Source organism: Brevundimonas pondensis (assembly GCF_017487345.1).
Classification (GTDB): Bacteria; Pseudomonadota; Alphaproteobacteria; order Caulobacterales; family Caulobacteraceae; genus Brevundimonas; species Brevundimonas pondensis.
In genome coordinates this window covers 375,760-597,224 of sequence record NZ_CP062006.1, presented here as the reverse complement: position 1 = coordinate 597,224, position 221,465 = coordinate 375,760, and the positions used below count along the sequence as shown (strand labels likewise).

The following is a 221,465-nucleotide window of genomic DNA, read 5'->3' as shown; positions in this document are numbered from 1 at the left end:
TCCAGGTCATCTCCTATCGCGCCGATCCGGAGGTCATCCGATGAAAGCCCTCGCCCTCTCCATCAGCCTCGGCGTCCTGGCCCTCGCCGGCCCGACGCTTGGCCAGGAAACGCCCGACGCCCGGATGCGCGAGATCGTCTATGCGCCCGGCGAGGTCTATCGCGTGGCCGGGGCCTTCCGCACCGCGACCCAGATCGTCTTTTCACCCGAGGAGACGATCCGGCACGCCGCCATCGGCGACAGCGTCGCCTGGGAGGTCGCCGCCGAGGGCTCGGTCCTCTTCCTCAAGCCGCGCGAGCGCCACCAGGGCACCAATCTCCTCGTGGTCACGGATCGGGCGGGCCAGGCCCGTCACTACGCCTTCGAACTGATCGCACGGGATCCGGGAGCCCGCACATCAATCGCCTATCAGATCCGCTTCCTCTATCCCGACGACGATCAGGCCCGCGCCGCAGCCGGCCTCGCCCGGGCCGCCGACCTGGCGGAGGAACGCCTCGTCAGCCTGGAGCTGCAGCAGGGCGCGCTCCAGGGGCCGCGCAATCTCGCCTATTCAGTCCAGGGCGACAGCCGGCTTCAGCCCAGCGAGGTAAGCGACAACGGTCGCTTCACCGTCCTGCGCTTCCCCGGCGCCCAGTCCATCCCGGCCATTTTCGAGGTCGGCGAGGACGGCGGCGAGCGGCTCATACCCTATGACGTCCGCGGCCAGTTCGTGGTCATTCATGGGACGGCCCGCGGCCTGCGCCTGCGTCGCGGCGACTCGGTGCTCTGCATTTTCAACGACGCCTGGAACCTCCGCGGCGTGGCCACGCCCGGCGGCACGGCCTCCCCGACCGTCGAGCGCGAACTGACGGGAGACCGGCCATGAAGGCCGAGCCGCCGCCCCCGCACGCGACGCCGGACCATTCCGAGGGGCCGACAACCGGCCAGGACCGGGGCGTGTCCCCTATCGCCGGACGTCTGGGCGGACGCCAGGGCCGGATGATCACCCTGGCCGCACTGGCCGCTGGCTGCGGCGTCTTCCTCTTCGCGACCTGGGACCGGGGCGACGCCCGGGATCGGAAATCCACGACCGCCGACGAACCGGCACGCCAGGGCGCGCCCTTCGAGCCGGCCCGCCGTCCCGAGCCGGCCCTTCTTGCCCACGCAGCGGATGATCCGAACGCGCCGCTCCTGAGCGAAGATGGACCTCCGGCGCCGGCGATCGAACGGTCCCGGGAGACGAGCCCCGCCGCACCCTCGGGCGTCTCGTCGGCTGATCAGAGACGCGCCCTGGCCGAGAGCGCGCAGCGTGCGCCCTTGCTAGCCTATAGCCGCTCCGGCCGAGCCTCGCCCGGCGCCGGCGTCGATCACGCGACGCCGCGGCCCGTCGACGTCGCTCAAAGTCCGACCTCCCTGGAGGCGCTCCGCCGCCTCAGCCCCATTGGCCAGACCCAGGCCGGCCATCTCCCGGATCGCAACCTCCTGATCGTCGCCGGGACCAGCCTGCCCTGCGTCCTGCAGACCGCCATAGACAGTTCCACGCCGGGCTATGTCAGCTGCCTGGTGTCCCGCGACGTCTATTCCGACAATGGCGCCGTGGTGCTGATGGAGCGCGGGACGCGGGTCCTGGGCGAATATCGCGGCGGGCTCGAAGCCGGACGTCGGCGGCTTTTCGTTCTCTGGACGCGGGCCGTCACCCCGACGGGCGTGGCGGTGGCCCTCGCCTCGCCCGCGACCGACGCCCTGGGCCGCTCGGGCTTCGACGGCGAGATCGACACCCGTTTCTGGGACCGTTTCGGCGGCGCGCTCCTGCTGTCGATCGTCGACGACGGGGTCTATGCGGCGGCAGGCGGCGGGCGAGACTTCCAGGCCTCGGCGCGCGTCCCGTCGGACGCCGCCGCCGTCGCCCTGCAGAACTCGGTCGGCATTCCGCCGACCCTGCGCAAGGCGCAGGGCGCTGACGTCTCCATCTTCGTCGCCCAGGACCTGAACTTCGCGGGCGTCTATCGCCTTCGGCCACGCTGATGGAGGACACCGCCGTCCTCGACCACTATCTCGCGCCGCTCCGACCCTTCCTGGAGCCGGACACGGTCACAGAGGTAGTGGTCAACCGCCCGGGAGAGGTCGGGGTCGAACAGGCTGGTCAATGGCGCTGGCGCGAAGTCCCCGAGCTGACCGAGGCCTGGCTGCACACCCTGGCCGTGGCGGCGGCGGCCTTCACCCGGCAGGACGTCGATGCCGAACACCCGATCTGTTCCACCGTCCTGCCGGGAAACGAGCGATGCCAGATCGTTCTTCCACCCGCCGTGCCCAGCGGCATGATCTCCCTGACCATCCGCAAGCCCTCAACCCGTCGCATGGGCCTTGAGGACTTCGAAGCCGCAGGCCTCTTCTCTGCGGCGGCCTTCATGACGGGCGACGAAGTCGACCCCACGGACGCCGCCCTGACTGTCCTGCGGCAAGCCCGGGACTGGCCAGGTTTCTTCCGGCTGGCGGTGGAAAGCCGGCGCAACATCCTCATCTCCGGCGCCACCGGCTCGGGAAAGACCACCTTCGCCAAGGGCCTGGTGGAGCTTATCCCTGCCCATGAGCGGTTGCTGACCATCGAGGACACGCGCGAACTGGTCGTCCCCCACCGTAACGCGGTCCACCTGCTCTACGCCAAGGATGGTCAGGGTCTGGCCAGGATCGGCCCCAAGGCCCTGCTGGAAAGCGCCCTGCGCATGCGGCCGGACCGGATCCTGTTGCAGGAGCTCCGCGACGGCACGGCCTTCTTCTTCCTGCGCACCGTCAACTCGGGTCACCCCGGATCGATCACCACCGTGCATGCGGACTCGGCCGCCCTGGCCTTCGAACAGCTCACCCTGCTGGTGCGCGAATCCGAAGGGGGCCGGGACCTGCCCCGCGAGGACATCCGCAGCCTACTGCACCTGATGGTCGATGTCGTGGTCCAGATGAAGAAGGTCGACGGCCGCTACATGATGACGGAGGTCTGGCATGACCCGCTTCGAAAGCGCGCCTCCGGCGGCTAGGGCGGCGGCGCTGGTCCTGGGCGCGCTCGCGACGGCCGGCCTGCTCCTCGTTCTCGCCGCCGTCATCGCCCTGGCCGGCCTCGGCCAGCTTTCCGCCTCGGTCGAGCCAGCCCGCATCCCTGCCTGGTTCTGGTACTATCGCGACGATCCGCGGGTCGGTCGCTGGATCCTGGCCGGCCTCTCCATCGCCAGCCTGGGCGGCCTGATCCTGATCGTGGCCATCCTCCTGTCCCGCCGACGCCCGCTGCACGGGGATGCGCGCTGGGCCTCCGTCTCCGAACAACAACGCGCCGGCCTCCGCGGCAGGACCGGCGTCCTGCTGGGTCGCAACGGCGGCGACTTCCTGATCGCTGATGGGCCGGAGCATGTCATGCTCTACGCCCCCACGCGCACCGGCAAGGGCGTGGGGGTGGTGATCCCCAACCTCCTGAGCTGGCCGAATTCAGTGGTGGTCCTCGACATCAAGCGTGAGAACTACGCCGCCACCGCCGGCTTCCGGGTCGAGGCCGGACAAAGGGTTCTGTTGTTCGATCCGCTCGCCCGCGACGGCCGCACCACGCGCTTCAACCCTCTGGCCCACATCGACCGCACCGACGCCCTGGCCGTCCTGGATGAGCTGCAGCGCATGGCCTTGATGTTGTTCCCGACGCCGCCGCAATCCGATCCCTTCTGGTCTGAAGCGGCCCGAACCGGATTCATCGGGGTCGGCGCCTGGGTCGCGGCGACCGCCGAACGGCCTTTCACCCTGGGCGAGATCTTCCGCCAGCTCACCCAGGGCGACCCGCGCGTCCGCTTCCCGAAGTTGATCAAGGCGCGTCGCCAGGAGGGTCGCCCTCTGCCCGCCGGTTGCGTCTCGGCCCTGTCCGACTTCTGCGCCTCCAGCGACAACACCTTCGCCTCGATCCGTCAGTCGATCACCAGCCGCATGGGTCTTTGGCTCAACCCGCTGGCCGACGCCGCCACCGCCGCCTCCGACTTCGATCTGCGCGATCTTCAGCGCGGCGACCTGTCGCTCTACCTCGGGGCCAGCCCCGCCGACATGGTCCGCGTCGCCCCTCTCTACAGCCTGCTGTTCCAACAGCTCGTGGATCTGAGCAGCCGATCCCTGCCCGGCCCCGAGGGCAGGCCGGTGCTGGTGTTGCTCGACGAGTTCGCCCGGCTGGGGCCGGCTCCAGTGCTAGCCCACGCCTTCTCCTGGGTCGCCGGATACGGTCTGCGTCTGTTGCCGGTGATCCAGAGCCCGTCGCAGTTGCGCGCCCTCTACGGGCCGGACGTCACCGAGGAGATCCTGACCAACTGCGGGCTGGAGGTGGTGTTCGCCCCCAAGGAGCTGCGGGTGGCCCAGGAACTGAGCGACCGGCTCGGCTTCTACACCTACGCCGGGCGCAGCCTGAGCCGACCACGAGGCCTGGCCGCCGGTCGCCGGACCTTGACCGTCTCCGATCAACGCCGCGCTCTAATGCTGCCCCAGGAGCTGATGCAGCTTTCGGACCGTGACTTGATCGTGCTCAAGGCGGGCCTGCCGCCAGTCCGGGGCCGCAAGATCCGCTACTACCGGGAGCGGGTCTTCCTGCGCCGTCTCAGGCCGCCGCCGGCCCTCCCGGTTGGGCACCCGATCGCCGCCCCGGCGTCCGATCCCCCCTCGACCGCCCCGTCTTCCATCCAAACCCAGCCGGAGACCGATATGGAGCTCGACGCCGTCATTCGCGCCTTCGCCGACGAAGGCTGTCCGCCCCCCGCCGCCGGGGCCTCGGAAGCGGAAATGGAGGCCTGGCTCGATCGGGCCCTGACCGAGCCCCCTATCCTGGAGCGTGAGCCATGAGCCCGACCTCTCTCGCCGCCGGCGGCCCCGCGCCGGACAATCGCCTTGGTCCCGACCGGACGCGTCGCGGCGAGAAGACCGAACGATCCACCCTCAAAGGCGACATGCCGCCCGCCCTGCTCGACCGCTATCTGATCGAACGCGACCGCCAGGGTCGGCCGGAAGCCTTTTTCCGCGACCCTCGCGCGGCCGAACCCGCCTTCCGGGATCATGGACGACGCCTCAGCACGCCCCACGCCTACCCGGACACCATCGCCGACATGCTCAAGGTGGCCCGTCATCGCGGCTGGACCCGGCTTAGGGTCGAGGGCGAGGAGACCTTTCGGCGAGATGTCTGGATCCAGGCCAGGGCTCAGGGGCTGGAGGTCTCCGGATATCGACCTCGCGAGCGCGACCGTCAGGCGGCCGGCGAGACGCCCCCCGCGCTGAACAGGGCGCCGACCACCGCCATGGATCTGGATCGACGCCTGAAGATGGCCGCCGTTGTCGTGCGCAATCTGGTGTCGGATCCGGAAGCGCAGCGTCGTCTGCTGAACCGCGCCGCGGAACTTGTATCGCTCAGACGCGGCCAGGAACGCAGCGAACGCCCACGCCCGCGCAATACCGATCGAAGCCGCTAGGACGCGCACTGAGCAGCTTTAAAGCGCAACACCCCATATAAGGGTGATTGACGCCATATACCCTCATAAACACCCACATACGGGTTTTAACTGGATTTTCGCAACAAAGTACGTAAACACCCATTTACGGGGTACTGGTACTTATAACGCCCATAGTCACCCATATAAGGGTTCTAACATGGCCGAAGCGGAAACGAACCTCATACGGCGCGCCCGGGTGCTGGGCGAACGTCTCGCGGCGCAGAGATTGAGCCGCAACCTGACCCAGCGCCAGTTGTCCGAGGACGCCGGCGTCGGGATCAACACCCTGCGACGCCTCGAAGCCGGAGAGAACGCCTCCCTCGACACCCTGCTGCGGGTGATGGACGCCCTGGGTCTTGGCGACCGCATCGAGACCCTGGCGCCGCCGGTCGATGTCCGGCCGGTGGACCGGGTCCGGCTGGCCGCCGCGACCGAACGGCGACGCGCGACCGGCGCCGGAGCCAAGCCGGCCGAGCCCTGGACCTGGGGAGATGACGAATGACGGACGCCACCATCCGCCTCTGGGGCCGCGACATCGGCGCCGTCACCTGGCTCGAAGACGAGGGCTATGGCGTCTTCCAATACACCCCCGAGTTCGCGGTCAGCGCCCGCGAGGTCGCGCCCCTGGTCATGCCCTTGACCGAAGCGCCCTACGCCTTCCCGGAACTGCCCCGGCCCGCCTTCAAGGGCCTGCCCGGCCTCCTGGCCGACTCCCTGCCCGACAAGTACGGCAACGCCCTGATCAATGAATGGCTGGCGCGCCAGAATCGGACCGCCGCCTCTTTCAACCCCGTCGAGCGCCTCTGCTATATCGGCGAGCGCGGCATGGGCGCCCTGGAGTTCCATCCGACCCAGGGCCAGACAACCCGCCGCTCGCGTCGTCTCGACATCGCCAAACTGGTCGATCTCGCCAGCCAGGTCCTGTCGATGCGAAAGGACATGCACGGCGCCCTGGGCGGCGAGGACGATCAGGCTACCCTGGAAGAAATCCTGCGCGTCGGCACCTCCGCCGGCGGAGCTCGCGCCAAGGCCGTTCTGGCCTGGAATCCCGATACCGGCGAGTTCCGGTCCGGACAGGTCTCGGCGGACGACGGCTTCGGCTACTGGCTGATGAAGTTCGACGGGGTCAGCAACAATCGCGACAAGGAACTGGCCGACCCGCAAGGGTTCGGCATGATCGAATACGCCTTCTCGCTCATGGCGCGTGACGCCGGCATCGACATGTCCGAGTGCCGCCTGCACCGAGAAGGCGGCCGCAGCCATTTCATGACCCGCCGCTTCGACCGAACCTCAACCGGCAGGAAGGTTCACATGCAGTCCCTGGCCGCCCTGCGCCACTACGACTTCAACGCCGCCGGCGCCTACAGCTACGAACAGGCGATCGAGACCATCCGCCTGCTCGATCTGGACGCCGTCGACCTCGAACAGCAGTTCCGCCGCGCCGTCTTCAACATCTTCATCCGCAACCAGGACGACCATGTGAAGAACATCGCCTTCCTGATGGATCGTTCCGGCGCCTGGCGGCTGTCTCCAGCCTTCGACGTCGCCTACGCCTGGAACCCTTCCGGCGACTGGACGAACGCCCACCAGATGAGCCTGAACGGCAAGCGCGACGACTTCGCTCTCGAGGACCTCGTCGACTTCGGCGCCCATTGCGGTTTCAAGCGCCGCAAGGCGATACGCCTCATCTCCGAGATCGCCGCTCAGGTCCGCGACTGGCCGATCTATGCGGAGAAGGCCGGCGTGTTCGAGACGGCCGCTAATCGCATCGGCAAGGCTCTGCGGCTCGAGCTCACGCCGCCGTCCGCCTGATCACCGCGACCGCCCGCCGTCCGGCGGCGGTCGCTCGCGCTCCGACGGATCGAGCCGGCGCCGAATGACGTCACGCCGGGTCTCCACCGGCGGCAAGGCCTTGACGAAGTCGACGACCGTATCGGCCTTGCGGCGCCCGTCCCTGTCTCCCGACAGCCCATGCCGAACCGCCTCCGCCGACAGGGCTCGAACGATCCTGTCGCGCCGCGCCCGCAGCGCCGCCTTCCACGGCTCCGTCCCACCCTCGTCTTTCGCCGCTTCCTGAACGGCCTCGCGCAGCACCCGCGGCGCCGGACCGCCGCCCGCCTCGAACCGCTCCCGCAGCTTGCGCACCGGTGCCCGCTCGGGCTTGCGCGTCACGCCCCGCGCCCGACGCGGCGTCGCCTCCGCCTCCACTGATCGCTCTCGCAGCGCATGGGCGAAACGCTCCCGCCACAGCTGCAGGTCCGCCTTGCGGGGGTTCAGCCGCTCGCCGTCCCGCCCCAGCATGCGCACGGTGAGGTGGACATGAGGATGACGTCCTTCGTCATGCAGGGCGAAGACATAGGGAAAGCGATCGCCGAACACCTCGCCGGCGAAGGCCCGGGCAGCGTCATGCAGCCGACCTGCGTCCGTCCCCATAGGCATGCTCAACACTACCGACAGCGAGACCGGCGCATCCCGCCGCCCGCGCGGCTCCATCGCCAGCTCGGCGGCCCAGTCGTCCGCCAGATCACGAACGCCGGCCCGGTCCAGGCGCTCGCCGTCCGGTCCCTCAAGCACCAGGGCGCCGTTGCGGCTGATGTAGGCCAGGTGGGCGCCGAGGTGGGCGCCGTCCCGGGTCCGCCCGGTGATCTTGACCATCACCTCGGGGACCCGACGCGCGACGCGCTCGAACCGGGCGGCCGCGTCACCCTGACCAGCCCCACGCATCCGACCCAGGACCGTCGGCGTCAGCCGCGCCCGTCGCACATCGACCGGCGGACGCAGCGCCTCCTCGAACCCCGACAACGACCGGAAGTCGCTCATCGGACCGGCTCCGACCAGTAGGCCAGATTGCCTTTGAAGGCCTCGCCGAGCGCCTCGACCCAGCCGCGCAACTCGGCCCGATAGGCGTCCAGCTGCGCCACCTCCAGGTCCAGAACCGCCCCCTCCATCACGGCCGTGTTCAGGGCGCGGGCGATCTGGTTCACATTGACGCCGATGCGCCGCAGCTCGCGCCGACACTCGATCAGCGCCATGGCCTCGGGCGGGGTGAACTGGGCCCGCCCCTCCAGCCGACGCCGGATCAGGGACACGGACCACTGCGTCCGCGACAGCCCGACCGACGCCGCCTCGGCCTGCAGCAGCGCCATCTCCACCTCGGTCAGTCGTACAGTCAGCTTGCCCGACCTGGGCTCCGGCACGACCGCCGGAGCCTCGGGAAAGGGCGCCCGCGCCGCGCCCTCCATCAGCCGTCGCAGCAATCGCGACCGTCCGCCCTGACCCACCGCCGCTGCGTCGAACCGGCGGATCAAATCAGGAGAAACGCGAAGGGTGAGGCGGTCCATGGGAGAGGGTGTCCGTCAGACATTGCCAGCGCAAAGCCTATCCTGCCCTAGACAGCCACCCCCTTCGCCCCGCAGGCCTACGGGTCTGCCCGCCCTCCCCTCGGCGGCCGGTCCCGGCCGCTCGCCCGCCGCCCTGAAGGGCGCCCCAGCCTGGACGGTGCGGCGTTCGCCGCCACCTCGCATCGCATCGTTCTTCCGGCTAGCTTGCCCGATCGGGCAGCCTCCAATCTTCGCGCCCTCGCGGCGCTCCTGGATCGCTCCACGGACAACTGCCCCGCCTTCGCGCACTATGTCCTAAGTGTACGAGAACAGGAGAAGGCAGCGGCCTTCCTTGCTCCCTGAATCCACTGGGCGCACCGCCCGTCGGGCGGTGCGCCCAGCCCTCAATCGACCGGTTGCCGCGCTTTCAGATGGTCAACGGCCTTCTGGGCGTGCGAGGCGGCAGAGACGATGAACCGCTTGTCGTCCTTCAGGACCTGCAGCCATCTCGCGATGTAGGCGGCGTGATCCTCGCGCGGTTCAAGAGCCAGACCGAGGTCCGCGCAGAGGAAGGCGGCGCCCAGTTCGGCGACGAGTTCTTCCCGGGCATAGCCGGGATCGCCGAAGCGCTGACGCCCCAAGTCCCGATCCAGGCGTGTGGGATGCCTTGTCCAGTGCGTCATCTCGTGGCCGAGCGTGCTGTAATAGGCATCGGCGTTCTCGAAGCATTCGAACGGCGGCATCTGCACATGGTCCGGGCCGGGTGCGTAGTAGGCGCGACCGCCGCCATGGCGGACCTCGGCTCCGCAGTTGTGGAAGAAGGCGTCGATACGGGCGACACGCTCGTCCGGATTGATGACCAGGGTTTCCGGGTCCCCGTACAGGCGCGACGCCGGACACCCAGATCGTGTTCGCCGGATCAAACGCCACCGGACTGCGAGCGGGTCTGTTCTAGGACGCGCGACTTCCGATGAGAGTGTTGCCCCGCGCCTCCGGGCGAATGACGGCCGACCCGACCCTAGAGGCCCGTCACGAGCTTGATTGTGTCCGGACTTGCGCCTGGGCGAGTGCTCAGACCGAGATAGGTCACTTCGACGTAACCCTCTCCGACCTCTACCGGCTTCGGGGTCAGGCCCATCTCACTGCAGAAGTCGCCCCACAACTCGAAGCCCGCGGTCACAGCTTGCAGGTCATCTCCAAGATACGCCTGCACCGCGCGGTCGACTTCAACTGTGATGCTCACCAGCTTCGCCATTCTAGCTGAAATTCGTCACTGATTGCACGTTGCCTGCCAGAAAGGGCTCGCCCCTGACCACGCCGCGGTTGGGGCTGCAGATCATGTAGAGCGGCCCCGGGTTGAAAGTTTCGAGTATCGCTATGACAGGCTCGTTCTCCGGTCCCTCTTCTCCGACCGTGGCGACATAGTCTTTGCCGTTGTGACGATAGGCGATCTGGTAGATTCGTCGATCATTCGGGCGAAAGGCGACTTTCGCCATGAAGGCTCGGATGGACGCGTAGACAGTCTCGGCCTGCTCCGCCGTGTCAGCGAAGGGTATGAAGAAGGCGGGTGTCTCAGACATCATCTTCAGCCTCAACCCGCAGTTGTGCCAGTCGTTCCTGGCAGACGGTCGCCGTCAGGCCTCGCAACACCTCGACCCGCTCCGTCAGCCAGGCGAGTTCTTCGCTGCTGATCTTGTAGTGCTCCGAATAGCGAGCCTTCACGTAGGCCTCGCGCAGAAGCTCGAAGCAGCGGCGCTCGAACTTGGTCTCGCGCGGCCAGGCGTCCGACAACCGGACGTCGATGGACTCGGCCTTCTTGCGGAGGAAGGCGAGGTTGTGAGCCTTTGCGCTGTAGAGTGTCACTACCAACAGAATGCAGTGGTAAAGGTGTTCCGCGCTCTGATGGAGCATAAAGGCGGCCCAGTTTGGCTGGTGGGTCTCGGTGGAATGCTTGGCAATTCCTTGTGCACCAGCAGCGCTGGTCATCCATTTCTCGAAATAGCCCTCAGCCTCGGCGAGTGCGGCCTTGGCCTTCAGATCCGCCGGCTTGTGCAGCTTGGCACCAGGCGTGTCGTAGAGAATGACGCCGTCGCGCAGGATGTCGGCGAAGAAGTAGCGACCCCGGTCCAGCTGATCGTTCACGTCGTCCAGACTGTGAACGATGATGCTGACGGGCGTGCGAATCTCGCCCTCCCCCGGCATGGTCCGGTTGTTAGCTTCGAACCAGAACTCGCCGTCGGTCAGGTCCTCATGATCGACAATGACCAGCAAGTCGAAATCCGAGAAGTATCGGCCGACCGGGTCGTGGACCCAGTCGCCCCGGGCATATGACCCGTACAGGATGACCTTGAGGATCTTGCCGTGCTTCAGTCGCTCGGCACGACGCGTCGAGATCGCTTCCTCGAAAGAGGCGCGGATCACATCGAGGACGTGACGCAGTTCGGACTGCTTTGGCAGCGGTAAATGATCGAGGGTCTTCTTCACAGACGGAGTCTCCCCGTTCAAGACGGCTGCGGCAAGTCGAAACTCGCCAAATGGGCGTAGCTAGCAAGCGCTGGACATAGAGACCTTCAGGTGTAGGCGTCGGTTCATGAACACGCCTGACCCGCTCGACAACTTCCTGGCCACCCTCGACGTCGGTGCCCTGCTCCAGAGCAAGGCCTTGCCGCCCCTGTCGCCGGCCGACAACGACCGTCTCGACGAAATCGAGAAGCTGACCACGGCGGGATGGACCGAGGCGGAGGTCCGCGCCGATGTGATCGATCCCATCGTCCGCATCCTCGGCTATCGGAAGGGCGAGCTGTTCTCGGTGGATAGGGAGAAAGCCATCGAGTTCCGGGATGCGAAACGATTCATCGACTATGCGGCGACGATCTGGAGCCAGAACTTCTGGCTGATTGAAGCGAAGCGCCCCGCCGCCCGCCTCGACGGATTCAGCCAGCGCGATCTGGATCAGGCGCTGGGCTACGCGACCCATCCGGAGATCAATGCGGCGATTGTCATCGTGACCGACGGGGACCTGTGGGAGGTATTCGACCGGGAAACCGACGTCGCGAAGCCGCTCCTAAGATTCCGTCGTCCGACGCTGAGAGACAACTTCGACAACCTCAGACGCGTGGTCGGGCCCTGGCAGGCCTGGTTCCTCGAAAAGCGCCGCATCCTCCGTCTGGTCGACCGGGTCTTCGATCACGAAGTCAATCTGGGTCGGGTGGACGAGTTTCGAGGCCTCCTCGACAACCGGCTGCAAGCCAAGCGCGGGACAATTCTCGACAACTTCCGCGCCCACATTTCGTCCGATGCCAGCCTTGCGGCCCGAAAGGCCCACCTTCAGCAGTGCGATGCGGCGACCTTGATCGACGTCCACCTCTTCCAACCGATGTCACTTGGCGACTTGCGGACGATCTCCGATCGGCTCGTTTCGCTGTCCGAAAAAGGCGGCTTCAGGGTCCTTCACCGGCTCCTCAAGGACCTGCCGCGCGACGCCAACGACCATTACTGGGCCCACGCCCTGTGGATGTTGATTGCGCTCGAGGAGGCCGATGTGCAGCCGAAATGGCTTCCCTCATGGCTTGGTGTTGGACAGTCAGGCGTCCCGCTCTCGAGCGCGATCGAGAAGCTGATTTCGCTATGCCTCACCTATTTCGCTGCGTCCCCCGGGCACCGAGCTGTCCTGCTCTGGGCCGCATCCGCCAAACGCCAGTTCAAGATACTCGCCCATACGACGCCCCAACCGGAGGACCAGGCCCGATCTCTCCACGCCCTAAATCGTCACATGCGCGACGAGCTCTCCTTCGAGCAGATCGTGACATCGACCGAGGGTCAGTTGCTGAATGAAGTTTCCCGACGCGCCCACGTGGCGACCGCGAACTTCGTGGCCGGCTGCCGGGACGATCGGGATCGCTTCCGGCCGCTTTACGCCGAGGAGCAGGTTCGAGCGATGTGGGACCAGGAGCTCGGTCTTCTCTCGTCGCGGCCAAACTACATGGCGATCGTCCGTGACCGTGATCTGGGCGATCTGTCGACTGTAGAGGCCGCGGCTATCGTTTGGGATGAGCTGGCTCACGCCACGCTGTGCGTCATCGCCGAGTCACCGCGATGGAGCGCTCACCTTCTTGTTCGACACCAAGCGATCGTGGCCGATCTGGCGGCCCAGGGTTACTGGTCCGCCCGCAAATTGTCGGGCATGACTGACGAAGCAACCCGTGTCGCCCCTGCCCCGGAATGGATCGCAGAGCGCTTCTTCTTCGGTGATGAAGCCACCGCGGGGCGGCTCGCCAAGGCTTACGACGGGTCCGGAGCGGTCTGACCTACCGGAGGAGGTCCGGGACGGAACTTCCAGACGCCCAAAGCCTGTTCCAGTGCCTCACCGAAATCACCCAACCGCGCCCGCACGACGTGGTCGAGGTCGCCGAAGGCCTCAAGCAAGCGTGGCAAGTGATCCTTTTTTCGGAGCGGGCCGCCAGCGATCAGGCTGGCGATCATGCTGCGTCGGAATCCCGCGAGATCTCCGTCCCTCGGCAACTTGTCGAGGCACCGGAAACAGATATCGGCCAAGTAGTTCTTGAACCGGTCGGATACAGCCTCGGCAATCAGCACCTGCCTCAAGCAGTCGCCTAGAGCGATTATCGCCGATTTCGGGATATTTCCGTTCTCAGTACTGGCCGCTGTCGACTCCAGCACGAGATGCGGAGAGTCTGCAGGCAGATGCGCGATTGCCTCGACCCAGTCTGTCAACGCTCCGAAGATCGCATAGAGGAGATAGGCGTTCCGGGTCGGCCATTCGTCGAAGACCTCTTCATCCTTCCGGGGATCGACATAGAGTCCGAGCAGGCTCTTGGTCAGATGAGGCGTGTAGTACAGCCACATGTGCCACTCAATGCCCTGCCGCATTGCGGCGTCGACCATCAAATCTAAGAAGCGAATGGCGACGAAGGTGCGATCGCGCCAACGCTCCTCCTCTTGGAAACGATCGGCAGCCCCGTTCAGATAGGCTTGGTAGGCACCACCCTTCGCCTCGGCGAGGTGCGCGAGCGCGGCCTCCATCACAGGTTCCCATGCTCCCAGTCGCTCGGCCTGCCGTGCGTCCGCAAACAGGAAGCTCAGATAAGTGTTATGTTCTGGGAAGACGTATCCCGTAATAAAGACGTTCTGGTTATCGTAGACCTCGGTGAACAGCGGGCTGTCGCTGTGTTCGGCCAGACTTCGCAGGATCTGGTCTGCGAACTCAAAGACAATGTGACTCTCCACGGCCATCATCTCCACCGCGGTCTTCGGTCGTTCCATCGCGATGAACTGGATGAAATCCCGTCGGCGGTAGAGAAGGCGCTGTAGGCCCGTCGCGGCCTGCTTTTGGGCCTTCGAAGCGGTCAACGCGCCCGATCCAACATGAGCGATCAGGCCCAGATGCGGTTGGGTCACACGGTTGAGCTCCGAGAACCGCTTCTCCTCCACAAGCGCGGTCGCCAAGGCAAGAAGACGCGGCAGATGCCGTGCGCCGAGCGCTTTCCTCTGCAAGTTGAGCAGCACGAGTGCCAACCAGGCTAGCACGAGGACGAAGGCGGCCTGTTGCGGGGTGATCCAGGGCTTGTCGCCGTCGAGAACCAGAACGCGGCAGACCTCCGCTCTCCACCCGCATTCCGGAGCCCACACGCTAAAGAGTTCCAGATAGAGAACGGCCGCGCCAAAGAGGATCGTCAGCGTCACCGTCACACCGCGTCGCAGCAGCAGCGCCTTTCGGCGGGCGTCCGTGGCCAGGGCGAACAGCGCAACGACCAGACCAACAAAGGTCACCAGACCATCAATGCTCATTGTGTCTCTCCTGTCCCGCCCGCCCGTTGGGCCGACCGCAACGCCTCGCCCTCGGCCGAAAACCGCGCGCCCTCTGCCAGCATGAAATCCAGCATCCCGGGAAGTTCCTCGCCTTCGAGATCGTAGCGTCCGACCTTTTCCAGGACGATCCACATCGCTGTTTCGCGATCGGCCCCCCGCCACTTCGTCAGGTGGTCGTACTGGCCAAGCACAGCCACCGCAGTGCACCGGTGATGCCAGTAGATCCGGGCGGCCTCGGCGTGTTCGAAATTTTCTTCCGCGAGCGTCAACGCGGCCTCAAGGTCGACCTCGGGCCGCGTGTGCGGAGCCGCCCCTCCGACCAACGCCCGAAGATCGTCGATCTTCAAGCAGTCCTCCGAGGGACTCTTCAGCCCCTTGTTGGTGTCGGTGATGACCAGACGACAATCCTGACAGAGATAGACGTCGGCGTGCGTTCGGTACGTCAGGCCACCCTCGTCCCAGCCGTTTCGCCACCGCAGGGCGTCGTCATCGTCTTCGTCCTGATAGACGTGCAGCCGGTGAAGGCGGCCGGTCCACTTGCCTTTGCCGGACGCGCGAAGGCACTCGAAGCGAGACCGATCGCAGCTCGGGCACGCCCAGTCTGCATCGTGCCGCACCCAGGGTGACCGCGGGTCTTGGGCTGCAGTGAAAGCGTCGAACTCGGCTCTCGATGGAACGCGGACGGGTTGAACCTTGGATTTGAGCGATGATCGGAAGCCGTCCTTCTGGAGCGAGCGCGCGGAAAGGTCCGCCGGCAGTTGCAACAGCATCCGCGCGGGATAGATCGGATTACGTGACATGTCCCTGAGCAACGGGCCCAGCGGCGGCTCAGACCAGTGCTTTCGACCCTGTCGCTGATGCCGACCTTTGGCCACTCTCTCGGCAAGCAGGTCGGTAAACGAAATCCGGTCGAGAACATCGTCCTCGACCAATTTCCATATCGCCTCGGCCTTCTCGACATCGACCTTGTGGGAGCGGCCCGGCTGGACGGTGATGAAGGCGGCGATCTCGGCAGGAGAGAAGCTGAACTCGGGATGGACGATCCCTTTGAGCCTGCGTTTGGCGTCTCCGTCCGCCGCGTTGCAGTCTACGCAGACAAACGACGGATGAAAGCGCTCGATGAGGTCCTTGCATGCCTCGACGGCGCCGAACCAGCGGCGAAAGGCCTCGGGTTCAGACGGACGACTTCCGTCGCGCTTCAAGACCCGCTTCCCGTGATCGCGAAGATGATCGTGATGCCAGTCCAGCCGGCAGATCAGAACCCCGGCTTCCGATAGGCGGGCGAGCTCGGCCTTGTAGCGGCCGCATGGGCCGCAACGCCACGTCGGCGGCACGCTGGCCCAGTTGTCGTCCAGATCCAACCGCTCGGCGCCGTGCTGCGCCAACAGCGCCTTCGTCTGGGCGCTCCACCGGCCGTCGAAGGAGGGAAAGAGGCTTTCGATCTCTTGATCGCTGGCGGTCGCGAGATTGGGAATCGGGAGCGTCGCGGAAACCTTCATCGGCTCCACACGTCAGCGGCCGAAATCGAGATCGCCCCGCGCTCGGCGAGATCTCCGACAAACCAGTCCCACTCCTCGCGACCCACCCTCGCCGCGCAATAGGCCGCGGCCATGCCGCTGAAGGCGGCGAGCACCACACGCAGATCCGCGATGAACCCGTCCAGCGTCCTGGGCACGGACTTCCCGTAGGCCAGGTAGATGGCGTCGCGATAGTTGGCCTTCCCCCGGTAACGGAACGCCTCGTGAAGAAAGCAAAGGCCCCGGCGATTGAAGGCCTCGTCGCGCAGGGCCCTTGCAGCTTTCGTCTTGAAATCGCTTACCCCGAGGGCGCGGAAGGCGGGAGCGTCCTTGACGGACTGCTGAAGGTTCCACTGCTCCCAGCTCGCGCTTCCGGACAGATACTCCGCCATACAGCCCCAAGCGTCGTTCACCGTCTCGGGACGGGTGGTCAGCGAATGCTTGCCGCGGGCGCGAGGCCCCCGCAGCGCCTCTTCCACATCGGCCTTGCCCAGACGATCGATGCGGTCAGCGAACGGCGGCATAACGAGACCCGGAACCACAAACTGACGGTCCCATTGCCGCGCGGTCGCGGCGTGGGTCTCAGGGAACGATCCGTCTGCCGCTGCAATCATCGCCGAGGCCGCGCCATAGACGCCGTAGTACCAGGCCACGATGCCGTTTCGCGCGACATCGGCCTTGTTGGCGGCTGTCGCCAGCACGTCGAGCGTCGCCAGCTGATTCAAGGCGAAGAGCAGCTGTTCGTAGATCGAGTTCAGTTGCGGCTCTGGAAGAGTCTTGCGCTGCACGCGTTGATAGAAGCCACGCCCCGTTCCGAAACCGACATCCAGCGACGTCACGAGGATCGCCATGGCCCTCATCCAGTGCACGGTCGACGGCAGCGCGAACACGGCGTCCGGGATGTCCTCCTTCGGTTCCGAGAGGGTCCCGTGGGTCCGCATGCGCGCATAGAGCGAACCGGTCGTCATTCCCGCTGTCCTCACAATGGCAAAGGTGGCAATCCTAGCCTCATTCGCCGCAAGAACAATACACGAACAGATCGGTCAGGCCTGATAGCGTAAGGACAGCCCTGACTTATCCCCTGCCGGAGACCCGCATGTCCCACTCGGTCCGCATCACGCACGCCAACCCTGAACTCGCGAATCTCAAGCTGTCGTGGGCGACACCAGTCTTCACGGACGAGGACGGCATCGGTTCGCTTGAGTCGTTGCACCAGGCGGGGGACGCCTTCGTCGCCGTCGGCATGACGGGATCGGAAGGGATGACCATCGTGGGAAGCGGAGTGATGGTCGCTCCCGGAATGGTGCTGACCGCCACGCATGTGATCGATGAGATCGAGGCGGCCGGGGAGACGCCCGTGCTTCTCAGCTTCCTGCCAGACGCCGCGCGGGCATGGCTTCCCATCGGGTTTTCGACGCTGTCGAGCCCCAGCGCCTTCTACCACGACGTAACGGTATCCTCGGACATCACATTGATCAGCTGCAGCCTGAACTCCGATGCGCTCGAGGCGGCGCCCCTGTCTCTCGCCCCGATGCGCGTCACCCTGCCATTGCTCGGCGACCGCCTATGGGCGATCGGATTTCGGCATCAGGATCTCCAAGGCGGCTCGGCCCACATCAGCCCCATGATCTCATCCGGAATCGTCACCCAGGCGTTCCCAATGGGTAGAGGCGAGCGCATGCCGTCACCTTGCTTCGAGGTGGGCATGGAAACGATCGGCGGCATGAGCGGCGGCGCCGTCGTGAACGCCGACGGCGAAGTCGTCGGCGTGGTGTCGTCGTCTCCAGACGGCGGGCCGTCCTACATGACCCTGATCTGGGACGCGCTCCGCCTTCGCGTTAAAGGCCCGATCCCTAGGCTCTCGCGAAACGAGACCGTAAGTCTGTTGGGCGCGAAAGCCGCCAGTCTGGCCAAACTGTCTGGCGACGTCGATCGAAATCCTTGGGGCGAGGTCACGTTCAACCTGTCGACCGAGGAAGCGGCGTTGTTCGCGACATCAGCGCCTATCGAAACCTCAGACGGCGAGGGCCGACGGGCTCTTACACGCGACGAGCGCAGTGAGTTCGTCGAGCAATGGGGCGCCGAACTGGAGGAAGAAGGCGCCCTCGCCGTCGTGATGGCGCTCACGCGCTTCTCGACAGCAAAAATGGCCGACTTCCTCGTCGCTGCGGGGGTCCCGTCGGAACTTCTGACCGAGGTTTCCGGATTTTCAGTGGAGGACTTCGAGGGGGTCGAGGATCTCGAGTTGATGCGGGCCGAGGATCGCCCGAACGGCACGATGCAGGTCGAGTTCTTCATTCGAATGCTGACGCTGGTCTGGACGCTCGAAATGCCAGCGGCGTTCCACTTGGCGCACGTAGACGCCATGGCCGCCGAGTTCTTGAACATCGAGGTCGAGGATGATGTGGCGCGAATGGAGTTTATCCATCGCGCCTACTTCCGCATCGAGGCGGTTCTTGTACCGGACTCCGGGGGCTTCGCCGACATGGTCGTGACGTCCAGCGCGCTCATTCCGTCAAGGCGAAAGCGATAGAGGGCGTCCCGACCGCAAGGAGGGACTTAGTCGATCGGGGAGGAAAACAAAAAAGCCGCGCGCCCCCCAAGGGCGCGCGGCGAGTTTTCAGGGCTGACGTCGCCTATTCGGCGGCGAACCGGTAGGCGTCGTCACCGCCCGGCGCAGCAGACGTCTCCTCCCCTTCCGGCTCCCGGGCGTCGGGATCGACCGCCGGGACGGTGCGCAGCACGAACGGCAGCCATCCCTTCCCCTCGACCAGCCGTTCGGCAGCGTCCGCCATATCGCCCTTCTTGAAGCCGGCGATCCGCCCGGTTTCCTCAGCGCTCGTCGCCTCGGTCACGGCTTCCAGCACCCGCGCTTTCGACACCCGCGAGAAATAGCTCGCTGCGGTCGCAGACCACGTGGCGGTCATGTCCAGACCGGTGACGGTCGCCAGCGTCTCGGCATGGGCCAAGGCGTCCGGCTTGCGGTCATGCGGATCGCGCACGGCGTAGAGGCCGACGCCGGTGCAACAGGCCATCAGGTCCAGCAGGTCCGACGGCGCCATGAGCGTCAGAACAGCCCAGAGGTCTCGAGCCTCCTCAGGAAGCCGCGCGCCCCAAGCTTCCATCCGGTCGGCTACACGCCTTCCGGCGGGGCCGTCGCTGACCCCCGGCGCCAACCGTTCCAGACCGGTCACGCTCATGCGCAGTTGCAGGGGCGTCCAGACGCCCCACGCCGGGTAGAAGACCTGCAAGGCGAGGGCGTGGATCACGACCGTCAGGGCGATGTTCGCGTCGGCCTGAACCGCGTCGCGCAGCCCCATGGTGCGGTGGGCGGTCAGATCGATCACCAGCCGTTCCGACAGGGGTGCCAAGCCTTCGTCGGCGTCCGCTGGAGTGGACGCCGCCTCGCCCTCCCCGCTTTCCGCTTCCGTCCAGCTCTTAGGCGGCTCCGGATCGGCGGCACGGTCACTGACCACATCCTCGGCCCGCACCAGACCCCGCTCGAACCGGGCCAGCCCATCATGGCCAAGCAGGACCATGACCCCAGCCCGCGCCTTGGCTTCGGGCGAGTAGTCGAAATCGGGCCCACAGGCTTGAAGGGTCTTGTCGATCTCCTCGAGCCGCGCGTCCGCCTCGGGCGACAGGGCGTCCCCAGCATCGGTCCCAGACACAAGGGCGTCGTATTCCTCCGACAGGGCCGCGATCTGCGCCGCCTCGGCATCAGACCGAACGACCTCGACCGGATAGACCCGGCCCAGGGCGCTGACCTCCGCATAGTCGGACGCCGCCTCGGCCCACTTCCAGCCCTCGCGCTGGCGCAGGTCATCGGCCAGACCGACCAGCTTTTCATCAACCAGCCGGTCCAGAAGCGAGGGGTCTTCCAGCCAGCCGCCGCCGTCCTCGGTGAAGAGGTCGCGTAACACCGACCCGCCCTCGGCCTCATAGGTCTCGACGCCGACGAAGAGCGCGCGGCGGTCGTCAGCCCGCACCTTGGCCTCGGTCATCGCCCGTCGGATAGCGTGGACGGGCCTATAGTCGCCCATCTGTTCGAACACCTGCCGCTGGCGGTCCTGATCGGCGCTGACGCAGAAGGCCATCAATTGGTCCAGCGCCAGCGCCCCGTCCCGATAGGCCGTCATCAGTTCCGCCGCCGCCGCCCCGAGGCGCAGACGCTGACGCACCACATTCGCCGTCACCCCGAACCGGGCGCCGATCTCCTCAGGGCCGTAACCGCATTCGTCCGCGAGGCGCTTGAAAGCCTCGAACTGGTCGGCCGGGTGCATGGCCTCGCGGGTGATGTTCTCATCCAGACTGATTTCATGGGCGTCGTTCTCGGCATCGACCGTCACCCTGACCGGATGGGTGTGCTTAATCGCTTTGCGCTTGGCCAGCAGCCGCAGCGCCGTGCGCCGCCCTTCCCCGATGGTGACGAGGTAGTTCCCCGTAGCCACGCCTTCGGCGTCCCTCTCGATTTCCACCACGGGCGGCTGCAACACCCCCTTGGCCTTGATCGACGCGGCCAGCGCCTCGATCCCCGCCTCGGTGTGCTTGAACTTCCGGGCGTTCCTCGGGGACGCCTTCAACCGGTTCAGGGGAACCACAATCTGCGCGCCGTGGACCGGCTCGGGCGTCACCTCGCAAGCGGCGGCGTCAGCCGCCGCAGGGATACGGGCTTGGGTGGATTGAGCAGTCATGTCTGCCTCCTTGGGCAAGGGTTGCAGGCACGCGAAAGGCGCGCCTGAAACCCTGCCCGTCGGCGAGACCGGGGTAGCAAGGGCCAGGGCGGATCGGCCGGAGGGGGATCGCCCGGCCTGCACAAGCCTCCGATCATGCCCAGCGTCGCCCTTGTCGCCGGCGCGGAAGGCCGGGGAGACCGGCCGATCCGGCGGCGAAGCCGCGCACCCTGGCCCACGCGAGGGCGGAGCCCTTAGCGCTGGATCGGACGGCTCGCGACTCGGTCTAGACATGGAGGATGCCTAGCGCGCCTCAAGTTCATGCCTGTCTCTGGTGCGGAGCGACACGGTACGCGCCGTCGCTTGAACACATCATTCCCGAGGCCTTGGGCTGCCCTGAAGGCTTCGTCCTGCATGAAGGCGTCTGCGAGCGTTGCAACAACGGACTGGGCCACGTCGATCAGGCGCTTGTGCGTCAGTTCGAGGTGCAGACGGTGATGGCAGGAATCCCACGTAAGAAGGGCCGGCGCCCCACCATCGAAGGATGGGCGCCATTGCGCGGCGCGCAGGGCCCGAACGGACCGATCCTTCATCTGAACGCAGGCCCCGACGACGTGATTATCGACGGTCGCCCCCTTAAACCCGCGGGACGCGCGACCGGAATCCATTCGGTCGAGATGAGCCGGGACGGCCGCGTCGGCACACTGCGGTTCAGCATGGATATTGGTCGGGATCCCAAGCTTCGGCGGGCCCTCTACAAGATCGGTCTGGAAACCGTCGCCCTCTACTTCGGCCTGCCGCGGGCTCTCGACCCCGCGTTCGATCCGGTCCGCGCCTATGTCCGACACAGCGCCGGGGACTTTGCCGTGATCGTGATGGATGCCGGAGCCGGAGACGGCCATGAGGTTTCGGCGCCCTGGAAGGGACCTGAAGGCCTGATCGTTCCCGTGACGATCTTCGGCGTCAGCTTCTTGCTCGACCTTCTGCAGGATCAAAAAGGCCTTGATCGGATCGAAGGCGAGTTGCGGAAGACGCGGGGGGGCGAGGGCTGGAGCCGGCTCGGCGGTCGACGCCCGTAGGCTTCTGCGTCCCGCCGGCGGACTGCGCACTGGGTCGGGCTACCGAGGCGCGTTCAACTCGCGACCGGGTCGAACAGAAGGTCTTCAGCGTTTTCGGGGAGTGGCGCTTCCTCCCGAATGCGGTCGGTGGGACTGATGCGGTGCCATGTCAACGGCGGCAAGTCCTGAAAGGGCGCAGGCGGCGTGAACGGGTCTCCGATCCAGCCGACGATCCTATAGTTCTGGTTCCACTCCAACGCCCAGAACCACGGGTCTCCCTCCGGGCCGGGTCGCAGGGCGGCACGAAAGAAACCATCAGCTGTCGTGAACTCGGCGAGACGGACATAGCCGTGAGCTCGGCGTGCGATCTCCAGGAGCTTGGGGTTACCCCAGTCGCGGTAGGAATAGGCGCTGAAAAAACCAAACCGATCGCCAGACAGCAGACGCGTAGTCTCGCTGCGGCGAGGATCCAGACTGGTGCAAAGGCTGAAAATGCCCTGGACGTGCCGAAAGGCCAGCAGCCGGATAGCGTCTGGTTCCACCTGGGCGCCAGCGATCATCCCGAAGGTGAATGGCCCCATGGCCACCTTGAACTCATGCCGAACCTGGCCAACCGGTTGTCCACGTCGCCGGTCGAAAGACGCCGCCGCCTTGGCGCACGCAACCGCGTCAATCAGGGGGTCCTCGCGGCCAGGGCTGGTCAGGAGCGTCACCGCCGAAATGTGATCCTCGATCTCAGCCTTCTCGCGGTTGCACCGCTTGCAGGCCCGAAAGATGAAGTTGAAGGCCTTGGGATCAGCCATCAGACCCGGCGCAGCGATACGCCGGTTGATCAGATGCTCCTTGTCGCTTTCGACAACCGATCCAACCCCGACGAACTCGCCGCAATACAGGCAGTGCTGGTTGGAATGCTCAGGCTTGCGGTGGAACCAGGTCACCGTGGCGAGGCCCGGCCTCGTGCCAAATGGCACGCGCTGGCCGGATTGCGGAGTAGCGTTCATGTCCATTGATTGCCAAACATCGCAGAAGTCGCGTCGGTCAGGATAGTGTGATCGCCAGATCGTCTCTTCAACAACCTTCGAGCCCGAATGCCCTATTCCGACGAAGAGGTCGCCGAGATGCAAGACCAGCGAGACGAGTGGCTGGAGCGCGAGTCCGCCCTGACGACCGCTCTCTTTCGGCTGGAGCTTCAGAACGCTCCAGCCAGGGAAATGATGACCCATGGCGTATGTCGCCGCCTGTCCGATCTGAAGCATGGATTGAAACGGGTTTTCGAGATCCTGCCGCCCCAGGAGGCCGAACCGACACGCGAGGCGGTCCTGGACGCCACGGCTTTCCTTCAGGCCTTCGTCATCAACATCTTTGGGGCCATGGACAATTTGGCTTGGCTCTGGCGACTCGAGGCGGACGTACGCGGGCGTAATGGACAGCCGCTGCATCGCAACCGGATCGGTCTTACGCCGGACAATGCGGACCTGCGCGGAAGCCTCTCGGCCAGGACCCGGGAGTATCTGGCCGGCACGGATGCATGGTTCGAATATCTGGAAGAGTATCGTCACGCGCTCGCGCACCGCATTCCGCTCTACATTCCGCCGAAGCAGCTCGACGATGAGGCTGCAACCGAGTTTGCGCGCCTTGAGGCGCTGGTCGGCGCGCCGGGCTGGGATTGGTCTGAATGGCCTGCTGTGCTCGCCGCTCAACGTCGGCTAGGTATCTTCGAACCCGTGATGATGCATTCATTCGGCGAGGGCGCGCGTCCCATGCGTCTCCACGGGCAGATGGTGTGCGATTTCGCCACCGTGATCGAAGTCGCCGAGCACATCGTGGCCGATCTAAAGGCGCGGCGAGCGCCCGCCGCTCCGGTCGTCTAAACACTGCTCCCAATCGAAGGCTTGTCCAGTGCCACAGATCAAGCGCGAACGCCCGACGTTCGCTACGGCTCACAACTTCCACAAGACGGGGACTCATGTTCGGTTTTCGCCCGAACATGCAGTTTCCGATGAAGAGCGAAAGGCGATAGCGGAGGAGGCTTTCGTCGAACTGACGCGCCTTCTGAAGGAGCAGTTTCCTCGTTCTGCGAACCTCGAGTACGCGATCCTGAAATCGCACTTGATCGTCGAGTTCGCGATTACGGACTACATCCGCTGCGTCTCCAGCGTGCTCGTGGACCTCGCCGACCTGCGCCGGTTCTCCTTCGCCCACAAGCTGGAGATCGCTTACCTCATGGGCTTGGGGGTAACGGACCCGCTACTCCTTCCGAGCATTGAACGCCTCAACAAAATCCGGAACCAGGTGGCGCACACCTTCGTCCTGGATCGTTCGCTGGTCGACGAAATGTTGCGCGTAAACTCGGAGGATTACGTCGACTTCGCCGTAAAGGACGACCGCGAACGCGTCCGCCGCCTTCGATGGCTTTGCAACCTAGTCGCTGGAAAGATCGCAGCGCAGGTTCAAGTCCATATCTTCCACTCGAGCGAGGAATGGCGCAGCCAAATCTCTGATCGGCTGAAGCCGGACTAGCGTCCTACTGGCGGACGAGTTTCGGTGGTGCGGGCGGCCGGGGTCGAACCGGCATGGGCAAAGCCCGACGGATTTTCATACCACTTCGACTTTCGCCGCCGCCCAGAGGCGTTCGTGGTCTGGACTATCCCTTCGTCATAGCCGCAAGGCCTTAGACGCCGCCCGTCTAGTCTCTACACCTTCCCATCACGGATGACGGGCTTGGCTCGGGATCGCCATTTCACAGGGTTCCCCGACTTTGAGCGGTTCTACGTCCGGGATTTCCCCCGGCGCACTCAATCCTCAGCTTAAGTCCGTTGCGTCTACCAGTTTCGCCACGCCCGCGGGCCGAGTTGAATCTATAGCCACGTATGGAGCGTGAGCCAAGGCGAGCCTTGACGACCTACGTCGTCTCGTCGCTCGCCGCCCGCCGTTTGGCGGGCTTCTGTTTGCGGACATTGATGGCCGACGCGTCCAACGTGTTCGCGATATGGGACGCGTAGTATTTCTCGATCATCTCGACGCTGGTCCGGCAGTTTTTGGCGACCTGGTAGATATCGGCCCCCTCCATCAAACGCAGGCAGATGTAGGTGTGGCGCAGGCTGTAGGCCGTGCGGGGATTACCCTCCCGATCCTTCTTCAGATCGAGCTCGTCGAGGACCGCGTTCAGCAGTTCACGCTGCACAAGCCCGAAGACGAGATCGGACGGCTCACCGCCCTTCCTCTTTTTTACCCGCTGGAACGGCAGGACGGCGCCCGGCATGCTCTTGCAATAGCCGACGCCCCGTTTGCCGCGAACCTCGATCTCCAGAATACGCTCGCCGGTCGCGTCATCGACCACGACCGAGACATCGCGAAACTGCAGGCGCTGCGCCTCGTCGGGACGAAGGCCGGTGTTGACCATGAACAGCACATAGTCGTGGAACTGCTCGCATTCCTCGCGCCATCGCTCCTTCTTTGGATTGCGGGCGCGTTCGCGGGTCGCCTCGTAGAGCCGCTTGTATTCCTGAGGCGAGAACCACGCCCGATGGCTGATCTTGCCTGAGGCGCGATAGGGGCTGGACATGTCCGGCAGCGCTGCGATCCAACCCTTCCTGTTGGCGGTCTTCAACACCTGACGAAGGCAGACGATCTCGTTGTGCAAGGTCTGCCGGCTTGGTCTCTTCCAAGCCCGAACCTTGCCGACCCTCTCGCGCCCATCCTTCACATACCGCACGCGAGCGGGCTCTGAAGGAGGCGTGACCCGGTGCAGCCGATATTCCTGGATACGCCCGGCGGTGACCTGGGACAGCGGCAGGTCGCCGAAGAAGGGGTTGAGGTAGAGGCGCAGCACCCTGCCTTTACCCGCCACGTAGGACGGATTGCGCTCACCGAGCGTCATGGCCTCGTACTCGCGCTCGAAGACCGCTGCCGCTTCGCGGAACGTCTTCTCGCCTGGCTGGGCCTTCGGAACAGGCTCCGAACGGGCAGGTTGGCCCGCCTGAACAACCAGCCCCCCGCGCCGCCGAAGACGGTCCTCCGCTACGCGGTCCAGATACCAGTCGCGCGCAAACTCGCGCGCGTATGCAATGTTCGTCTCCTTGGTCGACTGCCGGTGATTGCGACCATTCAGATAGGTGGCGCACTGCCAGAACCGGCTGTTCTCGCGGCGGTACACATGGAGCTTTCCTTCCATGAGCGCATGGGTCTCAGACACAACGCCTCCTCGCCGTGACCGGCAGGTGTGTAAGGCATGTGTAAGAGCTTAAACGCTACAACCGTTTGATTTTATTACGTAAATATACGGTGTTGGGTTTTAAGTCTGCTGCGTCTACCAGTTTCGCCACGCTCGCCTTGTGAGGCCCCTAGGGCTTGGCCGGTGTAGCCGCCGAACGCAGGGCGCGGAAGTCCACATCGGAATCGGCGATCAGACGCACCAGAGCAGCCCAGGCGGCGACGTTCTGGGTCATCTGCGCCGGATCGATCTTGTCCAGGGTGTCGTCGGCCGTGTGGTGCAGGTCGAAGTAGCGCGTGCCGTCCTGCGCCAGACCGAATACGGGCACGCCCGCCCCGGCCAGCGGGCCGATGTCCACGCCGCCGTGCAGTTCGGGCTCGTTCGAAGGCAGGACGCCGATCGGGCGCAGCACCCGCGCGGCGATCTTGGCGAAGTCGCTGCCTTGCGCGCCGGGCGGCAGACCCAGGGCGTAGATGCGGTCGGCGCCGAAGTCGCTCTCGCCCGCGATGACGTGTTTCTCGACGCCCGCCGCGCCGATGTTGCGCAGGTAGGCGCCGCCGCCGTTGCCGGTGTCGGTCGGCTGGGCCACTTCTTCCGATCCATAGAGGACCACGCGCACGGTGCGGCCCGGACGGCCCTGCTCGGCGATCAGCTTGGCCGCGGCCAGGGTGATGGCGCCGCCCGCCGCGTCGTCGATCGCGCCGGTGCCCAGGTCCCAGCTGTCCATGTGCGAGCCCAGAACGATGATCTCGTCTGGCTTGGTCGCGCCGACGATGTCGCCGATCACGTTCTGGCTGTGGGTCTGATAGGTGTGGGCGGTGGACTTCAGGCGCAGCCGCACCGGCTCGCCCATCTTCACCAGCCGCGCCACCTGGTCGGCGTCAGGAGCACTCAGGGCGAAGGCCGGAAGCGGCACCTTGCCCTCGACATAGCGTGTGGTGCCGGTGTGCGGCATGCGGTGCTCGTCCGAACCGGCAGAGCGCATGACGAAGGCGACCGCACCGCGCTTGGCCGCCTCGGTCGGACCGACCCCGCGAATGCGCGACAGCGAGCCGTAGCCCGAGCCATCCTGCATCCGCACCATCTGGCCGCCGTCAACGACCGCGATCTTGCCGTTCAGCGAGCCGACCGGCGCCGCCAGCAGGGCGTCCAGACCATCGAAGAAGACCACGTCGGCCTCGATGCCGTTCGCGGGCGTGGCGATGGAGTGGCCGAGGGCGGCCGCGACCAGCTTCTGCGGGCGGGCGCCCAGCAGTTCGGCGCTCTCCTCGCCCCGCTCCCAGCCCACCAGCGGGAACTGTTCGATGCGAACGTTCTGGAAGCCGTGAGCGCGCATGTAATCAGCGGCCCAGTCGGCGGCCGCCTGTTCCGAGCGCGAACCCGCTGGGCGGGCGCCGAAGCGGGTGGTGACCTGGGTGACGTAGTCGAGGGCGATGTTGGACTGCAAGGCCATGTCGCGCACCTGCTCGGCGGCGCGAATGACGGCGGCGTCCTGGGCCAGAACCGGCGTGGCGATCAGGCCGAGCGCCAATGCGCTGGCGGCCATCAGACGGGCATTGAACGACATGGAGCGCCTCCCAGACTCACAAAGAAGGCGCGGACCCTAGCGGTTGGGACCTGCGACCGAAAGCCTCAGGTCCCCGCCAATATCACTCGCCCTTGAGGAAGGGCTCGACCGGGCCTTGCAGCTTGACGGTCAGGGCCTTGCCGCGACGGTCGACGCGGTTGCCGACGGCCAGGCGGACCCAGCCTTCCGAGACGCAGTATTCCTCGACATTGGTCTTTTCCTCGCCCTTGAAGCGGATGCCCACGCCGCGCATCAGCAGGTCGGCGTCGTGGAAGGGGCTGTCGGGATCGACCGAAAGGCGGTCAGGCAGGACGTCGGACATGGAGGGCTCTCGCGAAAATCGAAGCGCGCTGAATAGCGGCGCGCGATCGGGATGCCAACCGCGCCTTTGTGCTGAACGCGCCGGCTACTGAACCGACTGACGCGCTGCAGCCGGAGACGCGGCGTCAGCGGCGGGCGGCGCATAGGGACGCGGTCCGGCCTCGGCGGGAGCGGCGGTCAGGGTCGCGGGACGGGCGGCTGGACGCGGCGCCGGGCGCTGGGCGGCGGGACGCGGGGCCGGACGGCGCGCAGGCTGAGCCGCCGGTTGCGCGGCGGCGGGTGTGGCGGCGGACGTGGCCGTTGCAGGCGCCGCCGTGCGGGCCGGGGTCGGGGCCGCAGCCGGAGCCGCCGTGGGAACCGCCGCCGGGGCCGCAGGCGTCGCACCCGCCGTCGCGGCGGCGGCGCGGGCGGCGAACTGCTGGGCCTGGAAACGTCTGGCCAGCTTCTCGGTCAGTTCGCGAGCGCCGGCGGGCGGCATCTGGGCCATAATGGCGGCCAGGGTCCGAGGCCGCATGGCGGCGGCGACAGGCAGACGCACGCTGTCGTCCAGGGTGTTGAACACGGCCGCCGCCTCCTTGGGCCGCATGGCGGAATAGACGGCGACCAGGCGATCCGTCTCGGCCTTTTCCTTCTCGTCCACCTGACCGACCAGGGCGGAGATCTCGCCCTTCAGGGCCTCCAGCGCCTGCAGCTTGGCGTCCAGCTTCTGCTCGGCGGCCACCATCAGCGGCAGGGTGGTGGCGAAGTCGGCGTCGCGCGCGTCCAGGGCGTCGCGGCGCTTGGACAGGGACTGGATGATCCGCAGTTCAGCCGGCGAGATCCCCGCCTGTTGGGCCAGTTGCTCCGGCGTCAGGGCGCAGACGGCGGGCGCCGGCTTGGCGGCGGCGGCTCCCCCGCCCTCGCCCGGCGTCTCGGCGGTCACGGCTTCCTGGGCCCAGGCCGTCGCGCCCTGGAACAGCTCCGGCGCCACGCCCGCCGCGCGCACGGCCACGACCCCGCCAATGGCGATGGCGATCAGGGGCAGAAGACGGGGCAGCTTGCTCATCGGTCAACTCAGGTCGTCGGCGCCCTCAAGTCGTCCGACGCCGCGCGTCGGACATAGGGCCAGAAAGATGTTTCCCCTCAAGTCGTCCGAGGCCGCGCCTCGGACATAGGGGCTCTTAGAATCAAGCAGCGAAAAGATCTTCGTCCAGGCTACGACGGGCGCGGTTTAGGCTCTGTTGCGCAGCATGGTTAGCGGCCAGGGCCTGACGCACGGGCGTGGAGGCTTCGACCGGCGCCGTCGGACGAGCGGCGGGCGCCTTCATCACGGCGCGCGCGCCCTCGATCCGCTCCATCAGCGAGGCCATGCGACGCGCGCGGGCTTCGTCGTCCAGCAGAGGCGCGACGGCCGAGGCCGGAACCTGCAGTTCCAGCGGCTCCTCAGCCGGCGCGGCGACCTGGGGGGCGGCCGAGCGGGACGGCAGGCCGGCCGGGGCGCGGGCGATCAGCACCTCCAGTTCCTGCTTCACAGCGCGGGCCTTGATGATCCGGTCGTGCAGCAGGTCGGTTTCCTGCCCCGATGCGCGCAGGGTCGCCAGGGCCTTCTCGGCGCGACCGGCAGCGTTGTTCAGCTCGGTCACAGCGCCGGCGAAGGCCAGTTGGCCCTCGCGCAGGGCCTTGAGCTTCTTCTCCAGCTTGATGCCGTAGCCGATCGCCGCGACGAGCAGCAGCATGAGGATGGAGTCGAGGATGATGCCGGTCATGTCAGCTGTTCTCCCTGGAGATGCGAGCGGCGGCGTCGGTGCTGATGGGCGCCTCGACGCGAACGGCGATGTGCTGTCCCTTGCGGCCCATGCGGCCGGTGGTCAGCGGGATGGAGCCCGCGCGCACCGAGACCTCGGAATCCGGCGTGGCGTTCAGCATCAGGGTGTCGCCAACCTTCAGGTCCAGCACCTTGGACAGGGGCATCTGCTGCTCGTCCAGCACGCAGCGAACCTCGGTTTCGGTGGTCCAGAGTTCGGTGGCCAGGTGGCCTTCCCAGATATTGTCGCGGCCGAACTTCTCGCCCATGAACTGCTGCAGCAGCATCTTGCGGATCGGCTCCAGCGTCGAATAGGGCAGCAACAGCTCGACCCGGCCGCCGCGATCTTCCATGTCGATACGCAGCTTGACCAGGATGGCGGCGTTAGCCGGACGCGCGATGGCGGCGAAACGCGGATTGGTCTCCAGCCGGTCCAGGTTGAAATGCACCGGCGTCAGCGGCTCGAACGCCTGACGGGCGTCGTTCAGGATGACCTCGACCATCCGCTGCACCAGCACCCGCTCGATGGTGGTGTAGGGCCGCCCCTCGATCCGCAGCGCCGCCGTGCCGCGACGCCCGCCCAACAGGACGTCGACGATCGAATAGATCAGGTTGGAATCGACCGTCAGCAGGCCGTAGTTGTCCAGCTCCTCGGCCCGGAACACCGCCAGGATGGCCGGCAGCGGGATCGAGTTCAGATAGTCGCCGAAACGGATGGAGCTGATGGTGTCGAGGCTGACCTCGACGTTGTCGGAGGTGAAGTTGCGCAGGCTGGTCGTCATCAGCCGCACCAGGCGGTCGAAGACGATCTCGAGCATCGGCAGGCGCTCGTAGGAGACCAGGGCCGAGTTGATGATGGCGCGAATGCCGCTCCGTTCGGAGTCGTCGCCGTCGCCCATGTCGAAGCCCAGCAGGCTGTCGATCTCGTCCTGGTTCAACACGCGCTCGGACAGGGCCGCGCCCATGTCCGCCCCAAGGTCGGCGGCGCCGCCGAAGGGGTCCAGCTCGTTCTCTGTCGCCAGGGTGTCGGTCATGCCTACTGCACCAGCATTTCTTCGATCAGGACGGCATCGACCTTGCCCGGGGCGGCGATCAAATTGACCCGGCGCAGGATCTCGACCTTCAACTGATAGACGCCGGCCGATCCGGCCATGTCTTCCGGCCGCAGTTCGCGCAGGAAGCCCTGGAACATATCCTGCATCCGCGGCGTCTCCTCCTGCAGATGCGCAGCCAGGGCGGCGTCCTTCATTTCAAGCGTCAGCTTCAGCTTCAGATAGGTCGGGCGACCGTCCGGCGTCTGAATGTTCACGATCATGTCGGGCAGGGTGTAGAAGGTCACGCCGTCGGGACCGGCCGAGATCTTGCCCAGAGCGGGATCGGCTTCGCCGCCTTCGCCGCCGCCGTGATCACCGCCCTTCTTGGCCTTCTCGTCCTTCTTTTCCGCCTTGCCGTGATCAGCGCCCGCTTCGGCTTCAGCCGGCTTGGGTTTCATCAGGAAGAAGGCCGCCGCCCCGCCGCCGCCCAGCACCACCAGGGCCGCCGGGATGATGATGAACAACAGGGGCAGCTTCTTCTTGGCGGGCGCGCCTTCGCCCTCGCCGCCCTCGCCTTCGGTTGCGGCGGGCAGGTTGGCGTCGTCGCCTTCCGGCGCCGCATCCTTCTTCTTGCCCAGCTTCAGCTTCAGCATCCGCACGTCGCCCCGATCATCACAGACTTCTTGATGAGGCGTTTTTGGTTAACGAGGCGTTTACGATCGGCAAATCCTGCCGGGCGCCCACAAGGCCAAACCGGCTCAAACCCCCGCCACGACTGGATTAACCCTGTTGGCACGGACGTTGCGACGAGATCGGCGAAGGAGCCGCACTCGTGGAAAACGCCGCCTACATCGGATTGTCCCGTCAGATGACGCTTCGCCGCGAGCTCGACATCGTGGCGAACAACGTCGCCAACGCCGACACCACCGGGTTCAAGGTCGAACAGCTGATGGTCGGCGCCGAGATCGGTCAACGCGCCCGCAACGACAACATCCGTCCCTCGGCCAGTTTCGTGCTGGACAAGGGCGTGGGCCGCGACTTCGGCCAGGGCACGATGAAGCAGACGGGGCGCGGCCTGGACTTCGCCATCGAAGGCGAAGGCGCCTTCTTCCGCGTCCAGAGCGGCGCTGGCGAGGCCTACACCCGTGACGGCGGCTTCACCACCAATGCCGAGGGCGTCCTCACCACCAAGCAGGGCCTGCCGGTCCTGGGCGACGGCGGCCCGATCACCCTGGACCCCGAGCGCGGCCCCGCCAGCGTGGCCCCTGACGGGACCATCAGTCAGCAAGGCCTGCCGGTAGGGCGCCTGACCGCCGTCCGCTTCGACGCCCTGTCCGTCCTGCAAAAAAGCGGCGACGGCCTGTATCGCAACAGCTCCAACACCCAGCCGACCGACGCGACCGACGCCCAGATCCGCCAGGGGATGCTGGAAGGTTCGAACGTCAACACCCTGCTGGAAATCACCAACCTCATCGAGATCAGCCGCGCCTACGAGCGCGTCACCAAGATGATCGAAAACGCCAACGATCTGTCCCGTCGCTCGGTCGAGCGGCTGGGCCGGGTCAGCTAGAAGGACCGCTGAACGATGCGCGCTCTCAGAACCGCCGCCTCGGGCATGGCCGCCCAGCAGCTGAACGTGGAGGTCATCTCCAACAACATCGCCAACATGAATACGGTCGGCTTCAAGCGCCAGCGGGCCGAGTTCCAGGACCTGCTGTATCAGAACGTCGAGCGCATGGGGGCCCAGTCCTCGACACAGGGCACCGTGGTTCCGACGGGCATCCAGATCGGCGCCGGCGTCAAGGCCGGCAGCGTCTATCGCATCACCGAACAGGGCAGTCCCAGCCGCACCGGCAACCTCTATGACGTGGCCATCGACGGCAAGGGCTACTTCCAGATCACCCTGCCCTCGGGCGAACTGGCCTACACCCGCGCCGGCAACTTCACGGTCAACGGCGAGGGTCAGCTGGTCACGGACGACGGCTACCAGGTCGAACCGGCCATCGCCATTCCCCAGGACATGGTCGATGTCTCGATCTCGAAGTCCGGTCAGGTCCAGGTCAAGACCCAGGGTCAGACCGAGCCGCAGGTCGTGGGTCAGCTGGAACTGGCGACCTTCTTCAACGAGGCGGGGCTGGAAGCCATCGGCGACAACCTGCTGCTGGAAACCGCCGCATCGGGCCCGGCCACCGTCGCCGCCCCCGGCGAGCCTGGCTACGGCACCCTGATGCAGGGCTACACCGAAGCCTCGAACGTCGACGCCGTCAGCGAAATCACCGCCCTGATCGTGGCCCAGCGCGCCTATGAGATGAACTCCAAGGTCATCACCACCGCCGACGAGATGCTGTCCGTCTCGGCCCAGGTGAAGAGCTAGGTCACGGCCATGATCCGCAGCTTCACACTGGCTCTGGCCGTCGTCGCCCTCGCCGCCCCAGCCCTGGCCGGTCCAGTCAGCCTGCTGCCCGATCCGACCGACGACGACGGCCGCGTCACCCTGGGCGAGTTGTTCGACGACGCAGGCGCCGCCGCTCATGTCGTGGTCGGCCAACGCGCCGGCGCCACCGTGGTCTTCGAAGCCGCACAGGTGCAAGCCGTCGCGCGTCGCGCCGGTCTGGACTGGGCCAATCCCCAGGGCCTGCGCCGCATCGTTGTGCGTGAAGGCGGCGCCGCCCCGGCCGAAGCCGCCGCCCGCCCCGCGGCCGCCACCGTGGGGCGCCCCGGCGCCACGGTCGAGGTCCTGACCTACGCCCGCAGCCTGGCCGCCGGCGACATCGTCCAGCCGGAAGACGTGGTCTGGTCCGCGGTCCAGGCGCACCAGGCCCCGGCCGGCGGTCCCCAGGACGCCGATCAGGTCGTCGGCCTGTCGGCCAGGCGCGCCCTGCGCGCCGGCGCCGTCGTCACCAGCCGCGACCTGGCCTCGCCGCAGGTCATCGCCCGCAACGACATGGTCGAGGTCGCCTACATCGTCGGCGGCGTTGAACTGACCGTCACCGGCAAGGCTACGCGCAACGCCTCGGCGGGCGAGGCCGTACCGGTGCTCAATGTGCAGTCGGGCCGCACCATCGACGCCGTGGCTGTCGCGCCCGGCCGGGCCGTGGCGGGCCCCCCCGCCCAGGCCGCCCGCACCCACCCGCAACAGTTCGCCGCCCGCTGAGCGCGCAGAAAGATCCTGTCATGCGTAAGTTCCTGATCCTCGCCGCCGCTGTTTCCGCCCTGTCCCTGGGCGCCTGCTCCACCGCCATGGAGGCGGTGAAGGGCCCTGAGCTGGCCCCGATCGGCTATCCGGCCGCCCTGGTTCCGGTCGAGCAGGCCTACCTGCCTGCTCCCACGCCCAACGCCGCCAGCGCCAACAGCCTGTGGCGTACCGGCGCGCGCAGCTTCTTCGGCGACCAGCGCGCCCGCCGCGTCGGCGACATCCTGACCGTCAACATCGACATCAACGACCGCGCCCAGACCCAGAACTCAACCCAGCGCGCCCGCACCAACAGCGCCTCAGGCGGCGTGACCAACTTCTTCGGCCTGGAAAACAGCCTGGGTCGCGCCTTCCCCGGCGGCTTCGACCCCGCCAACATGATCGGCACCGAGGGCGAGGCCAACGCCTCGGGCTCGGGCAGCGTCAACCGCTCGGAACGGGTCAGCCTGACCGTCGCCGCCGTGGTCACCGCCGTCATGCCCAACGGCAACATGGTCATCCAGGGTCGGCAGGAAGTGCGCACCAACCGCGAAGTCCGCGAGCTGACCGTGGCCGGCATCGTGCGCCCCGAGGACATCTCCTCGGCCAACACCATCGCCCACACCCAGATCGCCGAGGCGCGCATCAGCTACGGCGGTCGCGGCGACATCAGCCGGATGCAGGCCACGCCCGCGGCGCAGTCGCTGGTGGAGCGCTTCAGCCCGTTCTGACCGACGTTCGATGGGCGTGTTGTCCCGGTGACTCACGGTCACGGAATCGCGCGTGCTCAAGCGGAGCGGTGAACCGTTAACAAGCGACCCGCGTTTGTTCTGTCGAACGCGAGTGATTTGTGATGCTGAAGTCCATTGTCCCCGTCGTCGCCGCCCTGGGTTTCGCCGCCCTGGCCGGACAGGCTCTGACCACCGCCCCCGCCGCACCGGGCCAGGGCGCCGCAGGTTGGCATCTGCTGCATGAAGGCGCGATGGCCAAACTGGCCTACGGCCTGCCGGATTCCGATCAGGTGGCCCTGATGCTGACCTGTTCGCCGGGCGACCGCGCCGCCGTGGTCTATGGCGATGTCCAGCCGCGCAGCCCCGCCCTGACGCCGATCGCCATGGGCCCGCAGCCGATCGATCCCCTGTCTGACGGCGAAGCCTTCGAGGCCCGCCTGCCCCTGACCGACGCGGCCCTGACAGGCCTGGCGCGCGGTGGCCGCATCGCCGTCCAGACCGAGGGCGGCGATCAGCAGATTCGGGCCAGTCGCGCCGAACGCCGCATGGTTCAGGGCTTCCTCAGCTATTGCGCTTCCAGCCACGCCTGATCAAAGTCCGCCTATCCTTTCAGCGGGGGCTGAACCATGACCGCCTTGATCGGGCTTGCCCAAGCGACGGCTTTGGCCCTGGCCCTCCAGAACGCGCCCCAGACGGCCGAAGCCTGGACCTGGACCCTCTATTCGGACAGTCGCCCCCTGGTCCTGGCCAACGAAATCCCTGACACGCCGCGTCTGCGCTCCACGCTGGAATGTGCGCCCGGCTCCAGCATCGTTCGGCTGATCCTGTATGGCGCGGCGCCCGCCGAAGGCATCGCCGTCGTCACGTCGGGCGCCGCCGCGGCCAATGTGGAAGTCCGTCCCAGACGCGGTCAGCTTCAGACCGTGCTTCGTACCGATCATCCTGTCTTCGCCGCCTTCCTCGCCAGCGGCAAGCTGCAGGTTTCGATTGGCGCGCAGACCTCTCCTGTAGAGATTGATCGGACGAATCTGTCCAAGCTGCGCCGGTTCGCTGAACTCTGCACTGGCTAGGAATTCTCATGCGCCCCGTCGTCTGGATCGCCCCCGCCCTCGTGGCGCTTGCGCTCACGGCCTGCGCGCCCACGATGAAATCCGAGCTTGTCGGCGCCGGCGGCGGCTCACCCGTCCCGACCGCCGGCTACGACTGGCACCTGAACGAGGATGCGGAGGAAGCCAGCCTGTCCTACGGCGTGGCCGAGACCGATGATGTGCCGCTGGACCTGTCATGTCGCCCCGGCTCGGGCGCCCTGCAGATTTTGCAGACCGTCAATAATGGTCACCCCCGCGTCATCGCCCTCGAATCCGGCGGCGACACGGAAACCTATCCCGCCAGGGCCGAGCCCTCGGCCCTGCACGACGGGGTAGACCTGACCGCGGATGCGCGCACCGCCGATCCGGTCTTCCTGCGCTTCCGCAAGCTGGGCTGGCTCGCGGCCTACGGTCCCGACTACCGCACCCCCTTCGTGGCCCAACCCGGCTCCGCTGGACAGATCGACCGCTTCTTCGCGCTCTGTGGCTAGGGCCTCCATCACAGCTTGACCGTCGGCTTCGCCGCCTGTCTGCTCTCCCCGCTTGAGGGAGAATGACATGGGCAAGCAATTTCTGACGGAACGACTTCTGCTCGGGGCGGCGCTGGCCGCCTTCATTGCGCACCCGGCCCTGGCTCATGCCGCGTCGAACGCCTCTGCGCCGGCCGAAACTCACGCCCCGGCCAATGCCGCCAGCGTGGCGCTCGCCAGCGTCCTGGCCGATTACGAGGCCTACCTCCGCCGCATCGACCCGATCAGCGCCGGCATGGAGGGCGACAGCGAAGCCTTGTCGCGCCTGCCCGATCCCACCCGCGCGGGCGAGTTGGCGCGCGTCGCCCCGCTGACCGCCCTGCTGAACCGTGTCGAGGCGATCAGCCCGTCAGCGCTCAACGAAGACGAGCAGCTGAACCGATCCTTCGTCGCCTATCTGATCCGCCGCAACCTGGACGCCATTCCGCTGGACGGCGGACGCCTGGCCTTCAGTTCCGAAGGCGGCCCCGGTCAGGGCGTGGCCTATCTGGCCAGCTCGACCCGCATCACCTCGACCGCTGACGCCGAGGCCTGGCTGTCGCGGATGAGCGCCATTCCCTCATACTATGACGCCGCCATCGCCGACGCCCGGCGCGGCCTCGACACCGGTCTGGTCCAGGCGCGTTCGGTCGTCGACAGCGCCCTGGCCCTGGCCGAAACCGATGTGAAGCCGCGCGAGGGCGGCGACATCCTGATGCAGCCGTTCAACACCCTGCCCGCGACCATCCCCGCGGCGGATCAGGCGGCCTTGCGCGCCCGCGCCCAGACCCTGATCGACGGCCCGATCAACCAGCGCCGCGTGGCCTGGCGCGACATGCTGAAGAACGACTACCTGCCCAAGGCCCCGACCGAGCCCGGCATGACCCACCGCCCCGGCGGCCGTGCGCTCTACGCCAACGCCGTGCGCAGCTACACCACCACCGACCTGACCCCAGACCAGGTGCATCAGATCGGCCTAGAGGAGGTCGCCCGCATCCGCGCCCGGATGCAGGATGAAATGCGCGCCGCCGGCTGGACCGGCGACTTCGCCGGCTTCCTCCACTTCCTGCGCACCGATCCGCAGTTCTATGCGACCAGCCGCGAACAGCTGCTGGAAAAGGCCTCCGAGATCGCCAAGCGCGCCGACGATCGCCTGCCCGCCCTGTTCGGCACCCTGCCCCGCCTGCCCTATGGCGTCCGCCCCGTCCCGCGCGAGATCGAGGACAGCTACACCACCGGCCGCTACAATTCCGGCTCGATGCAGAACGGCGTGGCCGGCGGATACATCGTCAACACGTCCAAGCTGGATCAGCGGCCGCTGTATGAGTTGCCGGCCCTGACGGTCCACGAGGCCGTCCCCGGCCACCATCTGCAGATCGCCCTGCAGCAAGAGGCGGCGGATCAGCCCTATTATCGTCGCGGCGCCGACGTGACCGCCTTCACCGAAGGCTGGGGCCTCTATTCCGAGTTCCTGGGCGAGGAAATGGGCATCTACCGCACGCCCTATGAACGCTTCGGCCGCCTCAGCTATGAGATGTGGCGCGCCTGCCGCCTGGTGGCCGACACCGGCCTGCACTGGCTGGGCTGGACCACGGAACAGGCCCGCGCCTGCTTCCGCGACAACTCCGCCCTGGCCCCGCACAACATCGAAACCGAACTGCAGCGCTACATCGGCTGGCCCGGTCAGGCCACGGCCTACAAGATCGGTGAGATCCGCCTGCGCCAGATCCGTCAGAAGGCCGAGCGGGAACTGGGCGACCGCTTCGACGTGCGCGCCTTCCACGACGCCCTGCTGGTCGATGGCCCCCTGCCGCTGGACCTGCTCGACGCCCGCATGGATCGCTGGATCGCCGAGCAGAAGGCCAGGCCCGCGACCTGATTAAAGCCCCAGCTCCGCCCGCGCCTTCTTCGTCAGCTTGCCGACGATGATCGCGTGGGCGGAGCGGATGTGGTCCGCCAGCTCCTCGTCCGCCCAGTCGTCGATGCGCGGCAGGTTCACCCACTTGGCGCGCGCCATATAGGGCGCCGGCCGCGCATGGCCGCTCTCGGTCAGCACCTCATAGGCGATGTCCGAGACCTTGAACGACACCCCGCCGGTCGCGCCCACCATGACGAACATCTTGCCCCCGACCTTGTAGGCGTCATGGTCGTCGCCGAACGGATGGTCCAGCCTTGCCCCCGGCAGCGCCAGACAAACCTTGCCTACCCCCTCCCGGTCCATCCTAGGCTTCCACGCCCACGCCGATCGGGCAGACCACGCCGGTTCCGCCGATGCCGCAGTACCCGGCCGGGTTCTTGGCCAGATAGCCCTGGTGATAGTCCTCGGCGAAGTAATAGGGCCCAGCCGGTTCGATCTCGGTGGTGATCGTTCCGCGCCCCGCCGCCGACAGCGCCGCCTGATAGGCGTCCCGCGACGCTTCCGCCTCCGCCTGCTGCGCGTCGTTCAGCGTATAGATGGCCGAGCGGTACTGCGTGCCCTGGTCATTGCCCTGGCGCATCCCCTGCGTCGGGTCGTGGTTCTCCCAGAAGGCCTTCAGCAAATCGCCATAGGAGATGACCTTCGGATCGAACACCACCTGGACCACCTCGGTGTGACCCGTCCGACCCGTGCAAACCTCCTCATAGGTCGCGTTGGGCGTAAACCCGCCCGCATAGCCCGCCGACGTCACCCAGACGCCCGGCAATTGCCAGAACACCCGCTCCACGCCCCAGAAACAGCCCATGGCGAAGATGGCCGTCTCGAACCCTTCCGGGTGCGGCCCCTTCAGCGCGTGGCCCAGAACGAAATGGGTCGCGTCGGTCGCCAGGGCGGTCTCCCGACCGGGCAGGGCGGTCTCGGCGGTGGGCAGTTCGGCGGTCTTCTGGAACAACATCTGAAAAATCTCGCAGAAATCAGCGGCAAAATCGACTTCCCCCCATATGGGGCCTCAGACAGCGCTTGCCGAGGGGGTCAGGCTGTTCTATCAGCCTCGCCTCCGCTGGAACGACCATCCGGCGGCTACACGGCGACGTCGTGGAAACGGACAGGTGGCGGAGTGGTCGATCGCGCACGCTTGGAAAGCGTGTGTACGTGAAAGCGTACCGAGGGTTCGAATCCCTCTCTGTCCGCCACCCGCTCATTTTTGAGCATATAGAACAATCACTTACTCCCGTTTTTGTCTAACTCATCGTCAGGGTTAGACATCGTTTGTTCTGGTTCTGGCCCGCCAATGCGCGCCATGGCGCTGGTGGCGAGGCCCTTCATGGCGGCCGTCCGCGTGTAGCGTTCGACCTCCTTGAGCGTCCTGTGGCCGGTCACGGCCATGATCTCGTGAGCGCTCGCCCCTGCCTCGGCCAATCGGCGCGCAGCGGCCTTGCGCAGGCCGTGCGCCGCCGCACCGGCAGGCAGACCCGCCTCTTTCGCCGCCGCCGAGATCCAGTTGCCGAATCCCTTGGCGGTGAAGGGCTCGCCCACCTGTGTGACAATGAAGGTCAGCTGAACTCACCTATCTGGTCGATCAAGCCTGCGACCCTCGCGCCACTGAATACCTCGAGCTGCCGAGCGGCGGTGCCTACGTCGGCGCTCCAACCGCCGCCCAATGGCCCCTCCGCATGGTCAGCGAGGACAGCGCCCACCCAGACGACGAAGACCCGCTGCGCGGGGCCTCCCTGGACGATGCATGGCTCGACGCTTCAATCAACGGCGAGTGGACAAGCTTGGCTGCAGGCCGCTAGTCCAACAACCTCAGCATGGTCGCCTTGAACAAGTCGCTCTCACGGTCCTTGAACACGTGAACAATCTGGCTTGTCGTGGTGATCCGGCCATCATCCTCAAGCCGCATGATGTGGCTGAGAACCTCACCGCCGATGTGACAGCGATCAGACATGTCGGGGTTCGCCCGGCTCGAGCCAGCTCCGAACCCCTTCTTCGCCGAGCCTGCTTGCCACGGCCCGTCGCACGCTCAGATCCTTGAACGCTGCTCGCACTGGCTGCTGTTCAAACCCGTAGTCGCGAACCCGGTTCGTCGCTCTGGGGGGTAAGGGGGGATTAAAGGGTTCTTCAAGGTATTGGGTATCGCGCCTGCAGAAACCCCAGTGTAGCGGCGCGATGCGCCACGAACACACCCTCGAAATCGATCAACCCGGCAAGTCGATCGCATTGGTCAACGATGATGTGCTCGGGTGATATGTCCCCCCAAATGAGTTGCGCTCTGGCCGCCGCGTTCGGGTGCGGCTTCCAGTTCAGCATCCTGCCTGCGACCTCTCTCAATGAGGAGGGCAGTTCCCCCCTCGCTTCGACCGCCCTTTTTGCTGTCGCTCTGACCAGATGGCGCAGAGTAGAATGCTCTGCCCGCACCGGCGAGATGAGGTCCCCGAAATTCTCGACGGTGAGTCCGCTCAGCAAGGCGAGTTGCTCCGATACATTTGACGCGAGCCGAGCGAGACTTGCGCCGTCGATTGTCGAGGCTGCGTCCTCGAGCGTGCGGCCCTCGATATAGCGATAAATGCTGTATCGCATCCGATCGGCCGTGGAGGCTGCAATCACCTCCGGGGTCATCAAACCGGCGGAACGAAACCGCTCGAGCAGCGCCGGTTCAACCGCACCTGCTTGCTCCCGGCCCAGAGGGTAGAACCGAACGACCAAACGACCGATCCTCGTGTGGACCAAGAACTTGTAGGTCATAACGCCCTTGGTGATCTGCTCGATCGCACTGGGAGGATGGCCGGTCAGTTCAGTAACCAGGCGTCGGGTTTCAGCCTCTAGAGCACTCATGCGCCCAACCGTTGGAACTGTGCCAACTTGGACATGTCCGGTTCGAATAGACGCTCACTGAACGCGTCAATCTGGATTGCATAACGGCAATTCTCGGTCATCCATGCCCAGGTATCAAGCTCGACTTCCCATCCCAGTTTAGCGGCGTAGTGCCAGAGCCTGATCCACAGCATACCGCTCCAGGTCAGTGGCGAAGCGGTATCAATTGGGGTGTCAGGATAGTCTGTGCGCACGACGCGAATTATCCTGGCTGCGGCGTCGGCAGCCCCGCCGATCGGATCAACGATCTGCCCTGACCGCAAGTCGATTGCGACAGCATTCGCCGTCAAATCAAACTGGCCCAGCATGTCGCAAATCGATCCCGCGTTCTGAAGCCCATTGCAAAACCGCTCGATGACCATGATGTCGGCAGTTTCGCAAGGGACTGCGGGAGCCCAACGTGGCGAACCGAGTGGTCCGGGGGTCAAGACCCCGCGATGCGCCAGGCGCTTCAGAAAAGACGGTGCCCCGTCCAAGCCGACGGCGAAGTCGAAATCCTTGGACCCTGACTGCCCGCTTAAAGCGTTCCGGACAACGCCCCCAACTAGATAGCAGGAGGGGAGCGCATCATAGGCCAACGCCTCCATAAATGCGGGACCACCCGCCCACCGGGCCACGCGGTCCATTACCATCTTTGCTGTTGAGCCCTGCATCACTCTATCTAACGGCGGGAAAGGCAAACAACCATCATCCAGGGAAAAGGAAGCGGCCATTCGAGACCAATAAGGCTGCAAGCGTGTGGATCGAACGATCGCAGCACCATATGCCTTTATAGCTCTGCCGCGCACGAGTAAGCTGTCGCAAATTAACTGCCGAAGCATTGCATTTGACGCTCTCAGACGCTCTCACGTTGATCGAAAATTCGGAGGACTTCCGGGTTCTACGCCGCCTGCCGTCGCCGCCCCGGAGTGACGATGTGTTGGACGAAGAGCGGTTCGTCGGGGTCATCGTGGACGTCGAGACCACCGGTCTAGACCATGACATCGACGAAGTGATCGAACTGGGGATGGTGAAGTTCGCCTTTGACCGTCACGGCCACGTTGGCGCCGAATTCGCTGTCTTCCAAGCGTTCAACGAGCCCAGCATCCCGATCCCGAGTGCGATAGTAGACCTCACCGGAATCTCCGATCTCGACGTCCGGGGGAAAAGGATCTCAGCGGAGGCCCTGCACGCCTATATGGACGGCGTGTCCCTATCTCTTGGCTACGCTCACAGTTCGGCCTCGATGGCTATTTCCTATCCGTCTCGGTGCCGCGAAGGGCGGGGACGCACGTGCGCCAAGCTGCTCCAGCATCAATACCGACCTGCAAGCCCAACAGCGAAATCTACGCTGCACTACTAGAACAGTGCCCGCTCAGCGAGGCAGCCGCGGCCTATCTGGCGAGTCGACGGTTTACACCGAAGACCATCAGGCACTTCAAGCTGGGTATGCGATCCTCGCCGCAATCACCCAAAGCGGGCTCGAGATGGAGATCAGCCTTGACCGAAAGCAGGGGCTGCTCCGCCAATGGTTGCAAGACGGTGAGGCTAGGCCCGGTCCAGAATGGCGGAAAATCTCTAGGCTGACGGCGGCGGCCGCCCTCGTCTTCGACCGTGCAGGCGCGCCCAACGCCAAGGTATCGCTACAGGACCTCTGGGCCGCCGGCGAAGAGTTGACGACCCTTGCCGCGATGATCCGCGACCCTGGCTCGGTCACTGGCGCGACCTTCACGACCCGGCCCGATATCGAAATTCCGCGGCCCGAGCCGATCCGAATGGTGCTCGGCCACTCCTTCAACGTCGGCGAATTCGTTATCGCCTACGGTGCCAGGGCCGAAGCTTCGGGACGCGAGAGCGAGAGCGAAGCCGACATCATCTGGTCTTCCGGGGCGCTCGTCTTCCTCGGCCTTAAGCGGGTCGCGTCAGCGCGGCAGTTCTTCGCCTTCCTCGACGGTCTGCCGCAGGAACCGTTTCGGGTTCTAACGGGTGTTTATCAGGCGAAGCGTTCCGACTGCCCCGCGAGCATTCAGGCAGCCGCGACGCCGGCACCGCGCCCAGTCAAAGGCACGGGCTCGGGAGGCGTCAGCGTAAGATCCGCCCCAGCCGATCGCGGCGCTCGACACCGATCATCGGTGGGCGCGTCGGTCAAGCCTTGAGGTCCGCATCGTCCACGACCGGACTGCCAAACTGGATTTAGCTTTTCCCGCTCATGGCGAAGCTAGCTTTTCCACGCTCCTGTGAGCGTTCTGGCTCCTAGTTTCCCCTCACCAGAGATCATGCCCGGCTGCGCTTCCGCAAAGCAGACAATCCGAGCAGCGGATAGAGTCAGCAGAAGACCACAGCCCGCCCCCTTGAGAAGCGAGCCGGTCCCGCTTCTCAAGATATGGTTCCACTCCGAACTCGTGCTCGTGCGCCATATTGACCAGCTTTGTGGAGGGGTAAAAACGCGGGGGCATCATGTCGTCGGCGGCGTCGATGTATTCGCCGGCAATGACGAGCCAAAATCGCCCGGCCTCGACGGCTGTGAGCAAGCCGTAGCGGGGATGCTCGATCTGTCGGAGGTTGATGCCTCGGGGGTGCATCCCCGAGCCCGAATCCATCCCGTCGAAGATTTCAATCCATTCGGCGTTCGAGATCAGGCAGGGCGTCGAGAAGTCGTGGGGGTACATGATGTCTATCCTCGTATTGATTGAGTTAGCGGCACTGATGCCGAACGCCTGACCCGATGTCGGGGGCGGATCCCATTCACCCATACTGATGTCATCCGCAAAGAGAGCGACCATCTCAGCGGGACAATTCGGATGGTGACGGGCAGCGTGTGCATCACCGCCTCGCGGTCGAACCGGCTTCGCCGTTTCCTATGCGCCATTCGTCCTCCGCACCCTTGGAGTAAACAATGGGAGCCTTGGTTCTGATACCTGAGGTAATTCACGCTCAAGCTTGCGATGCGGCTCATCCGTGATGGCAGCCGCCAGCCGGTCTAGAGCTGCGCTCAGGCGCGGCGCGACGACGGGAGGGGGCTTCGATTGCCCGCCGTTCAGCCGGTCTGCTGCCTCTATGGCTTTGACTGGAACGCGCAGCACATAGGCGTTCGAGGTCTGCTTGAGTTGCGGCCCCTTCTGACCTGGGGTTTCGACCCGATCATACCGACGGGTCCAACTCAGGAAGCCGTGAGCTTCCAGTTGAGCCTTCCACGCGTGGATGGATTTGCGCGCTACATTGAGCGCCTTGGCCAGCCAGAAAACCGAGGGTTCGAGCCGTCCGTTGCCCTTGACGCTTATCGACACTAGGACCTCGGCCAAACGGATCGCGCCAAAACTGATTGTGCCAAGGGCGCCGGTGCGCTGGCCTTTTTTCCTTAGCCGTTCCGAATAGACCTTGAGGACGAAGATCAGACGCTGACCTTCCTTACGGCTGAACCGCGTCCAGCGCGTGTTTGCGGATAATTGACTGCCACGACGCACGCGTGGAGGCGGCGCGCCCCAGCGGTGAGAATAGGCGCTCATGACAGCGCCCCATTCTTCCGATAGGATGCGACCTGTTCAGATTGCTTTCTTGAACCGTGATGTACCCCGGTGAGGCCCGCCAGCCCGCCGGGGTTTTTCGTACCTGAAGCCGCCCTTCGACGGGTAGCCATTCCGTTTAAATGTCGTTTGTTTTCATCAAGCGCCTCCAGGGCGGTTAGTCCACCTAAGTCATTGAACAGGAAGACTTGTCGGCCTTCCTCTCTGTCCGCCACGCGCCCGTCCCCGACCGGCGGCTATGGTCCGGCCAAGGCCTTGCCCGCAGATTTCCACCGTTCGGAATTTGTCAGACGAGACGCTTCGATCCTGATCGACTCGCAACCCGGAATACTCCGGATAAGGCTGCGCAGGTTGTCGGCCAGCGAGGGCGGCATCCACGGATTCAGCAATACGCGGTTGAGCGACGTCAGCTCGATCGCCACGGATTTGGCCATCACCGCGCTTTCGGCGCATGTCGATACAATGCGCCACTCGCGTTCATCGCTGAAGCCCTCGCGCTTTACATACGGCAGACGGTCGGCCTCGCGGGAATGCAGAGTCTCCAGGTCGCCTACCTTGAGGTAGTCCACCTTGCGCATTTCGATTCCGGGCAGAATGGACAGTTGGCGTTCAAGCGGCCGTCGCTCGAATTCCAGGCATATGCCTTCCATGCCCTGCGTGAAGACGCGCCAGTGATGGTATGTCTCGGTGGCCAACGTGCAGCACAAGGCCAGAACAGACCCGGCGTTCGACACCGAGCGATAGAGTTCCATGAAATAGACGTCGTTCAGATCGTCCCATTTTGACGGGCTGAGCAGAACGAGGCGCTTCTGGGCCAAGGTATCCAGCGCGCTGGAGAGCGTCGTGTAGCGTCGCACATATTTGTCGAGATCCCGCGCCATCGTCACCCCCAAGGACGACCGGAAGTTCGGGCGCCCACGCACGCTCGGTCAAGCCCATCCCTTGTGCGCCTCCGGACGACAACGAAGCGTCGCGATTATCGATAGTGGACGCCCTGTCCTGTCACGCGCCGCTTGACCGTCGGCGCGACACGCTTGAGGGTCCGCCCCCTGTTGCAGGGCGAGGTTTCACATGAGCCAGAGAGTCACCATGGTCACAGGCGCCTCCGGCGTGCTGGGACAAGCGATCGTCGAGGCGGCGCTGGCGCGCGGCGACAGTGTATTTGGCGTGGACTTCGGCGCTCCGGGTCAGGAAGGCAGTGATCACTGGCAGGGGCTGGGCGGCGTAGACCTGTCCGATCCGGCCGCAGCGCAGACGGCCGTCGATGCTGCGGTTCAACGCTTTGGACGTATCGACAGCCTGATCAACGCCGTCGGCGGTTTCGTCTGGCAGACGACCGAGGGGCCTCTGGACAGTTGGGACCGGATGCACCGCATGAACCTGACCACGGTGCTGAACACCTGCCGCGCCGCCCTGCCCGCCCTGATGCAGTCGGGCAAGGGACGCATCGTCAATGTCGGCGCTCTGGGCGCTGTCCAGGCCGGCGCCGGCATGGGCGCCTACGCCGCATCAAAAGCAGGCGTGCACAAGCTGACGGAATCCCTGGCGGAAGAGACCAGGTCGACGGCCCTGACCGTCAACGCCGTCATGCCGTCAATCATCGACACCCCGGCCAACCGCGCCGACATGGCCGAAGCGGACTTCGCCACATGGGTGAGTCCCGCCGAATTGGCGGCGGTCATCCTGTTCCTGGCCAGCGACGCCGCCTCGGCGGTGACCGGCGCCCTGGTGCCGGTCCGGGGGCGCGTCTAGATCCGCCCTCGGGCGAGCGTCAGTCCTCGCCCTCGTCGGCGTCCACAGCGCTGGCGACCAGATCGCGCCACGTCGGATCGGTATCGTCCACCAGATCGACGTCGTCCATCAGCGCCACGGCTCCACCGCCGTCAGGGAGGATCAGGCCCAGCACCTCCATGACCTCGCCGTCCGATCCGATGTGGGCCTCGGCCTGAACGATCACTGCCGCCTGTTCGCCGTCGTCTTCCCACCAGATGACCGGCTGCGGCAGCTCCATGTCGATGACCCGAGGGTCCTCGGTGTCGCCCAGGGCAAAGACGGCGCGCCGCGCCTGAACATCATCCAGAGTGGCGATCACGCCGGTAAAAGGTTTCAACCGCGCCCAGTCATCGACGTCGAAACCGCCGCCGTCCTCCTCGAACAGGTCGTCATCCTGGCCCATGCGCGCGCTCCTTGATCCGGGGGTTCTCTAGCAGGACGTAATGCCCGCGTCAGGTCCGGGACGCCGCCGCCGTTCGGCAATGCTCAGCGAAGCCGGTGATGAAGCGCGTCAGGCGACGGCGGGCTTCCTCGTCGACCAGCCGCCCTTCCGCGTCGAAGGCGGCGCCCGCGTGCGGGACCAGCATGCGCCCGCCGAACCAGGGCGCGGTCCCCAGGGTGCGCAAGACCGGCAGCCAGGCAGCCTGGCTCATCACCGTGCCGAACGGTCCGGGCGAAGCGCCCAGCACCGCCACCGGCCGTCCGCCGAACACCCGGTCGATGTCCGAGGCCGGGCGGCTGAGCCAGTCGATGGCGTTCTTGAACACGCCGGGCATGCCGTTGTTGTACTCGGGCGTGAACAGCAGCAGGCCGTCGCAGTCGGCGATCAGATCCTTCAGCGCGACCACTGCCTCGGGCAGCCCCTGATCCCGCTCGACGTCGCCGTCATAGAGGGGGACGCCCCGGATCGAGCCCTCGACCAGCTCCACGCCATCGGGCGTCGATTCCTGCGCCGCCCGCAGCAGGGCGCTGTTGTAGGAGGCCGCCCGCAGGCTGCCCGACACTCCGACCAGACGCATCAGTCGTTCGTCTCCGCAAAGGCATAGGGGGTCGCGCGGGGCGACGCAGGCGTTTCACCGTGAATCTGCTGTTCGGCGCAACCCTGAACCAGAAAGTCCAACAGCAAGCGAACTGAAGGCAGCAACCCCCGCCGCGAGGGGAAGACGGCATGGACGATCCACTTCCTGGGTCGCCAGTCGGGCAGCAGGTCGATCAACCGCCCCGCCTCCAGATCGCGCGCCACCGCCACGCTTGGCAGCAGGACCACACCCAACCCCTGCAACGCGCCCTCATGCAGCATGTGCAGGTCGTCGGTCACCAGACGCGGCGCATGGCGCACAGAGGCGGTCATGCCGTCCCGGTGGTGCAGGGCCCAGACGTGGTCGCGATGCGCCGGGCCGAAGTCCAGGCTGGGCCAGTCGCTCAGGTCCGCCGGACCAGCGGGCGTCGCGAACCGCGCGATCAGCGCGGGCGAGGCCACCAGACGGTGCACGCTCTCGTCCAGCTTGCGCATGACCAGGTCCGTGACTTCCAGCGGCGGCTCGCGCACGCGGATGGCCAGGTCGAAGCCCTCGCCGATGACGTCCACCCGGCGGCTGGTGCTGTGCAGATGCACCTCGACCTCCGGATAGACGGCCATGAACCGGGCGATCAGCCCGCCCATCTGATAGGTCAGCAGGCCCGGCACGCAGGCGACGCGGATGACGCCGCGCGGCTGGGCGGCGACATTGTCGATCACGGCTTGGGCCGCCTCGGCCTCGACCAGCATGGCCAGGCAGTGGCGATAGTATTCCTGACCCACCTCGGTGACCGAGAACTTGCGCGACGACCGCTGGATCAGGCGCGTGCCCAACTGGTCCTCCAGAAAGGCGATGCGTCGGCTCAGCTTGGACTTCTGCATCCCCAGCGCCCGCGCGGCCGGGGCGAAGCCGCCGTGGTCCACCACCTGGACGAAGTAATAGAGGTCGTTGAGGTCTCTCATCGTCCTATCAATAGAACGCAGCGAGGCGATTTCGCAATCTTCTGCGGTCGGCGTTCCACCGTCATAAAGCCTCCAACGCGGTCGGCGAGGTCCGGTCGCCCCCGAAGGAGAGACATCATGAAGAAGGTTCTGGGACGTTACGGCAATGATCGCGGCCACTGGGTCGGCGACGGCTTCCCGGTGCGCTCGCTGTTTTCCTATGACAGCGTCGGCAAGCACGTCAGCCCCTTCCTGCTGCTCGACTACGCTGGTCCGCACAATTTCGAGCCGACCGACAAGCGTCGCGGCGTCGGCCAGCATCCGCACCGCGGCTTCGAGACCGTGACCATCGTCTATGACGGCGAGGTCGAGCACCGCGACTCCACCGGCCAGGGCGGCATCATCGGCCCCGGCGACGTCCAGTGGATGACGGCGGGCGGCGGCATCTTGCACGAGGAGTTCCACTCGCCCGCCTTTGCGCGGACCGGCGGCCCCTTCCGCATGGTGCAACTGTGGGTCAACCTGCCGGCCAAGGACAAGATGACCCGTCCTGGCTATCAGTCGATCCTCAACGCCGACATTCCGACGGTGGCCTTGCCCGACAACGCGGGCACGGCCCGGATCATCGCCGGCGCCATGGACGGCTCGAAAGGCCCGGCCAGCACCTTCACCCCCATCAATGTGTGGGACGTGCGGTTGAACCGGGACGCCGAGACGACGCTGACCCTGCCGGAAGGCCACACCGCCATCGTGGTCGTCCTGTCGGGTCACGTCACGGTCAACGGCGACCAGGGCGCCGGGTCCGCCGAGGCCCTGCTGCTGGATCGTCAGGGCGACAGCGTCACCCTGCACGCCGACGCCGACGCCGTCCTGCTGGTCCTGACCGGCGAGCCGATCGACGAGCCCATCGTCGGCTACGGCCCCTTCGTGATGAACAGTGAGGACGAAATCCGCACCGCCATCGCCGACTTCAACAGCGGCCGCTTCGGCGACATCCCCGCCGCCTGATCCCCTCACGAAAACGTAGGCCCGGTCTTCGGACCGGGCCGCAACCCCCGCCTTGACCGGAGCATTGCTCCGAACGCGGCTCCCTGCCTGAAAGGAAAGCCCCTCATGTCCGCTTCCACCCTACCCGCCAACTTCAACGGCGCCCGCCCGGTCATCGACCCGAACGACGCCGTCATGCTGCTGATCGATCATCAGAGCGGGCTGTTCCAGACCGTGGCCGACATGCCGATGACCACCCTGCGCCGCCACGCCGCCGCCCTGGCCTCGATGGCCACCCTGGCCAAGCTGCCGGTCATCACCACCGCTTCGGTGCCGCAGGGTCCGAACGGCCCGCTGATCCCGGAAATCCACGCCAACGCCCCCCACGCCCAGTATGTGGCGCGCAAGGGCGAGATCAACGCCTAGGACAACCCCGACTTCGTTGCGGCGGTAAAGGCGACGGGCCGCAAGACCCTGATCATCGCCGGCACCATCACCAGCGTCTGCATGGCCTTCCCCGCCATCAGCGCCGCCTATGAGGGCTACAAGGTCTTCGCCGTGGTCGACGCCTCGGGCACCTATTCCAAGATGGCTCAGGAAGTGACCCTGGCCCGCGTGGTCCAGGCCGGCGTCATCCCCATGGACATGGCCGCCGTCGCCTCGGAACTGCAGAAGACCTGGCGCCGCGACGACGCCCAGCAGTGGGCCGAGGTCTACACCCAGATCTTCCCGCCCTATCAGCTGCTGATCGAAAGCTACGGCAAGGCCCAGCAGGTCGCGACTGACCACGAGATCCTGGACTCGCAGCGCAGCTGACCTCCTCCCGCCGGCCTCGCCGTCCTGGCGGGGTCGGTCCCTCCAGCGCGTGCTGCGCCCTCAGCACACCCCATCATGGAGCCCTCGACATGACCAGCGAACCGATCCGCGATCCCGTCGCCGACGACCTTCTGACGCCTCAAAATGCAGCCTTCATCATCATCGACTACCAGCCGGTTCAGGTGAACTCGATCGCCTCGATGGACCGCCAGCTTCTGGTCAACAACATCGTCGGCACGGCCAAGGCCGCCGTGGCCTATGGCCTGCCCATCGTCCATTCGACGGTCAATGTGAAGACCGGCCTGAACAAGCCGCCGATCGGCCAGCTGCGCAAGGTCCTGGCCGACTATCCGACCTATGACCGCACCACGATCAACTCCTGGGAAGACGTGGAATTCCGCAAGGCGGTCGAGGCGACCGGTCGCAAGAAGCTGATCATGACGGCCCTGTGGACCGAAGCCTGCCTGACCTTCCCGGCGCTGGACGCCTTGCGCGAAGGCTATGAGGTCTATGTCGTGGCCGACGCCGTCGGCGGCACCTCGACCACGGCCCACGAGATGGCCCTGCGCCGCATCGAACAGGCCGGCGGAAAAATGATCTCGGTGCCGCAACTGTTCTGTGAACTGCAGCGCGACTGGAAGCGGTCGGAAACCGTTCCCGCCTTCATGAACCTGTTCATCGAAACCGGCGGCACGGCCGGGATTCAGTTCTCCTACGACAAGGACTGATCCCTCACGGGCGGTCCGTTTCCCCGACTGGACCGCCCTCCTTTTTCTTCCGAGGAGGCCCGCCATGGCCGAACTGTTCGTCACCGTCGGCCTGCGCGCCAGGGCCGGAAAGGAAGAGGCCCTGAGGCAGGACCTCATTGCCGTCGCCCGCACCTCCCAGCACGAAGAGGGCGCCCTGCGCTACGAACTCTATGAGGACAGCAGCCAGCCCGGCCTCTTCATCTTCATCGAGCACTGGGCGTCCGAGGCGGCCCAGTCAAAACACCACAACGACGGCCCTCACATTCGACATTTCCATGAGCACGGCGCCGCCAACGTCGAGCGGACCGAGTTCTTCCATCGCCTGGACCGCCTCGCCTGAAACCCCTGCCGCCCTCTCCGATGAGCCACGCTGAAGCCTCATGCCCGACCATTACCTGCTGATCGGCCGCATCCTTCTGGTCCTGCTCTTTCTTCAGAGCGGGATCACAAAGGCCATCCGCTTTCAGGACGGTCTGGTCGAGGTCCGCAGCAAGAAGATCCCCTTCCCGCACCTGGCCCTGCTGGGAACCGTCGTGCTGCAGATCGTGGGAAGCGCCCTGCTGATCGCAGGCTGGCTCACCACCCCGACCGCCGCCCTGATGGCCCTGTTCACCCTGGCCACGGCGGTCGTATTCTATGATTTCTGGAACTTGAAAGCCGAGCAGCGCGCTGCATCCCTGAACGGGTTCTTCGAGCACATCAGCATCATCGGCGGATTCCTGATTCTGATGGCCGCCGGACCGGGGCGCCTTGTTCTCTGAACCCTTCACAGTGACGCCTATATTCAACCCCATCCCGGACTTGGAGAAAGCCCCATGATCGAACTCGTCATCGACCAGCGCCGCAAGGATCTCGGCGGCTTCGAGGTGGGTCGCGTCCTGCCCTACGCCAAGCGCCGCGCGGTCGGCCCCTTCGTCTTCTTCGACCACATGGGGCCGGTCGACATGCCGGCGGGCCTGCCCAGGACCGTCGACGTGCGTCCCCACCCCCATATCGGCATCTCGACCCTGACCTATCTGTTCGACGGCGAGATCACCCACCGCGACAGCCTGGGCGTGCAGCAGGACATCCGGCCGGCCGAGGTCAACTGGATGACCGCCGGCAGCGGCGTCACCCATTCCGAACGTTTCGAGCGCGCCCGCCGCGAGGGCGGCCGTCTGGAGGGCATCCAGGCCTGGGTCGCCCTGCCCGATGGTCAGGAAGAAATCGATCCCTCCTTCCAGCACGTCGGGACCACCGAGTTGCCGACCTGGAGCGAGGACGGGATCAAGGGTCGTCTGGCCGCCGGCGAAGCCTTCGGCATGAAGGCTGGCGTCAGCACCTTCTCGCCCCTGCACTATCTGCATCTTGAGCTGGAGCCCGGCGCCCGCTTCCAGACCCCGACCAATCATTCCGAAAGCGCCGTCTATGTCGTCTCGGGTCTGGTCGAGATCGACGACGGCCGCCCGCTCGGCCACGGCCAGATGGCGGTTCTGGAAAAGAAGATCGCCTCGGTCGTCTGCGCGCTTGAGCCTTCGACCATCATGGTGCTGGGCGGCGAGCCGGTGGGCGAACGCTTCATCGACTGGAACTTCGTCTCCTCGTCGAAAGACCGCATCGAGCAGGCCAAGGCCGACTGGCGCGCCGGGCGCATGAAGCTGCCCGACATGGACGATCAGGAGTTCATCCCCCTGCCCGCCGATCCGACCCCGCCCGCCAATCCCATGTCCTGACCCCAGCCTTCTGAACGGAGCCGTCCTCATGGCCGTCGCCCAAGCCCACATCGGAACCGCCCGCTACCGGACCTCGATTCGGACGGGCGGCGACCTGAAACATGAACTGACCGCCGACGAGCCCGAACGCCTGGGCGGCGCCGACAGCGGCCCGGCGCCCTTCGACCTGCTGATTTCGGCGCTCGGCGCCTGCACCGCCATCACCCTGACCATGTACGCCGAAAAGAAGGGCTGGCCGCTGGAGGGGCTGGATATTCGCCTGGAATATCTGGGCGGCGAGACCCCGCCGCGCATCGAACGGGTGCTGACCCCCGCCGGACCTCTGGACGAGGCCCAGCGTGCCCGCCTGGCCGATGTGGCCGAACGCACGCCCGTCACCCTGGCCATCAAGAACGGCGTGCCGGTGCATACGAGCTTGGGCTAAAAAGGACCGGCAGGAAGCCGTAAACAGAACTCGGCCCGGACCGGAACAGCCACGAAACGAATCATGACCGAATCAGCGACACCGCCCGATTCAGCCTTTGTTCTCTACCATATATTGTAGCTTAACGCAGATTAATCGCTAGGATTTTCTTGCCGGGCGCCTTTTCCACCGCCCCCGCCTTCCCCTTCCCGGTCCGACCCGCTAGGGACGAACCATGACGGCCCCGTAGCTCAGCCGCATAGAGCAAGGCTTTCCTAAAGCCGAGGTCGCAGGTTGGAGTCCTGCCGGGGTCGCCAGCAAATTGTTTCCGGATGTGAAACCGATAGCCGCTCGCGCCTGATGCAGTGGATTTCAGCGCGTCAGATGAAACTCGTGCCTCAGACAGATCCCGCCTTATCGTGACCCGACACGCGCCGCCTGGGGACAGGGCTGCAGACCTGAAGCTGCGCCATGAAAAAGGAGCCCCCCGCCCGGCGGGAGGCTCCGGGTATGATCAAGGAGGAGGGGCAGCGGCCCTAGAAGGCGACGCGGACGCCGATACGACCGGTGTAGTTACGATAGTCGTCGCCCGAATCGGCCCTGGCCTCGGCGAAACCGGTCAGGCCCGTCTTCGAAGTGAAGGTCACGCCCAGCTGGTATTGGCCGAAGGCGTCCACCACCTCATTCTCGAAGGCGCTGTCCGCCGCTCCCGAGGTGAAGCGCACCCCGCCTTCGCCAGCCAGTTCCTGCACGAAATGAGCGCCCAGATAATAGGCGACCTGCCCCTGCGCGACCGCGGTTGCGCCACCGAGGCGAGCCCCTGCCCGGGCGCGCAGACCGTCCAGCGCCTCAAAGTCGATCACAGCGCCCTGCGTCGCCAGGGCGTCGAGGTCGGTGCGGCTGTAGGCCAGACTGACCGCCGGCTCAAAGAAGAAGGTCCTGGCCTCGATTTCACCATTGAGACGGACGCCGGTTTCGAGTTGCAGACCATAGCCGCGGCCATCGAGCGTTTCTTCATAGCCGGCCGTGACACTGCGCGACTTGACGTCGAACCAGTCATGTTTGGCCAGGGCGTTGATGAAATATCGTCCGTGACGAAGCCCGGCATAGGCGCCCAGGTTGAAGCCTCGATAGTCAGCACGATCGGCCGTGTCGCGGAACCGCATCTCTGAGTCGACATAGCCGCCGGTGACGCCGTAGGTCACGCCCGTGTCGCCGATCCGACCGAGGTCGAGGCCCATCTGGCCCCCATGATGGTCCTGATCATAGGACAGGGACACCGCCTGATCAGGGCGAGCCAGGATTTCCTCGCGTTTGTCCGAAGCCCTGTGGATCTGCCCCCAGACCCGGCGAGCCGCGCCGTCCTCGGACGGATCACGCAGGGCGGCGATGTGGGAAGACCAGGCCTCGGCCGACTGACGCCACAGGGCCTGGGCGCCCTCGTTCAGCTTCATCGCGCGGAAGACCGCGTCGCCTTCTGTCACGGCGATGAAGAAGTCGTCGGCCGCCGCATCATGCCGCAAGCCGTAGCGGATGAAGCCGATGTTGTCGGTTTCCCCGGCCAGCGTGAAGGCGCCAGGCGCCGAGCCGCCGGCGGCGTCAACCAGCTTCAGCACGGCGCCGGGCTTGAGCGACGCGTTGTTGCTGTAGTTCAGGACAATGGTGGTCGTGCCCGAAGCGCTGCCGCCGACGACCAGTTGATCGTGGCGCGGACCGCCTGCCGCTCCCGCATCGACATCGAGAACAAGACGCCCAGCCTGGCCGACATAGTCGCCCGCAATCGACAGAACATCACCGGTGCGGCCATTGGCCATGGTGATCGTTCCGGCGTTGACGAAACGCTCGAGGTTCCGCAGCGAGACCAGACCCGCCACCGTCACCTCGCCGGTGTTCCGGAACAGGTCGCCGCCGCCGCCGAAGTCACTGACGCCCGACAGGATGAATCGGCCGCTGTTATGGACGACGTCGTCGCCGCCGCCGAAGTCGAGCGAACCGGTGATCCGGCCGCTGTTGTTCAGGGTCGTCTGCCCCCTGGCGGAGATGGCGGCCTGTTCGCCTTGATTGATGACGCCCGCATTATTGATCGTCACGGTCCGGCCTTCGGCGAAGACCGTGCTGACGCCAGGGGCTGCGATCGATGCGGGACTGAAGGTGCCGGCGTTGAAGGCGACCGGCAGGACCGCCGGGACGCCGCTGGTCAGGACGCTGGCTGCGCCGATATCGAGGACGACGGCGCCTTCCGTAGTGGAGGCGTGGATCGCACCCGCCGCAGCCGAAGTCACGGCGCCCGTCGTCGAGACCGCAATGTCGCCTTCGCCGCTCATCGCACGGATGGCGGTGTCGGCGGCGCGGACGACGCCTGCCGCCACCGTCATGTCGCCGACCTCGCTGCTGACATCGACGCCGTAGCTGCCGAGGCCGGCCGCAGAAACGCTGTTGACCCTGATGACCGAGGTGTTGCCGCCCGAACGCGCCATGACGCCATGTGCGTTGACGCCCAGGGTCGAGATCGCATGGGCGTCAATGGTGATACCTCCGCCGCCATCGGCGTCGATGCCGTAGCTCTCTTCGCCTTCGGTGGTGATCGCGCCGGTGCTGACGATGCGAACCACGCCGTCGTCGCTGTCGGCCTCGACGCCGCTGGCGTTGTCGCCCCTGGTTGCAATGGCGCCGACCGTGACGTCGACGTCGCCTGTGTAGCTGTTGACGTCGACGCCATCGCTATTGTGGTCGCTCGTCGAGATCAGGCCCAGAGCGACGATCTTGGCCGTGCCGTTCTCGCTGCGCGCCCGAATGGCGTCGGCGCTGTAGCCAGTGGTGGTGATCGCCGCCGTGGTGATGCTGACGTCGCCGCCGCCGTAGACGCTGATCCCGTCAGCGTCGTCGCCCGAGGTCGACAGGGCGCCTTTGGTCAGAACGGTCGTCTTGCCCGTGTAGTTCTCGACAAAGACGGCGTTGGCGTCAGAGCCGGCGGTCGTAATCGTTCCTTCGGCGTTGATGGAAATATCGCCGCTGTCGCTGGCGGCGCGAACGCCGTTGCCGAAGACCCCGGTCGTCGAGATCGCGCCCAGGGCCAGGATGTCCACCGATCCAAAGACGGTCGAAGCGAAAACCCCGTCGCCTCCGGTCGTCAGCGGGCCACTGGCGATGACCCTGGCGACACCGCTGAAGCTGCTGGCGGACACGCCCGCGCTGCGCTCGCCGGTCGTCGCGACGGCGACCGTGGAGATGGTCACATCACCCTGCGCCTGGGCTCGTATGGCGTCGCTTTCGAAGCCCGACGTCGAGACCGCGCCGGTATTGACGATGGTGATCGAACCGGATTCGGCCTGGGCATAGAGGCCCATGCTGTTGTCGCCGGCCGTCCGCACGGTCGCTCTGTTGTTCACGTCGATCTTGCCGGTGATCGTGCTGACCATGACGGCGTCGCTGTTCGCACCTTCCGTGGAGAGGACCCCCGACGCGACCAGGGCGACGTCGCCCGAAGTCGTCCACAGGCTGACGGCGTCGCTGTCCTCGCCCCCAGTCGACAACGCGCCGATATCGGCGGTGATGTCGCCTGTGACGGTCTGCACCAGGACGCCTGTCGCGCGAACGCCGGAGGTCGTGATCTGACCGCGGCTGACCAGGGCGACGTCGCCGCGCTCGGCCAGGACTGGGTCCATCCGGCCCGTGGCGATTTCGATCCCGTGCCCGCCCTCGCCGGTTGTCGTGACCACACCCTGGTTGTCGACCGAAATCAGACCGCTCTTGCTCTCGGCCTTGAGGCCCGAGCCGAACAGGCCGGAGGTGGTGATGACGCCGTCGGCGCCGTTGATCAGGGTCAGTGAGCCGCTGTTGGTCCTGGCCTCAAGACCGTGCGCCTGATAGCCGCTGGTCGAAACAGAGCCCTGATTGCCGAGAATGGCGTCTCCGCCGTCGGTTTGCGCGTAAAGACCCGAAGCTGCGACGCCCGTAGTCGTGACGACGCCGCCGACGCCGTTGGTCAGGGTAAGCGAGCCGCTGACGGTCTGGCCCTCAAGACCGTGCGCCTGATAGCCGCCGGTCGAAACAGAGCCCTGGTTGCCGATGGCGCCGACGCCGGTTTCGCTTTCGCTGCGAAGGCCGGAAGACATGCCGCCATGGGTCGTGACCAAGCCGCCGACGCCATTGGTCAGGGTGACGGCGCCGCTGACGGTCTTGCCCTGGATCCCCATAGCCAGTTCGCCGATCGTGGAGACGGAGCCCTGGTTGTCGATGGCGACGACGCCAGCCTGATTGTCGCCCTTGAGGGCGATGGCGAACATACCAGCGGTCGAGGCGCTGCCGGTGTTGACGATGCGCACGGGGCCGTCGGCGGTGCTGTGCCCGGCAATCGCATAGCCGTTGCCGGCGGTCGTCGTGATGGTGCCCGAGTTGGTGATGTCGAGCGTGGTCGCCGCGCGAGACACGATGCCGAGTTCATCGGCCGTGATGTCGGCGTTGTTGGTGATGCTGACCGATCCTCCGTTGCTGGCGGCGGCGATACCTTCGCTGCCGACGCCCGCAGCCGAGATGGCGCCCGAGGTCGTCAGCACAACACTGCCGGCTGAGGTGTTCAGGATGGAGACGCCGATACCGTTGGCGCCGTTGACCGTGACCGAGCCGACCTCGGCGATGATGTCGCCGCCGAAGTTCTGCAGCACGACGCCGGCGCTTCCCTCACCGTTCGTCGTGACGCCTCCCGTGCTGATCAGGGAAAGACGGCCGTCGTAGACATAGCCGCCAATGGCGTTGGCCTGGGGGCCGGCGGTCGTAACCTGCCCGTGGTTTTCAAGTTTGACATCGCCGAGGATGCTGACGCCGAGGATGCCGCTGCCATTGACGCCTGCGGCGGAGACTGTCCCGCCCGCCTCGTTGACCACCGAGACCTCGCCATCCTGCGAGACCACATAGACGCCGGCGCTGTCCCGGCCGGTCGTGACGATACGGCCGGAGTTGGTGATGGTTCGATCGCCGCCAGCCGCCGTGGCCACCACGCCGAAGGCGCCGGCGCCGTTGGTCGTCACATCGCCGGTGTTCGTGATGAAGACATCGCCGCCCCAGGCCAGGCCGCTCAGCCCGTGAGCTTCGTCACCGGCGGTAAGGACGACGCCGTTCTGGTTGATGGACAGGACGCCCTGGCCAGTCGAGACGTAGACGCCTGAGTCGGCAATCGCCGTCGTCGTCACCGTCGCAGTCCGGTCGATATTGAGGGTCAGGTCGTCCTGACCGCCCGCGAAATAGGTCACGCCCGTGCCGTATGCGCCGGTACAAGTGACCGCGCCGCCGACGGCAGGACCGCATTCCGGCCCGCCAAAAGCCATGGCGGGGCTGATCAGCGCCATGGACGCGCCGACCAGGGCCGAACCGATCTGGAGGCGTGAACGCAGCGAAGGCGTTCCGCTCTGAACCAAATTCCGGCCCGCACGCTTCGCCAAAATCGAGAAATCGCTCATGTATATCCCAATGCAAATAGATACCTCTGCGGATCAAAGCACTGGAAATTGCTTCTACGCGTCGGTTGTTGACGTGCAGATGTCGCGCCTCACGTTATCGAATGATGAAATCAAAACTGATCTTCACTTGACGTTGCTTTACGTCACAAAGACTTTGCAATCTGGCACAAAGCCCCGCCGCAATGACCCGTCCGGCAAGCGTTGCCGTTGACCTTGATCCTCAAGGTATGGTTTGGCTGGTCGTTTCGAGGATCAGGGCTGGGACAGCTCGACTGAGGGCGACCTATGCTGGGCTGGACCGACCAGGCCGAACTGATCCAGACGGCAAGCGGCCTCTCTTCTGACGAAACGCTGCAGGCCATGTTTCCGCAGGTGTCACACCTGATCGACGGACGCCTGGAGTTCGTGCCGGTCGAAGCGGGCCTGTTCTGTTCCGTCAATGATTTCCGGACGCGCGGCGCGGGCGGGGACCGGATGGTCTTGCGCAACTGTCTGGCGATCCAGATCGTCAAGACCGCCAATGTGCGACTGAGCCTGCCGGGACACGCACGATACAGCCATCATTCCGGCGCGCGCATCACCCTGACCACCTACCCTCGCGAAGTCCGTCAGGTCCGCAGCTATGAGGCCGGGCGTCACGTCAACTATGTCGGCGCCTGGGCCGATCCAGAATTGCTGATCGACCGCTTCGGCGTGGAGGTCGACGCCCTGTTCGAACCGCTGCGCAGCTTCTTTCGCGGCCAGGCCGATGCGCCGGCCTCCATCAGCCTGCCCTTGCCGCCGCGGCTGCTGACCACGCTCGACGATATTCTGGCCGTCCCCTACCTCGGATCGCTGCGACGAACCTATCTTCAGGCCAAGATGATCGAGCTGGTTTGCGAAGTGGCGGCCGCTATGTCGCGTCCCGGCGAAACGACGGCGCGCCCCGAAGACGGCGGCCTGACCTATCACGAACGCCAACAGGTCGAGGCCGCGGCCCTGATCTATCGCAAGGAGCTGGGCGCTCCGCCTTCCGTGCGGGATCTCGCCGAGCGCGTGGGTCTGAACCGCAACAAGCTGACCCTGGGGTTCCGCGACGTGTTCGCCTGCTCTCCTCACGAGTACTCGAAAGAAGCGCGTATGGACTGGGCGCATCATCTTCTTCTGGAAGGGGCGACACCCGTGGCCCAGGTCGCGGGCGCCGTCGGCTATACGTCCGCCTCGGCCTTCAGCCGCGCCTACAGCGAACACTTCGGCGGCCCGCCCTCGCGCCGCAGCAGGTCTTGAGCACTCAGACCCGGGACGCTTCATCCAGGGCGTCGCGAACCCTGGCGAGACGATTTCGACTGATGGGCAGGGGCGCGCCTTCCTGCATCAGCAACCGCCCCCGTCCCGCATCCCGCTCGAAGCCGCGGACATAGGCGAGATTGGCGATGACTGACCGATGGACCCGCAGAAAACCGACGGGCAGGTCAGCTTCAAGTCGATCCAGACGGGCCGCGTGCAACAATCGGCGCCCGTTCGTCAGTCGCAACTCGACATAGTCGTCCGCGCCGACCACGGCCAGAATGTCCCCCAGCGGCACCCGTTCGACCCCGCGGGCCGAAGCGACCGTCAGACAGTTCGGTCGCGCGGCGGCGCGGGTCAGGGCGGCCTCCCGCTCCTGATCGTCCCGCCCCAACCGCACCACCTCGGCCATCAGCAGCGGCAGGACCAGACCGGCCGCGAACAGAAAGTAGGAAAGATCGACCAGCCAGGCCGGGAACAGGAGGCCGACGCCGATGAAAAAGACGAGATAGGCCAGGATCGGCCGCGCGCCCGGCAAACGGCGACGCACGGCCACGGCGGCCACGGCGGCGGAAAGCGCCAGCCCGACCATCAGCGCCAGGATGGTCTTCAGGTCAAAACCTGGCGCGAGGCTGGTCGCGGCCACGGCCGCCATCGCCGCCGGCGCCAGGCGCCCCCGCGCCTTGGGCCAGAATCGCGATGCGACATAGGAGACGAGCAGAATCGCGAAAGCCGCGCTCAGAACCCAGATGCCGACCAGCCGCAAGCCATGGACCGGATAGGCGTAGGGCAGAAGCGCACGCAGGCTCTCCAGGATGGCCTGCAAGCCCGCCGCCCCGGCCATGGCCGCCAGGGCCAGGCTCGAACCCGTGCGGCGCAGACCGTAGATGACGGCGAAGCCGAAGGCGGCGGCGAACAGGGCGCCGGCGGCGATGAAGGCGATCGCCACCAGGACCGTGCGCGACGGCCAAGGATAGGGCGCGACGGCGATGCCCGCGACAGGACTGTCCAGGCGCACGACGCCATGGAAGGAGGACATGTGGATCACGATGAGGTTGTCCACCGGGCGCCACATCCGCTCCGGGATCGGAAAGGCCGCTTCATAGCGCCCCGCCTTCTCTGTCGCCGCCGAGCGGCCAGGCCGACCATTCACGCCCAGCTTGTGACCATTGAGCCAGGCCTCCGAGGAGGCGGCGCCGACGACATAGAGGGCGGCGGGTTCGTCACCGGTCGGGCGCTGCACGACCGCGCGCAACCAGAGTTCCCGCCCCTGCGGATTGATAACGCCCTGGACCGGGCGACAGTCGTGCAGAACCGGCGTCGCCGCCCCCGGTTCAGCCTGACAGGCCTGCCAGTCATAGCCCCGATCCTGAGCCCGCAGTGTCGCCGGCAGCGTGCTGAAGAGAATCGCAATGAGAAGAATCCGCCACATGAACGCGAGCCTATCGCCATTCGCCGCAAAGCGCTGCCGTTCGCCGACGCAGACCTACCATTGGCCGAACCACGCCCCACGGCGCGGGAAAGCCTGCTTCAACCGGGGTCATGAAACACACATCCCTGAACCGCCGCTCCATCCTCGCCGCCGCCGGCCTCTCTCTTCCCGGTCTGGCGCTGCTTTCCCGCGCCGCCCGAGCCCAGGAGGCCCAGCCCGAAGCAGGCCCTTTCCGCTTCAAGGCCGGCAACGGCGAAGAGGTCGATGCCGAACGCGGCTTCTTCGAGGTTCCGGAAGATCGACGCATTCCCGGCTCGCGCCGGATTCGTCTTGGCTATGTGCGTTTCGTCTCGACCGCCAGGAATCCGGGACCGCCCATCATCTATCTGGCCGGCGGCCCCGGCGGGTCGGGTCCGCGCACGGCCATGGGTCCGCGCTTCCCCATCTTCATGGCCCTGCGGGCGGTGGGCGACGTCATCGCCCTGGATCAACGCGGGGTCGGCCTGTCGTCCACCATTCCTGACCGCCCCACGACCACGCCCTTGCCCGCCATGACCCATGCCGGGATGACCGCCTGGTATCGCGAGGAAATGCAGAAGGCCTGGATCGACTGGACCCGCGCCGGTATCGCCATGAGCGGCTACAACACCGAACAGAACGCCGACGACATCGAGGATCTGCGCCGTCATCTGGGCGTGGACAAGGTCAATCTGTGGGGCATCAGCTACGGCACCCACCTGGCGCTCTCGGTGCTGAAAAGACATCCGAATTCGATCGGGCGCGTCGCCCTGGCCAGCCTCGAAGGCCAGGACCAGACCATCAAGCGTCCGGCCCATATCGACATGTTCCTGGATCGCGTGGATCAGTTGATGGGCGCGGACCCCGCCGTCCGCGCGGCCATCCCCGACATGCCAGCCCTGATGCGCCGCGTGCATGAACGATACGAAGCCAATCCGGTGACGGTGGCCCTGGCCGCCGAGAACGGCACGGTCGACATGCAGATGGGCGGCTTCGGCATCCAGTACATGGCCTCGGCCATGGTCGCCAATCCGCCGTCGCTGTCGATGCTGCCGAAAATCTATCAGGCGCTCGACGCCGGCAAGACAGACGTCCTGGCGCCCCTGTTCCCGCCGCCCCACCGCTTCTTCAACCTCGGCGGCATGTCAGAGGCGATGGATATGGCCTCGGGCATTTCACCCGAACGCCTGGCGCTGGTCACCAGGGAAGCGAAGACGGCCGTCCTGGGCGATGCCTTCAACATGCCCATGCCGCATCTTCTGGGCGCCATCCCGGGCGTCGATCTGGGCGAGGACTTCCGGGCGCCGATCCGCATCGAGACCCCCGCCTTGCTGGTCGCCGGCTCACTCGACGGCCGGACGCCGCTGGAAGAACAGGCCGAGGTGATCGCCCAGTTCCGGAACAAGACGCAGGTCCTGGTCGAAAACGCCGGCCACAACGTCTTTGAGGCCCACCCCGAAGTGCAGACCCTGCTGGTCAGCTTCTTCGGCGAGGAGGCCGTGAACGACACCCGGCTTCACCTGCCCGCGCCAGACTTCGCCGTGGCCTGACGGGGCGACTGCGCACGATCGGCTTCCTGCCCCCTCAGGCTCGCCGCGAGCGATAGTCGAGACGGACGACGAAGCTTCGGGTGCGCCAGGCAGTCCCCGTCGGAGCTCGCGGAAAGGGCGCCGCCTCCTGGAGCTGGGACAGGGCGACCTGATCCAGTCGCCGCTCGCCGCTGCTGGTCACGACTGACGAGGACAGCAGCCGCCCTCTTCGATCCAGCGTGAAGCCCACGACGGTTCGCCCGATGATCCCGCCAGGGTGTCGCTTGTGCTGTTCCAGCCAGGCGATCACCTGGGCCTCATACTGGTCCACGGCGTTGACGCCGGTTGCACCGACGACGGGCGCGCCTCCACCCGGACTGGAGCTCGCCGTACTCGGCGCGGCGGAAGCCCCGGCTGTCGGCTCGTCTCCGCCGCGTTCCGTCGCAGCCGGCTCCACCGCTCCGGCAAGCCCGGGCTCGAACATGACCGCCGGCCCTGCGGCTGCGTGCGACACGATCCGCAACACGGGCGCCCCGGGTCTGGCTGCGTCAGAAACAGGCGCAATCGCCGGGTTGTTCGCCGATGCCGGCTGCGAACGCTCGGAACCCGTCCGGGCAGGCCGGGCGACGGCGGCCTCGCTCGCGAAACCCGGTCCCTCCAGCGACAGCTGGATCACCGGCGCTCCACCCTGCTGGTTGACGGGGCGCATGAGGCCGACGCCGACGAGCGTCAGAACGCCGAGGTGCAGAACGGACACCACCCCTCCGGCCAGGACACGACTGGAAGACGACGAGAGCGAAACCATGCCGAGGGGTTACACCGCCCCGCCCAATTCAGCAATTGAGAATCAGTTGCATTATCGATTGGGAAGGCCTAGGGCGACGCCACTGTTCAGCTTCAAGGGCTTTCATCGATGCGCAGACACCTGCAGGGCGCGGCGGCCGCCGCTCTGGCCATGGCCGCCTTCCCCGCCGCCGCCCAGGTCACGCCCCCCACGGAGGCTCCGGTTCGCGCCACCGACGGCGACAAGGTTCCGACCATCGTGCTGCAGGAACAGAACCCGGCGTCCCGTAGCCATCACTTCGGTGAAGCCGTCGATTCCGGGACCAGCGTCTTTCGCCGCGACTCCGTCGAGGACCGCTCCCCCGGCTCCGGCGACGTCAACGAGATCCTGAAAGCCCTGCCCACGGTGCAATTTTCCTCGACCCAGGGGCGGGCCTCGCGCGCTGATCTGCAGGACCTGCGCCCCGAGAACCTGTCGATATCGGGCGGCTCCATCTACGAGAACCTGTTCGTTCTGGACGGTGTCGGCGTCAATTCCCGCCTCGACGTCAGCAATGACAACCCCAGCCACTATATCGAAGGCAATGCGGCGGCCTCGGCCCAGACCGTCTGGGTGGACGCTCATCTGGTCGGCGAAATCGCCGTGCGCGACTCCAATGTCTCGGCCGAGTATGGCCAGTTTACGGGCGGGGTGGTGCAGATCACCACGCGCCGGCCACGCCCCGTCTTCGGCGTCGAAACCTACTATGGCGAGACCAGTCCGGGCCTGACGCAGTTCCGCATGTCCGACAAGGTCAGGGACGCGCTGAACGGGGCCTATCCGGATAAGCCGGACTACATGAAACGCCGCTATGGCGCAGCCTTCGACCTGCCGGTGAACGACCGCATTCGCACGCTCTGGGCCTACACGCGCTCCGAAGCCGAAGTCACCAACTACCGCGGCGCCAACTGGGCCAAATACGGTGACTACGGCCAGTCCAGCCTCAGCGAAACCCTGATGGTCAAGGCCGAAGCTGATCTGAAATCGGACCTTCTTCTTACCGGCCAGGTGACCTGGAGCCCCTATGAAAGCGACTTCTCCCACCCCAACGGCGTCGATAACTGGGTCTATCTCAACGGCGGCGGTCTGACCGCTCGCGCGGGGCTTGAGGGGCGTCGCGGGGCGGCGGAATGGACTCTGGACCTGACCCACGCCTGGTCCGACAACGACCGCGACAGCCAGCGTCCCGGCACGGTCAATGTGTCGACCACCGCCGGCATCGACTGGTGCTCGGGATCAAGCTGCTCCCTGGGCGGCCCGGGCCTTCTCTGGCAGGAACAGAAGGACACCACCCTGAAGGGGCGCTGGACCCAGCCGCTGGGGACCGGACGCCTGCGCGTCGGCTTCGAAATCGCCGACGTCTCAGCCGAAAAGGGTCAACCTTACAGCGCCGCCTTCCGCCATATCAGCAGCACCGCCGCCCAGCTCCGGGTCGAGGTCGGTCCCCAGACCGTCTGCCTGGATCCAGCCGAGGCTGCGGCGGGCACCTGCGTGACCGGGTCCTACGCCCTGGCCCAACGCAACGACACGACGGCGTTCGACACCCGGGTCAACCTCCAGTCCTACAGCCTGTGGGGCGAGTACGACTTCGACTGGGCGGGTTTCATGGTGCGGGCCGGCCTGCGCCATGACTATGAAAGCTTCCTGGAAAACCACAACTTCGCGCCCCGTCTGTCCATCAGCCGCGACCTTCCCTTCGCCGGCATGAACCTGACAGGCGGCGTGAACCGCTACTACGGCCGCAGCTTCCTGGGTTACGCCTTGCGCGAGAACTATCCGGGCAACCGCATCTATCGCCGGACCGCTAGCGTCGTGAACGGCAAGAACCTCTGGGTCAACGAGTGGAAACTGTACTCCCACAGCGAAACCGCCCGCTACTCCAACGCCGACCTGGACACCCCCTATTCGGACGAGTTCACCCTGGCCCTGCGTGGTCCCATCGCCTGGATCGGCGGCGAATATCGACTGAAGGGCGTGCTGCGCGAAAGCCGCGATCAGTTCGCCAGTTCGGAATCCGTCTCGGAAGTCTATGATGTCGAGACCGGTGGAACCTCGACGCGCCGCGTCTACACCGTGACCAATGACGGTGAGCGTTCCTATCGCGGCCTGTCGCTGGAGTATGTGCGGGAGTTCGGCCGCGACCACACCCTGAGCTTCAGCACCAACTGGTCCCACACCGACGCCACCAACATCAGCTACTTCGACATCTCCGACGAGACCGAGTTCGAGGGTGAGTACGTCTATTACCAGGGTCAGGTCGTGCCCAAGCTGCGCGCCCTGGCGGACAATCAGTTGCTGGACTTCGCCGCCCCGCTCATCATCAACGGCGACTGGTCGGCGCGATGGTTCGGCGGCCGCCTCCGCACCAATCTCAACGCCCGCTGGCGTGACGGCTTCAGCCGGGTAGACGACACCCTGGTCAACATCACCGTCAACGGCGTCCGCTACGACGTGTTCGACAAGGTCGAGTACAAGGCCTCCATCGACGCCAATCTGGCCGCGACCATCGATCTGGTGAAAACGCGCCATGGCGCCGCCTCGCTCGATCTGCGGGTGAACAACCTGTTCAACTCGGTCCTGAACCAGGAATATTCCAGCACGTCCCAGCCCTATCAGCTGGGTCGCAACGTCTGGATCAGCGTGAAGTACCGCTATTGATCCGCTGGCGTGACATCGGCGCGGTCGTCCTGTCCGTCGGCGTCCTGCATGCAGGGACGGGCGCGGCCGTGTCGCGGGTGCAGTCGCCCCAGTCCGCCGAGGAACTGAGAGCGGCCTACGCCGGTCCGCCAGAGACCTGGCCGCGTCCGATCCTTCACGAGGGCGCGGTCTTCACCGAGTTCGCTCCCCTGCCGCCGGTGGAACACCCGTCCGACAATCCGCCCGGCGCGGCGAAAACCGCCCTGGGAGAGCGGCTGTTCGACGACCCCCGGCTGTCGCGTTCCGGTCAGATCGCCTGCGCGAGCTGCCATGCCCGGGAACTGGGGTTCGCCGACGCCCTGCGCACCTCCTTCGGTCATGACCGGCTGCGCGGCCGGCGCAACGCCCAGTCCGTCGCCGTCTCGGCCTGGATGCGCCCCCTCTTCTGGGACGGCCGTAGCCCGGACCTGGAGGCCCAGGCCCTACACCCGCTGGTCGACCCGAAAGAGATGGCGGTCGATGATCTTGACGCGGTCGTCGCCCGCGTGGCGGCGGACCCCGCCTATGTCGCGGCTTTCGAGGAAGCGTTCGGCGACCGGACCATCGATCTGAAACGAATCTCAATGGCGCTGGCGACCTTCCAGCGCAGTCTGCGCCCGGCCGGCGGACGCTTCGAACGGTTTGTCAAAGGCGATGCCCGCGCGCTGAACGACGAGCAACTGCGAGGCCTGCACCTGTTCCGCACCAAGGCGGGATGCGCCAACTGCCACAACGGCCCCCTGTTGAGCGACAGTCGCTTCCATAACCTGGGCCTGCACTTCTATGGCCGCGAGTTGCAGGATCTCGGACGCTATGAAGTCACCGGCTCACCGGACGATGTCGGACGCTTCCGCACCCCCAGCCTGCGCGGTGTCAGTCGCACCGCCCCCTATATGCACAACGGAATCATGCCTCGCCTCGACGGCGTCGTGACCTTCTACAACGCTGGCGCCGCCCGCCCGCGACCTCGGCCCGAGCAGGCGAACGCCCCCCTGTTCCCGACCACCGATCCCCTGCTGCGCCCCCTGGCCCTGACGCGCGAGGAAAGGGCCGCGCTGGTCGCCTTCCTGGAAACCCTCTGACGCGGCCGCCTCTTGCCGAATAACAGGGCTGGTCAATTCGCCGACTCGCGTTATTTTACCTGCCGACCTTTGGGGCTGCTCAGGGTCTGCGGTCCGTTCCGAACCTACCTGCTTGGCTCCGGGGCGGACCGCCTTTCCTTGAAAAACCGGCTGCGTCTTCGCCCCCGCTTGACCCGGGCGCGGAAGTCGCCACCTTCATCCAGGTATGAGCGACCGTTCCGCAGGTCTGGCCCCATCGCGCGTCACGGCGATCCTGGGCCCCACCAACACCGGCAAGACCCATCTGGCGGTCGAGCGGATGCTGGGTCACGCCTCGGGCATGATCGGCCTGCCGCTGCGCCTGCTGGCGCGCGAGATCTATGAGCGGATCGTCAAGCAGCGCGGGGCCGCCGCCGTCGCCCTGATCACCGGCGAGGAAAAGATCGTCCCGTCGCGCCCGGCCTATTTCGTCTGCACCGTCGAGGCCATGCCGCTGGAGCGGCAGGTCGAGTTCCTGGCCGTCGATGAGATCCAGCTGGTCGCCGACCCGGAACGCGGCCACGTCTTCACCCAGCGCCTGCTGCACGCGCGCGGCCGGTTCGAGACCTTGTTCCTGGGGGCCGGGACCATGGCCCCGCTGATCCGCGCCCTGGTTCCCGACGCGGAAATCATCACCCGCGAGCGCCTGTCCACCCTGTCCTACGCCGGGTCCAAGAAGCTGACCCGCCTGCCCCGCCGCAGCGCCGTCGTCGCCTTCTCGACCGAGCAGGTCTACGCCATCGCCGAGCTGCTGCGCCGCCAACGGGGCGGGGCCGCCGTGGTCATGGGCTCGCTGTCGCCCCGCACCCGCAACGCCCAGGTCGAGCTGTTCCAGTCGGGCGAGGTGGACTTCCTGGTCGCCACCGACGCGATCGGCATGGGGCTGAACATGGACGTGGACCATGTCGCCTTCGCCGGGCTGAGGAAGTTCGACGGCCGGCGCACCCGCTGGCTGCACGCGTCCGAGATCGGCCAGATCGCCGGACGCGCCGGGCGCCACCTGCGCGACGGCACCTTCGGCGTCACCGGCGAGGCCGAGGAGCTGGACGAGGACATCCTCGAACAGGTGATCAGCCACCGCTTCGATCCGGTCGAGGCCGCCGAGTGGCGCCACGGACGGCTGGACTTCGACACCCTGCCCGACCTGCTGCGCTCGCTGACCGTAAGCCCCGAACGGTTCGGCCTACGGCTGACGGCCCAAGCCCTGGACGAGACCCTGCTGCGGCGCTTCGCGGCCGATGACGACATCAAGAAAATCGCCCGCTCGCGCGGCACCCTGATGCGTTTATGGGAGACCTGCCAGTTGCCGGACTTCCAGAAGACCACGCTGGACGAGCACGCCCGCCTGTCCAAGGAGATCTTCACCGCCCTGACCAGCCGCCGAGGCCGCCTGACCGAGGACTGGGTGGCCCCGCGCTTCAACGACCTGGACCGCGACGACGGCCAGATCGACCAGCTGTCGGCCCGCCTGGCCGGGGTGCGGACCCTGGCCTATATCGCCAACCGCCCCGACTGGATGGATCAGGCCCAGGGCTGGCGCGACAAGACCAAGGCGCTGGAGGAACGTCTGTCCGACGTCCTGCACGAACGCCTCACGGCGCGCTTCGTCGACCGGCGCACCACCGCCCTGATGCGGGCGCTGAACGTGCGCTCCGACACCATCGCGGGCGTGGGCGACGACGGCGAGGTGACCGTCGAGGGCGAGGTGGTCGGCCATCTGGAGGGGGTTCATTTCACCCCCGACGCCGGCGGCTCGGCCTTGGCTGACCGGGCGCTTCGTCAGGCCGCGACCCGCGCCGTGGGCCCTGAGATCGCCCGGCGCCTCGGCACGCTGGCGGCCGAGGCCGACGAGGCCTTCAGCGTCATTCCCAATCCCCGTTCAGGCGGCGGCGACATCCTGTGGCAGGGCGCTTTGACGGCCCGGATCGTCAACGACGATCCCTTCGCGCCGCGCGTGCGGCTGCTGGGCGACCTCGGCCCGGTCCCGGCGCGCGAGCGGGCGCAGCGCCGCATCGAGGCCTGGCTGGCGTCTGAGGCGGGCCGCGCCTTTCGCGAACTGCGCCGCCTGCGTCAGGCGGTCGACAGCGGCGCCCTGACCGGCCTACCGCGCGGCCTGGCCTTCCGCCTGATCGAGGCGGGCGGCGTCATCCCGCGCGGCGAGGTCGAACGCGATCTGGCGGCGCTGAGCCAGCACGAGCGACGCACGGTCAAGACCTTCGCCATCCGAATCGGCGCCCATTCCGTCTGGCTGCCCGGCGCGCTGAAGCCTCGCGCCCGCCTGCTGGCCCAGGCCTTTGTCGTCGAGCCCTTCCGCCCCAGCGGCGAGGCCCTGCTGCCCCTGCCCTCGCCTGCGCCATCCCCCCGCGCCCTGTCCGCCTTCGGCCGTCGCGCGGTCGGATCATGGAGCGCGCCGGTCGAGGCGCTGGAACGCTTCGCCGACCTGTCGCGCGCGGCGGGCAAGGCGCCGCTGTCCGACGAAGCCCTGACCGAACTGGGCTGGACCGCCGAACAGGCCAAGGCCATCCAGATCGCCCTGCGCCTGCCCCGCGCCGACAAGGCCCCGCGCCCCGGCCAGCCGATCGCGCCGCCCAAGGACTCGCCCTTCGCCGCCCTGGCCCAGCTGACCCAGCCCGCCGCGCCCCCGCGCCGCAAGCGCCGCCCGAGGCGCAAGGCCGCTTCCGCGTGAAGCCCGCTCCTGAGGCCGCCCACGAGGCCGTGCAGAGCTGCCGCATCGACCTGTGGCTGTGGCGCGCCCGCTTCGCCAAGACCCGCAGCCTGGCCGCCGCCATGGTCGAGCGCGGCGCCATCCGCCTGACCCATCACGGCCTCCAGACCCGGCTCGACAAGCCCAGCCGCAACGTCCACCCCGGCGACGACATCCTGTTCGCGCAAGGCGGGCGGCTGATCGCCGTGCGCGTGCTCCATATAGGCGAAAGGCGCGGCCCTCCCGAAGAAGCCCGCGCCCTTTACGCCGCGCTCGACGCACCGGAAGCCTGATCGTCTCTCCCTCCCCACTCGGTGGGGAGGGGAAACTCAGCCCTGCTTCACAAACTCGCCTTCGATGTGCAACTCCACCTCGTCGGACACGCCCGGCAGGGCGTAGGTGATGCCGAAGTCGGACCGCTTGATCGTCGCCTCGCCGTCAAAGCCGGCCTTGTAGCCGCCGCGCGTCTGACCGGCCTGGTTGAACTCGACCTCCATGGTCACCGGCTTGGTCACGCCGCGCAGGGTCAGTTCGCCATGGACCGTGGCCTCGTTCGGCTCCGTCGGATCGATCATGATGTGAACCGAGCGGAAGGTCGCGACCGGGTGGTTGGCGGTGTCGAAGAAGTCCGCCGTCTGCAGGTGGCGCTTCAGGCCGTCGTCGTTGGGCGCCACATCGGTCAGCGGAATGGTCGCCGTCAGGGTGCTGGCCGTGGGATTGGCCGGGTCCAGCGTCAGCTCGGCCGACACATTGACGAACTGGCCATAGTATTTCGAGAAGCCCAGGTGATCGACCGACCAGGTGATCTTGCCGTGGCTGGGATCCAGTTTGTAGGCGCCCGCCTGAACTTCGGCGGGGACGCGGGTCATGGCCGATTGGGCCACCACGGCGCCGCCGGCCAGCAGGCTGAACGCGAGGGCGCCGACCAGGGCGGTGCGAGGGGCGAAACGCATGAAGACGTCCTTTCAGGGCTGATCTGTAATCCGAGCAGATGCGAATATGCGCCTCGCCGTCAAGCCGAAGCGTCATCCCGCGACAGCGCCTTCGGTTGACAGTTGGTTCCGACGGGGCCATTTGCCCGCCCTCGACCCTGATTGCGCCAGAGAGCCCGCCCGACCGCCATGACCTACATCGTCACCGACGCCTGCGTGAAATGTAAGTTCATGGACTGTGTCGAGGTCTGCCCGGTGGACTGCTTCTACGAGGGCGAGAACTTCCTGGTCATCGCCCCCGACGAGTGCATCGACTGCGGCGTCTGCGAGCCGGAATGCCCCGTCGACGCCATCGTCCCCGACACAGAGGACGAGCCGGACGGCAAGTGGCTGCAGGTCAACGCCGAGTACGCCAAGGTCTGGCCCAACATCACGGTCAAGGGCACGCCCCCCGCCGACCGCGAGCAGTACGAGCGCGAGACCGGCAAGTTCGAGAAATACTTCAGCGAGAAACCCGGCAAGGGCTCCTAAGGTCCGAACACAATCCGGTCACAAAGTGCCGGAACTGCTCAGTCGTCCTGTGGATGTGTTGAGATTTCCTAATTTTATGATAGGTTCCTCCCTATTCGAAACGGGCGGTTCCGCAGTCATGCGCGCCGCCCGCGTTTGCGACAGAACCCCGCCGTTGAGACGGGGTCGGCCAGAGGTTCGGTGATCCGCTTTCGCTTCTGATTATGTGACCTGACCGCCCAACCGACGGGACCAGTTTCCGACGGCGGGGTTGTTTTCGCTCAATCAGACGCGCCGGCGCCTCGCTTCACCCCTGTTCCGGGAAAGGAATGACATGACGAGCAAGACCGGTCTGGAATTCAAGGTTGGCGATGCGGTGGTCTATCCCGCGCACGGCGTCGGCAAGGTGGCCGCCATCGAGACTCAGGAAGTCGCCGGCATGTCGCTGGAGGTCTATGTCGTGACCTTCGACCATGAAAAGATGACCCTGCGCGTCCCGACCAAGAAGGCCAAGACCGCCGGTCTGCGCACCCTGGCCGCCGACGACACCGTCACCAAGGCCCTGACGACCCTCAAGGGCCGCGCTCGCGTCAAGCGCACCATGTGGTCGCGTCGCGCCCAGGAATATGAAGCCAAGATCAACTCGGGCGACCTGATCTCGATCGCCGAGGTGGTTCGCGATCTGCACCGCGCCGACACCCAGCCGGAACAGTCCTATTCGGAGCGCCAGCTCTATGAATCGGCCCTGGACCGCATGGCCCGCGAAGTCGCCGCCGCCAACCGCATCGACAAGGACGCCGCCGTCGCCCTGCTGGCCAAGTCGCTGAGCGCCAAGAAGCCGGTCGCCCCCGCCGCCGAAGAGGCTGAGGCCGAGGCCGCCTGATCCGGGACGACAAATGGATACGACAAAGGCCCGGCGGAAACGTCGGGCCTTTTTTCATGGCCGCGCGCCTGTCTGAAAGTTCACCCGGAACGCCACAATCTGGCCACACTTCGCTACGCATGTAGCGCTACAAGTGTAGCGGACATGAAGGCGCGCCATGATCGAGACCCTGCCCCGAAGAGAGCGAGAGGTATTCGAAACCCTCTGCGGCCTGGGCGAAGGCGCCACCGCCGCCGTCCGTGACGCCTTGCGCGATCCGCTCAGCGATTCCGCCGTTCGCACCTTGCTGAAACGCCTTGAAGCCAAGGATCTGGTCTTGCGAGACGCGCAAGGCGTCTGGCGGCCCGCGCCTCGCAGCCGCGCCCTCGCAGACAACGCCTTGCAGCGCATGGTCGACACCTTCTTCGCCGGTTCCGCCGCCTCGGCCGCCACGGCCCTGCTTGGCCTGACGAAAGCGCTGAAGCCCGAAGAGCTGGCGGCTCTGCGTCGGGCCATCGACGCCGCCGGCGAGGAGGAAGCCTCGTGACCTGGCAACTGATCCTGGAGCTGCTGCTCAAATCCGGCGTCGTGGCCTGCGTCGGGCTTGGATTGTCCGCTCTTTCCGCTTCCAGGCCCGCGGCGGAGCGCGCCGCCATCCTTCGCGTGACCGTCTGCATCCTGCTGGTCCTGCCCGTCTTCCTGTGGATAGGGCCGCGACTTGAGCTCGCCTTGCTTGCGGCCCCCGCCGCGACCGAAACTCGCACCTGGAGCCTGGACCTTCAGCCGCTTGCCGGTATCGCCGTCAGCGGCGAAGGTCCCGCCAGCCTGCCCTGGACTGTGATCGCCGCCCTCATCTACGCCTCCGGTCTGGTGTTTATCGCGGGTCGCTTCCTGCTTGGCGTCTGGACTCTGCGCCGCTGGAGCGAAACCGGCCGCCCGGTCAGCCACCGTGTCTGGACCGAGACCCTGGCCCGCCTTGAAGCGCCGCAGGGCGCCCGGCTGATCGCCACGCCGCACGTCCGCGCCCCGCTCAGCTGGGGCCTGCCCCCCGGAACCATCCTGGTCGGCGAGGACTGCGTGCGCCGCGCCGAAACGGCCGAAGCAGTCCTCGCCCATGAACTGGCCCATATCCGGCGCGGCGACTGGATTTTCGCCCTCCTGTCCCGCCTGGCCCTGGCTCTATTCTGGTTCAATCCCCTTGTCTGGCTGTTGCACGCCCACCTGGCCGCCCGCACCGAAGAAGCCGCCGATGCCCTCGCGGTCGATCGCATGGATCACCGGACCTACGCCCGCGTCCTGGTCGATCTCGCTTCCAATCTCGCCAACCCGTCCGCCACCGGTCGCGCCGCCCTGGGCATGACGGGGTCCCATGCCTCTCTCGCCAAAAGGATAAGCCGTATCATGAAGGTCCGCCCCAAAGCCTCGCCTCGCCCCATCGCCCTGCTGCTGTCCGCCGGCGGCCTTCTGGCGATCGCCACGCCCCTGGCCGCCATTGAGCTGACGCCTCGCATCGACGCGACCGCCTGGCTAGCACCGCCGGCGCCGCCGCCCGCCCCGCCGGCGCCGCCCGCGCCCTCCGCCGTCCTGGCGCCCCGGCTCCGCCCGCGCCCCGGCGCCCCAGCGCCCCGGCGGTCATCGTTCAGGAGGGAGGCCACGTCTATCTGGGTTCGCTCACCCCGGATGAACGGCGCGAGATCCGGGCCGCCGCCGATGAGGCCCGGCACGCCGCCGCGCAGGCGCGCAGGGAAGCCGAGCAGACGCGCAGGGAGGCCGACGTGGAACGTCGCGCCGCGCTCGACGCCGCCCGCGAGAGCCGCGCCGCCTCCCAGCATGCCGCGCGAGAAGTCGCCGTCGCAGCGCGAGAGGCCGCCGTGCACGCCAGAGCGGCCGCCGCTTCCGCCCGTGAGGAAGTTCGCGTCGCCATGATCCAGGCGAGGGCGGAAATGCGCCGCGGGGCCGACAGCATGGAAGAAGGCGCCGACCAGATGCGTGTCGAGGCCCGTCGCCTGCATGACCCCGCCTATCGCGAGCAGGTCATCGCCGACAATCGCGCGCGCGGCAACGAAGTCACACACGCTGAACTGATCGCCCTGTCACGACGCATGCCGGGCCAGGCCGACGACATGGAGCGGTCCGCACGACGCATGCGCGAGCAGGCCGCCTCTCCTCTCTGAAAACAGGCAGCGCACACAGAAAACCGCCCGGTTCCTCGAACCGGGCGGTTTGATCGTTTCAGAGGCTGAGGACGCTTTGCCGGGGAGGCGCGGCGTCAGAAATATTCCGCGCCCGCGGGGCACTGGGCGCTGATGCGGCGGGCCGTGATGCTGGCCGGAATATAGGGCGTGCCGCGCGCCAGCTGGGCGCCCCCGTTAAAGCGGAAGCTCTCGGTCTGATAGGTGCCGTTCAGGCGTACATTGATGCGGCGACCCTTGCGATCCTGGCAGCTGCCTTCAAAGCGGGCATTACCCTCGCCGACCTGGCGCGTGGGATAGGTGCACTGCCACTTGCGCGTCGACAGGCCGCCGAAGAAGCGGTTGATCTCGCTGGGACGGACGCACTTCTGCTCGGTGTCGCGCGCGCCCATGACGCTGGTGGTGTACTCCCAATAGCCGGGCAGAACTTCGCTACGGCTGGCCTGGGCCTGCGGCGCCGAGGCCGGGGCGGCCAGCATAACGGCGCCGGCGACCACCGGAGCGGCCAGGGCGGCGGCGCGCGTCAACGAAACGGTCAGGGTCTTCATGGGGGGCATCCGATGAGTCTTCATGCGATCCTCTATACAGCAGGTCGTTGAACGCGGGCTGAACAAAGGCGATCCCACGCCTTCATCCCCGCCCTGACTCGACTCCAGCCTTGACGGCCTCCGAGTCATTCCTCTATACGGCCCCCTCTCTCGCAGGGGTCCGCCCGCTGCGTGCACCTGTTTCATGCGTCCGCACACGTCTCGCGGATGTGACCTTGAGGATCTTAAGATGTCGCGTCGTTGCGAACTCACGGGTATTGGCCCGATTGTCGGGCACAATGTGAGCCACTCGAACATCAAGACCAAGCGCCGCTTCCTGCCGTCGCTGAAGACGGTCAAGGTGGCTTCCGAGTCGCTGGGCCAAACCTTCTCGCTGCGCATCTCGAACGCCGCGCTGCGCACCCTGGACTACAAAGGCGGCCTGGACGCCTTCATCGTCAAGGCTCGCGACGAAAAGCTGTCGGTCGCCGCCCAGCGCATCAAGCGCCAGGTCAAGGCCAAGCTGGCTGAGCAGAACGCCGCTTAATCCGCGTCGTCTGACAAGATTTGAAAGGCCGGTGGAAACACCGGCCTTTTTCTTTGCGCGCTCGCGAGGATGACGGTGCGTCGCTCTCCCGCTACGGTCATCTCGACATTCCGCCGGAGCCGAAGCCTTGCGCCTGACTGCCGCCCTCTGCCTGACCACCGCCCTCCTCAGCGCCCCGGCGCTCGCCCAGGAAGCCGCTCCGGCCCGCGATTCGACGCCCTTCACCCTGTCCAGCGGCACGCCGCGCACGCCGGATCAGCTGGCCCTGCGCTTCGACAAGGCGGACCTGTCATTCAAGCTGCTGCCCGAGACCCAGTCGATCGAGGGCGTCGCCGTCCTCGACTTCACGGCGACAGCTCCGGCCAACGCCGTCGTCGTCGAACTGGATGCGCTGTTCGCCATCGCCTCCGTCACCGTGGACGGCCAGGCGGTCGTGGGGTGGTCCAACCCCGAGGGACGCCTGACCATCCCCCTGCCGCGCGCCCTGCCGCCCGGCCAGACCGCCTCTGTCCGCATCGCCTACTCAGGCCGTCCGCATCAGGCGAAGCGCGCGCCCTGGGACGGCGGTTTCGTCTGGGCGACCACGCCCGACGGCCAGCCGTGGATCGCCAGCGCGGTGCAGGGCGAGGGCTGCGACCTGTTCTGGCCCTGCGTCGACCATCCGCAGGGCGAGCCGGACCGGGTGGACCTGCACATCACCGTCCCGTCCGCGCTATCGGCCCCCGCCAACGGCCGCTTCCTCGGCAAGACCGACAACGGCGACGACACGACCACCTGGAACTGGACCGCACGCCAGCCCGATACCTATGCCATCAGCCTGAACGTCGGCCCCTTCGTGGAAATGAGCGCCGACTATCCCAGCCGCTTCGGCAACACCATTCCTCTGCGTTTCTGGCACTTGGCGTCTGACGATCCGGCCAAGGCCGCCGCCCTTTTCGCCGAGTTCCCCAAACAGCTCGACTTCTATGAGGCGACCATCGGCCCCTTCCCCTTCGGCGACGAGAAGATGGGCGTGGTCGAGACCCCGCACCTGGGCATGGAGCACCAGACCATCAACGCCTACGGCAACGGCTACAAGCTGGATGGCAAGGGCTATGACTGGCTGCTGCAGCACGAGCTGGCGCACGAATGGTTCGGCAATCAGCTGACCAACGCCGACTGGGACGACATGTGGCTGCACGAGGGCTTCGGCACCTATATGCAGCCCCTCTACGCCCGCTGGCTGAACGGCGAGCGCGCCATGCAGTCCGAACTTCAGACCATGCGGCTGACCCTGTCCAACCGCTTCCCCGTGGTCTCAGGCAAGCCTCAGGACGCCGGAACCGTCTACAACGGTGAAACCGGGCCGGGGCTGGACCTCTATTACAAGGGCGCCCTGATCGCCCACACCCTGCGCCTCTACATCGGCGACGACGCCTTCTATGAGAGCCTGCGGTGCCTGGTCTATGGCCGCCCCGACCCCAAGCCCGGCAATTTCACGCCCCGTTACGCCACGACGCCCGAGTTCATCTCCATCGTCAATCAGGTGACCGGTCGCGACCTCGACTGGTTCTTCGACGCCTATCTCTATCAGGCCGCCCTGCCCGATCTGGTCATGACCCGCGAGGGCGAGCATGTCAGCCTGGAATGGAAAACCGGCGACGGCCGCCCCTTCCCCCTTCCGATCGACGTCGAGGTGGACGGCCAGACCCGCAGCCTGCCCATGATCAATGGCCGCGCCAGCTTCACCGCCCCCGCCGGCGCCCACATCCTGCTGGACCCCGGCTCCAGGGTGCTGCGTCGGCTGGAGTATCTGGAAGTCTGGAAGGCCTCGCAAAAGGCGCCGGCCGGCTGAGCCCCCCTTTCTGAACAACAAGCGGGGCGGTCCCGCAGAACCGCCCCGCCATACCGGACTTTCCGACCGTCACCACTCAGGCGGCAGATAGGGCCCCATGCCCGAACAGACGAACATCCGCGTCTTGACCGTGTAGCCGCTCGGCAGCCAGGGCGACGTCACATGCGGCCCGCCGTTGCAGGTATCAGAGCCGCTTCCGATCAGCGTGGTCATCGTCTCATCGGAATAGACTTCGTGCGAGTAGGCGATGGGCCAGCAGCTGTCGTAACCGCCACCGAAGCAATAATAGCCGTCCGGATCGGACGGCTGCGTGGCGACCATGGCCGCCGGCATGGGCGCCGCAGCCCCCACAGTGACCGCCATCGCCAGAGCCCCCGTCGCAACGCAGATCAACTTCCTCATCATGGAACACCCCTATAAGTTGCATTAACACAACCATAAGTAGGCGATACCGAGTCCAATTGAAGTAACGATCCCGTGTCGTGCGCCTCCAGCCTGCCCCTACGGCTCCAGCTCGATGTCCCAGTAGAGGTAGTCCAGCCAGCTCTGGTGCAGATAGTGGGGCGGGAAGCGGCGTCCGGCTTCCTGCAACTCCCAGGAATTGGGCTGATGGGCGGTGCGGCGCAGCAGGGGCATTCCCGCCTGCTGGGGCGTCCGCCCGCCCTTCCTCAGGTTACACGGCCCGCAGGCGGCGACGATGTTCTGCCAGGTGGTGCGTCCGCCGCGCGAGCGGGGGATGACGTGGTCGAAGGTCAAATCCTGAGCCAGACCCTGTTCGCCGCAATACTGACAGGCGAAGCCGTCGCGCAGGAAGACGTTGAAGCGGGTGAAGGCGGGCTTGCGGTCCTGATCGACATAGGACTTCAGCGAGATGACGCTGGGCAGCTGCATCTCCATCGACGGGCTGCGCACCACCTTGTCATAGGTGGCGACCACATCAACGCGCTCCTGCCAGACGGCCTTGACCACTTCTTCCCAGGGCCAGATCGACAGGGGGTAATAGGACAGAGGACGGAAGTCGGCGTTCAGCACCAGGGCCGGAAAGCCGGACGGGGGGCGGGTCAGGACCTGCATCAGGCCCTCCCGCTCATACGGGGGGATACCGAGGCGACAGGAGTGAGGACACGTCTCCTTCCCTAGTCTTGCAGGCAGAGCCTACGCCCGATTCTCCCTCGTCGCCATGACCGGTATGCAGCGTTTTCGTGACGCCGCCTCAGAAGACCTCGACCAGTTCAAAGCGTTCGCAGACCACCTTCATGCCCGGCGCCCAGGTCCCTTCGCGGCGGTAATAGGCCTCGTGCGCATCGCGCCACCACTCATAGGTCAGATCGCCTTCCCTCTCGGCGCGAGCGAAGTCCTCGCTCACCTGCTCGAAGGGCATGATCTCGACCTCGGTGGTGCGGATGGCGCATCGCGGGACGCCGGCGCCGTCCAGAATGACGCTGACCTCGCCCACTGTCGGCATGATGTCCGCCTCGCACGCCACCAGCGAGGAGCAGGTCGCCCGCTTGCCGCCCGCGAGGATGAGGGCCAGCAGTTCGTCGGCCAGTTCAGGGCTGTCGCCGAAGGGCCAGCGCGGCGCATCGCGATAGGCGGCGGGAACATCGGTCATGGCTCAGTCCTCAATTTCGGGTAGGGGCGCTGGGGAAGGCCGGCAGGCTCCAGCCCCACTTCAAGGCACCGGCGCGCAGGCCAAAGCCCGCCGCAACCGCCACGCCCACCGCCGGCCAGGTCGGCACGCTCAGGGCCTTCAGGCTGACGAACAGGCCCGCCGACAGCAGGGCGGCGGTGATGTTCAGCTCGCGCCGCAGCAGGATCGACGGCTGCCCCGCCAGGACATCGCGCACCACCCCGCCGAAACAGGCCGTCAGCACCCCCATGACCACGCAGATCAGGGGCGCCACGCCATAGGAGGCCGCCTTGGCCGCCCCCATGACGCCATAGGCCGCCAGACCCACCGCATCCAGCCACAGCAATGCCCGGAAACGCCAGGTCCTGGCCCCCAGCATCCAGAAGGCCGTCGCCGCCGCCACGCAGACGGCGATGTAGCGCCAGTCCTGCACCCAGAAGACCGGCGCCCCGATCAGCAGGTCGCGCAGCGTCCCGCCTCCGACCCCGGTGATGGCCCCGAAGAAGGCGAAGGTCACCAGATCGTGCTTCTCGCGCGCGGCGGCCAGGGCGCCGGTCGCGGCGAAGACGGCCACGCCGGCGAAGTCCAGAAGCGGCAGGACCGTCTCGGGGCGGGTCAGGTCGGCGTCAATCAGCGGGGTCAAGTCGGCGGGTCCTCCAGCGCGATATCGCCACGCTTGACCCCTCCATACCATCCCCAGAGCAGATGCGCCGCCACCCCGCGATGCGGCCGCCAGATTTCCGCCCGGGCATAGGCCTGCTTCTCATTGGGCCGGTCCTCGGCGGCGTCCGCCCAGCGCATCGCCTCCTGCAGGGCCACGTCACCGCCGGGAAAGACGTCGAGGCGCCCCTCGCAGAACATCAGGAAGGTCTCGGCCGTCCACTTGCCCACGCCCTTGATGGCTGTCAGCGCCGCTATGGCCTCGGCGTCGTCCAACCGCTCCAGATGATCGAAGTCGATGCGGCCCTCGGTGTGGGCGCGGGCGATCTCATGGCCGTATTTCGCCTTCTGTCCCGACAGGCCAAAGGTTCGCAGCGTCTCCACATCCAGCGCCAGCACGGCGTCCGGCGACACCACGCCGCCCAGTCCCTCGACGGTCCGTTTCCAGATCGAGGCGGCGGCGGCGACAGAGACCTGCTGCTCGACGATCATGCGAAACAGCCCCTCATAGCCGCCGGGCCGCAGCCGCCATTCGAACACGGGGGTCGAGGCGTGCGCCCGCGCCAGCGCCGGATCGGCGGCGGCCAGGGCCTCGCGGGCGGCGGCGATAGAGGATGAAGACGGTGCGCTGGCCATGCCTCATGCTAGGCCGAGGCGAAGCCATCGGGAAAGAGGGCGCCCGTCCCCCATTCTGACCACGGCCGGAAACCGCTAGAGCAAAATCGGTTCTGACTGACGCAGTCAGTCAGGGCTCAGATTTTGCTCCAGCATAATTCTGGAGCATTTTCTGGATTCTGACTGAATCAGTCAGAAGCGAAAATGCTCTAGGCTAGGCCCATGTTCGCCACCCGCTTCGCCCCCTCGCCCACCGGCCGCCTGCACCGGGGCCACGCCTTCTCGGCCCTGACCGCCTGGACCGCGGCGCGCGAAGTCGGCGGGCGCTTCGTCCTGCGCATCGAGGACATCGACCCGACCCGCTGCAAGCCCGAGTTCGAAGACGCCATCTACGAAGATCTGGCCTGGCTCGGCCTCGACTGGGAGACGCCGGTGCGGCGCCAGTCCGCCCATCTGACCGACTACGCCGCCGTCATCGACGCCCTGAATGCGCGAGGGCTGCTCTACCGCTGCTTCCGCACCCGCAAGGAGATCCTCGACGCCATCGGCGACGCCCCGCACGGCCCGGCCGAGGCCGTCCGTCCCGGCCCGCACGCGCCCGAGGAGGAAGCCCGCCTGCTGGCCGAGGGCCGCCCCTATGCCTGGCGGCTGTCGCTGGACCGCGCGCGCGAAGCTCTGGGCGATGACGCCTGGAACGCGCTTTCGTTCGTCGAGGAAGGCGTCGGCCCCGACGGCGAAACCGGCCTGGTCCGCGCCCGGCCCGAAACGGCGGGCGACGTGGTCCTGGCGCGCAAGGACGCCGGGACCGCCTATCACCTGGCTGTCGCCCATGACGACGCCCTGCAGGGGATCAGCCACGTCATCCGCGGCCTGGACCTGTTCGAGGCCACGCACATCCAGCGCCTGATCCAGACCTTGATGGGCTGGCCCGCCCCCGTCTATCGCCACCACCGTCTGCTGCTCGGCCCCGACGGCCGCCGCTACGCCAAGCGTGACCAGTCGGTGACCCTGGCCGAATTGCGCGCCGGCGGCCTGACGCCCGAGGCCCTGAGGGCGGAACTGGGGTTCTAGCGCGGCGCTCAACGGCGACCGCCCGACCGCCCTACCCAAATGCGCTCAAGTCGCGAGGGCCCGCGGCCCGAGCATAGCGCCCGTCTATTCGCAAAAAGAAAGGCGCGGAACCGGCTGGTCCCGCGCCCTTCAATCTCAGAACCCTGATCGGATTCGTCGGCCTTAGAGAACCTTGAGGTCCACAGCCGAGGTCTTGCCGCGCTGGTTTTCCAGCTCGTACTCGACCTTGGCGTTTTCATCGAGGCCTTGCAGGCCAGCCTTCTGAACAGCGGTGACGTGGACGAAAACGTCCGAGCCGCCGTTGTCGGGCTGAATGAAGCCGTAGCCCTTGGTGGGGTTGAACCACTTGACCGTGCCGGTCGCCATCTTAGCGTCTCCGTAAACGCGCTTTGCCAGGCGGACTTCCATGCTGGAGAGTCCGTCAGTCCATCTGGACAAGCTCGTTCAGGCGAAGGAGCGAGACGCGGGTTTGGACCCCACGTGAAATCCGGACTGCGGCGATGTTGTCACCCGACTATCCACAGTCCGTCAACTGTAAAGCGAATCCCGTCGCACGGCGTTTCGGTTAACGCCGCGCCCGCCGATCCGCGCCTTACAGCGCGCGCAGAAGTCCCATGGCCAGGGCCTGGCAAGCCGGACCGCCGCGTCCACCGTCGTTCGACAGGCCGAACAGGGCGCGACCGCCCGCCGGATCAAGGATGGCGATGGCGTGCCACAGGGTGTTGGACCCCTCGTGCGCGATCGCCGGCCCCTTGGCCCAGGGCTGGGGCGACAGGACGATCCAGCCATAGGCGTAACCCTGCCCCTCAGCGGGCGTGATCAGCCGCTGTATCGTCTCGGGCTTCAGCCAGCCCCCGCCCTCGGTCAGGAAGACCTGCAGGAAACGGCCATAATCGGCCGCCGTCATATGCGCCGTTCCCGCCGGCCCCAGGGCCAGCGGATTGTCGGACCCGTCGTCGTTCGGGTCCATGGCGATCGCCGTCTCGCCCATGCGGCGATGGCCCCAGGCGTTGTCGCCCTTCGGCGCGCCGAAGCCGACCGAGGTCAGGCCCAGGGGCGTGAACAGTTCGGCCTGCATCGCTTCTTCCCACGACCCGCCGGTGAGGGCCTCGATAGCGGCGCCGACCAGAACATAGTTGGCGTTGCCGTATTCAAAGACGCCCTTTGTCCCCGACGGCGGCGCGGCCAAGGCCTTTTCGACGATGGCCCGGCGCTGCTCGGGCAAAGATTTCGGATCGGCCCGCGCCGTCATCAGCCAGGCCATGCCCATGACCGCTTCGTCCTGCAGCCCCGCCGTATGGGTCATGAAGTCGTCCAGACTGGCGCCCTCCCAGCCTGCATCGATCGCCATGCCGGGAAAGGCCTCGGCCAGCGACATGGCCCACTGCGCCCGCCCCTGCTCGACCAGCCGCGCATAGACCGCCGCCGTCATCGCCTTGGTGTTGGACCCCAGGTGCCAACGATCACCCGCCAGGGCCGAGGCGTCCTGTCCACTGCGGCGAACGCCGCGCACGCCCGACCATTCAAGCCCCTGCGGCGTCATCAGCCCGCCGGCCAGGGCGACCGGTTTCACCGCGTCAAAGGCCGCGCCCAGGGCCGCATCGAAACCCGTCATCGGCTCGCCGCTAGCGATTGAGGGCAACACCGAGGCGGCGGCGCCGGCGGCCATGGCATGACGTCGATTGATCATTTCGGGCTCCTTTGCGTTCCACCCACAACAGCAAGGCTGGCGGCGCCAGTGAATTCACCGCAAGCTTCGCCCATCGCGACAACAGGACGCTGCGCTCATGGCCAAGAACGACTACGAGGACACCCTGGAAGCCCTGCAGATCCAGCTGGTCGAGACCCAGGCCTGGGCCATAGAACAGGGTCTGAAAGTCGTCATCGTCTTCGAGGGCCGCGACGCCGCCGGCAAGGACGGTGCGATCAAGCGCATGACCGAGTTCATGGCCCCTCGCCAGACCCGCGTCGTCGCCCTGCCCAAGCCGAACGACCGCGAGCTGACCCAGTGGTATTTCCAGCGTTATTCGCCCCATCTGCCCGCCGCTGGCGAAATCGTCTTCTTCAACCGCTCCTGGTACAACCGGGCCGGGGTCGAGCCGGTCATGGGCTTCTGCACGCCCGAGCAGCACGAGCGTTTTCTGCACGACGCCCCGCACTTCGAGCGGATGCTGACCCAGTCTGGCACGACCCTGATCAAGCTGTGGCTGGACATCAGCCAGGACGAACAGTCACGCCGCCTTGAAGAACGCACCACCCACCCGCTGAAACGCTTCAAGGTCTCACCCCTGGACGCCGAGGCCCAGAAGCGGTGGAGCGCCTATTCCGCCGCCCGCGACCAGATGCTGGAACGCACCCACACCGACTATGCGCCCTGGACCGTCGTGGCCACCGACAACAAGAAGAAGGCGCGGATCAACATCATCCGCCACGTCCTGCAGCAGCTGAACTGCCCGGGACTGGAAGCCAAAAAGCCCGATTCCGACATCGTCTTCGCCGCCGACAAGGCCAAGGGCCGACTGGCGAAGTAACGCCCCCTCCTCGCGTCCAGAAAGGCCGGTCATGACCGAGCAAGAGCGCGACGTCCTAAGCAAGGTCCCCGCCGTCACCCTCGGCTTCTGGATCATCAAGATCCTGGCCACCACCCTGGGCGAGACGGCGGGCGACACCGTCACCATGACGATGAAGCTGGGCTATCTGGCCGGAACCGCCATCTTCATGACCGTGCTGGCCCTGCTGGTCTGGCGTCAGATCGCCGCCAGGCGCTTTCACCCCTTCCTCTACTGGGCGACCATCGTGGCCTCGACCACGGCGGGCACGGCCCTGGCCGACTTCGCCACCCGGTCGCTGGGGATCGGCTATACGGGCGGCTCGCTGCTGCTGCTGGCCTGCGTCCTGGCCTCATTGGCGGCCTGGCGCTGGACCACCGGCTCCATTTCTTCCGATGCGATCAGCACCCCGCGCGCCGAGGCCTTCTACTGGCTGACCATCACCTTTTCCCAGACGCTCGGCACGGCTCTGGGCGACTGGACCGCCGACACGGGCGGTCTGGGCTATGTCGGCGCGGCCCTGGTCTTCGGCGCCCTGCTGGCCGTGGTCGCAGGCCTCTATTTCTGGACGAGGGTGAACCGGGTCCTGCTGTTCTGGGCCGCCTTCATCCTGACCCGGCCGCTGGGCGCCACGGTCGGCGATTTTCTGGACAAGCCGGTGGACCATGGCGGTCTGGCCTTCAGCCGCCCGCTGGCCTCCGCTGTTCTGGCGGCGGTGATCATCGTCCTGATCCTGGTCCTGCCGCAGCGCGCCGGGCGACACCCCGGCGAAGCGGCCTGACGCCTCAGTCGTCGCCGAACAGGCGGCGGTTCTTGTCGACGAAGGCGCGAATGCCCTCCACCAGCGGGCCGTGCCGCCCCTTCAGATAGGCCCAGCCCGCGCTCGCCCCGATCAGGGCGCCGATCGCGTCCACGATCAGGTCCCACATGGTGTCGACCAGACCGGACTTCTGGGTGTTCAGGCCGAACAGCTGGTCCAGGGTGAACTCCCAGATCTCCCACAGGGCCCCGATCATGACGGCGAAGCAGAAGGCGAAGAAGGCCACGGTGATCGGCGCCGCTTTCAGCCGCTCCCCCTTGACCAGCATCAGCATCAGCAACGACCCGACCAGGCCAAAGGCCACCGCCGAGCCGCCGTGCAGCACCACGTCCCACCACCAGTACCGCTCATAGAAGTCCCCGACCTCGCCCAGCAGCAGGGTGGCGCACAGGAAGGCGGCGATGGCGGTGACAAAGGCCGTCGGCAGCCTGACCCCCACCTTCTCGCCCAGCCAGATCGGAACCAGCGTCAGCAACAGGGTCCCGACGCCGACGAAGGTGACGCTGAACTCGTCGGTCACAAACCCCAGCACCGCCGCCCCGATCAGGATGATCCAGGTCAGATAGAGGATGATGGGCGGACGGTTCGTCGAGATCGATGGCGTCATGGGATTCTCCTGAGGCCGCCGCAAACCATCGCCCGCAGCCCCGCCTGTCACCTTAAGATCATTCGCGCGTCCGAATCCAAGCCTTTGAAAACACGACCAGGGACGCGCAGCGTTCGCCTCGGCGCCCATTCAGCGTCACTGCTTTGAAAACAGCAGACCGCGAACGCCATTGGCCCAGGCCCGGACGCCGGTGACGTCTCCATCCGCATCCCGCTCGAAGACGAAGGTGGTCGAGCCCCGCAGGCGGGCGGTGAAGCCGTCGGCGAAGCTGGGGCTCAACGGCCACTCGACCGCAAACGGTTGGCGAACGACCAGGCCATCACCGCGCTGGATCAGGCTGATCCGGGTGTCGAGTTCCGGACTGTAGTAGGTCCCGACCAAGGCCGACAGGGCTGCGGGGTCGCTCGCGGCGGGTGGCACGGCGACGAACCGGCCCTGGCTCAGGTTCAGCTCCGTCGCCTTGGCGTTCGTTCGCGCGAAGCGGACCTGCTCGCCGTCCGGCGCCTGAAAACGGTCCTCGCCCAGCGCGGCCAGCGCCCGGACGCCGCCTTGCTTCAAGGTCAGTTGGCCATTGACCGCCTCGACCTGGACCAGCGCCCCCGTCACAGGATTGCGGAACAGGCCCGGATAGGGCGTCAGGTCCACGTTCGACGTCTGGACCGCTGCCGTCGCTGCTGCGCCTTCGGCGGACGAAGCCGTCCGTCCGGCCGGCAGCACCAGTTCAGCGATCTGCTCGCCCATTGCGATCGGATTGATCCCGCCGTTGTTGCACAGCACGGCGATCGAGACGCCCTGATCAGGATAGCGCGCCAGCCAGGTCTTGTAGCCGCCGGTCGAGCCGCTGTGCGCCACCAGACGCCGGCCCTGATCCGGCGCAAGCTCCAGTCCCAGGCCGTAGACCAGAGGCTTGCCGTCATTCAGACGCCCGGGGACTTGCAAGGCCGCCGCCAGCGCCGTACCGCCCGCCAGGACGGACGGCTGGTCGAGGAAGGCGTTCCAGCGCAACAGGTCGCCGACCGTCGTCAGCATTCCGCCGTTTCCGTAGACATTGGTGAAGGGCATGTTGGCGATGAAGCCGGTTTCGGTCGGCGCATAGGCGGTGGCCCGCCCCGGAACGACGGTGCGGAAATCCTCACGCCAGCGCGTATGGCTCATGCCCAGCGGCTGAAACAGGCGCTCGTCAGTGAACTGCTGCAGACTGACGCCGCTGATCCGTTCGACGATCATCGCGGCCAGGGCGTAGTTGGTGTTGGTGTAGAAGAACTCGTCGCCCGGCTTGAAATTCAGCTCCTTCTGGCGTGAGGCCAGCTCGAGGATCAGGGGCATGCTGTGCACCTGGGCCCCCGGCCCATTGCCGGTCAGGGCCAGCAGGCTCCACTGCTCGCGCAGACCGCTGGTATGGTTCAGCAGATGGCGCAGCGTGATCGGAACGCCGTAGTCCGGCATCTCCGGAAGATAGCGCCGAATATCATCGTCAAGACTCGCCTTGCCGTCCTCGACCAGCAACATGATCGCAGCGGCCGTGAACTGCTTGGCCAGAGAGCCGGTCTCGATGATGCTGTCCGCCGTCAGCGGGTCAGCGTGTTCCAGATCGGACTGTCCGCGAGCGACAATCTGGTCGGGCGCGCCCGGGCTCCTTACCCCAGCCACACAGCCCGGCCCGGTCTGCGCGATCGTGGCGAAGGCGGGTTCGAGGTCGATCGCCACCCTCGATTGAGCGACGGCGGTCGAGGCGAGGCCGGTAAGAAGGCAGGCCGCGAGGGTGATGCAGATGACTGGGCGCATGGAAGTCTCCGATGAAGCTTCCGCCCTAAGGTCGGCCGTGCAGCACACCAAGCCTTGATCGGTGAATGGTCGGTTTGGTCGGTGAACGACCAGCCTACTTCAACCCGTCTTCCGCCAGGGTATGCGCGACGATGGCGTTGGCGTGGCCGTGGCCCATGTCGTGCTCGTTCTTGAGCAGGGTCACCAGTTCCATGTGCTTGGCGGGATAGGCGGCGCGGACCTCGGCCTTCCACTCGGCGATAGGCCGTCCGTACTTCTTCTCGATGGAGGGAAAATAGGACGCGGGGCCCTTGATCGGCTCGTCAGTCATCGGCGGTTCCCTCCAGTTATGCCACACTAAGCGCAGCCTGGCCGTGTCGCGCAATGGCCTCGCATCACGGCGATCGGACACAAGGCCTTCACCCGCGCCCGCCTCAGGGTCTAAGACCCCTCTCATGAGCACAGCCCCGCTTCCCGACGCCGCCCGCCAGAACTGGGTGGACCGCTACGCCCCCGAGGGGCTGAAGCCGTGGCTGAAGCTGGGTCGCTTCGACCGGCCGATCGGCATCTGGCTGCTGCTGCTGCCCGGCTGGCAGGGGATCATGCTGGCCCTGAACCAGTACGACCGGCCCTTCGGCGGCTACGAGCTATGGCTGATCGCAGGCTTCGCCATCGGCGCCTCCCTGATGCGGGGCGCGGGCTGCGCCGTGAACGACATCGTCGACCGCGACTTCGACGCCCAGGTGGCCCGCACCGCCCTGCGCCCCATTCCGGCGGGCCAGATCAGCGTCAAGCAGGCCTGGGCCTTCGTCGCCGGCCTGTGCCTGATCAGCCTGTGCATCCTGCTGACGATGAACCTGACCTCGGTGCTGCTGGGCGCCCTGTCGCTGGGTCTGGTCGCCGCCTATCCCTTCATGAAGCGCATCACCTGGTGGCCCCAGGCCTGGCTGGGCCTGACCTTCAACTGGGGCGCCCTGCTGGGCTTCGCCGCCGCGACCGGCGGCCTGTTCTCATTGGGCTGGCTCTATGTGCTGGAGGTTCGCGCCAGCGGCGACGCCTACTGGATGGCCGAGGGCCTGAACCGCATGGGCCATGTCGCCCTGTCGGCCCTGCTGCTCTACGCCGGCGGCCTGTTCTGGACCCTGGGCTACGACACCATCTACGCGCTGCAGGACATCGAGGACGACGCCATGGCGGGGATCAAGTCCTCGGCCCGGCGGTTGGGTGCCCAGGTCAAGCCGGGCGTGGCGGTCTTCTACGCACTAGCCGTCCTCTTGGCGGGCGCGGCGGGCTTCGCCGCAAACCTCGGCCCGATCTTCTACGTGGGTCTGGCCGCCTACGCCCTGCACCTGGCCTGGCAGGTGAAGCGCCTGAAACCCGACGACGCCGCCCTGGCCCTGCGCCTGTTCAAATCAAATCGTGAGGCGGGATTGATCCTTCTGGCCGCGATTGCGTTCAACGGCCTAGCTTACTGATCTCGCCTTAGGAGTACCGGCATGATCCCCTCGCGCACCGCTCGCATTCTGCTCGTCACCGTCGCCGTCGCGGCCTCGCTCGCCGCCTGCCAGCGCGCCGAAAAGAAAGAGGCCGAAGCGCCCAAGGCCGCTGCAGCCGCCACGGCCGACGGCCCGCTGAAATACGACAGCGCCACGCCCTACGCCAAGACCAGCCTGACCCTGCCCGAGGCCATCAAGACCCAGCCCGAGCTCTACGCCGCCCTCTATCGTCAGGAGGTCGCCGACCTGGCCAAGTACGCCGAAGGCGCCCAGGCCGACCGTACCGAGGCCGGCGGCGAGAGCGCCATGGGCCCCTATGAGAAAACCATCGTCTATGGCGACGCGGTCCAGACCGGCCGCCTGTTCAGCGCCATGCGCACCGACTTCGACTATTCGGGCGGCGCCCACCCGAACACGGTCGCCACGGCCCTGCTGTGGGACAAGACCGAGAAGCGCCGCATCACCCCGGCCGACCTCTTCGCCAAGGGCGCCGAGCTGTCGTCGCTGGAGCGCGCCCTGTGCGACGCCGTCAACACCGCCAAGAAGGCCCGCCCCGGCGCGACGCCGGTCAGCACCAAGGCCGACACCTGGTCCTGCCCCAAGCTGAAGGACGTGGCCATCGTCCTGGCCCCCGGCGATGCGGCGGGCAAGGCCGGCGGCCTGACCTTCCTGCTCGACGCCTATGCGGTCGGCCCCTACGTCGAAGGCGCCTACTACCTCACCCTGCCCGCCTCGGCCTTCCAGAGCCTTCTGGCCCCGGCCTACGCCTCCGAGTTCGGCGGCAAGCCGCTGAAGACCGGCGACGTCACCAACGACCTGCGACCGAAGTAAGGGCTAGAGCCACTCAATCCTCCCCCGTTCACGGGGGAGGGCGACCATGCGCAGCATGGTGGAGGGGGCGGACACAGGCTGGCATTCAACGGCGCAAAACACCGCGCTCGCTGCTCGCCCCCTCCACCCCGCCGACGACGTCGTCGCGGTCCCCCCCCCGCTACGCGGGGAGGATCACCCTACTTCAGAAACTCATCGACCAGCGCGCCCAGCCGCTCCGGCTGGTCGTTCATGATGAAGTGACGGCTGTCGTCGACGCGGACCAGCTTCACCCCCGGCAAGGCGGCGTATTCGCGGCTCCACATCCCGTCGGCCATGGCGCTCGGCACCCCGCCGTCCGCATCCGCCGCATAGACGGCCCAGACCGGCGTGGTCATGGCGGCCAGGCCAGGACGAGCGTCGGCCGTCATGACATCGCGGATGGCCGAGGCCATGGCGTGACGATCGGACGTCATCGACCACTCGACCATGGCGGCGTGTCCGGCCTCGTTGCGCATCATGCCTCCCGCCGTGCGCTCCTGCTGGACCCGATAGCTGGCGGCGTCGGCGTTCAGAATGCCCGCCGCGGCCTGTTCGGCGAAGGGCTTGGCGCTCTCGGCCGTCGCGGTCGGGCCGTAGAGGGCGCTGAAGAAGGGCAGGCTGTCCACGCTCATCAGCTTGCCGACAACCTCGGGGTGCTGCTGCGCCACCAGAAGTCCGGTCAGGGCGCCCATGGAGTGACCGATGATCGCGGGCCGGTTCAGCGTCTTGGCGTAGCGGGCCACCTCGTCGACCGCGGGCTGAACGAAGGCGCCGTCGCCGTGGCTCCAGGCCTCGCCCGCAAACCCCGCCAGTTGGACAAGATGCACCCGGTGCGTCGCCGACAGGCGCTCGGCCAGCGGCCGCCACACATCCCGCGACGAGGCGAAGCCGGGGATCAGGATGACGTCGGGACCCTGGCCCATCACCTCGACCGACAGGCGGTCCGAGGCGAAGGCGGGCGCCGACTGCCTGGTGGCGGTCTCAAGCGTGGCGGCCTGGGCCGGCGAGAAGATGTTTCCAGCAGCCCAACCGACAGCGGCAGCCAGCATGAAGGCGCGAAGGGTCCTTGCGGGAGCGGAGATCTTGGACATGGCGTTTCCTTTCGGTTTTCAGAAAAAGCCCCTCCCCCCACCGTCATCCTCGGGCTTGACCCGAGGATCGGGTTGTCGGTCGGCGTGACCCCGGCGATGCAAGGCGCGCAGCCGGGCTCGATCCTCGGGTCAAGCCCGAGGATGACGGCGGAAGGCAGGGACAAAAAAGTAAGGTTAAACTGACACGAAGATCAGACGGACGTCAGGCGTGCGGGTTCTCAAAGACCTCTTCCACCGGCCGCTCGAACAGGGCGGCGATGCGGTAGGCCAAGTCCAGCGAGGGGTCGTGCTTCTCGGTCTCCAGGGCGTTGACGGCCTGACGCGAGACCCCCAGCGCCTGACCCAGCTGCTCCTGGGTCCAGTTGCGCTCGACGCGCAGCAGTTTCAGCTTGTTCTTCATCAGTTCGACGACCGGATGAAGGGCGAGACGCTGCCAAACACGGCCCAGAACAGCGGATAGATCATCCAGCCCTCGGCGTGCGGCGCCCCGGCGAAACTCTCGCCGAAACCCCAGGCGCTAAAGGCGGCCATGGCCACGCCCGCCGAGACGATGAACTGCTTGGCCGTGACGGCGCGGACGAACTCGTCGCTGTCGCGCATGAAGCTCAGCGTCGCCCAGATCTGGCCGGCGATGGGCGCCGCCACCGTCAGGGCCAGAGCCCAGGCGGCAGGCGTGTTCTGGATCGTGTCGAAGGCCCCGCCGATGGTCGTCAGCATGACGGCGACATAGCCGCCCATGAAGGCCATGGTGCGGATCACATAGCGGCGGCCGGCGGGGGTGGTCTGCTTGGACAACGTCAACATGGAAGGCGCTCCTGACTGAATGTAAGGCCGACCTTACTCCGCTTTCATGTCATGTCAACCTGACTTTTCGTCAGGCGCGCCTGACCCCGTACAAGCTCCTCGCCGCCAGGCTCCTTCTGTCCTAGACACACCCCATGCACCTGACCCCCGCCAACGCCCCCGACTTCATCGCCGCCAACACCCGGCTGCAGGCCGTGCCCCACGCGCCCGAGATTTCCCTGTGGCTAGCGGACGAGATCACGCCCCTGTGGCGCCTGACGGAAGAAGAACTGGGGGCCATGGGCCTGCCCCCGCCCTTCTGGGCCTTCGCCTGGGCCGGCGGTCAGGCCCTGGCCCGCTGGCTGCTGGACCACCCCGATCAGGTCGCAGGCCAGCGCGTCATTGATCTGGCCACCGGCTCAGGCCTCGTCGCCGTCGCCGCGATGAAGGCTGACGCCGCCAGCGTTCTGGCCGCCGACATCGACCCCTTCTGCGCCGCCGCCGTCGCCGCCAACGCCCGGTCCAACGGCGTCGAGATCGCCTTCACCGACGCCGACCTGCTGGACGCGCCGCCCCCGCCCGTCGACCTGATTTGCGCTGGCGACGTCTTCTATGAAAAGCCGATGGCCGAGGCGGTGCTGGCCTGGCTGAAACAGGCCCAGGCCAACGGAACCCGCGTCATCGTCGGCGACCCCGGCCGCACCTACTTCCCAAAATCCGGTTTGACCCTGCTGGCCGAGTACACCGTCCCCACCACCCGCGAGCTGGAGGATCAGGAGGTCAAGCGCTCGCGCGTCTGGTCGCTGGACTAGTCGCCCTCGCCCCGATGGGCGCTGACCGCCTTCAGCGCCGCCAGCGCCCGTTCGCGCCCCTCGACATGATCCACGATGGGCCGGGGATAGGTCGCGCCCAGCCGCACCCCCGCCTCGGCCAGAACCATCGGCGGCGCGGTCCACGGGGCGTGGACCCAGCGGTCCGGCAACCCCGCCACCTCGGGCGCCCAGCGCCGCACATAGCGCCCCTGCGGATCGAACTTCTCGCCCTGAACCACCGGATTGAAGACGCGGAAATAGGGCGCAGCGTCGGCCCCCGAGCCCGCTGTCCACTGCCAGTTCTGCACATTGCTGGCCAGATCGGCGTCGGTCAGGCAGTCCCAGAACCAGGCCTCGCCCAGCCGCCAGTCGATCAGCAGGTGCTTGATCAGGAAGGAGGCGACCACCATCCGCACCCGGTTGTGCATGGTCCCCGTCGCCCACAGCTGGCGCATCCCGGCGTCCACCAAGGGATAGCCCGTCCGCCCCGCCTTCCACGCCGCCAGCCCCTCGGCGTCGTCGCGCCACGGCATGGCGTCGTATTCCGGCCTGAAGGCCCGCTCCGGCAGATAGGGGAAGTGATGCAGCAGGTGAGCCGAGAACTCGCGCCAGCCGATCTCGGCGACGAACTTCTCCGCCTCTCCCGCCGGAACCCGGCCCTGCACGGCGGCGGCGCGCACCGCCTCAATCGCCCGCCACGGACCGATCTCGCCCCAGTGCAGGTGCGCCGCCAGGCCGCTGGTCCCGGCCCGATCCGGTCGATCACGGTCGGTCGCATAGGTCTTCAAGCCCCCGGCGACAAAGGCCTCCAGCGTCGCCTTGGCCCCCGCCTCCCCAGGCGTGCCGACAAAGCCAGAGGACCAGTCGGGCCGCGTCGGATGCAGGCCCCAGTCGTCAATCGCCTCGCTGGAAGCATCCTCCGGAACCGAGATCGTCTCGGGCGCGTCCATCCCCGATGGGGCTTCAGCTGCGGTCAGAAGGGCCTTCAGGAAGGGGGTGAAGACCTTGTAGGGCTGGCCCGACCCGTTCAGCACGGCGCCCGGCCGGCACATCAGCGTGGCGTTGAAGCCCCGGCACACGACCCCGTCCGCCTTCAGTCCATGGGCGATGTCGGCGTCGCGGGCGAAGGCCTCGGGCTCGAACAGCCGGTTCATGAAGACCTGATCGGCGCCCGTCTCGGCGATCAGGCGATGCAGCTGCGCCTCCGCGTCGCCGCTTCGCAGGATCAGCCGCCCGCCGCGCGCCCTCAGGTCCGCATCCAGCGCGCGCAGGCTCTTGTCCAGCCACCAGCGCGAGGCCGCGCCGATGGCCCGCCCCTCCAGCCGCTCGTCCCGCACATAGATCGGCAGCACCGGCCGCCCGCTCGCCAGGGCATGGTGCAAAGCTGGGTTGTCGGCCAGCCGCAGGTCGCGACGGAACCACAGGATGACGGGCGGGGAAGCGGGCAAGCGGCGGTCCTGACGTGGGCGAAACCCTGAATACGGCTCCGCTTCCCTGATGGATCAGGCGTCGCGCGGCAAGACGGTCAGCACCCGCGCCATGAACTGATGGAACTCTTCCATATAGTCGCGCAGGAACTGCTCGGTCTCGGGCACGGTGACCTCGCCGTCATCGGTGATCAGGCCGGGCTTGAACTGGATATAGGCCTCCGGCGCGTTCATCTGCGGCGCCTGCAGGAAGCCCAGGACGCTGCGCAGGCTCTGCTGCGCCACCGCCGTGCCGATGGCGCCGGGCGAGGTCCCGATCACCGCCGTCGCCTTGCGCGCGAAACTGTTGGTCCCATAGGGTCGGCTGGCCCAGTCGATGGCGTTCTTCAGCCCGCCGGGAATGGAGCGATTGTATTCCGGCGTCACAATCAGGATGGCGTCAGACCGCTTCAGGTCCGCCTTGAACCGCGTAGCCGCCTCGGGAAAATCGGCGTCATAATCGTAGGAATAGAGGGGCAGGTCGGCGAACGAGACCTCGTGGAATTTCAGTTTCTCGGGCGCCAGCTTGATCAGGGCCTTGGCCAGTTTCCGGTTGATCGAATTCTTGGCCAGGCTGCCGACGATATAGCCGACGTTATAGGTGGTCATGACGCGCATCCTGCTGGGTGAGACGACACCGATCGCCGTCTCAGGCGAAATGCCTCATCAAGCTTGGCGGTTCCCTCAGACGGTGACGGCCTGGCGCCCCCGTCCCGCCTCGCCAAAGACCCGCAGATAGCGCGCGATCTCGCCCCGGTCGCCGGTCGCCTTCTCGACATTGTCCGACAGCTTGACCGCCGAACGCCCGCCCGCCCGCGTCACCTTGCAGACCAGGGAGATCGGCGTCAGCTCCGGCATGGGCGCGGGCGCGCAGTCGCGGAAGTCGTTGGTCAGATTGGTGCCCCAGCCAAAGCTGGTCCGCACCCGCCCCTTGAAGTGGGCGTGCGTCGCCTCGATCGTATCCACGTCCATGCCGTCGGCGAAGACCAACAGCCGTTCGCGCGGATCGCGCCCCTGCGCCTTCCACCAGGCCATGATCTCCTCGCCGCCCGCAATCGGCGGTGCAGAATCGGGCCGGAAGCCCTTCCAGTCGGCCAGCCAGTCCGGCGCGTCGGCCAGAAAGGCTCGCGTCCCGAACGCGTCCGGCAGGGCCACCAGCAGGTTGCCGTCATAGGTGGCGCGCCATTCCTCCAGCACCTGATAGGGCGCGCGCCGCAAGGCCGCATCGTCGTCCCCGGCCAGGGCCGCCAGCACCATGGGCAGTTCGTGGCCGTTGGTGCCCACGGCCTCCAGGTCGTTGTTCATGGCCAGCAAGACGTTGGACGTGCCGATGAAGGCGCTTCCCAGCCCCTCCTTCAGCGCCTCGACGCACCAGCCCTGCCACAGGAAACCGTGCCGCCGCCGCGTGCCGAAGTCCGAGATGGCCAGCGGCTCCAGCGCCCTCAGCCGCTCGACCTTGCCCCACAGCTTGGTCTTGGCCCGCGCATAGAGGACGTCCAGCTCGAACCGCCCCAACCGCCGCAAGGCCTTGCGGCTGCGCAGCTCGTTCAGGATCGACAGGGCCGGGATTTCCCACAGCGTGACCTCGGCCCACGGGCCTGAAAACTCCAGCCGGAACTGCCCGTCCGCCCCGCGCGACAGGTCGTAGTCGGGCAGGCGATAGTCGGCCAGCCAGGCCAGGAAGTCGGGGCTGAAGATCGACTTCACCCCATAGAAGGTGTTGCCGCCCAGCCAGATCAGCTCACGGTTGGTGAACCGAAGGGTGCGCACATGATCCAGTTGCGCTCGCAGTTCGTCCACATCGACCTCTTCGGCCAGCCGCACCGTGGTCGTGCGATTGATAACCGAAAACGTCACCGGCACGTCGCGATGCCGACGCCAGATCAGCTGCAACATCAGCAGCTTGTAGAAGTCGGTGTCCAGCAGGCTGCGGACGATGGGGTCCAGCCGCCAGCCGTGGTCATAGGCCCGCTTGGCCAGATCGACGCTCGCCATGCCGGATCAGTCCGCCTTCTGCGTCGCCGGTTCGATGATGGCTTCGGGCGGGGCCTCGTCCTCGTTGACCAGGCGGCCCTCGCGGTGCGGCTTGATATAGGGCGTCGGCTGCGGCGTCGGCATATTGCCGCGGATCAGGGCGGCGCCGGCCTTCAGTCCGCCGGTCAGGTCCAGGTCCAGACGCGCCTCGTCGCGACGGCGCACGTCAGCGATGACGTCCGCCACCTCATCCTCCGGCAGGCCCAGCTCCTCCAGCACGGCCTGACCGAACCGAAGCGCCGATTCAAAAGTCTCGCGCACCTGATAATCGACCCCCGCTTGGATCAGGCGCAGCGAATGACCGCGGTCGAAGGCCCGCACCATCAGCTTCACGCCGGGGAACTCGGACTTGACCAGTTGCACGATCTTGTCGGCGGCCTCCGGCTTGTCGACGCAGACCAGCACCGCCTCGGCCTTGCCCGCGCCCGAGGCCCGCAGCGTGTCCAGGCGGGTGCCGTCGCCGTAATAGACCTTGAAGCCGAAATTCCCGGCGGCCTGGATCATCTCCACGTCGTTCTCGATGATCGACACGTCCACGTCGCGCGCCAGCAGAGGCTGCGACACCACCTGGGCGAAGCGGCCGAAGCCGATGATCAGCACCTGGCCGCGCAGGCCCTCGGCGGCGTCCACGCCCTCGGCCTCTTCCGGCGACAGACCCGCCTCCTTGGGCAGGAAACGCTTCAGCGCCAGGGTGGTCAGCGGCGTCAGGGCCATGGACAGGATGACGATCGCCGTCAGAGCCGCGCTGGCCTGGGCGTCGATCACCCCGGCCGTGGCGGCGGCGCTATACAGGACGAAAGCGAACTCGCCGCCCTGGGCGAACAGGGCCGCCCGCTCGATGGCTTCATGATGGCGCGCCTTGAACAGGCGGGCGACCACATAGATCACCAGGGCCTTGACCACCATGAAGGCGGCCAGACCGGCCAGGACCACGCGCCAGTCGTTGATGACCACGCCGATATCCAGGGCCATGCCGACCGACAGGAAGAAGAGGCCCAGCAGGATGGCGCGGAACGGCTCGACGTCAGCCTCCAGCTGATGCCGGAAGGTCGAGTCCGACAGCAGCACCCCGGCCAGGAAGGCGCCCATGGCCATCGACAGGCCGACCCCGTCCATGATCCAGGCCGTGCCCGCCACCACCAGCAGGGCGGCGGCGGTCATCACCTCGCGTCCGCCGTTGCGGGCCAGGAAGCGGAACACCGGATTGATGGCGTAGATGCCCACGACCAGCACCCCCGCCAGGGCCGCCAGGGCCAGGCCGATCGACTGCCACAGCGGCGTCGTGCTCTCGGCCGACTGCCCCATCGAGGCCCCCAGCAGGGCGACAATGGCCAGCAGGGGCACGATGGCCAGGTCCTCGAACAGCAGGATGGACACGGCCCTCTGACCGCCCGGCGTCGGCAGATCGCCGCGCTCTTCCAGCATCTGCACGATGACGGCGGTCGAGGACATGACGAAGCCCATGGCGCCGACAAAGGCCACCGGCGCCGAAACCCCTGCCGCCATGGCGACCAGGGTCAGGGCCAGCCCCGCCAGCCCGACCTGGGCCGCGCCCAGGCCGAAGATCTCGTTCCTCATCCCCCACAGCCGCTTGGGCCGCATCTCCAGACCGATGATGAACAGGAAGATGACCACGCCGAACTCGGCGACGTGCAGGATGGTCTCCGGCTCGCGGAACAGGGCCAGGCCGAACGGCCCGATGGCCACGCCCGCCGCCAGATAACCCAGCACCGAGCCCAGCCCCAGCTTGCGGAAGATCGGCACCGCCACGACCCCCGCCGCCAGCAATGCGGCCACATGGCCCAGTTCCAGTCCCGTCGCAGCCTCGGCCATCGCTCACCCTTAAGTTTGAGCCTTCATTGTGGGGGCGAAGCGTCGTGATTGCGAGAGGGCTTGGCGATGATGCGCCCGCGCCACACCCGATCGCCCCCTCCTGTCAGCGCGAAACAGTCGCCACAGTTCCGCCGAACATCGTCATCCTATTGAGCGAGACAGGGATGGAGGAAACGTCGATGCCCAACCACAACCCGGCCCCACGACGCCCGGCGAACACGGCCCTGGCCGCCGTCGCCGCCCTGATGACCGCCGCCCCGGCCCCGGTCATGGCCGCGCCCGTCCCGGTTCCGGTACAGGGCGATGGAACCCCGACCGAAGCCGCCTGCCGCGCCTTCGGCTTCGACCTGTCGCCGCCCCGCCCGCCGCAGACCCTGCATCGCCCCATGCCCGCCCCGCCGCCCGCCGTCCTGACGGTCCAGCCGACCAAGAAGGAAGACAGGCTCGAATACGCCGCGCGCCGTCGCCGCCGCCTCCTCCTCCTCCTCCTCCTCCTCCGGGCGCCATGGTCAATGACGTTACGGTCAGCGGCTCGCGGATCGCGCCGCGCCCGCCCGGCGTCCCCGCACCGCCGTCAGCCGACACAGAACGCTATCCCGACGCCACGCCCAACCCGGTCAAGCGCACGGCGGAGCAGCCCGTCTCGACCTTCTCCATCGATGTGGACACCGTCGCCTACGCCAATGTCCGGCGCTTCATCGACAACGGCGGCGCCCCGCCGCGCGACGCCGTTCGCGTCGAGGAGGTGATCAACTACTTCGATTTCGGCTACGCCCGCCCGACCTCGGCGGCGCGGCCCTTCGCCGTCACCACCGCCGTGGCCGCCTCGCCCTGGGCGCCGGGTCGCCAGATCGTCCATATCGGGCTGCAGGGCTATGAACTGCCCGAGGCCCAGCGTCGTCCGCTGAACCTGACCTTCCTCGTGGATGTCTCCGGTTCGATGAACAGTCCCGACAAGCTGGAGCTGGCCAAGCAGTCGATGAACCTGATCATCGACCGCCTGCGGCCCCAGGACCGCGTCGCCGTGGCCTATTACGCCGAGGGCGCCGGCACGACCCTGGCCCCGACCTCCGGCGATCAGAAGCTGAAGCTGCGCTGCGCCGTGGCTTCCCTGCGCGCATCCGGCGGCACGGCGGGCGCCACCGGCATGACCAACGCCTATGACCAGGCCCAGGCCAGCTTCGGCCGCAACAAGGTCAACCGCATCCTGATGTTCACCGACGGCGACTTCAACGTCGGCGTCACCGACGACAAGCGGCTGGAGGACTACGTCGCAGACAAGCGCAAGACGGGCGTCTACCTGTCCGTCTACGGCTTCGGGCGCGGCAACTACCAGGACGCCCGCATGCAGGCCATCGCCCAGGCCGGCAACGGAACCGCCGCCTATGTCGATGACCTGAACGAAGCCCGCCGACTGTTCGGGCCCCAGTTCGACAAGGGCGCCTTCCCCATCGCCGACGACGTCAAGATCCAGGTCGAGTTCAATCCCGCCCGCGTCGCCGAATGGCGCCTGATCGGCTACGAAACCCGCCTGCTGAACGAGGCCGACTTCAACAACGACGCCATCGACGCTGGCGAGGTCGGCTCGGGCGCCTCCGTCACCGCCCTCTATGAAATCACCCCCGTCGGCGGCCCGACACAGATCCCTGAGCGGCGCTACCCCGACAACCGCGTCACGACCGGCGGCGATCCGAACGGCGAGATCGGCTTCATCCAGGTCCGCTACAAGCAGCCCGGCGCCGCCCGCTCAGACCTGATCCAGCAGGTCCTGGCCAGTCCCGCCGACGGCCGTGTCAGCGCCCAGCCGCCCGAGGCCACGCGCTGGGCCATCGCCGTCGCCGCCTTCGCCCAGAAACTGCGCGGCGATCCGTGGATGAGCGCCGACTACGGCTGGGACGCCATCCTCGACCAAGCCCAAGGCGCGCGCGGCGAAGACCTCTACGGCGACCGCGCCGAGTTCGTGCAACTGGTCCGCGCCGCGCGGACTCTGCCCGAACGAAGCGAGCCCTGACCCGGTCCGGCCGGAACCGGCGCTCCCCGCGCGGGTTCCTGACGTCAAGCCTGACAGTCGGTCGGCAAGGGAGAGACCCATGAAAATCCGCGACGTGATGAGCAAGGACGTGCAGGTGGCCCGTCCCAACGACACCCTTCAGGAAGTCGCCGCCCGCATGGCGGCGGGCGATTTCGGCTTCATCCCCGTGGCCGACGGCGAAAACCTGGTGGGGGCCATCACCGACCGCGACATCACGGTGCGCGCCGTGGCCTCGGGCGCCGCGCCCAATGCGCGCGTGGTCGAGTTCCTCAGCCGCGACGCCCTGGTCGTCCGCGCCGACGACGACCTGAAGGCCGCCCTCGACTTGATGAGTTCCCGTCAGGTCCGCCGCCTGCCGGTGGTGGACAAGGACGGTCGTCTGGTCGGCGTCGTCTCCCTGGGCGACCTGTCGACGCGCGTGAAGGAACGCTACGCCGGCGAGGCGCTGGAGGAGATCTCCCGCCCCTCGTGATCTCGCCCCTTTACCGCCCGCTAACCACGACGCGGAACCGGACGATAACGGCTGATGTCGCATCCTGCCCCTTCACAGGGGGAGAATCCGCATGGCGCGCGCGCAGTTCCAGAAGGGCCAGAAGGTCTGGGTCGAAAGCGTCGGCGCCTGGGCCCAGGTCGAAAAGGTCCTGCCCGTCTGGGCCAAGGGCTTCGACGAACCGGTCCGCATCACCTACGAGGTCGGCCTGGGCCGCGAATTCCAGGCCGCCGAACTGCAGCTTCCCGCCGAGGACGCATCGGCCACTGTCCTGGGCGACTGGCGCGTGCTGCGCGCTCGCAACAAGTGGCAGGAACCGGCCGACTGCGCCCATCACCCCTTCCCCGGCTCCTATCCCGTCGTCGTCACCGACAAGGCCGACTGGGGCGGCTGGCGCGTGCCGGGCGCTGAATACGACCGCGATCCCGAACGCATCGAGTTCCAGTCGCGCCTGATCGCCGCCGCGCCTGACCTCATGGATCTGGCCCGGGAACTGGTCGAAAGCGTCTCCGAAGCCCCCGAAGACGCCCCGCCGGAAAGCCTGCATCTGGCCCGCCGCGCCCGCGACGTCCTGCGTCAGATCACCGACGTCCTGGCTGCGCCCGGCGACCTTCCCCGCGCGGCGACGGCGGATGCGGTCGAGGCCGCCTGAGTCTTTCCTGCATCGGTTCGCCTCTCAGGTGAAACCTTCGCCCTCCCGGACCTCGACAGGAATCCGCGACGCAGCCTAGATTCCCTCGTCTTGACGATGAGGGGCAGGCTTGCAGGGCACGGAACGCCGCAGCTACCAGCCGGGCCGACGGGCCACGGATCAGAAGCCCCAGGGCGCGGCGCCCTGGGTGCGCGTCCTGCTGCTCGCTGTCGCCCTGGTCATCACCGCCTACGCCGTCCTGCTCATCCGCGAAGAAGGCCGCCCGCGCCGTGAGGCCGAGGCCATCAAGGTCGAGGCCCTGACCCTGGAGGCGCGCCTCTCCGCAGAGGCGGTTTCCGCCCGCCTGGCCCTGACCGACGCCGCCCTGGCCCTGGCCGCACGCGACCTGGCCGCGCGACCTCAACAAGCCGTCGAGGCTCTGGATCGGGCGCGCGCCGTCGCGCCGGACGCGGGTTTCGCCGTCCTCGGCGATCAGGGTCGCATCCTGGCCGCTGCCGGAAGCAAGACCGACATCGCCCTGCCGGTCGACGCCGCCTACGTCCTGCGCAACGACGCCGTGCTGCACCGCCGCGCTCTGGCGGACGGGCGCGCCATCATCGGCCGAACGCCCCTGCCGTCGCTCAAGGCCGGCCTGGCGGAGGCGCGACTGGACATTCGACCCGCCGCTCAGGCGCCGGTGCAAGGCGCCCGTCCCGTCAAGGACGCGGACGGACGCCTCCGGCTGTCAGCCTCTGCGCCCATAGGCGACACCGGCCTGGCCGTCATGGCCACCCTGCCTGCGACGGGCGGCCTGGCCGCCTGGCTGGATGACGCCTGGATGCTGGCCGTCCCCCTGCTGCTGGTTCTGCTGATGCTGGCCGTCCTCGCGGTGCAGAACTGGCGCCAGACCCGTGCCGGCCGCCATTGGGCCGACACCGAGCGCCGCTTCCGCGTCGCGGTCGAAGCCGCGCGCTGCGGTGTCTGGGAATGGGATCTGGCGCACGGCGAGGTGGTCCTGTCAGACTATATGGCGGCCCTGCTGGAGGTCGAGCCCGGCCTCGTTCTGACCACACGGGCCCTGATCGACCGCGTCCATCCCCGCTATCGTGAAGTCGTCATCGGCGCGCTCGACCAGGCGGCGGCCAACGGCGTTTTCGACGTCACCTTCCCCGTCCCGCTGAAGTCCGGCGGGGTGCGCTGGATCGACGCGCGCGGCCAGTCACGCCAGCCGCGTCGCGACGCCGGCTTCACCAGCCTGCTGGGCGTGGCTCTGGACATCACCGAGGCCCGCCGCTCCAAGGCTCAGGCCCAGGCCGCCGAAAACCGCCTGCGCGACGGCATCGAAAGCGTGTCCGACGCCTTTGTCCTGTTCGATCGTCAGGGCCGTCTGATCCTGTGGAACCAGGCCTTCCAGGACGCCTTCGCCTTCCCCGCAGGCGTGGTCCGCAAGGGGGCTCAGAAAGACGCGCTGAACCAGATCGCCGCCGAAGCCATCAAGGCCGAACACCCCTCGGCCGGCGGTCGCGCGGGCGTGCGCGAGGTCGAGTTGAAGGACGGCCGCTGGTTGCAGATGGCCGAACGCTTCACCGGCGACGGCGGCACCGTGGTCATCTGCGCCGACATTACGGTCATCCGCCGCCAGGAGGCCGAGCGCCGCCGCGCCGCCGACGAACTGCGCGCCATGGTCGTCGAACTCGAGGATCGCGAGGCCAAACTGTCCCTTCTGGCGCGCAAGTACGAGGTCGCCATGACCCGGGCCGAGGCCGCCAACCAGGCCAAGTCCGAGTTCCTGGCCAATATGAGCCACGAGTTGCGCACCCCGCTGAACGCCATCAACGGCTTCTCGGAAATCATGGCCGGCGAGATGTTCGGCGCCCTGGGCGACAAACGCTACAAGGGCTACGCCGCCGACATCCACACCTCGGGTCAGCACCTGCTCAGCCTCATCAACGACATCCTCGACATGGCCAAGATCGAGGCCGGCAAGCTGACCCTGCATTACGAGGCCGTCTCGCTGAACGCCCTGTGCAACGACGCCATCCGCCTGATGCGCGGCAAGGCGATGGAGGCCGGCCTGACCCTCGGTCTGGTCGCCCCCGAAGCCCTGCAGGTCGAGGCCGACCATCGCGGCCTGAAGCAGGTGATGCTGAACCTGATCTCCAACGCGGTGAAGTTCACGCCCGAGGGCGGCGCCGTCACCGTCGCCGTCGCGGCCCACGACGCCGACCACGTGCGAATTTCAGTCACCGACACCGGCATCGGCATCGCCGCCGCCGATCTGGAGCGCCTGGCCCAGCCCTTCGAACAGGTCGAGGGCCAGCATTCCAAGACCACGCAAGGCACCGGCCTCGGCCTGGCCCTGACCAAGTCGCTGATCGAACTGCATCACGGCCAGATGACTATCGAGAGCCAACCCGGCCACGGCACCACCGTCTGGTTCGACCTCCCCCTGCGCGCCCCCGTTCAGCGCGTTCAGCCGCAGGCGGCCTGAGCATCACCCCTGCCCGTGCTGAGCGTCCGCCTTGCACCTTGAGCCCAAGGTCGCAAATCGACCCACAGCGGACATTCACGGTCGTTATCGCGCCGGTTCGACAGGCTGGCTCGCCTCTTCCACGCCTTCGTCCACACCGCTGCTTCGATGGGATGCGGTGAATGTCCATTCGTCATGAGCACTTCAGGGCTGGTGCTTTCCTCGGACGCCCATATATGTAGGCACCTACATAAATGACAGGGCGGTTTCAGTGAGCATTCGGATGACACGGCGGGGGATGATGGGCGCAACGGCGGGGCTGGGCGTCTTGAGCTGGGGCGGCCCTGGTCGAGCCGAGGACGACGGAGGCTCAATCGCCGCCCGTATGGACGCCGCCGTGGAACAGGCGATCATAGATGCAGATTTCTCTGGCGCCTTGATGCTGAAGCGCGGCGACCAGGTCGTCTATCAGCGCGTGGTGGGCCAGGCCGAACGGGTCTTCGGCGCCGCCAACCGCATCGACACCCGGTTCAACGTCGCCTCGATCGGCAAGATGTTCACCGCCACAGCGGTCCTGCGTCTGGCGGAACAAGGGCGCGTCGACCTGGACGCCCCGGTCCTCCGCTATCTGCCCGACTATCCGGCCCCGGCCATCGCCGGGCGGATCACGGCCCGCCAGATGCTGTCGCACAGCTCCGGCGTCGGCAACTACTGGGAGGCGATCGCCCAGAAACCGTCTCAAGCCTTCGTCGAGACCCGCGACTTCCTGCCTTTGATCGCTGACCAGCCGCTGGAGTTCCCGCCCGGCGCGCGGCTCGGCTACTCCAACGGCGGCTATGTGATCCTGGGCCTGATCGTCGAGGCCTTGACCGGCGAGGCCTACGCCGACCACATCAGGCGCACGATCTTCGAGCCCCTGGGCATGAGCGGCAGCGGCGACTGGCCGCTCGATCTCGTCGTGCCGAACCGGGCCGACGGCTACACTCGCGACAACGCTGTTCCCGGCGCCTGGCGCAACAACCTCTTCGTCAACCAGTTCCGGGGCGGTCCGGCGGGCGGCGGCTATTCGACCATCGAGGACCTGACGACCTTCGTCACTGCCCTGGGCGACGGCCGGCTCCTCTCGCCGCAGATGTACGCCACGGCGACCACCGGCCTGTTCGATCTGGGCCGCGCGCGTTACGGCCTGGGTTTCATGGAGGAGACCATCAACGGTCATCGCATGGTGGGGAACACCGGCGGCCATTTCGGTATCGCCGGCGAGGTCTGGCGCTATGAGGATCTGGGCTACACCTTCGCCATGCTGACCAACGGCGAGGTCGACGGGTACTGGAGCATGAACATCGCGGTGAAGGATATTCTGTGCGGACCGAGCCCGGCCTCTGACGCCTGGCGCCTGGGCATGGCGATGACGGCGACGGCCCGCGATGACAGCGTCGCCGCCGCCCGCGCTCTGTTTGACGCGCGGCCCGAGGGCATCCAGCCCCGCTCAGTTTTCGAGGTCGAGGCAGCCAAGGCCCGGCACCGCGGCAACCCCGAGGGCGCTGAGCGGATCATGCAGATCGCCGCCATCGTCGAGCCCCCGGCATGACCGATCTGAAGGGCGGTCACGGCGCGACCATAGGCGCCCAGTTGCGCCGCTTGTCGGAGCGGATCGACCGCGACGTGGGTCGCGTCTATGCGCACCTGGGCATCACCTTCGAGCAGCGATGGTTCGGGGTCCTGAACCAGATCGTCCAGAACGGACCGATGACAGTTGGCGACCTTGCCGCCGCGCTGAGGATAACCCACGTCTCGGTCAGCCAGTCGCTGCGCTCGCTGGAAGCGGCCGGCTATGTGCAGGCGTTGCCCGACCCCCGTGATGCACGTCGCCGCAGACAATCCCTGACCGACGAAGGCGAAGCGCTGGTCGCGCGTCTGACCCTTCTGTGGCTCGCCATGAACCGCGAAGCCGAGGCCCTCAACCGCGAGGCGGACGACGTCGTCGCCCGGCTGGACCGGCTGGATCAGGCCCTGGACCGCATATCCCTCTTCGACCGGCTGATCGCCGGGGGCGAGGTCATGGACAAACCTCAAGCGTAGCTGAATCTGACTGAGATCCGTTCGGATTTCACCGCGTTCACGGGCGCTTCGCGGCGCAACCAGCTCTTCCGCATCAGGACCTTGCCGGCGTGCCTACCCAATAGACGAACGGCTGTTCCGCATTAGCGCGTCGGCATGTCCGCTTCCCGCCCGTTGCGGACGTTCATCAAGTCAGCTTTCAGCGTCCGGTTCAGGTGGTCAGCCCCACGGCCGGCGCCTGGGTCCCGGATCGGCCTGAGCCGTGCGGGATGACAGACAAGCCTACGAGCGAGTCGGCGCCGCGGCTGGCGCGGGGGCTGCCGGCGCGACCGGCTTTGCGGCCTTCTCGGGCTTGCGAGCGTCACGACGCGCCTTGTGACGCGACAGGATGGGGGCCAGGGCCTTGCGGTCGGTCGGGCTCAACTGACTCAACACCTCGACCGCCCCCGCTTCCAGCCGCGACCGGCCGCGCGCCTCGGACGCCCGCGAGCGTTCCAGCAGGGCCGCCACCGCCACCGGATCAAAGGTTTCGGCCCCGGTCAGGGCGATGGCCTCGCGCCGCGCCGCCCGCGCTTCTTCAAAGTCAGGCCGCGCCTGCATGGCGGCGGCGCGCAGCTGCGCCTTGACCTGATCGCGCACCGTCGGGTCCATCCGCTCGATGACATCCCAGACCGGCTCGCTGCGTCCCGACTTGTGAGACTCGGCGATCCGGTGCTCGATCTTGTCGCGCGCCACCCAGACGGCGCCGACAGCGGTCGCGGCAAAGACGTTGAGGGCGACCGAGACGGCCAGGGCGATCTTCAAGCTGCGCGACGTCATCCGCCCAGAACCTCCGTGTCGTCCGCGCTGGTCAGACTGGCCTGATAGAGCACCGCGTCCGCCTGAACGTCGGCGGTCAGGTGGCTGGTCAGGTTGATCCCGAACACCACCCCGGCGCAGGCCGCCGCCGCCCACCCCGCGCCCGACAGCCAGGCCAGAGGCCCAGGACCGCGCCGACGCGCCTTCAGGCCCGCTCCCGCCGCGCTGGCGATGACCGCCTCGCGCAGGGCGTGCGACGCAACCGGACGCGGCGCGGCGTCCAGCAGAGCGTCCAACCCGTCCGCTTCACGCAGCAGAACCGCCGCGCGCGGGTCCGCATCCCTCAGGGCGCGCGCCGCCTCGCGCTCGGCCTCGGGCCAGCGCCGCAGGTCGCCGCCATAGGCGTCGGCCAGGTGTTCAAAACGCTCGTATGTCATCGTCATGGTTCCAGCCCCCGCCCTACCCATTCGCCGCTCTTGCCGCATTCGGCGCCATATCGGCCAGCGCCGTCCGCAACGCCCGCCGTCCGCGCGACAGCAGGCTCTCCAGGGCCTCGACGCTGACGTTCATCAGCCCCGCGGCCTCGATATTTCCCAGTTCCTGATAGTGACACAGGACGATGGCCTCGCGCTGCCGCTCGGGCAGCTTCGCCAGGGCCGCCTCGACCCGCGCCCCCGTCTCCATGGCCAGCAAACCCCGGTCCGGCGCCGGCCCGTCGTCGGGCCGTTCGGGCGGCGTATCCGTCGCGATCTCGCGCCGGCGCCGCAGCCGGTCGTAGCAGAGATTCAGCCCAACCCGGTGCAGCCAGGTGTCGAACCTGGCCTGGCCCGGCGTCCAGCGCGGCGCCTGACGCCAGGCTCTCAGCATCGCCTCCTGGGCCACGTCCTCAGCCTCCGTCGCGTCGCCCAGCATCCGCTGCGCCAGCATCAGCATGCGCGGCAGCTTGCGAGCGACCATGGCCTGGATCGCCGCGGGGTCGCCCTGACCCACGCGCCGCACCAGTTCCTCGTCGGGGTCGGCGGTCTTCGCCAATCCAGCCTCTTTCGCCGTTCACGAAACGGGCCGACGGTCTGACCGCCTTCCCCGACACCACCCTACTCCGAAGCGGGCGTCGAAGGCGACGCCGCCGGGGCCCGACGCTCGATACGCTTCTGGCGCATCTCGGCGCGACGCGCCTGCATGCCCGCGCGGCGCTCCTCGAGCGTCAGCGTCCCGTCGCGATTGGCGTCCAGACGCGTGAAGTTCTCCGTCGCCCTGCGCTCGGCCTCGGCGATCACGATCGGGAAGCGAGCTTCGCCGCCCCGCCCCATGCGCTCGGCCCCGCGATGCATGCCGCCGCGATGGCCGCGACCGGCGTGTTCAGCGCGCGGCCCGCGTTGACCGCGCTCGGCCCTTTGGCCGCCCGCGCGCGGCGCGTCAAACTCGGCGCGGCTGATCGAACCGTTCTTGTCAGCGTCCAGACGATCGAACATGGCGTTTCGACGCTCGACGCGACCGGCCTGTCCGGCGGCGCGCATCTCCTCGGCCGTGACCGTGCCGTCATGGTTCGCGTCCGCCGCGCGCAGGCATTCCACCCGACGCTGGACGAAGTCGGCCTGTGTCACCGGCTGGGCCATGGCGGCGCGCGCCGGTCGCTGCGGGGCGGTGGTCTGAGCGACAGCCACGCCGCCAAAAGCCGTCAGAAAGGCGATGGCGGCCACGCCGCCAAGGGTCTTGTTCATCATCGATGGTCTCCACGGGCCAAGGCCCGAAAACATCCCTGTCGAGAAATAGAACGCCGCCCGGATCAGTTTCCGTCGCGACCGCCATCCAGCCCCTGCGGCAACGCCCCTTCAAACGCCCGACGCGCCCGCAAACGCAAGTCGATCAGCCGCGCCTTCAGCGTCTCGAAGTCCGGCGCGCCCACCGTCGCCGCCAGCCGCGTCTGGAAGCCCGACGGCTCCGCATCAGGATCGCCTCGCCCGTCGAAGGCGCAGGCCATCAGTTGCCCCAGTTGCTGATGCGTTCGCCAGGTCTCGGCCAGGACGGGATCATACCTCAACGCTTCCAGCGTAGAGACGGTCAGCGGCTCGCCCGCCGCCGCCGCGCACAGCTGGCGGTACTGGGCCACGAACTCGGCGTCGACCTGCGCCCCCGCCGACAGCTTCAGGTCCCAGAAGCCCTTGGGCCGCCGCTCGCGGTCCATCAGGTCGCGCATCGCCCGAACGTCGCGGGCCACGTCCACGCCCGGCCGCGGCCGCCGCAGCGCCGCCTCCAGCGTCGCCTCGACCCGTGCGCCGAACGCCGCGTCGCTGGCCCAGACCAGCCGCGCGCGCGTCAGGGCCATGAACTCCCAGGTCTCGGCCTCGGTGGCGTAGTAGTCCTCCAGCGCCTCCAGCCGCACCGACACCGGCCCCTTGGACCCGGTCGGCCGCAGCCGCATGTCCACCTCGTACAGCCCGCCCTCGGCGGTATGGGCCGACAGGGCGGCGATGAATCTCTGGGTGAAGCGACCATAGAACAGGTCCGCGCTCCACCCCTTGCCCGCCGAGGTCGCCTCGGGCGGCGCCGCATAGACCGTCATCAGGTCGAGGTCCGACCCCGCCGTCATCTCGCGCGACCCGGCCTTGCCCAGGGCCACCACGGCCACCGCGCCCTCGAACGCCCCGCCCATCCGCTCGGCCTCGGCCAAGGCCGCCGGCGCCAGGCCCCGCATGCAGGCGTCGGCCAGGGAGGTGTTGGTCAGGCCCGCCTGCTCGGCCGTGGTCCGGCCGGTGATGACATGCATGCCGATGCGGAAGGTCTGCTCGCGGTGCAGGCGGCGCACGGCGTTCATGGCCCCCTCGAAATCACCGGCCTCATGCGCCTCGCGCACCACCTGATCAGCCAGGCCGGTGTCGGTGCCCAGCGCCGTCATGAAGCGCGCGTCCAGCACCCCGTCCAGCGCCTGCGGCTGACGCCCCAGCGCCCGCGCCAGACGCGGTGCAAAGGCCATGACCCCGACCACCAGATCGAACAACTTCGGCTGGTTCAGGAACAGGGCCTGCACCTGCACCCCGGCGCTCAAGCCCGAAAAGAAGACCGCAAACCGGCGAAAGGCCGCATCCGGCGCCCCCGTCTTCGCCACCGCCGTCAACAGTTGCGGGGCCAGCCGGGTGAACAGCTCGCGCCCCCGCGCCGTCCGCGTCGCCGGGATGCGGCCGTGGTGCCAGCTGCGGATGGTGTCAGACACAGTGGCGGGCTCAGAAAAGCCCATCCGCTTCAGCGTCTCCAACGTGCCGGGATCATTCTCGACCCCGGTGAAGACCAGACTGCCATAGGGCGACGACAGCTCCTCGCCGCCCTCGAACAGCTCGCCGTAGCGCCGGTTGACCCCGACCAGCACGGCCTCGACCCCGGCGTCGAAGGCCGCCAGATCGCCCTGCCCCGCCAACGCCGCCACATCGGCCCGCCGCTCGGGATCGACCGGCAGGACGTGGCTCTGCTCGTCGGCCAGCATCTGAACCCGGTGTTCCAGCGCCCGCAGCTCGTCATAGGCCGCCGCCAGCTCGTCGCGCGCCTCGAGCGTCACATGCCCGCGCTCGGTCAGGGCGTTCAGCGCCTCCAGGGTGCGCGACGACCGCAGGCCCTTGTCGCGTCCGCCCAGGATCAACTGCTGGGTCTGGACGTAGAATTCGATCTCGCGGATGCCGCCGCGCCCCAGCTTCAGATTGGCGCCCGCAGCCTCCAGCCCCTCGCCGGTCTTGTGGACGTGGATCTGTTTCTTGATCGACTGGATGTCCAGCACGGCCTGATAGTCCAGGCTGCGGCGCCAGATGTAAGGAACCAGGGCCTGCAGGAAGTCCGCCCCCTCGGCGGCGTCCCCGGCGCAAACCCGCGCCTTGATGAAGGCCGCCCGTTCCCAGTTCTGCCCCACGGATTCATAGTAGGCCAGCGCCATGGGCGCCGCGACCACCGGCGGGGTCGAGGACGGATCAGGCCGCAGCCTCAGGTCCACCCGGAAGACATAGCCGTCCGCCGTCCGCTCGCTCAGCAGGCTGGCCAGACCCTGGGCCAACCGGTTGACGAAGCCCTGCGCCTCGACGCCCTCGCCCAGCGCGCTCTCCAGAACCTCCGGCTCGAAGAAGAGCGACAGGTCGATGTCCGAGGAATAGTTGAGCTCGAACGCCCCGCCCTTGCCCATGGCCAGGATGAACAGGCCGGGCACGGGCCCGCGCGGATCATCCGCCGCCGAGATCAGCTTGCCGCGTCGGCGCTGATCATGGGCCAGACATCGCAGCGCCGCCTGCGCCGACGCATCGGCGAACCGCGACAAGGCGCCCGTCACCGCGTCCAGATCCCACACCCCGCCGAGGTCCGACAGGGCCGTCAGCAGATGCAGTTCGGCCTTCAGCCAGCGCAGCGGCGCCTTGGCCTCATCCGCCGGGCCTTCAATCGCATCGGTCGCGGCCAAAATTTCGGCCAGCCGCGTCTCGGGCGCCGTCTCCAGAATCCGCCGCAGCCGCTCGGGCCAGCGCCGCGCCAGGCCGGCCAGATAGGGCGAGGCTGCAAGCACCGGCTCCAGCGCGCCCCAGGCCCCGTCCAGCGCCGCGCGCCAGCCGTGCTCATCCGCCGCCTCGACCAGCCGCTCATGGATGCGCCCCGCCGCCTCCGCGTCGCGCACCGGTCCGCACGGCTTCAGCAAAGCCCCCAGCACTGCGCTCATCAGGCCGCCGTCCCGCTCGCCGGCGGCAGGACCAGGGCCACCCGCAGACCGGGCCCCTGCCCGCCATAGGCGCCGGGCCCCTCGTCCAGCTGCACCCGCCCGCCATGGGCCTCGGCCACCGCCGTCACCAGCGACAGACCCAGTCCGGAACCGGGCTCGGTCCGACTGTTGTCCAGTCGGACAAAGCGTTGCAGCACCCGCTCGCGATCCTCGTCCGGCACGCCCGGCCCGGTGTCGGTGACGGAAAACTCGATCTCGCCGGACGAGCGGCGCCGGGCGCGGAACTTCACCGCCCCGCCCGACGGCGTGTACTTGATGGCGTTGTCGATGATATTGGCCAGGGCCTGGGCCAGGAAGGGCTGGTTGCCCTCGATCATCAGCCCCTTCTCGATCTCGGCCGAGAACTCCAGCCCCTTGTCCTCGCCCGACGGCTCATAGAGTTCGGCCATGTCGGTCGCCAGTTCGGCGGCGTCGAACACCTTGGGATCAGGCGCCCCGCCCGCCTGCAGCCGAGCGATGGCCAGCACCGTGTTGAAGGTCTTCAGCAGCAGGTCCGCCTCGTCCAGCGCAATGCCCAGGGCGTCCACGCCCGACACCTTGCCGGCGTCGGCGTCGATCAGGGCCACCTCCAGCTTGGCCCGCATCCGCGTCAGCGGCGAGCGCAGGTCGTGAGCGATGGCGTCCCCGGCGTGGCGGATCGAGGCCATCGAGGCCTCCAACCGGTCCAGCATGGTGTTCAGCCCCTGGCCCAGTTCATCCAGTTCGTCGCCGGAATGGGTGACGGGGGCGCGCACCTTCAGGTCACCCTCCTGCACCGCCATGACCACGCGGTTCAGTCCGCCCATCGACTTCTCGACCCGGCGGCTGATGACCAGACCGCCGCCGACGCCCAGCACCAGAACCATGATCATGGCCCCCCACAGGGCCTGGGTCAGCCGCGACAGATAGGCCTCGATATCACCGATGTCCTCACCGACGAACAACTGCTCGCCCCCCGACAGGGGCATCTCGACGCCGATGGCCTGACGCTTGCGGACCCGCCCCTCCTCGTCGGTGTCGGTCAGGCGGAAATCGTCCCAGCGACCGCCCTGCACCGCCGCCCCCGGTTCCAGCGGCGAGGTCGAGATGTTGCCGGTGATCGTCTTCCGGTCCTTGTCCATCAGCAGATAGAGATAGGAGCCGCCCCGCAGCGTCCGGTCCACCAGGGCCTGGTTCAAAGCGTTTACGCCGCGCGTCCGATAGACCGCCGTCAGGGCCTCGACCTCGCTGCGCACCCCCGCCTCGGCCCGCGCCCGCGCCTCCGACGCCGAGGCGACATAGACATAGGCCAGCACCGCGCTGGCCGTGGCCACGAACAGCGCCAGAAACAGCAGCGTCAGCCGAAACGGCGTCCGCCTGAAGAGGGAGGGCAGTTTCACGTCAGGCGGGCGGCGGGAGGCTTACGCCTCCAGCCGATACCCCGCGCCGCGCACGGTCTGCAGCATGGCCTTGTCGAAGCCCTTGTCGATCTTGGAGCGCAGACGGCTGATGTGGACGTCGATGACGTTGGTCTGGGGGTCGAAATGGTATTCCCAGACCTTCTCCAGCAGCATGGTGCGCGTCACCGACTGGCCGGCGTGACGCATCAGGAACTCCAGCAACTGGAACTCGCGCGGCTGCAGGTCGATCTCGGTCGCGCCGCGGTGCACGGTGCGGCCGATCAGGTTCATCTCCAGGTCGCCGACCTTGAGCACAGTCTGCACCCCGCCCGTCTCGCGACGGCGCGCCAGGGCTTCGACCCGCGCGATCAGTTCGGCGAAGGCGTAGGGCTTGACCAGATAGTCGTCAGCCCCGGCCTTCAGGCCCGTCACCCGGTCCTCGACCTCGCCTAGCGCCGACAGGAACAGGACCGGCGTCTGATCGCCGCCCTTCCTGACCGTCTCCACCATGCCGACGCCGTCCAGGCGCGGCATCATCCGGTCCACGACATAGACGTCGTAGCCGCCTTTTTGCGATTCCAGCAGACCGAAGGCGCCGTCCACGGCATGCGTGACCTCGTGGCCGGCCTCGGACAGGCCCCGCACCATCGCGGTCGCCGCCTCGGCGTCGTCCTCGACCACCAGAATACGCATGGACCCCTCCAAAAATAGATTCGGCGGCGATGTTAGCGCATCGCCGCCGATCCCGTCAGTTAAGCCTTATTCAGACTTGGCGAAGGGCAGGACGATCGGCGCGTTTCCGGCCGAGGTCCGCACCAGCAGCAGGACGCCGGGACGGTTGGCCGAACGCGCCGCCTCGACAGCGTCCCGCAGCTCGCGAACCGTGCTCACGTTCCGACCGTTGGCCTGAACGATCACCATGCCCGGCTGGAAGCGCAGGCGACCAGCTTCCGAGCGGGCCTCGACCGCCGTCACCACCACGCCGCGCACGGTCTCCGCCAGGTCATAGCGGCTGCGCAGGGCGGCGCTGATCGGCGCCACGGTCAGACCCTCGACCTTTTCACCGGCCACGGCGGCCGGGGCGTCCGGGGCCGTCTCGTCGCCGGCTTCCGCTTCGGCCGCGCCCAGATTGGCGGGGCGGGTGCCCGCGCGCACCGTGATGGTCTGACGACGGCCTTCGCGCAGCAGTTCAAGCCTCAGGGTTTCGCCCGGCTTCACCGCGCCGACAGCCCGCGTCAGCTCATTGCTGCCCTCGATCGCACGGCCGTTCAGGCTGACGACCACGTCGCCCGCCTGCAGACCGCCCTGATCGCCCGGCGCGCCGGCCGTCACGTCGGTGATGTAGGCGCCCTTGGTGCCCTCGGGCAGCCCCAGGCTCTCGCGGTACTCATTGGTCAGATTGCCGATCGTCACGCCCAGATAGCCGCGCTCGATCTTCTCGCCGCGCATCAGACGATCCGTCGTCTCCTTGGCGATGCCCGCCGGAATGGCGAAGCCGATTCCGACCGAGCCGCCCGTCGGCGAGAAGATCGCCGTGTTCACGCCGATGACCCGGCCATAGATGTCGAAGGTCGGTCCGCCCGAGTTGCCCCGGTTGATGGCGGCGTCGATCTGGATGAAGTCGGTATAGGGGTTTTCGTTGCCGCCGATGTCACGCGCCTTGGCCGAGACGATGCCCGCCGTGGCGGTGCCGCCCAGACCGAACGGGTTGCCGACCGCGATGACCCAGTCGCCGACGCGCGGCTCGGCCTTGTCCTCGAACGAGACGAAGGGGAAGGCCGATCCCTCGACCTTGATCACCGCCAGATCCGTCAGGGGATCACGGCCGATCAGGCGCGCCTTCAGTTCGCGACCGTCGCTGAACTTGACGTTGATCTCCTCGGCGTTCTCGACGACGTGGTTGTTGGTGACGATGAAGCCGTCGGCCGAGATCAGAAAGCCCGAACCGGCGCCCAGGGCCGTGGTCGAGTTATCCTCGCCGTCGCCCGAGCTGTCAGGCGCGCCGGGCACGGGCACCGCGCCCAGGCCGGGGATCTGGATCAGGTTGCGCGGACGCTGGACCCGGGTCTTGACGTCGATCTGCACCACGGCGGGCGCGACCTGCTGGAAGATGTCGGCGAAGCTGAGCGGCGCGCCCTGCGGCGGGGCGAAGGCCAGACCCGCGGCCCCGGCCGACGGGACCAGCCGTCCCGCCTGCGCGGCGGCGGGGGCGGCGTGCGCGCCCGGCCAGCTGATGACCCCGCCCGCCGTCGCGGCGGCGGCGAAGGTCAGGCCGACGGCGGCCCCCAGAATGAACTCCTTGCGCTTCAGCATCGTCGTCCTTGCAGTCCTGAAAGCCGGAGCTCCAGAAGCTCCGTTCGCCCATGGATATAGGGGCTTATGGCCAAAGCCAATGCACGCCCTCGCGATGGTTGTTCTGCATACGCGTTCGCCGTGAGGCGCGCTTGCGTCAGGATCGCGGCGAAAGGCTTTCGCTTTGGACAGACTCGACCGGCGACGACGCCGTCAGTTCCGCCAGCGCCTGCTCTTCCTCGGCCGTCAAAGGCTGAACCTCGACCCGACGCCGCCGCGAACGCCAGACAAAGACCGCCCCCGCGCCCAGCACCAGGGCAAACGGCCCGAACCACAGCAGCCAGGTTCCGACCCGCACCGGCGGCTGGAACAGGATGTAGTCGCCGTAGCGCCGCACCAGGTCGGCGCGCACCGCCTGATCGCTCTTGCCCGCCGCGATCTCCTCGCGGACCAGACGACGCATGTCGGCGGCGATGCCCGCCGGGCTGTCGGCGATGGATTCGTGCTGGCAGACGACACAGCGAATGTCGCCGAACAGGGCCCGCGCCCGCGCCTCCTGCGCCGCGTCGGGCAAGGGGCGATCCGGCGCCGCGGGCGGCTCGGCCATCGCCGCGCCCGCCATCAGCGCCAGCGCCGCCGTAAGGGGAGCCAGCCGCCTCACGCCTTGACCTCCGCGCTCTTCTTGCGCATTTCCGCGCCGACGCGCAGCCGCCGGTCCAGCAGGGACAGCACCCCGCCCAGGGCCATGATCAGCGGACCGAGGAAGATCAGCCGCGCCCAGGGATTGTAATAGACCCGCACCGTCCAGGCCTGTTCGTTTCTCTCGGTCGCCGCTCGCTCGCCCATGACCACATAGACGTCGTCCAGCCCGCGGAAATCCAGCCCAACCTCGGTCGTCGTCTGCCCGCCCGCCGGAAAGAAGCGGCGCTCGGCGGTGACGACGCGTTCAACCGCGTTCCCCGACACCGGCATGACGGTCAGCCGCCCCTGCTCGGCCAGATAGTTCGGCCCCTCGATCACCTCGACCGCGTCCAGCCGCACCCGCCAAGGCCCCGACGACACCACGCCGCCCAAGGGAACCGCCGCCGCTGCCTCGGCCTTGAAGCTGGTCTCGACCACGGCCCCCAGGATGAAGACCCCCAGCCCCGCATGGGCCAGGGTCATGCCCCAGGCCCCCAGCGGCAGGCCCTTTGCCCGGCGCAGAGTCTCGCCCAGCGGCGCGCGAAACGCCTTGGTCCGCACGCCCAGCTCCGCCAGCGCGCCGAAGATCAGCCAGGCCCCGACACCCAAGCCCGCCGCCGCCAGCGCCTTCTTCGGCTCGAACAGCGCGAAGGCCGCAAACGCCGCGACCATGGCCAGACCCGCCGCCAGCCACAGCCGTTGCAGGGCCCCCTTCAGGTCGCCCCGCTTCCACGCCAGCAGAGGCCCGGCGGGCAGGATAAGACAGGCCACCACCAGCAGGGGAACAAAGGTCGCGTTGAAATAGGGCGGCCCCACCGAAATGGTCGCCCCCGAAATCCCCTCGAGGATCAGCGGATAGAGCGTCCCCAGCAGCACCGTCGCCGCCGCCGCCGTCAGGAAGAGGTTGTTCAGCACCAACGCGCCTTCGCGGCTGATCGGCGCGAAGGCCGCGCCCGAGCGGATCGCCGGCGCCCGCAGGGCGAACAGGATGAAGGCCGCCCCCGCCGCCACGCCCAGAATGGCCAGCAGCATCATCCCGCGCTCGGGATCGACGGCGAAGGCGTGCACCGAGGTCAGCACGCCCGAGCGCACCAGAAACGCCCCCAGCATGGAGAAGGTGAAGGCCAGGATGGCCAGAAACACCGTCCACCCGGCCAGCGCCCCGCGCCGTTCCGTGACGATGGCCGAGTGCAGCAAGGCCGCGCCCGCCAGCCACGGCATGAACGACGCATTCTCCACGGGGTCCCAGAACCACCAGCCCCCCCAGCCCAGCTCGTAATAGGCCCAGAAGGACCCCAGCAGGATGCCGACCGTCAGAAAGGCCCAGGACGCCAGCGCCCACGGCCGCACCCAGCGGCCCCAGGCCGGATCGACCCGCTTCTCGATCAGGGCGGCGACCGCCAGAGAGAAACAGACCGAAAAGCCCACATAGCCCGCGTAGAGCAGCGGCGGATGGATCGCCAGCGCCGGGTCCTGCAACAGCGGGTTCAGCGACGCGCCCTGCACCGGCGCCGGGTCCAGACGCGAGAACGGATTGGAGGTGAAGACGGCGAAGGCCAGGAACAGGGTCGACAGCGCGCCCTGCACCGCCACGCCCGAGGTCTTCAGCCCGAACGGCAGACCGCGCGCCAGGGCCAACGCCCCGCCGAAGCCGGTCATGACCAGGCACCACAGCACCAGCGAGCCCTCGTGGCTGCCCCAGGCGGCGGCGACCTTGTAGAGCATGGGCTTGTCGGTGTGGCTGTTCAGGGCCACGTTCGACACCGAGAAGTCCGACACGGCGAAGGCGTAGATCAGGGCCGCAAAGGCCAGCGCCGTCGCCGCCGCCGAGGCGATCAGGGCCCCGCCGCCCGCGCCCGCCAGCACGGGGCTGAGCCTCAGCCGCCCCGCCGCGGTCAGCACCGTGGTCAGCGCCGCCAGAACCAGGGCCAGGATCAGCGCAAACGCCCCCAGTTCGACGATCACAGCTTTTGCGCCCCGGCGGCAGGCGCCTCACCCGTTTCAGGCCGCCACTCGCCCTTTTCCTTCAGCCGGTCGGCGACTTCGCGCGGCATATAGGTCTCGTCGTGCTTGGCCAGCACCTGACTGGCCTCAAACACGCGGTCGGGCCGGAACGACCCTTGCGCCACGATGCCCTGCCCCTCGCGGAACAGGTCGGGCAGGTCGCCGTGATAGCTGACCTTGGCCGTCCCGGCGTTGTCGGTGACGACGAAGACCACCGTCCCGTCCGCGCCCTTGACCACGCTGCCGGCCTCGACCAGTCCGCCCAGACGGATCACCCGCCCGACCGGCGCGGCTTCCTCGGTCACTTCGGACGGCGAGAAAAAGTAGGTGACATTGTCCTTCATGGCCCACAGCGACAGGCCGACCGCCAGGGCCAGAACCGGCGCGGCCGCAGCCACGATCCACAGACGCCGCCGCGCCTTGGGCGATTTGGGAAGCCAGCTCATGTCAGGACATCACAGAAGGGTTGCAGCGCAGGCTCATCCAGCCCCGCCCAATCGTTGTTGCAGTTCGCCCCGGCGCGGATCGTTCGGCTCCAGCGCCGCGATCAGCGGCCCCCAGACCGCCGCCGCCCCGGCCTTGTCGCCGCGCTTCAGCGCCGCCTCGCCCAGGAAGTAGCGCGCCCCCAGCTGATCCGGGTCATGCTTCAGCGCCTCGACGAAGGCCGCCTCGGCGTCGCCGCCGACCGCGCCCTCGTTGGCCCGCACCAGGCTCTCTCCCAGCCGCGCCCAGCTCTGGGCGTCGTCCGGCTGGATCGCCAGCGCCCGGCGGAAGGCCGAGGCCGCGCCGATGGGGTCGCCCGCCTCGAAGCGCGCCGCGCCCAGCATGGTCAGGGCCTGATGGTCGTCGGGCCGATCCTTGACGATACGGCCGATCACCGCCGCCGCCTGGGCCGGCTCCAGCGTCTCGGGCGAAGCCGCCCAGTCGCGCACCCGCGTCTCATAGGCCTGATCCGCCATCCCCGGCGCGCCCAGCCCCAGATAGAGGGCCAGCGACACCGCCGCCGTCAGGCCGATCCCGCCCAAAACCCACAGCCGGTCCTTGGCCCCCACGACCGGCGTCCGCGCGTCGCGACGCGCCGCCAGCAGCCGTCGCCCCGCCTCGGCCCGCGCCGCGGTCCAGCCCGCCTCGTCCAGCAGGCCGCGTGTCTTCAGCCGGTCCAGCTCCGCCAGTTCGCGTGCCCCGGCCTCGCGGTCGACCACGACCTCGGCGTCCGCACCTCGCCGCGCCCCGGCCAGCACCAGCAGGCCGGCCAGCGCCGTGGCCAACCCTGTCATGATCCAGAAGATCGTCATGCCCGCCGTCTAGCCGATCAGGCGCGCCGACGCGAGGCTCCCGAGGTCGCAGCCTCGACCGCGACACTCGGCGGCGCGCCCGCCACCGTCAGTCGCCGCCGCACCGTGCGCTGCGCCTCCCTGGCCCCGATCAGGCCCAGCAGCTCGGCGGTCAGGGCGATGCGCTTGCGCGCGATCCCCTCGTCCGCCGCCTCGCCGTCATTCAGCCGCTCCAGCGCCTCGTCGGCCCAGGTCGCCAGCTTGCCGGTCAGGCCCTCCGCCGTCTGCCGCCGCTCGGCCTCGCAGCCGAAGACCGTCGCCGGTCCCCGCACCAGACCGACCACCGCCGCCAGAGCCTTGGCCCTCGCCGCCGTCTCGACGTCCACCGCCTCGTCCAGACGCGGCGCCGGACGGGTCATCCGCCCCGCCATGGCCGTACGCTCGACCGGCAGCACCTTGCCCGCCGCCTTCTCGGCGGCGCTGAACAGTTCCGACAGACGCAGGCCGATCTTCACCCGCGCCTGCCGCACCGCCTTGCCCCAGGCGCTGTCAGCCCGCAGCGGCAGTGTCATGTCGATCTCCGACAGGGTCTCGGCGCACCAGTCCAGATCGGCCTTCAGCAGGGCCGCGTCCGCCCCCGGCGCCGTCGGATCGAACGCCGCCGCCTCGGCCGCCCGGTGCGCCAGGGCCGTCACCACCCGGTCGACGAAGACCGCCAGCTCGCTCTCGCCCACCACCGTCTCGCGTCCGGCGGCGGGCGTGGCCAGGGCCACCAGCCTCAGCATCATCCGCGCGTCCGCCAGGTGAGCAAAGAAGATCTCCATCAGCCGCGCCGCCCCGTCCGGCGCGATCGACGCCGCCTGCCGCAGCGCCAGCTTCAGCTCCGCCGTCGCCTCCGGTCCCGGCCGTCCCAGCCAGGTCTCCAGAAACGCCAGGCTGCGCCGCGCCAACCCGGCCAGATCGAAACAGGCCGCCAGTTCCGCCACCTGATCCGCGCTCGCGCCAGGCCACAGCGTCTCGCCCTGATCCCGCACCGCCGAGGCCGCGCTCAGGCACAACCGATCAGCCACCATGCGCGACAGTTCGTCGTCACGATCCAGCTGGGGCAGCAGTTCGGGTTCATTGCGCCTGGCCAGCTTCCACAGCCGCGCTGGCGCGCTTGCGGGAAAACTCAGCCCGTCCAGCCCGTCCTCGCGTCGCCGGAACAGGGGCGTCAGCGGCGCGAAGGCCGCGTCCCGCCGTCGCCGGTCCAGCCCCTCGACCTCGACCATGTCGCGCAGCGCCCACGCCCGATCCCCCGTCATCGCCGCCGCCAGCGCTTCCAGCTGGGACAGCAGATGATCCGGGCAAGCGGCGATCAGCTGGGCCAGGGCGGCCCTTTGCGCGACCGACAGGTCCGCCATGCATTCTCCTCAGGCCGAACCGAATCCCGGCCGCCGGGGCCAGGGTGCGGCATCCGGGTTAACAGGGGATTGGGGCGCCGCCCCCAAGTCGTTCCGGGGCGCGCAGCCGATATCTGCTTCCGCCCCGTTGCAGACCATCGCCGTCTCCGGCACGACTAACGGCATGAGCAAGCCCAAAGTCGGAGACGTGTTCTTAGTGCCGCTGGATGATCAGCGCTGCGGTATCGGCCAGTTGGCTGGCGACTGGGAGGGCGAACTGTATGTCGTCATCTATGACAAGTTGGTCTCGCGGGCAGCGTTGCCGGGAGACGTGATCGGCGCGCGCCTCCAATTCGCGGCGTTGACGCTCGATGCGAAATTCCATCATGGCGACTGGCCGGTAATCGGGAACCGCCAAGACTTGCTTTCTGATCTGCCGCAACCTTGGTTCAAGGTGGACGTCGCCGGTGAGACACATATTGAGGCACGAGACAGATCGGTGATGCGTCGGGCCACGTCAGCGGAGGCGGCTCAACTTCGATACCGAACCGTTGTGGCACCAGTTCGCATTGAGAACGCCCTTAAGGCGTTAAATGGCCTAGGCGAGTGGAACCCGCGTTTCGACGACCTGCAGGCTGATTACGTCTTCCAAAGCGCAGAACTGGTTGCCGGCTAACGTCCTTTCCCACCCCTAGCGGTAGTTCAGTTTGTCCGCTTCCAGGTGCTTAGGTCATCTCCGCTACCGGGCGGCGCATGAAAGACCGCTTTCGACCCATTGCGGACATTTGAAAATTTCAGGGTGTCGCGTCGGCGCAGCGCCGGCAAGGCAAACCAACCTCTTATGAGACAGCCGGTTGCAACCCCGGACTAATGACGATTCGACGCCCGACAGGGCCATCGTAGAGCTTTAGTTCCCAGCCGTAGGGGCTCGACTTCACGTCCGCCGCAGAGGGAGGGAAGTCGAATTTTGCCAGACAATGAAGTTCATTGCAGACTCCAAGGCGGCGAAGAGACTTAAGGTCAAAAGAGCGAAGCAAGGTTATGCATTCGCTAGATCCGGAGGTGCATTGGATTGTATGATCGCCGTCATCGACTGCCATTTTGTAGGATCGAAGCGCGTTGCTTACATCCACGCCATATGCGCTAAATCCCGCGATACGGTTGCCGTGGCGACCGCATTGGCCAGTCTCGGAAATCTGGTAAATAGCGTCTTCAAAGCGATTTGTTTGAATTATTCCTAGATCCGCGCGGCGCTCTGGATAGATTTCATGTGATGACCAGAAGACCATTTTATGGATTTTTTGAACGCAAGCCCACTCTGAAATGGATACCGATCGCTCATACAATGAGAGATATCTGGGCCCAAAAGAACTCAATCTCATCCAATCATGATCCACGATCTCCCGCGGAAAATTGGGCAGAAAATTGCGGGCAAGTTCTTCTGTTGAGGCATCGAGGATTTCATAGCCCCAAGCTCGCTCATCCAGTTGACGGGTTGCATTTTCGCTCGACGCGGATTGCGCAAAGGCGGCGGAGCCAGCGGCTACAGTGGCGAGGAATATAACACCCACCATAGGCGAGGCCAGCAAACGCGCCATTCGTTGCATTTCAAGCGGGACCTTCGGAATTTAACGGGTGCTGAGACTATCCGACCGTACCGTTGGTGCCGTCCGCTTTCCACCCTTAGCCGACATTTGACACGTCTGCTTTCGGCCGAGGATCCGCGCGCCCTCACCCCTCCGCCGCGGGCAACTCCAGCAACACCTTCAGCCCGCCCATGTCGCTGTCGGCCAGGGTGACCCGACCGCCGTAGGCCCGCGTCAGATCCTCGACAATGGACAGGCCTAGGCCGGTGCCCGGCGTGTCCTCGTCCATCCGCGTGCCGCGCTTCAGGGCGGCGTCGCGCTGATCGGCGGGCAGGCCGGGGCCGTCGTCCTCGACCACCACCACCATCTGGCCGGGCACCGAGGCCCCGGCTGAAATCCGCACCCGGCGTTTGCACCATTTGGCGGCGTTCTCGATCAGGTTGCCGAAGATTTCCTGCAAATCCTGACGCTCGCCCAGGAAGGCCAGTTCGTCCGGCGCGCGCCAGTCGATTTCGACGCCCTTGGTCTCGAACACCCGCTCCAGCATGACCGCCAGCTCGTCCAGCACCTCGCCCACCGGCGTGGTTTCGCCCAGACCATGGGCGGCGCGGGCCGCGGCGCGGGCGCGGCGCAGGTGGTGGTCCACCTGATCCTGCATCACCCTGGTCTGCTTGCGCACCATGTCGGGCAGGACGCCCTCGCTGGTCCCCGCCTCGGCCAGCATGACCGCCAGCGGCGTCTTCAGCGCATGGGCCAGATTGCCGACGTGGGTGCGCTGGCGCTCCACCGTCTCCTGGTTATGGGTCAGCAGCCGGTTGACCTGCTCGGCCAGGGGCTGGATCTCGACCGGATAGACGCCCTCGATGCGGTGCGAGCTGCCCTTGCGCACGTCCGAAATCTCGTCGCGCAGGTCGAACAGGGGGCGCAGCCCCACCCGCACCTGAATAAAGACCGCCGAGACCAGACCGGCCCCCAGCAGCAGCATGGCCACCCAGGTCACGGTGGCGAACTGGCGCGTGTCGGCGTCGATGTCGGAACGGTCCACCCCGGCGAAGAAGACCACCGGCGCCGTCCGTCCCGGCAGCTGCTTCATGCTGGCGGCGATGCGCAGGGGCTCGCCCTTGGGCCCGTCCTCGGCGTTGTAGCTGATGGTCTGACCGAAGGCCGATCGCAGCCGGTCATCCAGATCAGGCGCATATTCCAGATTGGCCCGCCCCAACGAGGCCGAGCGCGCCACCACCTGCAACTGCCCGCCCGGCCCCTGCTCGGCCACCATCCAGTACTTGCCGGACAGCAGACGCTCGGTGCGGGCGTCGCGGATCTCGCCGATGAAGATCTCGCCTTCGGGGGTGATGCTGGTCGCGACCACCGCCTCGTCGATGGTGTCGCCCAGCATGTTGCCGAGCCGCCGCAGCGCCGATTCCTGAAACACCGAGGTCAGCACCACGCCCGTCACCAGCAGGGCCACCAGAATCCAGGCCGAGGCCAGCCAGATCAGACGCCGCGTCAGCGACTTGCCCGGCCGCCCGAACCAGCGGCCCCATTCGTTCCTGTGCGGCTTGGCGGGCGTTTCAGCCGCCCCGGCGTCTGTCACGGATCAGGCCGCGTCGCTCTCGCCGGCCAGCGGCGACAGGCGATAGCCCAGACCGCGCACCGTCTCGATCCGGTCCGAGCCGATCTTCTTTCTCAGACGCCCGACGAAGACCTCGATAGTGTTGGAGTCGCGGTCGAAGTCCTGATCGTACAGATGCTCGACCAGCTCGGTGCGGCTGATGACCCGGCCCTGGTGCATCATCATGTAGTGCAGCAGGCGGTATTCCAGGCTGGTCAGGCGCAGCGGCTCGCCGTTGACCGTCGCCCGCGCCGCGCGCGGGTCGAGGCGCAGGCCGCCGCACGTCAGGGTCGCCGCGGCGTGGCCGGCCGAGCGGCGCAACAGGGCGCGCAGGCGGGCCAGCAGCTCCTCGGTATGGAAGGGCTTGGTCAGATAGTCGTCGGCCCCGGCGTCAAAGCCCGCCACCTTGTCCGACCAGGCGCCCCGCGCCGTCAGGATCAACACCGGCGTGGCCTTGCCCTCGCGGCGCCAGCGCTCCAGCACCGACACGCCGTCGATCTTGGGCAGGCCCAGGTCCAGCACGACCACGTCATAGGGTTCAGTGTCGCCCAGGAACCAGGCTTCCTCGCCGTCGGGGGCGTGATCAACGGCGTATCCGGCGTCGCTCAATGCGGTCTTCAGCTGGCGCGACAGATCGACGTCGTCCTCGACAAGCAGCACCCGCATTCAGTCGTCTCCGCGAACCCGGCCTGACTGGCCGTCAACCTGTATGTCCGACACGCGTCCGCCCGGATACTCCCAGCGCACCACATAGTCGCCGCCGCGCTCCTGCACGCCCAGCATCCGGCCGGGGCGACCCGACTGGACGCGACGGGCGATGTCGCCCGGATCCGCACGGGGCGCCGAGCGGGGCGCGTCGCGCAGCCCCTGTCCCGGATAGCCTCGGGGTTGCTCCCGGCGATCGTCGTCGCGATCCCGGTCACGGCCGCGCGACTGGGCCGCCGCGTCCGTCAGGGGGACGAGGGCGATCAGACCGGCCAGCAGGAGGGCTCGAATACGCATCATGGTTTGTCTTCTAGACAGGGGCCTCTGAACGGGGGCTGAACGCAGTCTACCGTCGTTCATCCGGACAAGGAACGCGTGCAGACGGATTCTCCGTCGCTGTGACCGCCAGTCAGCATGTCCCCGCCAGGATGACGAACTTCTCATGCAGATGAACCCGATCTGAAACGCGCCGTTCAGATGCGGCTCAGCCGCCGGGTGGTCTTCTGGGATCAACGCAGCCGATCCGGTTGCGACGAACCGAAGGAGCCAAGACCATGAAGAAGCTGCTGATCCCCGCCCTGGCCGTCGCCGTCGCCTCGGCCGCCCTGCCCGCCGCCGCCCAATCCTATAATGGGGCCTATGACCGTCACGGTCCCTCGCGCGGCCACGGCTATGAGCAGAGCGACTACGGCTGGAACGCCATCGCCCAGCGCAAGCACAACCTGGACCGTCGTATCGACCGTGGCGTCCAGACCCGCCAGCTCAGCCGCCGCGAGGCCTCGCGTCTGCAGGACGAACTGGACAGCCTGGTCCGTCTGGAGCGCCAATACATGCGCGGCGGCCTGACCCGCTGGGAGCGCCAGGACCTGGACCGTCGCTATGACCGCCTGTCCGCCAAGGTCCGCTACGAGCGCAACGACTACGACGGCCGTCGCCACTGACGGCTAACCGGAAACCGGGCCTCATCCCTCCCTGTCCGAGGCCGGGTCGAGGGGCGCGATCCGCAAGGGTCGCGCCCTTTTCGTCATTCTGGCTCGACCACCCTGATCTCCGGCCAGCGGCCGCGCGCGCTGGCGATCACCTTGTCCCACCCCTTGGCCAGGCCCCGCACGGGATTGGGCCGGATCACCATGTCGAACACGTCCTGCAGACCATAGGGCGCCGCCACGCTGATCGTGTCGTCCTTCTCCAGCCGCACGGCCAGGGCGAAGGCCGGCGCCACGAACTGCGCAGGCGCGTCGTCGGTGCAGGTCAGGGCCTCATAGGCCTCGCCGAACTTGTTCTCGAACCACAGATGAACCCGCGCCTGATTGCGCACCTCGACCAGGTCCCTGAACGGCGGCTCGAAGGCGGCGGCGACGCGCTTGATGATGACGTCCTCGGCGTCCCACGAGACATCAGGATCGAAATAGCCGATGTCGTAGTCCTTGATCCCATAGCCGACCGGCCGCCCGGTCCGGTCGTTCCACACCCCCTGATAGACGGCCCCCGAAAACAACCGCCAATCCGGCAGGTCCAGGTCGCGCATCACGCTCAGCACATGCATCAGCGCCGGGTCGGCGCGGACGATCTCGATCAGTCGGGTCTCAAGGCTCATGGGCGGCAGAGACGACGATTCCGGTCTGGACGAAAGCCCTAACCCCGCAGCGGCCAGCCGTGATCCAGCGGTCCGTGCCCCTGCCCCAGCCCCGGCGCGCGGCGGATGGCCTCGGCCACATAGGCCCAGGCCTCGGCGACCGCCGTCTGCAGCGGCAGGCCCTTGGCGATCCCGGCCGCGCAGGCGCTGGCCAGGGTGCAGCCCGTGCCGTGGGTGTGGCGCGTGTCGATGCGCTCGCTCTCCAGCACCGTCTCGCCGTCGGCGGTCAGCAGCAGGTCGATGACCGTCTCGCCCGGCACATGGCCGCCCTTCATCAGCACCGCCCGCGCGCCCATGGCCAGCAGAGCCTCGCCCGCCCGGCGCTGGCCGTCCTGATCGACGACCGCAATCCCGGTCAGGGCCTCAGCCTCGGGCGCATTGGGGGTCAGCAGGGCCGCGCGCGGCACCATCAGCCGCCGCACCGCCTCCACCGCGCGGTCCTCCAGCAGCGGCGAGCCGCCCTTGGCGATCATCACGGGGTCCACCACCGTCGGCACGGTCCCGGCATAGTCGATCAGCCCGGCCACCGCCTCGACCACCTCGACCGAGCCCAGCATCCCCGTCTTCAGCGCATCGGCGCCGATGTCGTCCAGCACGGCCTTGGCCTGGGCCTCGATCACGTCGAGCGGCAGGGGATAGACCCCGTGAACCCCCAGGGTGTTCTGAATGGTGATGGCCGTGATCGCCGTGGCGGCGAACCCGCCCAGCATGGTCACCGCCTTGATGTCGGCCTGAATCCCCGCCCCGCCGCCCGAGTCGGAGCCAGCCAAAATCAAGACCCGGCCTCTTTTTGGGCCCCTATCGTCTCCGACGCGGTCGGAGACTGCTTGAGGGAGGTTGATCTCGCCCATCAGTGCGCTCCCGAAAACAGCTTCAACCCGACAATGCCCGCCACGATCAGCAGGATGCAGACCGCCCGCACCGCCGTCGCCGGCTCGCCATAGACCACGATCCCGACCGCCGCCGCGCCCACGGCGCCGATGCCGGTCCACACCGCATAGGCCGTGCCCACCGGCAGCTTCTGCGTGGCGATCCACAACCCGACCATGCTGGCGACCAGGGCCAGGACCACCCCCACCGAGATCAGCGGCCGCTGCACGCCCACATACTTGATCCCCGAGGCCCACATGACCTCGAACAGGCCCGCCACGACGAGCACCAACCACGGATTCAGAGACATGAGCCAGGACATGACGGCTGCATGGCCGAAGGCGCCCGCAGAGGCAACGCCCTTTACATTGACAATAAGCTATATTGCCAATAAACGATATATATGAACCTCGCCCTGCAAGCCCTGTCCGAACCGCACCGCATGGCCATCGTCGCCATGCTGGCCGACGGCGAACGCCCCGCCGGGGACTTCGTCGACGCCCTGCCCATCAGTCAGCCGACCGTGTCCAAACACCTGTCGGTGCTGCGCGAGGCGGGCCTGGTCACGGTGCGCAAGGACGCGCAGCGGCGTCTCTATCGCCTCAATCCCGCGCCCCTGGCCGAACTGGACGCCTGGCTGCAGCCCTATCGCCGCTTCTGGACCGGTCGCCTCGACGCGCTTGAGCACCATCTCGACAAGGAGTTTCCGCAATGACCGACACTCTCACCCTCGCCGATGATCAGGGCCGCGCGACCGAGATCGACGGCGGCTACGAAATCCGGTTCGAGCGCCGCCTGCGCCATTCGCCCGAGCGCGTCTGGGCCGCCCTGACCACGCCCGAGGGCCTCGCCTGCTGGCTGGCCGAGGCCGTGATCGACCCCACGCCCGGCGGCCGCATGGACCTCGACTTCCGCCAGCCCGCCACCGAGAAATTCCCCGACACCCCCGAGGTCCGCCGACAGGCCAACGAGGTCCTGGTCTTCCAGCCCTTCACCCGCTTCGAGCACACCTTCGGCGGCGCCGACTCGGTCGTCTCATGGCGGCTGTCGCCCGACGGCGACGGCACCAGCCTGACCCTGATCCACCGCATGTCGCGCGACTGGGAATCCAACGTCGCCAACACCCTGGCGGGCTGGCATCACCACATGGAAGGCCTCGACGACGCCGCACGCCGCACGCCCCATCCGTGGAACTGGCCGCGCTGGACCACCCTGCGCGACGCCTATGCGGCGGCCCGGCCAGCGTCAGCGGCCTGACGCCCGGGAACGACGCTAGACCTACGGCATTACATCGTTCGGTCGCGCGATCTCCGCCGACCGTTCCGGGAGGGACCATGCGTCATTCTACAATCCTTATCGCCGCCGCCGGCAGCCTTGCCCTGGCCGCCTGTTCACCGCCCGCGGCCGACAAGAGCGCCGCCGAAAAGGCCCCCGCCGCGACCGCTGCGGCCGGATCGACCCACACCGCCGAACAGGCCCGCAATCTGGCCAATTTCGACGACCTGGATTTCAACGTCTACAGCGGCCAGAAGTGGGACGAGATCGGCCGCAGCCACGCCGAGAACATCGTGGTTCACTACCCCGACGGCACCACGACGACCGGGATCGCGGCCCACCTGGACAAGCTGAAGCCGCAGTTCGTCTTCGCCCCAGACACCCGGATCAAGGAGCATCCGCTCAAGCTGGCTGACGGCGAATACACCGCGGTTCAGGGCATCATGGAAGGCACCTTCACCCAGCCTATGGACATCGGCGGCGGCAAGGTGATCCAGCCGACCGGCAAGGCGTTCAAGCTGCCCATGCTGACCGTCGGCCGCTGGGAAAACGGCGTCATGGTCGAGGAATGGCTCTACTGGGACAACCAGGCCTTCATGAAGCAGGTCGGGCTCGCGCCCTGACCGCCGCCTGAAGCTTCAGGGCCTGGACCGTCTCGCGCACGTCGTGGACGCGGACCATCCGTGCGCCGCGGCGGGCGCCTTCCAGCGCCAGGGCCAGGGAACCGCCCAGCCGGTCGCTGGCCTGAACCGCGCTAGCGTCCACGCCCTGAATCATCCGCTTGCGACTGGCGGCGTAGAGCACCGGGAAGCCCAGATCGACCAGGGCCTCCAGCCGCGCCGTCAGGGCCAGGTTGTGGTCCGTGGTCTTGGCGAAGCCGATGCCAGGGTCCAGCCAGATCTTCTCTCGCGCCACGCCCGCCGCCATCGCCGCCTCGGCCCGCGCCGCCAGATGGGCGACCACCTCGGCAACGACATCGTCGTAGCGCGGGTCATCCTGCATGGTCTTGGGCGCCCCCTTCATGTGCATCAGCACCACCTGACAGCCCAGTTCGGCTGCCGTCGCCAGACTGTCGGGGTTGTGCATCAGGGCCGTCACGTCGTTCCACATCGTTGCCCCAGCCGCCACGGCGGCCCGCGCCACGCCCGGCTTCATGGTGTCGATGCTGATCATCCCGTCCCAGCGCGCGCGGATCGCCGCGATCAGCGGCAGGGTGCGGGCGATCTCCTCGTCCTCGCTCACCGGGTCCGAGCCCGGCCGCGTGCTCTCGCCGCCGATGTCCAGAACGTCCGCCCCCTGCTCGATCAGCCGCAGGGCATGGGCCAGCGCCGCCTCGCGCGTGTCGTGCCGCCCGCCGTCCGAGAAACTGTCGGGCGTGACGTTGACGATCCCCATAACCAGCGGCGGCTTCACGAGGGATTGAAGGTCCATGCGACAAGAACTCCCAAGACGCCGGTTTGACTTTCCGCGCGCCGAGGCTCAGCCTCTAGCCACTATGGAACGTTTCGTCAGCCAGGCTCGACGCCTCACCCACGCGGGTCGCCGCGTCGAAGGCATCTAACCCGTAGCGGCCAGCCTGCGCTGTCGTCCGCTACGGGGCGCGTCGCTTCGCATTCTTCCCTAGTTCCCCAAATTCAGGATCGCGCACGCCGCCCGTCGGCCGTCCGCGAGCACGCCTGCCATGACCCCAGCTCAAGACGATCCGCCTGCACGCGGCGCCGACATCCTGCCCTTCCCGGGCCGTCGCCCGGCGACGCCGCCCGCGCCTGCGCCCCCGGCTGACGACGGCGACGACGACGGCCCCTCGGCCGCCTGACCCTTTCCTTCTTTTCTTCACACCGAGACCTGACATGACCACCGCCAAGACCCGCGGCCGCCCTCCCGCCCTGCCCGGCATCCTCCTCAGCCGCGCGGACTTCGACGCCCTGGACCGCCTGGTCGGCGACCTGCCCGGAACCGGCCCCGCCGGCCTGCTGCAACAGGAACTGGACCGCGCCGAGGTCTGCGACGACGCCGACATGCCGCGCGACGTGGTCGGGCTGAACCGCTGGCTGCACTACGCCGACGATCGCCATCCCGAGGTGCGCCGCGTCCAGCTGGTCCTGCCGCGCGAGGCCGACATCGACGCCGGCCGCGTCTCCATCCTGTCGCACGTCGGCGCCGGTCTGATCGGCCTGAAGGAAGGCGAGTCGATCAACTGGCCCGACCCCTCCGGCGAAACGCGAAGGCTCACCGCCGTGCTGATCGAGGACGAAGACCCCATCGCGGCCGTCGCCCACTGAAAGGCGTTGCGTTGGCGCTGACGTCCTCCCGGCGTCAGCCCTTCCGCCCGATCAAACCGCCGAGCGCATCCAGATAGGCCGCGAACGCCGCCCGCCCCTCCGGCGTGATGGCGATCCGCGTCAGGGGCTTGTTGTTCACGAAGCTCTTGCTGATGGCGACATAGCCCGCCTCTTCAAGCTTCTTCAGATGGACCGACAGATTGCCCTGGGTCGCCTCCAGCACCGTCTTCAGCTCGGTGAAGTCCGCCGCCTCGACGTCAGCCAGATAGACCATGATCCCCAGCCGCATGCGGCCGTGGATGACCTCGTCGATCCGTCCGAAATCGTCGGCCACTCCCATGGCGTCAGGCGGCCTTGCCGCCCGCGCGGGCGTCACGGAACAGGGCCCATCCCGGCAGGGCGAACAACAGGAATAGGGCTGCGGTGCAGACGCCCAGATAGGCGACCGGCTGGCGCACCAGCACGCCCAGGGCCACCGCCGTGACCCATCCGCCCAGCGACACCGCCAGCATCCAGCCCTTCTTCTTCAGCACCCAGGCCACGTACCAGGCCGCCGCCTGCAGGGCGAAGACGATGGCGGCGTAATAAAGCCAGACGGCGAAGTCCTGATCCCGCACCGCCCCCACGCCGAAGACGATGATGACGGCGGCGTTGGCCATGCCGGTGGCGCTGAAGGCGGCCGAGGTCACCCGCGTCGCCAGCGGCCCCCGGTTGGACGACCCGGCCTTGCGGTCCTTGAGGATCGCCCAGGTCAGGACCGCCAGAAAGGCCACGGTGATCCCGACGACAAAGGCCAGATTGGCCAGATCAGGCCAGCGGATCAGGCCGATCACCTGGCCGATGTGGAACAGGCACTGCAGGCCGTACAGCAGCCCCCCCGCCAGATAACAGATCGCCAGGGTCATCGGCGGTCGCCCGCTCCCCTCCACGATCGAGCGCATGAAGGCGAGGTCGGCTTCGGGCGTGCGGGACTTGTCGGTCATCGGGTGATTCCTGGCGCGACGCGGCTGCCCCCTCGGATGGACGCAGCCGCCAAGGTTGGCAAGCTATTCAGCGACGAGCGGGACGCCGACGCGCGCCTTGCGCCACGGCACGCGCCGCCCGTTCAGCCAGCGCCCCATGAAGCCGTGGCGCACCGTCAGCTCATAGCTGGCCAGGCAAACGGCCATGACCCCGACCACGACGATCGCCAGCTTGAGCGGCCAGACCAGCGGCCAGTCCTTCACCACCACCTGGGCCGCCATCACCAGTGGCAGATGGAGGATGTAGACCCAGTAGGAGGCGTCGGCCAGATAACGACGCAGGGCGCTGTGGCCCGACCAGAACCTCAGGGCCAGGCCGACCACGGCGAACATGCTGGCGTAGGTCGCCACGCCGAAGGCCGCCGCCGTCATGGCCTTGCTTGCCGGATCGGTCATCGGCGTCAGCACGGGCGTCGGCCCGCCCGACAGCATCAACGCCGTCGTCCCCGCGCCCAGGGCCAGCCCCAGCCAGACCGGCGCCCAGATCTCCATCCGCTTCAGCAGGTCGCGACGACGATCCAGCAGCACGCCCATGCCGAAGGCCAGACCGAAACCGACCAGGGCCGAGGTTTCGGGAACCAGGCCCGCATCCGGCGTCGGAATGCCGAAGAAGGCGATCCAGTTCGGCTCGAACCACAGAGCCAACGCCAGCGGCGCGCCCAGCACCAGCGGCCCCCACGGCCCGATCAGTCCGCCCGCCAGCCGGTCCAGTCCCCGCCCCAGACGCCCCGCCCGATCCAGCCGGGCGACAACGGCCCGCCCGATCAGCAGGGCGGCGTAGAACCATAGCAGCACCCACAGGAACCAAAGATGGGTCAGGGGAATGTTGGTCCAGTTGTACTTCGGCGGCGGCGGGGCGTCGGCGGCCGTCAGCCCCATCAGCGAAGCGTTCCACACCAGCACCGCCACGATCCCGGCCATCACCGGAAACCAGAAGGCCGCCAGCGGCCCGGCGATGCGGATCATCCTATCCTTGATGAAGCCCATCACGCCGCGCCGCTTCAGCATCATGTGGGCGAACAGACCGGCGATCAGGAAGAAGCTCCCCATGCGGAACAGGTGGATGACGAAGAAGAGCCCGCTGGCCCAGACCGACTTCTGATCGTCGGCCACGATCCAGATCTGGGCCGGAAAGAAGGACAGGCTGGCGTGCAGCACCACCCCCAGCAGCAGGGCCGCGCCCCGTAGGCCGTCCAGGCCGTGAAGGCGTTCGGTTTGATCGAATGCGGATGCCGTCATGGCGTCCTCCTGTTTCGGATAACGCCATATCTCACAGACTTGTCTAAAATACAAACTAGTCTGTTTGAAATCTCACTTCCTCCCTCACGGCCACGAAAAAGGGGCGAGCCTCACGGCCCGCCCCTTCCTCATTCAGCCTGTCCGATCCGATCAGACGGTCGGCACGCTCGTCGTCGACGCAGCGGCCGGTTCCGACGGCCTGGCCGTCTCGACCTCGACACCGTCCGAGACCGGCGTCACAGGCACCGAGACCGACGGCCCGGCGACCGTGTCATTGGCCTCGTCGCGGTTCGGGGCGACGCCCTTCTCCAGCAGATCCTTGATCTCGTCGCCCGACAGGGTCTCGTACTCCAACAGGGCCTGGGACAGCTTCTCGTGATCGCCGGCCTTGTCGGTCAGGATGCGGCGCGCCTCGTCCCAGCCTTCGGTGACGATGCGCTTGACCTCTTCGTCGATGATGCGGGCCGTCTCTTCCGAGACGTTCTGGCTGCGCGACACCGAATGGCCCAGGAAGACCTCCTCCTGGTTCTCACCATAGGCCACCGTGCCCAGCCGCTCCGAGAAGCCCCAGCGCGTGACCATGGCCCGCGCCAGCTTGGTCGCCTGCTCGATATCCGAGCTGGCGCCCGAGGTGATGCTTTCGGGGCCAAAGATCAGCTCCTCGGCGACGCGGCCGCCGGCCATGATGGCGATGCGGTCGATCATCTGCTGGAACTTCATCGAATAGCGGTCGCCTTCCGGCAGCTGCATCACCATGCCCAGGGCGCGGCCGCGCGGGACGATGGTCGCCTTGTGCACCGGGTCGGCCATCTTGACGTTGATGGCGACGATGGCGTGACCGGCCTCGTGATAGGCGGTCAGGCGACGCTCTTCCTCGTTCATGGCCATGGACTTCCGTTCGGAACCCATCATGACCTTGTCCTTGGCGTCCTCGAAGTCGCGGTGCGTGACCATGCGACGGTCCTTGCGGGCCGCCATCAGGGCCGCTTCGTTGACCAGATTGGCCAGGTCCGCGCCCGAGAAGCCCGGCGTGCCGCGCGCCAGGGTCTTGACGTTGACGTCGGCGGCCAGCGGCACATCCTTCATGTGGACGCGCAGGATGCGCTCGCGGCCCGAGACGTCGGGGTTGGGCACCACGACCTGACGGTCGAAGCGGCCCGGACGCAGCAGGGCCGGGTCCAGCACGTCGGGACGGTTGGTCGCGGCGATCAGGATGATGTTCTCGGACGCCTCGAAGCCGTCCATCTCGACCAGCAGCTGGTTCAGCGTCTGCTCGCGCTCGTCGTTGCCGCCGCCCAGGCCCGCGCCACGGTGACGACCGACGGCGTCGATCTCATCGATGAAGATGATGCACGGCGCGTTCTTCTTGGCCTGCTCGAACATGTCGCGCACGCGGCTGGCGCCGACGCCGACGAACATTTCCACGAAGTCCGAACCCGAGATCGAGAAGAAGGGCACGCCCGCCTCGCCCGCCACCGCGCGCGCCAGCAGGGTCTTGCCGGTGCCGGGAGGACCCACCAGAAGCGCGCCCTTGGGGATCTTGCCGCCCAGACGCTGGAACTTGCCCGGGTCCTTCAGGAAGTCGACGACCTCTTGCAGTTCGTCCTTGGCCTCGTCCACGCCGGCGACGTCGTCAAAGGTCTTGCGGCCCTTGTGCTCGGTCAGCAGCTTGGCCTTGGACTTGCCGAAGCCCATGGCGCCCTTCGCCCCGCCCTGCATCCGGTTCATGATGAAGAACCAGAAGGCGATGATCAGGGCCACCGGCAGCAGCAGGCCCAGCAGGCCCGACCACCAGGGCTGGCGCGTGCTCTTGACATCCACCACGGCGCCGGCCGCCTGCATCTTGTCGACCAGGTCGATGTTGGGCAGGGGGGTGACGGTCGTGAACTTCGTGTCGTTCTTGTAGACGCCGTTGACCGTGTCGCCACGCACTGTCGCCGTCTTGATCTCCTGGCCGTTGATGGCCGTGATCAGTTGCGAATAGGTGATGGGTGCAGGACGGCCCGCCGCCGCAGCCTTGGCGCCGGGCATCGCCGCGCCGCCGTTCTGGCTGATGGCGGCGTAGACCGCGACCAGCACCAGCAGCAGCCCGCCCCAGATGGCTAGATTACGCAGATTCATTCGGTCCTCGGTTTCTCGGCGCGCGCACAGGCCCCGCCGATCAGCAATCTTCCCAGGAAAATAGGTCAGTCGGCGGCGTTTCGCCATGCATGGGGTGAAAGAGGTCGGCTTCCTGCGTCGTTTCGCCCAAGGCCAGGCTCAGGCGCCCCGCTCCCAGCGCCCGCACCGTCGCCCCCCGCCATGCGAGAATCGGGCCGCTCTCCCCCTCCCGAACCAGCACGGGCAGGCCGCCGCGCGCCGCCGCCGGCAAGCCTGCGACCACGCGCCGATCATCCTCGGACAGTTGCGCCAGTCGCCCCGCCGCCGCCTCGACCCGCCAGCGTGCCCCGCGCGCCGTGATCTCGAAGCGCCCGTCCCAGACGGCCGCCACGTCGGGCGTCAGCGTCACAGACTCCGGCGGGCGCCGCTTCATCTCCCCGGCTCGCGCATCAGCAGAACCGACGTCCCCTCCGCCTCGATCCGCGCCCCCGCCAGACCCGCGGCGAAGTCCTCGCCCGCCGCCAGCCTCGCCCTCAGCCGTTCCAGCCGCTCCCCGCGCGGCGGCGTCGATCCGCCCCCGCGCACAGCAGCCCCGCCGCCAGCCTGGACGCCGAGGCGTCGCGCGGAATGTCCACAATCCCAGCCCAAGCCAGATCGGCTCCCTTCCCCCTCGAGGGGGAAGGGTCGGGGATCTGGGGGTGTGTACGCAGAGTTTGAATGTTGAACCCAAGAGGCGACGCCCTCTGCGTCTCCACTGTCTGATAAGCCACCCCAGAGGACACACACCCCCACCCAACCCCCCCCTCGAGGGGGAGGGCTACCGCGCGCAAAGCCGCCCGCGCCCGGCCGCGTCCGAAAGCGTTCGTCCGCATTGGCCGGGTCCTCGATCCACGTCGCCCCGCGCACCCGCAGTTCCTCCCGCAAAGTCTCGCGCCGCTCGTCCAGCAAAGGCCGCAGCAGCATCAGCCCCCGTCCCCGCGGCCAGACCGGCGACGGCGACCACTCGCGCACCCGCCCCAGGGTCGAGCCGCGCGCCCGCATCCAGTCAGCCTCGGCTATGTCGTCCAGCGTGTGAGCCAGCAGCACGACCCGCGCCCCCGCCGCCCGCGCCGCCTCGGCGATCAGCCCATGCCGCGCCGCCCGCGCCCGCGCCGTCAGCCCCGACCCGACGACGGGCGCATCCCAGCTCAGCCCTCTCCAGTCGGCCCCGACCGCCCGCGCGGCCTCGCCCGCGAACCGGGTCCAGTCCGCGCTCATCGGATTGAGATTGTGATCCACCGTCAGGGCCAGCAGCCGCCGCCCACGCGCCTTCGCCCAGTCTACGGCCAGATGCAGCAGGGCCACGGAATCGCCCCCGCCCGACAGGGCCAGGACGACCGGCTCGGCCCGCTCGCGGTCCAGACGCCTATCCAGCCGGGCGAAGACCCGACCGGTCAGGCCCTCGGCGTCGGCTGGCGTCAGCTGCAGCTCGCCCGCGTGCGCAGTTGCGTGGCGCGGGTCTTCTGCGCCGCCGTCGCCGTCTCGGCGTAGCGGCGGGTGAACTCGTTCAGGCGCCGCAGGCCTGAGTGTTGTTGCGGTCCGTGGCGCGCAGGGCCTCGGCCAGCTTCAGCGTCGTCTCCGGCGCCCAGGGCGTGCGCGGCCAGCCGTTCAGGGCGGCGGCGTAGGCGGGCACGGCGGCGGCGTTGTCGCGGGCGGCGACGTGCAGGTCGCCCAGACGGCTGTTGGCTTCACGCGACTGCGGCGTATTGGGCCAGGTGACGATGACCGTCTCCAGCGCCCGTTGCCCGCGCGCGCCGTCTGTTCCCAGCAGACGCAGGGCCGCCGTCAGATCCTGGGCCGCGTCGCCGGTCGGCGAGTTGGCGACGATCGGCCCGTTCAGCTCGGCCTCTTCCTCGGCGGCCTTCTCGGCGCGCTCGACCCGGCCTTCCAGATCACGCAGGCGACGGCTCAGGGCGGCGTTGTCGCGCGTCGCCTCGTCCAGCTGGAAGGTCAGACGCTCGCTGTCGGCGTTCATGCGCTGGAAGGTCTGCTCCACGTCGGCCAGACGCCGCTCCAGGATCGAAACCTGGCCCTGCATGGCCACGACCTCGGGGTCGGGCTCGACCAGGACAGGCTGGCCGGCGGCGTTCCTCTGGGTCAGGGCGCGCTCCAGACGGCGGACGTTGCGGTCCAGCTGATCCAGACGGCGCTTGTCCCACTGGACCGGCTCCATCGGCGCGACCTGGGCGACGACCGCGCCCCCGATCAGGGTCAGACCGATCGCCGTCAACGCAGCGGATTTGGAAAAAGGCAGCTTCAGCATGTCTCAAGTCGTCCCATCGATTTGCGGCGCCCGCAAGGCCAAGTTCGAGGTCGAGATCAGTGGCCGAGGCCCAGATAGATGATCGACACGATGAACAGGGTCGCCGCGATCTCGCAGAAGATCAGCAGGGCCACGGTCCGCCAAAGGGTCGAGAAGATCTTCAGGCTGTAGGCGCCCTTCAGCTGGGCGAACATGTGCACCGGCACGATCAGGCTCGCCACCAGGCCCGCGAACGGCCCCGCCCCCTTCACCGTCGTCGCCAGGACCACCACCGCCATCAGCAGCAGGGACATGAAGGTCAGCGAATAGAGAACGAAGACCCCGTGGTCGTACAGGGTGAACCCCGCTTCCACAGGAACATCAGGGCCACGAACGGGATGGACAGCGGCACCAGCAGGAAGGCGAACTTGTAGACCGTCTGCTGCAGCTTGTAGAGCGCCCGGTCCGGGTTCTTCAGTTTCTTGGCCACGGTCTTGGTCAGGCCATTGACCTCGCCGTCCTTGCCCACGTCTCCGGCGATGTCGGCCACCTGGGCCTGCCAGGTGCCCGGCGTCAGGCCATCCTTGCGGCCCTCGACGGCGTCGTGCTCCAGGCGCTCCAGCTTGGCCTTCTCGCTGATCACCCCGGCCTGGGCGGCGGCCAGGACCCCGGCGGCGACCCCGGCCCGCGCCCCGCTGTTGGGCGCAGGGGGCGCGCCGTCGGCGGGCTCCATCGCCGCGACGGCGGCGCCGACCTCCTTCTGGGCGGCGACGACGACCTGCTCGGCCTCGGCGATCGCCTCGCGCTGGACGGCGATCTGCTCCGGCAGCCCCTGCAGCTTCACCTCCGAGTGGGGCATGAAGCTGAGCGCGAAGAACATGACGAACAGGGTGAACAGGAACATCGCCAGAGGCGAGACGTAGCGCGTCCGCCGGCCTTGCACCCATTCGCGCGTCAACCGTCCGGGATTGAGGATCAGCAGCGGCAGGGTGCGCCAGAAGCGGCCGTCGAAATGCATGACGCCGTGCAGCAACTCCTCGCCCAGATGCAGCAAGGTGCGGTGCACATGCGCCGCCTGCCCGCAGTTGGAGCAGAACCGTCCCGTCACCTCGACCCCGCAGTCGGCGCAGGTCGTGTGATGATCCCCGCCTGCCCCGTCGGCTTCTCAATCGCGCCTGCGATGATGCCGCCCGTCATGGCGCCGCCCGCTGCTTCCAGATCAATCACGCAAAGTCCCCGGATTCGGCGCGGACTTTGGTCTTCCCCGCTCTCAAAGAAAAGAGGCGCCGACCGCAAAGTCGACGCCTCCCACTCATTCAGTCGCTATCGCGTGGTTTAGCGCGGCGCGCCCGACACGATGGCGGTGTGGGCGTTGCGGTTCTGGGCCCAGGCGCTCTCGTTCGAGCCTTCAACGATCGGGCGCTCCTTGCCGAAGCTGATGGTGTCGATGCGGCCGGCCGGCACGCCACGCTGGATCAGATAGGTGCGGACGGCCTCGGCGCGGCGGGCGCCCAGGGCCAGGTTGTATTCACGCGTGCCGCGTTCGTCGGCGTTGCCTTCGATGCGGACCGTGACCTGCGGATAGCGGGCCAGCCAGGCGGCCTGGGCGTCCAGACGCGGCTGGGCTTCCGGGCGCACCGAATAGGAATCCAGATCGAAGTAGACGCGGTCGCCCACGTTGACGACGAAGTCCTGCTCCGAGCCCGGCATGGGGCGCCGACATTGCCGCCGGTGACAGGGCCGGTCGGGGCGGTCGGATACTGCGGAGCGGTCGGCTGGGTCGGCTCGACCGGGACGGCCGGCTCCACCTTGGGCTTGGGCGCGCAGGCGGCCAGGGCGGCGACGGCGGCGCTGACGGTCGCCAGCTTGATCAGGGTCGAAGTGTTCATCGGGTCGTCTCCTTGGTTCGGTCTGAGGACGGCGGCCTCAAGCTTGGCTGTTGTCGGGGTCAGCTAGACTGCGGCGCCGCGTCGCGCCAGACGCGATAACGCACAGTTTATGGGAATGGCTCCGCTCGTGATCTCACGAAGCCGTAACCCGATCAGGCCGGGCAGGAATCCGCACCCTGGCCGACGCCCAGATTGACCGGCGGCGCGTCCAGCAGACCCGACCAGGCCGGGTCCGACCCGCGCCCGTCATAGCCCGCCTGCGACACCACCCGACCCGACAGGTCCACGGTCCACAGACGCGTGTCGCCGCCCGGGCTCTGGCGCGCGAAGGCGATGTAGCGGCCATTCGGCGCCCAGGACGGGCCTTCCTCGAAATAGCTGGACGACAGGGTGCGCTCGCCCGTCCCGTCCGACTTCATCACCCCGATGTGGAAGCGCCCGCCCGACTGCTTGGTGAAGGCGATCATGTCCCCGCGCGGGCTCCAGGCCGGGGGCGGTGTAGACGCCGCCGCCGCGCGAGATCGGCCGCTGACCGAGCCGTCCGCCCGCATGGTGTAAAGCCGCGCCGAACCCGAACGGTCCGACGTAAAGACGATCTGGTTGCCGTCCGGGGGCTGAACGAGGGCGAGGTGTCGATGCCCGGATCGCTGGTCAGGCGCGACAGCTGACGCGTGCGCAGATTCATCACATAGACGTCGGTGTTGCCGCCCCGGATGATCGAGAAGGCGATCTTGGTCCCGTCGTTCGAAAAGCGCGGCGCCAGAACCTGACCGTCGAACTCACCCAGGCTTTCGCGGCGGCCAGTCGGACAGGTTGTACAGGTAGATGCGGCTGTAGTCCTTGCCCAGGGCCACATAGGTGACCTCGTCGGGGTTGGACGCCGAGAAGCGCGGCGACATGATGATCTCGTCGCCCTGGGTCAGGAAGACGGGGTTGTAGCCGTCCTGATCGACGATGGTCAGACGCGACAGCTTGTTCAGCTGGGTGCCGCTTTCCGACACGAACAGCACGCGTGAATCAAAGAAGCCCGCCTCGCCCGTCATGCGCTGATAGATGACGTCCGAAATCTTGTGCGCGATCCGGCGCCACTGCTCGGAAGTGGCGGTGAACTGATAGCTGACCAGCTGGCACTGACGGTAGGGATCATACAGACGGAAGCCCACGTCCACCCGCCCGTCGGCGCGGCGTGACGCCGCCGTACAGCACCGCCTGCGCCCCGATCGAGGTCCACTGCGGGAAGTTGGGCGCATTGGCCAGGGTCAGCCCGGTCTCGATGAAGCTGGCCGGGTTCAGCGGATCAAAGAAGCCGGATCGCTTCAGGTTGCCGCTGATGACATTGGAAATCTGCGGCCCGTTCTGGCCGGTGAAGGGCACGACGGCGATCTGCAGCGGGCGCAGCACGCCCTGATCGATCTCGACCTCGACCGGTCCCGTCTGCTGCGCCGGCGTGGTCGGCTGCGTCTGGGCCGTCGCCGGACCCGCCATGAGCACTGCGGCGGCCGAGGCGAGAAGAAGGTGCAGACGCATAGGGAACTCCCGGAAGTTGGACGGCTCGTCGGTCCTTATCGCCAGACCGTATGACAAAAACCAGTTTGTGAAAGACAAGCTTGCCCCGGAATGGGGCGACTTTCAGACTTTGAGGGCAAGCATTCCTGCACCTCTTCCGCCTTGATCCCTTCTCCCGATGGGAGAAGGTGGCCCGAAGGGCCGGATGAGGGTCGAAGCGTTCCTTCGGCGCAAGCCGCCGCGCCACGGCTTGCGCCGACGGCAAACCTCAGCCCCTCACCCTTTGGCTGCTTCGCGCCGCCCTTCGGGTCGCCTTACCCAATCGCTTCGCTCTTGGAGGCTCAAGCCCTCTCCCGCCGGGAGAGGGAACGCTACTGCTCACCGGTTGGCGCAGGCCCGTTCGGTGTTGAAGGTCGGACGATACTGGCCGCCGGGGAAGCCCCCGCCGGCACGTCGAAGGGCGCCGTCTGGCGCAGAGCCCGCAGCGCCCCGTCCGCCGCCGCGCGATAGACGGCGCTGGACTGCGGATTGACCAAGGTCGGCCCGCGCGTGATCCGCCCGTCCGCCGACAGGGTCAGATCGACCTGAATCCTCAGCTCGTCGGCGCCCGGGATGTCGCAGGGCAGGATCCAGTTCGGATAGACCTGATTGAAGATGGCCGTGATCTGCGGCCCCGTCGCCTGAGGCGCCGTTCCGCTGCCCTGCTGCCCAGGGGCCGGACGGCCCCGGTTCGGCGTCTGGCGCGGCGGACCGGCCAGGGCGTCCAGGTCCAGGCCGGGCGCGGGCCTGGCGGGGGCCGGGCGCGGCGGGGTCGGATTGGGGCGCGCAGGCGTCGGCGGCGTCGGGCGCGCCTTCTCAGGTGGAGGAGGCGTCGGGCGCGGCGGGGTCGGACGCGGGGTCGGCGCGGGCGTCGGGCGCGGCGCAGGGGCCTTCTCCGGCGGCCTCGGCGTGGGACGCGGGGTCGGCGGCGTGGGACGGGGCGCGGGCGGCGGCGGGGTCGGCGTCGGCTCCGGCGGGACCGGTTCCGGCGGGGTCTCGACTGGCGCGGTGGCGCCGTCCTCGGGCGAAGGCTCCGGCTGCGGATTGTCGGCGGGGGCGGCGGCGATCTCGATGTCCGAGACGATCGACACCGGCACCGAGTTCACCAGCGGCTTGGGCTCGTCCTTCGACGTCCACGAGACAAGCGCGCGAGCGCGACCACGCCGGCGTGCAGCGCGAGCGATCCGACAATGGCGGGACTGGGTCGACGCAAAACCGTCAGCCCTCCGTCGTCTCGTCAGCGGCCGTGTCGGTGATCAGGTTCAGCTTTGGTGAAGCCCGAGGCCGACAGGCGCGCCATCACGCGGGCCACGGCCTGATAGGGCGCCCGGCCGTCGGCGCGGATGAAGACCGCCTTGTCGCGCGCCTTGTCGCCGCCCTCTTCGGCCACGCGGATCGCCAGGTTCTCCCAGCGGACCTCGCTGTCGCCGATGAAGATGGCCCCGTTCTGATCGATCGAGACCGTGATCGGCTTGTCGGTCGTCTCGACCGCGCTGGCCTCGGTCTTGGGCAGCTCCACCGGCACGCCGACGGTCAACAGGGCGCCGAGATCATGAAGATGATCAGCAGCACCAGCATGACGTCGACCAGGGGCGTGACGTTGATCTCGCTCAGCGGCCGCTTGCGCGCGCGGCGACGACCGCGCCCGCCCGAGCTTCCGCCTCCTCCACCCATCGCCATGGATCAGGCGCCCCGACGCAGGTTCAGGTCAGCAGACGGCGGCGGGGGCGGCGGCGGCGGGGCCGGGGCGCGCCCAGACGACGGGCGATGGCCGACTGCAGGTCGTCCGCAAAGGCTTCCAGACGCCCCGTGAACTTGCCCGCCGACACCGAGAAGGCGTTGAAGGCGATATAGGCCGGAATGGCCGCGGCCAGACCGATGGCCGTGGCGAACAGGGCCTCGGCGATGGCCGGCGCCACGGTCGTCAGATTGGTGTTGCCCGCCACGCGGATGCTGTCGAAGGCGTTCATGATGCCCCAGACCGTGCCGAACAGGCCGATGAAGGGCGAGGCGGTGGCCACCACCGACAGCACGCCCAGACCATTCTCGATCTTCTGGCTCTCGCGGGCGATGACCGAATCCAGCGCACGGTCGATGCGGGCGATCAGCATGTTGCCCTGCGTGTCCGTCATGGCCCCGCGCGCCCGGACCTCGCGCCAGTCCTGCAACGTCAGCACCAGCATGCGCGGCAGGGGATCGACCGGCTGCGCCCCGGCCTGGGCGGCCACGTCTTCCAGCGAACGGCCGCTCTCGACCTGCTTCTCGAACTCGGTGGCGCGGGCGTTCATGCGGGCGAAGCGCACGGCCTTGTCGATGATGATGGTCCACGACCAGACCGAGGCCGCGGCGGCCAGGCCGATCATCACCGTCTTCACCACCCAGTCGGCGGTCATGAACAGCTCGATGGGATTCAGCAGCGAGGCGTCGACTGGGGCGGTCATGCAGGGTCCTTGGATGGGTCCGGTGTCGTCAGCCCTTTTCGAGCGGGCCGACGTGGCGGTTTCATGGCGGCGGGTCTAGCGGTCGTCGGCCCCTGCGTCACGGGGGCCGATCTGACAAGCGCGTTATTGCGAGGCTTGAGCATTCTTCCTTCTCCCCTTGAGGGAAAAGGGAGGATCAGGCGCCCTCCCCGACAGCCAGGGCGTGATCAACTCCACCAACCGCTTCGTCGGGCGTCGCGGCCGCCCGTCCAGATGGATGCAGACCGCGACCACATCGGCCCGGCACAGCACCTCGCCGTCGCGCTCGACCATCTGGCGGATGATCAGGCGCGGCCCCTTGATCGCCTCATAGCGGGTCCGCACGACCAGGGCGTCGTCGATCCGCGCCGGCTTCACATACTTGATCGCCAGGTCCGACACGACGAAGGCCAGCGGCTCGTCCTGCTCCAGCAGTTCGACATGGCCCACCCCCGCCAGCCGCAGGAAGTCCGACCGCCCGCGCTCGAAATAGCGCACATAGTTGGCGTGATAGACCAGACCGGTGAAGTCGGTGTCCTCGTAATAGACCCGCACCGGCAGCAGGTGGTCCTGCCCGTCGAAACGGCCGGCGGTCGGTTGGTCGGTCATCGGTCAGCCCTGAGCGGAAGTCGTCGCCGAGGCCTTAACCCCCGGCCGGGGCGGATTGAAGCCCGGACAGAACTCGCGCCTTCATCTCCGCGAACTCGGCGCCCAGGGGATCGTCGCCCATCAGGATGCGATTGGGCCGCGAGACGAAGGCCACCGCCGCCTTCTGTCCGGCCATTCCGGCGTAGCCGCAGACGGCCCGGCGCTTGCCGTTTTCGAGATAGCGCACCTCGGCGGTCGGCCCCATCTGCGCCTTCACCTGGCTCAAGGCCCGCTCCGCCGGCGTGGCCTGCTTCGGCCCGAAGCGCGCGCCCTGGTTCAGGGCGACCAGGCTCAGCGCGCCGAGCAGCAGCACCGCCACGCCCAGGACGGCGATCTTCTGGTCCGTCCCGATCCGCCTCGCGCCATCGCCCGTCTCCCTTCGCCATGGAGCATGGCCGGGTTTGGCGGGCGGGTGAAGTCCTTTTGCCAACGACTAGCTTCCCCTTCTCCCCTTGAGGGAGAAGGTGGCAGGCGAAGCCTGACGGATGAGGGGTGCGCGGAAAGGCTCGCACACCGCCTCACATCAAAACGTCGAGCCGACACCCCTCATCCGGCCCTGACGGGCCACCTTCTCCCTCAAGGGGAGAAGGATGCAGAGCTATTTCCCGAACAGATCCGGCGGGGCGCAGGCTGAACCTGCGGCGCCGTCAGCCCCAGATGTTCATAGGCCTTGGCGCAGGCCACGCGCCCGCGCGGGGTGCGCATGATGAAGCCCTGTTGCAGCAGATAGGGCTCGATCACGTCCTCGACCGCGTCGCGCGCCTCGGCGATGGCCGCCGCCAGGGTGTCCATGCCCACCGGCCCGCCGCCGTAGTTCTCGATCAGGGCCTTGAGGAAGCGCCGGTCCAGACTGTCCAGCCCCTGCTCGTCGACCTCCAGCCGGGCCAGCGCCCTCGCCGCCGCCAACCGGTCGATTGTTCCCCCTCGGCGTCGGCGAAATCCCGCACCCGCCGCAACAGTCGCCCGGCGATGCGCGGCGTGCCCGCGCCCGACGCGCGATCTCCATCGCCCCGTCCTCGGTGATGGCCGCGCCCATCTTGCGCGCCGCCCCCGGATCACCGCCGTCAGCTCCTCCGGCGTATAAAACTCCAACCGCAGCGGAATGCCGAACCGGTCCCGCAACGGCGTGGCCAGCAGCCCCGCCCGCGTCGTCGCCCCAACCAGCGTAAAGGGCGCCAGATCGATGCGCACCGACCGCGCCGACGGCCCCTCGCCGATGATCAGGTCCAGCACATGGTCCTCCATCGCCGGATAGAGGATTTCCTCCACCAGCGGAGACATGCGGTGAATCTCGTCGATGAACAGGACGTCGCGCGGTTCCAGATTGGTCAGGATCGCCGCCAGATCCCCGCCTTGGCCAGGATCGGGCCCGACGTGGCGCGAAAGCCCACGCCCAGTTCGCGCGCCACGATCTGCGCCAGCGTGGTCTTGCCCAACCCCGGCGGCCCGAACAGCAGGACGTGGTCCAGCGCCTCGGACCGGCCCCTCGCCGCGTCGATGAAGACCTTCAGATTGCCCTTGGCGGCCGACTGGCCGACGAACTCGGACAGGGTCTGTGGCCTGAGAGCCCGATCATGCTTCTCGCCCGGCTCCGCGTCGCCCGAGATCATCCGTTCCATGCGACGCCCCCCCCTGCCGTCATCCTCGGGCCGCGCAGCGGACCCTGGGACCCAGACGTCTGAAGTTCGCGGGCCGTCGAACGGCCTGGGTCCCCGGGCCGCCCTGCGGGCCCGAGGATGACGGCATTTGAAAGCCCTCACCGCCCCAGCTCCTGCAAGGCCGCGCGGATCACCGCCGGCAGCTCCGCCTCATCCCCAGCCGGATCAGCGCCTGATCCACCGCCCGGCGCGCATTGACCTCGGCGATGCCCAGCCCCAGCAGGGCCGCGACCGCCTCGCCCGTCACGCTCGGCGGCGGCGGGCGGCGGCGACCTCGGCGTGTACGCCCGGCGCGGTGGGCGCAAAGTGCGCATCCCCCAGAGCCTTGCCCTTCAGTTCGGTGACGATGCGCAGGGCCAACTTCGGCCCCACCCCGTTGGCGCGCCCGACCGCCGCCTTGTCCTCGCGCGCCACCGCCGACGCCAGCTCGCCCGGCGGCAGCACGTCCAGCACGCTCAACGCCGCCTTCGGCCCCACGCCCTGAATGGCCAACAGCACGGTGAAGGCCCGCCGTTCATCCCGCGACAGGAAGCCATAGAGGCGCGGCCCCGCGTCCTCGCTCCACTGGCTATGGATATAGAGGGTCGTCTCGTCCCCGGCGCCGGCAGACGCCCCAGGGTCCGCGCCCCGCAGGTCGCCACATAGCCCACCCCGCCGCAGTCGATCAGGCACTCCGCCTCCCCGACCTCGGCCAGAACCCCGCGCAAACGACCGATCATGCGTCTTTCCTCCCCACCTGTGGGGAGGGGGACCACGAAGTGGTGGAGGGGGCGGCGCAGAGGGCTGGCGTCGAGACGCCCCCTCCGTCACGTCCGCTGCGCGTCCGCGCCACCTCCCCATGAAATGGGGAGGAAAGATGCATCAACAGGCTCATGCCGCGCCCCTCAAACTGGCACCCAAACTCAAGGACCGCCGATGGTGCGCATGGGTGATGGCCACCGCCAGCGCATCCGCCGCGTCCGCCTTCACATCCCCGGCCGCCGGCAGCAGCCGCTTGATCATGAAGGCCACCTGGCTCTTGTCCGCCTGACCCGCCCCGACCACCGCCTTCTTGACCAGGCTGGGGGCGTATTCCGCCACGCTCAGCCCCGCTCTTGCCGGCGCCAGCATGACCGCCGCCCGCGCATGGCCCAGCTTCAGCGTCGAGGCCCCGTTCATGTTGACGAAGACCTCCTCGATCGCCGCCTCGTCACAACTATACGCCGCGCAGATCGACCCGACCTCTTCCAGCAGATGCAGCAGCCGCTCCGGGAAGGGCGCCTTTTCGGCGGGCGTCACCACCCCGTGCGCGATCCAGCGCAGGCGGCTGCCCTCGCTTTCGATCACGCCCCATCCGGTGCGGCGCAAACCGGGGTCCAGCCCCAGGATTCGAGTCGATACGTTCGTCATTCGTTCCAGTCATGCCGCAAAGACGGTTAGCGAACAATGACCGGAGGGCGATCTTCATCGTTGCATACACAACAACGACATGCTTTGCATACGCAATGGATGTCACCTCCCCCTGCATTTGCGGCCGCGTGCGGCGCGCCTCGCGCACCCTGTCGCGTCTCTATGACGAGGCGCTGACGGACGTCGGCTTGAACATCAACCAGTTCGCGGTGCTGCGGACCCTCGCCCGCCTCGGCCCTTCCCGGCTGGTCGATCTGGCCGAGGCCACCCTGCATGAGAAGAGCGCCCTGTGGCGCACCCTGCAGCCGCTGATCCGTCAAGGTTGGGTCACGGCCGAGGCCACGCCCGGCGCACGCGGCCAGACCCTCAGCCTGACCCCTGCGGGCGTGCAGAAGCTGGCCGACGCCCTGCCGCACTGGACCACGGCCCAGACCCGCGTCGCCGCCCTGCTCGGCCCGCGTGAAGCGGCCCTGATCGACCTGTTGAGTGAGTTGGAAATCAATGCCTGACGCCGCCTCCCCGGCCCCCGCCTCCGGCCTGTCGCGCCGGGCCTGGATCATGATCCTGACCGGGGCGGTGATCGTCACCCTGTCCATGGGCGTGCGTCAGTCCTTCGGCCTCTTCCTGCGCCCCGTCGGTCTGGATCTGGAGATCGACCGCCAGACCTTCGGCCTGATCATCGCGGCCCAGAACCTGCTGTTCGGCCTGATCCAGCCCTTTGTCGGGGCCTGGGCCGACAAGCATGGCGCGGGCAAGGTCGCGGTCGGCGGCGCCCTGGTCTATCTGGCCGGTCTGGCCGTGGCGGCCACGGCGGCCAATGCGCTCGGTCTCATGCTCGGCTTCGGCGTCATGGTCGGCCTGTCGATGGCGGGCGTGACCTTTGTGGTAGTTCTGGGCGCGGTCGGCCGCGCCGTTCCGCCCGAGAAGCGCACCCTGGCCTTCGGCATCGTCACCGCCGGCGGCTCCTTCGGCCAGTTCCTCGTGGTTCCGGCGGCGCAGGGCCTGCTCGATGCGCTCGACTGGCGCCTCACCCTGTTCGTGCTCGGCGGCATGGTCGCCCTGATCATCCCCCTGGCGCTCGGCGTGGCGGGCAAGCCTCCGGCCCCGAGCGCCCGCGACGGCCTGCCGCTCAAGGCCGCGCTGAAGGAGGCCCTGACCAACCCCAGCTACGCCCTGCTGAACCTCGGCTTCTTCGTCTGCGGCTTCCACGTCGCCTTCGTCGGCACCCACCTGCCCGCCTACCTGCGCGACATGGGTCTGTCGGGCGGGATCGGCGCGGCGTCTCTGGCCCTGATCGGCCTGTTCAACATCGCCGGCTCCTGGTTGTGGGGCGCCTGGGGCTCGAAAGCGTCGAAGAAGGGCCTGCTGACCCTGCTCTACGCGCTGCGCGCCGTCGCCATCGCCGTCTTCCTGCTGGTTCCCCTGTCCCCGGCCAGCGCCCTGATCTTCGCGGCGACCTTCGGCTTCCTGTGGCTGGGCACCGTGCCCCTGACCAATGGTCTGGTGGCGCAGATCTTCGGCGTGCGTCACCTCTCGGCCCTGGCCGGCATCGTCTTCCTCAGCCATCAGGTCGGCGCGTTTCTGGGCGCCTGGCTGGCGGGCGTGGCCTTCGACCTGACCGGCTCCTATACGGCGATCTGGATCATCTCCATCGGTCTGGCCGTCATGGCCACCCTGGCCAATGTCCCGGTGCGCGAGGGTCCTGTCATTCGCCCATCAACGGTCCCCGCCGAATGAGCCGCCGCCTCGCCATCGGCGTCGGCCTCGTCGCGCTCGCGGCTCTGGGCGGCTGGCTCTGGAGCCATCACGGCCTCGCCGTCTGGCTCGACGCCGCCATCGCCTTCTGCATGTAGGCCCGTCAGCCGCCTCAGTCGTCTCTGGGCATGACCGAGAACCCCGCCAGCCCGCCCTGCTGCGCCAACCGCGCCGACAGGTCGTCGACTCGCAGGGGCATGGGCCCGCGCGCCTTGATGTGGTGTTCGTGGATCTGACCGTCGTGGCTGACCACATGGCCGACGCGCACCGGCTTCAGCCCGCTGTCCGCCAGCAGGCCGCGCAAGGTCGCCTCGCCCGGCGCCGATCCCCGCGCCCAGCGCAGGGTCACGTCCACCACCCCGACATGCGGCAGGCGGGCGTCGAGGAACCTCAGGATGGCCAGGACCAGCAGGGTCGCGCCCCCGGCGATCAGACCCAGGTCCCACATGCCGATGCCGAACATCACCCCCACCGCCGAGGTGGTCCACAGCGAGGCCGCCGTGGTCAGGCCGTGTACCGAAAACCCCTCGCGGAAGATGACCCCGGCGCACAGGAAGCCGATGCCGGTCAGGATGCCGTGCGACATCCTTGTAGGATCGATCACAAGCCTCTGGTCCGGCAGGGCGACAAAGGCCCAGGTCGACTGATGCATGGCCGCCAGCATCAGCACGCAGGAGGTCATGCAGACCAGGATATGGGTGCGGAACCCCGCCGGATGGCCGTGATAGGTCCGCTCGATCCCGATCAGCCCGCCTGCGACCATCGCCGCCGCCACCGGCCCGATCAGGGCCCAGTCCAGCGTTCCGGCCAACGCCTCGCCTATCGTCATGTCCGACCCTCAAGCTGCACAGGACCGTTCACCGTGAACCCGTCGGCGCCCGGCGGCAAGCCTCAGTCGCCCCCCCGGCAGGACGCGGCCGGCGCAGGCGGCCCGTTCCCTATTCCAGCCGGTACCGCACGGTGAAGGCCACCTGACTTGCGGCAGGCTCCCCGTCGATCAACCGCGGCCGGATGCGCGCCTTCATGGCCGCCCGCACCGTCTCAGCGCCGAAACCGGCCCCCGGCGGCGTCTCGTCGACAATCTCACACGCGCTGATCCGCCCCTGGGCGTCAGCCTGACATTCCAGCGAAACCGCGCCGGTCTCGACACCCTTTCTCAGGGCGGCGCGTGGAAAGGCCGGCTCCGGGGCCTGCAGCCACGACGGATTGGTGATCGCCCGCCCCTCGTCGCTCATATAGGGCGCCGGCGCGGCAACGGGCTCAGGCGGGGCGATACGGGAAGGAAGAGTGTCGGACGTCTCGCTCGGCGGCGGCATGTCCAGGCTCACCCTTAGGTTGGCGACCATCCACGCCGCCCCCCAGGCCGCCCACCCCAGCAGAATCAAGGCGCCGCACCACGTGGCCAACTTGATCAGCAGCCACCGCCCTTTGGTCGCCCGCGACCTGTCCTCATCCTGCATCATTCGCCCCCCGGCTTGCCCTGCATCTTCGCGGGGCGCATCTTGCACATACCTGCGATAGCCGAAAGGAGGCCGCCATGCGCGCCGCCCTGTTCGTTGCGTCCCTCGCCTGCGCCGCCTTCGCCTGCCTGTCGGCCGCGCCCGCCGCCGCCCAGGAGACCCGCGCCCAATTCCTCGACCGCTGCCGCGCCGAAACCCTGGCCGCCAGTCCCGGCTCCGAGGCCTGGGTCGATGAGGCCTGCGCCGGGCGATGGCCGGGCGTCACCCGCTCCAACCCCATGCTCGACGCCCTGCTGTCGCTGTTCGTGGCCGGAACCCCGTCCGCCCTTGATCCGGCCGACGTGCGGGCCCGCGCCGCCATGGTCCGCTGGCGCTCGGCCTCGGAAGGCGAACTGGCGGGCCTGAACGTCGAGACGACGCGCACCCCGACCACGCGCCTGGCGCTCAACTGGTCGGCCATGGGCGAGCCGGTCCCCTATGAGCCGATCGAGGCTCTCAGGGTGCGCGGCGCGAGCGTCGACCCGATCGGCTGCTACGCCTATGGCGCGGGCGAATCCAACAGCGTCTGGCGCGTCGCGGCGCCCGGCCATGTTCCCTTCGCCCTGAGCGTCTACCGGCGCGAGGCCCCGACGGCCTCGGCCCTGTCCCACATCACCGTCAGCGCAGACGCCGAACGCAACATCCCGACGCTCGACGACCTCAGGGCCGCCGAGCCGGATCAGGACTGGATGGAGACCTGCCTCCGCTAGGCGTCAGCCCGCGTACTTGGCCGCGTCTTCGTCCGAGATGTCTTCGTTGGAATAGACCGACGACACGTCGTCCTCGGCGTCCAGGGCGTCCAGCAGCTTGAACAGGGTGCCGACGGCCTCGCCGGTGACCGGCACTTCCGACTGCGGCTTCCAGACGATGGCGGTCGACTTCGGGTCGCCCAGCACCTTGGACATGGCCTCGGCCACCTCGTTCAGGTCCTCATAGGCGGTCCAGATGGTGTGGCCCGGCGCGTCCTCATAGATGTCCGGCTTGACCAGATCGCTCTCGACGTCCGAGGCGCCGGCCTCGATGGCGGCTTCCATGACGGCGTCCTCGGTGCCAGCCTCGGCGGGATAGGTGATCTTGCCCACCTTGTCCCACATGAAGGCGACCGAGTTCATTTCCCCCAGGGCGCCGCCGTTCTTCTTGAAGGCCGTACCGATGTTCGAGGCCGCGCGGTTGCGGTTGTCCGTCAGGGCCTCGACGATGATGCCGACGCCGCCCGGACCCCGGCCCTCGTAGCGGACCTCTTCCATCGTGTCGGCGTCGCCGCCGGCGGCCTTGTTGATGGCGCGCTGGATGACGTCCTTGGGCAGGCTTTCGGCCTTGGCGTTGTTGACCGCCAGACGCAGGCGCGGGTTCAGCGCCGGATCGGGCATGCCCGACTTGGCGGCGACCGTGATGTCGCGGGACAGTTTGGAGAACAGCTTCGACCGCTGGGCGTCGGCGCGCCCCTTGCGGTGCATGATGTTCTTGAATTTCGAGTGGCCGGCCATGAATCTCGCTGCCAGATTTCTGAAACGTGAGGCGCGCCCTTTACTGGATGTGCGATCCTCTGTCACGACTGGGAACCGCCCGACCGCGCCGGGGATTTAGCGCAGGCAATAAGGAGACGCCTATGGCCGCCGCCGACGAAACCTATCTGGACGACGCCTATGACGAGGGCCTCGACCACGCCCACGCGGGCGAGATCGTCGAGTGGTACGCCAAGCGCCCGGTCACCGTCTCCACCGCCGCCGCCACCGGCTCCCTGGTCGCCGCCTTCGCGCTCGGCGCCCTGACCGCGGTGGGAACCCTGTTCCTGTTGCGTCAGTACGACGAACGCTAGGCCAGAACGATTCGGGCGCCCCCGCGCCCGAGCTCGATGTCTTTATGTGGACAATGACGTCAGCCCGGACGTCGCCTAGGCGTTGGGCCGCGGCGCGGGGTCAGGCTGCGTGACCGGAATCGGCGCGGGGGACGACGAAACGGCGGGGGTATGGGCTTGGGCTTCGGCCTGGGCTTCAGCCTCGGCCTGACGATCAGCCGCTTCTTGCGCCGCCCGTTCCCGTGCTTCAGCTTCGGCGTACTCCTGCTCGGCGCGACGTTCCGCCTGGCGACGCTTCGCCCGCATCATCATCTGTTCGGCGCGCGACTGACCGCTCATTTCCAGCGCCGCCGCCGACGCCTTAGGGGCTTCGACAGTGACGAACGCCGCCACGGCGCAGGCCGCCAGCGCCACGATTCCAGACCTACCCATAGCTTCTACCCATAAAATCCCGGCCGACGACGCCGACCCCCAATGTGGGCCACATTGGGGCGAAGATGACAGTTCCGCAATGATCTCTTTTGCGCCGCGTCAATCCGCTTCAGTTGCGCCTCAGCCCGCCAGAAGGGCCTCGACCTCGTCCCGCGTCCCCAGCGACGGCTGCGCGCCGGGCCGGGTGGCCGCCAGCGCCCCCGCCGCGCAGGCGAAGTGCAGGGCCGCATCGGGCGTCATTCCGTCCAGCAAGGCCACGGTGATCGCCCCGACAAAGGCGTCGCCCGCCCCGGTCGCATCCACCGCCTCGACACGCGGAGGCGTGGCCCAGGCCATCTCGACCCCGCGCCGGTACATGACCGCCCCGCGCGCGCCCTTGGTCACCACCACCAGACCGCCGCCGACATGCAGGGCCTCGCCATAGAAGGCGGCCTCGGTCTCATTGACCACGATCAGATCGGCCCGGCGCAGCATGGCCTCCGACACCGGGGCGGCGGGCGCCAGGTTCACACAGACGAAGTCCGTCGCCCGGCCCACCGCCGCCTCGACCGTCTCGATCGGCAGCTCCAGCTGGGCGATCAACGGCGTCTCGATCCGCGACGGCAGCTGCTCCGGCGTGACAAAGTGATTGGCCCCGGCGGCGACCACGATCTGGTTCTCGCCCGTCGGATCGACGGCGATCAGGGCCACCCCGGTCGGCGCCGCGATGTCGGTCTCGACCCCCGACAGGTCCACCCCGTGGGCCAGCATCAGGGCCACCGCCGCGCCGGACATCTCGTCCTCGCCGACCCGCCCGATCAGGCTGACCTCGGCCCCCAGCCGCCGCGCCGCCAGGGCCTGATTGGCGCCCTTGCCGCCCGCGTGGCGAGCCAGGCTTGCCCCCGTCACCGTCTCGCCCGGCGCCGGCAGACTGGGGGCCGAGGCCACCATGTCCAGATTAATCGACCCGACGACGGTGATCCTCATTGGCCCGCTCCCAGCTTGTCGGTGATCAGGGCGAAGACCCCGTCTGCATCGGCCCTTGTCGCCCAGAAATGATGGGCCGTCTCGGCCTCGACGCGGAACTCCACCGCCGTGTGGCCTCGCGTCAGATCGCTTCCCGTCTCCACCGCGATCCGGCAGGGCGCCAGATCGAACAACTCGGGCTTCAGCAACCAGGCCACGGTGCAGGGATCATGCAGCGGCCCCGCGTCCCAGCCGACGATGACCCGCTCGATCCTTTGCGAAAAGCGCAGCATGGCCCCCGCCGCCCGCGCCGAGGCCGTGTCCACCGCCTCGATGGCGGCGATCCGCTCTTCGGTCGCTCGCACCTGATGGGTGGCGTCCAGCCCCATGACGATCATCCGGCAGCCGGACGCAAAGACCTCCGCCGCCGCCTCCGGGTCGGCCCAGATGTTGAACTCGGCCGAGGCGGTGATGTTGCCGCCCTCGCTGCGCGCCCCGCCCATGACCACCACCGGTCCCAGATGGCCCGCCAACCTCGGCTCGGCCCGCATCGCCAGCGCCAGATTGGTCATCGGCCCCATGACGGCCAGGGCGACCGATCCGGCGTGCCGTTCCATCACCAGCCGCACAATGGCCTCGGCCGAGTTTCCCTCGCCGACCGCTGCCTCCGGCTCGTATGGCTCCAGATCGCCCAGCCCCTCGGCCCCATGGAACTCGCCCGCGCCCGCCGGCTCACGTCGCAAGGGCCGCTCGGCCCCGACAAAGACCGGCACGTCTTCGCGCCCGGCGATCTGGCGCAGGATGCGTGCGTTCCTCGCCGTCTTTTCGGCGCTGACGTTTCCCCCGACCGTGGTCACGGCCAGCAGGTCGAGGTCGGAAGAGGCGAAGGCGGTCAGCAACCCCGTGGCGTCGTCCACGCCAGGGTCGCAATCAATGATGAGGGACTGTTTCACCCGACGGGTGTGCCGCGCGAGACGAGCAGGCGCAATCCCACTCGATCCTGCCATGCGCGAGAAAGCACAGGCCTGCCGGACGCGACGTTGGGCATCCATCAGGACCGCCCTGATCATTTCCTCGAATTTACCACCGATCTAATCCAGAAGAATATAGCCAATATAGAAATCAAAAGTACGAAACTCGCCACGCTAGCAATGACATCCTCGAAAGATCTGGATGTAAAAAACGAAACAACGATTGCCAAAAACAGAAGCGCCGAAAACATAATCGTCGATGCTGTAATGAACTTCATAAACATCCCCCGCTCTCACGCAGACTATTCGGGCCTGACAAGCCGCCATCACCCGACTTCATGCGCTCCTCCTTCAACCTTAAAGGGGAGAAATCGAAGCTACAAACATCTCTCGACGCACACCCGCGCCAGAACCTCCGCCGAGTCCGTCAGCGGAACCGCCACGTCGCCCGCGTCCAGCAGCAAGGGCACCTCGGTGCAGCCGCCGATGATCCCCTGCGCCCCCGCCGTCACCAGAGCCGCCGCCAGCTCGCGCATGGCCGTCCTCTGCTCCGGCCCCGTGTCGCCCGCCTTGACCCCGAACACCACGGCCATAAAGCGCGCCCGGTCAGCCTCGGACAGCCCCACCATCTCCACGCCCTCGGCGTCCAGCGCCGCCTCGTACAGAGCCTCGCCGCCCGGCGTCGCCAGCACCCCGATCCGCTGCGCTCCCCCTGCCGCCGCAGCCTTTGCGGTCTCCGCCACCATGTCGACAAACGGCAGCCCCGCCGCCCGGATCGCCGCCGCATGGGCGTGGGCGGTGTTGCATGGCATGGCCAGGACCTCGGCGCCCGCCGCCTTCAGCCGCAGCGCCATCTCGCCCAAGGTCCGCCCCGCCGCCTCGGGCTGCGTGTGCCGGTTCGGGACCTGGGGGTTCATGTCCATGACCACCCGCACATGGTCCTCGTCCCCCTTGGCCGGGGTCAGAGCCTGCACCCGCGCCAGAAAGGCCACCGTCGCCGCCGGCCCCATGCCGCCCAGAACGCCCAAAGTCTTCATGCCGCGCGCCTCTGTCTTGCTCGGAAATACATCTTTCAACCGTTCGCGGACGAAGGAAACCACAGCCTCGCCGACCCGCGTTCAACAATCATGCTTAAGACGCGAATTCTTGCGGAACCAAGTTTCAGGTCCGTTGTTATTGCATCGGACACATCGGACGCCCCCCAACCCCGATGTCGTCTGTGGCGGTCCGGCCTTAACGCCCCCCCGACTGAGAAGCCGGACCGCCCCCCTATTTCCTCTCAACCCAGCGTCAGCACCATGTCCCAGCGATCAATGCCGGGCGCATAGCCGTCGGGCGTGACCGCCTCGGTCTCGAAGCCGAACCGCGCATAGAAGCCCTGCGTATGCTGGCTGGTGTTCAGCTTCACCCGCCCGACCCCCGGCGTCGCTCGCGCCGCCGCGATCCGCGCCTCGGTCAGCACCCGCCCCAGGCCCTGCCCGTGCAGGCTGTTGTCCACCATCCCCCAGCACAGGGTGACGCTGACCCCGTCCGCCTCGACCGCATGACCGCCGCAGCCGACGATACGCCCGTCGCGCTCGATCACCTGATAGGGCCAGCGCAGCGCCTGATCCTCCAGAAACCCGACGAACCCCTCGCGTTCGCTGACGTCGAAGAAGCGCGGCGTATTGCTGTCGAACAGGGCCAGACACCCGGCCATGTCTTCGGGGCGATAGGTGCGGGAAAGGATCATTCCCCTTCCTGCCACGCCCGCCTCGCTTGACCTACCCCCGAAACGGGCTAGGGTCGCGCCGTTCTCCGGGGGGTCGCAAGCGAGCGGCTGAGATAGAGGTTTCTCCTCTGACCCGTCGAACCTGATCCGGGTCATGCCGGCGAAGGGATGAGTACGCTTCCGGCCCCGGCTTCACGCCACAGGACCGGCACGCCCGACGTCGGCGGACCTCAAACGTTTTGAGGCCGCCATGAACATCAACGTCACCGCGACGACCGAACAACCCCACGAACCCAATGTGGAGCTGCCGCTGGCCGAGGCCCGCAAGGCCGTCGCCGCCGAGCACGGCCGCATCCCCACCGGCCCCCGCGCCGGCGGCGTGAAGGTCTATGTGGCGGGCGAGCTCTACCCCGACATCCGCGTCCCCTTCCGCGAGGTCGCCGTCCACCCCAGCGCCAATGAGCCGCCGGTGACGATGTATGACTCTTCCGGCCCCTACACCGACCCCGCCGTGACCATCGACATCAAGAAGGGCCTGCCCCGCGTCAAATCCAGCTGGCAGCTGGATCGCGGCGACATCGCCCCCGTCGCCAACCCGCGCGAGGTCAAGCCCGAGGACAACGGCCACGCCAGCGGCAAGCACCTGGCCCCCCGCTTCGATGTCTCGAACCATCAGGTCTTCAAGGGCGTCGAGGGCCGCCCCGTCACCCAGTACGAATACGCCCGCGCCGGGATCATCACGCCCGAGATGGAATACGTCGCCATCCGCGAGAACCTGCGCCGCGAGCAGAACGCCCCCTGCATCCGCGACGGCGAGGACTTCGGCGCAAGCATCCCCGACTTCGTCACGCCCGAGTTCGTCCGTCAGGAGATCGCCCGCGGCCGCGCCATCATCCCGCACAACATCAACCACCCCGAAGTCGAGCCGATGATCATCGGCCGCAACTTCCTGGTGAAGATCAACGCCAACATCGGCAACTCGGCCGTCCTCTCATCCGTCGATGACGAGGTGGACAAGCTGGTCTGGGCCACCCGCTGGGGCGCCGACAACGTCATGGACCTGTCGACGGGCCGCAACATCCACAACATCCGCGACTGGATCATCCGCAACTCGTCCGTCCCCATCGGCACCGTGCCCATCTATCAGGCGCTGGAGAAGGTGAACGGCATCGCCGAGGACCTGACCTGGGAGGTCTTCCGCGACACCCTGATCGAACAGGCGGAACAGGGCGTGGACTACTTCACCATCCACGCGGGCGTGCGCCTGCCCTTCGTGCCGATGACGGCCAAGCGCGTGACGGGCATCGTCTCGCGCGGCGGCTCCATCATGGCCAAGTGGTGCCTGGCCCACCACAAGGAGAGCTTCCTCTACGAGCACTTCGAGGACATCTGCGACATCATGCGGGCCTATGATGTCTCCTTCTCCCTAGGCGACGGCCTGCGCCCCGGCTCCATCGCCGACGCCAATGACGAGGCCCAGTTCGCCGAGCTGCGCACCCTCGGTGAACTGACGAAGATCGCCTGGGCCAAGGGCTGTCAGGTCATGATCGAAGGCCCCGGCCACGTGCCGATGCACAAGATCAAGGCCAACATGGATGAGCAGCTCAAGCACTGCCACGAGGCGCCCTTCTATACGCTTGGCCCGCTGACCACCGACATCGCCCCCGGCTACGACCACATCACCAGCGCCATCGGCGCGGCCATGATCGGCTGGTTCGGCACGGCCATGCTCTGCTACGTCACGCCCAAGGAGCACCTGGGCCTGCCCGACCGTCAGGACGTCAAGGACGGCGTCATCACCTACAAGATCGCCGCCCACGCCGCCGACCTGGCCAAGGGCCACCCCGCCGCCCGCATGCACGACGACGCGCTTTCACGCGCCCGCTTCGAGTTCCGCTGGGAGGACCAGTTCAACCTCGGCCTCGACCCCGAAACCGCCCGCAAATACCACGACGAGACCCTGCCGAAGGAGGCCCACAAGACCGCCCACTTCTGCTCCATGTGCGGCCCCAAGTTCTGCAGCATGAAGATCAGCCAGGACATCCGCGACGCCGCCAAGGCCCAGAACGACGCCGGCGCCAGCCTCGCCGCTCAGGAAGCCGAAGCCGGCATGGCCGAAATGAGCGCGAAGTTCCGGGCGGGCGGCGGGGTGGTGGAGGTGAAGGTGTGAGGATGGCCGCTAGGAGGCTCGCGTTGTTAAATGTCCCGGAATTGCGCCTATGACGACGCACTTTTTCTCGTCATCCCAGAAGAAGTAGCAGCGAAAGCCATAGCGGGGATCGCGACTGCTGCACCCCTTGAAGTGCATGTCGAACTCACGGTTTCTGCCTGACCACATCGTCCTATACTCGTCGCCGAACTCTCCTGCACCGGCTCCTGCGAAAGACGGAGTTAGCGTGAGGCCCAACTCACGCATCCTATCATCCCAGGCATTTTTCAGTTCAACATCCCCACTTCTTCGCATCGGTGCGTAGCCATCACGGATGCCAATCAGCACTTGGAATACGTATTCAACATCCTCGAACGGCGATTTTTTCGCCGCGTTTAGTGCTCGAGGTAGCAGGACCACGGAATCGCCGAGATTGTCGTTAGCCCACTCCTTCAACTCTGACAGATCCTCAGGGAATTTTTCGGGAGAAGCCGTTCGTTGTGAGGCCAGCGCGGCTTCAATATGTTTCAGGCGCGCTAAGAGCCTATTTTGTTCCGAAAGAGCATCGTCACGTTCACCGTGAATTCGCTGAACATCTTCTTCAGCCAGATCAAGCATTTGTAAGTGCTCTTCCCTAGCTATTTCCATTTCTTTGGCGAGACGCTCGTTCTCATTGAGGGCCAGTTCGAGCAGTTCTTGATCGGTACGGCCTTCCGCTTTTGCCGCTTGCCGCTCGCGCTGAGCCGATATGTGGCGGACCTCGGAAAAGGGGGGAACGGCCTTGTCCGCGTCCCGGCGCCCTGCAGAGTAGCGCAGGCACCAATCAATAACCTCCCGTTCAAAGCGTTTTGCTCCGCCCCCTTGAGCCCAATCATCAATCATCTTGGCGGTTGAGAGGGGGTGGCTAAAACGCGTGTCTTCAAGGCTAAGCGAGTGTCTCCAACTGCGAACCCCGCCATTAAGAACGGAGAGCTCACCCAAGATACTTGTCAGTTCCTCAGAAGCTTCACGCCCAATCATGCAGACGTGAGCCGTCCCGAACACAGCAGCCGCGAGCGCGTCAGCATCCACCAAATAACCGTCATTTGCGGTGTCATTCGGTCGGTAGGACTGTGCGACCCCGATCACAGGGTGTCGCCTTGCAGAGGACGTCAGTAGCGAAAACAGCCACTCGATGTCTTCAGTGGTCGTAACTCGTTTTGCCTTTAGTTCGATCTTCCGCCCATCCAGCCGGGTTTCAAATCGGCGAGCAACATCGCGCATAAACCGAGGGATTGATCGACTGAATGGCGCTGCCTCACCCAAAGTAACGCAATGCAGCCTATGCCCAAGCACAATGCCCCGTTCGTTTGTGGAAAGTGCTGCTTCGGTTATCCACGATCGTCGCGGGAAATCCCGGTCTTGGTCATCTTGCCTAGCAGCCCAATACGATGGATCGGTCAAGGCTGCGGTCTCGACGCGCTGAAATCCGATCGTGTTGAAATCGCCGGTCCTACCGTCAAGGATCGCCTCTGGAAGTTTTGCCCCTGCCTTGCGCGACAACCACTCGATCAGGCTCGCCCGAATATCTTCGAACGCAGCGGGAATGTCGGTGGCAACAATTTCAATGGTCGACTGGCTGATCCGCTCAACCCGCCGCTGATTGCCATCGGTTTTCCAGCGCTCAATCTGTGTCATACTTCATCCCCCTTACTAGCCGTGGTAGCGCCATGCTCGCGCTACAATCAAGGCGTTGCTGCAATGCCCTTTGCAACTATGCCCACCCTCGTCCTCCTCGCCGGGCCGAGCGGCGCCGCAAAGATCACCTTCATCAACGGCTTCCTGCGGTGGCGCACCCCTTCGTCGTCATCCTCCGGCAAGCCGCGTCTTCGCGGCGCAGACCGGGGGACCCTGCGGCGCCCGTAGGGCGAAAACTCCACGCGCCGCGCTTGCTGTAAAGATCGCCTTCGGCGCCGCTGGATCCCCCGATCTCGCTCCGCTCGTTGGAGGATGACGGAAGATAAGCCCCCCGTCCGATCCTGACGCATCCGTCCTCCAACCTCCTTCCCGCAGGCAGGAGGAGGCGAGATGGACGACGCGGCATACTGGCACGAGGGCGAGCCCCGGATCGTCGCCTCGGGGCGGTGGGAGCAGGACGAGTTCGGCGACACCACCTACATCCCCGACCACATCCGCCCCTCGACCGCCGCCAATTCAGCAATGCACGCCAATGCGTCCGACCCTGACGGCGCCGGGCGCGGCCACTATTGCGAGGAGCCGGAGGCGCGGGATGGCTATCGCGTCCGCTCCGAGGCGATCTGGGCGGCGGCGCGGCGCGACTATCTGGACGGAGACGCGGCCGAGGCCGTCTGCGCCCGCTATGACCTGAAGCTGGGGACCCTGCGGTCCCGCGCCGCGCGCGAGGGCTGGCGCCGCAGCGACACCCCGGACATCTGGCCCGATCCGCAGGACGAGGCCCCCGACGCCGCCCCGCCCGACCTGACCCGGATGGCGGCCCAGGCCCTGATGCGGCTGAACCGCGCCGTGCAACGCGGCCGCGCCGCCGAGGCCGCCTCCTGGCTGCGCACCTGGCGGGCCTTGACGGACCCCGCCCTTCTGGCCGCACTCACGCCGGAACCCGAACCCGATCCCGCCGCCACGCTGAACGCCGACCTGAAAGCCGTCGCCGAGGTCGCCCGCGACGCCGCCCGCCTGTCCCCCGACGACCACGCCGGCCGCATCGCCATCGAAACCCGCATCGCCGCCCTCAAGGCCCGCCTCGACCCCGAGGGCCGGATTTCAGACGATTCAGACGAATTGGACTCTGTTTTTCCGGGTGAGGAGGCGCACCCGCCCCCCGATCCTTCTCCCCTTGAGGGAGAAGGTGGCCCGTAAGGGCCGGATGAGGGGTGTGGGCGCGACCTTTGACGTTTGTCCCCTTTGGCTGCGAGGCGCATTCGGAAAGCAGGGCGCTTACACCCCTCATCCGAGCGCCTTCGGCGCCCACCTTCTCCCGCAAGGGGAGAAGGGTTTTAGTTCTCCGCCGCGATCTGTCTCAGCGCCTGCTCGAACGCCGCCGCCGGCTGGCCGCCGCTGATCAGGTACTTGCCCTCGAGCACTACGGCCGGGACCGAGGTGATGCCCCGCGCCCGCCACAGGTCCTCGGCGCCGCGCACCTCGGTCGCATAGCGGCCCGAGGCCAGGACCTCGCCCGCCTCGGCGCGGTCCAGTCCGGCGGCCTCGGCGGCCTCGGTCAGGACGCGGGCGTCGGTGATGTTGCGGTTGTCGGTGAAGTGGGCGGTGAACAGGGCGCGCTTCAGGGCCTCCTGCTTCTCGGGCGCCGTCTCATGGGCCCAGTGCAGCAGGCGGTGGGCGTCGAAGGTGTTCCAGATGCGGCTGTCCGGCCCCATGCGCATGTCAAAGCCGACCTCGGCGGCGCGGGCGCGGATCATCTCGCGGTTCTGGGCCGACTGTTCGGGGGTCGAGCCATACTTGGCGCCGATGTGCTCGACGATGTTCTCGCCCTCGGGCGCCATCTGCGGGTTCAGCTCGAACGGCTGGAAGGCGATGTCGGCGGCGATCCCCTCGCCCTTCAGCGTCTCCAGCGCCGTCGTCAGCCCGCCCAGCCCCACGGCGCACCAGGGGCAGACCACGTCCGAAACGAAGTCGATCTTAAGGGTCTTCAGCGGGGCGGGGGCGTCGGTCATGGGGGCGGTTCCTGGCGTTTGTTATCCGCACCATATGGTGTTGCTGATCGCAACCGCCAGCCCCCCTTCGCCCTTCTCGCGACCGCCGTGCTCTGCGGCCTAGCGCTTGCCCATCAGGGGCGAGAACAGGGTGTTGACCTCGTCCATCTGGCCGTGGCCCTGGGCGGCGCGGTGTTCCAGGTCGTCGGCCCGCTCCTGCAGCTCCCTGGCCCGGACGGCGCGCGGATCGTCCTCGGGCACGGCGGCGAGGGAGGGGCGCCGCGCCTCCAACTCGGCCAGAAGCTCGTCGAACCGGGCTTGGTTCATCGCCTCCCCCTGCTCGAACAGGGCGATCGCCTCTTCCAGGGCGGCTTCGAAGGCGGCTTGATCGGGCATGGACCTCGTTCCTCTTATGCTCACGCTTTTTCAATGAGCGGAGACGCGCGCGGGTTCCGTCTTGGCCGTCGCTCACGAAGGGTTTACGGCGAGCCCTGTCCTTCTCGCCTGCGGAGCGCCCCCGATGCGGACCTCGAACCTGCCCGCCGCCCTGCTGGCGCTGCCGCTGCTGCTGGCCGCGTGCGAGGCCCTGCCCCGGCGCCCGGCCAGCCAGACGGCCGCCGCCGCCAGCGCCGTCTGCGCCGTGCCCGCCGACCTGCCCCCGCCCGCCCCTATACCCCGCCCGCCGACGAGGTGGCCGCCGACGTACCGGTCGCCTTCAACATGCTGGCCGTCAGTTGGTCGCCCCAGGCCTGCCGCTCGGGCAAGGACTACCCGGACGAACGCTATCAGTGCGCCGACAACCGGTTCGGCCTGACCCTGCACGGCCTGTGGCCCAATGGCGCCGACAACAGGCACCCGCGCTACTGCGCCGCCCCCGGCCCGGCCATCCCGATCGCCACGGTGAAGAAGCACTTCTGCATGACCCCCTCGCCCTCGCTGCAACAGCACGAATGGGCGGCCCACGGCACCTGCGGCTGGGACAGCCCCGAGGCCTATTTCGAACAGGCCGCGCGGATGTGGAACGGCCTGAACAAGCCGGATCTGGAGGCCATCCCGGCCGGGCGCCTGACCGCCGGCGCCATCCGCGACGCCTTCGTCGCCGCCAACCCCGGCCTGCCGCGCGAGGGCGTCTTCATCGCCACGACCGACGGCTGGTTCCGCGAGGCGCGGCTCTGCTACTCCAAGGCCTATCAGCCCATGCGCTGCCCGCGCGGCATGGGCGCTCCCGACCGCGAGCGTCTGAAGCTGGCCCCGACAGGCGTCTCGGGCGGCGCCTCGCAAACGACCCGTTAACCGAAGCGGCGCAGCCTCAGGCCGCAGTCCGCGTGGACCGCCCAGTGGAGCGCCGCCGATGTCGACCGTGCTGACCCAGAGCTACCGCCGCCAGCGCGACCATTTCGAGCCGCAGGATCTGGACCCGCAGGAGCAGCGCCGCCTGCGCGGCCAGTTGGAGCAGATAGACTACGCCGCCTTCGTCTCGAACCGCGAGGTTCTCGGCCAGACCCTGTCGCGGGTGGACACAGGGACGTTCCAGAAGCTGGCCGTCCTGACCGCCAACGCTCGCGCCCGCTGGGCCGCCGAAGCCCTGCGCCTTTCGGAATCCGGTTCGGCCGTCACGGTGGACCAGACCGCCCGCCTGACCGCCGCCCGCACCGCCTATGAGGAACTGGCCGAAGCCTACGAAGCCCTGCGCCGCATGGTCGAACGCGGCTACCTGACCTTGCGGTGACGCGCCCTCCTCGTGGACAAGATCAGTCCAGCGACTGCGGCTTGGTGACGACCGGGGCGTCGGGATCGCTTTGCGAGGGGCGCGCTGCGGTCGGCGCAGGCGCGGAAGGCTCGACCGGTTCGGGCGCCGGGGCGATCACCACTACGGGCGGAGGCTCGACCGACGCCACGACAGCCGGCGGCGCGGCGTTGGCCGCCGCGGTGGCGGCGCTGGCGGCGGCGGGAACAGCGCGTGGCGGCGCGACGCGGGCCGGCGGGGCCCGCGTAGTCGTCGCCTCTCCGACGGCTGCGGCCGTTGCGGTCTCGACCGGAGCAAGGTCTGCGGGCGCGGTGGCCGGAACGGCCAGCGGCGCTGCAACGGTCAAGCTCTCAGGCGCCAGCGACCGGGCGGCAGGGGCCGGTGCGCTGTTCGAGCGCGTGATCAACCAGGTGACCACGGGCGCGCCGATCACCACGACCGCTGCTGCCGCGACATAGAGAGGCATGCGATTGACGCCCGACCGCTTCGCCGCGCGCACTGCGACTGGCGCTGAAACCTGCGCCTCCTGAGCCCGGGCGGTCTGGATCCGGGGCGCCTCCGGCTCGGGCGCGGGCATGGCGGATCGTGCGACCGACGGAGCGACGGGTTGCGGCGTGACCGCCGCCAAGGGGACCTTCGGCAAAGGACGCGGCGTCATGTCAGCCGGGACGGCGGGCGCAGCCTGCAACGGAGGCTGAGGCTGACGCCCAGGCATTGGCGCCGTCAGCAAACCTGAAGTGATATTTGGCTGCCTCGAGCGGCGCTGCGGCACCAGAGAACCGCCGAACACGCCGCCGACCGCGGCGGCCGGGCGCGGCCCCGCCTTGGGCGCCTCGGTCTTCGGAGCCTGGACGGCCGGCGTTTCGGGCTGCAGGGGCGGCGGCGTCAGGCCCGCACCGCGCGGCAGCGGCCCGGTCCGGAACACCGTGGGGGACGGACGCCCCCACTGCACCTGACCGCGCGCAAAGGGCTTGGACTGATTTTCGGCGTCGGACATTCGGGCTCCGGCGCCGGAGAGGCGCGCATCACGAAAAGGGTCGGCAAACTCTCAAACTGCTGAGCGAGTTCGGCGGTTTCGTGACAGCCGAACTCGCCTTCAATTCTTCAGACGATAACCTGTCCGGAAGATCCAGCCCACCACCGCCAGGCAGGCGAAGAAGAAGCCCAGCGTCGCCGTCAGGCTGACTCCCACGCTGACGTCCCCCACGCCGTAGAAGGCCCAGCGGAAGCCCGAGATCAGATAGACCACCGGATTGAACAGGGCGACGGTGCGCCAGCCTTCGGGCAGCATGTCGATCGAATAGAAGGCGCCGCCCAGGAAGGTCAGGGGCGTGACGATCAGCATGGGCACGAACTGAAGCTGCTCGAAATTCTGCGCCCAGACCCCGATGATGAAGCCGAACAGGGCGAAGGTGGTCGAGATCAGGATCAGGAAGGCCAGCATCCAGAAGGGATGCAATATCTGCAACGGCACGAAGAAGGCCGCCGTGGCCAAGATGATCAGGCCCAGGATCGCCGACTTGGTCGCCGCCGCCCCGACATAGGCCAGCACGATTTCCAGCGGCGAAACGGGCGCGGACAGGATCTCGTAGATCGTCCCGGTGAATTTCGGAAAATAGATGCCAAAGCTGGCGTTGAAGATCGACTGGGTGAACAGGCTGAGCATGATCAGTCCCGGCACGATGAAGGCGCCGTAGGGCACGCCGTCCACCTCGGTCATGCGGCTGCCGATGGCCCCGCCGAAGACGACGAAATAGAGCGAGGTCGTGATGACCGGCGTCACCAGCGACTGCCACAGGGTGCGCAGGGCGCGCGCCATCTCGAAGCGGTAGATGGCCCAGACGCCGTATCCGTTGAAGCTCATCACGCGACCTCCCGATCCTGATGGACCAGGCCGACGAAGATGTCCTCGAGCGAGCTCTGGCGGGTGCTGAGATCCTTGAAGCCTATCCCCAGGTCCGACAGGCGGCGCATCAGGGACGGCACGCCGGTCTTTTCGGCGTTGGAATCGAAGACGTATTCCAGCTCGGCCCCGTCGCACTGCAGCGCCAGGTTCCATTCGGCCAGTTCGGGCGGCAGGGCCGCCAGCGGCTCCTGCAACTGCAGCGTCAGGGTCTTCTTGCCCAGCTTCTGCATCAGGTCGGCGGTCTTCTCGACCAGGATGAGTTCGCCCTTGAGGATGACGCCGACGCGGTCGGCCATCTCCTCGGCTTCTTCGATATAGTGGGTGGTCAAGATGATGGTCACGCCGCGCTCGCGCAGACGACGCACCAGCGACCACATGTCCCGGCGCAGCTCGACATCGACGCCCGCCGTGGGCTCGTCAAGGAAGAGGATGTCCGGTTCGTGGCTCAGGGCCTTGGCGATCATGACGCGGCGCTTCATCCCGCCGGACAGGGTCATGATCTTGGCGTCCTTCTTGTCCCACAAGGAAAGGTCGCGAAGGATCTGTTCGACATAGGCCGGATTCGGCGCCTTGCCGAACAGGCCCCTGCTGAAGGTCACGGTGGCCCAGACGGTCTCGAAGGCATCGGTCGTCAGCTCCTGCGGCACCAGACCGATACGGGTGCGGGCGGCGCGATAATCCTTCTGGATGTCATGACCGTCGGCGAGGATGACCCCGGTCGAGGGCGTGACGATGCCGCAGACGATGGAGATCATCGTCGTCTTGCCCGCGCCGTTCGGCCCCAGAAGGGCGAATATCTCGCCCTTCTGGATCTCCAGATCGACGCGCCTGAGGGCCTGATGGCCGGACTTGTAGGTCTTGGTCAGACCCTGGATGGAAATGACTGACGGCATGGGCCCTCCCCGGCGTGGGTTGGCAGATAGGAAGACGACCGAAGTGACTCAAGGGTCCGCTCAAGCACGGATCATTCCGCGCATCACCGGGTTATAGACGAAGCGCTTCGCACGCGTTTCGCGAACCTCGAATGCAAGGTTTGAACCCATGTCCAGACGCCGTATCCTCGCCGTGGCGGCCTTGCCGTTGGCCTTCACCCTGGCGGCCTGCGAAACCGAAGGCGCCCTGCCGGAGCACCTCGGCTTCGGCGCGAATCCACAACTGCCCCAGGCCAGGGTCCAGCGCGTTCCAACCGTGAAGATCGCCCCCGCTGTCGGCTGGCCCGAGGGCGGAGCCCCCGTCGCCGCACAGGGCCTGGCGGTGAACGCCTTCGCGACAGGTCTGGATCACCCGCGCTGGCTCTATGAGTTGCCCAACGGCGACGTCCTGGTCGCCGAGACCAATGCTCCGCCCAAGCCGGAAGGGAACGAAGGCGGGCTCCGCGGCTGGTTCGAGCGCCGCATCATGGGCAAGGCGGGCGCTCGCGTCCCCAGCGCCAATCGCATCACCCTGCTGCGCGACGCTGACGGCGACGGCGTGGCCGAAACAAAGACCGTCTTCCTGTCCGGCCTGACCTCGCCTTTCGGCATGGCCCTGATCGGCGAGCGCCTGTTCGTCGCCAACGCCGACGCCGTGGTCGCGGTCCCCTATCAGACCGGCCAGACGCGGATCGACGCCACGCCGGTCAAGGTCGCGGACCTACCCGCCGGTCGCAACCACCACTGGACCAAGAGCCTGGTGGCCTCAAGGGACGGCTCGAAGCTCTATGTCGGCGTCGGCTCCAACTCCAATGTCGGCGAGAACGGCCTGAACGAGGAGGTGGACCGCGCCACTGTGCTGGAGATCGACCCGACGACCGGCGCGCGCCGCGTCTTCGCTTCGGGCTTGCGCAATCCGGTCGGCATGGCCTGGAACCCCGAGGACGGACGCCTGTGGGTCTCGGTCAACGAGCGCGACGAGATCGGCGACGACCTGGTGCCCGACTACATGACCTCGGTCACGCCCGGCGGCTTCTACGGCTGGCCCTGGAGCTATTACGGCCAGACCGTCGATGCGCGGGTTCAGCCGCCCCGCCCCGACATGGTCGCCAAGGCCATCAAGCCCGATTACGCGCTCGGCTCGCACACGGCCTCCCTGGGCCTGACCTTCTACACCGGCGCCCTCATGCCCCAGTGGCGCAACGGCGCCATCATCGGCCAGCACGGCTCGTGGAACCGCAACCCGCCCGCCGGCTACAAGGTCTTCTTCGTCCCCTTCAGCGGCGGCAAGCCTTCAGGGCCGCCGCAGGACGTCCTGACCGGCTTCCGCAATGACAAGGGCGAGGCCATGGGACGACCGGTCGGGGTTCTGGGCATCCGCTCGGGCGCGCTTCTGGTCGCCGACGACGTGGGTAACGCCGTCTGGCGCGTAACCCCTTCCGCCTCCTGAAGCCTCAATGAAAAAGGCCCGACGCAAGCCGGGCCTCTCCGTCTGCGCCGTCGCCTCGATCAGTTCGGCGGCGTGATCACGATGGGCGCGGGCGGGGCCGTCGGCGTGACCGCCGCTGGGGCTACGGCTGTCGGGGCGGCCGTCTGAGGCGCGACCGACAGATAGGGCTGCGGCCCCATGGGGACGGGCGCCTCCACCACCGGCGCCGGCGCAGGGGCGCCCCTGGGCGCGATGCGGGCGGCTCTGGCCGGCGTCGCCCGGCGCTCGACCAGCGCCGCGTCGGACGGCGGAATGGGCGGGGCCGGCGTCTCCATCGGAACGGTCGGCGCCGTCAAAGGCGTTGCGACGGGCGCGACCGGCGCGGCATCCAGGGTCGTCGGCGCCACCGGCTCAGCGGGCTGCATCAGCATGGCCGCCGCCGCGCCGCCAACCACCAGCACGCCCAGGGGCGCCAGGATCATCCAGGTCTTCACCCGCTTGTTCGACTTGCGGGCGTCACCGCGGGCGTAGACGGGCACATAGGCGTCGCTGTCGATGCGGGCGGCGGCAGGGCGAACCTGATCAGTATAGGTCACGGACATGATGTCTTCTCCTTTGATCGAGGCCCCTCAACCCCGGCCAAAAGAGCAAGGTTCCACGAAAAGGCGCGTCGCCGCGAAGAAACACCACCCCCGCCACAGTTCAGGCGAAAGCATGATCAAGTCATCAATCTGTCGTTTCTTGAGACCTTCTGTTCGGCAAGCCCTGCGGAGGTTGACGTAACGTCGCGCAGCAACCTTACGCAACGTCATCGAAAACGAGGCCCAAGCATCGCATTGTCGAAACATTGTGGCGATGCGCGCTTGCGACCTGTTGACCCGCCGCCGCTGCCCGTTCATCACCATTGAAAGGCATAAATTCGGGAAGAGGCGGCGCAACCATGGGTCTGGCAGCGAACATCCGGCGCGATATCAGGTTCGCGAGCGGGCTGTACCGCCTCCTGAAACGCATCAAGCCCATCACCCTCGACAGCGACGTCCTGCTCTGTGACGACATCGAGGAAGCGGTCGACAAGTTCCCCGACAATGTCGCGCTCGAAGATGAGACCCGCCGTCTGACCTATCGCGAGCTGGACGCCCTGGCCAACCGCTACGCCCACTGGGCCAAGGCGCGGAACCTCAAGCGTTCGGACGTCATCGCCCTGGTGATGCACAACCGGGTCGAATACCTGGCCGCCTGGTTCGGCTTCTCCAAGGTCGGCGTGGCCACGGCCCTGATCAACACCAATCTGACGGGTCAGGCCCTGGCCCACTGCCTGACCATCTCCAACGCCTTCAATGTCGTGACCGACCAGGAGAGCTGGCGCGCGGTCGAAGAAGCCCGCCCCTTCGTCGACCGCAACCTGATGAGCTGGGTCCACGGCCTGGCCGACGAGGACGAGACCAACGACCGCCGCGACATCGACAACGCCGTGCGTAGCGCCTCCTCGGTCCGCCCCGACAGGAGCCTGCGCAGCGGTCTGACCAACCGCGACACGGCCCTGTTCATCTTCACCTCGGGCACGACCGGCCTGCCCAAGGCCGCGCGCATCCCGCACTCTCGCGCCCGCACCTATATGCGCGCCTTCGCCGGGGCCACCGCCTCGACGCCCAAGGACGCCCTCTACAACTGCCTGCCGCTGTATCACTCGACCGGCGGCCTGGTCGGGGTCGGCTCGATCCTGCTGAACGGCGGGCGGATGATCATTCGCCGTCGCTTCTCCTCGACCCATTTCTGGCCCGACGTGAAGGCGTCCGGCGCCACCATGTTCGTCTATATCGGCGAGCTGTGCCGCTATCTGGTCAACTGCCCGCCCAATGAGGACGAGCGCGCCCACAAGCTGCGCCTGGCCTTCGGCAACGGCTTGCGCCCCGACGTCTGGACCGAGTTCCAGACACGGTTCGGCATCAAGGACATCATGGAGTTCTACGGCTCCACCGAAGGCAATGTCTCCCTGTTCAACTTCGACGGCAAGGCGGGCGCCATCGGCCGCGTGCCCAGCTATCTGAAGTCGCAGATCAACATCCGCCTGATCGCCCTGGACCCGGAAACGGGCGAGCCTCTGCGCCGCGCGGACGGGCTGTGCCAGCTGGTCTCGGTCGGCGAGACGGGCGAGGCGATCGGCCAGATCGCCTCGGACATCCGCCACGACTTCTCGGGCTACGCCGACAAGAAGGCGTCCGAGAAGAAGATCCTCACCGACGTCTTCAAGAAGGGCGATCGCTGGTTCCGCACCGGCGACCTGATGCGTCAGGACCGCGAGGGCTATTTCTACTTCATGGACCGCCTGGGCGACACCTATCGCTGGAAGGGCGAGAACGTCTCCACCGCCGAGGTCGAGCAGCGCCTGCATGACGCGCCGGGCGTTCAGGAAGTCATCGCCTATGGCGTTTCCGTTCCCGGCCAGGAAGGCAAGGCCGGCATGGCCGCCCTGGTGCTGGAGGGCAAGTTCGACCCCGCCGCCTTCGCCGCCTACGCCGACGAACAGTTGCCGCCTTACGCCCGCCCCGTCTTCCTGCGCCTGATGAAGTCGGCCGAGACCACCGGCACCTTCAAGTACCGCAAGGTCGATCTGGTTGCCGACGGCTTCGACGCGGCCAAGGTCGACGGCGCCGTCTACGTCCGTGGCGGCAAGGCCGGCTATCAGAAGCTGACCGCCAAGGCCTATGAGGCCATCCTCGACGGCACGACGCGCCTCTAGGGCCGGGCGCGCCCGCGAAACGCCTGCGGCGTCTGCCCCGTCTCGGCCTTGAAGGCCCGGTTGAACGGCCCGATCGAGCCGAAGCCGCAGTCATAGGCGATGGTCAGGATCGGCAGGCGACGCAGCGCGGGGTCCGCCAGCCGCCGTTTGGCCTCCTCGATACGGAAGCGGTTGGCCATCTGGTTGAAGTTGCGAAAGCCCAGGCCGGCGATGCTGCGGCTGACCCTATACTCCGCCTCGCCCAGGCGCCGCGACAGATCGGCGACCTTGAGGTCGGACTGAACATAGATCGCCTCCTCGGTCATCAGGCTCAGGATGCGGTCGCCCAGGCCCGCCTCCTCATCCGTCAGGGGCCGCGCACGGCTGCGCCCGACCGCCGTCAGCGGATGCCTCCGACGCCACCCGACGGCGAAGCCCATGCCGGCCAGGGCGATCAGGGCGCAGACCATCTTGATCTCTCCGCTCCAGCGCGCCGCCCAGCTGCCGTCCGGCGCCCCGTTCACCCAGACGACGGCGACCGCCAGAATGGCCGCATAGCCAGCCGTGAAGCCGATGCGGAAACGCCGCTCCGAGGCGGAAACGCCCGCGCCCAGCCCCTTCAGAGGCTCAACCGCGGCCAGCAGCAGCAGGGCTGAACTGACCAGGCCGCTGATGTTGCCCACCATGCGCGGCAGGGACATCGCCATATCCGGAGCCAGGCGCAGGAAGGCGCCCGCCCCCACCAGGGTCAGGACCAGCATCAAGGGCCATCTTTCGCGCGCGCCTTGCCTGGGCGCAGGCCGCTGGAACAGGGCGCGGACCAGCAGCCACGACCAGCCGCAGGTGGCGTCGCCCAGCACCGCCACGACCTCGGTCGCCGCTCCGAAACGATGGCCCATGACCTGTGCCAGACAAAAGGCCGCCACCGCCGTCGCGAACAGGCCGCCGTAGAGTTGGACGTCCGTCAGACGGATCTGCGCGCGTGGCGACGCCGTCAGACCTTCAGCACTCATGACCGCGCCTCCCCGTCACGGAGGGAGTGAAAATCCATGGCCGATTTCCAAATCGGCGAGATCACGACCGCCAAACCGCTCACAGCCCGAACCACCTCAGACGAACCAAGGGTGAATTGGACGTGACGACATCGAAAATCGCAAGCCCGTCGATCAGCCTCCGACCGGGGACCGGCCTGCTGCGCCGATCCGGCCTGGTCTGGTTCTGCATCGCCGCCGTCGGGCAGACCGCATTTATCTGGATGATCCTGGCCCATTTCGGTCGGCGGACCCTGATCGGCGACTTCGCCGGCTGGAACGACAAGCCCCTGATCAAGGGCTATGCGCCCGGCGACGACGCGGGAAATCTGATGTTCGCGGTCCACGTCCTGCTGGCGGCGGTCGTCACCCTCAGCGGGCTGATGCAGCTGGTCCCCGCCCTGCGCCGCCGGGCGCCCGGCCTGCATCGCTGGAACGGGCGGGTCTTCCTGACCACGGCCGTCGTCATGGCCCTGGGCGGCCTGTGGCTGACCTGGGGGCGAGGAACCTATCTGTCGCTGATCTCGGCCATCGCCGTCTCCGTGGACGGGATTCTGATCCTGATCTTCGGAACCCTGGCCTGGCGCACCGCCGTCCGACGGGATTTCGGAACCCACCAGCGCTGGGCCATGCGCGCCTTTCTGGCGGTCAACGGCGTCTGGTTCCTGCGGGTTGGACTGATGGCCTGGGCCATCGCCACAGGCGGACTGGGCATGAACAACACTTTGTCCGGCCCGGCCGACGTGGTGCTGCAGTTCGGCGCCTATCTGATCCCCCTGGCCCTGTTCGAGGCCTACTGGCGCGCCGGGCGCAGCACCAGGCCTGCCGTCAGGCTGCTGGTCATCACCGCCATGGCCCTAGCCGCCGCCGTCACCGCCCTGGGCGTCTTCGGCGCCGTCGCCTTCATGTGGGGCCCCTATATGCTCTAGGGGCGACAGCCTGCGACATCATCGCCGCGCCCAATCCGTCCCGAACCGGGATTCCTGAAACTCGCCCTTAAGCATTAACGCCGATAACGGGCCTCCTGAGCCTTCTCCTCCAGGACGTCCGACCGCCCCATGTTCCAGATTATCGGCATTGTCCTGCTGTTCGCCATGGTGTTCGGCAGCTACGTCCTGGCGGGCGGCAAGTTCGGCGTCATCATGCACGCCCTGCCGCACGAGTTCATGGCCATCGGCGGCGCGGGCGTCGCCGCCTTCCTGATCTCCAACAGCCTGCCGGTCATCAAGAGTTCGCTCGGCGGTCTGGGCAAGACCTTCGCCGGACCCAAGTGGAAGAAGCAGGACTACAAGGACCTGCTCAGCCTGCTGTTCCAGCTGACCAAGACGATGAAGTCCAAGGGCGTGATCGCTCTGGAAAGCCACATCGAAAAACCGGCCGAGAGCACCATCTTCCAGAAGTACCCCAAGGTGCTGAAGGACCACTTCGCCACCGACTTCATCTGCGACACCCTGCGGATGATGACCATGAACCTCGAGGATCCGCATCAGATCGAGGACGCCATGGAAAAGCAGCTGGAGAAGCACCACCACGAGCATCTGGAAGCCGCCCACGCCTTGCAGAACCTGGCGGACGGCCTGCCGGCGCTCGGCATCGTCGCCGCCGTTCTGGGCATCGTGAAGACCATGGGTTCGATCACCGAGCCGCCGGAAGTCCTGGGCGGCATGATCGGCGGCGCCCTGGTCGGCACCTTCCTCGGCGTCTTCCTGGCCTATGGCCTGGTCGGGCCCTTCGCCGCCCGCCTGAAGGCGATCATCGACGAGGAAGCGGCCTACTACAAGATCATCCAGTCCGTGCTGGTCGCTCACCTTCACGGCAACGCCGCCCAGATCTCGGTCGAGATCGGCCGAGGCGACATCCCCTCGACGGCCCAGCCCTCCTTCGCCGAGATGGAGGAAACCCTGGCCGCAGCGCCGATGGACGCCTGATCCCGCCGCGCCTGGTCCGCTTCGCTCGACGAAGGGAACACGGATCGCTCACGCGGGTTCTCCACTGGTCACGTTTACGTGCACGTGTGGAGTTTCACATGAAAGCCCTTCCGGTCCTGCTGTTCGCCGTCGCCACCCCGATCCTCGCGGGTTGCAACGACGCTTCGCCGCCGCCGCAGACCGCTCCATCCCCGGCCGAGGCCGCCGCCGACCCTGAAGTGTCGATGACGCCCAAGCCGGACGATGCTGCATCGCCGCCCGGCGATTCGGTCGCGCCGCCCTCCTCGCCGCCGCAGAATCCTCCGACCCTGCCCGAGGAAAAGCCGCCGACTGATCCAATGAATCCGACGACTCCGCCAATTCCTCCGGCCTGACGTCGGGCTTGTCGAACCCCGTAAACTCGCGTTACGCCTAGCATCGGCGGGATTGGCCCGCCGAGTTTCAGAAATCAAAGGGGCTATAGTCACCATGACCATCCGTCGCCTGATGATCGTCGCCGCGGGCCTCAGCGCCCTGTCGCTGGCCGCCTGCCAGCAACCCGCGACCAAGACCGAAGACAACGCCGCCGCCGCTGCCGACGCCGCCGCAGACACGGCTGCAGTCGCTGCGGATCAGGCCGCCGATGCGGCCACCGCCGCGGCTGGCGCGGCCACCGACGCCGCCGCCTCCGCCGGCGCGGCCACGGAAAAAGCCGCTGACGCCGCCGGCGCGGCCATGACTTCGGCTCCCCCTCCGCCGCCTGCCGAAAAAGCCGCCCACTAAAAATCCGGAACGCCAACGACCTTCAAAGGGCCGTCCTGACTGGAATCAGGGCGGCCCTTTCTTCATGCGGATAACGTGACTTCACGAAGCCGTGAGAATTTCGCTTGCGGTTTTCCTCACGATCCCGTTATCTCCACCTAGCGAGGGTTCATGATCTCGCTTTTACCTTCTGAAGGATAACAACTATGCGCATCACCGCTCTGATCGCCGCTTCGGCCGCCGCTCTGGCCCTGGCTGCTTGCCAACCGGCCGCCACCGACAAGGCTGAAGACGCCGCCGCGACCGCCACGGACGCTGCCGCCACCGCTTCGGACGCCGCCGCCACCGCCGACGCCGCCGCCACCGACGCTGCCGCCGCCGCCACCGACGCTGCTGCTGCTGCTGCTCCGGCTGCTGACGCCGCCGCCGCTCCGGCCGCTGCCGCTCCGGCTGCTGCCCCGGCTGCTCCGGCTGCCGCTCACTAAGACTTACGTCTTGGATCGCGGCCCCCGGGTCGCGATGCGGAAAGGGGTCGTCTTCGGACGGCCCCTTTTTTCATGCCTGCTATCCAGCCCGGCCGGCGGCCGCTAAAGCCCCGGCATGGCCGACGAACTGCCCGAATACGATATCGACGACGCCTCCCCGCGACTGCTGTGGGCCGAGGACGGCTCCCCCCGCTCCGGCCGCTTCGGCGACGTCTACTTCTCGAAGGATGACGGACTGGCCGAGACCCGCGCGGTCTTCCTCGACGGCTGCGGCCTGCCGGACGCCTGGGCCGGTCGGGCCGACTTCACCGTGGCCGAGCTCGGCTTCGGCACCGGGCTGAACATCGTGGCCCTGCTGGACCTGTGGCGCCGCTCCCGCCCCGAGAACGGTCGCCTGCACGTCTTCTCCATCGAAGGCTTCCCCCTCACCCGCGATGAGGCCGCGCGCGCCCTGTCCGCCTGGCCCGAACTGGCCGAGATCGCCGAGGCCCTGCTGGCCGTCTGGCCCGAGGGAACGCCCGGCTTCCACCGCCTCGACCTGCCGCAATGGCAGACGACCATCGACCTGGCCGTGGGCGACGCCGAGTGGGCGCTGGGCCAATGGTCCGGTCCCGCCGACGCCTGGTTCCTCGACGGCTTCTCGCCCGCCCTCAACCCCGGCATGTGGTCGCCCGAGATCATGGCCCTGATCGCCGCCCGCTCCGCGCCCGGTGCGCGGATCGCCACCTTCACCGTCGCGGGCGCCGTGCGGCGCGGCCTGACCGAACAGGGCTTCCTCGTCGAGAAAAAGCCCGGCCACGGGCGCAAACGTGAGCGGCTGGAGGCCCATCTGCCTTCGCCGCCGCCCCAGCGCGTCTCGCGACCCCACGTCGCCGTCGTCGGCGCCGGGATCGCCGGGGCCTCGGTCGCCCGCGCCCTGATCGCCGGCGGCGCCCGCGTCACGGTCGTCGAGGCGGAACACTCCGGCGCCGGCGGCTCGGGCTTCCCCGCCGCCCTGGTCACGCCCCGCCTCGACGCGGGCGACGCCCTGATCGCTGGATTCCACGCCCAGGCCCTGGAGCGCGCCGGCGACCTCTATCGCGCCCTGCCCGACGCCGTCATCGCGGAGGGGGTGCTGCAACTGGAACAGGCTGCGCGCGACGCCGCCCGCTTCGACAAGATCGCCGCCCAGGACCTGTGGCCGGCCGCCGCCATGACCCGCCTGGACGCTGCTGCCTGCGCCGCCCATCTGAACGTCCCTATCGCGACCGGCGGCCTGATGATGCGCGGGGCCATGGCGCTGCGCCCCTCGGCGGTGCTGGAACCCTGGCTGGCCGGCGCCGAGCGCATGACCGCCCGCGTCGCAACCCTCACGTCGCAGGACGGACACTGGCGCCTGCTCGACGCCGGGCAGGGCCTGATCCTCGAGGCCGATATCGTTGTCCTGACCGCCGGATGGGGCGCCGCCGCGCTCGCCCCGGAGCTGCCCCTGTCGCCCGTCGCCGGTCAGGCGGATTGGGTCGAAGGCCCGAACACCGTCCCTGTCGCCTGGGGCGGTTACGCCGTACCCACGGAGTCCGGCCTGCTGTACGGGGCCACCCATGATCGAGGTCAGGCCGCCCCTACCGCCGATGACCAAGCCTCAGCCCGCAACCTCGCCACGCTCGCCGCCGCCCTGCCCGCCCTCGTCGCTACGGTCGAGGCCGCCAGCTCGTCGCGACGGCGAGTCGCCGTGCGCGCCACAACGCCCGACCGCTTACCGGTTTCAGGCGCCCTGCCGGCGCCCGGTCTTTACGCTCTGACGGGCATGGGCTCGCGCGGCTTTTGCGTCGCGCCCCTGTTGGCCGAAGATCTCGCGGCGCAAATCCTGGACCGACCTTCGCCATTGCCTCTGGCGACGCGCAAGCGGCTGTCGCCCGGGCGTTTCGCCTGAGCTGCAGGCAACCGCGGCGGAGTTCGTGCGCTTAGACAGCCAAGGTTCATCCTGTTGATTCCAGACTGACGCGTCAGTCCTGTCGGAGCCTTCACATGTCTCGCCACGTCTCCACCCTGCTGCTCATCGCACCCGCCTTTCTGGCGGCCGGCCTCGCCTCTTGCGCGCCCACGGCCAGCCACGAGGCTTCATCGGCGACCTCGTCGCCGCGGCAGTGTTTCTACTCCCGCCAGGTCACCAGCTTCCGCGGCGACGATCAGACGCTCTATGTCCGCACCCAGAACAGGGACGTGTTCGAGCTGCAGGCGCTCGGCTACTGCAACGACCTCGACTTCTCCCTCACCATCGCCTTCCTGCCCGGCGTCATGGACCGCCTGTGCGCCGGCGACACGACCCGAATCGTCGCTTCTGGCGGACCCGCGCCGCAAACGCCCTGCCGGGTCCGCGTGATCAAGAAGCTGACCGACGCCGAAATCGTCGCGCTTCCGGACCGCAACCGCCCCTGATCCTCGCGCTTCGCCGTCATCCTGCGCCGGATTACTTCGCGGTAATCCTGGCATGCGAGGTTTGAGAACGGCTCGCTGAAACGCTAGATAGCGAGACTGTTCACAACTGCGTTCCGGCGACGAACAGAAGGTTCGCGCCCCTGCCCCGACCCTCTCAAGGATCCTCGCACGTGGCGAAAACCCTTCGTACCCCGGCTCTGCTTCTGGCGGCCGCCGCCGCCGTCCTGACCCTTTCCGCCTGCGGCGGACATGGCGACGACAAGTCCAAGGCCGGCGAAAAGTCGGGCGCCTCGCGTCAGACGGTCAGCGTCGCCACGGCGACCGAGGTCGCCCTGCCGCGCGTCATCGTCGCCTCGGGCAGCGTCTCGGCCTGGGAGGAAGTGCCGGTCGGCGCCGAAACCGGCGGCCTGACCGCCGTCGGCGTCTATGTCGACGAAGGCTCCTACGTCCGTCAGGGCCAGGTCCTGGTCAAGCTGAACGACGCCCTGCTTCAGGCCCAGTTGCGCCAGCAGCAGGCGGGCGTGCAGACCGCCGAGGCCAATGCCGCCCGCGACGACGCCGCCCTGGCCCGCGCCCAGGAGCTGAAGCAACGCGGCTTCCTCAGCCAGGCCTCGCTCGACAACGCCCTGGCTGACCAGCGCGCCTCCCAGGCCAATCTGGCCTCGGCCCGCGCCTCGCTGTCGGAGACCCGCACCCGTCTGGCCCAGAGCGAGATCAAGGCCCCCGTCTCGGGCCTGATCATCAGCCGTAGCGTCACCAAGGGCCAGATCGTCGCCGCCGGGACCGAGCTGTTCCGCATGGTCCGCGACGGCCGCCTGGAGCTAGACGCCCAGGTGCCCGAAACCGACCTGCCCGCCCTGCGCGCCGGTCAGACCGCGACCATCACCTCCAACGAGGGCGTCGCCACCAGCGGCACGATCCGCATCGTCACCCCCGAGGTCGACGCCCAGACCCGCCTCGGCCTGGCCCGCATCACCCTGTCCCCCGGCAGCGGCCTGAAGCCGGGCATGTTCGCCCGCGCCTCGATCAACGCCGGGGCCCAGCCGACGACCGTGGTGCCGACCGGCGCCGTCCTCTATCGCAACAACAAGTCGGGCGTCTTCGTGCTGGACGCTCAGGCGGCGGCCCACTTCCGCCCAGTGACGGTCCTGTCGCGTCGCGACGACCAGACCTCGGTCAGCGGCGTGGAGCCCGGCGTTCGCGTCGTGGTCCAGGGCGCCGGCTTCCTGAACGAGGGCGACAAGGTCACCATCGCCCCCGCGGCGGCCGTAGCGCCGGCCGCCGCGCCCGCGGCCTCCGCTCCGGCCCGCAAGTAAGGCCAGGCCATGAACCAGATCTCTTCCTGGGCCATCAAGAACCCCATCCCCATCATCCTGCTGTTCCTGTTGCTGACCCTGGCTGGGGTGACCGGCTTCATGGGCATGCGGATCAACAACAACCCCGACATCGACTTCCCTCTGGTCTCGGTCACCGCCGCCCGGCCCGGCGCGGCCCCGGCCGAGATGGAGGTCCAGGTCACACGGGTGATCGAGGACTCGATCGCAGGCCTGTCGGGCGTGCGCCATATCTATTCCAACGTCACCGACGGCGTCTCCTCGACGACCATCGAGTTCGAGCTGGGCACCGACACGGAACGCGCCACCAACGACGTCCGCAACGCCATGAGCGGCGTTCGCGGCTCCCTGCCCCAGGACATGCAGGAGCCGACGGTCCAGCGCATCGACATCACCGGCGACGCCCTGATCACCTATGTGGTCCGCTCGCCGACGATGACGCCGGAACAGATCAGCTGGTTCATCGACAATGAGATGAGTCGGGCCCTTCTGGCGTTGGGCGGCGTAGGCGAGGTCAATCGCTCGGGCGGCGTCGATCGGGAAATCCGTGTCGAGCTGGACCCGGTGCGCCTGGCCTCCTACGGCGTCACCGCCGCCGAGGTCAGCCAGGCCCTGACCAGCGTCAACAACAACCTGCCCGGCGGGCGCGTCACCGTTGCCGGGTCCGAGCGCGCCGTGCGGACGCTGGGCGCCGCCGGCTCGGTCGAGCAGCTCCGCGAGACCCTGGTGCCGCTGGGCGGAGGCAAGAGCGTGCGCCTGGGCGACCTGGGCGCCGTGGTCGACAAGTGGGGCGAGCCCCGCCGCCTGGCCCGCTACAATGGTCAGGAGGCTGTGACCTTCAACTTCCTGCGCTCACGCGAGGCCAGTGAGGTCAAGGTCGCCGAAAAGGTCCGCGCCGAGGTGGCCAGGATCGATGAGGCTCACCCCGAGCTGACCATCGAACAGGTCACCTCCAGCGTGAAATACATCGAGGAGAGCTATCTCGCCTCGCTGGAGGCCCTGGGCCTGGGCGCCGTCCTGGCCGTCATCGTGGTCTTCATCTTCCTGCGCGACTGGCGCGCGACCCTGATCGCGGCCACGGCCATGCCCATGTCGCTGATCCCGACCTTCGCCCTGCTGGCGCCCATGGACCAGTCGCTGAACAGCGTGACCTTGCTGGCCCTGTCGCTGACCATCGGCATCCTGGTCGACGACGCCATCGTCGAGATCGAGAACATCGTCCGCCACATGCGTGACGGCAAGCCGCCCTACGACGCCGCCTTCGAGGCCGCCGATGAGATCGGCCTGGCCGTGGTGGCCACGACTGGCACCATCATCGCCGTCTTCGCCCCGGTCGGCTTCATGCCGGGCATCATTGGTCAGTTCTTCAAGGCCTTCGCCCTGGCCGCCTGCATCAGCGTCTTCTTCTCGCTGGTGGTGGCCCGGATGCTGACGCCGCTGATGGCCGCCTACCTGCTCAAGCACACCCATCACGAGGACAAGGACCCCTTCTGGATGAAGGGCTACCTGAAGGGCCTGCACTGGTGCCTGGGCAACCGCTGGAAGGTCTTCGTCCTGGGCGGCGTCTTCCTGTTCGGATCGGTCTTCCTGTCGGTCGCGGCCAAGATGTCGTTCGAGTTCATGTCGCCCGGCGACGAAGCCCGCGCCGCCTTCCAGGTGGAACTGCCGCCCGGTTCAACCCTGCGTCAGACGGACGCCGTGGTGCAGCAGGTCACCGCCAGGCTGAAGGCCCGCCCCGAGGTCACCTCCGTCTACGCCGCCATCGGCGGTCAGGACGTGGGTCAGGCCAATGTCTACGCCGACATGACGCCCAAGGGCGACCGCGCGCTCAGCCAACAGGCCTTCCAGCGCGTCATGGTCGATGAGCTGAAGCAGATCCCCGGCGCCCGCATCCGCGCGGGCATCGCCCAGCAGGGCGGCGGCCCCGGCGACGGCACCAGCTACACCTTCTCCATCCTGGGTGATGATCCGACGACCCTGGAGGCCGCTGCGCGCAAGGTCGAGGAAGAGATGCGCGGGGTGCCGGGCCTGGCCAATGTGGTCAACACCGCCGCCATCGCCCGCCCGGAAATCCTGGTCACGCCGCGCCCTGACGAAGCCGCCCTGCTGGGCGTCTCCGCCGGGGCCATCTCTCAGGCCGTGCGCGTGGCCACCATCGGCGACATCGAGCAGAACCTGCCCAAGTACAACCTGGGCGATCGCCAGATCCCGATCCGCCTGCAACTGACCGAGGAGGCCCGCGAGGACCTCAACGTGCTGGAGAACCTGCGCGTCCCGACCGCCTCTGGCGCCTCGGTGCCGCTCAGCGCCGTGGCCGACATCGAGTTCGGCGCCGGCCCGGCCACCGTCAGCCGTCAGGACCGCTCGCGCATCGCCTCGATCCGCGCCGAGCTGGACGGCATGACCACCGGCGCCGCCGGCCAGGCCGTCAACCGCCTGCCCGCGGTCAAGGAACTTCCGACGGGCGTGCGTCAGGTGCCGGCCGGAGACGCCGAGTTCATCCAGGAGATGATCACCGGCTTCGCCATCGCCTTCATCTCGGGAATCCTGCTGATGTACGCGGTCCTGACGCTGATGTTCAAAAGCTTCGCCTATCCAGTCACCATCATGGCGGCCCTGCCCCTGGCCATCGGCGGCGCCTTCATCGGCCTGGTGATCGGCGGCAAGAGCTTCTCCATGTCGGCCCTGATCGGGGTGCTGATGCTGATGGGGATCGCGGCCAAGAACTCCATCCTGCTGGTCGACTACATCATCATCGCCGAGAAGGAGGGCGGCATGACACGCCGGGAGGCCATCATGGACGCCGCCCACAAGCGGGCGCGCCCCATCCTGATGACCACCTTCGCCATGGGGGCCGGCATGGTGCCGATCGCCCTGGGCGTCGGGGCCGACGTCGAGTTCCGCTCGCCCATGGCCATCGCCGTCCTGGGCGGTCTGATCTCCTCCACCTTCCTGTCCCTGCTCTACATCCCGGCCTTCTTCACCATTGTCGACGACGTGGCCGGGTGGGGCCGGCGGATGCTGGGCCGCATGTTCGCCGGCCAGCGCAAGCTGGCAGACGGCAGCCGCCCTGGAGAGCCCAAACCGCCGGTCGGGGCCGAGCCTTACCTCGGCGACTGAGGGCCGCCGTCCCGGCTGAACGACAGAACCCCCGGAGCCCGCGCTCCGGGGGTTTTTTCCTGCTGGCGTCGTGCAAGCCAGGGCTACCGCAGGGCGACGCCCGGTTGCGCTTGATCTTCCAAGAGCCGTCACCCTCTGACTCGGCTCGCCGGTTGTGGGCGCCAGGCGTTCGAGCGAGGCCCTACCCTGGCAGGACGCGCTCCAGCCCCTCGAAACAGGCCCGGCGCACGGACGCACACCCTCGGACAGCAGAAAGGGCGGCGGACCGAAGTCCGCCGCCCTCTCCTCAACCTGAAATCAGGTCGGACCTTAGAAGGTCTTCGTGAGGTTCACGAAGGCCGTCCGGCCCAGGTAGTCGTAGCCCGAGTACAGCGGAGCGTTGCCGACCCGGTTGTACACGCCCGACGAGATGGTCGGCGGATCTTCGTTCAGCAGGTTGCGAACGCCGGCCGTGACCGTCCAGCCTTCGCCCGTGTACTGAACCGAGGCGTTGTGCAGGTAGTAGTCCGGCACATCCAGGTCGTACTGGCTCGTGACAGGGTTCTGACCGTAGTAGTCGTAGCTGTCCATGCCCTGGATCCAGTCGACGCCGTAACGCACGCGCCACTTGTCCCACGCATAGGAGACGTCAGCATTCCCGGTGAATTCCGGGTTGTTGATCATGCCCTTGAAATCTTCCAGCGGGTCCACATCGAACAGCCTGCTGGCGATTTCCGTGTACTGGGTGATGCCCAGGTTGAACAGCACGGCGCCGGGGCCGACGTCCTTGCGGTAACGGACCGTGTAGTCCAGACCCTTGACGACGTCCGTGGCCAGATTGACGTAGCCGTTTTCGACCGTCAGCTGGTTGTTCTTCGCCGGGTCGCGCTTGACCAGGGCGCACATGCCGACTTCGTTGTTGAAGTCTTCAACGCGCGAGTCGTAGCAACCTTCCAGGATGTTGGTCGCGCCGTAGCGCGCCACGCCGTTCTTCACCTCGATCTCGTAGTAGTCGACGGCGAAGTCCAGGTCGCCCCAGCCTTCCGGCAGGGTCGGCTGCAGCACCAGGCCGAGCGTCAGGTTGGTCGAGGTTTCCGCCTTCAGGTTGTTCGACGCGCCGCCGACGCTGTAGACGGCGATGCTGGACGTCGCCTGGAAGTTGTCGGCGAGACCCTCCGAGGCGCAGTTGGCCTTGCGGTTGTCGTTGACGCCGTCAGCGCCCCAGTTGTTGCAGACGTCGTTGCCCGCGGCCTGGAAGCCGGAGGTGGCGCCCAGGAACTGCTCGAACAGCGCCGGAGCGCGGAACGAGGTGCCATAGGTGCCGCGGAAGGTCACGCCCATGACCGGCTGATAGACCAGACCCACCTTGTAGGTCGTGTCGTCGCCGTAGGAGTCATAGTCCGTGTAGCGGAACGAGGTGTTCAGCGTCAGTTCGCGAGCGAACGGCGCGTCACGCAGCAGCGGCGCTTCGATTTCGCCGAAGACTTCCCACACCGAGTCCGAACCGCGGGTCGGTTGCGAGCTGGAGTAGTTGTAGAGGTTGGCGTTGATCGAATCGAGCGCGGGGGTGTCGTCGATCTCCGAGTCACGCCATTCGGCGCCGAAGAAGCCCATCACCTTGCCGGCCGGCAGGTCGAACAGCGGACCATCGACGCCGAAGCTGATGATCTTTTCCTCGAACTCGGTCACGCCCGTCACCGGACGATAGATGTAGTCCATCCATGCCTTCGGCAGCACGCCGCCGATGACCTGGCTGCTCAGCGCCGGCGCGGCGATGCAACCGGGGTTGGAAGCCAGCTGGGCGCACTGGAACTGGCCCGGTGCGATTTCAACAACGTCCAGGCTCTCGATCAGGCGGTTCTGGATGAACTGCTCGCTGACGTATTCCGAACGCGACTTCGAGTAGCTGGCCGACAGGTCGTAGCGCCATTCAGGGATGAAGAAGTCACCCTTGATGCCGACAACGTTGCGGTTGAAGTCCTGCTCCTGCGACGAGCGGTCGTTGCCGAAGCCGATGAAGGCGCGAACGCCGACGTCCTTGCCCTTGTTCAGACCCTGGTCGGCCGAGAAGACGCTGTTGCGCAGGTCGCCGGCCGGGATCAGCGGGCTGCCCTTGGCGTAGTCCAGCGCCAGCTGACGATAGCCGGTCTGCGAGGATTGACGGTTGTTGAACAGGACCTCGGCATAGACCTCGGCGTTGCCGAGAGCGTTCAGCTGATAGCCGCCTTCACCGTACAGGGTGGTGATTTCAACCGGCGAGATCAGCGAACGGTTCAGCATGCGCGGGTCGAAGGTGTCGCGCACGTTGCTGTTGATGCCCGTGCCGCCAACGCCTTCGAAGCCGGCCATCGGCCCCGTGGTCACGCCCGAGTTCGGGCGGAAGCGGTTGTACAGGCCAGGACGCGTGCCGGCGGCGCCGGTGCCGGCGATCTCGATGAAGGTGCGGTTGCCCGCGCTGTTCAGCGGGCCTTCGACGCCCACGCCGATCGAGTTGATCGCCGAGCCGTTCGAGCCCGTGCCGGTGATCGGGTAGCACTTCGACTGGCCGGTCAGCGGGTCGATGTAGTCGCGGCTCGCGCCGGCGGCGGTCGGACGGCGGCCGTCCGTCTGGCAACGCGTGAATTCACGGTCGTTCAGCGTCAGCTCCGAACGCTCGTAGCGCTCGAGCGAACCGGCGGCGCGCCAGCGGTCGCCACGGGCGCCGGCCGTCAGCGAGTAGCGGCTCGAGCCGCCAGCGCCGTCGGCGTCGACCGGCTGGTTACGCTGGGCTTCGAAGATCAGGCCTTCGAAGTTCTTGCGGGTCTGGATGTTGACCACGCCGGCCACGGCGTCCGAGCCGTACACCGACGAGGCGCCGTCGCGCAGGACTTCGACGCGGTCGATCATCGCGGTCGGCAGGACGTTCAGGTCGGCCGAACCGACCGAGCCGCGCGAACCGGCCGGCGAGACGCGACGACCATTCAGCAGCACCAGGGTGCGGCTCGGGCCCAGGCCGCGCAGGCCGATGGTGTTGGCGCCGGGGCCGCCGTCGGTGACGTAGCCGCCGAAGGCGTTGTTGATCTGCGAGGTGCCGCCCGTGACGGCCGTGCTCTGCAGGGCTTCCGAGGCCGAGGCGAAGCCTTGCAGCGTCGCTTCTTCACGCGTCACGACCTGGGTCGGCGACGGGGCATTGTAATTGTCGCGGCGAATGCGCGAACCGACGACGACGACTTCGTCGACGGACGTGGCGGCTTCCTGGGTATTGGTTGCGTCCTGAGCGAACGCGGCTCCCGGTGCGAGCAGGGTCAACGACAGTGCGGCGGCGCCGGCCACCATCGTCGTGCCCAGCAGGTAGTCTTTACGAGTGCTCATATGCCTCTGTGTACCTGTGAATACTGAACAACTTACACAGCGTTACGCGAACGCCGTTTCGGATACCAATGTTCGACTCTACGTTTCTTGGATACGTTCGGGCTATGCAAAGGGGGACATCAGAGCAATAAAAATATTGCGAGAAAGCGACGTTCTGCGAAAAACTGCGTCATTTTTGACGCCAAGGAACCCATTTCACACCACAATTCGTCCATTTATGGCAGGAAATAGTCATTTCTTGCCCGTATTGTGACGCTATTTGGCGCGATTAAGGCAAAGCTTGAGCCGTATCGCGGCGAAGGCGCGTCCATCTGATCCTCGCCGCCACATTCGGCGCCCTATGGCGTCATGGGCTCCTGCGCACTACCTTGACGTTCATGGCTCGTTCTCCCTCGCCCCCCTCGCCCAAGCCCGTTCACGTGCCCGGCCAGAGCGCCGCCCAGGGCGCGGGGATGCAGGAGATGGCCGCGCCCTTCATCCACGACGCGCCGCGCGGTCGTGGAAACAAGGCCATGCCGATGTTCGCGCCCGTCGCCGGCCCGCGCCTGACGCCGGAAATACCGCCCGCCGCCCCGGCCGACTGGGTTCCGCACCGCCCCTCGCGCGAAAGCGCGAAGAAGGGCGGCCGCTTCCGGCTGGAGACGAAATACACCCCCGCCGGGGATCAGCCCGCCGCCATCGCCGAACTGTCCGCCATGGCCGAGGCCGGCGAGCGCGATCAGGTCCTGCTGGGCGTCACCGGTTCCGGCAAGACCTTCACCATGGCCAAGGTCATCGAACAGACCCAGCGCCCGGCCCTGATCCTGGCCCACAACAAGACGCTGGCCGCCCAGCTCTATTCCGAGTTCAAGGCCTTCTTCCCCGACAACGCGGTCGAGTATTTCGTCAGCTACTACGACTACTACCAGCCCGAGGCCTACGTCCCGCGCACCGACACCTACATCGAGAAGGACAGCTCGATTAACGAGCAGATCGACCGGATGCGCCACGCGGCCACCCGCGCGATCCTGGAGCGCGACGACGTCATCGTGGTCGCCTCGGTCAGTTGCATCTACGGCATCGGCTCGGTCGAGACCTACACCGCCATGACCTTCACCCTGAAGGTCGGCGACACCATCGACGAAGCCAAGCTGCGCGCCGACCTGATCGCCCTGCAGTACAAGCGCAACGACCTGAATTTCGAGCGCGGCATGTTCCGCAAGCGCGGCGACGTGCTGGAGATCTTCCCCGTCCACATGGAAGACCGCGCCTGGCGCATCCAGCTGTTCGGCGACGAACTGGAGTCCATCCAGGAGTTCGATCCCCTGACCGGCAAGAAGACCGCCGAACTGGACGAGGTCACCGTCTACGCCGCCAGCCACTACGTCACCCCGCGCCCGTCGCTGAACCAGGCCATCACCGGCATCAAGGAGGAGTTGAAGGAGACGCTCGACTGGATGAACGAGAACGGCAAGCTGCTGGAGGCCCAGCGGCTGGAGCAGCGCGTCCGCTTCGATCTGGAGATGATGGAAGCCACCGGCTCCTGCGCCGGTATCGAGAACTACAGCCGCTGGCTGACCGGCCGCGCGCCGGGCGAGCCGCCGCCCACCTTCTTCGAATACATCCCCGACAACGCCCTGCTGTTCGTGGACGAGAGCCACGTCACCGTGGGTCAGATCGGCGCCATGTTCAAAGGCGACTACAGCCGCAAATCCACCCTGGCCGAATACGGCTTCCGCCTGCCGTCAGCCATCGACAACCGCCCGCTGAAGTTCGACGAATGGGACGCCATGCGGCCCCAGACGGTCCACGTCTCAGCCACCCCCGGCAGTTGGGAGATGGAGCGCACCGGCGGCGTCTTCGTCGAACAGGTCATCCGCCCCACCGGCCTGATCGACCCTCCGGTCGAGATCCGCCCCGTCTCCGGCGCCACCCGCAACCAGGTCGACGACGTCATCGACGAGGTCAAGGCCACCAGCCGCGCGGGCTACCGCTCCCTGGTCACCACCCTGACCAAGAAGATGGCCGAGGACCTGACCGAATACATGCACGAGCAGGGGGTGCGCGTCCGCTACATGCACTCCGACGTCGACACGCTTGAGCGCATCGAGATCCTGCGCGACCTGCGGCTCGGCGCCTTCGACGTGCTGATCGGCATCAACCTGCTGCGCGAGGGCCTCGACATCCCCGAGTGCGGCCTGGTCGCCATCCTCGACGCGGACAAGGAAGGCTTCCTGCGTTCGGAAACCTCCCTGATCCAGACCATTGGACGTGCAGCGCGCAACGTCGACGGCCGCGTCATCCTCTACGCCGACAAGATGACCGGCTCGATGGAGCGCGCCATCGCCGAGACCAACCGCCGCCGCGACAAGCAGCAGGCCTACAACCTCGAACACGGCATCACGCCCGAAAGCGTCAAGCGCGACATCAAGGACATCCTCGAAAGCCCCTACGAGTCCCGCGACCTCGACCAGCTGACCCGCCCCGGCGTCGCCGAAGCGGCCAAGCCCTTCGTCGGCTCCAACTTCCAGGCCGCCCTCAAGGACCTCGAAGGCCGCATGCGCGAGGCCGCCGCCAACCTCGAGTTCGAGGAAGCCGCCCGCCTGCGCGACGAGATCAAGCGCATGAAGCTCCTCGACCTCGAATTCGCCAACGAAGCCCTCACCGGCGCGGGCGAAACCGTGGACAAGTCAGCCCCCAAACGCTGGCGCGCCGAAGCCGCAGCCGAAAAGGCGGAGGCGTTCAGGAAGGGGCGGTAAACTCGACCGCCGCCTTCCAGCGCAAGCACGACGAGGTGGCGGCGCGCGGCAAGGCGTCGCCCTTCATCTCCGATTCATGATGCGTCGGTGCAACATGGGCCGCCTGCCGCAAGCTTGGCCGCAAATCGGTTGCGACCTTGCGGCGAAAATGCGGCATGGTGCGTTACGGAGATACGCGATGACCAAATCGAGCAACCCCGACAATGAGACCCGCGCCAATCTGCGCGTCGTTTCTTCGCCTGAAGCCGAGGTCTATGACCTGATGCGTGCGCCCGAAACGACCGCCGAGCGCGTCAAACGCCTCCAGGCCGAGGCGCGCGCCCTGGCGCTCGAACAGGTCGAGGCCCTGGAAGAGGTGTTGCTCAAGGCGGCGGACATGGCGCGTGAGATCGCCGATGGCGGCGACGCCTATCCCGTCGGCGCCCGCGAACTGGCGCACCGCCTGGTCCAGGACCTGCCCGCCAAGGCCGAAACCATGAAGGCCATCATCGCCAAGAGCCATCCTTGATGCTGTAGGCCGCGGTCAGAAGGCTTCGCCTTCTCGACCCGACGCGGCCTCGGCGCTTCGCGCGGCCCTGGCGAAGAAACGCGCTGTCAGCCAACGATGTCGGAAAACTCAGGATGCCGCTTGAGCCACGCCACCGCATAGCTGCAGTGCGGGATCAGGGTCAGCTTCTCGGCGCGGGCGTGTTCGGCCAGGGCCTGCATGAACCGGCCCGCCGCGCCTGAGCCGCGCAGGGCCGGGTGGGCCTCGACGTGCAGGATGACGCGGGCGTGGCCGCGGATGGCGTACTCGGCCCAGACGGGATGCGCGTTCCCCTCGGCGTCAGCGAACTCCTGCTGGAAGCGGCGGTCGGCGGGCTGGTCGCGGAAGGCGGTCACGAAAAGGCTCCTCAGATCAGGCCGGTCGGTCGTTCAACAGGGCCAGCAGACCCAGAACGCTTTTCACCGTGAACCAGATCGACACCAGCAGCAAAAGAAGCCCGAACAGCAGCAGGAAGGGAATGCCGATCAGCAGAACAGAGGCCACGGCGCTGACCGCGATCAGGCCCCACAGCACGACGCTGACCCAGAAGACCGACCAGAACAGGCTGATCTGCGCCTCGATATGCCGGGCCGCCAGCCCCGTCGCCGAACCCCGGCAGGCATAGGCCACGATCAGGCCCGCCAGCACCAGCAGGTTCGCGCTCGGGATCGACAGGATATAGAGGATCCAGGCCAGAACGGCCCCGTCTCGACCATTGCCGCGCGCCTCGGAAATCTGATCGGTCATGACAGGCCTCAGTAGAACAGACGCAGCGGATGGCGGATCGGGCGGCCTTCCAGCAGGTCCTTCAAACCCAGGGCGCCGCGCAGGATGGTCCACACCGCCATAACGAACAGCACGAACACCCCGACGTTGATCAGGATCAGCACCACCCCGCCGACGATGGCGGCTACGGCGGCCATCAGGGTCCGCTGCTGGAAGATGAAATGGCTGCGCGCCACCGGATCGGCGGGCGGGGCCTTGCGCCAGACCCGCAGCAGGCCGATCGCCGCCGCTACGCCGAAGGTCGGCACCGCGAACAGGATCAGGGCGTAGCCGACATAGAGGCTGGTCAGGTCGCCGGCCTGGTCGGACGAGGCCGCGCTGTTGCTGCTGTAATCGCCGGACTGAACCATCGGAACCTCTTGAACGAGGCGGGACAATGGCGGGACCGACGGCCCCGCGCAACCGGCCTCAGCGCGAATAGGCGACTTCGCAGCCCGCCGCCGCCGCGCCGGGGATGGCGCCGGGCTTTTCGATGCGCACCTTGACCGCCAGGACACGATGATCGGTCAGGCAGGCCAAAGCGATGCGCTCGGCGAAGGTCTCGACCAGGGCGATGTGCTCGCCCGCCGCCAGATCACGGGCGATGCGGGCCACGCCCTCATAGTCCAGGGTGTCGGACAGGGTGCGGATCGGGGCGGCGCCCAGGTCCAGCTCGACATCGACGAACAGGGGTTGCAGCCGGCCGTGCTCGTGGGCGTGAACGCCGATGGCGGCCTGAACCTCCAGACCGCGCACCAGCACGGTCAGGCCCAGACGACGCGGCTCGGACGCCGTGAAGGGCGTGACGACGGCGCTCACGACCAAGTCTCCGGCGGCAGAAGGTCATTGATGCTGAAATCGGCCCGGTCACACCAGTCGCCCAGCTTCCACGCTCGCTCGGCCTCGGTCAGACCGCGCGTCAGCACGGTATTGGTCGGCGTCTCCTCGATGGCCAGTTCGGCCAGACGGAAGGGCAGGCCCTCGGCGGCCAGGATGGCCTCCAGCTTGCGCCACAGGGCGATGACCAGGGCCTCGGTCGTGGGATCCCCGTCGATGGTCAGGACCTGGTTCAGCCGCTGCGGCTCATGCGCCTGGAACCAGCCCAACAGCGGGTCGGCGCAGTTCAGCTGGAAGGCATGGTCCAGGCTGCGATCGACGAAGCCGTGCCAGCGCCGCTTCAGGTTCTCGAACGAGGCGGCGTGGTTCGAGCGGCCGAAGGCGATCTCGGCCGTCGGCTCCAGCGTCACCTTGACGAACTCGTTGTGCCCATGCGGCACGGCGCACTTCGACCCCGCATCGGCGATCAGCCGGTGCGCCATCGAGAAGCGGCGGGTGAACTGGACGGCAGGCATCAGGGGCAAGGGTTCCGAAAACGCAGTCGCCCCATATAGGCGCCGCGAAGGGTTCGCGCATCAACACCCTGACGACGGCGAAGTAAAGGCGCGTTCAGGGAACCGGGATTCCGTCGAAGGCCACGTCACGCCCTCTGCCGATCAGGGTCTCGCCCCCGTCGATGGTCAGGTTCTGCCCGGTCAGGCTGGGCGTCTCGAGGATGAAGCGCACGGTGCGGGCCACGTCTTCCAGCGAGGCGCCGCGCCCCAGCGGCGTATCGCGCCAGGCGGCTTCATACTCGGCCTCGGTCTGCTCGCCGCTGCGCAGGATCAGGCCGGGCGAGACGCCGCACAGCCGGATGCGGGGCGCCAGCCCCATGGCCAGGGTCCGCGTCAGCCCCGCCAGCCCGACCTTGCCCGCCGTATAGGCGAAGAAGTCCGGGTTCGGACTATCGACCTTGTGATCCAGGATATTGACCACCACCCCCTGCCCGTCGGCCGCCTCGACCGCCTTGGCGAAGTCGCGGATCAGGAAGACCGGCGCGGTCAGGTTGGAGGCCAGATGCTCGGCCCACGACGCCTCGGTCAGTGTGGGCAGGGTATCATAGCGAAACAGGGAGGCGTTGTTGATCAGGGCGTCGATGCGCCCGAAGTGGCCAACGACGCGGCCGATCAGAGCGTCGCGTTCCGCCGCTTGGTTCAGGTCCGCCTGAAAGGCCGCGACGCGCACGCCCTTGGCGGACAGCTCGGCGGACAGCGCCGTCGCTTCTTCGGCCCCACCGCGATGGTGGACAGCCACGTCCCAACCCGCCTCGGCCAGGGCCCGCGCGATCCCGGCGCCGACGCGCCGCGCGGCCCCGGTGATCAGCACCGTCTTGTTCAGGGGATCGCCCATTCAGCCCGGCCTGCGGCGGAAAATTTCCACGCCGGCCGCAGCGGCCTCGGGGAAGATGTCCGGCTTGGTGATCCGCACGCGGCAGGCCTCGACCGGCGGCAGATTGAAGCAGACGCCGATCAGTTCCTCGACCAGGGTCTCCAGCAGCTCGACATGGTCACGCCCGCGCCAGCTAGCGATGTGATCGCGCACCCGGTCGTAATCGATGAAACCGACCTCCGGCCCAGTCTTGGGCAAAGGCCAGGCGGCGAACATCTCGACATTGACGATCAGCCGCGTGGGGCGCTCGGGGTGCCGCTCCCACGGGTGCAGGCCGATGCGCACATCGACCGCCACATCCGACAACAGGACGCGGACCTGGTCCCCGGCGTTGCGCCAGTCGAACCCGCCCGCGCCGGAAGCGGATTCAGTCAACCCGGCCGAACTCGTAGAAGTTCACGGCGGCGATGACGGCGATGAAGGTGAAGATGATGCCGATGGCCAGCATGGGAAGGCTCCTGTTCAAAGCTTCGCATAGAGGCAGAGGCGCGACTGTTCAAGCCGCCCCGCCAAAGCCTATCGTCTCGCCATGACCACCTGGCGCACCCGAATCGAGCCCTTCACCCGGCCGCTCTTCTTCGCCGTCTCGCGGATGCAGCGGGGCATGACGCTGGGCGTGCGCGGCGTGGCGACGGATGGCGAAGGTCGAGTGCTGCTGGTCAAGCATACCTATCTGCACGGCTGGTGGCTGCCGGGCGGCGGGGTTGACCGGGGCGAGACCACTCACGCCGCCGTGGTCCGCGAACTGCGCGAGGAAGCCGGGCTGATCGCCAGAAGCGAGCCGCGTCTGATCTCGGTCCATTCCAACGAGCGCTTCTTTCCCGGCGATCACGTCCTGGTCTTCGCCATCGACGCCTTCGACATGACCGAGCGCACCAGCCACGGCGAGATCGCCGAGATCGGCTGGTTCGCCCCCGACGCCCTGCCCGAGGATACGACCCGCGCCACCCGCGACCGCCTGGCCGAGATCTTCGGCGGCGCGCCCGCCGATCCGAACTGGTAGGGTCCGCCCATGCAGGCTCCGATCCTCGTCTTTCTGACCTTGCTGCTGGCGGGCGCCGCCACGGCCTTGCAGGGGCCGACCAACGCCCGGCTGGTCACGGCGGTCGGCTCGCCGCTGAACGCCGCCTTCGTCTCCTTCGCCGTCGGCACGGTGGCCCTGGGCCTGCTGGCCATGATCCTGCAGGCGCGCCCGGACGTCGGGGCGATGAAGGCTCTGCCCTGGTGGGCGTGGATGGGCGGGCTCTATGGCTGCGCCTTTGTGGTCTCCGCCGCCTGGGGCGTGCCTCGCCTTGGCGTGGCGACCACCATCACTGTCATGATCGCGGGCCAGCTATTGCTCAGCCTTGCCCTCGACCACTTCGGCGCTCTCGGCGTCGAGAAACAGCCCTTGAGCCTGGGTCGGATCGCGGGGGTCGCCCTGGTGATCGGCGGCGTGGTTCTGGTTCGCCGGTCCTGAGCCTATATCCGCCCCGATGACCGACGAGACGATAGACACCGCCGCGACCGAGGACCTGCCGCTTCAGGCGACCGCCCTGATCGCCGACGAGGCGCGCCGCGCCCCCGACAAGCCCGGCGTCTATCGCATGTACGGCGAGGACGGCGACTGCCTCTATGTCGGCAAGGCCAAGTCGCTGAAGAAGCGCATCGTCCAGTATGCGCAGGGCCGCTTCCACACCCAGCGCATCGGCCTGATGGTGTCGCTGACCCGGTCGATGGAGTTGGTGGTCACCACCACCGAGACCGAGGCCCTGATCCTCGAGGCCGGCTACATCAAGCGGCTGAAGCCCCGCTTCAACGTCCTGTTGAAGGACGACAAGTCCTTCGCCGAGATCATGATCCGGCGCGATCACCGCGCGCCCCAGGTGAGGAAGCATCGCGGCGCCCACACCACGCCGGGCGCCTATTTCGGCCCCTTCGCCTCGACCTGGGCGGTCAACCGGACGCTGAACACCCTGCAGAAGGCCTTTCTGCTGCGCACCTGTTCGGACAGCGTCTACGAGACGCGCACCCGGCCCTGCATGCTGCATCAGATCAAGCGCTGCTCGGCGCCCTGCACCGGCCTGATTTCGCTGGAGGACTACGGCGATCTGGTGAAGGAAGCCGAGGCCTTCCTGCGCGGCAAGTCGCGCGCCGTCATCGCCCGCCTGTCCGCCGAGATGCAGACGGCCTCGGACGAGATGGAGTTCGAGCACGCGGCGCGAGTGCGCGACCGCATCCGCGCCCTGTCGGCCATCGCCATGGAATCGGGCCTCAACGCCGAGGGCGTCGGCGACGCCGAGGCCGACGTCTTCGCCCTGCACTCCGAGGGCGGTCAGGCCTGCGTCCAGGTCTTCTTCTATCGCGCGGGCCAGAACTGGGGCGGGCGCGCCTATTTCCCGCGCATCGACAAGTCGGACACCGATCCCGAAATCCTCGGCGCCTTCCTGGCGCAGTTCTACGAGGACAAGCCGATCCCGCGGCAGATCCTTTCCAACGTGCGCCCGCACGAACTGGAGCTGCTGCAAGAGGCCTTCACCCTGAAGTCGGGCCGAAAGGTCGAGATCGCCCGCCCCCAGCGCGGCGAGAAGCTGGCCGTCGTGGACTACGCCCTGACCAACGCCCGCGAGGCCCTGGGCCGCAAGCTGGCCGAGAACTCGGCCACGTCGAAGATCCTGGACGAGGTCTGCGAGGTCTTCGAGCTGGTGGCGCGGCCCGAGCGGATCGAGGTCTATGACAACGCTCACATCCAGGGGACCAACGCGGTCGGCGGCATGATCGTCGCGGGCCCCGAGGGCTTCCGCAAGAACCAGTACCGCAAGTTCAACATCCGCGGCGACGACCTGACCCCCGGCGACGACTACGGCATGATGCGTGAGGTCATGCGCCGACGTTTCGGCAAGATGATCAAGGACGAGGAGGCCGGCGAGATCGTCGAGCGGCCTGACCTGCTGCTGATCGACGGCGGGGCGGGACAGCTGGCCGAGGTGCTGGCGGTGCTGGCCGATCTGGGCGTCGACGACATCACCGCCGTCGGCGTGGCCAAGGGGCCGGACCGGGATGCGGGCAAGGAGCATTTCTTCATGCCCGGCAAGCCGCCCTTCATGCTGCCGATGAAGAGCCCGGCCCTCTATTACATCCAGCGCCTGCGCGACGAGGCCCACCGCTTCGCCAACGGCGCCCACGCCAAGCGCCGTTCGATGGACATCAGCAAGAACCCGCTGGACGAGATCGAGGGCGTCGGCCCGTCCCGCAAGAAGGCCCTGCTGCACGCCTTCGGCTCGGCCAAGGGGGTGTCGCGCGCCTCGGTGGCCGACCTGGTCAAGGTCCCCGGCGTCAATCAGTCGCTGGCCGAGCGCATTCATGGCTTCTTCCACAAGTCCTGAAACACATGCATTTGCGGTTGAGCCGCGACGGGTCGCGGGTCTAGGAAGGCGCTCATGACCAATGAACTGATCAAGGGCTATCACCGCTTCCGCCAGAACCGGTGGCCGTCCGAACGCGCCGAATACGAGGCCCTGGCCACGAACGGCCAGAAGCCGCACACCCTGGTCGTGGCCTGTTCCGACAGCCGCGCCGACCCGGCCCTGATCTTCGACACCGCGCCGGGCGAACTGTTCGTGGTGCGCAACGTCGCCAACCTGGTCCCGCCCTATGAGCCGGACGGCAAGCTGCACGGCGTCTCGGCGGCGCTGGAGTTCGGCGTCAACGTGCTGAAGGTCCAGCACGTGGTGGTCATGGGCCACGCCTCGTGCGGGGGGGTCAACGCCATGCGCAACGGCGCCCCGTCCAACTGCCAGGACTTCGTCGCCCCCTGGGTCGCCCAGGGCGTGCCCGCCGTCAGCGCCGCCCTAGAGGGCGTGGCCGCCGACGAGCAGGAGACGGTGGCCGAAGAGGCCGTGGTGCGCCTGTCGCTGGACAACCTGCGCACCTTCCCCTGGATCGCCGAGAAGGAAGCCGCGGGCGAGTTGCGTCTCAGCGGCCTGCACTTCGGCATCGCCGCCGGCCTCCTGACCAAGCTGACGGGCGCCAAGCGATTCGAGCGGCTGGACTAGGCCGCAGAAGGGCGGCAGGTCGTCGCCCCGCCCTGCTCTCGCATCGGGCGGCGAACCATGCCACACCGCAGGCGTTGCAATGGACGTGATGATGACCTCTGCCCACAAAGCCAATCCGATCCCGAACATCCTGACCAGCATCCGTCTGGCGGCCGGGGTGGTCATGTTCCTGCTGCTGGCGGGCGCGACCAGCGGGGTCCCCTTCTTCTCGGCCATGCTGAGCCCGGACGACCAGTTCGCCCTGTACCGGACGGGCTTCTGGATCTTCGTCATCGCCGCCTCGACCGACTGGGTCGACGGCTATCTGGCCCGTCGCTGGCACGCCGAGACGCGCTGGGGGGCCATCCTGGACCCGATCGCCGACAAGATCCTGGTCACGGGCGCCATCCTGGGCGTGCTGACCTCGGGCTCGGTGCAGCAGATCATCATCCCCTGCGGCCTGATCCTGTTCCGCGAGTTCGCCGTCTCGGCCCTGCGCGAGACCATGGCCGGACGCATCAACCTGCCCGTCACCCTGGCCGCCAAGTGGAAGACGACGCTGCAGATGGTGGCCCTGGGCTGCCAGCTGTTCGCCCGCAACTGGGACGGCTGGGGCCTGCCCTTCGACTACCTGCCCCACTTCCAACTGTTCTCGGACGCCCTGATCTGGCTGGCCGCCATCGTCACCCTGTGGACCGGCTGGCAGTATTTCAGCGCCGCCCAGAAGCAGATGCGGGATCTCTGAAAACCTTCCTTCTCCCCTTGAGGGAGAAGGTGTCGTGCGAAGCATGACGGATGAGGGGTGTCGGCGGCGCGGTCTGAGATGTCAGGCTGGCCGCCGTCACCCCTTTTTCATGAGGTCGCGCTGACACCCCTCATCCGAGCGCCTGCGGCGCCCACCTTCTCCCTCAAGGGGAGAAGGGTGTCAGAGCGCCTTTTCCATGACCACGAAGGTCAGGTCTCGGTCGGACAGACCAAAGGTGGTCTCGTCCAACGGGAAGGGGCGGGTTTCGCCGGTCAGGGCGTAGCCGCGGCGTTCATACCAGGCGATCAGTTCAGACCGCTGGCGAATGACCGTCATCTCCATACGAGTCGCAGCGAAGCGGCTGCGGGCCTCGGCCTCGGCGGCCTCGATCAGCAGGCGGCCCAGGCCGCCCGCCTGACGGGTCGGATCGACGGTCAGCAGGCCGAGATAGGCCAGGCCGTCGCCCTGATCCGCCACCTGAACGCAGCCGATCAGAACGCCCTCGACCTCGGCCAGCAGGATGACCCGGCTGGCGTCGGCGAGGATGTCGAGCAGTTCAGCCTCGTCGGTGCGCTGGCCGCCCAGCAGGTCGGCTTCGTGGGTCCAGCCGGCCTTGGCGCTGTCGCCGCGATAGGCGCTTTCGATCAGGCGGTGCAGCGCCGCCACATCCGAAGACGTGGCGGGCCGAAAGGTCGGGGCGATCAACGACGGGCCCGGCGCGGCGCGACCTTGGGAGCCACGCCCAGTTCCTGGATCAGGTGATCCATGCCGTAGACGTCGCGCAGGGCCGTGGTCACGGCCTGGGTGGTGACGATGACGCTGCGGTTGACGTTGCGGTCATAGCCGTAGGCGTTGCGCTGGGTCAGGACGGTGGAGTCGAAGTTGGCGCCGATGATCTCGCCCTTGGCGTTCACCGCGGGCGAGCCGGACGAGCCGCCGATGGTGTCCGACGACACGGCCATGTTCATCACCGCGTTCGGGTCGATGCGGTCCTTGGCGGCCAGCAATTTCGGCGCGACGTTGAAGGGCTCGGCCCCCGTCGCACGGTCCCACAGGCCGGCGAAGGTGGTGAAGGCGCCGATGCGCTGTCCCGGAACGTCCGTGCCCTCGACCCGGCCATAGGTCAGGCGGAGTGTCCCGGTGGCGTCGGGATAGACGGCGTCGCCGAAGGCGGCGAAGCGGGCGGCGGCCAGTTGTTCAGAGGCGCGATCGGTCGGCGCCTTGACCTTGTTGTCCCAGTCGGCGCGCACGGCGCGGGCGTCGGCGTCGATGGCCAGGACGTACTGGATCAGCGGATCGGTCGAGGCCTGAACGGCGGGCAGGCCGCCTTCCCACAGGGCGCGGCGCACGGCCGGATCAGCCAGTTTGGTGCCGGTGATCAGGCGGGCCGACAGGTCCTCGGGGCTTTCCTTGCCCAGCAGGGTGCGGACATAGGGGCTATCGACGGTCAGCCATTCGCGGGTCTTGGACAGCCACCATTCCAGACGGATCTGCTCCAGCGCCGCATAGGTCGGACGCTCGGCGAAGAGGCCGGACTGGACGCCCGGCAGACGGCTGTCGGCGAACTCGCCCAGACGCTGGTCCGACGGCTTGGCGCGTTCCTGGGCGCCGCGCACGATGGCTCGCGCCCACTGGAACAGGGACGAACCGCCCGCCACCGAGGTCGTGCCCATGCCGGTGCCGCCTTCCAGCAGGGCCATCGGGGCGTAGAGTTCGCGCGCGATCGGTTGCACCTCGGCAAGGGCGGCCCAGGGATCGCCAACCTGACCCGACAGGGCCTCGTTCTCGGCCACGCGGCGGCGGAAGACGGTCTCCTGACCGGCCAGCTGGTCCATGAAGGCCGGGTCGATCAGGGCGGCCATGCGACCGCGACCGCGCTTGTAGGTGTTTTCGACGCCGACGATGGGGTCCATGGCGATGAAGGCCTGCTCGTCGCCTTCCTCGGAATAGCGGATCAGGCGGCCCCGCAGTTCGGAGGCGATCAGCTGATCCATCGGCAGGACCACGTCGCGGATGGTCATCAGCTGCGCTTGCGTCAGCAGGCGCTGGGTCGAGCCGGGGTTGCCGGTGATGAAGACGGGCTCGCCCTCGGTCAGCTTGTCCGGGTTCCAGGTGAAGTGGGTCGGGGTCAGGGCGGGCTTGCCGTCCTCATAGAGGCGGATGAAGGCGGCATCGATGGCGAAGCGCGGGAAGGAGAAGTTGTCCAGATCGCCGCCGAACGTCGCGGCGCGGTCTTCCGGCGCCCAGGCCAGACGCACGTCGGAGTATTTGCGGAACTTGTAGAGCTTGAACTGACCGCCGCGATACAGGCTGACGACCTGGCAGCGGATCTTGGGATCGGAACCGCAGGCCTCGGTCTCGATGCGGCCGGCCTCGGCCTCGCGCGCCTGGGTGAAGGCCTGACCGTCCAGACCCTCGCCCGCCTTCTGCACGCGCGCGGTCACGTCGGTGATGTCGGTCAGGATTTCAGCCGAACCGCCGGGGCATTTCAGCTCCTCCTCACGGCTCTTCGGCGTGAAGCCGGTCTCGGCGTATTGCAGCTGCGGCGTGGACAGGTTGGCGACGCAGGTGGCGACGCAGTGATTGTTGGTCATCACCAGGCCCTCGCCGGAGATGACGCCCGCCGAGCAGCCGCCGAACTTGACCGACGACAGGCGGACGCGGTCCAGCCAGCTCTGATCGATCGAGGTCCCCAGCGTCTGGTTGGCGCGGACGATGGGGAAGTTGTCGTAGGTCCACATGCCCTCTTCGGCCTTTGCGGAAGAGGCGGCGGCGAAGGCCAGGACGGCGGCCGAGGCGAAGAACATGTGACGCATGGAGAACTCCTGGTTCAGACTCTGGCGAGGAAAAAACAGAGTCCAATTCGTCTGAATAGTCTGAAATCGGCCGGAAGGACGAGAGGGTCTTAGCAGGCCGGTGCGTCAGACGGGGGCGTAATTCCTTCTCCCCTTGAGGGAGAAGGTGGGCGCCGGAGGCGCTCGGATGAGGGGTGTCAGCGCGATGTTACAAAAAAGGGGGCCGACAGCGAGCCTGAAACTCAGACCGCGCCGCCGACACCCCTCATCCGTCATGCTGCGCATGACACCTTCTCCCTCAAGGGGAGAAGGGTCGCGGTAGCGTCCTTAGCGGCGCACGCCCAGTTCGCGCAGCAGGCGCGGCTGGTTGTAGACGGTGCGCAGGGCCTCGGTGACGGCGGCGGTCGAGACCGTCACCGTGCGGTTCAGTTCGCCGTCGTAGCCGAACGAGCCACCCAGCGAGTGGATGTTGCCGTCGAAGGCGGCGCCGATCACTTCACCCTTGGCGTTGATCACCGGCGAGCCGGAGTTGCCGCCGATGATGTCGTTGGTCGAGACGAAGTCATAGACGACGTTCTTGTTGATGCGGCTCTCGGCGTCGACGAAGCGGGCGGCCGCGTTGAACGGCTCGGCGCCGGTGGCGCGCTCGTACAGGCCACCCATGTAGGTGAAGGACGGCACGGTCACGCCGCGATAGGTCCAGCCCTTCACCTGACCATAGGACAGACGCAGCGAGAAGGTCGCGTCGGGATAGAGGTTGTCGCCATAGACGGCGAAGCGGGCCTGGGCGACCTTTTCGGCGGCGCGGGCGGTCGGGCCGTTGACGCCGGCGTCCCACTGGGTGCGGACCGCCTGGGCGGCGTCGTCATTGGCCAGGACGAAGGCGATCATCGGGTCGCCCGAGGCGGCCAGCTGTTCCGGCGTCATCGCAAGCGCCTGAGCGCGGAAGGCCGGGTCGATCAGCTTGGTCTCGACCAGAGCGGCGGCGATGCTCTCGGGATTTTCGCGGCCCAGCATCGACTTCACATTGGCGTTGTCCACGGTCAGGTATTCGCGGGTCTTGGACAGCCAGAAGGACAGCTGGATTTCCTCGACGCCCTTGGCGATCGGGGCTTCCGAGGCCAGGCGACGGCCGAGGGCGGCGATGTCGCTGTCGGCGTAGCCGGCGCGACGTTCAGCGACCGGCTTGGCGCGTTCCTTGGAGGCGCGGACGATGGCGCGGGCGTAGGAGTAGAGGGTCGAACCGCCGCCGGCGTTCCCTTCCAGCTGGCGGTAGGGCAGGTAGAGGTCGCGGGCCGTCGACTGGACCTTCTCCAGATCCGCCCACGGGTCGCCGATGCGCTGGGCCAGGACCGGGTCGGCGGCGACGCGCTGACGCAGCTCGGCTTCTTCCTCGCGTTTCTTGCCCATGAAGGCCGGGTCGGTCAGGGCGCCCTGCTGGCCGTAATAGACCTTGAAGCTGTTCTCGAGGCCGAAGATGGGGTCCAGCGCGACGCGCTTTTCTTCGTCGCCCTGGGTCGAGTACTCGACCAGACGGCCGCGCAGTTCCGAACCCTGGATCAGGGTGACCGGGATCTGCTGGTCACGCAGGCGCTCCAGCTGGCTCATGGTCAGCAGGCGCTGGGTGGTGCCGGGGTTGCCGGCGACGAAGGTGACGTCGCCCTCGGCCGGAGCCTCGGGGTTCCACTTCAGGTGGTTGGGGCTCGAGACCGGCTTGCCGTCCTCGTAGGCGCGCAGGAAGGCGGCATCGAGGGCGTAGCGCGGGAAGTTGAAGTTGTCCGGGTCGCCGCCGAAGAAGGCCGCCTGGAACTCCGGCGCGAAGGCCAGACGCACGTCCTCGTACTTGCGGAACTTGTAGAGGGCGTACTTGCCGCCGCGATAGAAGCTGATGACCTGGCAGGTCAGCTTGCGATCATCGCCACAGGCTTCCTTCTGGATCTTGTCGATCTCGGCCGAGCGGGCGGCGACGAAGGCCGCGCCTTCCAGACCGGCGCCGGCGCCGAGGACGCGCTCGGTCACGTCGGTGATGTCGGTCAGGACCTCGGCTGTCTGGCCGGGGCAAGTCTTCTCTTCCTCACGCGTGGCCGGCATCCAGCCGTTCTTGACGTAGTCGTTCTGGGCCGTGGACAGATCCTGGACGCAGGAGATGACGCAGTGGTGGTTGGTCAGGATCAGACCTTCGCCCGAGACGAACGAGGCCGAGCAGCCCTGCAGGCGGACGGCGGCGTTGCGCACGCGGTCCAGCCACGACTGGTCGATGCGCGTGCCGTACTTGTCGTTCACCGTCTGGATCGGGAAGTTGTCGAAGGTCCACATGCCCTCGTCGGCGCGGGCCGGGGTGGCGGTCGCGCCGGTGACGGCGGCGGCTAGGCCCAGGGCCGCCAGCGAGGCGGTGAAGGAAAAGGTGCGACGAAGCGACATTCAGGCTCTCTCCCGAGCGCAAGGCCCGGCGCCTCGCGTCTGTTATTGTGTAACTAGCGCCGTCCATGAAGGCGCCTCAAGCCCCCTTAGTGCCGCAAGACGCCGGGGGGAAGCCGCAGTCTTACCCCGATTTAACTTGGCCCCGGACCAGCGCGCCGTCAGATAACGCTGCAAGTCAGGGATCAGAAACGCCTTATGTCGCTCGCGCTCTCCACGCTGCTCTTCGAGTAAAGACGTTATATGGCCGCCGTCATGGCGCTGGCCCTTTCGGGTCTGCTCGTGCTGGCGATGACCGGGGTCTTCATCGGCATCGGCAAGGGCTTCACCGCCCAGATCGAGCGCTCGAACGCGGACATCATGATCCTGCAGCCGGGGGCCAAGAGCCTGATCAACGGGCCGTCGGGCGTGCCGCGCCGCTTCATCCCCCTGGCCTACAACCACCCCGCCGTGGTCGAGGTTCAGCCCCTGGACGGCGCCGGCGGCACCTTCCAGTCGGTCAAGGAAGTCGATCCGACCCGCAGCCAGGCGGACAATGCGCGTCAGGGCGCCCCGCGCCAGAAATTCGTCCAGTCCAGCATCATCGACACCACGCCGGGCTCGGTGACCATTCCGACCGACTATTCCCAGGAACTGGTCGACGCCCTGCGCCCGCCCTACACCGTCGCGGTCGATGAGACCGCCCTGACCACCCTGGGCGTCAAGCTGGGCGACAAGGCCCTGTACAATGGTCAGACCGTCACCGTCGTCGGCGTGACGCGCGGCTATCCCAACATGATGCAGCCCGGCGTGGTCATGTCGCGCGACACCCTGCGCATGCTGGGCCAGGCCGACACCGGCCCGCGCGTCGGCCCGCTGATGATCAAGATCAAGGACCCGGCCCAGGCCCCCGCCGTCGTCGCCGAACTGAACAAGATGGGCAACGGCCAGTGGAAGGCCTGGACCCGTCAGGAACTGGCCGACGCCAACGCCGGCGCCATGTTCGAGGAAGGCATCCTGGTCATCATCATCGGCGGCTGCGTGGTGCTGGGCATCATCATCGGCGTGGCCATCACCTGGCAGACCCTGCGCGGCGCCATCATGGCCAACATCAAGGAGTTCGCCTCGCTGCGCGCCCTGGGCGTCGGCATGGGATCGCTTCGCCGCATCGTCATGGAACTGAGCTTCTGGGTCGGGGTGGTCGGCGTCGCCGCCGCCATCGGCCTGACCTGGCTGCTGTCCCTGTTCGCCATGTCCAAGGCGGTCATCATCGCCCTGCCCCTGCCCCTTCTGATCGTGGTGGGCGGCGGCCTGATCGCCATCTCCATGCTGTCGGGCTTCCTCTCGATGGGCATCCTCAAGAAGAGCCAACCTGCGGACCTGCTGCGATGAACATGCATACGAAAGTTCAAGGCAAGCATGGCGAGTTCGCCATCGAGGCCAAGGGTCTGATCAAGCGGTTCAAGTCCGGCAAGAACTATGTCGAGGTCTTGAAGGGCGTGAATTTCGACGCCCGCCACGGCGACCTGACCATGGTCATGGGCCCGTCCGGTTCGGGCAAGTCGACCCTGATCGCCGCCCTGTCCGGGCTATTGAAGCCAGAGGCCGGCCGGGTCGACGCCCTGGACGTCGATGACATGTGGAAACTGTCGTCGGGCCGTCTGGACAAGTTCCGGCTGGACCACTGCGGCTTCATCTTCCAGGGCTTCAACCTGTTCCCGTCGCTCAGCGCCCTGCAACAGGTGACCACGGTGCTGAAGTTCCAGGGTCTGACCCCGGATCAGGCCAGAAAGCGCGCCACCCTGGCGCTGGAGGAAGTGGGTCTGGGCCATCGCCTGCATCAGCGCCCGGCGGCTCTGTCCGGCGGCGAGAAGCAGCGCGTCGCCATCGCCCGCGCCCTGGCCAAGGACCCGCAGATCCTGTTCGCCGACGAACCGACCTCGGCCCTGGACGGCGAAAACGGCCAGGTGGTCATCAAGCTGCTGCGCCGGGCCGCCACCGAGCATGGCGCGGCGGTCATCTGCGTGACCCACGACCCCCGCCTGGAAGCCTGGGCCGACCGGGTCATCCATATCGAAGACGGCGTCATCATCGACGATCAGCGCCGCATTCCCAATCCCGAAGCCGTTCTGGCCTCGCACTAGACACCGATCCTCAAGGACATCTCACATGCCCGCTTTCCTGAAAAACAAATGGCTCTGGATCGGCCTCGCGGCCCTGGTCGTGGCGATCGTCGGCTTCGGCATGGTCCAGAAGGCCAACGCCGCCAAGAAGGCTGAAGCCGCCGCCGCCGCCGAGAAGAAGGTCGAGAGCCCCTATGCGGCCATCGCCAACGGCAAGGTCGATATCGAGGGCGGCATCATCCAGATCGCGGCCCGTCGCGGCGGCGTGGTGCGTGAAGTCCTGGTGCAGGAAGGCGACCGCGTCACCACCGGTCAGATCCTGGCCCGTCAGGAAGACGATGAACCGCGCCTGGCCCTGCAGACCGCCGCCGCCAACCTGTCGGAAGCCGAGAGCCAGCTGCGCCTGATCAACGTCGACATCGCCACCGCCCAACGCGAGTACGACCGCCTGCAGAAGCTGGTCTCGACCAACTTCGTCGCCGCCCAGCGTCTGGATCAGGCCCGCGACGCCATCGCCTCGGCCCAGGCCCGTCTCGGCTCGGCCCAGTCGGCGGTGCAGACCGCCCGCGCCCGCCGCGACCAGGCCGCCTATGACGTCGAACTGACCGTCATCCGCTCGCCCGCCGACGGCCGCATCGTGCGCCGCTACGCCAACCCCGGCGCCGGCGCCTCGACCCTGAACGTGTCCAACATGTTCGATCTGGAGCCCGACGCCCCGCGCATCGCCCGCGCCGAAATCGTCGAGGCCGACATCCCCAACGTCACCGCCGACCAGGCCGTCGAGATCACCCCGGAAGGCGATCCGTCCAAGGTCTATGTCGGCAAGGTCCTGCGTCGCGCCGCCGTCTTCGGCGCCCGCAAGCTGGCCTCGGACGACCCGTCGCAACGCACCGACGAGCGTGTCGTCGAGGTGGTCGTGGCCGTCAATGACGCCCCGCTGCTGATCGGCCAGCGCGTCCTGGTCAAGTTCATGAAGCCGGGCCAGACGGCCGGCGCCAAGCGCGACACCAGCGTCGCCGGCGTCCCCGCCGCCCGCGCGATGCAGGCCCCGGCCCGCCGCTAAGGGCACGGCGACTGGAAATGGAAAAGGGGCCTCGCGAGGGGCCCCTTTTTTGTTGGTCGCATGAGGCGGTCCGCGCCTCCCGTGATCTATAGGACCCGGCCTGCCTCCACCCCACCCCACCCTCCCCGCTCGAGGGGGAGGGCTTCATGATGGTCAGTTGCCCGTGAATTCCCCCGGCCGCTTCTCCAGCACCGCCGTCACGCCCTCGATGTGGTCCTCGGTCAGATGGGCCAGGGCCTGCATGGCGGCCGACAGCTCCAGCATCTGATCGAAATTCATGTCGCGGCCCTGACGCAGCAGGCTCTTGGCCATGCGCAGGGCCTGGGGCGGCTGGGCGGCGACCTGGGCCGCCGTAATCATGGCCTCGTCCATCAGGGTCTCGTGCGGGACCACGCGGTTGACCAGACCCCACTGATCCGCCGTCGCCGCGTCGATGGCGCGGGCGGTGAACAGCATCTCGGCGGCGCGGACATAGCCGACGTTCCTCGGCAGCAGCCAGGACCCGCCGTCGCCGGGAATGATGCCCAGTTTCATGAAGGGCACGCCGAAGCTGGCGCGGTCCGAGGCGATGCGGATGTCGCCCAGGCCGGCGATGTCGCAGCCCAGCCCCATGGCCGGGCCGTTGACGGCGGCGATCAGCGGAACCTCCAGCCCATAGAGCGAGCGGACGATGCGGTGGACGACGCGGCGATAACGCTCGCGGATGGCGGCCCCCGAGCCCTCGAACAGGTCGGCGCGGGCCTTCATGGCCTTGAGGTCGCCGCCGGCCGAGAAGGCGCGGCCCGCCCCGGTCATGACCACGCAGCGGATCGAGAGGTCGGCGTTGACCGCCTCGCAGGCCTTGGCGAAGGCCTCGCCGTCCTCAAGATCCGGCAGGGCGTTCAGCCGGTCGGGCCGGGTCAGGGTCCAGACCATGACCGCGCCTTTGCGCTCCTCGACGATCAGACCCATGGCGGCTCTCTCCCTTGATCTTGGCCTCTTGATGATGGAGCCGGTTTCAGCGGGGGCGACAGGGAAGGCAAGCGGAATTGAAAAACCCCGGTCGTTCTGACCGGGGCTTGCGGTTGGATCAGTCAGTCTCGCGACTACGCGCGCGGCCGTTTGATCGTTATGGGCACGAAGTTCGAGGGATGACTGACCGTGCGGTTGTTCGCCGGGTTCATCTGCTTCGTATTGACCAGCATCCCGCCCCAGAGGGCGAAGGACATCATGGCGTGCTGGAGGTTGCGCTCCTTGTCGTTCATTTTTGGCGTCTCCTTTCGCTGAACGATGAAAGAAGACGCGTCGTGCTTTTCGGGAATCTCACCGTCATAGTCGTTTCGCGTCAGGCTCCTAGATAGCCACGCTTGGTTAAAAAGTCAATATTTTGGTCCGGAACCGGACGTATTGTAGTTTCAACGTCATAAAATCATGAGCCAGCCGACCGCCTCCGAACCCGCCCGACCGCCGCGCTCCATCGCCACGCCCTGCGTCATGGTCTGCACCGTGGATGGGGCGTCGGGGCTGTGCCTGGGTTGTTTTCGCACCCTGCCCGAAATCGCGACATGGAGCCGCAAGAGCGACGAAGAACGGATGGCGATCATGGGCGAACTGGACGGGCGCAAAAGCCTGATCGATCCGGCGCTGCTGGGCGGGTAACGCGGTTCGACCGTCAACCTTTCGTTCGCCGTATCGCTTCACGCGACGCCAAGACCCTTGCGGCACAGTGGCGTCATGATCCGCATCGACCCGCGCTCTGCTGTTGTTTTCGCCGCCGCCCTGGCCACGTCGCTGGCCTGCGCCGGCGCCCTGCGCTGGATGGACGGCGCGGGCGAGGCGCAGGCCGCCATCGCCGCACCCTCGGTCGTGCGGTCGGCCGACGGCCACTACTGGGCCGAGGCGATGGTGGACGGGCGTCCCATGCGGATGCTGGTCGACACCGGCGCCAGCGTCGTGACCCTGAGCCGCGCCGACGCGGAAAAAGCCGGCGTCAGCGTGGGCGCCCATGACTTCACACGGACCCTGAACACCGCATCCGGTCCCGTGAAGGCGGCGCCCGTGATCCTGCCGTCGCTGGCGGTGGCCGGGGTGCGTCTGACCTCGGTCGAGGCCCTGGTGGTGGACGGCGACATGCCCGCCTCCCTGCTGGGCATGAGCTATCTGGGGCGGTTGTCGGGCTTCGAGGCTCGGCCCGAAGGCCTGACCTTCAAGGGCTAGAGCCTCAGCGGTTGAGGCCGAACGGCACCACCTTGTTGTCCGGGTCATGGCCGATGTCGGCGGTTCCCAGCCAGGGGATGCCGGAACGTTCGCACCAGTAGCGAACGATCTCCTCCGCCGTCAGACCGAAGTCGGGGTCGTTGGCCGTCACGTCCGAAACCCGGCCCAGGCGAATGCCCGCCGCGCGTCGGATCGAGGCCTGGCCCGTCAGGTGGAACATCATCCGATCGACGCGATAGAGGGCCTCGGACACCTCTTCCAGCATGATGACGTGGCCCGACAGATCGGGTTCGAGCGCCGTGCCGACCAGTTCGTTGAGGATGGTCAGATTGAAGGCCACGGCCGGGCGCGGGTCGTCCAGCAGGGACGGCTCCAGCGCGGCGCGGTCGCCGCCGACCAGCCAGTCCACCGCGCGGCGCCCGGTCGCGTCGTGGCGCGCCCCGTCCGAGGCCATCGGCCCATGGGCGACGTGGGGGAATCCCGCCTTGTAAAGCAGAGCCAGCAGGCTGCCGGCGTCGGAATAGCCGAGGTAGCGCTTCTTCCTCGCCACATCGGTCAGTTGCGGCAGGACGGCCTCGGCGATGCGGCACGCGCCGTAGCCGCCGCGCGCGAACCAGATGGCGCCCAGGCGCGGATCATTGGCGAACTCGACGAAGGCGGCGGCGCGGACGGCGTCGTCGCCGCCGAAATGGCCGTGCGTCTCGAACGCCATCGGATGAAAGACCAGTTGAACTTCGCCGCCCGGATAGGCCTGATCCATCCAGGCCTGGATGGCCGCGCCACGAGCGGGGTCCAGGCGCGAGCTGGCGTTGACGACGCCGATCTTGAACGGGGCAGAGCGGGTGATGGGGCTGGTCTCCGGCGTCGCCCGTGCTAGTCAGGCGCTCGGACATTCCCCGGTTTCGCGCGTCAAAATCAAGCCGATGAACAAAGACTATTTCTTCTGCGGCGTCGGCGGGTCCGGCATGCTGCCCCTGGCCATGATCGTTCAGGCGCAAGGCAACTGCATCGCGGGCTCGGACCGGGCGCTGGATCAGGGCCGGACGCCGGACAAGTTCGACTGGCTGCGCGCCCACGGCGTGACCCTTTGCCCCCAGGACGGGTCGGGCGTGACCCGCGCCGAGCAGATCATCGTCGCCACCGGCGCGGTCGAGGACACGGTGCCGGACATCGGGGCGGCCAGGCGCGTCGGCGCGACCATCAAGACCCGGCCTCAGCTGCTGAGCGAACTGTTCAACGCCGCCCCGACCTCGATCGGCGTGGCCGGCACCAGCGGCAAGTCGACCATCACCGGCATGATCGCCTGGATTCTGGATCAAGCGGGCCGCCAGCCCACCGTGGTCAACGGCGCGGTGATGAAGAACTTCGCCGACGCGGACCATCCTTTCGCCAGCGCCCTGGTCGGGGGACCGGAACTGTTCGTGGCCGAGGTGGACGAGAGCGACGGCTCCATCGCCCGCTATGACGCCACGGTGGCGGTCGTCTCCAACATCTCGCTGGACCACAAATCGATGGAGGAGTTGCGCGACCTGTTCGGCGGCTTCGTCGGCCGGGCGACGGCGGCGGTGCTGAACCTCGACAACCCCGAGACGGCGGCGCTGGCGCAGACGCTGCCAGCGGGCAAGGCGATCACCTTCGCGCTCGGCGAAGAAGAGGCCGACCTGTCCGCGCATGATCTGGCGCCCCTGCCGACCGGCATGAGCTTCGAGCTGCGGGTGCGCGGCGAGGCCCCGCGCACCGTCGTGCTGAACGTCCCCGGCGCGCACAATGTCGCCAACGCCCTGGCGGCGCTCGGCGCAGTTAAGGCGCTGGGCGTGTCGGTGGATGCGGCCGTGGCGGCGCTGGAAGGCTTCGCCGGCATCCGGCGACGGCTGGAGGTGGTGGGGAGCCAAAACGGAGTCACCGTCATCGACGACTTCGCCCACAACCCCGACAAGATCGCCGCCACGCTGAAGACCCTGCACGCCTTTGACGGGCGACTGCTGATCCTGTTCCAGCCGCACGGCTTTGGGCCGCTGAAGCTGATGAAGCATGAGTTCATCGAGGGCTTCGCCGGCCTGATGCGCGAACACGACGTCCTGCTGATGCCCGAGCCGGTCTATTACGGCGGCACCACCGACCGCAGCGTCGGCAGCGAGGACATCGCGGCGGGCGTGCGCGCCGAGGGGCGTCAGGCCGAGGCGCTTGCGACTCGCGCTGACTGCGGCGACCGCATCGTGGAGATCGCCCGGCCCGGCGACCGGGTGGTGGTCATGGGCGCGCGCGACGACAGCCTATCCAGCTTTGCGGCAGAACTGCTGGCCAGGCTTTAAGCTCCGCGTCCGGATCAATCGTCAAATTGCTCTTGTAAAACATTCACTTTCGGCAAATCGGCTGTTAAGCGCCGCCCGCCTAACTGCGCTCTCGCAAAACGCGGAAGGGGCGTCAGGATGGCCAGGATCGGAGACTTCGTCGAGGCGGCGGCGCCCATGGCGCCAGACGCCTTCGGGGCTGAGGCCTTCGACCGGTTTCAGGCCGAACCGGACACCCTCGTCATCGCCGTGGTGGACGAGGACGGCCGGCCCGTCGGCCTGATCGAGCGCAACGCCTTCACGCTGAAGATGGCCGCCGAGTTCGGCCGCGCCCTTTATGCCCGCCGTCCGGTCTCGGCCCTGATGGAGCCCGACCCTCTGATGGTCGAGGCCGACGCCTCGGCGGACGTCCTGTTCCAGTCGATGGATGCGGCGGGGCTAGGCGCCCTGCTGAAGGGCTTCATCGTCGTCTCACGCGGGCGCTATGTCGGGGTCGGGGCGGGGCTGCACGTGCTGCAGGCCGGCGTGGCCATCCACAAGCGCCGCGCCGAGGCCATGAGCCATCTGGCCCAGAACCTGGTCCGCGCCGAGGCCGAGGCCCGCGCCTCCAGCCGGGCCAAGTCCGAGTTCCTGGCGGTGATGAGCCACGAGATCCGCACGCCGCTGAACGGGGTGCTGGGGGTGGCCGCCTTGATGGAGCGAGAGCTGACGCAAGACTCGCTGCGGCCCTATGTCCGCACCATTCTGGATTCGGGGAACAGCCTGCTGCGCTTGCTGACCGACGCTCTGGACATGTCGCGGGCCGAGGCGGGCATCCTGACGCTGGAGCCGGCGCCGCTGGACCTCGACGCCGTGGCCGCCGACCTGTCGGCCCTGTGGCGGCCGCGCGCCGAGGAGAAGGCGCTGCGCCTGACGGTGACGGCGGATACGACCGCCGCCCGCTGGGTCGTCGGCGACGAGATGCGGCTGAAGCAACTTCTGAACAACCTGATCGGTAATGCTCTGAAGTTCACTCAGGTCGGCGCGGTCGAGGTCAGCCTGACGACGCGGCTGGACGACGGTCGGGTGCGGCTGGACGCCGTGGTGGACGACAGCGGGCCGGGCGTCAGCGACGAGGCGGCGACCGCCATCTTCGAACCCTTCAACACCGGCGAGGCGGGGCGTCAGGGCGCGGGCGCCGGTCTGGGTCTGGCCATCTGCCGCCAGATCGTCGAGCGGATGGAGGGGCGTCTGGCGCTGGAGCGCTCGCCCGCCGGCGGGGCGCGCTTCCGCTTCGACCTGCACCTGTCCCTGGCCGAGGCCGATGCGCGGCGCGATGTGGACCAGGCCGTGGCGCCGACCGCCCACGAGACCCTGCATGTCCTGGTGGTCGACGACAACGCCGCCAACCGCTTCGTCGCCGGCAAGGTACTGGAGTTGTTCGGCTGCACCCATGAGACCGCCGAGGACGGCCGTCAGGCGGTCGAGCGGGCGACCATCGCCCCCTTCGACCTGATCCTGATGGACGTGAAGATGCCGGTGATGGACGGGGTGGCGGCGACGCGGGCCATCCGCGCCCTGCCCGGCCCCGCCAGCGCCGTGCCCATCCTGGCCCTGACCGCCAACGCCGACCCGCGAGACGAGGCAGAATATCTGGCGGCGGGCATGGACGGGGTGGCGCAAAAGCCGATCCAGCCTGACGCCCTGCTCAACGCCATCCGGCTGGCGTTGTCGCGACATGCGGTGGCCGAGGCGGCTTAGTTGATCCTATGGTTGCCCTTCAGCATCGCAGGGTCGGGGCACGACGTGAAAAATGCGACCATTGGGCTAGTGCTCGCTCTGGGCCTGGCCGCCTGTCAGTTGGTGTCGGACGACAGGCGCGGCGAGCCGCCGCTGCCGAAGTTCGTCAAGGCTGACCGCGACCTGCTGGCCTATCTGCATCAGCCGGGCGATGACCTCTACATCTTCAACACCTTTTACGACGCGGGCTCCAAAGAGCCGAGAATGGACCTCCAAGGCGGGATCGTAGTCCTTGACGGCGTGAGCATCTACGTCACCTCGTTCGATGAGGTCAGCATGGGATCGCTGCGTGGAAATTCCGACGGCTGGACGATGGAGCAGCACCCACCGCAATGCGTCACGAACTGTTCTGGGGCCAAGGCCAGGCTTCTCGATATGCTGCGGGCCGGAGCCAAGATCACGATTGATAGGCAAGGATCGCTGGTCGTGCGTTCGCCAGACGGCAGTTGGGCGTCTGGCGTCCCCATGCGCCTGGACGTCACCGACTAAGGCAGCCATCGGCGCGGCGCTGGGCTATGGTCCCGCTCGATGCTTCAGGACACGCCCCCCGCTCCGCCGATCACCACCCTCGACGAGGTGATCGTCACCGCCGCCCGCCTGCCCCCGGCGGCGGGCGAGGCGGCGTTTTCGGTGATCCGTCTGGGCGAGGAGACGCTGTCCATCGCGACGCGGCTGGACGAGACCCTGGCGACGGTTCCGGCGGTGTCGCTGTTCCGGCGCACCTCCAGCCTGGCGGCCAATCCGACGACGCAGGGGATCAGCCTGAGGGCCATCGCGCCGTCGGGAGCGGGGCGAACCCTGGTGGCGCTGGACGGGGTTCCGCTGAACGATCCCTTCGGCGGCTGGGTGATCTGGTCGCAGGTTCCGACCGAGAGCATCCAGAGCCTGGACGTGGTGCGCGGCGCCGGAGCCGGTCCCTATGGCGCCGGGGCCCTGACCGGGGTGATCCAATTGAGGGAACGCGAGCGCGGCGGGGTGCTGGACGCCTCGGTAAGCGAGCGCGGCGGGGCGCGGCTGGCGGGATCAGGCGGCGTCGATGCGGGGCCGGCGCGGCTGACCGGGTCGGTGCTGTACGAGACCAGCGACGGCTATGTGCCGGTGCGAGGCGCGGCGGCCGGGGCGGCGGACAGGCCGCTGGATCTGGAGGCCAGGAGCGCGGCCCTGCGGGCGGACCTGCCGTTGGGCCAGGCGGCCCTGTCGCTGCGGGCGGCCGCCTATGAAGAGGATCGCGGCTCGGGGCTGGCGGGAGCGCGGGCCACGGCCAGCGGTCATGTGCTGTCGGCCACCGCCGCCAGGCGTCCGACCGAGGGCGACTATGGCTGGCGGCTGCAGGCCTGGCGGCGTACGAGCAATCTGGCCAATACCTCGGTCGCCGTGGCGTCGGACAGGGCCACGACCACGCCCGCCAACGACCAGTATGAGACGCCCGCGACCGGCTGGGGTCTGAACGCCGCCCTGCGTCGGGCCGAGCGCCAGATCGGCGGCGGACGGCTGGAGTGGGAGGTCGGCGCCGACGCCCGCTTCAACGAGGGCGAGACGCGCGAGCGGTTCCGCTACATGGGCGGGGCCTTCACCCGCGACCGGATCGCGGGCGGCGAGACCGCCGTGGCGGGGGTTTACGGCGAAGGGTCGCTGGAGACCGGGCCGTGGCTTGTCGCAGGCGGGCTGCGTCTAGACGGCTGGAGGAATGAGAACGGGCGGCGGCTGGAACGTGATCGGGCGACGGGCGCGGCGACCCTGGACGAGGTCGATCCTGAACGCTCGGGCGAGGTCGTCAGCGCGCGGCTGGCGGCGCGGCGCATGATCGGCGGCGGCTGGGCGACGCGGGCGGCGGCCTATTCCGGCTTCCGCCCCGCCACGCTGAACGAACTGCACCGGCCCTTCCGCGTCGGCAACGACCTGACCGAAGCCAATGCGGCTCTGGTTCCCGAGACCTTGCAGGGCGTCGAGGCGGGCCTGGCGTTCGAGGGGCCGCTCTCGGCCCTGACCGCGACCCTGTTCTGGAACCGGATCGAGGACGCCGTGGTCAACGTCACGATCGGTCAGGGCCCGGCGACCTTCCCCCGCGCCGGCTTCGTGCCGGCCGGCGGGGTGCTGCGCCAGCGCCAGAACGCCGGGACCATCGAGGCGACCGGACTCGAGATCAGCGCGCGCCAGGCCCTGCGCGGCGGGCTGGACCTGAGCGGGGCCGTGTCGATCACGGACGCCCGCGTGGACGGCGGGTCGGCGGCTCCGCAGCTGACCGGCCTGCGCCCGGCCCAGGCCCCGATCTGGAGCGCCACGGCCGGGATCGACTGGCGCGCCAGCGAGCGTCTGAGCCTGAGCGCCCGCGCGCGTTATGAGAGCCGACGCTTCGAGGACGACCTGAACAGCCGGGTTCTGGGGGCCGCCGTGACGGCCGACGTGCGGGCAGACTGGCGAGTCAACGACACGGCCTCGCTGTGGCTGGCCGTCGACAATCTGTTCGACGCCGAGGTCGAGGTCTCCGAGACGGGCAACGGGGTCGAGGGCTTCGGCCCGCCGCGCTCGCTCAGCGTCGGGTTGCGGCTGACTTACTGAACAAGGGTCCGCCCCGCGACATTCCGACCCGTAAACGGTATTGCAAATCGTTCGCAGAATATGGCAAAGCCCTGTCTGTGACTGAAACCGCCGCAAATCCCGCCAAGACCCCGCCTAAACCCAAGGCGGCGCTGAACGCCAAGCGATCGTTCTGGCTGAAGCAATTGCACAGCTGGCACTGGATCTCGGCGGCGGTCAGCCTGGTCGGCATGATCCTGTTTGCGATCACCGGCATCACGTTGAACCACGCGGCGCAGATCCCGGCCGAGCCGGTGACCAGGGAGGCGACGGCCACCCTGCCCGCGCCCCTGCTGGCGCGTCTGGCCGACTTCCCCGAGGAAACCACCGACGCCGTGCCCGCCCCCGTCGCGCGCTGGGCCGCCGAGGCCTTCAAGGTGCAGGTGGACGGCAAGCCGACCGAGACCACGGCGGATGAAATCTATGTCGCCCTGACCACGCCCGGCGGCGACGGATGGCTGACCATCGACCGTTCAACCGGCGAGGCCGTGCACGAGAAGACCACACGCGGCGTGGTCGCCTACCTGAATGACCTGCACAAGGGTCGGAACGCCGGAAAGGTCTGGTACTGGTTCATCGACGTCTTCGCCCTGGCCTGCGTGATCTTTTCCGTCACGGGTCTGGCCCTGCTGTGGCTGCACGCACGCGGCCGTCCCTCGACCTGGCCCATCGTGGCCCTGGGTCTGCTGATTCCCGTCGTTATCGCCCTTCTGTTCATCCACTGACCCTCCAACTGACGAGCCTTACCCCATGCGCAAGCTTCCTCTCGTCCTGACCGCCGCCGGCCTCGCCGCCGCCGCGCCCGCCGTCGCAAACGCCGCCGATCTGACGGTCAATGTCGAGCTGCCGCGCATTTCCAGCGCCTCCTATCACCGCCCCTATGTGGCCGTGTGGATCGAGAAGCCGGACCAGTCGACGGCCCAGACCCTGGCCGTCTGGTACCAGCAGACCCGCAACAACGAAGGCGACGGCAAGGACTGGCTGAAGGACCTGCGCACCTGGTGGCGCAAGGGCGGCCGCGCCATGGCCATGCCCGCCGACGGCGTGTCCGGGCCGACCAAGGCCCCCGGCCGTCACGCTGTGACCGTGCCCGCCGCCCGCCTGCGCAACCTGCCCGCCGGCCAGTACAACATCGTCGTCGAGGCGGCCCGTGAACTGGGCGGCCGCGAGGTCGTCCGCGTGCCCTTCCGCTGGGGCGCCGCCAACACCGCCGCCGGAACCGGCTCCACCGAACTGGGCGCCGTTCGCGTCGCCGTGACCCGCTAAGGATCTGAGATCATGAAAAAGACGCTCGCCTTCCTGTCTCTGGCCGCCGTTCTGGCCGCCCCTCTCTCGGCCCAGGCCCACCGCGCCTGGCTGGCCCCGACCTCGACTGTGCTGTCGGGCAATGACGCCTGGGTCGGCTTCGACGCCGGGATGTCGAACGGGGTCTTCATCCCCGACCACGCCGCCATGCGCCTGGCCGGTCTGACCATCACCGCCCCGGACGGCTCGACCGCCCAGGCTGAAAACGTGATGCAGGCCAAGTACCGCTCCAGCTTCGATCTGCACCTGTCGCAGCCGGGCACCTACCGCGTCGCCAACGTCGGTTCGGGCTTCATGGCCAGCTACAAGCAGGGCGGCGAGCAGAAGCGCTGGCGCGGCACGGAAGCCGAGTTCCCCGGCGCCCTGCCCGCCGACGCCACCGACGTGGAAGCGACCCGCACCGACAGCCGCACCGAGACCTTCGTGACGCTCGGCGAGCCCACCGACCTGGCCGTCGTCGGCAAGGGTCTTGAACTGGCCCCGGTCACCCACCCGAACGATCTGGCCGCCGGCGAGGCCGCCACCTTCAAGCTGCTGAAGGACGGTCAGCCTGCTGCAGGCGTGGACGTGACCATCGCGCGCGGCGGCACCCGTTACCGCAACAACCCCGAAGAGATCACGGTCAAGACGGGCGCTGACGGCGCCTTCAGCGTGACCTGGCCGGAAGCCGGTCTCTACTGGCTGGGCGCCTCGGTGCGTACGGCGGGCGTGAACGGCCAGCCCGGCTCGAACGCCTCGTGGAACGGCGCGCTGGAAGTCCTGCCCTGACCACGAAACGCTCCAGTTCGGCCCCGCCGCCGCTCCAGATCGGGGCGGCGGTTGAAGGCCGTCAGGACACCCGCGTCCTGATCCCGCCGGCCACGCGCGCGCCGGAACGGCCGCCCAGCGACCTGATCTGGTCGCTGGAGGGTACGAGCATGGGCACCACCTGGTCGGTGCGTCTGGTTCCGCCGATGGGCATGACGCAGGACGCGTTTCAGGCGGCGATCGAGGAAGAGCTGGGGCGCGTCATCGCCCTGTTCAGCCCCTGGACGCCGAGCAGCGAGATCAGCCGCTTCAACAACGCCCCCGCCGGGACGTGGAAGCTGTCGGACGACTTCTGGTCGCTGCTGAACACCTCTCTGGATCTCGCCGACGACGTCAACGGCGCGGTCGATCCGACGCTGGGGGCGCTGGTTGACCTGTGGGGTTTCGGCCCGCCGGGCCCCCGCGATCCGCTCAATCCCCTGCCGTCCGCCGAAGAGGTCGAGGCGGCCCTGGCCGTGTCCGGCTGGCAGAAGCTGCGACTGAACCGGGACGCCCAGGCGGCGGTGCAGACCGGGGGTATGAAGCTGGACTTTTCCGGCATCGCCAAGGGCCATGCCGTGGACCGCGTGTCCGCGCGCCTGACCGAAATGGGCGCGACCTCGCACCTGGTGGAGATCGGCGGCGAATTGCTGGGGCGCGGCGTCAAGCCGGACGCCCAGCCCTGGTGGGTCGAGATCGAGGCCGCGCCCGGCTCGCCCGCGCCGCATACGGTGGCGGCCCTGTTCGACGTGGCCGTCGCCACCTCGGGCGACTGGCGCCGCGCCTTCGTGCATGAAGAGCGCATCTATCCGCACACCCTCGACGGCTCGACCGGGCGACCGGTGGATAGTGGACTGGCCCAGGTCACGGTGTTCGACGCCTCGGCCATGCGCGCCGATGCGTGGGCCACGGCCCTGACCGTGCTCGGACCCTATGACGGGCCGGAGTTCGCCGAGGCCATGCAGATCGCGGCCTGCTTCGTCGAGCGGACGCCGCGCGGCCTGGTCGAGCGGATGACGCCCGCCTTCGCCGCCATGATGGACGAAGAAGAAGCCTGATCGTGACCGCCGACCTGTCCCGCTGGCTGTGGGCCGGCGCTGCTCTGATCCTGTGGCTGGGCCTGATCGGCCTGACGGTGTGGCGCGTGGGCGCCGCCGCGCGGAAGGCCGCCGAACAGGCGCGGGCCCTGGCCGAGGCGGCGGGCGACGACGCCGTGCTGATCGCCTTCGCCAGCCAGACCGGGTTCGGCGAGGAACTGGCCTGGATGACGGCGCGGGCCCTGGGCGACGGCGGGGTGGGCGCGCGGCCCCTGTCGTTCGCCGATCTGGATCTGGAGACGCTGAAGGGCGCGCGACGCCTGCTGGTCATCGCCTCGACCACAGGCGAGGGCGACGCCCCCGACAGCGCCGCCCGCTTCGTGCGGCAGCTGATGAAGGGCGACGCGGACCTGTCGCACCTGTCCTATGGCCTGCTGGCCCTGGGTGACCGCTCCTATGACGCCTATTGCAGCTTCGGCCACGCGGTCGGCGACTGGCTGGACGACGGCGGCGCCCAGACCCTGTTCGACCGGGTCGAGGTGGACAATGGCGACGCGGGCGCGATCCGCCACTGGCAGCACCAGCTGAACCAGATCACCGGCTCGACCGCCGCGCCCGACTGGACCCCGCCCGCCTATGACCGCTGGCGGCTGGTCGAGCGGACCCTGCTGAACGCTGGCAGCCCCGGTGGCGAGGCCTGGCATCTAGCCTTCGCGCCTATCGACCACGCGCCGAACTGGGCGGCGGGCGACATCGCCGAGATCGGCCTGCCCACGCGCGACGGCGAGCAGCCGGCCAGCCGCGAATATTCGGTCGCCTCCCTACCCTCGGACGGGCGGGTCGAGTTCTGCATCCGCCTGATGACCCGCCCCGACGGCGCGCCGGGCCTGGCCTCGGGTTGGCTGACGCAAGACGCGCAGATTGGCGACGAGGTGGCCATGCGGGTGCGCGCCAACCGCGGCTTCCACGCCCCCCCGCCGGAGGCCCCCATCATCCTGATCGGCAACGGCACCGGGATCGCGGGCCTACGCGGGCATTTGAAAGCCCGAGCGCAGCACGACAAGACCGGCGGCGCCTGGCTGCTGTTCGGCGAGCGGACGCGGGCGCACGACGCCCTCTATGACGCCGACCTGCAGGCTTGGCTGGCGTCTGGGGCGTTGACCCGACTGGACCGCGCATTCTCGCGCGATGGCGGCGAGAACCGCTACGTCCAGTCGCTGGTGGCGGAACACGCCCGTCCCATGGCCGACTGGGTCGATCGCGGGGCCTATGTCTATGTCTGCGGCAGTCTGGAAGGCATGTCCAAGGGCGTCCACGCGGCGCTGGAGGCGGCGCTGGGCGAGGAGCGGCTGACGCAGCTGACCGACAGCGGGCGCTATCGGCGGGACGTTTACTGAAAGCCTCTGCTTTCCTCCCCATTCCATGGGGAGGTGGATCGGCGCCGTAGGCGACGAGACGGAGGGGGCGACGCCGCCCTCGCCTCATGTGCTTCAGCTATCAGTCGGCAGCGACGCCCCCTCCACCACTTCGTGGTCCCCCTCCCCATGGAATGGGGAGGAAAGAACGGGCGTCACACCTCCGACCACCGGCGCAGCAGGTTGTGATAGAGGCCGGTCAGTTCGATGACCGCCTGGTCCTTGGGTCCCTTGTCCAGGTTGACCCTCTGGGTGGCCACGTCGAGGCGGAACAGGCTTTCGCGGTCGGCGTCGTCGCGAACCAGGCTTTGCAGCCACATGAAGCTGGAGACGCGGGCGCCGCGCGTCACGGGCGTGACCCGGTGCAGGCTCTTGGACGGATAAAGGACCAGGTCGCCGGCCGGCAGCTTGACCGACTGGGCGCCGTACAACTCCTCGATGATCAGCTCGCCGCCGTCATAGTCCTCGGGCTCGGACAGGAAGAGGGTGGCCGAGAGGTCGCTGCGGATGCGGACGTCCCCCCGTTGGCGGATGGCGTTGTCGACGTGGACGCCGAACTCGCCGCCGCCTTCATAGCGGTTGAACAGGGGCGGAAAGATCGTGTGCGGCAGGGCGGCCGAGACGAACATGGGATTGGCGTTCAGGGCCTGGACGATCAGGGCCGAGACTTCGCGCGCCTCGGCGCTGTCCTCGGGCAGTTGCTGGTTCTTCTTGGCGGCGGCCGACTGATGGCCCGAGGTCATGTTGCCGTCGGCCCAGGGACCGGCGTCCAGGGTCCGGCGCAGGGCGGCGACCTCGGCCTTGGTGAAGACGTCGGGGATGTGCAGCAGCATGGCTCTCTCACCGTGGGAAACGCATCGGCCCCGCCGCTCGGGTGAACGACGGGGCCGACATGATGGCGCGAAACGCGGTCTCTTAGTAGCGGAGGTTCAGCGTCAGGATGGCCGAACGGCCCGGCGCCACGTCGGCGTGGTGAACGCCGTTGGTGCGCATGATGTATTCCTCGTCGCCCACGTTCTGGACATTGAGTTGCAACGCGGCGCGGTCGTTGAGGTCATAGGAAGCGAACAGGTCCACGCGGGTATAGTCCGGCGCGTAGATGCGGTTGGCGCCGCCGCCGGCGCCACCCTGATTGCCGCCCCAGGATTTCCCGACGTAATAGACGCCGCCGCCGAGGCTGAGTTTGGGCATGACGCGGTAGGTGGTGAACAGGCTGGCGGTATGTTCCGGCGTATTGGCCAGTTGCTGGCCTTCGATCGGGTTGCGCGTGGCCACCGGCGGCGTGCCGGAGACGATGACGGCGGCCCGCGTCAGTTCGGAATCCATCCAGGTGTAGCCGCCGAAGACCTGCCACTTGCTGGTGATGTTGCCGGAGATGCCGAGCTCCAGCCCATTCACCTCGGCCTCGCCGGCCTGTTCATACTTGCCTGGCTCGATCAGAATCTGGGCGTCCTTGCGGGTCAGGTGGAACAGGGCGCCGCTGAGGGCCAGACGGTCGCCGAACAGGTTGGCCTTGGCCCCGATCTCGAAGCTTTGCGTCTCTTCCGGGTCCAGCAATTCGGTGGCCAGATTGCCCGTCCCCAGGCCGCTGCCGTTGTTCTGGTCGCCGGCCGAAATGGTCGGCGGCGTCGAGGAGGTGGCGTAGGAGGCGTAGATGCTGCTGTTGGTCGTCGGCTTGTAGACCAGGCCGACCTGATAGTTGACGAAGTCCCAGTCGCCGCTACGCGGCGTCAGGGTCGGAACGGCGGGCGTGCCGACATTGACCCAATCCGCGCCTTCGACCGAATAGTCATCCCAGCGCAGACCGAGGTTCAGGATCCACTTCTCGCCGAACGCCATCGAGTCGAAGGCGTAGACGCCGATGCTGTCGGTCGTGTTGTGGCTGACGTTTCCGCGCGTGATCGTGCCGGTCCAGGGATCGTTCGGGTTCGGGTTATAGACCTGGGTGCAATCCAGGCCCGTCAGCGGCGCCGGGCAGGCCGTACCCGTCAGGGTGGTCACATTGTAGCCGGCGTTGCGGTTCTTCTCGCGCGACAGCTCCAGACCAACATCAAAGTTATGCTTGATGGCGCCGGTCAAGAAGGAACCGTGCAGATCCGTGACGTTGGCCAGGGTTTCGGCCGGGTTCCAGCGCGACTTCAGACCACGCTTCATCCACCAGACGCCGCCGATGTTCTGGGCCGTGCCGCCGTCGCCGGGGTTGGTGACGATGTAGTCGTTCAGCGTCTGCGAGTAGCGGGTGACGTTGCGCAGGGCGAGCGCATCGCTGAAGCGGTGTTCGATATCCAGGGTCAGGGTATCGACCGTATTGTTCAGATAGTCGCGCGCCTTGAGGCCGTAGAAGCTGTCATAGGGCACGTCGAGAACGCCCGAGGCGTCCGGGCGCGGCCCGTTGGCGCCGGCCAGCTTGGTGTAGAGCGGGATGCCGTAGTCGGGCATCTGATCGCTGTCGAGGTGATAGTAGCTGGCGGTCACCGTCGTCGGCGTGCCGAGGCCGGCGGCGATGGCCGCGCCCATGCCCCACTTGTCGAAATCGACCGAGTCGCGACCGGCGACGTCGCCCTGCCCGACCATGAGATTCAAGCGCATGGCCGCGGTCGAGCTGACCTGCCAGTTGGCGTCCACCGTGCCGCGCACATAGTTGTCAGTGCCGGCGCCGACCGAGCCGTGGACGAAGTTCTGCAGGCGCGGGGCCTTGGAGCCCAGGTTGATGCTGCCGCCGCCCGAGCCGCGGCCCGAATAGACCGAGTCCGGTCCCTTGATGACTTCGACCTGCTCGAGGTTGAAGACTTCACGCTGCTGGCCGCCGGTGTCGCGGATGCCGTCAACGAAGATGTTGTTGCCCGAGGCCTGGCCGCGGATGAAGGGGCGGTCGGCCAGGGGTTGTCCACCTTCCCCGGCGCCGAAGGTGATGCCCGGCGAGGTGCGCAGGATGTCCTGCAGCGAGGTGGCGGCGGTCTGCTCGATGATCTGTTGCGGGATCACGGTGACGGAACGCGGCGTGTCGACCAGGGGGGCGACGAAGGTCGGGTCCTTGGGTTCGCGCTTGGCGCGCTGGCCATGCACGTCGACGGCGCTCAGGGTGGTGGCGTCCTGCGTGATGTCCGCCGTGGCGATCGGGGCTTCGTCAGCGGCCATGGCGGGCACGGCGCACAGCATGCCGGCGGCGCTGGAGGCGAACAAAAGCGCCTTGAGGGCGGAGGAACGAGCGTCGGACATGGGGAGGAACCAGTCGGTTAGTTTTGAGACCGGCTCGCAATATCAGTTTTTCCGCCTGCGACAATCTGACTCCTGCGACTAAATCGCAATTGCGGCAGGGATGTCACACTGACGCCATCACCGCGCCCTCAGGCCGGTTTCGCCACCGCCTTCATCGACATCGCGGGATCGGCCAGCAGGACCGCGTCCACCGGCGTCGCCTTGCCGATCAGCAGGCGCCCGCCCATGAATTCGGCCGGGGCGTTGACCGCCTCGACGCAGAGGATGCGATCGCCGTTCAGATGGAAGACGGCGAAGGCGCCGCTGGCCGGATCGCCGCGCACGACCTGACGGTCGGCGTCAAAGGGCAGGCCGGCGATCTGCAACTTGACGTCGTACTGGTCCGACCAGAACCACGGCACCTCGGGCGCGGGCGCGGCGCGGCCGACGATGGCGGCGGCGGCCTGCTTGGCCTGTTCCAGGGCGTTGGGTACGCTTTCCAGCCGGTGCATGCGCCCGCCGTGGACAGGAATGGGCCGGTGGGTCACGTCGCCGATGGCGTAGATGGAAGGATCGCTGGTGCGCGCCGCCTCGTCCACGACCACGCCATTCTCACAGGCCAGACCGGCTGTCCGCGCCAGAACCTCGCGTGCCAGGGCGCCGACGCCGACCAGGATGGCGTCGGCCGTGATCAGGCCGCCGTCAGCCAGACGCACGCCGCCGTCCTCGAAGCCCGAGACCTCGGCGCTGGTCAGGATTTCGACGCCGTGGCGACGATGCAGATCGGTGAAGAAGATCGACAGAGTTTCCGACGCCACACGCGCCAGCACCCGGTCCATGCGCTCGATCACCACGGCCTCGGCGCCGAGGGCGCGGGCCGAAGCCGCCGCCTCCAGCCCGACATAGCCGCCGCCGACGACGGCCAGCCGCTTGCCGGGAGACAGCGCGGCCTTCAGACGCTCGGCGTCCTCAAGCGTACGCAGTTCCAGAAGGTCGGAGCGATCAGCCCCGGGGATGGCCAGGCGACGCGCCGTAGAGCCGGCGGCCAGAATCAGCACGTCGTAGGGTTCGACCGTCCCGTCGGCGAAAGTGACGGATTTCGCGGCTGCGTCGATAGCCGTGGCGGTGACGCCGGTGCGCAGGTCGATCTTCTGCTCGGCGTAGAAGCTCTCGGGGCGCAGCAGCAGGTCCTCAAGACCCGCCTCGCCCTTGAGCCAGGCCTTGGACAGGGGCGGCCGCTGATAGGGCGCCGCCGCCTCCTCGCCCGCCAGGACGATTTCGCCCTCAAAGCCATACTGCCTCAGCAGCGCCGCCGCCGAGCCCCCCGCGTGTCCCGCGCCGATGATCAGAACCTTGGTCATGGCAACGCAGATAGAGACGTCCAGGGCGAAGCGCCATCGCCTTTCCTCCCCATTCATGGGGAGGGGGACCACGATAGTGGTGGAGGGGGCGGCGCAATCGGCCGACGCCGGGCGCCCCCTCCGTCACGTCGGCTTCGCCGCCGCGCCACCTGCCCATCGCTGCGCGACAGGGAGGAAA

At 67.6% G+C, this 221,465-nt stretch carries 225 protein-coding genes, 2 tRNA genes, 5 pseudogenes and 1 riboswitch (1 of these 233 running past the window's edge); of the genes and pseudogenes, 107 read left to right on the top strand and 125 right to left on the bottom strand.

What is annotated here, in order from left to right:
- From IFE19_RS03285 to IFE19_RS03250, 8 genes are all read left to right on the top strand, one after another.
- On the top strand, positions 1 to 44 hold the final stretch of the coding sequence (locus IFE19_RS03285; protein WP_207825639.1) for a virB8 family protein. It extends 640 nt beyond the left edge of the window; only the last 44 of its 684 coding nucleotides appear in the window; its start codon lies off the left edge, out of view; it ends in the stop codon at positions 42 to 44.
- Positions 41 to 865 (top strand): TrbG/VirB9 family P-type conjugative transfer protein, encoded by an 825-nt coding sequence (locus IFE19_RS03280; protein ID WP_207825638.1) that lies wholly within the window; start codon positions 41 to 43, stop codon positions 863 to 865. Before IFE19_RS03285 ends, IFE19_RS03280 begins: the two co-directional genes overlap by 4 nt.
- Positions 862 to 2,004 (top strand): type IV secretion system protein VirB10, encoded by a 1,143-nt coding sequence (gene virB10, locus IFE19_RS03275; protein WP_207825637.1) that lies wholly within the window; start codon positions 862 to 864, stop codon positions 2,002 to 2,004. Before IFE19_RS03280 ends, virB10 begins: the two co-directional genes overlap by 4 nt.
- On the top strand, positions 2,004 to 3,011 hold the full coding sequence (gene virB11, locus IFE19_RS03270) for a P-type DNA transfer ATPase VirB11 (protein ID WP_207825635.1): 1,008 nt from the start codon (positions 2,004 to 2,006) through the stop codon (positions 3,009 to 3,011). The genes virB10 and virB11 overlap by 1 nt, the downstream gene beginning before the upstream one ends.
- Entirely contained in the window at positions 2,977 to 4,833 is a 1,857-nt protein-coding gene (locus IFE19_RS03265) for a type IV secretory system conjugative DNA transfer family protein (RefSeq protein WP_207825633.1), read from the top strand. Before virB11 ends, IFE19_RS03265 begins: the two co-directional genes overlap by 35 nt.
- Positions 4,830 to 5,453 (top strand): LPD7 domain-containing protein, encoded by a 624-nt coding sequence (locus IFE19_RS03260; RefSeq protein ID WP_207825632.1) that lies wholly within the window; start codon positions 4,830 to 4,832, stop codon positions 5,451 to 5,453. Before IFE19_RS03265 ends, IFE19_RS03260 begins: the two co-directional genes overlap by 4 nt.
- Positions 5,454 to 5,631: 178 nt before the next feature.
- Positions 5,632 to 5,976 (top strand): helix-turn-helix domain-containing protein, encoded by a 345-nt coding sequence (locus IFE19_RS03255; RefSeq protein ID WP_207825630.1) that lies wholly within the window; start codon positions 5,632 to 5,634, stop codon positions 5,974 to 5,976.
- Positions 5,973 to 7,286 carry a type II toxin-antitoxin system HipA family toxin gene (locus tag IFE19_RS03250; protein ID WP_207825629.1) on the top strand — a complete coding sequence of 438 codons (1,314 nt, stop codon included), beginning with the start codon at positions 5,973 to 5,975 and terminating at the stop codon, positions 7,284 to 7,286. The genes IFE19_RS03255 and IFE19_RS03250 overlap by 4 nt, the downstream gene beginning before the upstream one ends.
- On the opposite strand, the gene IFE19_RS03245 is transcribed toward IFE19_RS03250, so the two are convergent.
- From IFE19_RS03245 to IFE19_RS03220, 6 genes are all read right to left on the bottom strand, one after another.
- Positions 7,287 to 8,294, bottom strand: a complete 1,008-nt coding sequence (locus tag IFE19_RS03245) for a relaxase/mobilization nuclease domain-containing protein (protein ID WP_207825627.1) — start codon at positions 8,292 to 8,294, stop codon at positions 7,287 to 7,289.
- Positions 8,291 to 8,815, bottom strand: a complete 525-nt coding sequence (locus IFE19_RS03240; protein ID WP_207825625.1) for a MobC family plasmid mobilization relaxosome protein — start codon at positions 8,813 to 8,815, stop codon at positions 8,291 to 8,293. The genes IFE19_RS03245 and IFE19_RS03240 overlap by 4 nt, the downstream gene beginning before the upstream one ends.
- A gap of 383 nt (positions 8,816 to 9,198) precedes the next feature.
- Complete coding sequence (locus tag IFE19_RS03235) at positions 9,199 to 9,717, bottom strand: ArdC family protein (protein WP_225910373.1); 519 nt, start codon at positions 9,715 to 9,717, stop codon at positions 9,199 to 9,201.
- Between the two features lie 95 nt (positions 9,718 to 9,812).
- Positions 9,813 to 10,049, bottom strand: coding sequence for a hypothetical protein (locus tag IFE19_RS03230; RefSeq protein WP_207825623.1), 237 nt, complete (start codon positions 10,047 to 10,049; stop codon positions 9,813 to 9,815).
- Between the two features lies 1 nt (position 10,050).
- Positions 10,051 to 10,377: a hypothetical protein gene (locus tag IFE19_RS03225; RefSeq protein WP_207825622.1), complete on the bottom strand. Its 327-nt coding sequence runs from the start codon at positions 10,375 to 10,377 to the stop codon at positions 10,051 to 10,053.
- A complete protein-coding gene (locus IFE19_RS03220) occupies positions 10,367 to 11,278 on the bottom strand; it encodes a nucleotidyltransferase and HEPN domain-containing protein (RefSeq protein ID WP_207825620.1) in 912 nt (303 codons plus the stop codon). The genes IFE19_RS03225 and IFE19_RS03220 overlap by 11 nt, the downstream gene beginning before the upstream one ends.
- A gap of 106 nt (positions 11,279 to 11,384) precedes the next feature.
- On the opposite strand from IFE19_RS03220, the gene IFE19_RS03215 reads away from it, so the two are divergent.
- Entirely contained in the window at positions 11,385 to 13,100 is a 1,716-nt protein-coding gene (locus tag IFE19_RS03215; RefSeq protein WP_207825619.1) for a type I restriction enzyme HsdR N-terminal domain-containing protein, read from the top strand.
- Here the strand turns inward: IFE19_RS03215 and IFE19_RS03210 are convergent.
- From IFE19_RS03210 to IFE19_RS03200, 3 genes are read right to left on the bottom strand one after another with little or no spacing between them, the layout of a single operon-like run.
- A complete protein-coding gene (locus IFE19_RS03210) occupies positions 13,076 to 14,602 on the bottom strand; it encodes a hypothetical protein (protein WP_207825618.1) in 1,527 nt (508 codons plus the stop codon). The genes IFE19_RS03215 and IFE19_RS03210 overlap by 25 nt on opposite strands.
- Positions 14,599 to 16,122, bottom strand: coding sequence for a hypothetical protein (locus IFE19_RS03205; protein ID WP_207825616.1), 1,524 nt, complete (start codon positions 16,120 to 16,122; stop codon positions 14,599 to 14,601). The genes IFE19_RS03210 and IFE19_RS03205 overlap by 4 nt, the downstream gene beginning before the upstream one ends.
- A complete protein-coding gene (locus IFE19_RS03200) occupies positions 16,119 to 17,108 on the bottom strand; it encodes a hypothetical protein (RefSeq protein ID WP_207825614.1) in 990 nt (329 codons plus the stop codon). Before IFE19_RS03200 ends, IFE19_RS03205 begins: the two co-directional genes overlap by 4 nt.
- 128 nt (positions 17,109 to 17,236) lie before the next feature.
- Between IFE19_RS03200 and IFE19_RS03195 the strand changes: the two genes are divergently transcribed.
- Positions 17,237 to 18,673: a S1 family peptidase gene (locus IFE19_RS03195; RefSeq protein ID WP_207825611.1), complete on the top strand. Its 1,437-nt coding sequence runs from the start codon at positions 17,237 to 17,239 to the stop codon at positions 18,671 to 18,673.
- 103 nt (positions 18,674 to 18,776) lie between these two features.
- Here IFE19_RS03195 and IFE19_RS03190 read toward each other — a convergent pair whose 3' ends face one another.
- Complete coding sequence (locus tag IFE19_RS03190) at positions 18,777 to 20,834, bottom strand: ParB/RepB/Spo0J family partition protein (protein ID WP_207825609.1); 2,058 nt, start codon at positions 20,832 to 20,834, stop codon at positions 18,777 to 18,779.
- A gap of 365 nt (positions 20,835 to 21,199) precedes the next feature.
- Here IFE19_RS03190 and IFE19_RS03185 point away from each other — a divergent pair, with 365 nt between their 5' ends.
- Complete coding sequence (locus IFE19_RS03185) at positions 21,200 to 21,892, top strand: hypothetical protein (protein ID WP_263972808.1); 693 nt, start codon at positions 21,200 to 21,202, stop codon at positions 21,890 to 21,892.
- Positions 21,893 to 21,945: 53 nt separating this feature from the next.
- Here IFE19_RS03185 and IFE19_RS03180 read toward each other — a convergent pair whose 3' ends face one another.
- Positions 21,946 to 22,878, bottom strand: coding sequence for a hypothetical protein (locus tag IFE19_RS03180; RefSeq protein ID WP_207825605.1), 933 nt, complete (start codon positions 22,876 to 22,878; stop codon positions 21,946 to 21,948).
- Positions 22,879 to 22,959: 81 nt separating this feature from the next.
- Here IFE19_RS03180 and IFE19_RS03175 point away from each other — a divergent pair, with 81 nt between their 5' ends.
- The gene (locus tag IFE19_RS03175) at positions 22,960 to 23,742 is read left to right on the top strand and encodes a hypothetical protein (RefSeq protein WP_207825604.1); all 783 of its coding nucleotides are present in this window, start codon (positions 22,960 to 22,962) and stop codon (positions 23,740 to 23,742) included.
- 28 nt (positions 23,743 to 23,770) lie between these two features.
- Positions 23,771 to 24,391, top strand: coding sequence for a hypothetical protein (locus tag IFE19_RS03170; protein ID WP_207825602.1), 621 nt, complete (start codon positions 23,771 to 23,773; stop codon positions 24,389 to 24,391).
- Between the two features lie 382 nt (positions 24,392 to 24,773).
- On the opposite strand, the gene IFE19_RS03165 is transcribed toward IFE19_RS03170, so the two are convergent.
- The 7 genes from IFE19_RS03165 to IFE19_RS03135 all read right to left on the bottom strand — a co-directional run bounded on the left by IFE19_RS03165 (position 24,774) and on the right by IFE19_RS03135 (position 31,442).
- Positions 24,774 to 26,066 carry a site-specific integrase gene (locus tag IFE19_RS03165; protein ID WP_225910372.1) on the bottom strand — a complete coding sequence of 431 codons (1,293 nt, stop codon included), beginning with the start codon at positions 26,064 to 26,066 and terminating at the stop codon, positions 24,774 to 24,776.
- A gap of 148 nt (positions 26,067 to 26,214) precedes the next feature.
- Positions 26,215 to 27,651 carry a M28 family peptidase gene (locus tag IFE19_RS03160; RefSeq protein WP_225910371.1) on the bottom strand — a complete coding sequence of 479 codons (1,437 nt, stop codon included), beginning with the start codon at positions 27,649 to 27,651 and terminating at the stop codon, positions 26,215 to 26,217.
- Positions 27,652 to 27,733: 82 nt separating this feature from the next.
- Complete coding sequence (locus tag IFE19_RS03155; RefSeq protein ID WP_207825600.1) at positions 27,734 to 27,973, bottom strand: DUF3297 family protein; 240 nt, start codon at positions 27,971 to 27,973, stop codon at positions 27,734 to 27,736.
- An 84-nt stretch (positions 27,974 to 28,057) separates the two neighbouring features.
- Entirely contained in the window at positions 28,058 to 29,017 is a 960-nt protein-coding gene (locus IFE19_RS03150; protein WP_207825598.1) for a MotE family protein, read from the bottom strand.
- A 121-nt stretch (positions 29,018 to 29,138) separates the two neighbouring features.
- Positions 29,139 to 29,717, bottom strand: coding sequence for a DUF6468 domain-containing protein (locus IFE19_RS03145; RefSeq protein WP_207825596.1), 579 nt, complete (start codon positions 29,715 to 29,717; stop codon positions 29,139 to 29,141).
- A 1-nt stretch (position 29,718) separates the two neighbouring features.
- Entirely contained in the window at positions 29,719 to 30,789 is a 1,071-nt protein-coding gene (gene fliM, locus IFE19_RS03140; protein ID WP_207825594.1) for a flagellar motor switch protein FliM, read from the bottom strand.
- 2 nt (positions 30,790 to 30,791) lie between these two features.
- Positions 30,792 to 31,442, bottom strand: a complete 651-nt coding sequence (locus IFE19_RS03135; RefSeq protein WP_207825592.1) for a flagellar basal body-associated FliL family protein — start codon at positions 31,440 to 31,442, stop codon at positions 30,792 to 30,794.
- 179 nt (positions 31,443 to 31,621) lie between these two features.
- Here IFE19_RS03135 and flgF point away from each other — a divergent pair, with 179 nt between their 5' ends.
- The 8 genes from flgF to IFE19_RS03095 all read left to right on the top strand — a co-directional run bounded on the left by flgF (position 31,622) and on the right by IFE19_RS03095 (position 38,168).
- A complete protein-coding gene (gene flgF, locus IFE19_RS03130; RefSeq protein WP_207825590.1) occupies positions 31,622 to 32,359 on the top strand; it encodes a flagellar basal-body rod protein FlgF in 738 nt (245 codons plus the stop codon).
- 15 nt (positions 32,360 to 32,374) lie between these two features.
- On the top strand, positions 32,375 to 33,163 hold the full coding sequence (gene flgG, locus IFE19_RS03125; RefSeq protein WP_207825588.1) for a flagellar basal-body rod protein FlgG: 789 nt from the start codon (positions 32,375 to 32,377) through the stop codon (positions 33,161 to 33,163).
- A gap of 9 nt (positions 33,164 to 33,172) precedes the next feature.
- Positions 33,173 to 33,943, top strand: coding sequence for a flagellar basal body P-ring formation chaperone FlgA (gene flgA, locus IFE19_RS03120; protein WP_207825586.1), 771 nt, complete (start codon positions 33,173 to 33,175; stop codon positions 33,941 to 33,943).
- Between the two features lie 20 nt (positions 33,944 to 33,963).
- Positions 33,964 to 34,692, top strand: a complete 729-nt coding sequence (flgH, locus tag IFE19_RS03115; protein WP_207825584.1) for a flagellar basal body L-ring protein FlgH — start codon at positions 33,964 to 33,966, stop codon at positions 34,690 to 34,692.
- Between the two features lie 122 nt (positions 34,693 to 34,814).
- Positions 34,815 to 35,282, top strand: a complete 468-nt coding sequence (locus IFE19_RS03110) for a hypothetical protein (protein WP_207825582.1) — start codon at positions 34,815 to 34,817, stop codon at positions 35,280 to 35,282.
- Between the two features lie 36 nt (positions 35,283 to 35,318).
- On the top strand, positions 35,319 to 35,762 hold the full coding sequence (locus IFE19_RS03105; RefSeq protein WP_207825581.1) for a hypothetical protein: 444 nt from the start codon (positions 35,319 to 35,321) through the stop codon (positions 35,760 to 35,762).
- Between the two features lie 8 nt (positions 35,763 to 35,770).
- Positions 35,771 to 36,271, top strand: a complete 501-nt coding sequence (locus IFE19_RS03100) for a hypothetical protein (RefSeq protein ID WP_207825579.1) — start codon at positions 35,771 to 35,773, stop codon at positions 36,269 to 36,271.
- Between the two features lie 67 nt (positions 36,272 to 36,338).
- The gene (locus tag IFE19_RS03095; protein WP_207825577.1) at positions 36,339 to 38,168 is read left to right on the top strand and encodes a DUF885 domain-containing protein; all 1,830 of its coding nucleotides are present in this window, start codon (positions 36,339 to 36,341) and stop codon (positions 38,166 to 38,168) included.
- On the opposite strand, the gene IFE19_RS03090 is transcribed toward IFE19_RS03095, so the two are convergent.
- Positions 38,169 to 38,510, bottom strand: a complete 342-nt coding sequence (locus IFE19_RS03090; protein ID WP_207825575.1) for an MmcQ/YjbR family DNA-binding protein — start codon at positions 38,508 to 38,510, stop codon at positions 38,169 to 38,171.
- Position 38,511: 1 nt separating this feature from the next.
- Entirely contained in the window at positions 38,512 to 39,162 is a 651-nt protein-coding gene (gene msrA, locus IFE19_RS03085) for a peptide-methionine (S)-S-oxide reductase MsrA (protein ID WP_207825573.1), read from the bottom strand.
- A 148-nt stretch (positions 39,163 to 39,310) separates the two neighbouring features.
- On the opposite strand from msrA, the gene IFE19_RS03080 reads away from it, so the two are divergent.
- Positions 39,311 to 39,400: transfer RNA gene (locus IFE19_RS03080), tRNA-Ser, on the top strand.
- Between the two features lie 28 nt (positions 39,401 to 39,428).
- Here IFE19_RS03080 and IFE19_RS03075 read toward each other — a convergent pair.
- The 4 genes from IFE19_RS03075 to IFE19_RS03060 form a co-directional block, all read right to left on the bottom strand.
- Entirely contained in the window at positions 39,429 to 39,743 is a 315-nt protein-coding gene (locus IFE19_RS03075; RefSeq protein ID WP_207825571.1) for a tyrosine-type recombinase/integrase, read from the bottom strand.
- 256 nt (positions 39,744 to 39,999) lie between these two features.
- Complete coding sequence (locus IFE19_RS03070; RefSeq protein ID WP_207825569.1) at positions 40,000 to 40,155, bottom strand: hypothetical protein; 156 nt, start codon at positions 40,153 to 40,155, stop codon at positions 40,000 to 40,002.
- A gap of 173 nt (positions 40,156 to 40,328) precedes the next feature.
- Positions 40,329 to 41,042, bottom strand: a complete 714-nt coding sequence (locus IFE19_RS03065; protein ID WP_207825567.1) for a phosphotransferase family protein — start codon at positions 41,040 to 41,042, stop codon at positions 40,329 to 40,331.
- Positions 41,039 to 41,794 (bottom strand): hypothetical protein, encoded by a 756-nt coding sequence (locus tag IFE19_RS03060; RefSeq protein ID WP_207825565.1) that lies wholly within the window; start codon positions 41,792 to 41,794, stop codon positions 41,039 to 41,041. The genes IFE19_RS03065 and IFE19_RS03060 overlap by 4 nt, the downstream gene beginning before the upstream one ends.
- Positions 41,795 to 41,997: 203 nt before the next feature.
- Between IFE19_RS03060 and IFE19_RS03055 the strand changes: the two genes are divergently transcribed.
- Positions 41,998 to 42,423, top strand: coding sequence for an exonuclease domain-containing protein (locus tag IFE19_RS03055; RefSeq protein WP_207825564.1), 426 nt, complete (start codon positions 41,998 to 42,000; stop codon positions 42,421 to 42,423).
- Positions 42,424 to 42,547: 124 nt separating this feature from the next.
- Positions 42,548 to 43,216: a hypothetical protein gene (locus IFE19_RS03050; RefSeq protein ID WP_207825562.1), complete on the top strand. Its 669-nt coding sequence runs from the start codon at positions 42,548 to 42,550 to the stop codon at positions 43,214 to 43,216.
- A 108-nt stretch (positions 43,217 to 43,324) separates the two neighbouring features.
- On the opposite strand, the gene IFE19_RS03045 is transcribed toward IFE19_RS03050, so the two are convergent.
- From IFE19_RS03045 to IFE19_RS03035, 3 genes are all read right to left on the bottom strand, one after another.
- Positions 43,325 to 43,729, bottom strand: coding sequence for a hypothetical protein (locus IFE19_RS03045; protein ID WP_207825560.1), 405 nt, complete (start codon positions 43,727 to 43,729; stop codon positions 43,325 to 43,327).
- Between the two features lie 189 nt (positions 43,730 to 43,918).
- Positions 43,919 to 44,566 (bottom strand): hypothetical protein, encoded by a 648-nt coding sequence (locus IFE19_RS03040; protein ID WP_207825558.1) that lies wholly within the window; start codon positions 44,564 to 44,566, stop codon positions 43,919 to 43,921.
- Positions 44,567 to 44,820: 254 nt separating this feature from the next.
- Complete coding sequence (locus IFE19_RS03035) at positions 44,821 to 45,465, bottom strand: DUF2971 domain-containing protein (protein ID WP_207825557.1); 645 nt, start codon at positions 45,463 to 45,465, stop codon at positions 44,821 to 44,823.
- A 190-nt stretch (positions 45,466 to 45,655) separates the two neighbouring features.
- Here IFE19_RS03035 and IFE19_RS03030 point away from each other — a divergent pair, with 190 nt between their 5' ends.
- Complete coding sequence (locus tag IFE19_RS03030) at positions 45,656 to 46,336, top strand: SDR family NAD(P)-dependent oxidoreductase (RefSeq protein WP_207825554.1); 681 nt, start codon at positions 45,656 to 45,658, stop codon at positions 46,334 to 46,336.
- Positions 46,337 to 46,355: 19 nt separating this feature from the next.
- Here the strand turns inward: IFE19_RS03030 and IFE19_RS03025 are convergent, their stop codons facing one another.
- The 3 genes from IFE19_RS03025 to IFE19_RS03015 are packed head-to-tail and all read right to left on the bottom strand — an operon-like array spanning position 46,356 to position 48,338.
- Positions 46,356 to 46,760, bottom strand: a complete 405-nt coding sequence (locus tag IFE19_RS03025) for a hypothetical protein (protein ID WP_207825552.1) — start codon at positions 46,758 to 46,760, stop codon at positions 46,356 to 46,358.
- Positions 46,761 to 46,809: 49 nt separating this feature from the next.
- Complete coding sequence (locus IFE19_RS03020; protein WP_207825549.1) at positions 46,810 to 47,376, bottom strand: NADPH-dependent FMN reductase; 567 nt, start codon at positions 47,374 to 47,376, stop codon at positions 46,810 to 46,812.
- A complete protein-coding gene (locus IFE19_RS03015) occupies positions 47,376 to 48,338 on the bottom strand; it encodes a LysR substrate-binding domain-containing protein (RefSeq protein WP_207825547.1) in 963 nt (320 codons plus the stop codon). The genes IFE19_RS03020 and IFE19_RS03015 overlap by 1 nt, the downstream gene beginning before the upstream one ends.
- 117 nt (positions 48,339 to 48,455) lie before the next feature.
- Here IFE19_RS03015 and IFE19_RS03010 point away from each other — a divergent pair, with 117 nt between their 5' ends.
- The 9 genes from IFE19_RS03010 (at position 48,456) to IFE19_RS02975 (ending at position 53,301) form a co-directional block, all read left to right on the top strand.
- Positions 48,456 to 49,325, top strand: coding sequence for a pirin family protein (locus IFE19_RS03010; RefSeq protein WP_207825545.1), 870 nt, complete (start codon positions 48,456 to 48,458; stop codon positions 49,323 to 49,325).
- Between the two features lie 105 nt (positions 49,326 to 49,430).
- The gene (locus IFE19_RS17525) at positions 49,431 to 49,730 is read left to right on the top strand and encodes a cysteine hydrolase family protein (RefSeq protein ID WP_225910370.1); all 300 of its coding nucleotides are present in this window, start codon (positions 49,431 to 49,433) and stop codon (positions 49,728 to 49,730) included.
- A gap of 48 nt (positions 49,731 to 49,778) precedes the next feature.
- A complete protein-coding gene (locus IFE19_RS17520) occupies positions 49,779 to 50,120 on the top strand; it encodes an isochorismatase family protein (protein WP_225910472.1) in 342 nt (113 codons plus the stop codon).
- 89 nt (positions 50,121 to 50,209) lie between these two features.
- A complete protein-coding gene (locus IFE19_RS03000) occupies positions 50,210 to 50,848 on the top strand; it encodes a hydrolase (RefSeq protein WP_207825543.1) in 639 nt (212 codons plus the stop codon).
- 64 nt (positions 50,849 to 50,912) lie between these two features.
- Positions 50,913 to 51,209, top strand: a complete 297-nt coding sequence (locus IFE19_RS02995; protein WP_207825542.1) for a putative quinol monooxygenase — start codon at positions 50,913 to 50,915, stop codon at positions 51,207 to 51,209.
- A 40-nt stretch (positions 51,210 to 51,249) separates the two neighbouring features.
- Positions 51,250 to 51,630 (top strand): DoxX family protein, encoded by a 381-nt coding sequence (locus IFE19_RS02990; protein ID WP_207825541.1) that lies wholly within the window; start codon positions 51,250 to 51,252, stop codon positions 51,628 to 51,630.
- 54 nt (positions 51,631 to 51,684) lie between these two features.
- The gene (locus IFE19_RS02985; RefSeq protein WP_207825538.1) at positions 51,685 to 52,581 is read left to right on the top strand and encodes a pirin family protein; all 897 of its coding nucleotides are present in this window, start codon (positions 51,685 to 51,687) and stop codon (positions 52,579 to 52,581) included.
- 28 nt (positions 52,582 to 52,609) lie between these two features.
- Positions 52,610 to 53,005, top strand: coding sequence for an OsmC family protein (locus tag IFE19_RS02980; RefSeq protein ID WP_207825536.1), 396 nt, complete (start codon positions 52,610 to 52,612; stop codon positions 53,003 to 53,005).
- Positions 53,006 to 53,224: 219 nt separating this feature from the next.
- Positions 53,225 to 53,301, top strand: a tRNA-Arg gene (locus IFE19_RS02975).
- 219 nt (positions 53,302 to 53,520) lie between these two features.
- Here IFE19_RS02975 and IFE19_RS02970 read toward each other — a convergent pair.
- Positions 53,521 to 58,329, bottom strand: a complete 4,809-nt coding sequence (locus tag IFE19_RS02970; RefSeq protein ID WP_207825534.1) for an autotransporter domain-containing protein — start codon at positions 58,327 to 58,329, stop codon at positions 53,521 to 53,523.
- 396 nt (positions 58,330 to 58,725) lie between these two features.
- On the opposite strand from IFE19_RS02970, the gene IFE19_RS02965 reads away from it, so the two are divergent.
- Entirely contained in the window at positions 58,726 to 59,706 is a 981-nt protein-coding gene (locus IFE19_RS02965) for a helix-turn-helix domain-containing protein (RefSeq protein ID WP_207825526.1), read from the top strand.
- 4 nt (positions 59,707 to 59,710) lie between these two features.
- Here the strand turns inward: IFE19_RS02965 and IFE19_RS02960 are convergent, their stop codons facing one another.
- Positions 59,711 to 61,138, bottom strand: a complete 1,428-nt coding sequence (locus IFE19_RS02960; RefSeq protein WP_207825524.1) for a LytR/AlgR family response regulator transcription factor — start codon at positions 61,136 to 61,138, stop codon at positions 59,711 to 59,713.
- A gap of 110 nt (positions 61,139 to 61,248) precedes the next feature.
- Between IFE19_RS02960 and IFE19_RS02955 the strand changes: the two genes are divergently transcribed.
- Entirely contained in the window at positions 61,249 to 62,706 is a 1,458-nt protein-coding gene (locus tag IFE19_RS02955) for an alpha/beta fold hydrolase (RefSeq protein WP_207825522.1), read from the top strand.
- Positions 62,707 to 62,740: 34 nt separating this feature from the next.
- Here the strand turns inward: IFE19_RS02955 and IFE19_RS02950 are convergent, their stop codons facing one another.
- Positions 62,741 to 63,442, bottom strand: a complete 702-nt coding sequence (locus IFE19_RS02950; protein WP_207825520.1) for an energy transducer TonB — start codon at positions 63,440 to 63,442, stop codon at positions 62,741 to 62,743.
- Between the two features lie 156 nt (positions 63,443 to 63,598).
- Between IFE19_RS02950 and IFE19_RS02945 the strand changes: the two genes are divergently transcribed.
- The 4 genes from IFE19_RS02945 to IFE19_RS02930 all read left to right on the top strand — a co-directional run bounded on the left by IFE19_RS02945 (position 63,599) and on the right by IFE19_RS02930 (position 70,281).
- Complete coding sequence (locus IFE19_RS02945) at positions 63,599 to 66,166, top strand: TonB-dependent receptor (protein ID WP_207825517.1); 2,568 nt, start codon at positions 63,599 to 63,601, stop codon at positions 66,164 to 66,166.
- Complete coding sequence (locus IFE19_RS02940) at positions 66,163 to 67,266, top strand: cytochrome-c peroxidase (RefSeq protein ID WP_207825515.1); 1,104 nt, start codon at positions 66,163 to 66,165, stop codon at positions 67,264 to 67,266. The genes IFE19_RS02945 and IFE19_RS02940 overlap by 4 nt, the downstream gene beginning before the upstream one ends.
- A 205-nt stretch (positions 67,267 to 67,471) precedes the next feature.
- Positions 67,472 to 69,970: a helicase-related protein gene (locus IFE19_RS02935; protein ID WP_207825514.1), complete on the top strand. Its 2,499-nt coding sequence runs from the start codon at positions 67,472 to 67,474 to the stop codon at positions 69,968 to 69,970.
- A complete protein-coding gene (locus tag IFE19_RS02930; protein ID WP_207825513.1) occupies positions 69,967 to 70,281 on the top strand; it encodes an RNA-binding S4 domain-containing protein in 315 nt (104 codons plus the stop codon). The genes IFE19_RS02935 and IFE19_RS02930 overlap by 4 nt, the downstream gene beginning before the upstream one ends.
- A gap of 36 nt (positions 70,282 to 70,317) precedes the next feature.
- Here IFE19_RS02930 and IFE19_RS02925 read toward each other — a convergent pair whose 3' ends face one another.
- A complete protein-coding gene (locus IFE19_RS02925) occupies positions 70,318 to 70,941 on the bottom strand; it encodes a YceI family protein (RefSeq protein WP_207825512.1) in 624 nt (207 codons plus the stop codon).
- A gap of 168 nt (positions 70,942 to 71,109) precedes the next feature.
- Here IFE19_RS02925 and fdxA point away from each other — a divergent pair, with 168 nt between their 5' ends.
- The 5 genes from fdxA (at position 71,110) to IFE19_RS02900 (ending at position 74,466) form a co-directional block, all read left to right on the top strand.
- Positions 71,110 to 71,451 carry a ferredoxin FdxA gene (fdxA, locus tag IFE19_RS02920; RefSeq protein WP_207825511.1) on the top strand — a complete coding sequence of 114 codons (342 nt, stop codon included), beginning with the start codon at positions 71,110 to 71,112 and terminating at the stop codon, positions 71,449 to 71,451.
- Between the two features lie 313 nt (positions 71,452 to 71,764).
- The gene (locus IFE19_RS02915) at positions 71,765 to 72,313 is read left to right on the top strand and encodes a CarD family transcriptional regulator (RefSeq protein ID WP_207825510.1); all 549 of its coding nucleotides are present in this window, start codon (positions 71,765 to 71,767) and stop codon (positions 72,311 to 72,313) included.
- A 157-nt stretch (positions 72,314 to 72,470) separates the two neighbouring features.
- On the top strand, positions 72,471 to 72,839 hold the full coding sequence (locus IFE19_RS02910) for a BlaI/MecI/CopY family transcriptional regulator (RefSeq protein WP_207825509.1): 369 nt from the start codon (positions 72,471 to 72,473) through the stop codon (positions 72,837 to 72,839).
- On the top strand, positions 72,836 to 74,218 hold the full coding sequence (locus IFE19_RS02905; RefSeq protein ID WP_207825508.1) for a M56 family metallopeptidase: 1,383 nt from the start codon (positions 72,836 to 72,838) through the stop codon (positions 74,216 to 74,218). The genes IFE19_RS02910 and IFE19_RS02905 overlap by 4 nt, the downstream gene beginning before the upstream one ends.
- Positions 74,215 to 74,466 (top strand): hypothetical protein, encoded by a 252-nt coding sequence (locus IFE19_RS02900; protein ID WP_207825505.1) that lies wholly within the window; start codon positions 74,215 to 74,217, stop codon positions 74,464 to 74,466. Before IFE19_RS02905 ends, IFE19_RS02900 begins: the two co-directional genes overlap by 4 nt.
- Positions 74,467 to 74,561: 95 nt before the next feature.
- Here the strand turns inward: IFE19_RS02900 and IFE19_RS02895 are convergent, their stop codons facing one another.
- A complete protein-coding gene (locus IFE19_RS02895; RefSeq protein WP_225910369.1) occupies positions 74,562 to 75,032 on the bottom strand; it encodes a DUF3617 domain-containing protein in 471 nt (156 codons plus the stop codon).
- 229 nt (positions 75,033 to 75,261) lie between these two features.
- Here IFE19_RS02895 and rpmB point away from each other — a divergent pair, with 229 nt between their 5' ends.
- Entirely contained in the window at positions 75,262 to 75,558 is a 297-nt protein-coding gene (gene rpmB / locus IFE19_RS02890; protein ID WP_207825501.1) for a 50S ribosomal protein L28, read from the top strand.
- A 127-nt stretch (positions 75,559 to 75,685) separates the two neighbouring features.
- Positions 75,686 to 77,392, top strand: a complete 1,707-nt coding sequence (locus IFE19_RS02885) for a M1 family metallopeptidase (protein WP_207825499.1) — start codon at positions 75,686 to 75,688, stop codon at positions 77,390 to 77,392.
- Between the two features lie 69 nt (positions 77,393 to 77,461).
- On the opposite strand, the gene IFE19_RS02880 is transcribed toward IFE19_RS02885, so the two are convergent.
- From IFE19_RS02880 to IFE19_RS02860, 5 genes are all read right to left on the bottom strand, one after another.
- Complete coding sequence (locus IFE19_RS02880) at positions 77,462 to 77,797, bottom strand: hypothetical protein (RefSeq protein WP_207825497.1); 336 nt, start codon at positions 77,795 to 77,797, stop codon at positions 77,462 to 77,464.
- A 96-nt stretch (positions 77,798 to 77,893) separates the two neighbouring features.
- Complete coding sequence (locus IFE19_RS02875) at positions 77,894 to 78,469, bottom strand: HNH endonuclease (protein WP_207827356.1); 576 nt, start codon at positions 78,467 to 78,469, stop codon at positions 77,894 to 77,896.
- Positions 78,470 to 78,605: 136 nt separating this feature from the next.
- Positions 78,606 to 79,004 carry an ASCH domain-containing protein gene (locus tag IFE19_RS02870; RefSeq protein ID WP_207825496.1) on the bottom strand — a complete coding sequence of 133 codons (399 nt, stop codon included), beginning with the start codon at positions 79,002 to 79,004 and terminating at the stop codon, positions 78,606 to 78,608.
- Between the two features lie 10 nt (positions 79,005 to 79,014).
- The gene (locus IFE19_RS02865; RefSeq protein WP_225910368.1) at positions 79,015 to 79,665 is read right to left on the bottom strand and encodes a trimeric intracellular cation channel family protein; all 651 of its coding nucleotides are present in this window, start codon (positions 79,663 to 79,665) and stop codon (positions 79,015 to 79,017) included.
- Positions 79,662 to 80,318, bottom strand: a complete 657-nt coding sequence (locus IFE19_RS02860; RefSeq protein ID WP_207825492.1) for a DNA-3-methyladenine glycosylase family protein — start codon at positions 80,316 to 80,318, stop codon at positions 79,662 to 79,664. Before IFE19_RS02860 ends, IFE19_RS02865 begins: the two co-directional genes overlap by 4 nt.
- A 201-nt stretch (positions 80,319 to 80,519) precedes the next feature.
- On the opposite strand from IFE19_RS02860, the gene gluQRS reads away from it, so the two are divergent.
- On the top strand, positions 80,520 to 81,368 hold the full coding sequence (gluQRS, locus tag IFE19_RS02855; protein ID WP_207825490.1) for a tRNA glutamyl-Q(34) synthetase GluQRS: 849 nt from the start codon (positions 80,520 to 80,522) through the stop codon (positions 81,366 to 81,368).
- A gap of 162 nt (positions 81,369 to 81,530) precedes the next feature.
- Here gluQRS and IFE19_RS02850 read toward each other — a convergent pair whose 3' ends face one another.
- The gene (locus tag IFE19_RS02850; protein ID WP_105564392.1) at positions 81,531 to 81,734 is read right to left on the bottom strand and encodes a cold-shock protein; all 204 of its coding nucleotides are present in this window, start codon (positions 81,732 to 81,734) and stop codon (positions 81,531 to 81,533) included.
- 226 nt (positions 81,735 to 81,960) lie between these two features.
- Positions 81,961 to 83,058 (bottom strand): serine hydrolase domain-containing protein, encoded by a 1,098-nt coding sequence (locus IFE19_RS02845; RefSeq protein ID WP_207825488.1) that lies wholly within the window; start codon positions 83,056 to 83,058, stop codon positions 81,961 to 81,963.
- Between the two features lie 97 nt (positions 83,059 to 83,155).
- Between IFE19_RS02845 and ppk2 the strand changes: the two genes are divergently transcribed.
- Entirely contained in the window at positions 83,156 to 83,899 is a 744-nt protein-coding gene (ppk2, locus tag IFE19_RS02840; protein ID WP_207825486.1) for a polyphosphate kinase 2, read from the top strand.
- 31 nt (positions 83,900 to 83,930) lie between these two features.
- Positions 83,931 to 84,698, top strand: a complete 768-nt coding sequence (locus tag IFE19_RS02835; RefSeq protein ID WP_207825485.1) for a COG4705 family protein — start codon at positions 83,931 to 83,933, stop codon at positions 84,696 to 84,698.
- Between the two features lie 4 nt (positions 84,699 to 84,702).
- Here IFE19_RS02835 and IFE19_RS02830 read toward each other — a convergent pair whose 3' ends face one another.
- The 3 genes from IFE19_RS02830 to IFE19_RS02820 form a co-directional block, all read right to left on the bottom strand.
- Positions 84,703 to 85,344 (bottom strand): hypothetical protein, encoded by a 642-nt coding sequence (locus tag IFE19_RS02830; protein WP_225910367.1) that lies wholly within the window; start codon positions 85,342 to 85,344, stop codon positions 84,703 to 84,705.
- A 135-nt stretch (positions 85,345 to 85,479) separates the two neighbouring features.
- Entirely contained in the window at positions 85,480 to 87,129 is a 1,650-nt protein-coding gene (locus IFE19_RS02825; protein ID WP_207825483.1) for a serine hydrolase domain-containing protein, read from the bottom strand.
- A 94-nt stretch (positions 87,130 to 87,223) separates the two neighbouring features.
- Positions 87,224 to 87,439: a DUF4287 domain-containing protein gene (locus IFE19_RS02820; protein WP_207825481.1), complete on the bottom strand. Its 216-nt coding sequence runs from the start codon at positions 87,437 to 87,439 to the stop codon at positions 87,224 to 87,226.
- Positions 87,440 to 87,563: 124 nt separating this feature from the next.
- Here IFE19_RS02820 and IFE19_RS02815 point away from each other — a divergent pair, with 124 nt between their 5' ends.
- Together IFE19_RS02815 and IFE19_RS02810 are read left to right on the top strand one after the other, a co-directional pair.
- A complete protein-coding gene (locus tag IFE19_RS02815; RefSeq protein WP_207825480.1) occupies positions 87,564 to 88,583 on the top strand; it encodes a UbiA family prenyltransferase in 1,020 nt (339 codons plus the stop codon).
- A gap of 21 nt (positions 88,584 to 88,604) precedes the next feature.
- Positions 88,605 to 89,435, top strand: coding sequence for a DUF3298 domain-containing protein (locus tag IFE19_RS02810; protein ID WP_207825477.1), 831 nt, complete (start codon positions 88,605 to 88,607; stop codon positions 89,433 to 89,435).
- Between the two features lie 179 nt (positions 89,436 to 89,614).
- Here IFE19_RS02810 and IFE19_RS02805 read toward each other — a convergent pair whose 3' ends face one another.
- The 3 genes from IFE19_RS02805 to IFE19_RS02795 form a co-directional block, all read right to left on the bottom strand.
- Positions 89,615 to 90,547 carry an alpha/beta fold hydrolase gene (locus tag IFE19_RS02805; RefSeq protein ID WP_207825475.1) on the bottom strand — a complete coding sequence of 311 codons (933 nt, stop codon included), beginning with the start codon at positions 90,545 to 90,547 and terminating at the stop codon, positions 89,615 to 89,617.
- Between the two features lie 202 nt (positions 90,548 to 90,749).
- Positions 90,750 to 90,947, bottom strand: coding sequence for a helix-turn-helix transcriptional regulator (locus tag IFE19_RS02800; protein ID WP_207825472.1), 198 nt, complete (start codon positions 90,945 to 90,947; stop codon positions 90,750 to 90,752).
- Entirely contained in the window at positions 90,947 to 91,351 is a 405-nt protein-coding gene (locus tag IFE19_RS02795) for a hypothetical protein (RefSeq protein WP_207825470.1), read from the bottom strand. Before IFE19_RS02795 ends, IFE19_RS02800 begins: the two co-directional genes overlap by 1 nt.
- A 134-nt stretch (positions 91,352 to 91,485) precedes the next feature.
- Between IFE19_RS02795 and IFE19_RS02790 the strand changes: the two genes are divergently transcribed.
- Complete coding sequence (locus IFE19_RS02790) at positions 91,486 to 92,142, top strand: class I SAM-dependent methyltransferase (protein WP_207825468.1); 657 nt, start codon at positions 91,486 to 91,488, stop codon at positions 92,140 to 92,142.
- Here the strand turns inward: IFE19_RS02790 and IFE19_RS02785 are convergent.
- The 4 genes from IFE19_RS02785 to IFE19_RS02770 form a co-directional block, all read right to left on the bottom strand.
- Positions 92,139 to 93,590, bottom strand: coding sequence for a cryptochrome/photolyase family protein (locus IFE19_RS02785; protein ID WP_207825467.1), 1,452 nt, complete (start codon positions 93,588 to 93,590; stop codon positions 92,139 to 92,141). The genes IFE19_RS02790 and IFE19_RS02785 overlap by 4 nt on opposite strands.
- Before the next feature lie 54 nt (positions 93,591 to 93,644).
- Complete coding sequence (locus IFE19_RS02780) at positions 93,645 to 94,217, bottom strand: NADPH-dependent FMN reductase (protein WP_207825465.1); 573 nt, start codon at positions 94,215 to 94,217, stop codon at positions 93,645 to 93,647.
- Between the two features lie 75 nt (positions 94,218 to 94,292).
- Positions 94,293 to 95,603 (bottom strand): nicotinate phosphoribosyltransferase, encoded by a 1,311-nt coding sequence (locus IFE19_RS02775; RefSeq protein WP_207825464.1) that lies wholly within the window; start codon positions 95,601 to 95,603, stop codon positions 94,293 to 94,295.
- Positions 95,604 to 95,609: 6 nt separating this feature from the next.
- Positions 95,610 to 97,475, bottom strand: a complete 1,866-nt coding sequence (locus tag IFE19_RS02770) for a monovalent cation:proton antiporter-2 (CPA2) family protein (RefSeq protein WP_207825463.1) — start codon at positions 97,473 to 97,475, stop codon at positions 95,610 to 95,612.
- A 505-nt stretch (positions 97,476 to 97,980) separates the two neighbouring features.
- Between IFE19_RS02770 and IFE19_RS02765 the strand changes: the two genes are divergently transcribed.
- The 6 genes from IFE19_RS02765 (at position 97,981) to IFE19_RS02740 (ending at position 105,180) form a co-directional block, all read left to right on the top strand.
- On the top strand, positions 97,981 to 99,486 hold the full coding sequence (locus IFE19_RS02765) for a vWA domain-containing protein (protein ID WP_207825462.1): 1,506 nt from the start codon (positions 97,981 to 97,983) through the stop codon (positions 99,484 to 99,486).
- Positions 99,487 to 99,565: 79 nt separating this feature from the next.
- Positions 99,566 to 99,979, top strand: coding sequence for a CBS domain-containing protein (locus IFE19_RS02760; protein WP_207825460.1), 414 nt, complete (start codon positions 99,566 to 99,568; stop codon positions 99,977 to 99,979).
- A 91-nt stretch (positions 99,980 to 100,070) separates the two neighbouring features.
- The gene (locus IFE19_RS02755) at positions 100,071 to 100,649 is read left to right on the top strand and encodes a hypothetical protein (RefSeq protein WP_207825458.1); all 579 of its coding nucleotides are present in this window, start codon (positions 100,071 to 100,073) and stop codon (positions 100,647 to 100,649) included.
- A gap of 109 nt (positions 100,650 to 100,758) precedes the next feature.
- The gene (locus tag IFE19_RS02750; protein ID WP_207825456.1) at positions 100,759 to 103,119 is read left to right on the top strand and encodes a PAS domain-containing sensor histidine kinase; all 2,361 of its coding nucleotides are present in this window, start codon (positions 100,759 to 100,761) and stop codon (positions 103,117 to 103,119) included.
- Positions 103,120 to 103,381: 262 nt separating this feature from the next.
- Positions 103,382 to 104,689, top strand: coding sequence for a serine hydrolase domain-containing protein (locus IFE19_RS02745; RefSeq protein ID WP_207825454.1), 1,308 nt, complete (start codon positions 103,382 to 103,384; stop codon positions 104,687 to 104,689).
- On the top strand, positions 104,686 to 105,180 hold the full coding sequence (locus IFE19_RS02740; protein ID WP_207825451.1) for a MarR family winged helix-turn-helix transcriptional regulator: 495 nt from the start codon (positions 104,686 to 104,688) through the stop codon (positions 105,178 to 105,180). The genes IFE19_RS02745 and IFE19_RS02740 overlap by 4 nt, the downstream gene beginning before the upstream one ends.
- A 261-nt stretch (positions 105,181 to 105,441) precedes the next feature.
- Here IFE19_RS02740 and IFE19_RS02735 read toward each other — a convergent pair whose 3' ends face one another.
- From IFE19_RS02735 to IFE19_RS02675, 13 genes are all read right to left on the bottom strand, one after another.
- A complete protein-coding gene (locus IFE19_RS02735) occupies positions 105,442 to 105,978 on the bottom strand; it encodes a periplasmic heavy metal sensor (RefSeq protein WP_207825449.1) in 537 nt (178 codons plus the stop codon).
- Positions 105,975 to 106,400: a hypothetical protein gene (locus tag IFE19_RS02730; RefSeq protein WP_225910366.1), complete on the bottom strand. Its 426-nt coding sequence runs from the start codon at positions 106,398 to 106,400 to the stop codon at positions 105,975 to 105,977. The genes IFE19_RS02735 and IFE19_RS02730 overlap by 4 nt, the downstream gene beginning before the upstream one ends.
- A gap of 16 nt (positions 106,401 to 106,416) precedes the next feature.
- Complete coding sequence (locus IFE19_RS02725; RefSeq protein WP_207825447.1) at positions 106,417 to 106,989, bottom strand: RNA polymerase sigma factor; 573 nt, start codon at positions 106,987 to 106,989, stop codon at positions 106,417 to 106,419.
- 62 nt (positions 106,990 to 107,051) lie between these two features.
- Complete coding sequence (locus IFE19_RS02720; protein ID WP_207825445.1) at positions 107,052 to 107,681, bottom strand: EF-hand domain-containing protein; 630 nt, start codon at positions 107,679 to 107,681, stop codon at positions 107,052 to 107,054.
- Between the two features lie 62 nt (positions 107,682 to 107,743).
- Positions 107,744 to 110,641, bottom strand: a complete 2,898-nt coding sequence (locus IFE19_RS02715; RefSeq protein WP_207825443.1) for a bifunctional [glutamine synthetase] adenylyltransferase/[glutamine synthetase]-adenylyl-L-tyrosine phosphorylase — start codon at positions 110,639 to 110,641, stop codon at positions 107,744 to 107,746.
- The gene (locus tag IFE19_RS02710) at positions 110,641 to 112,059 is read right to left on the bottom strand and encodes a sensor histidine kinase (protein ID WP_207825441.1); all 1,419 of its coding nucleotides are present in this window, start codon (positions 112,057 to 112,059) and stop codon (positions 110,641 to 110,643) included. Before IFE19_RS02710 ends, IFE19_RS02715 begins: the two co-directional genes overlap by 1 nt.
- A 21-nt stretch (positions 112,060 to 112,080) precedes the next feature.
- Positions 112,081 to 112,752 carry a response regulator transcription factor gene (locus tag IFE19_RS02705; RefSeq protein ID WP_105562419.1) on the bottom strand — a complete coding sequence of 224 codons (672 nt, stop codon included), beginning with the start codon at positions 112,750 to 112,752 and terminating at the stop codon, positions 112,081 to 112,083.
- A gap of 66 nt (positions 112,753 to 112,818) precedes the next feature.
- Positions 112,819 to 114,372, bottom strand: coding sequence for a Do family serine endopeptidase (locus IFE19_RS02700; RefSeq protein ID WP_207825438.1), 1,554 nt, complete (start codon positions 114,370 to 114,372; stop codon positions 112,819 to 112,821).
- Between the two features lie 136 nt (positions 114,373 to 114,508).
- A complete protein-coding gene (locus IFE19_RS02695; protein WP_225910365.1) occupies positions 114,509 to 115,012 on the bottom strand; it encodes a cytochrome c-type biogenesis protein in 504 nt (167 codons plus the stop codon).
- The gene (locus IFE19_RS02690; RefSeq protein ID WP_207825437.1) at positions 115,009 to 116,997 is read right to left on the bottom strand and encodes a heme lyase CcmF/NrfE family subunit; all 1,989 of its coding nucleotides are present in this window, start codon (positions 116,995 to 116,997) and stop codon (positions 115,009 to 115,011) included. Before IFE19_RS02690 ends, IFE19_RS02695 begins: the two co-directional genes overlap by 4 nt.
- A complete protein-coding gene (ccmE, locus tag IFE19_RS02685; protein WP_207825436.1) occupies positions 116,994 to 117,482 on the bottom strand; it encodes a cytochrome c maturation protein CcmE in 489 nt (162 codons plus the stop codon). The genes IFE19_RS02690 and ccmE overlap by 4 nt, the downstream gene beginning before the upstream one ends.
- 33 nt (positions 117,483 to 117,515) lie before the next feature.
- Positions 117,516 to 118,331, bottom strand: a complete 816-nt coding sequence (gene ccmI / locus IFE19_RS02680) for a c-type cytochrome biogenesis protein CcmI (RefSeq protein ID WP_207825435.1) — start codon at positions 118,329 to 118,331, stop codon at positions 117,516 to 117,518.
- A 17-nt stretch (positions 118,332 to 118,348) separates the two neighbouring features.
- Positions 118,349 to 119,713, bottom strand: a complete 1,365-nt coding sequence (locus IFE19_RS02675) for a hypothetical protein (RefSeq protein ID WP_207825434.1) — start codon at positions 119,711 to 119,713, stop codon at positions 118,349 to 118,351.
- A 163-nt stretch (positions 119,714 to 119,876) separates the two neighbouring features.
- On the opposite strand from IFE19_RS02675, the gene IFE19_RS02670 reads away from it, so the two are divergent.
- Positions 119,877 to 120,368 (top strand): Imm26 family immunity protein, encoded by a 492-nt coding sequence (locus IFE19_RS02670; protein ID WP_207825433.1) that lies wholly within the window; start codon positions 119,877 to 119,879, stop codon positions 120,366 to 120,368.
- Positions 120,369 to 120,531: 163 nt separating this feature from the next.
- Here the strand turns inward: IFE19_RS02670 and IFE19_RS02665 are convergent, their stop codons facing one another.
- The 4 genes from IFE19_RS02665 to IFE19_RS02650 all read right to left on the bottom strand — a co-directional run bounded on the left by IFE19_RS02665 (position 120,532) and on the right by IFE19_RS02650 (position 123,895).
- Positions 120,532 to 121,290, bottom strand: coding sequence for a hypothetical protein (locus tag IFE19_RS02665; protein ID WP_207825431.1), 759 nt, complete (start codon positions 121,288 to 121,290; stop codon positions 120,532 to 120,534).
- Between the two features lie 133 nt (positions 121,291 to 121,423).
- Positions 121,424 to 122,872 (bottom strand): sensor histidine kinase, encoded by a 1,449-nt coding sequence (locus IFE19_RS02660; RefSeq protein WP_207825430.1) that lies wholly within the window; start codon positions 122,870 to 122,872, stop codon positions 121,424 to 121,426.
- A gap of 3 nt (positions 122,873 to 122,875) precedes the next feature.
- Positions 122,876 to 123,556, bottom strand: coding sequence for a response regulator transcription factor (locus IFE19_RS02655; protein ID WP_207825428.1), 681 nt, complete (start codon positions 123,554 to 123,556; stop codon positions 122,876 to 122,878).
- Positions 123,557 to 123,895, bottom strand: coding sequence for a hypothetical protein (locus IFE19_RS02650; RefSeq protein ID WP_207825426.1), 339 nt, complete (start codon positions 123,893 to 123,895; stop codon positions 123,557 to 123,559).
- A gap of 254 nt (positions 123,896 to 124,149) precedes the next feature.
- Here IFE19_RS02650 and IFE19_RS02645 point away from each other — a divergent pair, with 254 nt between their 5' ends.
- The gene (locus IFE19_RS02645) at positions 124,150 to 124,536 is read left to right on the top strand and encodes a hypothetical protein (RefSeq protein ID WP_207825423.1); all 387 of its coding nucleotides are present in this window, start codon (positions 124,150 to 124,152) and stop codon (positions 124,534 to 124,536) included.
- Positions 124,537 to 124,619: 83 nt separating this feature from the next.
- On the opposite strand, the gene IFE19_RS02640 is transcribed toward IFE19_RS02645, so the two are convergent.
- The 3 genes from IFE19_RS02640 to IFE19_RS02630 all read right to left on the bottom strand — a co-directional run bounded on the left by IFE19_RS02640 (position 124,620) and on the right by IFE19_RS02630 (position 126,423).
- Entirely contained in the window at positions 124,620 to 125,192 is a 573-nt protein-coding gene (locus tag IFE19_RS02640) for a nucleotidyltransferase family protein (protein WP_207825421.1), read from the bottom strand.
- A 38-nt stretch (positions 125,193 to 125,230) separates the two neighbouring features.
- Positions 125,231 to 126,001: a bifunctional hydroxymethylpyrimidine kinase/phosphomethylpyrimidine kinase gene (gene thiD / locus IFE19_RS02635; protein WP_263972807.1), complete on the bottom strand. Its 771-nt coding sequence runs from the start codon at positions 125,999 to 126,001 to the stop codon at positions 125,231 to 125,233.
- A gap of 80 nt (positions 126,002 to 126,081) precedes the next feature.
- Positions 126,082 to 126,423, bottom strand: coding sequence for a DMT family transporter (locus IFE19_RS02630; RefSeq protein ID WP_207825420.1), 342 nt, complete (start codon positions 126,421 to 126,423; stop codon positions 126,082 to 126,084).
- An 81-nt stretch (positions 126,424 to 126,504) separates the two neighbouring features.
- On the opposite strand from IFE19_RS02630, the gene IFE19_RS02625 reads away from it, so the two are divergent.
- From IFE19_RS02625 to IFE19_RS02615, 3 genes are all read left to right on the top strand, one after another.
- Positions 126,505 to 126,816, top strand: coding sequence for an ArsR/SmtB family transcription factor (locus IFE19_RS02625; RefSeq protein WP_207825419.1), 312 nt, complete (start codon positions 126,505 to 126,507; stop codon positions 126,814 to 126,816).
- A complete protein-coding gene (locus IFE19_RS02620; RefSeq protein WP_207825418.1) occupies positions 126,813 to 127,358 on the top strand; it encodes an SRPBCC family protein in 546 nt (181 codons plus the stop codon). The genes IFE19_RS02625 and IFE19_RS02620 overlap by 4 nt, the downstream gene beginning before the upstream one ends.
- 77 nt (positions 127,359 to 127,435) lie before the next feature.
- Positions 127,436 to 127,999, top strand: coding sequence for an ester cyclase (locus IFE19_RS02615; RefSeq protein ID WP_207825417.1), 564 nt, complete (start codon positions 127,436 to 127,438; stop codon positions 127,997 to 127,999).
- Here the strand turns inward: IFE19_RS02615 and folP are convergent.
- Positions 127,971 to 128,807: a dihydropteroate synthase gene (folP, locus tag IFE19_RS02610; protein WP_207825416.1), complete on the bottom strand. Its 837-nt coding sequence runs from the start codon at positions 128,805 to 128,807 to the stop codon at positions 127,971 to 127,973. The two genes, IFE19_RS02615 and folP, sit on opposite strands and share 29 nt — an antisense overlap.
- A gap of 250 nt (positions 128,808 to 129,057) precedes the next feature.
- Here folP and IFE19_RS17825 point away from each other — a divergent pair, with 250 nt between their 5' ends.
- Complete coding sequence (locus tag IFE19_RS17825; RefSeq protein ID WP_263972806.1) at positions 129,058 to 129,192, top strand: hypothetical protein; 135 nt, start codon at positions 129,058 to 129,060, stop codon at positions 129,190 to 129,192.
- Positions 129,193 to 129,226: 34 nt separating this feature from the next.
- Positions 129,227 to 129,658 carry a GreA/GreB family elongation factor gene (locus tag IFE19_RS02605; protein WP_207825415.1) on the top strand — a complete coding sequence of 144 codons (432 nt, stop codon included), beginning with the start codon at positions 129,227 to 129,229 and terminating at the stop codon, positions 129,656 to 129,658.
- A gap of 34 nt (positions 129,659 to 129,692) precedes the next feature.
- On the opposite strand, the gene IFE19_RS02600 is transcribed toward IFE19_RS02605, so the two are convergent.
- From IFE19_RS02600 to IFE19_RS02580, 6 genes are all read right to left on the bottom strand, one after another.
- Positions 129,693 to 129,998 (bottom strand): winged helix-turn-helix domain-containing protein, encoded by a 306-nt coding sequence (locus IFE19_RS02600; protein ID WP_207825414.1) that lies wholly within the window; start codon positions 129,996 to 129,998, stop codon positions 129,693 to 129,695.
- A 4-nt stretch (positions 129,999 to 130,002) separates the two neighbouring features.
- Positions 130,003 to 130,641, bottom strand: coding sequence for a hypothetical protein (locus IFE19_RS02595; RefSeq protein WP_207825413.1), 639 nt, complete (start codon positions 130,639 to 130,641; stop codon positions 130,003 to 130,005).
- A gap of 63 nt (positions 130,642 to 130,704) precedes the next feature.
- Complete coding sequence (locus IFE19_RS02590; protein ID WP_207825411.1) at positions 130,705 to 131,919, bottom strand: acyltransferase family protein; 1,215 nt, start codon at positions 131,917 to 131,919, stop codon at positions 130,705 to 130,707.
- A 150-nt stretch (positions 131,920 to 132,069) separates the two neighbouring features.
- The gene (gene ftsH / locus IFE19_RS02585) at positions 132,070 to 134,040 is read right to left on the bottom strand and encodes an ATP-dependent zinc metalloprotease FtsH (RefSeq protein ID WP_207825409.1); all 1,971 of its coding nucleotides are present in this window, start codon (positions 134,038 to 134,040) and stop codon (positions 132,070 to 132,072) included.
- 40 nt (positions 134,041 to 134,080) lie between these two features.
- Positions 134,081 to 134,428, bottom strand: a complete 348-nt coding sequence (locus IFE19_RS17515) for a hypothetical protein (RefSeq protein ID WP_225910364.1) — start codon at positions 134,426 to 134,428, stop codon at positions 134,081 to 134,083.
- Positions 134,429 to 134,448: 20 nt separating this feature from the next.
- On the bottom strand, positions 134,449 to 135,363 hold the full coding sequence (locus IFE19_RS02580; protein WP_263972805.1) for a tRNA lysidine(34) synthetase: 915 nt from the start codon (positions 135,361 to 135,363) through the stop codon (positions 134,449 to 134,451).
- Between IFE19_RS02580 and IFE19_RS17510 the strand changes: the two genes are divergently transcribed.
- Positions 135,349 to 135,549, top strand: coding sequence for a hypothetical protein (locus IFE19_RS17510; RefSeq protein WP_225910363.1), 201 nt, complete (start codon positions 135,349 to 135,351; stop codon positions 135,547 to 135,549). The genes IFE19_RS02580 and IFE19_RS17510 overlap by 15 nt on opposite strands.
- A gap of 16 nt (positions 135,550 to 135,565) precedes the next feature.
- Here IFE19_RS17510 and IFE19_RS02575 read toward each other — a convergent pair whose 3' ends face one another.
- The 13 genes and pseudogenes from IFE19_RS02575 to ruvC form a co-directional block, all read right to left on the bottom strand.
- The gene (locus IFE19_RS02575) at positions 135,566 to 136,321 is read right to left on the bottom strand and encodes a tol-pal system YbgF family protein (RefSeq protein WP_225910362.1); all 756 of its coding nucleotides are present in this window, start codon (positions 136,319 to 136,321) and stop codon (positions 135,566 to 135,568) included.
- A 56-nt stretch (positions 136,322 to 136,377) separates the two neighbouring features.
- Positions 136,378 to 136,674, bottom strand: a complete 297-nt coding sequence (locus tag IFE19_RS17505) for a hypothetical protein (RefSeq protein WP_225910361.1) — start codon at positions 136,672 to 136,674, stop codon at positions 136,378 to 136,380.
- On the bottom strand, positions 136,620 to 137,366 hold the full coding sequence (locus IFE19_RS02570; protein WP_225910360.1) for a DUF3667 domain-containing protein: 747 nt from the start codon (positions 137,364 to 137,366) through the stop codon (positions 136,620 to 136,622). The genes IFE19_RS17505 and IFE19_RS02570 overlap by 55 nt, the downstream gene beginning before the upstream one ends.
- Before the next feature lie 269 nt (positions 137,367 to 137,635).
- A pseudogene (gene pal, locus IFE19_RS02565) lies at positions 137,636 to 138,189 on the bottom strand (peptidoglycan-associated lipoprotein Pal).
- Positions 138,190 to 138,341: 152 nt separating this feature from the next.
- Positions 138,342 to 139,716: pseudogene (tolB, locus tag IFE19_RS02560) on the bottom strand (Tol-Pal system beta propeller repeat protein TolB).
- Positions 139,717 to 140,066: 350 nt separating this feature from the next.
- Positions 140,067 to 140,840 (bottom strand): hypothetical protein, encoded by a 774-nt coding sequence (locus tag IFE19_RS02555; protein ID WP_207825407.1) that lies wholly within the window; start codon positions 140,838 to 140,840, stop codon positions 140,067 to 140,069.
- Between the two features lie 112 nt (positions 140,841 to 140,952).
- Positions 140,953 to 141,414: pseudogene (locus tag IFE19_RS02550) on the bottom strand (ExbD/TolR family protein).
- Between the two features lie 23 nt (positions 141,415 to 141,437).
- Positions 141,438 to 142,175, bottom strand: a complete 738-nt coding sequence (tolQ, locus tag IFE19_RS02545) for a protein TolQ (RefSeq protein ID WP_207825406.1) — start codon at positions 142,173 to 142,175, stop codon at positions 141,438 to 141,440.
- Between the two features lie 123 nt (positions 142,176 to 142,298).
- Entirely contained in the window at positions 142,299 to 142,802 is a 504-nt protein-coding gene (gene ybgC / locus IFE19_RS02540; protein ID WP_207825403.1) for a tol-pal system-associated acyl-CoA thioesterase, read from the bottom strand.
- 34 nt (positions 142,803 to 142,836) lie between these two features.
- Positions 142,837 to 143,271, bottom strand: coding sequence for a hypothetical protein (locus IFE19_RS02535; RefSeq protein ID WP_225910359.1), 435 nt, complete (start codon positions 143,269 to 143,271; stop codon positions 142,837 to 142,839).
- A gap of 146 nt (positions 143,272 to 143,417) precedes the next feature.
- Positions 143,418 to 144,451, bottom strand: a pseudogene (gene ruvB / locus IFE19_RS18160) (Holliday junction branch migration DNA helicase RuvB).
- Positions 144,452 to 144,597: 146 nt separating this feature from the next.
- Positions 144,598 to 145,218, bottom strand: a pseudogene (gene ruvA, locus IFE19_RS02525) (Holliday junction branch migration protein RuvA).
- A gap of 151 nt (positions 145,219 to 145,369) precedes the next feature.
- Positions 145,370 to 145,888 (bottom strand): crossover junction endodeoxyribonuclease RuvC, encoded by a 519-nt coding sequence (gene ruvC, locus IFE19_RS02520; protein WP_207825402.1) that lies wholly within the window; start codon positions 145,886 to 145,888, stop codon positions 145,370 to 145,372.
- Positions 145,889 to 146,016: 128 nt separating this feature from the next.
- Between ruvC and IFE19_RS02515 the strand changes: the two genes are divergently transcribed.
- Together IFE19_RS02515 and IFE19_RS02510 are read left to right on the top strand one after the other, a co-directional pair.
- Positions 146,017 to 146,397, top strand: a complete 381-nt coding sequence (locus tag IFE19_RS02515) for a MarR family winged helix-turn-helix transcriptional regulator (RefSeq protein WP_207825400.1) — start codon at positions 146,017 to 146,019, stop codon at positions 146,395 to 146,397.
- The gene (locus tag IFE19_RS02510; protein ID WP_207825397.1) at positions 146,390 to 147,625 is read left to right on the top strand and encodes an MFS transporter; all 1,236 of its coding nucleotides are present in this window, start codon (positions 146,390 to 146,392) and stop codon (positions 147,623 to 147,625) included. Before IFE19_RS02515 ends, IFE19_RS02510 begins: the two co-directional genes overlap by 8 nt.
- 130 nt (positions 147,626 to 147,755) lie before the next feature.
- On the opposite strand, the gene IFE19_RS02505 is transcribed toward IFE19_RS02510, so the two are convergent.
- Together IFE19_RS02505 and IFE19_RS02500 are read right to left on the bottom strand one after the other, a co-directional pair.
- Positions 147,756 to 148,472: an MgtC/SapB family protein gene (locus tag IFE19_RS02505; RefSeq protein WP_207825396.1), complete on the bottom strand. Its 717-nt coding sequence runs from the start codon at positions 148,470 to 148,472 to the stop codon at positions 147,756 to 147,758.
- 109 nt (positions 148,473 to 148,581) lie between these two features.
- Positions 148,582 to 148,878: an energy transducer TonB gene (locus IFE19_RS02500; RefSeq protein WP_207825394.1), complete on the bottom strand. Its 297-nt coding sequence runs from the start codon at positions 148,876 to 148,878 to the stop codon at positions 148,582 to 148,584.
- 302 nt (positions 148,879 to 149,180) lie between these two features.
- On the opposite strand from IFE19_RS02500, the gene IFE19_RS02495 reads away from it, so the two are divergent.
- Complete coding sequence (locus tag IFE19_RS02495; RefSeq protein ID WP_207825392.1) at positions 149,181 to 149,852, top strand: hypothetical protein; 672 nt, start codon at positions 149,181 to 149,183, stop codon at positions 149,850 to 149,852.
- Between the two features lie 3 nt (positions 149,853 to 149,855).
- On the opposite strand, the gene IFE19_RS02490 is transcribed toward IFE19_RS02495, so the two are convergent.
- The gene (locus IFE19_RS02490) at positions 149,856 to 150,629 is read right to left on the bottom strand and encodes a YebC/PmpR family DNA-binding transcriptional regulator (RefSeq protein ID WP_207825390.1); all 774 of its coding nucleotides are present in this window, start codon (positions 150,627 to 150,629) and stop codon (positions 149,856 to 149,858) included.
- 122 nt (positions 150,630 to 150,751) lie between these two features.
- Between IFE19_RS02490 and IFE19_RS02485 the strand changes: the two genes are divergently transcribed.
- Complete coding sequence (locus IFE19_RS02485) at positions 150,752 to 150,961, top strand: hypothetical protein (RefSeq protein WP_207825389.1); 210 nt, start codon at positions 150,752 to 150,754, stop codon at positions 150,959 to 150,961.
- A gap of 75 nt (positions 150,962 to 151,036) precedes the next feature.
- On the opposite strand, the gene IFE19_RS02480 is transcribed toward IFE19_RS02485, so the two are convergent.
- From IFE19_RS02480 to IFE19_RS02460, 5 genes are all read right to left on the bottom strand, one after another.
- Positions 151,037 to 151,372, bottom strand: a complete 336-nt coding sequence (locus tag IFE19_RS02480) for a hypothetical protein (RefSeq protein ID WP_207825387.1) — start codon at positions 151,370 to 151,372, stop codon at positions 151,037 to 151,039.
- Positions 151,373 to 151,492: 120 nt separating this feature from the next.
- The gene (locus IFE19_RS02475; protein ID WP_207825385.1) at positions 151,493 to 152,338 is read right to left on the bottom strand and encodes a ribokinase; all 846 of its coding nucleotides are present in this window, start codon (positions 152,336 to 152,338) and stop codon (positions 151,493 to 151,495) included.
- The gene (locus tag IFE19_RS02470; RefSeq protein ID WP_225910358.1) at positions 152,335 to 153,270 is read right to left on the bottom strand and encodes a nucleoside hydrolase; all 936 of its coding nucleotides are present in this window, start codon (positions 153,268 to 153,270) and stop codon (positions 152,335 to 152,337) included. The genes IFE19_RS02475 and IFE19_RS02470 overlap by 4 nt, the downstream gene beginning before the upstream one ends.
- Positions 153,271 to 153,665: 395 nt before the next feature.
- Positions 153,666 to 154,325, bottom strand: coding sequence for a cysteate racemase (gene cuyB, locus IFE19_RS02465; protein WP_207825383.1), 660 nt, complete (start codon positions 154,323 to 154,325; stop codon positions 153,666 to 153,668).
- 242 nt (positions 154,326 to 154,567) lie between these two features.
- On the bottom strand, positions 154,568 to 155,020 hold the full coding sequence (locus IFE19_RS02460) for a GNAT family N-acetyltransferase (protein WP_207825382.1): 453 nt from the start codon (positions 155,018 to 155,020) through the stop codon (positions 154,568 to 154,570).
- A gap of 56 nt (positions 155,021 to 155,076) precedes the next feature.
- A riboswitch (TPP riboswitch) is annotated at positions 155,077 to 155,186 on the top strand.
- A gap of 63 nt (positions 155,187 to 155,249) precedes the next feature.
- On the opposite strand from IFE19_RS02460, the gene thiC reads away from it, so the two are divergent.
- A complete protein-coding gene (gene thiC, locus IFE19_RS02455) occupies positions 155,250 to 157,169 on the top strand; it encodes a phosphomethylpyrimidine synthase ThiC (protein ID WP_225910357.1) in 1,920 nt (639 codons plus the stop codon).
- A gap of 9 nt (positions 157,170 to 157,178) precedes the next feature.
- Here the strand turns inward: thiC and IFE19_RS02450 are convergent, their stop codons facing one another.
- Positions 157,179 to 158,825 (bottom strand): hypothetical protein, encoded by a 1,647-nt coding sequence (locus tag IFE19_RS02450; protein ID WP_207825381.1) that lies wholly within the window; start codon positions 158,823 to 158,825, stop codon positions 157,179 to 157,181.
- Positions 158,826 to 159,215: 390 nt separating this feature from the next.
- On the opposite strand from IFE19_RS02450, the gene IFE19_RS02445 reads away from it, so the two are divergent.
- Positions 159,216 to 160,022, top strand: a complete 807-nt coding sequence (locus IFE19_RS02445) for a hypothetical protein (RefSeq protein ID WP_207825379.1) — start codon at positions 159,216 to 159,218, stop codon at positions 160,020 to 160,022.
- Positions 160,023 to 160,159: 137 nt separating this feature from the next.
- On the opposite strand, the gene IFE19_RS02440 is transcribed toward IFE19_RS02445, so the two are convergent.
- On the bottom strand, positions 160,160 to 160,834 hold the full coding sequence (locus tag IFE19_RS02440) for a DsbA family oxidoreductase (RefSeq protein WP_207825377.1): 675 nt from the start codon (positions 160,832 to 160,834) through the stop codon (positions 160,160 to 160,162).
- A 99-nt stretch (positions 160,835 to 160,933) separates the two neighbouring features.
- Positions 160,934 to 161,209, bottom strand: a complete 276-nt coding sequence (locus tag IFE19_RS02435; protein ID WP_207825375.1) for a hypothetical protein — start codon at positions 161,207 to 161,209, stop codon at positions 160,934 to 160,936.
- A gap of 180 nt (positions 161,210 to 161,389) precedes the next feature.
- Here IFE19_RS02435 and IFE19_RS02430 point away from each other — a divergent pair, with 180 nt between their 5' ends.
- Both IFE19_RS02430 and IFE19_RS02425 read left to right on the top strand, forming a co-directional pair.
- Positions 161,390 to 162,106, top strand: coding sequence for a ribonuclease T2 family protein (locus IFE19_RS02430; protein ID WP_225910356.1), 717 nt, complete (start codon positions 161,390 to 161,392; stop codon positions 162,104 to 162,106).
- Between the two features lie 58 nt (positions 162,107 to 162,164).
- The gene (locus tag IFE19_RS02425) at positions 162,165 to 162,542 is read left to right on the top strand and encodes a hypothetical protein (protein WP_207825373.1); all 378 of its coding nucleotides are present in this window, start codon (positions 162,165 to 162,167) and stop codon (positions 162,540 to 162,542) included.
- 22 nt (positions 162,543 to 162,564) lie between these two features.
- Here IFE19_RS02425 and IFE19_RS02420 read toward each other — a convergent pair whose 3' ends face one another.
- From IFE19_RS02420 to IFE19_RS02410, 3 genes are all read right to left on the bottom strand, one after another.
- Complete coding sequence (locus tag IFE19_RS02420) at positions 162,565 to 163,557, bottom strand: hypothetical protein (RefSeq protein WP_207825372.1); 993 nt, start codon at positions 163,555 to 163,557, stop codon at positions 162,565 to 162,567.
- A 99-nt stretch (positions 163,558 to 163,656) separates the two neighbouring features.
- Positions 163,657 to 164,424, bottom strand: coding sequence for an ABC transporter permease (locus IFE19_RS02415; RefSeq protein WP_207825370.1), 768 nt, complete (start codon positions 164,422 to 164,424; stop codon positions 163,657 to 163,659).
- Positions 164,424 to 165,359 (bottom strand): ABC transporter ATP-binding protein, encoded by a 936-nt coding sequence (locus IFE19_RS02410; RefSeq protein WP_207825368.1) that lies wholly within the window; start codon positions 165,357 to 165,359, stop codon positions 164,424 to 164,426. The genes IFE19_RS02415 and IFE19_RS02410 overlap by 1 nt, the downstream gene beginning before the upstream one ends.
- Before the next feature lie 148 nt (positions 165,360 to 165,507).
- Between IFE19_RS02410 and IFE19_RS02405 the strand changes: the two genes are divergently transcribed.
- Entirely contained in the window at positions 165,508 to 166,827 is a 1,320-nt protein-coding gene (locus IFE19_RS02405) for a PQQ-dependent sugar dehydrogenase (RefSeq protein WP_207825367.1), read from the top strand.
- 59 nt (positions 166,828 to 166,886) lie between these two features.
- On the opposite strand, the gene IFE19_RS02400 is transcribed toward IFE19_RS02405, so the two are convergent.
- The gene (locus IFE19_RS02400; protein WP_207825365.1) at positions 166,887 to 167,408 is read right to left on the bottom strand and encodes a hypothetical protein; all 522 of its coding nucleotides are present in this window, start codon (positions 167,406 to 167,408) and stop codon (positions 166,887 to 166,889) included.
- A gap of 338 nt (positions 167,409 to 167,746) precedes the next feature.
- Between IFE19_RS02400 and IFE19_RS02395 the strand changes: the two genes are divergently transcribed.
- Positions 167,747 to 169,546 (top strand): long-chain-acyl-CoA synthetase, encoded by a 1,800-nt coding sequence (locus IFE19_RS02395; protein ID WP_207825363.1) that lies wholly within the window; start codon positions 167,747 to 167,749, stop codon positions 169,544 to 169,546.
- On the opposite strand, the gene IFE19_RS02390 is transcribed toward IFE19_RS02395, so the two are convergent.
- Positions 169,543 to 170,538 carry a helix-turn-helix domain-containing protein gene (locus IFE19_RS02390; RefSeq protein ID WP_207825361.1) on the bottom strand — a complete coding sequence of 332 codons (996 nt, stop codon included), beginning with the start codon at positions 170,536 to 170,538 and terminating at the stop codon, positions 169,543 to 169,545. The genes IFE19_RS02395 and IFE19_RS02390 overlap by 4 nt on opposite strands.
- A gap of 122 nt (positions 170,539 to 170,660) precedes the next feature.
- Between IFE19_RS02390 and IFE19_RS02385 the strand changes: the two genes are divergently transcribed.
- The 9 genes from IFE19_RS02385 to IFE19_RS02345 all read left to right on the top strand — a co-directional run bounded on the left by IFE19_RS02385 (position 170,661) and on the right by IFE19_RS02345 (position 180,582).
- On the top strand, positions 170,661 to 171,485 hold the full coding sequence (locus tag IFE19_RS02385) for a DUF2306 domain-containing protein (RefSeq protein ID WP_225910355.1): 825 nt from the start codon (positions 170,661 to 170,663) through the stop codon (positions 171,483 to 171,485).
- A 129-nt stretch (positions 171,486 to 171,614) separates the two neighbouring features.
- Entirely contained in the window at positions 171,615 to 172,484 is an 870-nt protein-coding gene (gene motA / locus IFE19_RS02380; protein ID WP_207825359.1) for a flagellar motor stator protein MotA, read from the top strand.
- 98 nt (positions 172,485 to 172,582) lie between these two features.
- Positions 172,583 to 172,858 carry a hypothetical protein gene (locus tag IFE19_RS02375; protein ID WP_207825357.1) on the top strand — a complete coding sequence of 92 codons (276 nt, stop codon included), beginning with the start codon at positions 172,583 to 172,585 and terminating at the stop codon, positions 172,856 to 172,858.
- A 94-nt stretch (positions 172,859 to 172,952) separates the two neighbouring features.
- Entirely contained in the window at positions 172,953 to 173,246 is a 294-nt protein-coding gene (locus IFE19_RS02370) for a hypothetical protein (RefSeq protein ID WP_207825356.1), read from the top strand.
- A gap of 185 nt (positions 173,247 to 173,431) precedes the next feature.
- On the top strand, positions 173,432 to 173,710 hold the full coding sequence (locus IFE19_RS02365; RefSeq protein ID WP_207825355.1) for a hypothetical protein: 279 nt from the start codon (positions 173,432 to 173,434) through the stop codon (positions 173,708 to 173,710).
- A gap of 115 nt (positions 173,711 to 173,825) precedes the next feature.
- The gene (mnmC, locus tag IFE19_RS02360) at positions 173,826 to 175,622 is read left to right on the top strand and encodes an FAD-dependent 5-carboxymethylaminomethyl-2-thiouridine(34) oxidoreductase MnmC (RefSeq protein ID WP_207825354.1); all 1,797 of its coding nucleotides are present in this window, start codon (positions 173,826 to 173,828) and stop codon (positions 175,620 to 175,622) included.
- Positions 175,623 to 175,717: 95 nt separating this feature from the next.
- Positions 175,718 to 176,128, top strand: a complete 411-nt coding sequence (locus tag IFE19_RS02355) for a DUF6491 family protein (protein ID WP_207825353.1) — start codon at positions 175,718 to 175,720, stop codon at positions 176,126 to 176,128.
- 170 nt (positions 176,129 to 176,298) lie between these two features.
- Positions 176,299 to 177,444, top strand: a complete 1,146-nt coding sequence (locus IFE19_RS02350) for an efflux RND transporter periplasmic adaptor subunit (protein WP_207825352.1) — start codon at positions 176,299 to 176,301, stop codon at positions 177,442 to 177,444.
- 9 nt (positions 177,445 to 177,453) lie between these two features.
- Entirely contained in the window at positions 177,454 to 180,582 is a 3,129-nt protein-coding gene (locus IFE19_RS02345; protein WP_207825351.1) for an efflux RND transporter permease subunit, read from the top strand.
- Positions 180,583 to 180,891: 309 nt separating this feature from the next.
- Here the strand turns inward: IFE19_RS02345 and IFE19_RS02340 are convergent, their stop codons facing one another.
- Positions 180,892 to 183,912 (bottom strand): TonB-dependent receptor domain-containing protein, encoded by a 3,021-nt coding sequence (locus IFE19_RS02340; RefSeq protein WP_207825349.1) that lies wholly within the window; start codon positions 183,910 to 183,912, stop codon positions 180,892 to 180,894.
- A gap of 377 nt (positions 183,913 to 184,289) precedes the next feature.
- On the opposite strand from IFE19_RS02340, the gene uvrB reads away from it, so the two are divergent.
- Together uvrB and IFE19_RS02330 are read left to right on the top strand one after the other, a co-directional pair.
- Entirely contained in the window at positions 184,290 to 186,650 is a 2,361-nt protein-coding gene (gene uvrB, locus IFE19_RS02335) for an excinuclease ABC subunit UvrB (RefSeq protein ID WP_207825347.1), read from the top strand.
- 178 nt (positions 186,651 to 186,828) lie between these two features.
- Positions 186,829 to 187,158: a hypothetical protein gene (locus tag IFE19_RS02330; protein WP_207825345.1), complete on the top strand. Its 330-nt coding sequence runs from the start codon at positions 186,829 to 186,831 to the stop codon at positions 187,156 to 187,158.
- An 86-nt stretch (positions 187,159 to 187,244) separates the two neighbouring features.
- Here the strand turns inward: IFE19_RS02330 and IFE19_RS02325 are convergent, their stop codons facing one another.
- The 7 genes from IFE19_RS02325 to IFE19_RS02295 all read right to left on the bottom strand — a co-directional run bounded on the left by IFE19_RS02325 (position 187,245) and on the right by IFE19_RS02295 (position 190,581).
- A complete protein-coding gene (locus IFE19_RS02325) occupies positions 187,245 to 187,532 on the bottom strand; it encodes a GNAT family N-acetyltransferase (protein ID WP_207825343.1) in 288 nt (95 codons plus the stop codon).
- 16 nt (positions 187,533 to 187,548) lie between these two features.
- A complete protein-coding gene (locus tag IFE19_RS02320) occupies positions 187,549 to 187,923 on the bottom strand; it encodes a hypothetical protein (protein WP_207825341.1) in 375 nt (124 codons plus the stop codon).
- A gap of 8 nt (positions 187,924 to 187,931) precedes the next feature.
- Positions 187,932 to 188,312, bottom strand: coding sequence for a serine/threonine protein kinase (locus IFE19_RS02315; protein ID WP_207825332.1), 381 nt, complete (start codon positions 188,310 to 188,312; stop codon positions 187,932 to 187,934).
- A gap of 58 nt (positions 188,313 to 188,370) precedes the next feature.
- On the bottom strand, positions 188,371 to 188,760 hold the full coding sequence (gene folB / locus IFE19_RS02310) for a dihydroneopterin aldolase (protein WP_207825330.1): 390 nt from the start codon (positions 188,758 to 188,760) through the stop codon (positions 188,371 to 188,373).
- Complete coding sequence (locus IFE19_RS02305) at positions 188,757 to 189,293, bottom strand: 6-pyruvoyl trahydropterin synthase family protein (RefSeq protein WP_207827342.1); 537 nt, start codon at positions 189,291 to 189,293, stop codon at positions 188,757 to 188,759. The genes folB and IFE19_RS02305 overlap by 4 nt, the downstream gene beginning before the upstream one ends.
- A gap of 94 nt (positions 189,294 to 189,387) precedes the next feature.
- Positions 189,388 to 190,167: an SDR family oxidoreductase gene (locus IFE19_RS02300; protein ID WP_207825328.1), complete on the bottom strand. Its 780-nt coding sequence runs from the start codon at positions 190,165 to 190,167 to the stop codon at positions 189,388 to 189,390.
- Positions 190,168 to 190,581, bottom strand: a complete 414-nt coding sequence (locus IFE19_RS02295) for a dihydroneopterin aldolase (RefSeq protein WP_207825326.1) — start codon at positions 190,579 to 190,581, stop codon at positions 190,168 to 190,170.
- Between the two features lie 154 nt (positions 190,582 to 190,735).
- Here IFE19_RS02295 and IFE19_RS02290 point away from each other — a divergent pair, with 154 nt between their 5' ends.
- From IFE19_RS02290 to pgsA, 5 genes are all read left to right on the top strand, one after another.
- Positions 190,736 to 191,209, top strand: coding sequence for an NUDIX domain-containing protein (locus IFE19_RS02290; RefSeq protein WP_207825324.1), 474 nt, complete (start codon positions 190,736 to 190,738; stop codon positions 191,207 to 191,209).
- 9 nt (positions 191,210 to 191,218) lie between these two features.
- On the top strand, positions 191,219 to 191,665 hold the full coding sequence (locus IFE19_RS02285) for a DMT family transporter (protein ID WP_207825322.1): 447 nt from the start codon (positions 191,219 to 191,221) through the stop codon (positions 191,663 to 191,665).
- Positions 191,666 to 191,681: 16 nt separating this feature from the next.
- Positions 191,682 to 193,571 carry an excinuclease ABC subunit UvrC gene (gene uvrC, locus IFE19_RS02280; RefSeq protein ID WP_207825320.1) on the top strand — a complete coding sequence of 630 codons (1,890 nt, stop codon included), beginning with the start codon at positions 191,682 to 191,684 and terminating at the stop codon, positions 193,569 to 193,571.
- A 54-nt stretch (positions 193,572 to 193,625) separates the two neighbouring features.
- The gene (locus IFE19_RS02275) at positions 193,626 to 194,240 is read left to right on the top strand and encodes a carbonic anhydrase (RefSeq protein WP_207825319.1); all 615 of its coding nucleotides are present in this window, start codon (positions 193,626 to 193,628) and stop codon (positions 194,238 to 194,240) included.
- A gap of 91 nt (positions 194,241 to 194,331) precedes the next feature.
- A complete protein-coding gene (pgsA, locus tag IFE19_RS02270; RefSeq protein ID WP_105562722.1) occupies positions 194,332 to 194,964 on the top strand; it encodes a CDP-diacylglycerol--glycerol-3-phosphate 3-phosphatidyltransferase in 633 nt (210 codons plus the stop codon).
- 180 nt (positions 194,965 to 195,144) lie between these two features.
- On the opposite strand, the gene IFE19_RS02265 is transcribed toward pgsA, so the two are convergent.
- The 3 genes from IFE19_RS02265 to IFE19_RS02255 form a co-directional block, all read right to left on the bottom strand.
- Positions 195,145 to 195,669, bottom strand: a complete 525-nt coding sequence (locus IFE19_RS02265; RefSeq protein WP_207825317.1) for a GNAT family N-acetyltransferase — start codon at positions 195,667 to 195,669, stop codon at positions 195,145 to 195,147.
- Positions 195,666 to 197,780, bottom strand: a complete 2,115-nt coding sequence (locus IFE19_RS02260; protein WP_207825316.1) for a S46 family peptidase — start codon at positions 197,778 to 197,780, stop codon at positions 195,666 to 195,668. Before IFE19_RS02260 ends, IFE19_RS02265 begins: the two co-directional genes overlap by 4 nt.
- Positions 197,781 to 198,086: 306 nt before the next feature.
- Positions 198,087 to 200,180: a S46 family peptidase gene (locus tag IFE19_RS02255; protein ID WP_207825314.1), complete on the bottom strand. Its 2,094-nt coding sequence runs from the start codon at positions 200,178 to 200,180 to the stop codon at positions 198,087 to 198,089.
- A gap of 240 nt (positions 200,181 to 200,420) precedes the next feature.
- On the opposite strand from IFE19_RS02255, the gene IFE19_RS02250 reads away from it, so the two are divergent.
- From IFE19_RS02250 to IFE19_RS02240, 3 genes are read left to right on the top strand one after another with little or no spacing between them, the layout of a single operon-like run.
- Complete coding sequence (locus IFE19_RS02250; protein ID WP_207825312.1) at positions 200,421 to 201,548, top strand: ABC transporter permease; 1,128 nt, start codon at positions 200,421 to 200,423, stop codon at positions 201,546 to 201,548.
- Positions 201,545 to 202,300 carry an ABC transporter ATP-binding protein gene (locus tag IFE19_RS02245; RefSeq protein ID WP_207825310.1) on the top strand — a complete coding sequence of 252 codons (756 nt, stop codon included), beginning with the start codon at positions 201,545 to 201,547 and terminating at the stop codon, positions 202,298 to 202,300. Before IFE19_RS02250 ends, IFE19_RS02245 begins: the two co-directional genes overlap by 4 nt.
- 25 nt (positions 202,301 to 202,325) lie before the next feature.
- Positions 202,326 to 203,342, top strand: a complete 1,017-nt coding sequence (locus IFE19_RS02240) for an HlyD family secretion protein (RefSeq protein ID WP_207825308.1) — start codon at positions 202,326 to 202,328, stop codon at positions 203,340 to 203,342.
- Positions 203,343 to 203,495: 153 nt separating this feature from the next.
- On the opposite strand, the gene IFE19_RS02235 is transcribed toward IFE19_RS02240, so the two are convergent.
- Both IFE19_RS02235 and IFE19_RS02230 read right to left on the bottom strand, forming a co-directional pair.
- Positions 203,496 to 204,293: a crotonase/enoyl-CoA hydratase family protein gene (locus tag IFE19_RS02235; RefSeq protein ID WP_207825307.1), complete on the bottom strand. Its 798-nt coding sequence runs from the start codon at positions 204,291 to 204,293 to the stop codon at positions 203,496 to 203,498.
- Positions 204,294 to 204,427: 134 nt separating this feature from the next.
- Entirely contained in the window at positions 204,428 to 204,586 is a 159-nt protein-coding gene (locus tag IFE19_RS02230) for a hypothetical protein (protein WP_199183586.1), read from the bottom strand.
- Positions 204,587 to 204,752: 166 nt separating this feature from the next.
- Here IFE19_RS02230 and IFE19_RS02225 point away from each other — a divergent pair, with 166 nt between their 5' ends.
- Together IFE19_RS02225 and IFE19_RS02220 are read left to right on the top strand one after the other, a co-directional pair.
- Positions 204,753 to 204,980, top strand: a complete 228-nt coding sequence (locus IFE19_RS02225; RefSeq protein ID WP_207825306.1) for a DUF1289 domain-containing protein — start codon at positions 204,753 to 204,755, stop codon at positions 204,978 to 204,980.
- Between the two features lie 75 nt (positions 204,981 to 205,055).
- Positions 205,056 to 205,538 carry a retropepsin-like aspartic protease family protein gene (locus IFE19_RS02220; RefSeq protein ID WP_207825305.1) on the top strand — a complete coding sequence of 161 codons (483 nt, stop codon included), beginning with the start codon at positions 205,056 to 205,058 and terminating at the stop codon, positions 205,536 to 205,538.
- Positions 205,539 to 205,542: 4 nt separating this feature from the next.
- On the opposite strand, the gene IFE19_RS02215 is transcribed toward IFE19_RS02220, so the two are convergent.
- Complete coding sequence (locus IFE19_RS02215) at positions 205,543 to 206,310, bottom strand: LD-carboxypeptidase (protein ID WP_263972825.1); 768 nt, start codon at positions 206,308 to 206,310, stop codon at positions 205,543 to 205,545.
- 151 nt (positions 206,311 to 206,461) lie between these two features.
- On the opposite strand from IFE19_RS02215, the gene IFE19_RS02210 reads away from it, so the two are divergent.
- The 9 genes from IFE19_RS02210 (at position 206,462) to IFE19_RS17960 (ending at position 216,710) form a co-directional block, all read left to right on the top strand.
- A complete protein-coding gene (locus IFE19_RS02210) occupies positions 206,462 to 207,850 on the top strand; it encodes a UDP-N-acetylmuramate--L-alanine ligase (RefSeq protein WP_225910354.1) in 1,389 nt (462 codons plus the stop codon).
- A gap of 117 nt (positions 207,851 to 207,967) precedes the next feature.
- Positions 207,968 to 209,569 carry an ATP-binding protein gene (locus IFE19_RS02205; protein ID WP_207825304.1) on the top strand — a complete coding sequence of 534 codons (1,602 nt, stop codon included), beginning with the start codon at positions 207,968 to 207,970 and terminating at the stop codon, positions 209,567 to 209,569.
- A gap of 45 nt (positions 209,570 to 209,614) precedes the next feature.
- Entirely contained in the window at positions 209,615 to 210,097 is a 483-nt protein-coding gene (locus IFE19_RS02200) for a hypothetical protein (RefSeq protein ID WP_207825303.1), read from the top strand.
- 39 nt (positions 210,098 to 210,136) lie between these two features.
- On the top strand, positions 210,137 to 212,167 hold the full coding sequence (locus IFE19_RS02195; protein WP_207825302.1) for a TonB-dependent receptor: 2,031 nt from the start codon (positions 210,137 to 210,139) through the stop codon (positions 212,165 to 212,167).
- Between the two features lie 77 nt (positions 212,168 to 212,244).
- Positions 212,245 to 212,910, top strand: coding sequence for a PepSY-associated TM helix domain-containing protein (locus tag IFE19_RS02190; RefSeq protein ID WP_207825301.1), 666 nt, complete (start codon positions 212,245 to 212,247; stop codon positions 212,908 to 212,910).
- A gap of 25 nt (positions 212,911 to 212,935) precedes the next feature.
- A complete protein-coding gene (locus tag IFE19_RS02185; RefSeq protein ID WP_207825300.1) occupies positions 212,936 to 213,451 on the top strand; it encodes a DUF2271 domain-containing protein in 516 nt (171 codons plus the stop codon).
- A gap of 12 nt (positions 213,452 to 213,463) precedes the next feature.
- Positions 213,464 to 214,258 carry a DUF4198 domain-containing protein gene (locus IFE19_RS02180; protein ID WP_207825299.1) on the top strand — a complete coding sequence of 265 codons (795 nt, stop codon included), beginning with the start codon at positions 213,464 to 213,466 and terminating at the stop codon, positions 214,256 to 214,258.
- Entirely contained in the window at positions 214,228 to 215,334 is a 1,107-nt protein-coding gene (locus IFE19_RS02175) for an FAD:protein FMN transferase (protein ID WP_225910353.1), read from the top strand. The genes IFE19_RS02180 and IFE19_RS02175 overlap by 31 nt, the downstream gene beginning before the upstream one ends.
- Before the next feature lie 2 nt (positions 215,335 to 215,336).
- Complete coding sequence (locus tag IFE19_RS17960) at positions 215,337 to 216,710, top strand: sulfite reductase subunit alpha (protein ID WP_207825297.1); 1,374 nt, start codon at positions 215,337 to 215,339, stop codon at positions 216,708 to 216,710.
- Between the two features lie 173 nt (positions 216,711 to 216,883).
- On the opposite strand, the gene IFE19_RS02165 is transcribed toward IFE19_RS17960, so the two are convergent.
- The 3 genes from IFE19_RS02165 to IFE19_RS02155 form a co-directional block, all read right to left on the bottom strand.
- Positions 216,884 to 217,561, bottom strand: coding sequence for a Fe2+-dependent dioxygenase (locus IFE19_RS02165; protein WP_207825295.1), 678 nt, complete (start codon positions 217,559 to 217,561; stop codon positions 216,884 to 216,886).
- Between the two features lie 82 nt (positions 217,562 to 217,643).
- Positions 217,644 to 219,947, bottom strand: coding sequence for a TonB-dependent receptor (locus tag IFE19_RS02160; protein ID WP_207825293.1), 2,304 nt, complete (start codon positions 219,945 to 219,947; stop codon positions 217,644 to 217,646).
- A 128-nt stretch (positions 219,948 to 220,075) separates the two neighbouring features.
- Complete coding sequence (locus IFE19_RS02155; protein WP_207825291.1) at positions 220,076 to 221,287, bottom strand: NAD(P)/FAD-dependent oxidoreductase; 1,212 nt, start codon at positions 221,285 to 221,287, stop codon at positions 220,076 to 220,078.
- Positions 221,288 to 221,465 lie beyond the last annotated feature (178 nt).

Excerpts from the sequence above, each read along its gene's own strand:
- IFE19_RS03280 (WP_207825638.1), top strand. The coding sequence starts at position 41 with ATGAAAGCCCTCGCCCTCTCCATCAGCCTCGGCGTCCTGGCCCTCGCC.
- virB10 (WP_207825637.1), top strand. The coding sequence starts at position 862 with ATGAAGGCCGAGCCGCCGCCCCCGCACGCGACGCCGGACCATTCCGAG.
- virB11 (WP_207825635.1), top strand. The coding sequence starts at position 2,004 with ATGGAGGACACCGCCGTCCTCGACCACTATCTCGCGCCGCTCCGACCC.
- IFE19_RS03265 (WP_207825633.1), top strand. The coding sequence starts at position 2,977 with ATGACCCGCTTCGAAAGCGCGCCTCCGGCGGCTAGGGCGGCGGCGCTG.
- IFE19_RS03260 (WP_207825632.1), top strand. The coding sequence starts at position 4,830 with ATGAGCCCGACCTCTCTCGCCGCCGGCGGCCCCGCGCCGGACAATCGC.
- IFE19_RS03255 (WP_207825630.1), top strand. The coding sequence starts at position 5,632 with ATGGCCGAAGCGGAAACGAACCTCATACGGCGCGCCCGGGTGCTGGGC.
- IFE19_RS03250 (WP_207825629.1), top strand. The coding sequence starts at position 5,973 with ATGACGGACGCCACCATCCGCCTCTGGGGCCGCGACATCGGCGCCGTC.
- IFE19_RS03245 (WP_207825627.1), bottom strand. The coding sequence starts at position 8,294 with ATGAGCGACTTCCGGTCGTTGTCGGGGTTCGAGGAGGCGCTGCGTCCG.
- IFE19_RS03240 (WP_207825625.1), bottom strand. The coding sequence starts at position 8,815 with ATGGACCGCCTCACCCTTCGCGTTTCTCCTGATTTGATCCGCCGGTTC.
- IFE19_RS03230 (WP_207825623.1), bottom strand. The coding sequence starts at position 10,049 with ATGGCGAAGCTGGTGAGCATCACAGTTGAAGTCGACCGCGCGGTGCAG.
- IFE19_RS03225 (WP_207825622.1), bottom strand. The coding sequence starts at position 10,377 with ATGATGTCTGAGACACCCGCCTTCTTCATACCCTTCGCTGACACGGCG.
- IFE19_RS03215 (WP_207825619.1), top strand. The coding sequence starts at position 11,385 with ATGAACACGCCTGACCCGCTCGACAACTTCCTGGCCACCCTCGACGTC.
- IFE19_RS03210 (WP_207825618.1), bottom strand. The coding sequence starts at position 14,602 with ATGAGCATTGATGGTCTGGTGACCTTTGTTGGTCTGGTCGTTGCGCTG.
- IFE19_RS03205 (WP_207825616.1), bottom strand. The coding sequence starts at position 16,122 with ATGAAGGTTTCCGCGACGCTCCCGATTCCCAATCTCGCGACCGCCAGC.
- IFE19_RS03200 (WP_207825614.1), bottom strand. The coding sequence starts at position 17,108 with ATGACGACCGGTTCGCTCTATGCGCGCATGCGGACCCACGGGACCCTC.
- IFE19_RS03195 (WP_207825611.1), top strand. The coding sequence starts at position 17,237 with ATGTCCCACTCGGTCCGCATCACGCACGCCAACCCTGAACTCGCGAAT.
- IFE19_RS03190 (WP_207825609.1), bottom strand. The coding sequence starts at position 20,834 with ATGACTGCTCAATCCACCCAAGCCCGTATCCCTGCGGCGGCTGACGCC.
- IFE19_RS03180 (WP_207825605.1), bottom strand. The coding sequence starts at position 22,878 with ATGGACATGAACGCTACTCCGCAATCCGGCCAGCGCGTGCCATTTGGC.
- IFE19_RS03175 (WP_207825604.1), top strand. The coding sequence starts at position 22,960 with ATGCCCTATTCCGACGAAGAGGTCGCCGAGATGCAAGACCAGCGAGAC.
- IFE19_RS03160 (WP_225910371.1), bottom strand. The coding sequence starts at position 27,651 with ATGTCGTTCAATGCCCGTCTGATGGCCGCCAGCGCATTGGCGCTCGGC.
- IFE19_RS03155 (WP_207825600.1), bottom strand. The coding sequence starts at position 27,973 with ATGTCCGACGTCCTGCCTGACCGCCTTTCGGTCGATCCCGACAGCCCC.
- IFE19_RS03150 (WP_207825598.1), bottom strand. The coding sequence starts at position 29,017 with ATGAGCAAGCTGCCCCGTCTTCTGCCCCTGATCGCCATCGCCATTGGC.
- IFE19_RS03145 (WP_207825596.1), bottom strand. The coding sequence starts at position 29,717 with ATGACCGGCATCATCCTCGACTCCATCCTCATGCTGCTGCTCGTCGCG.
- fliM (WP_207825594.1), bottom strand. The coding sequence starts at position 30,789 with ATGACCGACACCCTGGCGACAGAGAACGAGCTGGACCCCTTCGGCGGC.
- IFE19_RS03135 (WP_207825592.1), bottom strand. The coding sequence starts at position 31,442 with ATGCTGAAGCTGAAGCTGGGCAAGAAGAAGGATGCGGCGCCGGAAGGC.
- flgG (WP_207825588.1), top strand. The coding sequence starts at position 32,375 with ATGCGCGCTCTCAGAACCGCCGCCTCGGGCATGGCCGCCCAGCAGCTG.
- flgA (WP_207825586.1), top strand. The coding sequence starts at position 33,173 with ATGATCCGCAGCTTCACACTGGCTCTGGCCGTCGTCGCCCTCGCCGCC.
- flgH (WP_207825584.1), top strand. The coding sequence starts at position 33,964 with ATGCGTAAGTTCCTGATCCTCGCCGCCGCTGTTTCCGCCCTGTCCCTG.
- IFE19_RS03110 (WP_207825582.1), top strand. The coding sequence starts at position 34,815 with ATGCTGAAGTCCATTGTCCCCGTCGTCGCCGCCCTGGGTTTCGCCGCC.
- IFE19_RS03105 (WP_207825581.1), top strand. The coding sequence starts at position 35,319 with ATGACCGCCTTGATCGGGCTTGCCCAAGCGACGGCTTTGGCCCTGGCC.
- IFE19_RS03100 (WP_207825579.1), top strand. The coding sequence starts at position 35,771 with ATGCGCCCCGTCGTCTGGATCGCCCCCGCCCTCGTGGCGCTTGCGCTC.
- IFE19_RS03095 (WP_207825577.1), top strand. The coding sequence starts at position 36,339 with ATGGGCAAGCAATTTCTGACGGAACGACTTCTGCTCGGGGCGGCGCTG.
- IFE19_RS03090 (WP_207825575.1), bottom strand. The coding sequence starts at position 38,510 with ATGGACCGGGAGGGGGTAGGCAAGGTTTGTCTGGCGCTGCCGGGGGCA.
- msrA (WP_207825573.1), bottom strand. The coding sequence starts at position 39,162 with ATGTTGTTCCAGAAGACCGCCGAACTGCCCACCGCCGAGACCGCCCTG.
- IFE19_RS03070 (WP_207825569.1), bottom strand. The coding sequence starts at position 40,155 with ATGTCTGATCGCTGTCACATCGGCGGTGAGGTTCTCAGCCACATCATG.
- IFE19_RS03065 (WP_207825567.1), bottom strand. The coding sequence starts at position 41,042 with ATGAGTGCTCTAGAGGCTGAAACCCGACGCCTGGTTACTGAACTGACC.
- IFE19_RS03060 (WP_207825565.1), bottom strand. The coding sequence starts at position 41,794 with ATGGCCGCTTCCTTTTCCCTGGATGATGGTTGTTTGCCTTTCCCGCCG.
- IFE19_RS03050 (WP_207825562.1), top strand. The coding sequence starts at position 42,548 with ATGGAGATCAGCCTTGACCGAAAGCAGGGGCTGCTCCGCCAATGGTTG.
- IFE19_RS03045 (WP_207825560.1), bottom strand. The coding sequence starts at position 43,729 with ATGTACCCCCACGACTTCTCGACGCCCTGCCTGATCTCGAACGCCGAA.
- IFE19_RS03040 (WP_207825558.1), bottom strand. The coding sequence starts at position 44,566 with ATGAGCGCCTATTCTCACCGCTGGGGCGCGCCGCCTCCACGCGTGCGT.
- IFE19_RS03035 (WP_207825557.1), bottom strand. The coding sequence starts at position 45,465 with ATGGCGCGGGATCTCGACAAATATGTGCGACGCTACACGACGCTCTCC.
- IFE19_RS03030 (WP_207825554.1), top strand. The coding sequence starts at position 45,656 with ATGAGCCAGAGAGTCACCATGGTCACAGGCGCCTCCGGCGTGCTGGGA.
- IFE19_RS03025 (WP_207825552.1), bottom strand. The coding sequence starts at position 46,760 with ATGGGCCAGGATGACGACCTGTTCGAGGAGGACGGCGGCGGTTTCGAC.
- IFE19_RS03020 (WP_207825549.1), bottom strand. The coding sequence starts at position 47,376 with ATGCGTCTGGTCGGAGTGTCGGGCAGCCTGCGGGCGGCCTCCTACAAC.
- IFE19_RS03015 (WP_207825547.1), bottom strand. The coding sequence starts at position 48,338 with ATGAGAGACCTCAACGACCTCTATTACTTCGTCCAGGTGGTGGACCAC.
- IFE19_RS03010 (WP_207825545.1), top strand. The coding sequence starts at position 48,456 with ATGAAGAAGGTTCTGGGACGTTACGGCAATGATCGCGGCCACTGGGTC.
- IFE19_RS17525 (WP_225910370.1), top strand. The coding sequence starts at position 49,431 with ATGTCCGCTTCCACCCTACCCGCCAACTTCAACGGCGCCCGCCCGGTC.
- IFE19_RS03000 (WP_207825543.1), top strand. The coding sequence starts at position 50,210 with ATGACCAGCGAACCGATCCGCGATCCCGTCGCCGACGACCTTCTGACG.
- IFE19_RS02995 (WP_207825542.1), top strand. The coding sequence starts at position 50,913 with ATGGCCGAACTGTTCGTCACCGTCGGCCTGCGCGCCAGGGCCGGAAAG.
- IFE19_RS02990 (WP_207825541.1), top strand. The coding sequence starts at position 51,250 with ATGCCCGACCATTACCTGCTGATCGGCCGCATCCTTCTGGTCCTGCTC.
- IFE19_RS02985 (WP_207825538.1), top strand. The coding sequence starts at position 51,685 with ATGATCGAACTCGTCATCGACCAGCGCCGCAAGGATCTCGGCGGCTTC.
- IFE19_RS02980 (WP_207825536.1), top strand. The coding sequence starts at position 52,610 with ATGGCCGTCGCCCAAGCCCACATCGGAACCGCCCGCTACCGGACCTCG.
- IFE19_RS02970 (WP_207825534.1), bottom strand. The coding sequence starts at position 58,329 with ATGGCGCTGATCAGCCCCGCCATGGCTTTTGGCGGGCCGGAATGCGGT.
- IFE19_RS02965 (WP_207825526.1), top strand. The coding sequence starts at position 58,726 with ATGCTGGGCTGGACCGACCAGGCCGAACTGATCCAGACGGCAAGCGGC.
- IFE19_RS02960 (WP_207825524.1), bottom strand. The coding sequence starts at position 61,138 with ATGTGGCGGATTCTTCTCATTGCGATTCTCTTCAGCACGCTGCCGGCG.
- IFE19_RS02955 (WP_207825522.1), top strand. The coding sequence starts at position 61,249 with ATGAAACACACATCCCTGAACCGCCGCTCCATCCTCGCCGCCGCCGGC.
- IFE19_RS02945 (WP_207825517.1), top strand. The coding sequence starts at position 63,599 with ATGCGCAGACACCTGCAGGGCGCGGCGGCCGCCGCTCTGGCCATGGCC.
- IFE19_RS02935 (WP_207825514.1), top strand. The coding sequence starts at position 67,472 with ATGAGCGACCGTTCCGCAGGTCTGGCCCCATCGCGCGTCACGGCGATC.
- IFE19_RS02925 (WP_207825512.1), bottom strand. The coding sequence starts at position 70,941 with ATGCGTTTCGCCCCTCGCACCGCCCTGGTCGGCGCCCTCGCGTTCAGC.
- fdxA (WP_207825511.1), top strand. The coding sequence starts at position 71,110 with ATGACCTACATCGTCACCGACGCCTGCGTGAAATGTAAGTTCATGGAC.
- IFE19_RS02915 (WP_207825510.1), top strand. The coding sequence starts at position 71,765 with ATGACGAGCAAGACCGGTCTGGAATTCAAGGTTGGCGATGCGGTGGTC.
- IFE19_RS02910 (WP_207825509.1), top strand. The coding sequence starts at position 72,471 with ATGATCGAGACCCTGCCCCGAAGAGAGCGAGAGGTATTCGAAACCCTC.
- IFE19_RS02900 (WP_207825505.1), top strand. The coding sequence starts at position 74,215 with ATGATCCAGGCGAGGGCGGAAATGCGCCGCGGGGCCGACAGCATGGAA.
- IFE19_RS02895 (WP_225910369.1), bottom strand. The coding sequence starts at position 75,032 with ATGAAGACCCTGACCGTTTCGTTGACGCGCGCCGCCGCCCTGGCCGCT.
- rpmB (WP_207825501.1), top strand. The coding sequence starts at position 75,262 with ATGTCGCGTCGTTGCGAACTCACGGGTATTGGCCCGATTGTCGGGCAC.
- IFE19_RS02880 (WP_207825497.1), bottom strand. The coding sequence starts at position 77,797 with ATGATGAGGAAGTTGATCTGCGTTGCGACGGGGGCTCTGGCGATGGCG.
- IFE19_RS02870 (WP_207825496.1), bottom strand. The coding sequence starts at position 79,004 with ATGACCGATGTTCCCGCCGCCTATCGCGATGCGCCGCGCTGGCCCTTC.
- IFE19_RS02860 (WP_207825492.1), bottom strand. The coding sequence starts at position 80,318 with ATGGCCAGCGCACCGTCTTCATCCTCTATCGCCGCCGCCCGCGAGGCC.
- gluQRS (WP_207825490.1), top strand. The coding sequence starts at position 80,520 with ATGTTCGCCACCCGCTTCGCCCCCTCGCCCACCGGCCGCCTGCACCGG.
- IFE19_RS02850 (WP_105564392.1), bottom strand. The coding sequence starts at position 81,734 with ATGGCGACCGGCACGGTCAAGTGGTTCAACCCCACCAAGGGCTACGGC.
- IFE19_RS02845 (WP_207825488.1), bottom strand. The coding sequence starts at position 83,058 with ATGATCAATCGACGTCATGCCATGGCCGCCGGCGCCGCCGCCTCGGTG.
- ppk2 (WP_207825486.1), top strand. The coding sequence starts at position 83,156 with ATGGCCAAGAACGACTACGAGGACACCCTGGAAGCCCTGCAGATCCAG.
- IFE19_RS02835 (WP_207825485.1), top strand. The coding sequence starts at position 83,931 with ATGACCGAGCAAGAGCGCGACGTCCTAAGCAAGGTCCCCGCCGTCACC.
- IFE19_RS02830 (WP_225910367.1), bottom strand. The coding sequence starts at position 85,344 with ATGACGCCATCGATCTCGACGAACCGTCCGCCCATCATCCTCTATCTG.
- IFE19_RS02825 (WP_207825483.1), bottom strand. The coding sequence starts at position 87,129 with ATGCGCCCAGTCATCTGCATCACCCTCGCGGCCTGCCTTCTTACCGGC.
- IFE19_RS02820 (WP_207825481.1), bottom strand. The coding sequence starts at position 87,439 with ATGACTGACGAGCCGATCAAGGGCCCCGCGTCCTATTTTCCCTCCATC.
- IFE19_RS02815 (WP_207825480.1), top strand. The coding sequence starts at position 87,564 with ATGAGCACAGCCCCGCTTCCCGACGCCGCCCGCCAGAACTGGGTGGAC.
- IFE19_RS02810 (WP_207825477.1), top strand. The coding sequence starts at position 88,605 with ATGATCCCCTCGCGCACCGCTCGCATTCTGCTCGTCACCGTCGCCGTC.
- IFE19_RS02805 (WP_207825475.1), bottom strand. The coding sequence starts at position 90,547 with ATGTCCAAGATCTCCGCTCCCGCAAGGACCCTTCGCGCCTTCATGCTG.
- IFE19_RS02800 (WP_207825472.1), bottom strand. The coding sequence starts at position 90,947 with ATGAAGAACAAGCTGAAACTGCTGCGCGTCGAGCGCAACTGGACCCAG.
- IFE19_RS02795 (WP_207825470.1), bottom strand. The coding sequence starts at position 91,351 with ATGTTGACGTTGTCCAAGCAGACCACCCCCGCCGGCCGCCGCTATGTG.
- IFE19_RS02790 (WP_207825468.1), top strand. The coding sequence starts at position 91,486 with ATGCACCTGACCCCCGCCAACGCCCCCGACTTCATCGCCGCCAACACC.
- IFE19_RS02780 (WP_207825465.1), bottom strand. The coding sequence starts at position 94,217 with ATGACCACCTATAACGTCGGCTATATCGTCGGCAGCCTGGCCAAGAAT.
- IFE19_RS02775 (WP_207825464.1), bottom strand. The coding sequence starts at position 95,603 with ATGGCGAGCGTCGATCTGGCCAAGCGGGCCTATGACCACGGCTGGCGG.
- IFE19_RS02770 (WP_207825463.1), bottom strand. The coding sequence starts at position 97,475 with ATGGCCGAGGCTGCGACGGGACTGGAACTGGGCCATGTGGCCGCATTG.
- IFE19_RS02765 (WP_207825462.1), top strand. The coding sequence starts at position 97,981 with ATGGTCAATGACGTTACGGTCAGCGGCTCGCGGATCGCGCCGCGCCCG.
- IFE19_RS02760 (WP_207825460.1), top strand. The coding sequence starts at position 99,566 with ATGAAAATCCGCGACGTGATGAGCAAGGACGTGCAGGTGGCCCGTCCC.
- IFE19_RS02755 (WP_207825458.1), top strand. The coding sequence starts at position 100,071 with ATGGCGCGCGCGCAGTTCCAGAAGGGCCAGAAGGTCTGGGTCGAAAGC.
- IFE19_RS02745 (WP_207825454.1), top strand. The coding sequence starts at position 103,382 with ATGACACGGCGGGGGATGATGGGCGCAACGGCGGGGCTGGGCGTCTTG.
- IFE19_RS02740 (WP_207825451.1), top strand. The coding sequence starts at position 104,686 with ATGACCGATCTGAAGGGCGGTCACGGCGCGACCATAGGCGCCCAGTTG.
- IFE19_RS02735 (WP_207825449.1), bottom strand. The coding sequence starts at position 105,978 with ATGACGTCGCGCAGCTTGAAGATCGCCCTGGCCGTCTCGGTCGCCCTC.
- IFE19_RS02730 (WP_225910366.1), bottom strand. The coding sequence starts at position 106,400 with ATGACGATGACATACGAGCGTTTTGAACACCTGGCCGACGCCTATGGC.
- IFE19_RS02720 (WP_207825445.1), bottom strand. The coding sequence starts at position 107,681 with ATGATGAACAAGACCCTTGGCGGCGTGGCCGCCATCGCCTTTCTGACG.
- IFE19_RS02715 (WP_207825443.1), bottom strand. The coding sequence starts at position 110,641 with ATGAGCGCAGTGCTGGGGGCTTTGCTGAAGCCGTGCGGACCGGTGCGC.
- IFE19_RS02705 (WP_105562419.1), bottom strand. The coding sequence starts at position 112,752 with ATGCGTATTCTGGTGGTCGAGGACGACGCCGAGGCGGCGACCGCGATG.
- IFE19_RS02700 (WP_207825438.1), bottom strand. The coding sequence starts at position 114,372 with ATGCTGAAGCGCAAGGAGTTCATTCTGGGGGCCGCCGTCGGCCTGACC.
- ccmE (WP_207825436.1), bottom strand. The coding sequence starts at position 117,482 with ATGAGCTGGCTTCCCAAATCGCCCAAGGCGCGGCGGCGTCTGTGGATC.
- ccmI (WP_207825435.1), bottom strand. The coding sequence starts at position 118,331 with ATGACGATCTTCTGGATCATGACAGGGTTGGCCACGGCGCTGGCCGGC.
- IFE19_RS02675 (WP_207825434.1), bottom strand. The coding sequence starts at position 119,713 with ATGGCGGACCTGTCGGTCGCGCAAAGGGCCGCCCTGGCCCAGCTGATC.
- IFE19_RS02670 (WP_207825433.1), top strand. The coding sequence starts at position 119,877 with ATGAGCAAGCCCAAAGTCGGAGACGTGTTCTTAGTGCCGCTGGATGAT.
- IFE19_RS02665 (WP_207825431.1), bottom strand. The coding sequence starts at position 121,290 with ATGGCGCGTTTGCTGGCCTCGCCTATGGTGGGTGTTATATTCCTCGCC.
- IFE19_RS02655 (WP_207825428.1), bottom strand. The coding sequence starts at position 123,556 with ATGCGGGTGCTGCTTGTCGAGGACGACGTCGATCTGTCGCGCCAGCTG.
- IFE19_RS02650 (WP_207825426.1), bottom strand. The coding sequence starts at position 123,895 with ATGATGCGTATTCGAGCCCTCCTGCTGGCCGGTCTGATCGCCCTCGTC.
- IFE19_RS02645 (WP_207825423.1), top strand. The coding sequence starts at position 124,150 with ATGAAGAAGCTGCTGATCCCCGCCCTGGCCGTCGCCGTCGCCTCGGCC.
- IFE19_RS02640 (WP_207825421.1), bottom strand. The coding sequence starts at position 125,192 with ATGAGCCTTGAGACCCGACTGATCGAGATCGTCCGCGCCGACCCGGCG.
- IFE19_RS02630 (WP_207825420.1), bottom strand. The coding sequence starts at position 126,423 with ATGTCCTGGCTCATGTCTCTGAATCCGTGGTTGGTGCTCGTCGTGGCG.
- IFE19_RS02625 (WP_207825419.1), top strand. The coding sequence starts at position 126,505 with ATGAACCTCGCCCTGCAAGCCCTGTCCGAACCGCACCGCATGGCCATC.
- IFE19_RS02620 (WP_207825418.1), top strand. The coding sequence starts at position 126,813 with ATGACCGACACTCTCACCCTCGCCGATGATCAGGGCCGCGCGACCGAG.
- IFE19_RS02615 (WP_207825417.1), top strand. The coding sequence starts at position 127,436 with ATGCGTCATTCTACAATCCTTATCGCCGCCGCCGGCAGCCTTGCCCTG.
- folP (WP_207825416.1), bottom strand. The coding sequence starts at position 128,807 with ATGGACCTTCAATCCCTCGTGAAGCCGCCGCTGGTTATGGGGATCGTC.
- IFE19_RS17825 (WP_263972806.1), top strand. The coding sequence starts at position 129,058 with ATGACCCCAGCTCAAGACGATCCGCCTGCACGCGGCGCCGACATCCTG.
- IFE19_RS02605 (WP_207825415.1), top strand. The coding sequence starts at position 129,227 with ATGACCACCGCCAAGACCCGCGGCCGCCCTCCCGCCCTGCCCGGCATC.
- IFE19_RS02600 (WP_207825414.1), bottom strand. The coding sequence starts at position 129,998 with ATGGGAGTGGCCGACGATTTCGGACGGATCGACGAGGTCATCCACGGC.
- IFE19_RS02595 (WP_207825413.1), bottom strand. The coding sequence starts at position 130,641 with ATGACCGACAAGTCCCGCACGCCCGAAGCCGACCTCGCCTTCATGCGC.
- IFE19_RS02590 (WP_207825411.1), bottom strand. The coding sequence starts at position 131,919 with ATGACGGCATCCGCATTCGATCAAACCGAACGCCTTCACGGCCTGGAC.
- ftsH (WP_207825409.1), bottom strand. The coding sequence starts at position 134,040 with ATGAATCTGCGTAATCTAGCCATCTGGGGCGGGCTGCTGCTGGTGCTG.
- IFE19_RS17510 (WP_225910363.1), top strand. The coding sequence starts at position 135,349 with ATGCAGCAGGGCCACGGAATCGCCCCCGCCCGACAGGGCCAGGACGAC.
- IFE19_RS02575 (WP_225910362.1), bottom strand. The coding sequence starts at position 136,321 with ATGCTGAAGCTGCCTTTTTCCAAATCCGCTGCGTTGACGGCGATCGGT.
- tolQ (WP_207825406.1), bottom strand. The coding sequence starts at position 142,175 with ATGACCGCCCCAGTCGACGCCTCGCTGCTGAATCCCATCGAGCTGTTC.
- ybgC (WP_207825403.1), bottom strand. The coding sequence starts at position 142,802 with ATGACCGACCAACCGACCGCCGGCCGTTTCGACGGGCAGGACCACCTG.
- ruvC (WP_207825402.1), bottom strand. The coding sequence starts at position 145,888 with ATGACGAACGTATCGACTCGAATCCTGGGGCTGGACCCCGGTTTGCGC.
- IFE19_RS02510 (WP_207825397.1), top strand. The coding sequence starts at position 146,390 with ATGCCTGACGCCGCCTCCCCGGCCCCCGCCTCCGGCCTGTCGCGCCGG.
- IFE19_RS02505 (WP_207825396.1), bottom strand. The coding sequence starts at position 148,472 with ATGACGATAGGCGAGGCGTTGGCCGGAACGCTGGACTGGGCCCTGATC.
- IFE19_RS02500 (WP_207825394.1), bottom strand. The coding sequence starts at position 148,878 with ATGAGCGACGAGGGGCGGGCGATCACCAATCCGTCGTGGCTGCAGGCC.
- IFE19_RS02495 (WP_207825392.1), top strand. The coding sequence starts at position 149,181 with ATGCGCGCCGCCCTGTTCGTTGCGTCCCTCGCCTGCGCCGCCTTCGCC.
- IFE19_RS02490 (WP_207825390.1), bottom strand. The coding sequence starts at position 150,629 with ATGGCCGGCCACTCGAAATTCAAGAACATCATGCACCGCAAGGGGCGC.
- IFE19_RS02485 (WP_207825389.1), top strand. The coding sequence starts at position 150,752 with ATGGCCGCCGCCGACGAAACCTATCTGGACGACGCCTATGACGAGGGC.
- IFE19_RS02480 (WP_207825387.1), bottom strand. The coding sequence starts at position 151,372 with ATGGGTAGGTCTGGAATCGTGGCGCTGGCGGCCTGCGCCGTGGCGGCG.
- IFE19_RS02475 (WP_207825385.1), bottom strand. The coding sequence starts at position 152,338 with ATGAGGATCACCGTCGTCGGGTCGATTAATCTGGACATGGTGGCCTCG.
- cuyB (WP_207825383.1), bottom strand. The coding sequence starts at position 154,325 with ATGAAGACTTTGGGCGTTCTGGGCGGCATGGGGCCGGCGGCGACGGTG.
- IFE19_RS02460 (WP_207825382.1), bottom strand. The coding sequence starts at position 155,020 with ATGATCCTTTCCCGCACCTATCGCCCCGAAGACATGGCCGGGTGTCTG.
- thiC (WP_225910357.1), top strand. The coding sequence starts at position 155,250 with ATGAACATCAACGTCACCGCGACGACCGAACAACCCCACGAACCCAAT.
- IFE19_RS02450 (WP_207825381.1), bottom strand. The coding sequence starts at position 158,825 with ATGACACAGATTGAGCGCTGGAAAACCGATGGCAATCAGCGGCGGGTT.
- IFE19_RS02445 (WP_207825379.1), top strand. The coding sequence starts at position 159,216 with ATGGACGACGCGGCATACTGGCACGAGGGCGAGCCCCGGATCGTCGCC.
- IFE19_RS02440 (WP_207825377.1), bottom strand. The coding sequence starts at position 160,834 with ATGACCGACGCCCCCGCCCCGCTGAAGACCCTTAAGATCGACTTCGTT.
- IFE19_RS02435 (WP_207825375.1), bottom strand. The coding sequence starts at position 161,209 with ATGCCCGATCAAGCCGCCTTCGAAGCCGCCCTGGAAGAGGCGATCGCC.
- IFE19_RS02425 (WP_207825373.1), top strand. The coding sequence starts at position 162,165 with ATGTCGACCGTGCTGACCCAGAGCTACCGCCGCCAGCGCGACCATTTC.
- IFE19_RS02420 (WP_207825372.1), bottom strand. The coding sequence starts at position 163,557 with ATGTCCGACGCCGAAAATCAGTCCAAGCCCTTTGCGCGCGGTCAGGTG.
- IFE19_RS02415 (WP_207825370.1), bottom strand. The coding sequence starts at position 164,424 with ATGAGCTTCAACGGATACGGCGTCTGGGCCATCTACCGCTTCGAGATG.
- IFE19_RS02410 (WP_207825368.1), bottom strand. The coding sequence starts at position 165,359 with ATGCCGTCAGTCATTTCCATCCAGGGTCTGACCAAGACCTACAAGTCC.
- IFE19_RS02405 (WP_207825367.1), top strand. The coding sequence starts at position 165,508 with ATGTCCAGACGCCGTATCCTCGCCGTGGCGGCCTTGCCGTTGGCCTTC.
- IFE19_RS02400 (WP_207825365.1), bottom strand. The coding sequence starts at position 167,408 with ATGTCCGTGACCTATACTGATCAGGTTCGCCCTGCCGCCGCCCGCATC.
- IFE19_RS02395 (WP_207825363.1), top strand. The coding sequence starts at position 167,747 with ATGGGTCTGGCAGCGAACATCCGGCGCGATATCAGGTTCGCGAGCGGG.
- IFE19_RS02390 (WP_207825361.1), bottom strand. The coding sequence starts at position 170,538 with ATGAGTGCTGAAGGTCTGACGGCGTCGCCACGCGCGCAGATCCGTCTG.
- motA (WP_207825359.1), top strand. The coding sequence starts at position 171,615 with ATGTTCCAGATTATCGGCATTGTCCTGCTGTTCGCCATGGTGTTCGGC.
- IFE19_RS02375 (WP_207825357.1), top strand. The coding sequence starts at position 172,583 with ATGAAAGCCCTTCCGGTCCTGCTGTTCGCCGTCGCCACCCCGATCCTC.
- IFE19_RS02370 (WP_207825356.1), top strand. The coding sequence starts at position 172,953 with ATGACCATCCGTCGCCTGATGATCGTCGCCGCGGGCCTCAGCGCCCTG.
- IFE19_RS02365 (WP_207825355.1), top strand. The coding sequence starts at position 173,432 with ATGCGCATCACCGCTCTGATCGCCGCTTCGGCCGCCGCTCTGGCCCTG.
- mnmC (WP_207825354.1), top strand. The coding sequence starts at position 173,826 with ATGGCCGACGAACTGCCCGAATACGATATCGACGACGCCTCCCCGCGA.
- IFE19_RS02355 (WP_207825353.1), top strand. The coding sequence starts at position 175,718 with ATGTCTCGCCACGTCTCCACCCTGCTGCTCATCGCACCCGCCTTTCTG.
- IFE19_RS02345 (WP_207825351.1), top strand. The coding sequence starts at position 177,454 with ATGAACCAGATCTCTTCCTGGGCCATCAAGAACCCCATCCCCATCATC.
- IFE19_RS02340 (WP_207825349.1), bottom strand. The coding sequence starts at position 183,912 with ATGAGCACTCGTAAAGACTACCTGCTGGGCACGACGATGGTGGCCGGC.
- uvrB (WP_207825347.1), top strand. The coding sequence starts at position 184,290 with ATGGCTCGTTCTCCCTCGCCCCCCTCGCCCAAGCCCGTTCACGTGCCC.
- IFE19_RS02330 (WP_207825345.1), top strand. The coding sequence starts at position 186,829 with ATGACCAAATCGAGCAACCCCGACAATGAGACCCGCGCCAATCTGCGC.
- IFE19_RS02320 (WP_207825341.1), bottom strand. The coding sequence starts at position 187,923 with ATGACCGATCAGATTTCCGAGGCGCGCGGCAATGGTCGAGACGGGGCC.
- IFE19_RS02315 (WP_207825332.1), bottom strand. The coding sequence starts at position 188,312 with ATGGTTCAGTCCGGCGATTACAGCAGCAACAGCGCGGCCTCGTCCGAC.
- IFE19_RS02305 (WP_207827342.1), bottom strand. The coding sequence starts at position 189,293 with ATGCCTGCCGTCCAGTTCACCCGCCGCTTCTCGATGGCGCACCGGCTG.
- IFE19_RS02300 (WP_207825328.1), bottom strand. The coding sequence starts at position 190,167 with ATGGGCGATCCCCTGAACAAGACGGTGCTGATCACCGGGGCCGCGCGG.
- IFE19_RS02290 (WP_207825324.1), top strand. The coding sequence starts at position 190,736 with ATGACCACCTGGCGCACCCGAATCGAGCCCTTCACCCGGCCGCTCTTC.
- IFE19_RS02285 (WP_207825322.1), top strand. The coding sequence starts at position 191,219 with ATGCAGGCTCCGATCCTCGTCTTTCTGACCTTGCTGCTGGCGGGCGCC.
- uvrC (WP_207825320.1), top strand. The coding sequence starts at position 191,682 with ATGACCGACGAGACGATAGACACCGCCGCGACCGAGGACCTGCCGCTT.
- IFE19_RS02275 (WP_207825319.1), top strand. The coding sequence starts at position 193,626 with ATGACCAATGAACTGATCAAGGGCTATCACCGCTTCCGCCAGAACCGG.
- pgsA (WP_105562722.1), top strand. The coding sequence starts at position 194,332 with ATGACCTCTGCCCACAAAGCCAATCCGATCCCGAACATCCTGACCAGC.
- IFE19_RS02260 (WP_207825316.1), bottom strand. The coding sequence starts at position 197,780 with ATGCGTCACATGTTCTTCGCCTCGGCCGCCGTCCTGGCCTTCGCCGCC.
- IFE19_RS02255 (WP_207825314.1), bottom strand. The coding sequence starts at position 200,180 with ATGTCGCTTCGTCGCACCTTTTCCTTCACCGCCTCGCTGGCGGCCCTG.
- IFE19_RS02250 (WP_207825312.1), top strand. The coding sequence starts at position 200,421 with ATGGCCGCCGTCATGGCGCTGGCCCTTTCGGGTCTGCTCGTGCTGGCG.
- IFE19_RS02245 (WP_207825310.1), top strand. The coding sequence starts at position 201,545 with ATGAACATGCATACGAAAGTTCAAGGCAAGCATGGCGAGTTCGCCATC.
- IFE19_RS02240 (WP_207825308.1), top strand. The coding sequence starts at position 202,326 with ATGCCCGCTTTCCTGAAAAACAAATGGCTCTGGATCGGCCTCGCGGCC.
- IFE19_RS02235 (WP_207825307.1), bottom strand. The coding sequence starts at position 204,293 with ATGGGTCTGATCGTCGAGGAGCGCAAAGGCGCGGTCATGGTCTGGACC.
- IFE19_RS02230 (WP_199183586.1), bottom strand. The coding sequence starts at position 204,586 with ATGAACGACAAGGAGCGCAACCTCCAGCACGCCATGATGTCCTTCGCC.
- IFE19_RS02225 (WP_207825306.1), top strand. The coding sequence starts at position 204,753 with ATGAGCCAGCCGACCGCCTCCGAACCCGCCCGACCGCCGCGCTCCATC.
- IFE19_RS02220 (WP_207825305.1), top strand. The coding sequence starts at position 205,056 with ATGATCCGCATCGACCCGCGCTCTGCTGTTGTTTTCGCCGCCGCCCTG.
- IFE19_RS02210 (WP_225910354.1), top strand. The coding sequence starts at position 206,462 with ATGAACAAAGACTATTTCTTCTGCGGCGTCGGCGGGTCCGGCATGCTG.
- IFE19_RS02205 (WP_207825304.1), top strand. The coding sequence starts at position 207,968 with ATGGCCAGGATCGGAGACTTCGTCGAGGCGGCGGCGCCCATGGCGCCA.
- IFE19_RS02195 (WP_207825302.1), top strand. The coding sequence starts at position 210,137 with ATGCTTCAGGACACGCCCCCCGCTCCGCCGATCACCACCCTCGACGAG.
- IFE19_RS02185 (WP_207825300.1), top strand. The coding sequence starts at position 212,936 with ATGCGCAAGCTTCCTCTCGTCCTGACCGCCGCCGGCCTCGCCGCCGCC.
- IFE19_RS02180 (WP_207825299.1), top strand. The coding sequence starts at position 213,464 with ATGAAAAAGACGCTCGCCTTCCTGTCTCTGGCCGCCGTTCTGGCCGCC.
- IFE19_RS02165 (WP_207825295.1), bottom strand. The coding sequence starts at position 217,561 with ATGCTGCTGCACATCCCCGACGTCTTCACCAAGGCCGAGGTCGCCGCC.
- IFE19_RS02160 (WP_207825293.1), bottom strand. The coding sequence starts at position 219,947 with ATGTCCGACGCTCGTTCCTCCGCCCTCAAGGCGCTTTTGTTCGCCTCC.
- IFE19_RS02155 (WP_207825291.1), bottom strand. The coding sequence starts at position 221,287 with ATGACCAAGGTTCTGATCATCGGCGCGGGACACGCGGGGGGCTCGGCG.